The following is a 230,686-nucleotide window of genomic DNA, read 5'->3' as shown; positions in this document are numbered from 1 at the left end:
AAAGGCTGAGTTTGAAGTTTGCGGATCAGATCATTACAACCACCGAGTTTATTCGATCAAAACTGATTCAGCGGGGCGCCCATCGGGACAGGATTTCGGTTATCATGAATTTGCCCGATCCTCGCTTATTTATGGGTCCCACACAGACGCTGAGCCAAGATTCGAGCCGATCGGAATTCGTGCTCTTATTTGCGGGCACAATTTCGAAGCGGAATGGATTAGGGACTGTCATCGCGGCATTGCCGATGATCAAAGATAAAATTCCAACCATTCAATTTCGGATCATTGGTAATGGAGAATACATTGATGAACTCAAGCAGACGGTGGCCGATTCGCAGCTCTTTTCCTGGGTGAAATTTGAACCGCCAGTCCCCCTCAGCAAAATGCCAACCGAAATTCTGCGCGCGGATGCTGTGATTTGGCTGCCGCCCAAAAATGATTTTAGTGATATCGTCATGTCCACCAAAACGCTCGAAGCATTAGTGATGGGGAAGCCAGTCATTACGGTGCGAACAGCTTGTCATAATTACTATTTCAGAGATTCCGACGTGATCTATGTTGATCCAGACCGCAGCGAAACGATTGTTGCTGCGGTATTGGATTTATATCAGGATCATAACAAAAGGCGGTATTTTGTCGAAAATTCTAGCAACATCGCCAAACGATTTAGCTGGGAGGTCGAAAAGCAGCGCTACTTCGAATTGATCGATCAATTTAACCAGAACAGCAAACAGCGATTTGAAAAGCGCCACAAAAGAGTCATTACGACCGATAATCAGGAATGATAACGGAGGCGCAATTCTAGGTTAACAAAAAGAACTGCATCTGGTAATTCGGTTGGGTCGGTTATTGCCTCCGCCGGAACGCTTTTCTGATCGGATTGCGTCAGGCAGAATTGTAAATGAACGTATGCTCAAAATTCTCCATCTTTCATACGACTACACCGTTAGCCCCGAGGACAATAAGACCATAGCGGTGCGCGCACTGATCGATGAAACACGCCACATTGCTCAATGCCATGTGATCAGTTTAGATCGAGTTGCCAGTATGAAGCGTGAGCGAATCGCCTCAATAGGGCCGGGCGATGTTTCCATTCAATCATTTGGATTGCCTTTCGGGCTATTTTTTAAGGCCACATTAAGACGTGCTTATGAAAAGGTATTGCAAGCTGAGCGCATGGGCTTGGTTGAATTAAACCAAGTTGATTTGATCCATGCCCATAAGGTATCGTTTGAGGGATATATCGGTTATTTATTAGCACAGCGATATAGCTGTGCTCTCATGGTTTCGATCCGTCAGACTGATATCCTATTATTGAAAGCGCGACCCGACTTACGGCCTCTTGCCAGACGGATTTTGCAGAGCAGCACAAAAATTATTTACATTGTCCCTTATATGATCGAAGCAATCAATAAACTTTTGGGGGAAGCTTTCTTCAAACAACAGGTGGAGCCAAAACTGGTATTTTTGCCCAATATTGTACCCCGTTCCATCGAATTGCGCGGCCAGCATCCAAAGAACGGTGTACTTATGACCGCGCTCCGGTTGAATAAAAAGACAGTCCTACGAAAAAATCTCAAAAATTTGTTTCGGGCCCTGGCCGAAATAGATCGCCCAGATATAGAACTTCAAGTTCTTGGGGATGGCGAATATTTGTCTCATGTTCGACGATGGGCAGAGCAGCTCGGCATCGGTTCTCAAGTACGGTTTCTGGGAGCTGTGGACAATTCGAAGATGGATGATTATTTTGCGAATTGTACCGCGTTTGTGTTACCAAGTTTCAGCGAAACGTTTGGCTATGTGTATGCTGAGGCGTTGCTGAACGGCACACCGATTTTATATTCAAAGGGCACTGGTTTTGATGGATTGTTTGAAGGCGTTGGTGTTGCTGTCGATCCGCACTCGATTCCATCGATCCGAGAAGGATTGCTCAATATCATGGATCGCAATGAATTCTATCGGACCGAGATCCGACGATTGCATGCCCTTCGGGCTTTTGATATTTTTCATCCTTTCTATGCACGAACAACTTATTTGAAGTGCCTCAACCAAATTTTCGGTAATGGTAGGGCTGTCGAACAATCGTTTTGGCCAATTGCATCATTGAATCGTTCGGTTAAATTAACATGAGTCTTAAACTGTTCGGTCGAAATACTCTCATCTATGCTTTCGGAACCGTTTTCTCCCATGGTGCGGCATTTCTGCTTATTCCAATATATACCCATTGGCTAACCATGGATGAGTATGGGATGTTAGCAACTCTTTTGATCAGCAATCAATTCATGATCATCTTGATGAATCTGGGAATGCGAATCAGCCTGGTTCGATTTACTGCCGAATTTGAGGGCAGTCACAAGATGGCTGGATTACTCGGATCATCTCTGATGATCAACGTGATTGGTGGGATATTGGTAACAGGGTTAACTACCACCTGGCTGATGCCGCTGTTTCAGCGCGCTTTGCATTGCCAGAACGTTTTTAGCTTGATTTTGCTGAATTGCTTTGGCGCCTTTGCTCAATCGCTGTTCATTCATGTCATTTCGCTCTTCAGGGCTAGGAATCAGGCCATGAAATTCATGTATGCCAATAGCGCCGCAGCAGCGTTGATGCTTTTAAGCACGGTTATCTTCTTAATGGTGTTTCATTGGGGACTGAAAGGAGTCCTGATCGCCCAAATGATCGCTTATGGGATCCCATTCTACGTAGTCGTTTTTGACCTTGTTATGAAACATGACCCATGGGTGTCGCTCAGAATGATGTGGCGGTTGCTGAAATTCGGAGTCCCCCTGGTTGCTCCGCAGACCGCGCAATCCTTCATGCTGGCGGCCACTCTTTACCTTTTGAGTTTCTATTCCGATCTGCAAGCGGTTGCTATTTTTTCACTCGGCCAAAAATTGGCACAAATTTTCAGCATCATTCTCGTGACTCCGTTTCAGTTGGCATTTCAGCCATACGTTTTCGCTAATATGGACCAGCCAACCATCAAGCAATCCATGTCCAAAATCTTTACATATTTTATCTTGGCATCGGCCTTTTTAGCGCTTGTATTATTGTTAGGGATCTATCTGATCTTTCCTTGGATCGCTCCAGCCCAATACGCGCCAGCCTATCTGCTGATTATCTGTTTGCTCCCCATGCATGTGGTTATCGGAATCGCTCATTTCGGGGAATCTCTGCTTAATATTGTCAAAAAAACCTACATCACTGCCGCGGTCATCCTGTTGTGCGTGGCTGTGAGCTTCGTCTTAAACTATCGCTTAATTCCATCGATGAGCTGGTATGGCGCTGTCCTTTCTTTAAATATTTCAAATTTGCTTATCGGCATCGGCTTGCTGAGTATTGGATTGGGTGCTTTTCCGCTTCCACTGGAATGGCGGAAGGTGTTTGTCGCCCTTTTATCCTTGGCGTTGTTTTTACTCTCTGTCTCCTTCGTTTATGAAAAAAATTTCTTGATCTTTTATACGACTAATCTCGTGCTGGCAAGCGGAGTGGCAATGTTTCTCTATTGGAGCCATTTCTTTAATCAGCGGGAACTCAGGTTTATTTTCAATACATTTGCTGGAAAATATTGGCGTCGGCTTGTAGGCTAATAAATCTAAAGCTTCGAAGGAACTGTTTATCGCGAGGTGTTCACATCCATCGCTTTCATTGTTGGAGCTGAAGATCATCATTTAGCGACCAAAAATACTAAAATTTCATTTCAAGTTCCGAACATATGAATATCGATTTCATCACCCAACTTCTTTTAGCAGGAATCGTAACGGTTGCGGCGGCCTATTTTATCGCCATCGGAATTAAACGTTTTGAGCTCGCTATTATTGGCGTTACCTTTTCCCCATTCTTAGCTGCTCTGTTTTCGATGAATTCAGGCGAAAGCGAACTCACTGCCAGCGAAACCACTGGGTCTTATGTAAGAATTGGGTTGCTTTTTCTGATGGGTTTGGTCGGTATGATCAAATGGTTTCAGCATCGAGCAGTTAAATCTGAAAAACTGCCAACCCCGCTGAAAATGCTTGGCGCATTTTTGATCGTTGCGGTTCTATCAACCAGCTATTCGATCGATCCAGCCTATACCCTGATTCGTTCAAGTTCGTTTGTCGCTTTATTCATCTTTTTATTGGGGCTTTATGAGTGGCTCAATGAGCAACAGCGCTTCAATCGAGTGATTCAATCACTCTTTTTTGTATTGATCTGTATTCTTGCAATCAATGCAGCTTCGCTTGTATTTTTGGGGGAATCAGCATGGTGGATTAAAAATCCCAGTCGCTTCTCTGGGGTATGGGGACATCCCAATACTATGGGCGCGTTCTGTATGATCTGTTATCCAATTGCGCTGTGGCATATGGCTCGGATCAAGTCGTGGCACAAGTTATGGGTCTTGCTATTCATCCTCATTGCAGCGGGTTTGCATTTAATTACTGGCTCGCGCAGCTCAATTTTAGCAGGAATGCTCGCTGTGGTGACGTGGTTTTTTGTTACGAAACAGAAAATGAAGCCGATCGTTCTTTCCGTGCTGGTCGCTGGGATTGTGATGCTATTGATCGAGACCACTCCAATTGAGCAATCCTTTGAAAGAACCGTAAATAGAGATAAATCTATTACCACGTTGACAGGGCGCTCTGATTTCTGGATTGAAAGTCTGGAGCTCATTATGGAGCGACCATTGATGGGATATGGATTTGGGACGGCTGGGAAAATATTGGCCGAGTCTGAATTATATAATCCAGACCTTCGACTTTGGAGCGGCAGCGCAAAAACCTCGCTTCATAATGGCTATTTAACGGTTGCGAGCGGGGTGGGGGTATTTGGAGCGCTCATCTGGATCGCTTTATTGATGATGCCATTATGGCAGATGCAAAAGTTGAACCCGCTTCCAGCGAGAGCGGTCATTATGGCGATATTGCTGAGTTGTCTGTTACTAAACTTTGTGGAAGATGCCATCAATGCGGGCACTTCAGTACCTGCATTGATTTTTTGGATGGCCTGGACCGCCGCGATTCGAATGGAGCATCTCGAAACAAATCAAACCGCTTCGCCAGGAGGGAGGATAGAGAGGTTAGGGAAACAAAAAGAACAGATCCCCTCCATCGTTGCAGACCAAATCTGAATATAAGGTCGAAGGCGCTCTTTAAAAGCGATTTTCTCGGAACAAATCTCGCTATAGTCCCCGGACTCTCACATTCGTTGGTGCGTCGATGGGATCATATTCAAAAGCGCCGATATCAAATCCTGATCCTTGCGGACGCGGGATGCCATCAAAATCATAGAAGATGTTCGATGCACTAGCTGAATCGATCAACGGAGAACTGGGGCGAGGACGAAAATTGTATTGATTTGGATCGATCAACTTTGGATCGAGTTGCCAGATGTCATGACTCGACGCCGTGCCAGCCGGCGGCCGCCCATCGCTCATAAAAATCGCATTATATCCCACCCGAAGTCCTGATTCGGAACCCGCATCTTTCCAAAGATATGAATATTGGTGCTGACCGATATCATAAAACAGATTATTTTCGATCCGGGCTTTTGTCGTATGATGGAGCTCAATCCCATAGCCGCTTTCCGATTTGAAATTCAGTTCGCTTTTAAAAGTATTATGAACGATCGTAATTCCCTTGCAATTGTGGGCGTTGACAATGCGGAAGGCAATGATGACGTTATTGGTAATGGTCAAATTGCTCACAGTTCCATTTGCATCCGAAATCATAAAGCCTTGCATGCCATCATTCCTATTGATGCCGAAATTTTGCTCAAAAATGATATCTCGGGCTGGTCCCCAAGTTTGAAAACAATCGATATGGGGATCGATATTTTCCGGATCAGAAAGCCAGATGTCATGAATGAAATTGCGCCGAATGATATGCCCCGCACCAAAAAAACGAATCCCGTCGGCATCTGGCGAACCAGGTGGATTTCTCCAGCCAGGTGGATATTGAATCGTGCGACTAATGTCGTTTGATTCGATGAGATGATTTCTCCCCGCTACAAAGATACCAGCTGTCGCTGCCCGATAGATGCGATTGCCTCGGACCGTATTATTGGCGATGTTGGGCGAGTCACCTGGCTCGGCGTTAATATAGATACCAATCCGAGGAACATCATGGATATAGTTGTTCTCAATTTGACAGAAGCTGGCCTCAAGGAAAATACCTGTCCCATTTTGGGCATCAAATATCGTATTAGTGATCTCAAACCCGATAATATGAATGTAACTGCCGTTCACATTAAATCCGCGAACGGTTACTGCACCATCAGCTTTGATCACGATCGGTTGATTCAATCTACCAGATTGCCGCACCTCTACCCGCTCAGGGTATTGCCCAGTTTGAACCAGACAACTATCTCCAGCCACCAAAATCGAAACCGCTTTCGTGATCGTTTTAAACGCTGAATCTTTTGAGAGACCGCTATTTCGGTCATTCCCATTACTCATGTTGACAAAATAGGTTTTTGCTTCAACAGGTGTCTCTATCATACCGACACATAGCATCATTAAAAATGGGCATAACCTCAGCGCCATGAATTTGATCGTAAACGAGAAATCTTTAAATGTTCGCTTTTCGATTTGGCACGGTACCATAGTTAATCATCTGATGAAAGTTATTCTCAAATTCGCCTAATCATTTTGGTTCAATTGGGAATCCATCGCACTACGAATCGTAAAGCCGTTGTATTTTATACAAACAATATGCCAGCACATATCTATTCCAAAAATTAGGGAGTATTTCAGCTTTTCAAGTTTTATTTTTTTGCGAGGAAAATGCAGTCCCAGGCCGAGATGCAATGCATTATTGCTTTCTAATGCCGCCAATTGATGGAATGAATTTTTCGCTTGACATTGGCGGATGGACAAATTACATTTAGGTCATTGAAAGGATGCGTTTCACTCACAAAATAGAAATTGAATCCTTTAAAAAAGTTATGCGTCTGAAAGCGGGCCCCAGTTCTGTTGAAAATTGAATGTTATTGTGTCTTGTTTAAGTCGCAAAGCGTTATGCGCTATTTCAACGCCTGAAAGATAGCAAGAACTCATTTAAGCTTGTCAGCCACTTTAATAGGATTTCTATAAAAGATCAAAAATCGGATCATTGCAACGATATGCTAGCAAATCAAAAAAAGCAATCTTGTCGGTGAGAACGAACTGGTAAATCCAAGTGAATAGATTTTCTACTTACAAAATGCATACAATTTTTAATCACAGGGAGGATAAAATGGATAACAATCAAATAGCCAAAGCGATGAGCATCAAGCTGGAGGGAGAATTGCCAGCAAAAAAGGAATTTTTGCCTGGCATCCGGCGCGCCCCTAATCGCGGGTTAAACCTAACTCGCAATGAGATCGTGCTCGCTTTGAAAAATGCACTTCGGTATATTCCAGAAGAATGGCACGAAGTTTTGGCTCCAGAATTTCTTGAAGAATTGAAAACTATGGGGAGAATTTATGGCTATCGCTTTCGTCCTGAGGGGCGCATTTGGGGGAAGCCAATTGATGAATATCGTGGCATCCCAGAGGCAAGAGGCTTACAGGTCATGATCGACAACAATCTCGATTTCGAGACGGCGCTTTATCCTTACGAACTGGTCACCTATGGCGAGACCGGCCAGGTCTTCCAGAACTGGATGCAATATTGTCTGGTCAAAAAATATTTGGAAGTCATGAGAGAAGACCAAACCCTGGTCGTGAGCTCTGGGCATCCAGTCGGCTTATTTCCCTCTCATCGGAATGCTCCACGGGTTATCTCAACAAATGGATTGATCGTTGGAGCATGGGACAATCCCGATGAATTCAAAAGGTTGGCAGCATTGGGCGTTTCCAACTACGGTCAGATGACCGCGGGAGGGTGGATGTATATTGGGCCCCAAGGGATCGTGCATGGCACCTATATCACGGTATTGAATGCGGGGAGGAAATACTTGGGTATCCCTGCCGATAAGGATTTAAAGGGCGTATGTTTCGTGACCTCTGGTTTGGGCGGGATGTCGGGCGCTCAAGCAAAGGCGATCGAGATCGCCGGTGGCGTGGGTGTCATTGCCGAGGTCGACTATAGCCGGATCAAGACGCGATTGGATCAAGGGTGGTTGAGTCGAGTTTCTGATGATCTTTCAGAGGTCATTCGCTTAATGCAGCAATTCAAGGCCTCTGGAAAGGCGATCTCCATTGGGTATTATGGAAATATTGTCGATCTATTGGAGTATTTGGATCGCCATCAGATCCAAGTGGAGCTTTTGTCGGATCAGACATCTTGTCATGCCGTCTACGAAGGCGGATACACACCAGTTGGCGTAACCTTTGAGCAGGGACGCCAATTACTCAAAGACGATCCTGCGAAATTTCGACGGTTAGTTGATGAATCTTTGAAGCGACATTTCAGGGCGATCAAAAAGCTGACGGAGAAAGGCGCGTTTTTCTGGGATTACGGCAATAGCTTCATGGCTTCGGTATTTGAAGCAGGGGAGAAGTCGATCGCTAAAAATGGCAAGGATACTTCAGAAGGATTTATCTTTCCATCTTATGTTGAAGATATCATGGGACCGATCTGTTTCGATCGCGGTTTCGGTCCGTTCCGCTGGGTATGTCTCAGTGGTAAGGAGGAAGATTTACGCAAGACTGATCAAGCTGCTATGTCCTGCATTGATCCGAACAAGAGTTCTGCGCATCGGGATAATTATTATTGGATCAAAAATGCTGAGCAAAACAAATTGGTGGTGGGTACCAAAGCCCGCATCCTTTATGCCGATGAAGAGGGGCGTGTCAACATTGCGCTGAAATTCAATGAGCTGATTCGGAACGGAGAGATCGGACCGGTGATGATTGGTAGAGACCATCACGATGTTTCGGGCACGGATTCGCCATATCGGGAGACAGCGAATATCTATGACGGGAGTCGGACAACTGCGGATATGTCGGTTCAATGTTTTGGGGGCAATATCGCTCGCGGTATGACGCTGGTGGTTCTATCGAATGGCGGTGGTGTCGGCATTGGCCGAGCCAGCAACGGTGGTAATGGTATTTTCCTGGACGGCAGTGAACGAGTAGATCAAATTATCAAAACGGGCCTATCCTGGGATGTAATGGGCGGCGTTGCCCGAAGAAGCTGGGCCAGAAATGAACCTGCTTTGGAAACCGCATTGAATTGGAATTTGAATCACAGAGATTCCGGGCATATTACGCTTCCGTTCATTCCAAAAGAAGGACTGGTGGAATCGTTGATTGAGAAACATCTTGGGTGAGAATAAAGAATAGCGATAGCTACTGTTCAGTTAATTGCTTTTCGGTGGGAAAGCGTCAACAACACCAATTTGCAGAGCATGGTGAGCCTTTGGGTTCATCTTTATTCGAGCAAGAAAGAATGAAATGTGCAGCGCATTGATGAACCCAAAGGATAATAAATTATGATGGATCATGGCCAATTCGGCTTTCTTTTCTGCACGAATGCCTCCATCCCTTCCTTGGCTTCGCCAGAAGCGACGCACTGGACAAAGCCATCTTGCTCGATCAACAATCCCTTTGCCAAGTCGACATCAACGCCGCGATTGATGACACTTTTGGCAATAAGAATTGCTGCCGGCCCTTTGGTGGCAATTTTCTGGGCCAGAGCAATAGCTTCTGCCATGAGGTTTTCGGGTGGAACGACTTTATTGATTAGACCAATCCGAAACGCCGTAGCTGCATCGATCATGTCACCAGTAAAAATAAGCTCCTTTGCGATCCCTCTCCCAACCAGGCGCGGTAATCGTTGGGTACCACCGAATCCTGGAATTATCCCCAGATTGACCTCCGGCTGGCCCAATTTCGCGTTTTCGGATGCGATTCGAATATCACATGCCATTGCTAATTCGCACCCTCCCCCTAACGCATAACCGTTGATCGCTGCGATGACCGGTTTATCAAGATGCTCGATGATATCAAACACCCGTTGTCCCAGGTTACAAAATTCCCGCGCATCGTTCTCGGTCATGTCTTTCATCTGTTTGATATCCGCACCTGCGACAAATGCTTTCCCCTCGCCAGTGATGATGAGGACTTTTATATCCTCCTTCTTATTCAACTCAACCACTGCATCGCGAATTTCACCCAATGTTTCGATATTGAGCGCATTGAGAAACTCGGGCCGATTGATTCTTATGATACCAATCGCTTCCTGAAATTCGATAACGAGGTTTCTAAATTCCATTTCTCCTCCGCTAATTTGGTTCCGATGGTTGGTTCTTTTCATCGAAATAGTCCAGTTCAATGATCTGTTGATCCGTATCGACTAAATCACCTTCCTGAAAATGAATTTTCTTAACTATCCCCGGCCTTGCAGCGCGTACACTGTGTTCCATTTTCATGGCCTCAACGATAACAAGGTTTTGTTTTGCTGCCACCACCTGATCTGGTTGAACCAAAATTTTGATGATTTTCCCAGGCATTGGCGCATAAATGCCATGATCCGCTCCAGCAAGATGCTCGTCAGCTTGAAATGAGGTCTTCTCCTTCGTCTCAGGATGTTCCACCACCAGCGAGCGGCCATCCAGATGAATAAATGTTTTCTTCCCAGAATTGGCAAGATAAATCCGACGATGGCCTTGTGCATCTTTCAGTAGCAGGCAATTGGGCGTCACCTGTTCTGCCTGCAGCTCAATAATTTGATCCCCAATCTTGACTTGATAATGCTCGTTCTTTTTTTGAATTGAAAGAGAATAATTTTTTTTATCGATACTAAATTCCAGCTCCATAGCTCCTCTGATTTAGCCTGTGTTATTCAAGGACGACTGATTCCATCCCGATTCATCGGGATGGATTCAGTTTACCTGGTAACTCCATTTTATGAAATTTTATTGTCATTCCGAACGGAGCGCAGCGGAGTGAGGAATCTGTATTTTTATGCACTCAATTGATTGATTAGTGCTTGAACGAAAACTCACCTTCTTACCATTTCAACTGAAGAAAAAAGTCTACAAGTCTAACAATTTAAATGTAACCAGATTCCTCACTTTGTTTGGAATGACGGTTTTAATTCAAATTTAATAGTTTTTGTTCAGACGCTAATTAAATCCCTCGCTTCGCTCGGAATGACAAACTTCTCAATTGTCTAAAAGTCTATGAAATTTTGCCCTTATTGAGTACAACCTTTAATCTCTAAACAAATCGCAAAACCCAACCTTTGCAAAGCTTGGCGACTTTGCAGCTTAGCACAGCGAATTAATCAGGTTATGACGACAAAATTTCCCAATATCCAATCGTATTCCATGGGGTGACATGAGTTGACTTTTCGACTCGAACTGGTTTTTTCGAATTGGTCATCTCATGAATGGCCGCAATGGCCAGCGCCTTCGAGATCGCCGCTGCATCCAGTTCGGGCATGCGCCAATTGGCGAAATGGTCGGTCAAAAAATTGGTGTTGATATTGCCACGCACAAATTCAGGATGCTCGATCACCGCCTTCAAAAACGGGATCTGGGTTTTAATTCCGAGAATCACATAATTATCCAGCGCCCGTTTCATGCGCTGAATGGCATCGTTGCGATTTTGCCCCCAGACAATCAATTTGGACAGAATTGGATCGTAATACATCGAGACCTCAATGCCCGAAAACAGCCCCGAATCGACCCGCACCCAGGGACCTGTCGGCTCCTGCACGAAATGAATCGTCCCCAGCGAGGGAAGAAAATTGTTCTCAGGATCCTCGGCGTAAATTCGGCATTCGATGGCATGTCCCCTCTGCTGCAGGTCTTCCTGACAAAAGGGGAGAGGCTCGCCCGCCGCAATCCGAATCTGCTGTTTCACCAGGTCGATCCCCGTAACGAATTCCGTCACAGGATGCTCTACTTGAATTCGGGCATTGACTTCGAGAAAATAGAAATTTTTATTTTTGTCCAACAGGAATTCCACTGTGCCCGCATTGGTGTAGCCGCTCTCTTTGATCACCCGCTTGGCCGTTTCGCCCATTCGAGAGCGCAGCTCGTCGTCCAGAGCCGTCGAAGGGGATTCCTCGATGATCTTCTGATGCCGCCGCTGAATGGAGCACTCCCGCTCGAATAAATGCACCACGTTGCCATGATGGTCAGCGATGACCTGAAACTCCACATGGCGGGGCTGCTCGATGAATTTTTCCAGATAGATCGATTCATCGCCAAAAGCGGATTTCGCCTCCCGCATGCCCGCTTCCATAGCGTCCTTCAGTTCTGCTGGCGAATGCACAATGCGCATCCCTTTGCCGCCGCCACCCGCCGAGGCTTTCAGGATGACGGGGTAGCCGATTTTCTCCGCTTCGATTTTGAGTCGATCGTAATTGGCGACCTTTTGCTGCATCCCAGGGATAATCGGAATATTGGCCGCCGACATGGTTTGACGGGAGCGCAGCTTGTCGCCCACCAACGCCATGGCTTTAGAGTTCGGCCCGATGAAGACGATGCCCTCCTGCTCGCACCGCTCCGCAAAAGCCGAGTTTTCGGCCAGAAATCCATAGCCAGGATGGATGGCCTCCGTCTCGGTTTGATGGGCGATAGCGATAATTTTATCGATATTCAAATAACTTTCCAGCGGCGGGGGAGGACCCAGCAACACGGCTTCATCAGCCATTTGCACATGCAACGCTGTCCGATCCGCCTCCGAATAGACCGCCACAGTTCTGATGCCCAGTTCCTGACAGGCTTTAATCACCCGCACCGCAATTTCGCCACGGTTGGCGATGAGGATTTTGTTGAACATAGTTTTTCCTGATGATTTTTGAATCAATATTTAGAGAATTTTTTGGTTTAGTAGATTTTCAGTTATCGTTTAATCCAGATATTTAAAATTGAGATTCAATCGACTTTTCTTCAATTGGAGATCTAGGCTAAAAATATTATTAATCTCAATCCCCAAAGGTGTTAAATACACTTGATCATATTCAGTTCCCGTGGCAATCCTTTCTACCAACCCGAGTTCATGACACCAATTGCAGGCAAAGCTTAAAAACTCATACATGGTCCTGGCTTTGTATTTCACGCCAAAAAGGCCATTCGCTAAATCTAACCTATAATCTTCAAAGTCTTTGATATTTGGCAGCCACTCTCCATTGGTCACTTCGATGAACCTCAGAAACCAATAGACATTAACTTTATGAGCAGTCCAATTGCCATTCGTCAGAACTCTTAGTAGAATTACCTTCTGCTCGTTTGTCAGATCGACCGAGGAGAGGTTTGTTGCTAGATCAATTTCAGGGTTAAAATTCTGAATATATTCAAGTCCATTTTCGGTTATGGAATAACCATCTTTGTTCCTGACAATCATTTCAAAATCCAAAGCGAGACGCAAATAGCAATTGAAATTTGTTGACTTGGGAGAAGAAAAATAGGCTGCGAGTTTGCTCTCAGACAGCTCTAATTTTTCATGATCACGAAATGGCTTTAAAATCTTGTTCAACCAGCGAAGATAACAGATGGTATAATTTTTTGGCTTTGGCAGCGCCAATCCAAACCTGAGACTCAATTTTTCGATTGTCCTCGAATAAAGCTTTTTCACTTCATTCAAAGGATAGGTTTTGACAAGCACATCATTGGCTCTCCCAAAATCAAAAACATTTCGTTTTGCCTGCGGCGTCGTTTCATCTGCAAATAAAATGCAATAGTTGGTGTTATCGATGAATTTCACATTTTTATAATTCAAAATTTGGCGGAAGCAATAATCTCTTTTATTCTGGGTGTTGAGCAAGGTTTCCAATTCGACGACTAGCTGGCTTTTATCAAAACTCTCCAGAATGAAATCAATTTTGCCGTGATCGGTTGATACTTCCTGACCCTTTCGTGTGGCGATTTTAAAATCTAGCAATTGGGAGAGAAAGTCTAAATTATGAAGTAATGTCCATTGGACCAGGCTCTCTTTCATGAAAATGATTCCTGCTTCATATATAGGAAATTTTATGAAAAATGAGATATTTCTAATTTGGGTTTTAAGAAAAATAGATTCCTAGAATTTTCCGATAGAATTTAAATAATCGAACTATCTTTTCTTGTTATTTTTTTGATCCGATTTTCATGCTTGAAAAATGTTTTTATTTATTCATCATCTTCTGTCGCCTTTGTCTATTCATTTGACATCACATATAAAGGGCAAAACTTGATTATAGGCCAGGTTCTTTTTTCTGTCTCTTTATGTACTATTATTTTAGCAAGACCACTGCAATGGATACAATCATATTCAACGGTCCAATCTCCTATATGCGCAAATTGTGTTTTTAAAAAAGCTCTTCAAGTCTATTCATTTCTTTATCCTTCAAAAGCTATTAATCATTCTTTAAGTATGGTGGCCCTTATTATGTTTTTATCAGATGATCAGATTGAGCATAGAACTTCTTTCATCCATCGGGAATCGCCGATGATTATTTTGTGGATCGTTTTCATTTTTCACACTTAGAAATTTTACTAGAAAGATATCCAATTATTTATCGTTTTACCCACCTCGGCTTCCGCTTCTCAAAAAATGCCTTCATCCCCTCCTGACCCTCATCGCTCACCCGCAGGGCGGCAATGGCTTCAGCCGTATATTTTTTCGCAGCCTCCAGGCTCATCTGCGGCACCTTTTCCAGCAGATCTTTGCAGATCGCCAGTGCATTCGGTCCGCTGCTCAGCAGTTGCTCGATCAATCGATTGACCGCTGCTTCCAACTGATCAGCCGCCACCACCTGGTTCACAAATCCGAATTGGAACGCTTTTTGAGCATCCATCCGCTCGCCGGAGAGGAATAGCTCCCGACTACGATTCTCACCCACCCGACGGATGACGTAAGGCGAAATACAGGCGGGCACCAGCCCCAATTTCACTTCGCTGAAACTGAATTTTGCCTGATCGCTGGCGATCACGAAATCGTTCACCGCCACCATGCCTGCACCACCACCGATGGCCGCCCCATTGACCATGGCAATGGTCGGTTTGGGCAGCGAGTACATGGTATAAAACAACTCGGCTAATTGCAAAGATTCATTTAAATTTTGCTCATAGGAATATTTGATCACCCCGCCCATCCAGTTCAAATCAGCGCCAGCGCAGAACGATTTTCCCGCACCCGTGATCACCACAACCCGTACCTCTGGCATTTTTCCCAGCGCTTGATACAACTCTAGCAGCTCGCCGATCATGGTCTCGTTAAAGGCGTTATGGATTTCAGGACGGTTGAGCGTGACCCAGGCGACTTTGTTTCGGATTGAATGTTTTATGGTTTTGCCGATAATTTCCTCAGCCATTACTGCTCCTACAATTCGATCAACTCTGTTATTCTTAGCCGTTTTTCCTTTTTGATATTGTAGCTATTCCAATAATTTTGAAATATCATCCCAGATCTCTGGCATTTCCAATACTCGTGCAAATTCCTTTACCCAGTTTTCAATTCTTTTCTTGTCCAACCTGGGATGACTTTTTATGATTTCTTGAATGTCAATCAAATCTTTCGGACGATGAGCAACGGCTTTGAAAATAATCAAATCCTCGGGTGTTGTTAATCGGATTACGAACTCTCCCGCTTGATAGAAGATGCCCCGCTCAACAGCTTCTAACTCGAACGGTAACATGCCCAGTGAAATATCAACATGAATGCCACTTTCTTGATGGCGAAGCAGTAGGACATGATGACGATGAGCAAAATCCTCGGCATCTGATATGCGTGGAAAAAGTCCGACTTGTTTGGCGACCTCTATCAACTGTGGTAATTCTTTCATCGGTAAAATAATAACTGCATCGACATCTGCCGTTAATCGTGGCTTTCCCAACAGGCTCGCTGCAACACCTCCGATAATGACGCCCTTATCACTAAAATACTTAAAAATCTCCTGCACAGCGTTTAATGAGGGCATGAGAGAAGTCAGATCGTTTGGAATTTTCATTGCAGCATACTCCGCAATTTCGCCCACCTTTGATAAACAACCAGATCATCTTCAATGGAATCGTTCAACGGTAATCCCAGCCCGATGGCCATCCTCAAAATCGAGTTCAATTGCTGCCAGCGAAGTTCTATTGAGGCATTTAGCTGCTCCTCTGCCTCGATAGCTGCTACTGCCTGCCACTGATCTCTAAATTCTTTAACCAATTTTTTATCCAATTTGAAGTCCATTGACCTTATCACCCAATTACCTCAATTACCCAGTTACCAAATTACCCAAAAACTACATCCTAAACACCCCAAACCGATGATCAGGAATCGGCGCATTGAGCGACATGGCGATGCCCAAGCCCAGCGCCGTTCGGGTATCCAGCGGGTCGAGGATGCCGTCGTCCCAGAGATTGGCTGTGCTGTAATAGGCGCTGGATTCATGCTCGTATTTTTCAAGTGTAGGTTTCATGAAAGCGTCCTGTTCTTCCTGAGACATTTTAATGCCTTTCTTTTCTAACGCACGCATTTTAACCTGCAATAGCACACTGGCCGCCTGCTCGCCGCCCATGACGCAGATTTTAGCATTGGGCCACATCCACAACAATTTTGGATTATAAGCCCTACCGCACATGGCGTAGTTGCCAGCGCCATAAGAGCCACCCACGATCACAGTAAATTTTGGCACATCGGCATTGGCAACGGCATGGACCATTTTGGCCCCGTCTTTGGCAATGCCGCCGTGCTCGTACTGCTTGCCCACGATGAAGCCTGTGATGTTCTGCAAGAAAATCAATGGAATTTTTCGCACGGCACACAGTTCCATAAAATGGGCGGCTTTCAACGAGCTCTCGGAGAACAGCACGCCATTGTTGCCCAGAATGCCCACTGGATAGCCCATGATTCGAGCAAAGCCTGTCACAATGGTCGGGCCGTAGCGCTCTTTGAATTCGTGGAAACGGCTGCCATCCACCAATCGGGCGATCACTTCTCGGATGTCGTACGGCTTTCTCAGGTCTTTCGGCACAATGCCGTAAATCTCTTTTGGATCGTAATAGGGGTCCTCTGGCTCACGGACATCCAATTCAAAGCGTTTGGGTTTATCCAGATTTTCGATGATGTTGCGGGCGATCTCCAGGGCATGTTCATCGTTCAACGCAAAATGATCGGACACGCCTGAGATTCGGGTGTGAACATCAGCGCCGCCAAGTTGCTCGTCAGTCACTTCTTCGCCCGTGGCGGCTTTCACCAGTGGTGGACCGCCAATAAAAATCGTGCCCTGGTTTTTGACGATGACGGTTTCATCGCTCATCGCAGGCACGTAAGCGCCGCCTGCGGTACAGGAACCCATGACGATGGAAATTTGGGGAATGCCCATCATGGATAATCGAGCCTGGTTGTAAAAAATTCGGCCGAAATGATCCCGATCGGGAAACGTGCCCGATTGATAGGGGAGAAAGATGCCTCCCGAATCGACCAAATAGACACATGGCAGCCGATTCTCCATGGCGATCTCCTGGGCCCGAATGTGCTTTTTGATGGTCATTGGAAAATAAGTGCCGCCTTTGACCGTGGCATCATTGGCCACTACCAGCACCTCTCGGCCATGCACTACCCCGATACCAGTTATTATTCCTGCCCCTGGGGCTTCATTATCGTACATATCCCAGGCCGCCAATGGGGATAGCTCCAGAAATGGTGTGTTTTTATCAAACAATTTTTTTAATCGATCTCGCACCAACATCTTGCCACGGGAGAGATGCACTTCTCTTGCCTTCGGTGGCCCGCCCTGCTTCACCAGGTCCAATCGTTCTTTCAGTAGCGACACAGCCTGTTCCATGGCTGCCTTGTTCTCTTGAAATTCAGCACTCTTGGTATCAATTTTCGATTCGATTCGGTACATGGGATTATTGCCTTCTCCGTTTTTTGCATCTAAATTATTTGTCTTTCGCCAAGTTTATTCTCAATTCTTGCAAAAATTCTATTGGCGTTGCTATTTTTATTCCTAATTTGCTCAGGTAATCAGCCTTTAGATCTAATAAATGCGAGTCATAAGTGATTACATGGGTTCCGTTGCCGTTCAGAGCGCATAATACAAAACAGATATCTTTAGCATCTTCTGGATAGACCTCGTAGTGATAAAATTGTACTTTTACCTCTTCGCCATAAGCGATAAATTGAGAGATGAATTGTATAATCAGCTCTTCGTTAACATTTTTTTCTTTTAGTTTATTGATATATTCTGAAAGGACGTCTCCAGTCCATAGAACATCAAATTGGCCCAGCTGCCATCTGTTGATTATTTCTTTGTTTGGGCTATCCTCAGAGGTTGTTTGTTGTGAAGGCAGAACAACATTTGTATCCAGGACTGCTCGAAATCTAATTTTGTTCATAATGCTCTCTAATCTGTTCTAAAACCTTTTCACGCACTTGCATGAAATCCGCAAAAAAGTTCTGACGAGACCATCCACTTTCTTTTTTATCTTTCACCAGATTTCGAGCTTGAGTGATTATTTCATCATTGGAATGATAATGGGATCGCAATGGTACATGGAGGATAAGTTCGTTATCCCTCTTTTCATATTTCACAGTAACCTGATCATCGATCCCAAAGTTCTTTTTTAGCATTGCTAATGATGAAGTTGTCATGGTATTCTCCTAAATTATTTTTAAAAAATTTTTCTAATCAATTTTACGATCAAAAACAAACATTGCTTGTTTTAATTTCCGAAGCATTTTTGGAGGTTTTAAAATCGGCAATTTTGTCATTGAACCACTGATACTGGAATATTCGTATTCAAAGCAATTTTAGCAGTTTTCTTATCAGGCAGTTTAAAGGGCAAAGGATCGCCATGCTCAAGATAAGATTCTATCAGCTTTCGAGCCACATCCTGAGCGATCTCCATGGTTTCGGCAATTGTTCTGCCCTGGGCAATGAGCCCTTGCAAGACCTCGCTGGTCGCCAAATAGCCGCCTTCCTCCAGCGGTTCAATTTTTATCGGAATAAGATGTTCGTACATCATCGACTCCTCTGAAAAAATTTTTTAAGTGGACTCCAACTCGGATTTGGAGTCCATTTGGCATTAATTATCCCAGCGCCACATCCAGCGTCATCATCACCGCAAAGCCCAGCATGGCGCCGACGGTGGCATAATCGGTGTTTTTTTCAAATTGCGATTCGGGGATCAGCTCTTCCACCACCACATAAATCATCGCTCCAGCGGCAAAGGCCAGGGCGTAGGGAAGAATCGGCCGCATCAAAATTACGGCTGCAGCGCCAATCACTCCCGCAATGGGTTCGACTACACCCGAAAGCTGCCCATACCAGAAGCATCGGAAGCGGGAAAATCCTTCCCTCCGCAAGGGTATTGAAACGGCAGCCCCTTCGGGAAAATTCTGGATGCCGATACCGATTGCCAGCGCCATGGCTCCCGCCAAAGAAGCGGCAGGGAGATTGGCACTGATGGCGCCGAACGCCACTCCCACGGCTAATCCCTCGGGAAAATTATGGAGCGTAATGGCCAGGATCAGCAACACACTTCTTTGCCACGAGGTATGAATTCCCTCTGATTTTTCAGTATTGAACCCTGCATGGAGGTGGGGGAGAAGCTTATCTATAACCCACAAGAAGGCTCCGCCCAGCAAAAAGCCACCCGTCGCTGGAATCCATGGGGGCAGACTGCCCTCCTCAGCCATCTCAATCGCAGGCGCCAACAGCGACCAATAGCTGGCGGCGATCATCACGCCAGCGGCAAAGCCCAGCATGGCATCGAGAACTTTTCGATTGATCGTCTTGAAAAAGAACACCACGCCAGAACCCGCAGCAGTCATAAACCAGGTAAAGCAGGTGGCAATCAATGCTTGAGTAATTGGATTCAGGCTTGTAAATCTATCGATCATAGGCTTCTAAAATTCCTTTCATGCTGCTACCATTTCGACATCGAACTTAATCGAAGGCACAGAAATGCGAGGTGCTCTGGCAATCTGGTCGGTATTGGTTAATAGTTCTTCCAGCCAGTGCCCCACATCAGCCTTGACCACCTTTTCGCCACATTGGGGACAGACGCCAGCGGGAACATCCTCAACGACTATAAGCTCGCCTCGGATCCAGAAGTTTTGTTTGATCAGCCTTGCCTCCATTGGCGTGTCACAAATTTCGCATTTGCCATAATCCCAGTAATTGTTTGCTTGTGATGTCATACTTGAAGTTTATCTTTAAACGCTTCATCATAAATGTCGTTCTCAGAGGTAAGCCAATCCCGATATGCCTCTGAGCTCATTTGCATTCTTAAAAATTCCTCGGCCTCTTCTTTACCTTTCAAATGGCTCGCAAAATCAATGATAGATTTCAATTTGCTTTCAGGGAGCAAGCTGATGATTTTATCCATTCGCTGGTTGGCTTCTAACGCTCGCATGATGAAACTCCTTAAAACTGATTATACAGAATTAGAAATTACCTTTAAATATAACCAATCTCCCGACAAAGATCAAGTATTTCTTTACCCGATGCCGTCCCTGTCATGAATAATTTTTGCACTGTCACAGCGGCGGCGAGATTGGCGAATTCGGCAGCCTCAACTGGAGAGAATCCAGCACCCAAACATAGAGCCAGAGCACTCACCACCGTATCCCCTGCGCCCACAGGATCGATGGGTTTGTTGAATTGAATGCCTGGTATTTCATGGCTACCCGCTTGGTCCACCACCAAAATTCCTTTTGAGCCCCTGGTAATGAAAACTGGCTTGCCCGATTCATCAAAAAGCTTTTGAGCATGAATTTTCGTTGCCTCGAAGTCGATTTGATCCAATACATCTGCCGTAATTCCATTCAGTCGAGCTGCTTCAACTGCATTGGTCTTGCGATAGATATTCTTAAAACGGTGGCCATAATGCCGAGAATCCAGCAGCACAACTTTATCGTTGAATTGATCAAAGAGCGCATTGGCGTTCTGAATAAATTTCTCATTGCTCAGGCTATTTGGAACCTGTTGATTGAAGATCAACGCATCGCATCTATTAAGGGCGTCGGCAAGGGCGGTAATGATTTTGTCATCTGTCTCAGGCGATCGCTGGTTGAAAAATCCGAAATCGATTCGTGGTTGTTCTTTGCCCTCGAGCACAATTTTTGAAAAGACCACGGTATCAAAATTTTCGTTTTGGATTACCAGCGAATCATGATTCACGCCAAGTTCAACGAACTGGCGAATCATCTCCCTGCCAAAAATATCATTGCCGATCACTCCGATAACTTTTATTTCAGCAGGTTCGAGTGCCGCTAAATTGGCCACGACATTGGCAGCTCCGCCTAGCGTGTAATAATGCTTTTTCACCGCTTGAGAATGCAAGCCCGTCTCTGCTGATATTTCCCCGCCTCGGGGATCGAGAAACCAGTAGGCATCTAAAGCAAAGTCGCCGTAGACAGCGACTTTGACGAGGTGAATTTTTTCGAGGATTTGTGCGAGTTGTGCGATTTTCATTTTGATCCCGACTTGTAGGACAGGTTGGCAACCTGTCCTACAAATTTTTGATCCTAGATTTAGATGGATGCAAGCCTTTGAAAGAATTTTAAATCTCAATAGTCGAAAATCCAAAAGCTGCTTTATTAAAAAACAACTTTCCTAGGTTTCCTCAATGGCTTCGATCACTTGTTTCACGATTTTTGGGTGCAGCATTCTATTGCCATGAAAAGGAACAACAATCCGTCTATCAAATTTTTTATAAATTCGATGACTTCCCTTACTTCGAATCAATTCAAAACCAGCTTTTAGAAGCATTTTTTCCGCTTCAGCAGCGGTTAAGCGAAGTTGTTTAGGCAAACTGAACCTCCATCGTGGTCGTGAAAATTTCTTTGCTTAAAAAAGAAACTTTCTCTTCCTCGGATAATGTTTCTAGATAGAGTTCTATTGCCTCTTTGATATTTGCCAGAACCTCATCCAGGGAATCCCCCTGGCTCTGGCATCCCTTTAGTTCTGGACAATAGGCATAGAAGCCGTATTCATCTTTCTCGATTACGATGCTGATCTTGTAAGACATGTTATTGCTTCCTTCAAATTACACCATTTAAACCGGCTCAAAGTCGTCTACCCTTTCAAAGGTCTGCAACCTTTGAAAGGGTCATAAATTGGAATTGGTGTATCGAAAATTGAAATTTGTTTGTATTTTGTCGTTTGAGGTTTGAGGTTTCAAATAGGCACGCATTTGTACCCATAATGAATAATCCCTGCCTTGCCATCCTCAGAAATCTTCCGAAATTCCAATCGGACAGGCATGCCTATTTTCAAATCTTCAAATTCACAATCGACAATTTGCGTCAATAAGCTGACGCCATCCTTTAGTTCCACCACACCGATGGCGTACGGCGCCTGATCCACAAACTGGCTGGGCGCCACATGGATCACAGTATAAGTCTTGACAACACCCTCCCGATTCAGCGTGATGGTTTCGAATTCCCGTGATTTGCAGGCATCACAGATCAATCGAGGCGGGAAAAAGATTTTGCCACAGCTTTTGCATTTGCCAGCTTCATAACGATAGCGTTGCGGCATGGCTCTTCGATATGCAGGAACGGACATTTATACCTCCACTGGTTTTTGATTTCAATTCTACTTTGTTTGAACTTGAAGAAAAATTCCAAATTACAAATCCCAATTTCCAAACAAATTTCAAATTTAAATTTTCAATTACCAAAACGTGTTGTTCGGAATTTTGATTTTAGGGATTGGAAATTATTTGGAATTTGTCTTTTGGGATTTGAAATTTTTTTTCCCCTAGAAAACGAAACATATTTTCAGATCTTCTCAAGAATATGAACCACCGAACTCCCACCACTTCCCCCCATATTCTGCGTCATCCCAATCCGAGCCTTTTCGATCTGTCGTTTGCCTGCTTCGCCCCGAAGCTGTTTCACCACTTCGATGACCTGAGCGACGCCTGTGGCGCCGACAGGATGGCCTTTGGACTTCAATCCGCCGCTGGTGTTGACGGGAATTTTGCCATCACGGGCGGTCTGACCCGATTCAGCCGCTGGCCCGCCTTTGCCTGGCTCGAAAAATCCCAGGGCTTCAGTAACGATAATTTCAGCGATGGTGAAGCAATCGTGTACCTCCACCAGATCGATGTCCGCTGGCGTTTTGCCCGCCATTTTATAAGCCCGTTCTCCAGCCAATTTCACAGCATTCAATGACGTCAGATCGCTTCTGGAATGTAAAGCAATAGAATCCGTGGCATGTCCCAATCCGATAACTTTTACGATCGGCTTCTTGCTGATTTTTTTTGCGGTTTCCAGTGAACAAACGATGATCGCAGCAGCGCCATCGGTAATGGGGGAGCAATCCAGAATCCGCAGCGGATCGGCCACCATGACGGAATTCATTACTTCATCCAGCGTGACTTTCTGTGGAAATTGCGCCAGCGGATTTAAGGAACCATTGTCATGATTTTTGACCGCCACAGCCGCCAATTGCTTCCTCGTCGTGCCATATTTGTGCATGTGCGCTCGAGCCATCATGGCATATAAGCCAGGAAAAGTCACTCCCTGATAAACCTCGTACTCCTGATCCGCTGCTGTGGCCAGGGCATACGTTGCTTGATCGCCAGAAACATCAGTCATTTTTTCCACACCACCTGCCAGAACGATCTCAGCGTTGCCAGACATCACTTCAATGATTGCCGATTTGACCGCCAGCCCGCCCGAAGCGCAGGCCGATTCCACACGGGTAGCAGGAATGGGTCCCATGCCCAGATAATCAGATAACAACGACGCCAGATGCTCCTGGCCATTGAACAGCCCGCCCGACATGCAGCCGACGTACATGGCATCGAGATGATCGACGCCCGCATCGTCGATGGCCTCGAGCGCCGCCTCGACAAATATATCATTGATCGATTTCTCCCACAACTCGCCCCATTTATTCATCCCAACTCCGATAATAGCGACTTCTCGCATAGATATTTTCTCCTTCAGTTTCTTTGAGAGCAAATTTCTAACTGCCAGTTTTTTTGACCGCTAATTTCGCCAATTAGACAAATTTCGCTAATTAAAAAATGCTGCTGGGAATTTACCCCATTATTGAAAAGCATGGCTCAGAACCAAATTAGCGCAATTAGAAAAATTCGTGTAATTAGCGGTCTCAAATTTATAACTCTAAAATCAATCATTATTCTTTTTTGAGAATCTTCCCCCTGAACTTGGCATACGTCCCATAGTCCAGGTATTTTTTATTATTGCGAAGCATGTCCCAGGTCTTCGGCGCCTTGTCCTGAACCTGTTTGATGCGATCGGTCACTCGCCAAATGAAAGCATCGCTGCCAGCGCCCGAGCCGAAGGAGACCATCAGAATCAGTTCACCAGGTTGCGCCTGATCCAGAATAGCCGTCAGGCCGAGCGGCGAGGCGCCTGAATAGGTGTTGCCGAGTTCGGGGCACACCAATCCTGGCAGAAGCTGCTCCTTTTCAAAGCCGAGCATTTTGCCGACCCGCAGCGGAAATTTGCCATTGGGCTGATGAAAAACCGCATATTTAAAATCCGCTGGCTTTTTGCCCGCTTTTTTCATAATGCCTTCGCCTGCTCCCCGAATATGCTTAAAATAGGCGGGCTCGCCCGTGAATCTGCCGCCATGGCTGGGATAAAACTGATGCTCCCGCCGCCAAAAATCGGGCGTATCCGTCATGTAGGAATAGGTCATCAAACATTCAGCCACCAGATCCTTTTTGCCCATGATGAATGCCGCTGCACCAGCCGCTGCCGAATATTCCAGCGCATCGCCAGGAGCGCCCTGTGAGGTATCAGCGCCGATGCCAAGCCCATATTCAATCAAACCTGCATCCACCAGGCCCAGACAAATGAACATGCCTTCAGTGCCTGCCTTACAGGCGAACTCCAGATCCGCATTGTGGCATTCAGGAACTGCGTTGATCGCCTCGGCCACCACCGTCCCGCTGGGTTTCACCGCATACGGATGTGATTCCGATCCAATATAAACCGCACCGATTTTCCGAGGATCGATCCCCGCCCGTTGTAGCGCATTGCGAGTTGCCTCGACCGACATCGTGATCGTATCCTGATCTGGCGCTGGCACCGATTTCTCCTGCAACAATAGTCCCTTCTTATAACTCGGCGCATCCGCTCCCCAGATTTTAGCAATTTCCTCGACCTTGATTCGATTGCGGGGGATGTACGCCCCATAGCCGACAATTCCTGCCATAGATTTGCCCTCTCGTTTGGTTCATATCAATTAGCGTTATTTGTCCTGAGAAATATCTAACAAATCAAAATTTGAAAATATCCTTACCCCTTGCATAATGCCCTATGCCCCAAACACCACCAATACCTGCCCTTTCTCCACTGCTTGTTTCTCCTGAACCTTTATCTCTTTCACCACACAATCAAACGGCGCCCTTATCTCATTTTCCATTTTCATCGCTTCGATAATGAGCAAGCCATCGCCCTTTTTTATCTGTTGCCCAGGTTTCACTTCAATTGCCACAACTAATCCTGGCATGGGTGCCTTTAATTCCTGTTCGATTTTATGAGAGACCGCCTGTCGCATTGATTTTTTCAATTGAGCGGTCCGTTCGTCTTCCACGACAAATTCAAATGATCTCCCTTTGTGAAAAACTTTATAACCAGCATCATTACGTCGGATTTCGATTTCAAACGAGCGATTGCCAACCAGCGCAGAATAGACATGGCTGCCATCGATCTCCCGCAATTGGATCGGGATCGATTGGCCGTTGATAGTTGCCACCACCTGATCACCACGGTCGTCCAGTTTTAGCTTGAATTCTTTATCTCGAATTCTGGCAATATAATTCATGAATGGCCTCTATTTCCGATAGGATTAGGGAGCCTGGCAAAAATTTTTCTCCGCCAGAATTGTCTTCCCACAGAACTGATTTATAAAATTTTGGATCGCAATTCTGTGGGATTTCATTTCTGTGGGAGAATATATTACTTTTTAAAGCTATCGCTAAATATCTATACTCCAAACAACCTTCTTCTTCGAGTTTCATATTTCCAGATGCTCAAATTTGGTGCGCTGGCAATTCTATTCACCCGTTTCTTTGATTGATAATCGATCAAACAGGACAAAATCGCCATGGCTTCCAAATCTGCTTCAGATACATCGTTCAAATCGCATAGCAAATTTTTGTTTTCATCAATAAAATGAGTCGAAAGATTGCCTGTTACAAAATCAGGATGAATCATCACCTGCTTATGGAACGGAATCACGGTCTGCACACCAGAGATGACATATTCATCCAGCGCCCGTTTCATTCGCTGAATGGCTTCGTGGCGATCCCTGCCCCAGGTGATCAATTTGGAGATCAGGGGATCGTAATACATGGACACCGAATCTCCCTTTGCCAGGCCTGAATCCACCCGAACGCCAATCCCTTGAGGTTCTCGATAACTCTGAATTTTGCCGATGGAGGGCAGAAAATTATTCTCTGAATCTTCGGCGTAAATACGGCATTCGATGGCAGCGCCTCGCCACTGAACATCCTGCTGGCTGAAACTGAGTGGCTCGCCTGCGGCAATGCGGATTTGTTCTTTGGCCAGATCGATGCCTGTGACCATTTCGGTCACAGGATGTTCCACTTGCAAGCGGGTGTTCACTTCCAGAAAATAGAAATTTTTATTCTGATCGACTAAAAACTCCACCGTGCCTGCATTAGTGTAATTAGCCGCCCTGGCCGCTTTGACCGCCGTCTCGCCCATCCGCTGGCGCATCTCGGGATCGACGATCGGAGAGGGCGATTCCTCGATCACCTTCTGATGCCGCCGCTGGATGGAGCATTCCCGCTCACCCAAATGAACCACATGGCCATGCTGATCGGCGATGATCTGAATTTCGACATGGCGGGGTTTTTCCAGGTATTTTTCAATATAAATTCGATCATCGCCAAACGCTGATTTCGCTTCGGAACTGGCCATCTTGAACAATTGCGCCATCTCATCAGGGCGGTGGACGATGCGCATGCCTTTGCCGCCACCGCCTGCCGCTGCTTTTAACAGAATGGGATAGCCGATCTCCTCGGCAATCTTTTGCGCCTCAGCCACCGAAGTGATCGCCTGCTTCATGCCGGGGACAATCGGTACGCCCGCTCTGATCATCGCCGCTCGGGCCGCCATTTTATCGCCCAGCAATCGAATCGTCTCGGGTTCAGGCCCGATGAAGATCAAGCCGCTGTCATTCACCAAACTGGCGAACTCAGGATTTTCCGCCAAAAAACCATAACCAGGATGAATGGCCTGGGCCTGAGATTTTTTCGCTGCCTCGATAATTTTTTCCATGACGAGATAACTCTCAGTGGCAGGCGCTGGTCCCAATAGATAAGCTTCATCAGCATAACGAACATGCTGCGCCGTCCGATCGACCTCAGAATAGACGGCCACCGTGGCAATGCCCAGCTCTCGACAGGTTCGCATGATGCGGATGGCGATTTCGCCTCGGTTGGCAATGAGGATTTTTTTGAACATATTTTGATTTAATATTTTCTATTCTAAGCTCATTGAGTCCAGAACGTTTGGAATTTTTTTAAGCATCAACTAGCGTTATCAGCAATATCTTTTACGTAGCATCTTTTTTGGCTTCAATATTAACCAACTTTTCTAAATGATAAAGAATGTCTGGCAGTTCATTTTTTACAATGTGCCACACGATGTCATAATTTACTCCAAAATAATGGTGAATTAATTTGTCTCTTAATCCAGCTAATTCCTTCCATTGTATTTCTGGATATTTTTCTTTCAAATTTTCAGAGATACTTTTGATTGCTTCTCCAACAATTTCAAGATTCCGCACCACAGCGTCCTGAGTTTTAATATCTTCAAAGAAGTCATCATAATCCAGCATTTTAACATAAGAGTTAATTCTTCGAATCGCTTCTTGAATATCTTTGACAAGATCAAGATCATCTCGTTTAGACATAAATGATATTCTCCTCAATGTCTCTGGCAATATGTTTTAACCTGATACTTTTGACTCCTGCAGGTGTTAAGATGTCAGTTTTCTTGCCAAATAAAGTTTCAAGGTATTCGGCGAATTCTATAAATTTGAGTCCAATTGGTCGCTCGAATTCGACAAAAACATCTATATCGCTTTTTTCCGTCTGAATACCCCTGGCAAAAGAGCCGAATATTCCAATTTTTTTGACGCCATATTCTCTGGCGAAATAGGGCATTTCTTTTTTTAAAACCTGTAATACTTTTTCACGGGTTAACATGTCGGCACCTTATCAATTCTCAGTCTAAATTTTTTTTAGTTAGTTTCAACTTGCCTTTCAGTCGATCTGACAACGTGACCGTCATCTCCAAGATGACGGTCACGTTTTTATAGGGGAATATTGCCATGCTTCTTTCTCGGATTGGTATCGCTCTTCGTTTCCAGCATCCGCAGCGCCCGAATCAACTTAGGTCGGGTATATTTCGGCTCGATTACATCGTCGATATAGCCCCGTTCGGCGGCTTTGTAGGGATTGGCAAATTCGGCAATGAATTGATCCAGCTTTTCTTGCAGCGCCTTTTCGGGATCGGGTGAGGCTTCAATTTCTTTTTTAAAAATGATTTCAACCGCACCTTTCGGCCCCATCACTGCTAGTTCCGCCGAAGGCCAGGCGATGTTGTAATCGCCCCGAATGTGCTTGCTACTCATCACGTCATAAGCGCCGCCGTAGGCTTTGCGGGTGATGACGGTGAGTTTCGGGACAGTGGCTTCGCAGAAGGCATACAGCAATTTTGCCCCATGCTTGATGATGCCGCCGAATTCCTGCGCCGTGCCTGGCAAAAAGCCTGGCACATCCACCAGCGTTATGAGCGGAATATTGAAGCAATCGCAGAAGCGCACAAATCGGCCCGCTTTGCAGGACGAATCGATATCCAGCACGCCCGCCAGCACCGCAGGCTGATTGCCCACAATTCCCACGGGATAACCGCCCAGTCTGGCAAATCCGATGATGATATTTTGCGCCCAATCTTTGTGCACTTCAAAAAAGTCGCCGTCATCCACAATCCGTTTGATGATCTCTTTCATGTCATACGGCTTATTGGGATTTTCGGGGACGATGGTGTTCAACTCGTCATCGGTTCGATCGATTGGATCGGTGGGTTCGAGATAGGGGGGATCATCGATATTATTCAATGGAATGTAACTCATCAGCTTTCGCACGGCATTAAAGGTCTCGATCTCATTCTCGCAAGCGAAATGGGCCACGCCACTTTTCGAGCTATGCGTGATAGCGCCGCCCAGCTCTTCAAACGTAACCTCCTCATGGGTAACGGTTTTAACGACATTCGGTCCTGTGACGAACATGTAGCTGGTGTTCTGCACCATAAAAATAAAATCAGTGATGGCTGGGGAATAGACCGCCCCACCAGCGCACGGGCCTGCGATTACGCTGATCTGCGGAATAACGCCAGAGCAAAGGGTATTTCTCAAGAAAATCTCCGCATAACCGCCCAGGCTATCGACCCCTTCTTGAATGCGGGCACCTCCCGAGTCGTTGATACCGATCACGGGGGCCCCAACTTTGAGCGCCAGATCCATGATCTTGCACACTTTTTTGGCATACATTTCCGATAGCGAGCCGCCAAAGATGGTGAAATCCTGGGAGAAGACAAAGACGAGGCGACCATCAATCGTGCCATAGCCCGTCACCACGCCATCGCCGAGGTAGCTTTCTTTTTCCAGCCCGAAATCGGTACAACGATGGCGGACGAACATGTCCAGCTCCTCGAAGCTACCTTCGTCCAGCAACAGCTCGATGCGTTCACGGGCGGTGAGTTTGCCCTTTTGATGCTGGGCGTCGATGCGCTTTTGTCCGCCGCCGAGTTTGGCTTCGGATTTGAGGCGATAGAGTTTTTCGAGCTTGGGATCGAGGGGCATATTTTCGTATTTCGGATTTTAGATTTCGGATTTATAGATTATAAAAAATTTTTTCCAATCCGCCTGGGCGAAAAACAACCCAAAGGATTTCACAAAAAATTTTCATTAATAGGGTTATTTCAATCGTTGAATAGTACTTTTTGTAAGCGTTCAGCCCAGTGTCATTTCGAGCGAAGCGAGAAATCTTTTTATCCCCAAATTAGCACAGTTTCAACCATTTTACCTTGACAGATTCCTCCCTTCGGTCGGAATGACGCTTTTTTTCAGCAGCGGCTGAACTATTAGAATTTTTTTCTTTCACTTTTCACCAAATTTTTGGTAGATATAATCCACAATCTCCTTCGTCGAAGCCCCTGGCGTAAACAACCGATCCACGCCAGCTTGTTCCAGTTTTTCAATATCCTCATCAGGAATGATCCCGCCGCCGAAAACGACAATGCTTTCAGCGCCTTTTTCCTTCAACAAATTGATCACCGCAGGGAACAGCGTCATGTGCGCACCCGATAGGATGCTCATGCCAATTCCATCGACATCCTCTTGAATGGCGGCCTCAACGATCTGTTCGGGCGTCTGTCGCAAGCCCGTGTAAATCACTTCGATCCCTGCATCTCGCAGCGCTGCAGCAATCACTTTGATCCCTCTGTCATGACCATCCAGTCCTGGCTTGGCTAATAAAATTCTGATCTTTCGTTTCATTGTTGCCTCGTGTATTTAAAACTAAAAATTTTTGGTTAGTTAGTGGTTGTTCGTTGTTAGTTGTCCGTTGCCTGTTGTCAGTCGTCCGTTGTTTGTAGTCCTTTGTTATTTTGCACTGCTCATTACTAACTGCCGACTGCGGACTGATCACTGACCACTGACAACTGATCACTGCCGATTGCCTACTGAAGACTGCTGACTAAAAGAAAGGCGGCTCCTGATACTCCCCAAACACCCCTCGCAAAACATCCACGATTTCGCCCTCGGTTGTGTAACATCGAACACAATCCAGAATCGCAGGAACCGTATTGTCAGTCCCTTCAGCCACTTTGCGAAGATTCTCAAGCGAACGTTTTACCTTATCGTTGTCCCGAGTCTCCCTCAACTTCTTTAGTGAGGCACATTGATCCTTTTCCACCTGAGGGTCGATATAAACGATCGGGATTTTGATCTCCTCATCTGGTTCAATAAAATCATTGATGCCAACCACGATCCGGTCCTTGGACTCGATCTCCTTTTGGTAGCGATAGGCGGATTTGGCGATCTCCCTTTGAAAATAGCCCTGCTCGATGCACTTCAACACGCCGCCTCGTCGCTCGATCTCCTCAAAATATTTCTCCGCCTGTTCCTCGAGCTTATTGGTCATCGCCTCGACAAAATAGGAACCAGCTAACGGATCTATGGTGTTAGCTACGCCGATCTCATAAGCGATGATCTGCTGGGTTCGGAGCGCAATTTTGACCGCATGATCTGAGGGCAAAGCCAGTGTTTCGTCCATGGAATTGGTGTGCAGGCTCTGGGTACCGCCGAGTACGCCTGCCAGCGCTTCAAATGCCGTTCGGATGATATTGTTCTCAGGCTGCTGCGCCGTGAGGCTGCAACCTGCGGTCTGGGTATGAAAGCGCAATAGCCAGGAGGCTTCTTTTTTGGCTTTGTATTTCTCCCGCATGTGCCGTGCCCAGATGCGACGGGCGGCTCGATATTTGGCGATCTCCTCAAAAAAATCCAGATGAGAGTTGAAGAAGAACGACAACCGAGGCGCAAACACATCCACATCCAATCCCGCTTTGATGCCTGCCTCCACATACGCAAAGCCATCGGCCAGGGTGAACGCCAGCTCCTGTGCTGCCGTGGCACCAGCCTCCCGAATGTGATAGCCAGAGATCGAAATCGTATTCCATTTGGGCACGTGATCGGCGCAGAAGGCCATCGTATCAGTGATCAGCCGCATCGATGGCTCGGGCGGGTAAATCCATTCTTTTTGGGCGATGTATTCTTTCAAAATATCGTTCTGAATCGTCCCTGTCAGCTTTTCCGATGGCACGCCCTGCTTTTCAGCCACAGCGATGTACATGGCGAATAAAATCGAGGCAGGCGCATTGATGGTCATGGAGGTGGAAATTTTATCCAACTGAATCCCTTTGAACAGCACCTCCATATCCGCCAAGGAATCCACGGCCACGCCGCATTTGCCTACTTCGCCCCGAGAGCGGGGATGATCCGAATCATAGCCCATCAATGTGGGCAAATCGAAAGCCACCGATAAGCCCGTCTGGCCTCGTTTCAGCAGGAAATGATACCGCTCATTGGTTTGCTGAGCGTTGCCCATGCCTGAAAATTGCCGCATGGTCCACAGCTTGCCCCGATACATGGTGGCATGGACGCCACGGGTGTAGGGATAGAAGCCAGGGAAGTTGATATCCCGCTCAAAATCGATGCCTTCCAAATCCAGGGGAGTGTACAGCGGCTTAATTTCCTCCCCTGAGACGGTGATGAATTTTTTGTTTAGCGTTTTTGATTGATTGGCTTGCTGTTGCCATTGGGAATGGAGTTTTTTGACTTGATTTTTGGTTTTATCATCGAGCATTGAATTTCCTCCATCGGAAATCAGACAATTGTGATTTAAATTTTTGCACTGGAATAACATTATTTTAGCTTTTGGAACCTTAGTAGCAGGCAAGATCCACAATGGCACTGACCTTATTACCTTATTGGAAAAAGAAAATAGGGTAATAAGGTTAGAATTTGTGGGTTGTCATTAGGCTACTAAGGTTGAAAGACAAAAACAAGGTTTCAAAAAGATTCGATAGCGTGCATAATTTCGACATCTGATACTGGTGAACGATCATAAAAAATGATAAAAATAAATTTCTTTTGTTTCACCTTTGTTCAACAGTAAATGATAGCGGTCATTGCTTTGCTCTGTATTGCACATACCCGAAAACTGTCGCATCGTCCACAGCTTGCCACGAGATATTACGATGATTTATCGAAAAAACGCATTGATTCTGAAAATTTTCAAAACCGAATATTTCCCAACCCCTCCAATTTCATCAATGCCTCAATTTCTTCCACCGTTTTGGGGCACGCCGCCGTCAGCACCCGATGACCATCTTCGGTGATCAACACATCATCCTCAATTCTGACCCCAATATTCCAGTATTCCTTTGGCAAATCAGGATTGGGTGGAATATACAAACCAGGTTCAACCGTCACCACACAGCCAGGTACCAATGGAAGGGAAGTATCGCCAATATCGTGCACATCCAATCCCAAATGATGGGTGCAGCCGTGGCGCCAATATTTCTCGTAGCCATATTTGGCAAACACGGCTCGGGCCAGGGAATCCATCTGCGCCATGGTCAAGCCAGGCCGCAGCATATCAATCACAGCCAGATTGGCTTCCAGCACGATGTTATAAATTTCCTTCTGCTGCGGAGTGAATTTGCCCGATGCTGGAATGGTTCGGGTGATGTCGGCGCAATAATGGTTATATTCACAGCCGATATCGACTACCACCATGTCGCCTGATTCGATTTGGCGCACGCCCAATTCATAATGGAGATCCAAGCTATTCGGACCAGAACCGACAATGGTGGGAAAGGCCAATTGTTGCAAGCCGTGGAATTTGAAGATGTATTCGACGACAGCTTCAATCTGATATTCGAACAGGCCAGGCGTCATGGATTTCATGGCCTCTTTATGGGCCAGGGTGGTGATGTCGATCGCTTTTTGGATGTCCGCAATTTCTCCGCTGTCCTTAATCCTTCGGGATTGCGCGAGAAGTGCTTCTGGCTGTTGAATAGATATCGATGACAATCTTTCAACCAATTCAATTAATCGTTTCTCGAGGATACTGTTCCCTTCTCTCTGATCAGATTTAATTACGTTCGTATAGAGCTGGTCAATCACACGGATCGAATTCAAAATTTTTCGAAGCTCTTTCGAACCGCAGACCAGGTCAATTCCAAGAGAATCCTGAAGCATTCGGTAATATTCATCCGATTTTACCATTTTAGACGGCGGAGGATTTTTGATGATAATCGAATGGACTTGAGTATCGCTGACTGGGGATTGAATGCCTGGTTTGGATAAAATCAGTATAATATCGGGTTCATTGCTGCCTGTCAAGAAAAATAAATTGCTCTCTTGCTCAAACCCAAATCCAAAACGATACCCATTTCGTTGCGTTTGAAGGATCAGAAGTCCGTTCGGTGACATTTTTTCGAGGGCTGTTTGTCTTCTTAACAGATGGATAGGATTTGAACTTGCCTGGGAGATTGAAACGATGACCACCAAACTGAAAATAATCGATAATTTTTTCATGGATACCTCGCTTCAATTCAGTATAGAAAATTTTTCGATCGGGGAATCGGGCAATTGGATAGTAGGTAATTTATCGATTAATGCTGCCTTACGCCATAAAAATTGATCAGGCGAGATTCATACAATCCGCCAATCATCACTGGTTGAGCTGCTCAGTTGTACTGCTTAGGCGATTTCGCCTTGAGGTGCGAACTCAAATACAATTGATGACCAAGCTAAGTCGGATCTGAAAAATTCGCCTCCTGGACAAGCTTCACAAGTCTCATGGAGCGCAGAGGATTTAAAAAAAATATTGAAAGGATAAAACAACGCTACTTATTGATGTCATTCATCATTAGTCCAGAACTACCGCATTCCAATATCGAACCAATCACCCATTAAGGTTAGATGCCTTCTCTACGCCGTCAATGTTTGCCAGGGGAAATTCCATAGTAAACATATAAAAATTTTTACATCTTGTCAAGCTAAAAATTGTGGGCTACATAAAAACTTTTTCGCTCATTAGTTTGGATCAAATAATGCTCAGTGTGAGGTAGCCCCTGATTAACTGATCACCAAGTATCTTTTTTTCTAACGAATCTGAAGAGGAATTTTTCCTCAATGCATCTCATGATCTTACCGATGAAATATAGTTTTTAAACATGAAGTCACCATAAAAATGATTCTTTGATTTTTTTTTAACACATATTTGATTTCATAGTTCAAGTTGGAAGATCAAGATTGAGATTCAGATCAGGGGACTCTGGTTGGCCAGTGCACAAGGTTTGACATTGAAGGGGGATTTCCAAGGAACATCTGTTTTATTGCTGAATCGCGAAATTGATATTCTGTTTTTTGGAGAGCTCTATAAAGAGGGTTTTTGTGATCACTGCAGATTCAGTTTCAGAGGGATAAAGATGAACGATGCACGTTGAAAAGCCGAGCAGTTTGAAAAAGAGCTTGCAACTTAGCAAAAAAATTGTTATAATGAAAATTGGGATTAGATTATCTAATATTGGTGAATTCCTTTTTTTCGGAATAACATTATAGAAAAAGTGCAAACCGATAAAATGGAGTAAGGAGTCGCTCATGGTTGATGAGATTATTGAGGTCGAAGGAGCGGTGCCTCGGCTTGAGGTGGTAAGTCATCTATGCAAAGGCTGCGGTTTGTGTATTGAGCATTGTCCCCAACATGTGATTCAATTCACTGATAAGTTCAACGAAATGGGGTATAAGTATGCTGCCTATGTTGGTGAGGGATGTACTGGATGTGGCGTTTGCTTCTATTGTTGTCCTGAGCCTGGTGCGATAATCGTATATAAGAAGGTCAAGGAAGGTAAAGGAGAATGAGCATGCGGAAAGAATTGATTAAAGGCAACGAGGCGGTGGTGAAAGGGGCGCTATTGGCGGGATGCAGTCTCTACTTTGGGTATCCAATTACGCCAGCCAGCGAAATTGCCGAAGCTGCGGCTTATTATTTTCCATTGATGGGGGGAACATTCGTCCAGGCGGAAAGCGAGATTGCTTCGATCAATATGGTTTATGGGGCTGCGGCTGCCGGGAAGCGGGTGATGACCGCCTCTTCTGGACCCGGGTTAAGTTTGAAGCAAGAGGGGATCTCGTATTGTGCAGGTGCGGAATTGCCTTGCGTAATCATCGATGTAATGCGGGCTGGCCCAGGGTTAGGAAATATTTGGCCTGAGCAGGGCGATTATAATCAAATTGTCAAAGGGGGTGGGCATGGTAATTATCGAAACATTGTATTGGCTCCGAACTCTGCGCAAGAAATGTGCGATCTGACGATGTTGGCCTTCGAACTAGCGGACAAATATCGAAATCCTTGTGTGGTTCTGACCGATGCATATATCGGGCAGATGATGGAACCAGTCGAATTTCCAACCACTCGGAAAAAAGTCCCTCACAAGGACTGGGCGCTCTACGGCAATCGGGCGAGTAAAAATAATTTGATCACTTCGATATTGATGAATACCCAGCTTCTTGAAGAGCACAACAAAAAGCTGCAACAAAAATATGCCGAAATGGAGCGTAACGAAGTCCGCTATGAAACACTTTACGCCGATGATGCTGAACTCGTCGTGGCGGGATACGGAATTGTCTCGCGCCTGCTATTGAATGTCACTGAGATCCTTCGTGCCGAGGGAAAAAAAGTTGGTTTATTTAGACCGATTACGCTTTTCCCATTCCCCAGCCGACATGTGGCCGAGCTAAGCGAGCGCGTGAAACAATTTTTGGTTGTTGAGCTGAGCAATGGACAGATGTTGGACGATGTTCGGCTGGCAGTCAATGGTCGACGGCCCGTGCATTTTTATTCCCGGATGGGCGGAGCTATTCCAACCGTTGAAGAGCTGGTGGCTCAGGCTCGAAAGTATATTAAATGATCATATGTCTGAGAGATGCGATCAAAAGCGTAGTGAATGTTGTAAGATGTGATCGTGGATTTGCTGAGAAGCGAATAAATACATTCAGAGGAGCAAACATGAAGGCCCAATTATTAGCCAAACCGAAATCCTTTTATGATATATTTGAACGAAAAGGCAAGACACAACCTCAAACCACCCATTATTGTCCTGGATGCGGTCATGGCAACATCCATAAGATACTGGCTGAAACCCTGGATGAATTTGGCGTTGCCGATCGGACGATTTTGGTGTCGCCGGTAGGTTGCTCGGTTTTTGCTTATTATTATTTTGATGTAGGCAATATTCAGGCGGCTCATGGTCGCGCCCCGGCGGTCGCGACTGGTTTGAAGCGCGCAAATCCGGAGAGCATCGTTATTTCTTATCAGGGCGATGGAGATTTGGCGGCCATCGGTGGGGCTGAGATCATCAATGCTGCCAATCGTGGTGAGAATATCACCGTGATTTTTGTTAATAACGCTATTTATGGGATGACTGGGGGACAAATGGCTCCGACGACCTTGGTAGGGCAGCGGACTACTACCAGTCCTTACGGTCGAAAACCGAGCAACGAGGGCTATCCGATTCGAATGTGCGAAATTATCAGCACATTGGAGTCACCCGTTTATGTGGAGCGTACTGCGCTGGTGGATTTCAAAACAATTAGCCGCACCCGAAGGGCGATTCGAAAGGCGATCAAAAATCAGATTGATAACAAAGGCTTTTCTTTCATCGAGGTATTATCTCCTTGCCCCACTGGCTGGAAACTGACCCCAGTAGAGGCGCAGCGCTGGATCAGAGACAATATGATGTCCTATTTTCCGGTCCAGGTCTTTAAAGACACCTCAGAAAAAGCGGAGCCAAGGGTATATGAGCAGAAACAATATACTGATCGGGAAGTCCTCGAGATTCTGGGATTGTTAGAGCTCGAAGAAGAAAAAGAACACGATGCAGATTTTGTCCGAAAATTTCCAGAACAAATTCTAAAAATTGCTGGTTTCGGTGGTCAGGGGGTATTGACAGCAGGCGTGATCTTAGCTGCCGCGGCCATGGAACAGGACCTTCAAGTGAGTTGGATTCCCTCCTACGGTCCAGAGATGCGCGGAGGGACGGCCAATTGCAGCGTGATCTTGTCGAACAAGCGAATTGGTTCACCGCTCGCCACCAATCCCAATGTGTTGATCGCCATGAACGGCCCATCGCTTGATGCGTTCGAGGATACGGTGGTTCCAGGTGGATTGATTATCGTCAATTCCTCGATCGTTGAACGAAAAGTGAAGCGCAGCGACGTTCGTGTTATGTATATCCCATTGACAGAAATGGCCTCGAAATTGGGACTGACCGCCGCTGCGAATATGGTTTGCATTGGAGCGTATCTCGAGTATACCAAAATTATGGATTATCGACTTGCGTTTGATGCCATTCGCAAATCGATCAAGAAAAAGAAATATGTGGACATCAACCTTAAGGCTGTGGAAGAAGGAGTTCGGTTCGTCAAAGAAAATTATGCATAATTACCTGGGATCGCGCAACTCCGATTGTACAGCATATTCGAGCTCTTATCGTGAACTGAAACGCAGAGTTAATTTAGCACAATAGGAACTTTTAATTTTAGCAGCACGTTGAATAGACAAGTTTTTTGAGTTGGGTTACGAGATGCCAATACCCAAGCGCAAATCGACGAACGTGGACATTTGAATCTTCCCCAGAGCCGACTGTTCAACTTCGGATTTTTGGTTGTATAGCACTTCAGTTCCGCGATCGAAGAGTTAGAATACATGATGCCTATCGCGGCGAGACCATTTGGTTATTTTTAAATTGTTCTGGCGAAAGAGTCATAAATTTCATGAACGAATTAGAAACGATTTTAAATCAAGAGATATTTCCTTTAGTAAACAAGCCCGGGCGTTATACCGGGAATGAGATAAATGTTATAAAAAAGGATTGGTCAAAAGATCGATTAAAGTTCGCGTTGGTTTTCCCCGACCTTTATGAGATTGGGATGTCACATATCGGCTTTGAGATTTTATATCATATACTGAATCGCGAGGCCGATATTGTTGCCGAACGAGTCTATGCACCGGCAACCGATCTGGAACAAAGATTGCGCGAGAAAAAGTTGCCGCTCTTCTCTTTGGAGAGCAAAAGCCCCCTAACAGCGTTTGATATTTTGGGTTTCACTTTGCAATATGAACTTCAGTATACCAATGTGCTGAATATTTTAGATCTGGCTGGCATTCCCATTTTCTCTGATCAGCGGGAAGACCAACAACCCCTCGTCATTGCTGGAGGTCCATGCGCTTTTAATCCAGAGCCTTTAGCGTCGTTTATTGATGCTTTTGTCATTGGAGACGGTGAAGAGATTGCCCTCGAAATTTCCCGATTGGTTCTAACGGCGAAGCGCCAGGGACTTTCAAGAAAGGATATGTTGGTCAAGCTCGCTCAGATCCCGGGCGTTTATGTTCCCATCTATTATCAGGCGTCAACAAAAAACAGTGCCGAAGGGGCAAAGCTCACGCCCACTTGTGACGGGATTCCAGAGACGGTCGTTGCCAGAACGGTCGATCGCCTTAAGCCTGAGGATTATCCTCAGAAGCCGCTGGTTCCATTGATTGAAGTGACCCACGATCGCTATTCCGTGGAGATCATGCGGGGGTGTACGCAGGGGTGCCGTTTTTGCAATGCCGGGATCATTTATCGGCCGGTGAGAGAACGATCGGTCGATGAACTGGTAGAGCATGTGACTGCTGTGATCCGAAATACTGGGTACGATGAAATTTCCCTGGCATCGCTTTCCAGTTCAGATTACAGTCAATTAGGCGTATTAATGACGCGGCTGAATCGAGTACTGGAGCCGCTCATGGTCAATGTGTCGTTTCCATCATTGCGAACCGAGAGCTTTACGGTGGAGATGGCGATGCATGCCAAAAGAGTAAAGAAATCGGGCTTAACTTTAGCTCCAGAAGCGGGGACTGAGCGCCTAAGAAACGTCATTAATAAGACCAATCGTAATGAGGACCTGCTCCGGGCGATTGAGATCGCTTTCAGCCAGGGCTGGGAGAAGGTGAAACTCTATTTTATGATTGGGCAGCCCACAGAAACGTTGGCTGATCTTGATGGGATTATCGCTCTCGTCCAGGAAGTGATAAAGGTGGCCAACAAATATAAAGGCAAAGCGATCCATCTGTCGATCTCGCCGTTTTGTCCCAAGCCTCATACCCCATTTCAATGGGCGAGACAGGATTCGATTGACCAAATGCGCGAAAAGATCTTTTATTTGAAGGATCGTTTGTCTAATGGGAAGGTGAAATTCAATTGGCGAGAACCAGAGGCCGCATATCTGGAGGGGATTTTCGCCCGAGGGGATCGTCGGGTGGGAGATGTGATCTATCGCGCCTGGCAGATGGGGGCGAAATTCGACGCTTGGAGTGATCAATTCAGATTTGATATCTGGCAACAAGCATTTGCTCAGCTTCACATCGATCCTGAATCCTACCTGCGGGAACGACGATTGGATGAACCATTGCCCTGGGACCATATCAGCAAAGGGGTGACCAAAAAATTTTTGGAGCGAGAATATCAGTGGGCAATGCAAGGAAAGGCCACTGAGGATTGTCGGACTAGTTTTTGCCATGCGTGCGGGATGATGCTTCAGCCGAACTGTCAAGATATTCTTTATCAAAATCGCCAGGCCAAATCATCCGCACAAGCTGTTGCAGAACGGGATTCCGGCGCAGTTGCAGAGTATGGTCGCTCGATGAAGCGGCTGAAGCCAATTAGCGAACCAGCTATCCGCGAAGTCCGAATCAAATACGAAAAAGGCATACCGGTACGATTTGTGTCCCATTTGGATTTAATTCGACTATTTGAACGAGCGTTTCGGCGTGCCGGTATTCGTTTAGTTTATTCTCAGGGTTATCATCCGCATCCGCGCATTGCTTACGGCCCGCCCTTAGCAATGGGATATACCAGTTCGGCTGAGTATATGGATGTGGAGTATTATCGGGACCGGGAACTGGATCTGAAAACCAGTCTCAATCGTGTCTTGCCCGAGGGCCTAAGAATTCTCCAAATCCGAAGCCTCTATGGCAAACATCAATCTCTGACCTCAATCATCAATCGAGCAGAATACGAAGTTGAATTGAATCGCGCTTTTGACCAATCCTATCTTAATCACAGCATCGCTGAGTTTTTGAACCGAAAGCAGATCGTTGTCCAGCGGCATCGGAACGATGAGACGCAACCAATTGATATTCGTCCGTTCATCGCATCCATTGCCGCCCCAAGTGACAATCGATTGCGGCTGTCGCTGATTTTTGTCAACGGCAAAACAGCTCGGGTATCAGAAATTCTCAGCGAACTTTTGTCGCTAACCGAAGAGGAGATCGCATTAAGTCGTGTCCATCGCTCTGAACTCTACGTTCAATTCGGCGATGTGAAAGCGACTCCTCTGGACGTGTAAGCAATCAGACATTAAGATAGGATAAGCGTATCTATGCAAAAAGAGATAATCATCAATGCATCAATCGGCGAGACACGCATTGCGATTCTTGAGGATGGGAAATTAGTAGAGTTGTTCGTGGAAAAGCCCGAGCGCGAGCGGATGGTCGGTGATATTTATCTGGGCAAAGTGGTGAATGTCGTTAAAGGCATGCGGGCGGCCTTTGTGAATATCGGACAGAAACAAGATGCTTTTCTCCATTTCTCGGATATCGGTGAGTCCTTCACCACCGTCAGCGCGCTGATCGACCGAGATGAAGACAACCATGAACCCCAAGAATTTGCCCCAGATCAGATAAAAGTGGGGCAGGAGATCTTGGTGCAGATCATCAAAGAGCCAATCAGCAACAAGGGATCACGGCTTACCACGCAAATCTCACTGCCGGGCCGATTTTGCGTCTTGGTCCCCAATTCGTCAATGGTTGGCGTCTCAAAGAAGATTGAGAGTGTGAAAGAGCGGAAGCGGCTCAGAAAAATTGCCCGTTCTATTCGGCCCGAAGGTTTTGGTTTGATCGTCCGAACGGTCGCTGAAGGCCGCACTGAAGAAGTGCTCAAGGCTGATGTCGAATCGCTCCTCAAAGTCTGGCATAAAATTGAAAAGAAACTGAAAGGCGCTAAACCTCCTCTGCTGGTTTATAAGGATATGGGAATGACCTCCAGCGTAATCCGCGATCTGTTTACCAGCGACGTGACCCGATTGGTGGTGGATTCAAAGAAATTATATAAAGAGATTACCACATACCTCAAAGATGTTGCGCGAAGCATGGTCGATTCGGTTGAATTGTACAATAAAAAATTGCCGATTTTTGATTATTACGGCATTGAACCCGAAATCGAAAAGAGCTTGGCGCGCAAAGTATGGCTGAAGAGCGGGGGATATATTATTTTCGATCAGACCGAGGCTTTAGTAGCGATTGATGTGAATAGTGGGAAGTTTATAGGTCATCGCGACCACGAACAGAACTCGTTGCGGATCAATCTTGAGGCAGCGGTGGAAATTGCCCGGCAGCTTCGGCTCCGTGACCTTGGTGGCATCATTGTGATTGATTTTATCGATATGAGGGACGAGCGAAACAAGCGTCGTCTTTATGAGGAGTTCAAGCGGGAGTTGGCAAAAGATCGTGCCCAGGCGAATATCGCACCGATCAGCGAATTCGGGTTGATTGAAATGACGCGCGAACGAGTTCGGCCTAGCTTACTGTTTACCTTCAGCGAAACCTGTCCCACTTGTCGTGGCCTGGGCCGCATCACGGCCAAATCGACCATTCTCACCAAGATCGAACGTTGGTTGCGGAGATTTCGCGCCTCAGCTAAAGAGCGAACCATTAAGCTGGTCACTCATCCTGAGATTAAAGCCTTTTTGACCGAAGGGATTCGGAGCCCGATTCGAAGGCTCATGTGGCATCATAAAATGCTGATCGACCTGCAAGAAGATCCAAATTTGGAAATCGATGAGTTCCGATTCTTCTCAAGAAAGGACAATATTGATATAACTGACAAATTTAGCTCTTGACAAGATCGATAAAAATTCTTATATTCGGCTCGTCTTATTTCAATATTTTTAATTAAACAGATTTGCTTTTGTATTGTCCCATTGCCGCAATCAGTTTGAACAATCGCGATGCTCGATCCAGATTCAATCATCGGGTGCGTGCTATGGTTCTCAAATCGCGCGAGCAAGTATGATCGCGGCGAATTGTGGTGCATGGCGATAATGATACGGAAAGGTTGAAAGCCTGAGATATTGAAAAGCGATGAAAGTTAACCAGTGGAGGTTTGATTCATGTACGCTATCGTTGAAGTGGGTGGTCAGCAGTTTAAAGTCGCAAAAAATGATGTGATTCTTGCTCCGAAGATCGAAGGCCAACAAGGAGAGACAGTGGCTCTGGATCGCGTGATGCTGATCGCCGATGATAATGGCATCAAAGTTGGGAATCCGGTGGTAGCTGGGGCTCAGGTAAAAGCCTCAATTGTCGATTTTACGAGGGGCAAGAAAGTGATCATTTTTAAGAAAAAAAGGCGAGAAGGCTATAAAGTTAAAAAAGGACATCGTCAAGATTATACCAGATTAAAAATCGAAGACATTGTGATGGGTTAATATATTTGAACTGGAGGAAGTAACAATGGCACATAAAAAGGGTGTTGGGAGTTCGAAGAACGGTCGTGATAGCAATCCCCAGATGCGGGGTGTGAAGCGGTTTGGAGGCGAGCGGGTTTTAGCAGGCAATATTCTGGTGCGACAATGTGGAACCAAAATCCATCCCGGTCAGAATGTCGGCATGGGAGGAGATTATACCCTGTTTGCCAAGATCGATGGGATTGTGAAATTTACCACCAGCGGCCGGTCCAAGAAATTTGTCCACGTTATTGCAGCTTAGTCCGTTTCCGGTTTGGTGTCGCAAACGCTGGTAGAAAATTGTTGCACTAATCGTTCTGTCTAGCGCTGTTCGCTCTATTTCGGCTAAAAATGGATAAACCAATAAATCAATTGCCACAGAACACCAAAACAATGAGGAGAGAGATATGGCAAGAAAGAAGATTGCATTAATTGGTGGTGGACAGATTGGCGGTATCTTGGCGTTGTTGGTCGCTCAAAAAGAGTTGGGCGATGCTGTGGTTGTCGAGATCCCAGAACGTGAAGGGATGGCTAAGGGCAAGGCATTGGACATCTTAGAAGGGACGCCGCTAATGGGAACGGACGTCAAGCTGAGCGGAACGAGCAACTTCGAAGACATAAAAGGCGCGGACGTCGTTATCGTCACTGCTGGGGTGCCGAGAAAGCCGGGAATGACTCGTGAAGACTTGCTGGATGTGAATATCAAAACCATGACTGTGGTGGCCCAAAATGTGAAAAAATATTGCCCCAACGCTTTTTGTATTATTCTAACGAATCCGCTCGATGCAATGGTTTATGCCTTCAAAAAGATTACTGGTTTTCCCAAGAATCAGGTCGTTGGCATGGCAGGAGTGTTGGATACGGGTCGATATCGCGCCTTTATTGCGATGGAATTGGGCGTTTCCACAGAAGATGTGGCCGGGACAGTATTGGGCGGCCATGGTCCTACCATGGTCCCGCTGCCTCGACTTACCACCGTTGGTGGTATTCCATTGACCGAACTGCTACCGAAGGAAAAAATCGATGCCATCATCACTCGGACGCGAGAAGCGGGCACCGAGATCGTAAAGCTGCTGGGCAATGGCAGTGCATTTTTCAGCCCAGCCATCGCTGCTATTGAAATGGCTGAATCTTATTTGTTAGATAAAAAGCGCATCTTGGCATGTGCTGCCTATCTTGAAGGCGAATATGGGATCAATGGCTATTATATTGGTGTTCCAGTTGTGATCGGTGCTGGGGGCGTCGAGAAAGTGCTGGAAATTAAGCTCACCGAAGACGAGCATAAAATGCTGATGAATTCCTTGGAGGCTGTGAAAAAAGCCGTTGAAGAGACCAAGCTGTAAGCATTTTGCAGACAACAGAAATTTTTTAACCATGAAACCGAGATCGAATCTCGGTTTCTTTTTGATATTTGGTCGCCCCATAATTCTTTTCATCGATCTGATCAACCACTACACAAATCAAAAGCTCCATCTGGCGGCAGCGGAATATTCGAGGCCTATTTTAGAATCAGATGCTCTCGGCGAAAAATTTAAGTGAAAACGATTTGAAATTGATTCGATTTCACACTTAGCATCAATATCTGGAGTGGATGACATTTCTGATGCTCGCGTTAAATTAAATGAGATCGTGCACCAATTAAGAAAGGATCTTGGCTCACTATGGTCAATGAAAAAATTACTCAGGCAATAGAGATTCTAAAAGAAAAAGACATCGATCTATGGCTGATCTTCGTGCGCGAAACGCAAGCCATGGCTGATCCTTGTCTTCCCTTGGTACTGGGCCTTCATTGCACGCCACCCACTGCGCTATTGATCTCCAAATCTGGAAAAACCGCCGCGATCGTTGGAAATCTCGATTATCATAATATTCACGATTCCGGGCTCTATCAGGAAGTGATCTGTTACACTGCTTCGATGCGAGATGATTTGATTGGGCTGCTGGATCGGTTTCAGCCAAAAACCATTGCGATCAATTATTCTCAAGACGACTACATGGCGGATGGCCTTACCCACGGGATGTTTCAGCTATTATGCAATTATTTGAATGGTACGCCTTATCTGGATCGGTTCGTTTCTGCAACAGAGATCATTGCTGCGTTGAGAGGGAGAAAATCTCCAGCCGAGATCGATCGGATGAGGCGAGCGATCAATTTGACGATCGATATATTTAACCGAGTGACAGGGCTTCTGCATCCTGGCATCACAGAAAAGGAGGTCGCTGCTTTTATGGTGGAGCAAGTGAAACAGGCTGGTGCGGAACTTGCATGGGACGCGACCACCTGCCCATCGGTCTTCACTGGGCCAGAGACGGCGGGGACGCATTATGGTCCAACAGATCGTGCTGCTGCTCCAGGCCATATTTTGAACATTGATTTCGGTGTTAAAGTGGATGATTATGTTTCCGATTTGCAGCGGACCTGGTATTTTCTCCGAGAAGGGGAGACTTCGGCACCAGCGCCAGTCCAAAAGGCTTTTGCGGCGGTGCGCGATGCCATCAGTCATGCAGCGGCTTTTCTGAAGCCTGGTGTTGCCGGTTGGGAGGTAGATGCTGTGGCTCGACAATTTATCGTGTCACAGGGGTTCGCAGAATTTCCACATGGATTGGGCCACCAAGTGGGGCGAGCAGCTCATGACGGCGCCGGTACCCTTTGCCCGCGATGGGATCGCTATGGAAAAATGCCCTATTTTAAGGTCGAGAAGGGACAGGTTTACACACTTGAACCTCGAGTCTTTTGTGAGGGATACGGCACAGCGACGATCGAAGAGGAGGTTTTGGTCACCGATCGCGGCTGCGAATTTCTCTCTCCGAGGCAGACAGAAATTTATTTTGTGAAATAAGCAAATGGATTTTTCACCCATGATTCAGCAAGCTTATAAGTTGGTTTCAAAATCGGATCTCATCCTTCGCGATCAACTCGCAATGGATCGGACAATTTTGGCCAATGAACGCACGTTGTTGGCTTATGTGCGGACGGCTCTCGCTTTTCTTGTGACCGGGGTCGGATTGATAAAGTTTTTTCAGGATCTCTGGCTCGAAATATTAGGTGGAGTTTCGCTGTTCTTATCGTTGACTTCAATTTTTTTCGGAATCTGGCGCTATCGACGCTATGCCAGCATCTATAAAATTTTGAGAAAAGAATTATTCAACTGAAAGAGAGCGATTAAAATTTTTGACCAGACCACATGGGAGTACGTTTTTGCTAATAAGGTAAGATGTAGCGCTTTATCCACGAAAAAATTGGGTGTTCTTTTGATTGGACTGCTGTCAAAATTGTGCAGGAAAAATTTTGCAGGAAGGGAATCATGTTGAAGATTGTCGAATGTGTTCCAAATTTTAGTGAGGGACGGAATCGAGCGGTGATCGATGCGATTGCCAAAGAGATCAGTGATACGGAAGGTGTCAAATTGTTGGATGTAGACCCAGGTGCGGATACGAATCGGACGGTAGTGACTTTCATCGGTTCGCCGGAGGGAGTTAAGGAAGCTGCATTCAAAGCGATCAAGAGAGCTGCCGAACTGATCGATATGAGGCAGCACAAAGGGGCCCATCCTCGGATGGGAGCTACGGACGTATGTCCATTTGTCCCGGTGACTGGGGTTACGATGGCTGATTGCGTGGCCATCGCAAGAGAGGTCGGCGCCAGGGTCGCTGCGGAATTGGGGATTCCAGTTTATTTATATGAGGAGGCGGCGACACGGCCCGAGCGAAAGAGCCTCGCCAATATCCGCAGTGGGGAATATGAGGGGTTGCCAGATAAATTGCGCGATCCAGAATGGCAGCCTGATTTTGGTGAGCCGAAATTTAATCCGAAATCTGGAGCGACGGTTATTGGGGCTCGCGAGTTTTTAATTGCCTATAATGTGAACTTAAACACGAAAGATCGCAAGCTCGCCCATGACATCGCTCTCTCGATTCGAGAAACAGGGCGAAACAAAAAAGACGAATCGGGCAACGTCATTCGCGATGAGCAGGGAAATCCGATCAAAGAGCCGGGGCTGTTGCCCGCCACTCGGGCGGTCGGTTGGTACATTGATGAATATGGGCAGGCCCAGGTATCGATCAATTTGCTTAATTACAAAATAACTCCGCCGCATGTGGCATTCGATACGGTTTGTCAGGAGGCGGAAAAGCGCGGTTTGCGCGTGACTGGCAGCGAATTGGTGGGCCTTATTCCGTTGCAAGCCATGCTTGATGCGGGTCGGCACTATTTGGCGAAGCAAGGCAAATGCCCAGGAGTTCCAGAAGAGCAACTCATTGAGACAGCCATTATTTCGATGGGACTGCGCGATCTAACAGAGTTCGATCCCGCAAAAAAAATCATCGAATACCAAGTGACTGAACGCAAAGGCCCTTTGGTAAAAATGGACCTTCGGGACTTCGCAAATGAGCTATCGACTGATTCCCCAGCGCCTGGTGGAGGCAGCGTGGCTGGTTTGGCTGGAGCATTGGGGGCAGCATTGACAAGCATGGTTGCAAATCTCACCTATGGAAGGCGAGAATATCAGGATAACTGGGCTGAAATGGAGCGGGTCGCAATTGAGGCCCAACGGCTCAAGGATGAACTATTGCGATTGATCGACCAAGATACCGAGGCATTCAATGCGGTGATGGCTGCAAATCGGTTGCCGAAGAAAACCCCAGAGCAGATAGCAGAACGCGAGCGAGCTATCGAAGCAGCCACCAAACGCGCCTGTTTGGTCCCATTGGAGGTGATGACCAATGCTTCTCTGGTGCTCAAATTAGCCAAGGTGGTGGCAGAGTGCGGAAATCCCAACACCATTAGCGATGCGGGCGTTGCCTCGCTCATGGCGCGGGCAGCCGTCGAGGGCGCTGGCTTGAATGTGAAAATCAATTTGCCTGGCATCAAACATGCGGAATTCGTAGCCGAACAAAGCGCAAAGGTTCAGCAGTTGAATGCTGAGGCAAATGAATTGCATCGCCAAATCATGGAATTGGTATATCAAAAGATCGGGCAGTAACAGAACGCTCTACAAGCTTTGTGTCAGTATCAATAATTAAAAACTCAATCTTTTTAGGGAATCAGTGGCAACGTTCCCTCACTGGGTATGGATGATTTCTGTGGGTCGTTTCGAGTTCAGTTTTCGCTGGGCATTATTGCCAGCAGTCAAAAGATAGGATAGACTCAAATCAAAAAAGAGGATAATTATGGCTAAATCTCCCAATGGTGCATCGGTTGCGGTAGTGATGGGAAGCTCATCGGATCAACCGGTTATGGCGGAGTGTACGAGATATTTAGAATATTTTGGAATTTCTTTTCAGGGCGTGGTGCTTTCAGCCCATCGAAATCCTGAGGAGACAGCCCAATTTGCCCGTGAAGCTCAAGCGCGTGGCGTAAAAGTCATCATTGCAGGGGCAGGTATGGCTGCACATCTGGCAGGCGTCATTGCTGCTAATACGACGCTCCCAGTGATCGGGGTGCCGTTGGCTGGCTCTGAACTTCACGGCGTCGATGCGCTATACTCCATGGTTCAAATGCCATCTGGCGTGCCAGTGGCCACAATGGCTATAGGAAAAGCTGGTGCCATCAATGCAGCCGTTCTGGCAGCACAAATCTTAGCCCTTGAGGATGAAGCGATACAGCAAAAATTGGTTGCATTTAAAAAGCAGGGCTGTAAATTGCCCCAGTAGCTTGAATCTTGGCATTTAGCAATGGAATAGCAAGTCGCTAAAAGGATTATTTCTCAGTTTCATTTCGATCATCCGAGCTTAATCAATTTAAAAGCCCACCGATCTCGATTTATAAAATCGAGATTTGATTTTCAAATTCGAAAGCGAACAAGATTAAAATAAAAAACCCTTTTGTCTTTAGTTGGCAAAAGGGCTTTTTATTTGAAATTAAATTGCATTAGAACTCAATATTTAAAAGCTCTAATACCCGATCGATGGGGTTGATGATTGTTGAGGTATTGGAACCTGCAAATAGGAGACCTACGGCCAGCGGTTGAGATTTATCGACCACTAATGAACCAGAGTCGCCAGGGCTGGACATCGCGCCGGCGACGATCTGATTTTCAAATGTGGCGACTTTGCTGCCACCGTAACCGACATCGACGGTGGCATTGAGCATTTGGATCGTCCCCGTAGTGGTTCCAGTAGTTCGACCACTTTTGCGGACTTCCAAACCAATGGAAGCGGGTTTGGTACCAGTGATTACACCGATATCAATAATAGTGCCGGTGATATAACTCGGATCAATGGGGCGGGCGACGGCTGCATCGACTTCGTTAGCGGCTGCGGTGATTTTGGTCGGAATGAGCCGATGCGACGACCCCAACAATCGGGCGAATACATTTAGCACCCCTGCTGCGGATCGCGCCAAAAAACAATCTCCATTGCCACCATCGCCACCGCTTTGAAATTGGATCGTGATAAACCGCTCCAATGTTGCAATTCGATCTTGAGGATAAGCGCCTCCGTCCGCCGGGCCAGGTTGGATGATCGCATCGCCGATGCTGGCGTCATTGCTATTGGCCAGCACGTGATTGTTGGAAAGAATCAGCGTTTGACCAGTCGATTTGTCCTTCACAAACGCTCCCAGCGTCCCTGCGGTGATCTGATAATGGCCAATGCTGACCCCACCTGGTGCAGGACGCCAGCGGTCGGTTCGCGACTGCAAGGCGACAATCTCGCCAACTTCACGAACATCGGTTGCGATCCCGTCGATCATCTTGGGGACCAGGTCCTTGCCCAAAAGTTCCGATTGGGTGAGTTTGCGTCTAACCAATACCGCGATGCAAAGCTGTCCCGTGTCTTTGCCAGCGACGATTTTATGTCCAATAGCGACCCCATTGACATTGAGCTTTTTCTTTAGTGCTGTCACATGCTGGGTTTTTACGGCTGCAACTTCTTCGATAGTGATCATAAAGGAGTTCCTCCTCTGGTTCAGATAGATATTGTTCTTTAGAGATAGTGAATTAGTCTTTCGCTGGATCTGTTCGGTCGGATGAACATGCCGAATTTCTTCCAGTTGTCCTGCAAATTTATTGCAACTCTGTATACCAACCCCGAGCAAAGATCTTCGTTCAAAGGTGGGATCAGCACGTCTTGAAGCACGTTTAGCCGGTTTGAAACGATCGAAATTAGAGGGCTATGGATGTAATATGCAACAAACTATCCGAAAATAAACATCGAATGGTCGCTTACTAATTTCGTATCGAATAAATTTCAGCGAATCGAACGGCTTCAGCATGTAGCGATCAGTCAGTTTTTTCACCTTCTGTACGCCTGTCAAATGTGCGGCTATCAGAACATGCTTTAATGCTCAAATGAAATGCTGCGGCTGAAACGCTTAACAGCTCACCTGCTGATCAGTCAAACTTATGGATCAGATATTGTAAAGAATAAAATAGACAGGATCATTCAAACATACTAATATCTCCCTTTCCGACCCGCAGCACTCTAAAATGATCGTCATCAGTTAGATCTACCACGCTTGAGGGCACCGTACCAAGAATCCCGCCATCAATGATTGCGTCAAGCAAATGGCCCAATCGGATATCTATTTCCTCAGGATCAGTGAAAATATCCGATTCTCCAAAGCTGGCGCTGGTACTGACGATTGGGTGTCCCAGCTCTTTAAGCAGCTCGATACAAATTTTGTTGTCTGGAATCCGAATGCCGACAGTCTTGATTTTGGTCACCATCAGCTTCGGTACCAGCGGGGTGGCTTTGAGCACAAAAGTATAAGGGCCGGGCAGCAGATGACGCATCACTTTATAAGCGCGGTTGGAGACATAGGCATATTTGCTGATATCTTTCAAATCTGGGCAGATGAAGCTCAACGGACTTTTATGAGCTTTACCTTTGAGCAGAAAGATCCTTTCGATCGCTTTTTTACAAAAAATATCGCATCCAATGCCATAGACCGTATCCGTTGGATAGGCAATGACCCCATCATCTCGTAAGATATCGGCTACTTTTTGAATCAGTCGAGGCTGGGGATTATCGGGATTTATTTGATATAAGATCGCCATGCTGATCGCGTTTAGCCTCTGCGTTTTGGTACCTGCTGCTTCTCTTGTTGAAACTTTTTCCGATCCTTTTTATAATCTCGTTTTGGTGTGACCACCTTTTTTTGTCGGTTAGGAATTCCTTTCATTGCCACTCCTCGCACCTTTTACCGATTGATTGCGCTAAAATAGCTATTAAAATTGTAAAAGTCAAGCTGAAATATTGAAGAATAAAAATCACTCTGAATAAAAGAAGATGACTCGGGCCCAGAGCTGGATGTTGCGCCGTTTTAATCACTATTGAAATTGCACGGCATAAGATCCCATTGCAAAAAGAGCTTGACTCTTATCAAAAAAATTTGTATTATGATCATCAAAAAAATCGGTATCATGATCCATTGGGAATGGTAGGGTACCTGGTGGGCCCCGCGGACTTCAAATCCGTAGTGCCCCGGCAACAGTCGGGGTAGGTGGGTTCGATTCCCACACATTCCCGCTACTTTTTTATCCCCTGCTGTAGCTTCTTCAGAATCGTCTTCCAACTCCCATTGCCTGATCCAATATTTCCCGATCAGGCAAGCTTGTTCTTTTTGAAAAACCATTAAACAGGCAAAATTGTCGTGCCTGCGCACGCAGATATTTTATTTTTCAATGAACTCAAGCATCGGTTTAAAGAGAGAATTTTGAATTCGCAGCAATGAAACTGTTTCGTTAGATTCCCATTTTTGCAAGAAGGACCAACGAATAGGATTAGCTACGCCCATCACCAAATAGGCGTTGATATGCGTTGCCCCTCCCAAGTTTCGGACAGATGCGGTGTTTGTAGCTTTGAAAAATTTTTATAAATGTGTTTTAGATCACATTTTAATTGTGTAGATTTATTTATAATGAGAGTGTCAAAAGTTGATGTCCCATTTGAAAGTAACCAGAGATTAAATTCACTAGGTGCCCCCCCAACTCTTAGATGAGATCTCTGGTTACTTTTTTTATGCCAGCAAAGCACCGCCCTTCACATCCTTGGTTGGACCTTGTCTCAAACTTATCACCGTATCCAGAATTTCCCGCTTGAGAATTTCCAATTCATACCGATGCTTAATCGCAGTGCGCTGAAGCAGGCCCAAGATGCATATGGCCAGGCATAGTACGGAAGTGGCAAACAAAGGAAGTGAATTGCGCCAGACATCGCCAGATCGAGCGAAAAATATCAAGCCCGAAAAAAAGGAGAGGCTACTTCCATACAAACCAGCTATTGATACCCAAGCCCATCGCCTCATTTGCTTTAAAACCTGTTCGAAAGTCAGCTCGGTGAATTTTTCAGAACTAAGGAGATACCCTATGAAAGCGATAAAAATTCCACAAAAAAATAGCCACAGACTGCCGAGCGCCACAATGTAATGAATGGGAAAATTCCCCACGATGAAAAAATACAAAAAATAGGTTGTGGCTATTATCAAAATTGTAGATGAAAGGATGATTCGATAACGATGCGAAGAAGCGCGCTGATGTTGGAAATGTCGGTTGTGCAAGTTCATTTTTTGATCCTTCATAAAGAAGATGAGTCTATTTCAAAATGCGAAAATCGCGCATAAATGGCTCTCCTGGCAATATAGGAGTCGCTTCATTTCTGATAAATAGCATTTCACAAATTGCCTATCCGAAAGATGACATGCGTCATAATATCCAGATCGTGTTTCATTCTATTTGTGCAGTTCCAAGCCTCGATCAATTCAGTGATTGAGTCGGAGATTGAGGCTAAACGATTATTTCGGATTTCGAAAATAGAGCTTGTTTGTTATTTGAGATTTGGTTAATTTATGTGCGATTTTGAAAGAGACAGATTTGCACTTCATTCATTCAAATTGAAAATCGAACAAATCGAACAAAACTGAGCTGGAGCAAAGTCATGGACAAGAGATTTTTGTTCATTTTGCTTGCTGGGATGAGCACTTTTTTCAACTGCGGGAGCTCATCGCAGCTTATACCTGAGCCCATCCAGAATGGAAATCTGATCATCGGCTCGCTCATTTTTGAGATCGATGGTTATCAAGACCAAGTGGCAGTGATTCGGCGCAATATCGAAGTAGCGATCATTGGCCAGGTAATGGTCGACGGCAAAATGAAAAGCTTCAGTCAATGGACCACTACGGACGATGACGGCTATTTTTATATCCCCAATGTCCCAACTGGGCAGTTTGCCATCAAGGGTTTTAGAACCCACTTGATCGGACTGGGTGATTTGATCATTGCCCGAGAATTGATCGATCCGAGGCGCAATTATTTTGAAATAAAGCGCGCCGATGTCCTTGCCATGACAGGGCAATTGTTTGATGTAAGTCCCAGAAACCAGATCGTCAACTTTGATCATAATATTGTAACGCTGTATCGAAATGGCATCGTGGACCACCTGCAAAGACATTGGCTAGAGAATGTCAAATTGGTAACAGGCGAGTTGCTCAATAGCCCTTCGGTTGCCAGATATTTTTTGGAAAAGTTTCCAACCAGCGCGTGGGCAAATTTTCTCAGGCTTCAATTAGAATAACCCGATGCCTTCCAAAATATCAGGGAATTGGGAAATTTTTTTGCTTATTTTTGAGGGCTGCCAAATCCCTGCAGATTGAATAATGGAACAGCACTCTGAGGCAAAATTCCCCACTGGATGTTAGGAGCAAGCTTTTGGACAAATTCCCATTGAATGATCGTCGGATTTTTGGTCAATGCTGCTTGTCGGATTTCGATGCTCTTTGCATCACCTTCTGCTGCAACGATTTTCTGTTCCTTCCGAATTTTTTCTTGCTCGAGCTTATTCTTCTCGGTGGTGATATTTTCTAAGGCGATTTGTTTTTCCTCTAATGTCCGGGCATACTCATCCGTGAAAATGATATTGCGCAGAACGAGTTCGTCGAGGATCAGTCCGTTTTCTTGAAATTTTGGGTAGATTTCATCGAACAGCGCTTGTTGGGCTTCGTAGCTCCTCTTGGTATAAAGATCATAGGAGGCAAATCGGGTGGGCACGCGGCGTCCTGAACCACGGATTTCGGTCTTGACGACTTTTTCCACATAATCTCGTTCTGTCCCAAGATTTTGCAAGATCCATGTTGCCTTTCCGGGCTGGATCATAAATCGGGCAGTAATACCCACGCGGATTTTTTGTCCATCCGCAGTGAGCGCTGTGATGATCACATCTGGGAAATCGGCCTGGCTGGACTCGGGATTGTCCGAAGCCTCATACGTCTTCTTAACGGTTGGGAAAATTACGACTTCATCGATCAATGGAATGATGAAATGCAGTCCTGGGGTCAGCTCGCTTTTCACAGCGCCAAGTCGTTTCACGACGCCGACGGTTCCTGCCTCGATAATGGTCACAGATTGGATGATAAAAGCGATGATCAATATGATGATGATGGCGAAAATGATGAGTTTCATATTGCCTCGGAACGCCGATGTTACTGGATTTACGCCAGCGCGATTTTTTAATGAAAAGAGATAGCTCACAAAGATCGCTCCAATAATGAAAGCTAAGACATACCCGAACATAGAGACCTCCTCCATCTAGTTTAAATTCATCTTTGTAATTTATTGATAATCTCGAAGACGATTTGCCATGAAGTTGATAAATGCCTCCGCAAAGATATAGCATAAAAATTAAAATAGCAATAAAAATTTGTTTGACATTGAGCGAAAAACTAATTATATTTGCCGCTAAAATTTTGAACAGGCAATTCCAATAAATAGCGCCTGTCCCCATTGGATGAGAGCGTCCGATAAATATCAAATCCAACATTCGTTCTGCATTTTTAAACCTCGTTTTTAAAAACGGATCTGTTTGGAGTGGGCGTGAGAATAAATCATGCCAAATAAAACCTGAGGAGCAAGAGTGACATGGACAATCTGCGAAAACAAAAAGTGCTGGAATTGGCGAAACGGAATAAAGTTCGATTTATCAGATTCTGGTTCAGCGACTTGTTGGGTTTTCTGAAGAGTTTTGCGATCACGATTGATGAATTTGAGAACGCCATGGAGGAGGGGATGGGATTCGATGGGTCATCGATCGAAGGTTTTGCCCGAATCGATGAGAGCGATATGATAGCCAAGCCCGATATCGATACCTTTCAAATTTTGCCATGGAAAACGGCGGACAATAGCGTGGTGGCACGAGTTTTCTGCGATATCTACACGCCAGACGGTCAACCATACCAGGGAGATCCGCGGTGGGTATTGAAAAAAAATCTTGAACGAATGAAAAGCATGGGGTTCGATCATTTTTACGTCGGTCCAGAGTTGGAATATTTTTATTTTAAAAACGGCAATGGCAATGGAACTCCTGAGGTTTTGGATCATGGTGGCTACTTTGATTTGACGCCATTGGACGTGGCCAGCGATCTTCGCAAGGAAACTGTGCTGATGTTGGAGGATATGGGCATTCGAGTGGAATACACGCATCATGAAGTCGGGCCTAGCCAGCACGAAATCGATCTCCGCTATACCGACGCGCTCACCATGGCCGATTATGCCATGACCTATCGACTGGTGGTGAAAGAGATCGCTATTCGGCATGGGGTCTATGCCACGTTTATGCCCAAGCCGCTGTTTGGATATAACGGTAGCGGAATGCATACCCACCAATCGCTATTTAAGGGCAATTCCAACGCGTTTTTTAGCCCCACAGACCCATATCATCTATCAGATGTCGCCAAGAAATACATTGCTGGATTGTTGAAACACGCACCAGAGTTTACTGTCATCACGAACCAATGGGTCAATTCCTATAAGCGGCTGGTACCTGGGTACGAAGCGCCGGTCTATCTCTCCTGGGCGACGAGAAACCGATCTGATTTGATCCGCGTCCCTGGTTATAAGCCCGGCAATGAAATGGCTACCCGCGTAGAATTGCGCTCTCCAGATCCAGCTTGCAACCCGTATCTTGCCTTTGCGGTGATGCTTTCTGCTGGGTTGGAAGGGATCGAAAAGGGATATGAGTTGGCCCCACCAGTTGAGCGCAATGTTTATACGATGACTGAAAAGGAGCGAAAGGAACTGGGGATCGCTTCTTTGCCAAAAGATTTGCATGAGGCCATTCAAATCGCACGACAGAGCGAGTGGCTCAGGCGAACCTTGGGCGACCACGTCTATGAGAAATTTCTCGAAAACAAGGAGATCGAGTGGGAGAATTATCGCGCCCAAGTGACGAGTTGGGAATTGCAGCGATATCTCCCCGTGCTTTAAATGCGGTGCTAAACGAAATCGGTGGTCTGTGTCAGTTGCCTCTGCGATCTTTTTGATATATCTTTGAGGGGTAACCTAAAGGGCAAATTAGAGACATCAGCATTCAAGGGGGATTGGATCGTCTCGATCGCATCGCAGAGGCGGATCCTATGGTCCTTCAATGGGAGGGAAATGACCGAACCTGGCATTGAAAGGATAGGGATCAGATATTTTTATTGAATTCTCTTTCTATCGCTTCAGCAGTCCAGGCTGGGTCGAGGTAGATATCATGATCAAGATTGCTCCAGCGTTCATTCATCCGACGCCGGCAGATGCGATGGATATTGAGCAAGTGTCGAATGGAGATGTTATCAGTGGTGCTATTTTTCCCGCCCGAACCGCAGCTTAGAGTGAATGAAGGGGGCAAAGTGTTAAATGTCCCGCCCAACGCGCCCTGAGTCGATGGGGTATTCACCAAGATCCTGGCGACATCGATCATGTTCGAAAAATATTCGATTCGTTCTGGATTGTTGGAATAAATCACTGCTGTATGACCGATACCGCCGAATTGAGTGATCTGGGCGCAGCGCTGGATGGCTGTTTCAAAATCTGGTTCGATATAAAAAGCTAAAATTGGCGCCAGAATTTCTGCTGATAGCGGGCAGTTGGGAGATACCTCGTCAAGGATGGCAACAAGCACCGATGTATCCTGCGGGACTGAGATCCCGGCCATTTGGGCGATCCGCTGAACGGATTGTCCGACGACCGCAGGGGACATCATCCCGCGCTCTCGATCATAAGCGATACGTTCCACCTTCTCGATTTCATCCTCATTTAAAAAATAGGCCTTTTGCCGCTTGAATTCAGCAATCACTGCATCGGAAATCTCCTTTTTGACCACAATCGCTTGTTCGCTGGCACAAACAGAACCGTTATCAAATGTTTTCGATAATAAAATATTATTCACGGCAAACGGAATATCAGCAGATGCGCCGATGTATACTGGCACATTTCCTGCGCCAACCCCGATTGTTGGCGTGCCAGAGCTGTAGGCTGCTTTGACCAATTCGTTCGTCCCAGTCGCCAAGATCAAAGACAATCTTTTATGGCTCATCAGTTCCTTGGTCTTTGCCAAATTGGGCTTACCTAGCCATTGGATGCAATGCTCCGGAGCGCCTGCTTCTCGTGCCGCTTCGTCACAGATGCGACTGGTTTCTGCAACACAGTTTTTCGACATCGGCGTGGAGCTGAGGATGATTGGATTTCGGGTCTTCATGGCGATCAATATTTTAAAAATGGCAGTGGAGGTTGGATTGATGACAGGAATCAGGCCCAAAATCGGGCCGATCGGTTGGGCCAGTTCGATGATCCCGGAGCAAGAATCCGAATAAATTACCCCCACCGTTTTCTGATCTTTGATATGCTCATAGACAAGCTGACTTGCGATCACATTTTTGATCACTTTATGTTGCCATATTCCTAACTGGGTTTCCTCTGCCGCCAGCTTGGCCAATTCAATCCTGTGATTCATTGCGGCGAGATAAACGGCTCGAACGATTTGATCGGTTTGCTGTTGATTCAGTCTCCGAAATCTCAGCGCTGCTTGGTGCGCTTGTTCAATGATTTGATCCGTTGACGCCATGAGGAATTCTCCAATTCTTAACCTGGTCAACTAATTGGCAAAGGGATCATCTCTGGCCCCAAGGGAGTCTGTTCATCTCCCGCCATCCTCAGCTCTAATTAATCAACCAACCGAATTTTGCATCAAAGTGCCACATTCGTTGTTGAGGGATTTACATCCTTCATCAGGAAGCCCATTTCCGAAGGTCGGATCGTGCTGGACGCCAATTTAGATGGGATTAGAAATCCGAATCCCGTTGATCAGGCGATTCTTTTGCTGTTTTTCTTTTTCGCGAAGAAACGACAAATTGATAAATGATGAATCCCAAAATGAGCACGGCTAAGGCTATTCCGATATAAAAAACGTAATTGGTTTTTTCAGGCTGAACCACCTTCACTCGCTGGATAGCCGCTTCGTATCGCGCCAGTAAAGCCGAATGATCCGCAGCCACATTGTTCTTGGTGAAAATTTGATTATATTGTTTCATCCGCTCGAAGTTTTTTAGCAGTTCCTTATGACCAAGGGAATCCACTTCGGTCATTGCTTCAACGCGCTTGATTTCAGTTTCAATAGCGGTGCTGAAGGCGGTATCAAGGTTTTGATCAAGGAGGATCATCTGCCTTGTTTCGTTTTCGGCGGTGGGCAGGCCCATTAGCATCTCTGAGATCGCATGCATATAATTATCTCGTTCCTGCGAGAGAGCAGCCAATTGTTGCTCTAATTTCTTCCGTTCGGCTCGGCTTGCTGCAGCGGAGCGTTTTAATTTCTCCAGGTCCTCGGTTAATGCAGCATATCGAGTATTGATCGATCGGATTGAATCGGTGAGCACTTCGGCTAATAAACTGAATTTGCTCGAGAGCCGATCCATGATCCCGATAGATGCGAATTGTTCGATCTGCCTGACCGATGGCAGGTTTCGAATCGCCAACTTGAACTCTGGCTCCAATTCATAAATGGAGAGGATGGAATCTCGATGAGCAATGAGTTTCTCGCTCATGCTTCGGGCCATTTGGGTATATTGAGTAACTGATTCAACAGATGGAGGAAGATCCGGGAAAACGGATTCAACCTGGGCTTGTGCATAAAGCGCCTCCAAGCTGCGGATGATCGCGGCCATATTATTGGCTACAGTCTGCAATTTTGGTAGTAGCTTTTTACCAAATACCCCGTTTGGATCCAAATTCGGATCGATTTCAATTTGCGCTTGAGCATCGGAAATCCGGGTCAGTGCGAGCATATAATCGCCCTGTAGCAGGGCTTGTTTTGCAGCATCATACATCTCCTGTATGTCCTGCGCAATCACGAACGTCCCCCAACAAAGCGCGATCAAAAAGATGAATCTACTTACCACATTTTTCATGGATGTTACCCTTTCTATCGATAAAGATCTCGTGCTGATTAAATCGAAACTTCACACAGGCATGGTCTCGTGTGCCATATCGAGATAACCCAATTTGACGATAATCGTCGGTCTTATCTTTTGGTGTCACATCGATGGCTTTGAATTTCGCCGACATGCCGTCTCGTTGTGGTTCAATCATCCAGACGTGTTTGAAACCGTCAGCACAGATGAAATATCGGCCGTAATTCTGGATGAGTTTAATTTTTTCTGGCTGGACTTGTTCGGCTTTTATAATTTCAGCAAGCCAGAGCACTCCGAAAAATTGTTCATCGCTGCCAATAGTTACCGAACTATCTGGCGCCACTGGTAGATTTAATGAAACTGAGAACTGCTCAAATTGGATTCGATTTGCAGCGCAGTTCAATGTTCCAACAATGGCAAACAAAAGGATGTATTTTTTCATTCTGCCTCCTAAATAATTGCACCTGAGATTTGCCCAGAATAGAAAAAATTTAGTTTCCGAACCATCGATTGCTGGGGAGAAATGAAATGATTCTTTTATGACCACCAGAGTGTTTCGTCTTCCTCACTCGAACAATCATTGCGATGATTCATTTTTGTGATTCTGCAGAAGTCAATTTCCCAACAAACAAAATGGATACATTAAGTCGATCGGCTGTTCGTGATACTACCTGTTTTACGAAATTTGAGATTTTTGCCCTCTCATCGGGTCAGAAGAGAATTTAATTACATTCTAGCCTGGAGCGTAAAAGGAAATCTCGATCCCAAATTATTATTGTTTAAACGGCATGAATATATAATTTTTTCTTGAAAAATGCAAAATAGTTTTTTTATTATTACAACTATTTCTTATTGGAACTCATTCATCCCGGAAACAAAAATCAGCCATTGGAGTCTTCTATTGGCAAAAATTTTTGAGCGGATTTACTTTCATTTGAAACGGTGGGGTACGATATTGAAAAAGCTTTCTTTTGTTCGATAATCCAAGAGCCCTCTTTTACTTGTTCGGTTTTTGTTCTGAAAGCGCCTCTTTTGTCAGGGAAAAAATCCGTTCGCAGCGACGTGATAATAAATCAGCGCGAGAAAGCTGAACCACATTTCAAATTGAACCTTTATTTCAAAAATGAATTCAAGCGGCTTGAAAAGAAATTTTGCTCACAACAAAACGCGAAAGCCTGTTCTCAAAGAATAGGAGTTGTACCCTTTCGTGTGTTTCTTGGGTCAATTTTTGCATGCCGCTTTTCTCTTTAGGGTTTTAGGTCGAATTAGAAAAATCTTCGATCTTTCAGAGGAAGCAATTATTAGATGATAAAACGGGTTGAATTTCGCTGTAGAGGTATCCAGCATGTAAAAACCATCACCATCGATCCAAAAAAATTCGCCAGTTGACAGGCCTGGTCGCAAATAGTTTTCTGTCAACTGGCGAACGTTTTTAAGATGGACGGATTTCAAGAGTTCTGGATAGACCCGCGGCGTAGCATTGTAGCAAAGCATTGCCCTGCTGCGAGGTCCATTGGGGCTATTTCAATAGCAGCATCTTTTTCACCTGTTGAAATGCGGGATGCTTTTGGTCCTTAGGCGTTATCTGAATTTTATAGATGTAAACGCCAGAGCTGACTGAAGCTCCATTCTGATCGCGACCGTCCCAATGAATCGAATGGAACCCAGCACTCATGTCCTGTTGCAGCAAAGTTCGTTGCTTTTGACCTAATAGATTATAGATTTCCAGGGTCACTCTTCCAGCAATTGGTAGAGCAAAGCGAATCTGGGTTTCCATGTTGAACGGGTTCGGATAGTTCTGAGCCAATTCGAACTGGTTTGGGATCGTCTGCTGATCGTTGTTGTCGACCAAACCGCTGGGAAGTTGGGGTGCTTCAGCCACTTCTATCCCTGCGATGCTCGGTTCACCATTTTTCGCGATGAATTTAATGTCGAGCTGGTGATCCTGCACTTCGACCACCACCTGCTTGATCAGCGCAGTCAGACGGCCGCATTCAGCGAATACGTCGAGATTTTCTAGAACAAGGCTATCCTCGATCTGAACATCGAACTGGCGTTGGCCTGCGGCTTGGTGCTCAAGCTCCACAAAATGCAAAGTGATCCCATAGCGGCCGTTTTTCTGGATCGGCAAATGATAGCGAAGCGGTGCTTTTTGGACAGTTTGGTACAACCAGTCGTTCTCGGTATTTGCGATACTATCGACGGATGTTACCGGCTGACCATCTTCGGCGAAGACATCTTCGAACCAATAATTTCCTGCTTCATCCACCCATTCCCAGCCGCCGCAATTGATGCGCAATGGTTCTTTTGTTGTAGCTAACTTCAGGACGACTGATTGATTACCCCCATCGCTCACCACTTCAATCGTACCAACAAAATCTGAGCTATCTGGCAATTCGCTGCGGTCAATTGCAATAGTTACAGCTTGGGTGTCGGAAGGAGCGAGCACGCCATTGCTCGGAACCATTTGTTTCACCCAAGGTAGGTTCGATGGGTTGGTTAGGGACCAATTCATTGGGATCGAACCAGTATTTACGAGGCTGAAGCTTCGTTGTGTGAGCAAAGAGCCGAACTTTAATGAGGTCGGGGCCACGGCAAGCTGCGAAGTTTGATAGAGTTCAATCGCAGCGATAATCGGCGCACCAGCCTTCGCGATAAAGGATATATCGAATTGATTGTCTGAAATGGTAATTTTTCCGGTTTTGATTAGAGCGGTCCGAACCCCAGCCTCAGCACAGATGTCGAGATCTTTGAACATCAGGCTATCTTCGATTTGGATATCGAAAACTCGGTCTCCAGCCGTTTGGTACTGGATCTCCGCGAAATGCAATGCAAACCCATAAAGGCCGTTATGCTGAACTGGAAGTTGATACTTGTTCAAACCAACCCATGCAGTTTGATATAAATCATCATCACTACTGTTCTGGATTGTGTCTTGGCAAGTTAATTTCTGGGCGTCGCTGGCTAACAGGTCATCGAACCAGAGTTGTTTCTGGCTGTCCAGATATTCGGGGCCAGCACAATTGATCCGAACTGGCTGATGTCCAGTCTCGGCTGCCAAAATGATATTTTGAACATTGCCTTCGCTCTCAATAGTGATATGCCCCAGATGTACGCTATCCGATAGCGCCGTTCGATCGATGATGGCGGCGACCAGTTGCGTATCTGCAGGGGCCAATTTCCCGCTTGCTGGCACTATTGATTTGATCCAAGGGTCATTTTTCTGGTTGATCGCTCTCCAGTTCAGTTCCACTGGACCAGCGTTAACCACTTGAAATTGCCTTTTAGTCAACAGCGAGCCGAACTTCAATGTCGTTGGCTGAACCGCCATAATTGGGGTAAGGAAGAGCTCAATGGCCGATATGCAGCTTTCACCAGTTTTCGCTGTAAAGGAAATATCAATTTGCCTGTCATTCACTTCAATTTGCACAGATTTAGCATAAGCAGTGAAGCGACCTGCCTCAGCAAAGATATCAAAATTCTCCAACACAAGCTGGTCTTCGATTTTGACATCGAATACCCGCCTTCCTGTGGATTGGTGCTGGATCTCAGCAAAATGCAAATCGATCCGATAGAGTCCATTGTTTTGAACCGCAAATTGATATTTGCTGACGCCAGTGCGACAAAATTGATACAACTGATCATCATCGGTTTTGGAAATGGTATCCTGACAGGAGATCGTCCTGCCGCCGACATATGAGTTATCTTCAAGCCATGAATTGCTATTTCGATCGAGATACTCCGTTCCACCGCAATTGAGCCTTAGCGGTTTGTTCTTGGTCTCGAACCTTATGGCAACCGTTTCATTTCCTGCATTGGTTTGGACGGCCAAATTGCCTTGGAAAAGCGAATCTGCCAAATTCGTTCGATCGATGGTAATGGTGATTGACCGCGAGGCCTTAGGTGTTAAGGTTCCGTTCGACGGTGAAATCGATTTCAACCAGGGATCGTTCGTAGGATTCTTCACTACCCAATTCAAATCCAGCGTCCCAAGATTTTTCAAGACGAAGCTTCGTTTGGTCAGGATTGAAGCGAAGTTCAGCGTATTGGTTTCGAGTTCTAGCATCGGGATTTGGTGCAGCTCGATCGCGGATATGCAGGGTTCGCCGGTCTTTTTGATAAATAAGATATCAAGTTGTCCATCAGTAACTTCGATCTTGGCGGACTTAATGATCGCATAGTTTTTTCCATGCTGGGCGAAGATATCAAAATTTTGGACGAGTAAGCTATCCTCTATTTTCAAATCGAAAACGCGCTTGTTAGCTTCATTGTGCTGGAGTTCAGCAAAATGTAACACCACTTGATAGTAACCATTTTTTTGTACCGATAGCTGATACTTACTCATGCCCGTTCGGAAGGACTGGTAGATCGGATCATTTTCAGTATTTTCGATCGCCACATTCGAATAGCTGGTTTGTCCGCCAACAAATCCCAAATCGCTGGACCAGCGATGCTGCTCCTTATCTACATACTCATTCCCGCCACAGTTGATCGTCAAAGGTTTATTATAAGTGTCCAAGTATAATTCGACGTTTTCATTGCCACCATTAGATGAGACGGAAATGATCCCATGATACGTGCTGTCAGTTAGCCCGGTCCGATCGACGGTCACTTGGACATCCTGAGATTTTCCTGGCTCGAGTTTACCATTGAGCGGCGAAATTTGCTTGATCCATGGATCGTTGTTTCTGTTTTGCGCGCTCCAATTTAAATCAGCGGTGCCGACATTTTTCAAGCTAAACGATGTTTTGGTCAGGATGGCGCCAAAATCGATTTTCAGTTGTTGAACCTGTAAAATGGCAACCTTGGAGACCACATCCATCATGACCTTAACGTTATCATTTCCACCGTTCGAAGATATGTTGATGTTCCCTTCATAATGACCATCAGCTAACCCAGAGCGAGATACCTGGACTTCCACATATTGGTATTGGCCTTGATACAACGTGCCGCTGGTCGGCGACACTGAGGTGATCCAGAGCTCATCTGGATCTTCAGCGCAGCTCCACTCTAATGGCAACTCGCCGCCATTTTTGATTTTAAAGGACTGCTTGTAGGAATAGTCATAAAAGTCCAGCTCATGCGGATCTACCCACAACTTGGGCTCATGAGTGCCTTGTTCGACCACAGCGATGGCCTTAACGTTGGCATGTGCCAAAGTAACACCAGGCTCTTTTTCAATCGTGATGAACTGGATATCCAGAATTCCATCGCTCACATCGATGATGAAGGTCTTATCGCAGGCTGCGGCAAATCCAACTTCAGCGATAATATCGAAGTTATTCAGCACCCGCTGACCCTCAATGTCCACATGGAAAACCCGTTCGCCAACATTGTCATAATAAAGTTCAGCGAACTTCAATGTGACCACGTAAGTGCCGTTGGGAACAGTGAACAAATAGCTGTCTAAAGCGTTGTGCTCATATTGATACAATGGGTCATCATTCGTGCCGCTGATTGGGTAATCATAAAATAAAAAATAGCCAGGATTCACATAGCCCCAGCTTCCAGGGGTATAGGGTTGGTCTGCATGCCAAAGGTTGCGTTCCGTATCCCAATAATCATTACCACCGCAGTTCACCCGAATAACAGTTTGAGCTGATAAAGGAGTAGAAAGACAAAGAATGAGCAAGGCGGCGACGAGACATCTAAAGGTTGAAGTATCCATGATTCCCCCACAAATTTGGTGAGTCAATTAAGGTTGAAAAAATCATGCTTGATTCATTTTTCTCTCGAATGAGTAGCTCGAATAGCGCTGCTGAAGAAAAAAGAACCATCTCGATTTTGCCATATTATACCTTCAAACTGTTAATTCTGAGCAATTCAGAGGAAATTGAATGATAAGGCTAAGCAAAAAGTACCGCATCGCTGGAGACCAAATTTTCCACCCTCCCGAAAATAATATCTTGCATTTCACGAAAAATTTCATATAATAGAACTTTTAAGAGCCTCTCCGAAAAATGGAAAAATTGACCAGGTGCTTACCTGATAAAGCAGTCCAATTCGTTGAGATCGGTACTAAAATAGCAAGCGTCAGGCCAGCGCCTATTTAGAGAGCCTGTTGAAAATAGTGTTCGCATCGGTGATTTCACCAACCATCTTGTAAATCATTTGCCGATGCAAATGCGATTTTTAGATTAATGAATGCCGGAAGAAAGAGGTGACCAGGAAGTGATAGTGAAAAATGAAATGATCTAGAGTTTTCGATCCAATGTTTTTCAAATGCGGTTATCGCCGATAGAATTTTTTTGAAAAAAATGAGGTGAGTATGAACTTACATAGAAAGATTAATCAGTATTTTCAAGACCATCGCAAAGCGATTGAGCAGCGGATCATCGAATTGGTAACCGAGATGGTTAGGCAACGGACCGTGAATGTGATTCCAGAGAAATTGCCAGAACATCCCTATTTAAGGGTTCGTGGAGAGGAATATCGGGTAGCAGAGATTGTTAAACGGGAGTTATCGCGACTTGGTATTCCCTTCGACGAATTTGCCAGACAGCGAGAACGGCCAAACATTATCGGCAAGCTGGGGAAAAATGTCAGCGGCAAGAGATTGTTGTTGCCGGCGCACATGGATGTTGTTCCCGCAGGAGAAGGTTGGGAGCACAATGCATTCGATGTAGTGGTGAAGGATGGCAAATTATATGGCCGTGGCACGAATGATAACAAAGGCCCTTTAGCTGCAATTTTGTTGGCGTCGGCAGTGATCAAACAGTTGGAGCTGGATCAACAATTGAATGGGCAGTTGCTCATCGCTGCGCTGGCGGACGAGGAGGCTGCTGACCCAAATGGGGTTGATTATGGCATCGGCTATCTGTTGGAGGGGCGACTGATCAATCCGACTCACGCCATTGTGCCTGATATCGGGCATGAAATGAGAGAAATTGACATCGCTGAGAAGGGCCGAATGGTGATTCGGATCTCTGCTTTTGGTCAGCAGGCCCATGGCTCAACCCCAGAAAAGGGGATCAATGCCATTTTCATGATGGCGAAACTGATCCCTCTTTTAGAACAGCTTCAATTCGAATACCACCCTCATCCCCTGTTAGGAGGCCCGACTTTAAATCTTGGCGAGATCCATGGCGGGGTTGCTGCGAATGTGGTCCCAGCAAATTGTTCGATTTATTTGGATATTCGCACGGTCCCCGGCATGGATCGAACTGGGGTATTGGACCAGATCCATCGGTGCATCGATCGAATTCCCGGTGGCAATTTTCAAGTCGAAATTTTATCAGAAAGTCTTCCCTTTAGCGTTTCAGCTGATAATGAATTGGTAAAGCTGATTCAAAAATATACCGAATCGGAGTTGGGTTTCATTGCAACCCCGATGGGAATGGGCGGCGGCACGTACGCCAAAAATTTAATTCAGCATGGTGTTCTTACAGTCGGCTGGGGGCCAGGAGGAGATACAGCCCATATCGCCAATGAGTATATCGAACTGCTGCAATTGGTGGATTTCGCCCGGTTGTCGGTATTGATCGCCATAGACTTACTTCAATAGGCAGATTGAAGAACGCAATCTCGGGTGATGTCGAGCTATCATCGAGATAAGAAGATGGGGGAGAATGCATTACATGATGCATCTGGAGGATAAAAACGGTCCACAAGCATCAGAAAAATATTGCTACCATATCCGATCAGAAAAAGCTTTGGCTGGTAACATTTGGTCATTTTACCACGGATTTCTATAACGGCTTTTTAGCTCCGCTGTTGCCGCTTATTGTCGTGAAATTGAATTTATCTTTGGCACTTGCAGGATTGTTATTATCGATCTTCTCGATTTCCAGCTCACTGGTTCAGCCGATCACTGGTGTCATCTCAGATCGATTGTCCCGAAATTACTTCCTGGTATTTGGCCCATTAATAACCGCAATCTTTATGGGATTGCTCGGTTGGGTAAATCGTTATTCCACATTGATCCTGATTTTGGTCATGAGCGGCCTCGGGACAGCGATGTTTCACCCCGCTGGTGCTGCTGCCGTGGGGACCGTGAATCATTGTCGCAAGGGATTTTCAATGTCAGTATTCAATATGGCTGGAGCATTGGGAGTTGCACTGGGAAGTCTTGTGATTATCCCGATTACAGATCGCTATGGTATCAAATCCGCCATTTTTACCATGTTGCTATCGCTTATTTTCTCGATCTACGCTGGTCAATTTTTTCTGGCTCGGAAAACGGATCCTGTGATCAGCGAACCAATGAGTCAGCATCAAAACCGCTCCAAACTAAATCGGTTATTATTGATCAATCTCTATTTGATGGTCGTGATTCGAGCCACCATGGTCCAATCATTCGCTGGTTTTATTCCCCTCTACTTGACGTCAAAAGGGGAGAGCCATGTGTTCGGCGGAACTGCGCTGGCCATTTTCCAACTTTTCACGACGACAGGAATTCTGATCGGAGGCTATTTGTTCGATCGGATCGGCAGCAAAAAAACGTTGCAGCTTTCATTTGTTACTGTCTTGCCATGTGCATTGGGGTTTATTAATCTTCCAATGGGAAGCAATCTGGTCTGTCTAGCGCTGTTGGGCTTGTTTATTCAATTATCGACATCAGTTAACATTGTTTTGGGACAGCAGATCCTTCCTCGGCAGGCAAGCTTAGTATCTTCGATTATGATGGGAATGGGCTGGGGAGCATCCGGCTTACTGATGACGCCGATCGGGGCGCTTGCCGACAAAATTGGATTATATTGGACCCTGACACTGATCAGTTTTTTCTCTTTGGTTGGAATGATGCTGGTCAAAATATTTGCCATTCAACAACGGCGAATAGTATTTCAAACCGTTTGATTGAGATTTTTCAGAATTATTTTTACTAAAATAATCCGCTTTCGACTCGCTTTTTCGACGATTATTTTGTATCGTTCAGTATCAATGCTTTCGCCTGGATGAGGGATTCGTCCTAACTTATCTGTAATAAAACCTCCAATCGTGGTATAATCGCCCTCTTCAATTTCCAAACCAAATTTTTCATTAAGCTCGTCCACTTCAGCCTGGCCAACCACTTTGATGGTTCGTTCATCTTCCATGATATACATCGGTTCATGGTCCAGATCGAACTCATCATAGATTTCGCCGAAAAGCTCTTCAATGAGATCTTCAAGGGTCACCAGTCCAGCCGTCCCGCCATATTCGTCCAACACGACTGCAATGCTTATTTTTTGCCGTTGAAATTCCTTTAATAATTCAAAGGCGGATTTCGTCTCTGGTACATAAAGAATCTCTTCGCAGATTTCTTTAAGCTCTTTAGGATTAAAAAAGAGGTCTTTTGCATAAACAACTGCCACAATGTTGTCGATGTCCTTATCGTAAATCGGCAACCGGGAGACGCCAGTTTCATTAATTTTATCAATCAGATCATCGATAGATGATTCGATGCTCATTGCGATGATCTCAGTTCTCGGGACCATGGTCTCTTTAACCCGAGTAGTGCGCAGATCAAAAATCCGGCTGATGATCTCCCGCTCCTCCGACTCAATGATCCCGTATTTTTCACTCTCATAAATGTATTTCTGAACATCGCTGCGTGTAAGAATTTGTGGAATCGACTTTTCATCGGAGATCTTGAATCGGCGCATTAGGAAGTTTGAAAGACCAATCAGGAGGTAGCTGAGCGGACTGAAAATTATTTTGTAAAAATACAGCAAACGTCCGAAAGATAGAATTAGCTGATTGGCGAACTCCCAGGCGATGACCTTGGGGATGATTTCAGCAAATATCAATAGCAGCCCAGTAGAAATGATGACCAGCATAAAATCCTGAACCGATCCACGAAGTATCAGCACAATGAGCGATGTAAATAACACATTGCTGAAATTGTTACCGATGAGTGCAGTCACGATAAATGACTCTGGCTGCTTGATAAAGTTATAGACCAGCTTTGCGCCTTTGATTTTCCGCCGGTGCAAAACTTCGATTTTAAGCCGGCTGGCAGATAAAAAGGCCGTTTCTGAACTGGAAAAAAATGCAGATAGCAGAAGGGCCAAAATGACGAATAGAATTTCCATTTAGCTAACAGGTTGAATTCGGATTTTTCCGGATGTCGCCTCGATCAATTGGCGCTTGAAATTATCGATTTGGCTGATTCGGATCGACGTGACCAAATGCGCCTGTTGATCGAAATCAGAACGATGAATGGTTGCCTGGAACGATGAAAGGACGCTCATTACTGGATTGGTTAATTGATAATCAAAATGGAGTTCTAATCGTTGGGCAAGGTAATTTGTTATAATGGTGCATCGCTCGAGAACCAGATGTGCGCAATCTGCGTAAGCCCGTGCCAATCCTCCCTTGCCAAGCTTAGTCCCACCGAAATACCGCGTCACGATTACGCAAATGTTGGTCAATCCCTTGCCTTTGATGACCGAGAGGATCGGCTGTCCAGCCGTTCCCGATGGCTCGCCAGCATCGCTCATTCGATAAACTGCAGATGAAGCCCAACCGAGCTGATAGGCATAGCAATGATGGGTCGCATCAAAATATTTTTGTGAAATCCGTTGGATAAACTCTTGAGCCTGATTGATTGTGGCGACAGGAGATGCAGTTCCGATGAACAAAGACCCCTTCACTTTTAATTCAGCACTTTGTTCATCACTTATGGTAACGTATTCATCATTAAACATGTTTGGATTTGGTTGTATTCGGTTAGATGGTAACCCCAATTTCGACCATGGATTTGGATGCTTTCAGGCAAAAGCGTTTCACCCCATAGAAAAAAAAGGGCTATCAGAATGAATGATAGCCCTTTTTAGCGGGGCCGACGGGGCTCGAACCCGCGACCTTCGGCTTGACAGGCCGATGTGCTAACCAACTGCACCACGACCCCTTATTTGCTAAATTTGTTGATCTATAGTAAAGCTCACGTTTTTCTCATTACTTCAGATTGTGGGCAATACTGGACTTGAACCAGTGACCTCCTGCTTGTAAGGCAGGCGCTCTAAACCACCTGAGCTAATCGCCCGTTTGATTAATTCCGTCCTCTTTTTGATCTAATGCTGAATCCATAACGCAATTATCCCTGCAAATGTTCCCCAGCAATTTCTCATGATTGCTGAGAAGGCTCAGATTGAGCTCCAGAGCTTTTTCTGCGATACAAAATCGCTATCGGGATAATCACGCAATAGCTTAGCACCAGCAAAATTGGAGCTAAAGTAAGTGACCAAAAACTATCAGCTGGACCTTGGGCCAAAAAAATGTAGCCTAACACCAATGTGAGGATGCCGATCAAAAAAATGATATAATTTTCACGGCCAAATGAAATTTGCCCCACACGCTTTTTCGTCACTCTATCTTTTGACTTATCTTTTTTCATAGCGGATAAAAATATAATGAAAACGATCGAAATAGTCAAGAGAAATTATTTTCAATTTCGAAAATTTTAAAATAAATTTCCTCAAACCGCGCATTGCTTTATTCACTGTACCGCTTCAATCTGAATTTGTTTATCATCTTTGGATGAAGAAATCCTGTTGTATGCTTATCTTACCGTTGAGAAAAGAAATCTTGATTTTGTAACTTTAATTTCGTATTTTAGCGCATTATTTTTATGATTATGATTCATTCATAAAATTTTTGTCGAATCAAGTACGCTCGCTTCAATTTTGTGTTCCATAGCTGTCCATTAATTGAAAAGCATTATTTTTTGAACCCCTAAAGGTTGTGTTCAATGGCCCATCGGGGAAAAATGGTTATGGAATCATTCGTGAGGATCTATTCGAATAACGGTAAATAGTTTGAACATTGTTGATAATTCTCATTCATGAAGAACAAATTATGATACCCCTCTATCCAGAATCAACCGAAATTACACTGAATTTGAGGCCAATTCTACATCCAAAATTTCAGACCTTATCCGAGGGCGTTTCCGAGTTCTCTTTTGCGAATATTTATCTGTTTCGAAAAACGCACCAATATCGATTATCTCAGCTTGATGATGAACTGCTGGTCATCTTAGGAAACGATGATGGAAAGCCGTTTTTTATGCTTCCGTTTGGATTACCAGATCAAACAAAAGTGGCGATGCTTTTTGATCATCACAAATCCATGAAGGCTGCCACGGAAGCTCAAGCGAAAACCCTTGAGGCTTGGGGGTACCGTGTGCTCGAGGATCGCGATAATTTTGATTACCTCTATGATCGGGAGGAACTGGCCAAATTGGCTGGGAGAAAATATCATAAAAAGAAAAATTTGGTCAATGCCTTTATCAACAATTATAACTATGAGGGAAAACCTTTGTTGGAAAATTTCATCCCTGATGCAATTCGGGTTCTGGAGTTATGGCGCAATGGCCGCGATAATCCTGGCGACTATTTGGCCAATAAAGAGGCCCTGGAGAAAGCTGAGGAGCTGCAACTGTGTGGCGGGATCTATTATGTTGAAGGGGAGCCCGCTGCTTTTACGCTTGGAGAAGAGTTGGCCCACGGGAAAAGCTTTGTCATTCATTTCGAAAAGGCACTGGGAAAATATAAGGGTATCTATCAGTTCGTCAATCAATGCTTTGCTTCAATTTTGCCAGAAAATTATAAGTTCATCAATCGCGAACAAGATCTAGGCGATCCAGGCTTACGCCAGGCAAAGATGAGCTATCAACCAGTTGGATTCGTTAAAAAGTATCGGGTGTTTCGATAAAAGCCTTGAGCTTTTGTCATTCTCCAATACACTTTTCACCAATTCCATTCATTGGGAGCAAATCGATGAGCAGACGATTTTTGAATTTTACCGCCGCAATTTTGTTAATTTTTGCTGTCACCCTCTGGTGGTTCTTGGTCCCATCCAATGCTGAATCGGACAAATCTGAAATCCAAATTGCTGATTGGTTAGGGATCGGACCGATGGAAGCTCGGCTGCCAATTTTTCATGATACGAAAAACCTCAATGGCAAACAGTTTGACATGAAAAGTCTTTTAGCGTTTGAGCACTTGTCCGTGGATAAGCTATGGCCTAGCGAGGGCGAGGTCTTTCAATGGGACGAATCGCATTCCTTTCGATGGATCCACTTATCTGCGAATACGATGGGGTGGATCGAATTTTCCACGCCGAATAATGATCTTCCGCAAATGTTCTATATAGCTTCCTATATCGAGGCAAAGCGATGGATGAAAATCAAATTATCGGTTTATAGTCATCATTTGTTTCAGGTATTTGTCGATGGTCAGAAGATGACGGAGAAAACATCTTCGGAACAACCCAAAGATGATTCCACCGATGTCGCAGCAGGAAAAATCACTCAGGAGATCAAGTTAGAGACCGGAAAACATTTGCTTGCAATTAAATTATTGAAGGATCCAGTCAATCATTCTCCATTCCGTTTAAAAGCAACGTTGCAATTGGATGAGCCATGGTTAACAAGTGACTTGATCGCTTCAATTTCGCCCCAGCAACAAAAATCCATCAGACATTTGCTCGATGGCCCCAAATTGGTTTCGGTTTCGGTCTCTCCTGATGGGGAGCTGACTGCAATCAAAATGCGCCAGAGTTTACCTCCCAGCGATGACTCGGAATCGTGGATTGAATTGCGACGGACGAATGACGGCAAGTTGGTGAACACTTATCGCGGGGGAATACAAGTCAGTGATGTCAACTGGTCACCCATTGGCAGAAAATTCTCGTATACAAGCTCTGGCAAAGAGGGAGCCACGTTATGGATCGTTGATTTGGACCAAGGCACTGCAACTGCAATTATGGAGCGGGTTAAGGATCTCGGTCAGCATACTTGGGCACCAAATGGCACTTTTATCATTTACAGCATAATTGAAAAATCGGAGACAGATAAATCTGGATTAAAAAAGTTAGAAGGCATGCCAGACCGACAATCCGGCTGGAGAAATCGCACTTTTCTGTATCGGCTTAATGTTCCGCAAGGTACTCGGCAGCGTCTGACCAGTGGATTGCTATCTACCGAATTGAATAGCATAAGTCCTGATAGCAAAAAGCTATTGTTCAGTCGTTCTTACGAAGATTTCACCGAACGGCCATATTCCAAGCAAGAGGTTTTCATCCTCGATCTTGCCGATATGACCGTGGATACATTATGGACCAGCCCCTGGTCTGGAACTGTGCAATGGTCCCCTGACGGCACCAAATTACTTGTAACAGGTGGCCCTTCCATGTTCGGTGGCCTGGGGATCAACGTCTCTGAAGGAAAAATTCCGAATGATTACGATACCCAAGCTTATATTTATGACTTAAAATCTCGCCGCGCTGAGCCAATCACTCGCGATTTCAATCCCACTATTGGACAAGCAGTCTGGAGCAAGTTGGAAAATTGCATTTATTTCACCACCACTGATCGTTCTTTGCGACAACTTTATCGTTATGACCTGAGCAAAAAAAGGTTCGAACGGATCGACACTGGCGTTGAAGTGCTGAGCAACTTCGATCTGGCGCTCAATCGACCAATGGCAGTCTACTCTGGCTCCAGCAGTTCCAGGCCAACCAAAGCATTCAGCATTGATTTGAAGACGAGAAAATTCCGTTTATTGGCTGATCCTGAAGCAGAGAGTTTCCGACATGTGGTGTTCGGCAGAGTTGAAAACTGGACCTTCAAGAATTCGCGGAATGTAGAGATCGATGGGCATGTCTATTACCCGCCAGATTTTGATCCATCCAAGAAGTACCCATGCATCGTGTATTATTATGGTGGGACCTCGCCAGTTACGCGTGATTTTGGCGGCAGGTACCCGAAGAACCTTTATGCTGCCAATGGATATATCGTCTATGTGTTGCAGCCGAGTGGCGCAGTTGGGTATGGTCAGGAATTTTCAGCTCTACACGTGAACGATTGGGGGATGATTGTGGCAGACGAAATCATCGATGGGGTAAAGAAATTTCTTGCCGCTCATCCGTTCGTCGATGAGCATCGCGTCGGTTGTTTAGGAGCTTCTTATGGTGGGTTCATGACAATGCTGTTATTAACGAAAACCGATATTTTTGCCGCAGCCGTGGCTCACGCTGGCATTAGCTCCATTTCCAGCTATTGGGGTGAGGGATATTGGGGCTATATCTACAGTGCCGTCGCAACAGCCAATAGCTTCCCATGGAATCGAAAAGACATCTATATTGGGCAGAGCCCCTTGTTTCATGCCGATAAGATTAAGACGCCATTACTGTTATTGCACGGTTCGGATGACACCAACGTCCCGCCAGGTGAGAGCCGCCAGCTTTATACTGCACTTAAATTGCTCGGCAGGGAGGTAGAGCTCATTGAAGTCGAAGGGCAGGACCACCACATTTTGAACTATAACAAGCGAATCAAATGGACGAAAACTATTTTAGCGTGGTTCGATAAATGGCTAAAAGGACAACCCCAATGGTGGGATGAACTCTATCCCAAGCTGGGAAAATAACTTTTTCGGATGCATGATCGAATCCACCTGCTAGGATAATCTCCATGAAATTAATCCACATTTTTCCGATTGGAGTAAGGAATCTTTTCTTCAATCGATTCAACAAGGAAATTGCTCGCTGTATTTCTCACAAAGAGGATTACTTTGCGCTCATTGCGAATCACCGGCTATTCGAAGGCCAGTAAAATCATGGGAGGGAATATTCTTATGCTATTTCAATCGGATTTAAATCGACGCAAGTTTTGTGGCTTATTGTCGAGCTTTGGTATTTTCTCTGCTTTATTTCCGAAGCATCTCTGGGCAAAATATCAGAAAGCAGATGAGCAAAAAATCTCCAAGTCCGCGATCCAAGAGGCTGAAACAATTGCTGGTCTGAAGTTCACTGAGGCTGAACGGGAGCTAATGGTGGAGGGGGTGAATGAAAATCTGGCAGCTTATGAAAAAATTAGAACCATTCCTCTGGACAATAGCGTACCGCCAGCTCTCCAATTCAATCCGATTCTCCCAGGGATGATGTTCGAAACCAAGAAATTACCCATCAAAACCAGCCGCGTTTTGGCTCCCAAGGTCACGGCGAATTTAGAGGAGCTTGCGTTTTTGCCAGTCACGCATCTGGCTCAATTAATCAAGACAAAAAGAATCAGTTCCCTGGAATTGACCAAAATGTATCTGGAACGGTTAAAGCGATATGATGAGAAATTGCAATGCGTAATCACATTAACCGAGGAGCTTGCATTACGACAAGCGACGCAAGCAGACAAAGAAATTGCGGCTGGAAAATATCGTGGACCGCTGCATGGTATCCCCTGGGGCGCAAAGGATCTATTAGCCACCAAGGGCTATCGAACCACCTGGGGAGCAATGACGCATAAGGATCAAATGCTGGATTATGATGCTACGGTAGTGGAGCGACTGGAGCGAGCAGGTGCAGTGTTGATCGCCAAGCTAACCATGGGAGAACTAGCCTGGGGAGACGTCTGGTTTGGCGGCACGACCAAAAATCCCTGGAATTTGACCCAGGGATCCAGCGGCTCTTCGGCTGGGCCGGCCGCGGCAACCGCGGCTGGATTGGTGGGCTTCAGTATCGGCACAGAGACATACGGTTCGATCGTTTCTCCATCAACCCGCTGCGGCGTGACTGGGCTGCGCCCTACATTCGGTCGCATCAGTCGCTATGGCGCAATGGCGTTGAGTTGGAGCATGGATAAAATCGGCCCTATTTGTCGTTCGGTCGAAGATTGCGCGCTGGTGTTTGATGCGATCTATGGTCCAGACGGCAAGGATCTCACGGTTGTAAATTTGCCGTTCAACTGGAACGCAAATCAGGATGTCAGGAAATTGCGAATCGGATATTTAAAAAGTGCATTTGAAGCGGATCGTGAAAACAATCAGGCCAAAGCCAATGACGAAGCTGTATTAGATCTGCTGCGATCAAAAGGGATCAATTTGATCCCGATTGAATTGCCCGATTTTCCTGTGAGCGCTCTGCGTTTCATTCTCAATGCCGAAGCTGCTGCCGCCTTCGATGATCTCACTCGTTCCAATCGAGATGACCTGCTGGTCCGACAGATCAAAAACGCTTGGCCCAATGTGTTTCGTCATTCGCGATTGATCCCAGCCGTCGAATATATTCAAGCCAATCGAGTGCGCACCTTGATCATGCACGCCATGGCGAAACTGATGTCCCAAATCGATGTATTTGTGACGCCGTCTTATGGCGGCGATGTGCTGCTGCTAACCAATTTGACCGGGCATCCGGCTGTGGTGGTTCCCAATGGATTCAATGAGCAAGGTTCTCCCACGAGTATTTCCTTCATCGGAAAACTCTTCCATGAAGCTGAAACTCTGCTGGTCGCCAAAACGTATCAGGATGCGACTGATTTCCATTTGAAACATCCCAATCTATAAGGGAATGGGCTGGATTGTGAGCAATCCTGCTTTAGCGATGAACTCCGAAACTAAAATGAAAGGAACAAAAAAATGAAAACGACAGGCGTAATCTTGATGTTGCTATTGCTCGCTACATCTGTATTTAGCCAACAAGAAACTTTATTCAGCGGCGAAGTCGATCACGGCGGCTTTGGCGGGCCTGTAGTGAAATTTTCATCGATCAATGGGAAATTTGGAGTACTCGTCGGTGGTCGCGGTGGGTGGATCATCGATCATAAGTTGATGATCGGTGGCGGTGGATATGGCCTTGCGAACTACGTGGCCGCAAACCGACTTGGGCCGCTGAACGAAAAATATCTTGATTTTGGGTATGGTGGATTGGAGATCGAATGGGTGGTCAATTCCGATAAATTGCTTCATTTCTCTTTCCATACGCTCATCGGTGCCGGAGCCATCCAATATCGAAACGAAGCGCGAGATATTACCTTTGGGGATATGCCCAATGATGCCCTGTTCGTTTTGGAACCTGGAGCGACGCTCGACCTCAATGTGACCACTTGGTTCAGACTCAGTGCCGGCGCCAGCTATCGATATATCACCGGGGTGGAGGAAGGCTCTCGATTGAGCAGCAACCAAGACCTCAGCGGTCCAAGCGCTATTCTAATGTTGCGATTCGGGAAATTTTGAGCACGATCAAGTAAGCCAACGCAGATGGTTTTTCGAACACTCATATTTCACCTGAAATTCTAAGATAAAAAAATTGCCCCACGATGCACACGAGAGAGCACAAAAACTATTATTCGAGCTCGCACTTTAGCGCTATTCCGTGTTTCTTGTGGGGCAAAAGTTTTTTGCTTGTGCCGTTTGAGTTCATTTTAGAAATTTAAGTCTCATTTTTAAGGAGAATTGAATGTCCTGCCAATCAAAATCAGGCTATCGGTCGATGCCCGACCCAATTCAAATCAAGCGACGTGATTTTTTAAGGCTGGGAGCAGCCAGCGCTGGACTTGTGCTTGGGAATCCAACTCTATGGGCGCAAGATGCTCAAAAACCGCAACAGCCTGTCAGGCCTAAAACCAATATCCAAGAGGCCCTTAGTATCCCCAGAACTAAATATTCTTTGCCAGGACTTTTTCCTGGCAAAGTCGTTGAGATTCATCACCCCAGCGCCATGACAGAGGAAAAAATCAATGCCGAGATTGTCAAACAGATGATTGCGATCGGAATCCAAAGTTTGACTGGTCATGACCTGAAAAAGAGCTTTGAGCTCTTCTTTCAAAAGGATGACGTGGTTGGGATCAAGGTCAATCCAGTGGGACCCGGTCTCATCAGTACTCGGCTCGAGGTCGTGGATGCCATTATCGATTGGTTGATTAGCAACGGTATCAAACCCGAAAATATCATCATTTGGGACCGATTCGATTACATGCTTGTTGATGCAGGGTTTACAAAAGAAAGATACCCAGGGATTGGAATTGAGGGACTGCAGACGATGGATGAAGCTGCAGCCGAAGGCAAAGCAGAGGACGACAGCCGTTGGTTGAATCCAGATGGCACGCATGTCAGCGCCAAAAATTTCGATATGAGTGTCTATTATTGGGCGGATGTCGATGGTCCCAAGGAAGACAAGGCCTATTTGAACCAGCATGTGTTCAATGGGCAATATTCCTATTTCGGTAAGCTGCTCACCCAAAAGTTGACCAAGATCATTAATGTCCCAGTGTTTAAAAATACCGGTAACGGCATCTCGATGGCCACGAAAAATCTTGGCTATGGGGCAATTTGTAATACCAATCGGCTGCATCGTCCGCTATTTTTCGACGTCTGCACTGAAGTTTTGGCTTTTCCAGTTATTCGCGATAAATTGGTTTTGAACATCACCGATGGATTGCGCGCTCAGTACGATGGTGGGCCAATGTCGAACGCCAAGTTCACTTATCTTTACAACACCTTGTTTTTTGCGACCGATCCATTTGCATTGGACATGGTCTGCCACAATCTCATGCTGCAAAAAAGAAAAGCCATGAACGTAAATGTCAATGAACATCCCCGTTTCACTGAATACTTGCGTTATGCTGAGCGGCTGGGTCTGGGAATCGTGGATTTGCAAAAGATTCAGCACCTGCGTGTTTAGTTCTAATTTTTAGAGGAGAATGGAGCGATGGAGTAATGGAGTGATGGCTATCTGGCATTATGCTCCAAAACTCCAATACCCCCATGCTCTGACTCTCCCACGCTTCTTTCAAAGATTTTCAAATTTTTGTATGGATAGACAGCTATGAAAAAAGCACCGTTACTGACAATAATTATCCTCTGGCTTGCCGTTGATTGCCATGCTGGCATCATCCTTCCCGATGATAATTTCGTGGTCGGATGGACCACCTCAGGCAGGACGCTCCGTTTTGTAGGGAACGATTTGTATAATTACATCGATGGTGGGGCAGAGCTTTTTTTGGAATTCGGGTTTAAGGAATTACTCGTGCAGGGTTATCGGCAAAAAGATAAGGAAATGGTTTTAGAAGTGTATCAAATGGATAGCCCCGAGGCAGCCTTGGGAATTTATTTAATGAAATGCGGCGAAGAAACCCCAATTGAAAAGATCGATGCCAGAAACTCTGGGAATAAATACCAATTTACCATTGTGAAAGGAAGCTACTTCATTCAGGTAAACAGCTTCGCTGGGGATGAAAAGCTGATCCCAATCATGAGAGAGCTGAGTCGTCAGACCTTGCGGTTCATCCCTTCAGAGCGGCCAGTAAGATTGTTCGATCTTTTGCCGAAAGAGCATCTGATCACTGGATCGGAATTGATTATTCGTGGCCCTTATGCCTTGCAACCGATTTTCACGTTTGGAGAAGGGGATGTGCTTAAATTGGGGGGCAAAATCTTTGGTGTGGTTGGCGATTATAAAGATCCAAATCTGGGGCGATATAAGTTGATTCTCATCCGCTATGCATCAGAGGCCGATGCTCAATCTGCATTTGGGCATCTTATGGCGCATCTTGATCCTTATTTGAAAGTGCTGGACCAATCGAAAAACGCTTTCAACTTTCAGGATTTCGAGAGCAAATTTGGATTCGTGGCGGTGAAGGGGGACATGCTCCAAATAAAAATAGGTCTTGAACGAAAACAGAGCCTTGAATAGTGCTATTGCAAATCGACTCAAATGAACGTGGATACTGATTATTTTATCGATTTTGGTTAAACCCATAAGCATAAACTCGATCTGAAGCCCTAAGATACGAGCACACGGCGCAATTGAAAATAGATAGAATAAAAATAGCTCATCTCGCGTCCTGGAAGTCAGTTTTAAAGCTCGTCGAAATTGTTTGGCAACAAAATATCGCTTGCTACGTAATACGCTTCAAAATCAACCATTACAAATTTAAACTTGATTAGGGAGGAAATATGATGCTTCGCAAAACACCTCTGTCTATTTTTGTTCCAACATTGCTATTGTTATTTTTATTATCTCTCTTGCCGATGAAATCCGCTGCTCAAGAGATCGATATCCCGTATGAAAAATTTGTATTGGATAATGGGTTGACGGTGATCATCCATGAGGATCACAAGGCACCCATCGTTGCGGTGAATATCTGGTATCATGTCGGCTCCAAGAACGAAAAGCCAGGCAAGACTGGCTTTGCGCATTTGTTCGAGCATCTGATGTTTAACGGCAGCGAGCATTATAACGATGACTATTTTAAGCCGCTGGAAAAGGTGGGTGCTACGGACCTGAATGGCACCACCAACGAGGATCGCACAAACTATTTCCAGAACGTGCCGATCTCTGCTTTCGATTTAGCGTTGTGGATGGAATCGGATCGCATGGGCCACCTCATTGGCGCCATCGATCAGGCCAAGCTGGATGAACAGCGCGGCGTGGTGCAGAATGAGAAGCGCCAATATGAAAATCAGCCCTACTCGATCGTGGACGAATTGGTCACGAAGAACTGTTTCCCAGCCGGTCATCCATATTCCTGGACGGTGATCGGCTCGATGGAGGATCTCGATGCAGCCTCTCTGGAAGATGTGCATGAATGGTTTAAAACCTATTATGGCGCGGCCAATGCGGTGATCTCCATTGCTGGCGATGTCGATACCAAAGCTGCACTGGAAAAGGTGAAATACTATTTTGGCAGCGTTCCTTCAGGGCCGCCTGTTGCCAAGCATAAGGCGTTCATTGCGAAACGAACTGGGACGATTCGCCAAAGTGTTGAGGATCGAGTGCCGCAAGCACGGATCTATAAGGTCTGGAATGTGCCGCAATGGGGGACGCCCTGCGCCGATTACCTCGATCTGGTGAGCGATGTATTGGCATCTGGCAAAACTTCTCGGTTGTACAAACGGTTGGTTTACGAAGATCAAATTGCCACAGATGTCGCTTCATATATTGATAAACGTGAGATCGCCAGCTTGTTTTATGTTCAAGCGACGGCCAAGCCAGGTGAGGATCTGAAGAAGGTAGAGAAGGCTTTGGATGAGGAGCTGAAGAAGTTTCTGGACGAAGGACCTACGGAAGCGGAATTGAAGCGTGTAAAGAGTCAATTTATCGCCAGCTTTGTGCGCGGCATCGAACGCATTGGTGGATTTGGCGGCAAATCGGATATTTTAGCCACAAACGAAGTATTCGGTGGCAGTCCAGATTACTATAAAACCACCCTGAAGCGCGTCCGCGAGGCGACAGCCCAAAATCTTTTGGAGACGGCCAAACGCTGGCTCTCCGATGGCGTTTATATCCTAGAGGTCCATCCATTCCCAAGTTACCAAAGTAGCGAATCCAAGGTGGATCGCTCTAAATTGCCAGAACCTGGGCCAGCCCCTGAGGTCAAATTTCCCAAATTACAGCGCGCAACCTTATCGAACGGATTGAAACTTGTTCTGGCAGAACGACACGCTGTCCCGATCGTCAATTTCAATCTGCTAGTGGATGCTGGATACGCAGCGGATCAATTTGGCTTGCCCGGGACCGCCAGCTTGGCGATGGATATGCTGGATGAAGGGACCAAAACGCGCGATGCCTTGCAGATCAGTGAGGAATTGGCCTTGCTTGGCGCGCGGCTCAGTGCTGGTTCCAGCCTGGATATGTCCTCTGTCTATTTATCAACCCTGAAAGAAAATTTGGATGCCTCTTTGAATATCTTCGCCGATGTCATTTTGAATCCTGCTTTCCCTGAGAAAGAATTTGCACGGCTGCAAAAACAACAATTGGCGCGCATCAAACAGGAAAAGGCCTCGCCGTTCCAAATGGCGCTCCGGGTCTTTCCGCGATTTCTATATGGTGAAGGCCATGCTTATGGTAATTCATTCACCGGCTCAGGGACAGAACAATCTGTCAATCGACTAACCACCGAAGACCTCGCGAAATTCCATCAAACCTGGTTTAAACCGAACAATGCCACATTGGTGATTGTTGGAGATACTAAGCTCAGTGAAATTACTCCTAAGTTGGAAAAGCTATTTGCTGGTTGGAAGCCAGGCAATGTACCGAAGAAAAATATCAGTCCGGTCGATTATCCGTCGAGCTCGACTGTCTATTTGATCGACAAACCAGGTTCGCCTCAATCCGTCATTCTGGCAGGACATATTGCGCCACCTAAAGCAGATGCAGATGATCTGGCGATGAATATGCTGAATTCCATTCTCGGAGGCACCTTTACCTCTCGGATCAATATGAACCTTCGCGAAGCCAAGCATTGGTCCTATGGCGCTGGAAGTGTGATCGTATCTGCTCGAGGACAGCGACCGTTCATCGCTTATACCTCAATTCAAGGCGACAAAACTAAGGAATCACTCCAAGAGATGAAAAAGGAAATGATGGAAATCCTTGGCGCCAGACCAGCAACCCCGGAAGAATTGGATAAGGTGCTACAAAATGAAATCCTCGGCCTGCCAGGTTCCTGGGAGACGATCGGAGCGGTTGGGAGCTTGATCGCTGAACTCATCACCTATGGGTTGCCCGATGATTATTACCAGACCTATCCAGAAAAGCTGCGTAACTTAAAATTGAACGACATCTCTAGAGCGGCTAAAAAACTGCTACGTCCCAATCAAGTGACATGGATTGTGGTCGGCGATCGGGCCAAAGTTGAGCCCACGCTGAAAGAATTGGGTTTCGGGGAGGTGAGATTGATTGATGCGGATGGGAAGCCGGTGGAGTGAACAAGGTCAGGCAATAGGAGGCAGTGATCGGTAATCAGTGATCGGTAATCAGTGATCAGTAATCAGTAATCAGTAATCAGTGATCAGTGGTCAGCAATCAGTAGTCAGTGAGTAATGTGAATGATCGGCTTTTTGTGGGATAAATAAAGCCAGGTCGCAATATTGTGATAGAAGGAACAAGGGATGGCAAAACCCGATGTCGAGTGAGGTGGGTTTTGCCGCTTGAAATAATCGAAGAAAAAGATTTTTGGAATTTCATTGGAATCAAAAACTGGCTCTGCTGGTCTAATCGCATCGACGGGTGCATTGATTAGACGTTTTTTCCCAAGCAGAGAGAAATTGAACATTATGCGGAGGAACAAAGAATGAACAAAAGAAATTTTCATGCGTTGTTGAACTGCTTGCTCCTTTTCAGTATCATAGCAATGATTTCCTTCAGCTGCGCCGCTAAAAAGCCGTTCTGGGGAGACGAAAAAAGCGGATATATCCTGAGCTACCATCCGTTGCCAGGTGCTGTTTGGAGCTACGAGCAAAAAGCCGATCAGAAAACCAATATGGAACAGATGGGCCAAAATATCGAAACGATCAATAAGACGTATCTTCGATACTCAATTCAGAATCAAGGTGCGGATAAGGAGGGTAACTTGCGGGCGACTGTGATGGTCGATTCAATCAGTGTTGAGGCCAACGCAATGGGTCGTGAAATTAGACCAGATTTGAGCGGATTTATCGGCAAATCTTTCACGCTAATTTTCACAAAGCATGGCAAGGAATTGGAGATGCCAGGTGCGGATTCGATTACTGTGGATTTTGGGATGATGGCTGGCGGTAAGCAAAGCATCAAAACATTTTTCAGGAACGTATTGTCCGATTTACCTGACACACCTGTGAAAATAGGTGAGAGCTGGACCAAGCAGGATACGACTGACCTCACTCAATCTGGATTAAAAATTCAGGTTTTGTCTGAAACGACCAATACGCTCGAAGGTGTTGAAAAAATGCTCAACTTTGACTGTCTGAAGATCGCCACCAAATCCAAAGCTTCCCTGCAAGGCTCTGGTCAACAAATGGGCGCGGATCTCAATTTTGAGGGAGAAATGGAAGGGACTGGCATCTGGTATTTTGCATTCAAGGAAGGGCTGACTGTCAAAGCGAACTTGGATAATTTTATGGAGGGGACCATTGTTGTCTCGGGTCCTGCCAATATGTCGATGCCGATCAATCAAGAGTCGCGAATCGAGATAGTCCTGAAGTAGCTGTCGTAATCGAAAACCAGGTTTCTATATGAAACCTGGTTCTTCTTTCTAATCAGGCAAATTGACTATCGGGCTATGTTAAATTCGCCTAGGCTTTTATCATGAAAAAAGATGGTGCAACCTTCTATCGCTGGCATGTTGGCTTTGGTCAATTCGTGCTCGCTACTTTGACAGTTATTCTCTTATCATCTTTCAGATTCGCTCTCGCAATTGCCCCCGACGAACTGACCGAATTCGTCAAACAGGTTCAGCAAAACAGCCAGCGCTCGTATGACGAGATCAATTCCGTGACTTTCGAAGGACGGTCGAAAACTTATATCTATTTTGGCTATGGCCCCTTTGATATCAAGCTGATTCCGTTCATGGAGGATTATTATTTCAATGGCATCTGGATGAAGCCCGATTCGCTCAGGATCATCATCAAAGCCCTGCGCACGGTTGAACCCGATACGCAAAAGATCCGCTATGGGGGATTTATTCCGCTGCCCAATCCGTTTCAGTTTACTTACGATCCCTCCGCCTTTGGCATCAACCGAGGATCAGCAGATTCTACTACTCGAAAAAAATGGCCGCTCTATCCATTTGCTATTGGCGCTGATTCGGTCTATCACTACGAAAAGATCAACGAGATTGGTTTTGGCGAAAATAAGGTAGTTACAATAAAGGTGACGCCGACCAAATCCTATATTCCCGCGGTAAGCGGAAAATTTATGGTGGATGTCAATAAGCAAGAAGTGGTCGGTTCCGAAGTGATCTTCAATGAAGCGGCTTCTTATACTCAGGCTTCAATGGTAAGCGATAAAACGGGCAAAAAAAGAAGTTTTACGTTCAGTCTGGGTGGATCGGAAAATCATAAAGTGAAAACCGAGAAGGTGCTGCTTTATGAATCGTATTGGCTGCCAGCCCATGTCGAAGAAGAGTTTGAAATCCACTGGATGGGAATCAAGCTCAAAATCTATCGGCTCATCGAATTCACCAATTATGAGGTGAATGCTGAGCTGCCCGATTCATCGAAAATTATCGATCAAAAAGTCGTTTACCAGATTGATCCTGAGCTGGAGAAAAAGGTCATACCCGACACGACCTATCGAAATCGGCTGACCAAAGAAGAGCAGGATCAGATCATCAAACAGATCGAGGATCGATTTTTATCGGCAAAGCTGCTAACCGATTTGATTCAGTCGGATGCGATCGCGGAGCAGGCGGTAAAAATTGGCTGGGAGCAACGGGTCGGTCCCTACTTTCATTTTGCTCAGCAGATTGCCAATTATTTCCGCTACAATCGCGTTGAGGGATTGGCGGTCCGTTATGGCTTCAACCTTTCTAATTTGATCATGAAAAACTCAGCCATTTCTGTCAATGCTGGCTATGGCTTCAAAGACCAGCGCTGGAAGGGCGATGCCGCGCTGCTGGTCTTTTTGAATCATCAGAAAAATGTGTTCATTGAAACCAATGTTTATCGATCCATTGGCTACGAAGAGCCCTCTCGGTTGATCACCACTGGCAAAAATACTTTCACCAGCTTGTTGTACAAAGGCGATTATCGCGATTATTATTACAAACAGGGCGCCAATCTTGGACTGGGATTTTTGCCGTCAGAGAATCTGGCGATGAAGCTTTTATTTGTTTCCCAGGAAGAAAAAAGCGCTGCTAATCACACCCGATTCAGTCTGTTCAAATACAGCCAGCCGTTTCGATTGAATCCAGAGATTGCTGAGGGCAGGTTCAATGGACTCCAGGCGACCCTGCTCTACCGTATTTATAACTTCGATCTCGACCTGTTGGCTGAGTACACGGACATGAAAAATCTCGGCAGTGATTTCTCTTATGCTTTCATCAAAGGGAGCCTGCAGAAACGATTTCGTCCCACCGAATTCAGCGACCTGACCTTTTTCACTGCTGGTGCCGCTGCCACTGGCAAACTCGCGCCCCAGCGCTGGTTCGATTTTGGCGGCAAGACGTTTTTGAATTACCACGGCAATTTACGAGGCGCTGATTACAAAGCCTTCACTGGCGATCGCATGGTCAATGCCACGCTGGAGTATGCCATCAATGGCAGCGAATTTTATCACCGGGGCTTGAAGGCGGGATTGGTCAAGGGTTTGAAACTGCACCTGTGGAGCGGAATCGGGTGGAGCAAGTTGTCAGAAAGGAGCCAAAATTTTGCATCAAATATTAATGCGCCGACTGCCACAACTGAGGGGATTTATCATGAGTTTGGCCTCGGACTGAGTGATCGGTTGAATATTTTGCGGGTTGACGTGGTGTGGAATAACGTCGAAAAGAACAAGTTATTGTTGAGTGTGAATGTCCTCAGATAGCAGATTGAATGCAATTTCGTCGGCGAGCAATTTAAAAAAGCCGTTCTTCTTCAGAAGAAAAGAACGGCTTTTTGATTATTTCGAAATAACGTTTTTCTCTTTACTTTTCCTCATGAAAAACATCTGCCGAGAAAATCTTAATCTTGGTTCCCTCTTTTTTCCATGCGTCGCTTGGCAGTCCAGCCTTATTGCACGTATGTTCCAAAAAGGTCTCTCGATCCCAGCCGTATTCGGTTGCAACCTGCGGCAACAATAGGCCGCTATAAACGCCTCGCTCGATAATGATCCCATGTTTGCCCACCTCTATTTCATTGACATCGGTGATCTCTCGAATGGGTGTCAGGACCGAGATTTCAACTTCCAAATCGTCCAGTTCATCGGCTGTGACGGCTGGAAAACGCGGGTCCCGAAAGGCTGCAGCTTTGGCCATTTCGATCACGGTTTCGTCCAGGGGCTTGTAGGCCAGTACGTAACCGATGCAGCCACGAAGATTGCCATGTTTGGTGAGGGTCACAAATGCCCCTCGCTTTTCTTTGAAGATAGGGTCATCCGACTCCAAGATCGGATCGGGCTTGTTCTCCAAGGCATTTTTAATTGCCGTTCTCGCCAACTTGAGCAGTTGTTTTTTTTGGGCGTCGCTCAAGCCGCTTTCAAAACCTGAAGTGGTGGATTTCTTAGAAGTTTTGCCTTCTTTATAGATCGCCACGGCCCCATAGCCCACCACATAGCCGCCTCTGCTTCTTGTGACATCATTCGAATTCGTCTGGTAGACGATTTTCGCTTTGTTGGCCCCAAGGTTCATCGCGACCAGTTGGGCGACCACAATGCCGCCAGCACCGCAGGCCATGAGATTACGGCCTTGAAACTCATCACAGAGTTTTTCTGGATTCATTTCGAGAATTGTCGCTAAAGTACGGTTATCAGTCTCCTGGCATTCTTTATACGAATATCCATGGTACAGGTCGCTGCTGGCAACTAACAGTACTTTTTTCCCCTGAACCGCCTTGGTGATGGCGTCTGCCAGACGCCGGCAATTTTGCCATGAGTAATCCCAAAGCGAAATCGGCACAATTTTCAAATCCGGAATGGCAACTTGAAGGAATGGCAACTGGATTTCCAGCGAATGTTCTTCGCTGCCATGGCCCTCCCAGCTTGACCGGATGCCAGAATCTGTGGCAATAATGGCGTCAGCGATTTCTTTGGCAATAGGAACGACTCCCAATGGGGTCTCATAGCCATCCTTATTGAAAACCGAGGCCCCATAAAATGCCTCGTGATGACTGGGCGCCAGGACGATCACTACATCATAACGATTCCCTTTCACCTGCTTATAGGCATTCGCAGCGGTAAAGCCTGAATAGGCATATCCAGCATGCGGCGATATCAGTGCAATAATCTCTCCTGGTATATGCGCCACTTTTGCGTTCTCTAAATAAGTGCTAATCTCCTTTCTTAATGCTTCTGGGTCGCTAGAATACCATGTCCCAGCAACCGCGGGTCTGCGTATTACTTGAGTGTTCATCGTCTGTTTTCCAACCTCCTTTTGGGGTTGAGCTTGACAGTGAATAAGTAAGAGAAAATTGATAAGACTCCAATAGCGAATAATGTGCGATGACATTGTTCGTTCCTTAACTCCAAATCCCAGGAATTTTATGACCACAATGCTTGCATTGGCCTTGCTTGGTGATGGAATTGCTAACGATTTGGAAGCCAAGCCTCTGGATCACCATTTTTTTGCAACCAGGGCAATAGGTATTTTCTCCCTCATGGCCTGGCACATTGCCAATATAACAAAAATTAAGCCCCGTGTCAAGCGCAATTTTGCGCGCCATCTCCAAAGTTTTGAGTGGTGTCGGAGGGAGATTTTTCAGCCGATATTCAGGATGAAAACGGGTGAAATGAATCGGAACATCTGGGCCCAGTTCTTTCACGATCCATTGGCACATCTGCTGCAACTCTTTGGGGTTATCATTCAATGTGGGGATCATAAGATAGACGATCTCGGTCCACATATTTTCCTGTTTTAATAGCACCAGGGTGTCCAACACTGGCTGTAGGTGTCCTGAGACCATTTCTTGATAGAATTTTTCGGTATAGGCCTTGAGGTCAATCTTGACAGCGTCCAGGACACGGCTCAGGTCCTTCATGGGCTGAGCTTTGATATAGCCATTACTAATCATCACGCTCTTAATATTGAGTCGATGTCCTTGTTCTGCGCAATCGTACATGTACTCGGTGAAAATGACTGGTTCGGTGTAGGTGTAGGCAATGGATCGGCTCTGGGTGTCCCGAGCATATTGTGCGATTGCTTGCGGTGAAAGTTCATAGCTCGGCACCTGATCGGGTCGGGCCTGAGATATCTGCCAGTTCTGGCAGAATTTGCACAGCACATTGCATCCAACTGTGGCGATCGAAAAGGCAAGCGTTCCAGGCAGAAAATGAAATAACGGCTTTTTTTCGATCGGATCGACGTTTGCGCTGCACGGCCGTCCATAGACCAAGGTGTAATACGTGCCCCCATGATTCTCACGGACGCCACAATAACCCGTCTCTTGATCATCGATCACACATTCCCGTGGACAAAGCACGCATTTGATCTTTCGATTGGGCAGCTTTTCGTAATATCGCGCTTCTGTAAGTTTTGATTTGCTCGATTGCTGCGGAGTGGTCCGTGCAATGCTCGACCCCAATGCGGGCAGCAGCGCACAAGCGGCGCTAGCTTGCGTCATGGTCTTGATAAAATGACGCCGCGTTTGAAATCCATTGATCTTCATGGCTTATATCCGAATAATTTTTACTTTCTTCAAATCACTTAAGCCGAGGCGATGTTGCGCATCCCCGGCGGTGGTGATATAGCTGGGCTCTCGGCCTGCCTGTTTCAGGCTTGGCAAGCCCATCTCTTTGCGCTTTTGTTCGATGATGTCCCAGCCAATCATGTCGATCGCGACTGGGTCGAAGCCGATGACGAGACCATTGTAATTCCACGCCCATTGCGGCATGGACGGCGGTCCCCCTTCGCATTGTGCCGTGAGCGCATCGGTGATAATCAGCCGGACCTTGGATCGGATTTCCGGGAGCATATTGACATCGGCAATGTAAGGATCTCCGCGATTGTCGTGATATTTGTTGGGATTGTGGATAGCTCCGAAGAAGTTCTTCAGCGCGTTAGTCATGCCCACGATGCCATGATCTTTTAGAATTGGGACATTGATCACAGCGGTGCACTGATGCACCAAAATTTTGCTGAGATGGCTCCCAATGGATCCATACTCGTAAATCTCAGCGGTATAACCAAATTGGTCATTCCCATAGCATTTGATCTCATTCCGACCGGTTTTGATCTGAAAACCTGCCTTTTCAAGGTCGCGGTTGGCTCGATCCCAAATGATAATATTTCGCTCCGAAACACCTGCGCTGGTCAATCCAGAAATAATTGCATCTACCAATTCTGAATGGGTGGAAATCCCCTTACCAGCCAGACAATTAATTTTGATCCCAACGATATCATCTTTTTTGAACAACCGCTGCCATGCCTGCTCGGTTTTGTCCACTTGCAGTAATTGCTGAAGTGCACCATCAAGCAGCTTTTGGACCTGTTCCGAAACGAGCTTGTTGTTTCGATCTCGAACTAAATCGTTTCGGGCTAAGACAATCGGCGATTCGGAAGGAATAAAACTGGCCTTACGATCCTGAGCTGAAATATGGGGCGCTGCGCCACTGAACGCCAAAGTTGCAGCCGCTTTTAAGCTGGCCTGGAGAAAATCGCGACGTTTTATCGAATTCATTTCCTGATTAATAAATGAATTGGTGCTGATGTCTAAATTTCATTCGTATGAAGATTTGATATATTATATCAATTTTCAAAGCAACTGTCAAGGGAAATTTTTGACTCACTGAAACCGCCAGCTTGGTTATTTTTACCTTTATTTAAAAAATTGCAATTCAAGTTGCTATGGCTATAAAGTTGCATGTGAAATTCCCTCTCTTGCAAATGATGTATTTAATGATGCAGAATAGATCATCGATTCCATTGCGAACTGAAATTTTGATCTATGATAAAGGCTTTACATTCTTAGCTCCGCATTCTGAATCGCTTGTGGGTATTAAGAGGGTTGCTGCAAACATGGTTCATTGAACTTTTAATCAACAGAGGGAAAAAATATGAGGTATTTTCTTGTCACATTGGTTGTTTATGTTTTGATGAACTTTTTTATGGGACATCCTTCATGGGCACAAACGTGGTCCGAGGAGATCGCTGTTTCGAATGGCAAGTCGCCAGATCTGGATATTGATCCTAAAACTGGGAATTTGCACATCGTAGCGATCGTCAATGGTACTGGTGCTGTTTATACTGAAATGGATAATTCCGGCAAGCTAATTCGTCAGGAGGTGATTCCGAGGACCGAAAAGGAGAAATCCGAATATTCATTCGGGGCATCGATTGCCGTGGATACGAGCGGCAATCCTCATGTGACGTTCAGAGAACCATTGGGAGGAAATTATTATTCCTCTTATTACACCTATCGAACAGCAACTGGATGGTCATCACCAGTTGTGGTGTCGCAAGATGTTTACCGCGGCTATGTAGTCCCGATTGATATCGATAAGTATGGTTACGCCCATATTGGTCGGGGTTCAGCAACGGGAGAGGGGGATGAGCCAATGATTGGCCCGGTGCAATATTTTAAGTTTTTAAAGAGCCAACTTCAGGGGGATAAGGACGGTTTTTATCGCTACCGCTGTGATGACCGCCTTGAAATTGACGCAAGTTATCAAAACCAAGTTCACATGATTTTGGGTTGTCCTGATTATCCAGTGGCTGGCGGGCCAGTATGGTACTGGCGCTCGTTCGATGGAGGAGCAAAATGGGAAGGTTTGGAAATCCACAGTTCCAGCGCGAAGGGGGCGAACGGTACCCCCGATGTATTTGTCGATGCGTCGGGAAACGTCCACATCGTTTATGGATCTGAGATCGATGAGAGCATCGGAGGTGAACCATCGGTGCGCTATTCGCGCTGGGTAAATAAACAGTTGGTGCGCGACGTCAACGTGACGGTTCAAAATGAGATTCCGGTGCGCGATGACACGCCGCAGGGAATTGGCTCTGTTGCAGCAAGCGCTGATGGGAATATTGTGATTGTGGCCTATTCCGAGGGCTTTGGCCAGCGATTGTTTGTGCGAAGATCGGATAATGGCGGTGCCACCTGGGGCGATCGCATCAAAATTGCCGAAGAAAGCGTAGGCGATCTGGGGCGCAATAAGCAGGTCATTCGTGCCTACAAAAGCAATTTCTATGTGGTCTATCCAACACCCGGCGGGATCAAAATGCGCTATTTAAAATTGACACAAAATCAACCGCCAGTGGCTAATGCCGGAGGCCCATATCAGGCAGATGAGGGGAGCATCGTTAATTTCGATGGTTCTAAATCAAGTGACGGGGATGGAAAGATTGTTAAGTACGAGTGGGATTTCCAGAATGATGGCACTTATGATCAAACCAGTGCATCTCCAACAGCTAGCTTCAAATACACGGATGATTTCAAAGGCCAGGTGAAACTGCGCGTGACCGATAATGAAGGGGCGACCGCAACCGATACCAAAAGCGTCACAATTGCAAATGTCGCTCCAACTGCTAAAGCTGGCGGTCCTTATTCTGGAGAAATCAATAAGCCAGTTCAATTGAATGGCAGTGCAACGGATCCTGGGAATGATGTGTTAACCTATCAATGGGATCTCGATAACGATGGCATTTTTGAGACCAATGGTCAATCGCCGCAGGTGACTTTTAAGACGGGTGGAACACATATTGTTAAATTAAAGGTCACGGACGATGATGGTGGTGTGGGAACTGATCAAGCGCAGGTCGTCATTTCAAATCTCCCACCGGTCGTTAGTCAGATTCCGCCCCAGACCATTAATGAAGGAGGCTCATTTACGCCGATTTCGCTGGATAATTATGTTTCCGATCCTGATAACAATGATGCTGAAATTACTTGGACGGCCAGCGGCATGAACCATCTCAATGTGACCATTACGAATCGCATCGCAACCATTACAGTGAAAGACCCAGAATGGTCTGGCAGTGAGACGATCACCTTCACCGCGACGGATCCCGGTGGCCTATCTGCAAGTACAGCGACGGTTTTTACCGTATCGCCTGTGAATGACCCTCCAGTGATGACGCAAATCCCCAATCAAACTATTGACGAGGGCGGCAACTTTAACAATATTGTGCTAGATGATTATGTGACAGATCCAGATAATAGCAAGAGCGAATTAAATTGGAGCGCTTCTGGGCAGAATCAATTGATTGTCACCATCACCCAACGGGTAGCATCGGTTCAAACCCCCAACCAAGATTGGTTCGGCACAGAAAATATCCTCTTTAAGGTCACAGATCCAGGTGGTCTGTCCGATAACAAAACAGTGACCTTTAAAGTGAATCCAGTGAATGATCCGCCTGTAGTTTCAAAAATTCCAGATCAAACCATTGATAACAGTGCAACGTTCGCGACTTTTGATCTGGATGATTATGTCAATGATGTCGATAATGCAAAGTCTGAATTGACCTGGAGCCATAATGCAACGAAATTAGTGGTTAAAATCGACCCAGTTAGTCATGTCACTTCAGTGGCGGTTCCCAATCCGCAATGGTCTGGGAGCGAAACGATCACCTTTACGGCAAAAGATCCAGGCGGCCTTTCAGGAGAGAATTCCGCGACTTTCACGGTTGGTGATTTCAATGATCCACCCAAAGTGTCACAAATCCCAGATCAGACCATTCTTGAGAATGGGAGCTTCACTCCAATTCAATTGGACCTATATGTATACGACCCAGATCATAAAGATTCAGAGATAAATTGGAGCTGGAGAGGTAACAAGGCACTGATCATCAAAGAATTTAGTCGGGTGGTGACGATCGCCGTACCAGATTCGGAATGGGCTGGTACTGAGGTCGTTACGTTTATTGCATCTGATCCCGGTGGCAAAAAGGATAGCTGTGTCACCGTTTTCAAGGTCATACCAGTCAATGATCCCCCGGTCCTTGGCTTTATATCAGATTTATATTTTCAAGAGGACGATACGTTACGTTTGAAACGACAGGATTTATTAGCCATCGCAAATGATATCGATAGCCCCAAGGAAAGCCTCCAATTTTTCATTGTCAATATGATCCGAACCCATTATCGGGTGGATTCAAATACGAAGGACTTATTGATTTATGGCGATAGCAATTGGTTCGGAACGGAGACGGTTCAATTCCAGGTATTGGACGATGCAGGCGGATTTGCCACTCGTAACGTGAAAATCATTGTGCTATCCGTGCCTGATCCACCATCACCATTTTCCTTGATTTTCCCAGTCGGCACATTTTTCCCAGAAGCCCCCGATTCCATCCGTTTCGTCTGGCAGAGATCATCCGATGCCGATCCAGGAGAAATCCCGATCTATCAATGGAGTCTGAGCCAAGATGTGTTATTCAATCATGTGATGGATCAATTTAATAACTTGCAGGACACAATTTTTACATTCAAAACCAAATCGCTAGCTCATGGGACGTATTATTGGCGGGTAATCGCATTTGATCCGACGTGGAAGTTCACCATGAGCAAAAATGTTGGGGTCTTCAAGATTGGATCCACTGATGTAGCGGACGAAATTGAACATTTGCCGGCGCAATACGTCCTGGAGGCAAATTATCCCAATCCATTTAATCCCGAAACCACCATAACATTCCAGGTCCCAGAGCGCTGCCATGTGCGGCTAACGATTTACAACAATATGGGGCAATTGATCGCTACGCTAATCGATGAAGAGGTGGGACCGGGCATCTATACGAAAGTTTGGAATGCGCGTGATGCCGCAGGCAATGCTGTAAGCACCGGTGTTTATCTGTTCAAATTGGAATCTGAGAAATTCAAACAGGTGAGAAAAATGTTATTCGTCCGATAAGGGAAAAAGCTGTTTGAAATTCCGTGGTGTAAGACCATCATGACAAGTCCGCTTTGCTATTGGCTTAAAGTTTCATTTCAAGTTTTTTTAGCATGAAATGATAAAGTGAAGTGGGCTTGTCATTTCTGGATATAATTGATGAAGTTTCGGCAGAACTCAACCGCTTCTATGGGATATTTTCCAATTGCGGTTTCATCGGATAGCACGATCCCAGAAAATCCATTCTCCAATAAATAGCCGAGGTGGGCGATCTCGGAACGGGAGGGATAATTTTGGCGGACCATGTTTTGCAGCACCTGGCCAGCGATCAACGCTGGCTTTTCAATGAACACCATGTGTTCGATAAATTTTTTTTCGTACTCGAAAAGCTGATAAATGGAACCGTTCGCCCCGAGATCGCCGCGGCAAAGCCAGGTCATATCCGAGGAATTTGCCAATTCGCGCAATTGCAAAAATGCTTTGGGTCGTTCAATTTTTGCGACTAGCGGTTTTCCCGGTAAAAGCTGTTGGAACAATCCCAATTCCCGGGTGTTTTGGAGATAGGAAATCGCGTAACCAACGAACCGCCAGTGACGCGTTTGCTCGATGAACAGACGATCTCGAGCGGAGACTTGATCTATTTCTAGATCATTTTGAGGGATGAGAAAGCTTTTGAAGGAACTGATCTCTCCAAAATTGAGAACCTGTGCTCGAAAGCTACCATTGTTGACCTGCTGAACCATGAGTTGAATTTTCCCGTCGTCCAAAGAAATCTGATCGCCTGGTTTGATGCGCTGGAATACCGAAGGGTAGGGGAGAGGGATTTCAGCAGCAATCTGACTATAGCTATTTTTAAATGTGACAATCTCGCCCCGCTGAAGGAAATTGACCTTCACAAGTCGACCGATTCGCAGCTTCGAGCCCTGTAAATCTAGCCATATGGGCATGGCGTCCCCGCGCTGTCGAAATACCCGCTCCAGTTCGATCAGCCAGCGCGAGAGCTCGGCCAGTGTGACATGCGCGCTGTTGATCCGAAAACCAGTAGCACCAGCCTGCACAAGCTCACTCACCCGATTTTTAACTGCCGGGCCCAAGGTCGCAATAATCTGATAATGTCCGCTTTTAATGATGCTCACCTTTTTTTAGCTGGGCTTTATAGAGTTCTCGCATCCGCAAAAAAGCTCGATTATATTCGCCACTCCGAAAATCTGGAAAACTCCAGGGAAAAGGATGGTAATCACCCTTTTCATAGCGCAACGTAAGATCCGCATAAATTCCGAGATCCAAATAAATTTTTTGTCCATTATACTTTGCAGAGGCCAGCACGATCTTATCATAATCCATGTAACCAGGGTCCAGATTCACTTTCCGACAGTTTGCAACAGCCAGCAATTCCTCGATGGCATTGCAGGCAATTTTAATTCTGGCAATCTGATTTGGAAGAATAAGTTGCTCGAACGACCAGAACAACCTCCAGATCGGCCAGCCCATCTCGGTGCGGTAATAATCAGACACTTCAAAGCGAAACACTGGGCTCTGAAAGTCGATCGCTCCAAATTGGGCCATCAGTTCAGATCGCGCGCGTTCCATCAATGGGGCATCAGAATAGAGGACCCCACAAAATAATTTAACTGGATTTGGCGCCGTTGGCTTCATATAAAAATATGTTAAAAAAAGATACGAAAGTCAAGCGAAATTTATGGAATGGCTGGTTCCTCGAGAGGATTTTATGATAGAAGGCATAGAACTGAAAGGTTTCTCGATTATCCCTTCTGATTTGAAAGAATAGTTTCAAACGGGTAGCGATAATAAAACATCGGTCGCTGAAAGCTGACCGTCCGATGCTATTCTGTTTCTTCCAGCGACCGATGCACTGATGAATAAGTCGAATAAGACGAAGCTATCAATTTAGCGGAGCAAAAGCATCTTTCTTACCGTGACGAAATTGGTGGTTTTCATCTGACAGAGATATTCACCACTGCCCACTGGTTCACCCCAATCGTTTCGGCCATCCCAACGGATCCGATATATACCTGGCCCTTGATGCTCGGAGACCAGAGTTCGCAATTTCTGTCCCAGCAAATTGTAGATCTCTATCGTCACAAAATCAGCTTGAGGTAGTTGATATTTCACCATGGTTTCGGCATTAAATGGATTGGGATAATTTTGGTCCAAACCATAGTTTTGCGGGACGGAAAAATTATCCAATTGAGATTGTGGTAGATTTTTGATTTCATAGTCGTTGCCGTTCACAGAAAATTGTTGAATCGTGATTGGCGTGACGGCAAGAACCTTCCGGTCGGCAATTGGCTCAAAAATAAACCGGATCTTGCAGGAGTTATCGGCAATCGCTTGAGCTGAGGCCATCGCCATTTTGATCATCCCATTCTGCTCATGCGAGGAGAACAATGCCGAAGACTTGGTTGTAGTCACAGGCTCGGCACTGATAAAGCGAAGCTGGTCTTGAGAATATTGAACCGCAATGCCCCAAGCGAACAGATCTGATGCAGCGCGAATTTCGATCGGCATGATTATTCGTCCATCTGATCGAGCCTCAAACTGACCAATGATAATTTTGTCGGCCTGATCCGCTCTGGCGAGATACTCGCCAGGTGGCACCTGCCAATTGCCCGACACATCACCATAAACGATACCGACAAAGTCCTGATTGACTTTATCCGCATTTAGCGGCTCATACCGAATGGAGTCTGGGGCGGTCGGCCAGTTGTTTTGATTAATTGGAAAGCTGAGCGGCACAAAGGTCCAATCCTTGTTCACAGGAAATTTGGGGATCAGTCCGACATAATATTGGAGGACATAGGAAGCATCCAATGCTGTCACTTGACCATTGCCAGAAACGTCGCCAGCGATCTTTTGATATGGCGTCAGAGTAAGCGCTTGAACCACAGACATCAGGATAAGCGCGGCATCATAGGGTCCAACTGCGTGAACTGAGCTTCCCATTTTTTTAGGTCGCAGCGTATAATTACCCTGAATGACATCGAGGAACTGGAATTCTCCGGTGTTACCTGTCGTTTTCTGATTTCCATCTAATTTGACCTCCACGGCAGGGACCGGAATGCTATTGCTGTAATATCTAATCGTTCCAGAGATGTTATACTTGGCAATGACAGTGAATTTTCCGTTTGTAATAATCACCTCAGGTTGACCATCATTAAAAATAAAATCTGAAATTATGAGATCGGCGACGCTATTGTGGATGGCATTGGGAGCCACTTGATAGCGCAAATAAATCAATTTTCCTGAGCCAGCTAAAGCGGTGGTCCCTGCATGACCAATTTTGATCTTCCCACCAACGATGTTATAAGTCGCAGCCCCCCAGGCTTGTGAGAGCGTCCCTGTCGTGATGACGGCCTGTGGGATCAAAATAGCGGGATTGGTCTCTACGGTCAAGCCAAAGCTTTTAATATTCTTGTCAGTCACATCGCTGACGTAGATCGGGATATCAATATAAGTATTAGGTTTGCCGCTCGTATCGTGAATTGCTACATGCACTTTTTCGAAGTCGATATACCAAATATCGGTCACGCCGCTGCGCCGCGAGAGAAACGCCAATTTTTTGCCATCGGGCGAAACGTTTGGCATATAGCTAATGGAATCGCCGAAAGTGATTTGTTTTAGCCCAGTGCCATTAACATTCATTTTGAAGATATTTCCTTTGCCAATTTTATAAGAGAAGAAGAAGAACGATTGCCCATCTGGCATCCACACATTTTGCAGCGGCCAGCTCAATAATTCATGCGCCGGATCTGATGTCAGGCGCGTTTTATTGCTGCCATTGGCATTCATCACCCAGATATCCCAGCTATCGGGAAATCCATCGCAGTAAAGGATTTTGCTTGAATCTGGTGAAGCTGCAAATTGGATGTTATTTGGGAGATTGTTTGGGGTCAGTGTAGCAAGGTTGCCGCCATCAAAATCGACCTTATAAAGCTTGCATGGCTGGTTATAGTTATCGCCCCGAGTATAAAGGATGTGCGACTTGCCAAGCCAACCGATTCCCTGAACCAGCGAGCTATGGCTCACTGTTTTGGCATTGGCTCCTGTAATATCGATGCGCCGGGCGACCCACCAACCAGCCGGAGCTTCCCGAAATAGCAGCCAATTACCGCCAGGACGGAGCACATAATCTCCATACCAGTAAGGCCCAATTATGTTTTTCTCATCAGTTCCATCTGGCTTAATGCGCCGCAACAGGAAATTGTAGGGATAAGTCCCTGTTTTAGATTTTGCCTTAAAAACGATATACGATCCCTTCCAATCCACTGGGCAGCCGTAGCTGGTTTCCACACTATCGGCCAAGAGCGTCTTATTGCTGCCGTCAAGATTGATGCGATATAGTTTCACCTCATTATCGCACCAGGCGATATAGGCGAATTGAGTTCCATCTGGTGACCAGGCAAACGTCATTTCTCGCAAATCTTTGGTCTCATGCGTTACTTGGATAGGATTCTGGGCTATGACCAAAGAGACAAGCCCATTTAATAGGACAAGCAGCAATGGCCAATAAAAAAATTTTCGGATCATAGGTCTACCTCCTCTTGAATAGGTCCTCGTGGTTTATGGATTTAAATGAAAATGAATAAGCTGAAGCATTTGGTTGCGGCTTTCGAGCGAATAATTTGGGGTGATATAAAAAAACTAATGATATTGACATCCTAAGCGAATGGCTAGTTATAATGCCAAATAACTTGGCCTATTTTCTAATCATGATCTCAGGTACTGTTGGAGGTTCAATCAGCGTTGCTTGAATAGCAGAGGAGCAGTGCAGCAATGGTCTTGATTTTTGATCCTTTTTCTGTCAAGAACAGCCAGAGGGTCATTCTTCAGGAAACATTATTTATTGATCATCGCTAAAAGTTGGAGAGTTGTTTAAGGCTTACGTAGTGCCGTTTACCAAAAGATTCCGTTCAATTCGAGCTAGTCCATTTTTCGATTTTGAAAATACGGAAGAAGTCGGATGAGTTACAAAAATAGCCTGATTGCTCGAGCGGTCGCAGCCAACGTAATTGACGTTTGCATTATACGATCAAAAACTGAAAAAAGCAAGTGATTTTTTGAAGCGAATAGAATTTCTCGTAATATTTATTCAAATGAGTGAACCTGTCGCTATCTGGCCAACCACAGCTCTGAATTCCTGTATTCCTATTCCAGAAAGAATAGCAATGCATCTTCGATCTTCTTATAATCGACGGTAGTATTCTTGCAAGGGCCCTCAGGACGTTCGTTTGGGATACCGATAACTGGAATATGTTGGGTATCGCGGATGCCGCTCAGCAGATCGCGCTCGCAGGCGACGCCAATGATTGCAGAAGGCTTGTTCTCGGCAATAATCTTCCTCGCCAGTTCGCCCCCAGGAACAGTGAATATGGCGCAGCGATATTTTTGGGCAATTGCATTAATCTGCTCCCGAATGGGACGACGTAAGCAGCGGGGTAAAAGGATGAGTATTTTGCTATTGCTGATCTTTTGCGGTGTAGTCATAATCAGCGAATTGCTCACCTTGATAAATGAATTACCGATCCGATCGTAAGATATGCCGATCTTTGTGCCGAGCGCCAAGATTAACGGGGTTAAAAATGTGATTGAAAAATATTTTTTGTGAATCCGGACCAAAAGGTTCTTCCGGAGAACAATGGACAGGACAGTCTGCAAAAAGACCAGGATTAATCCGATTAAAGAAGCAAGGATCAAATATTTAATTACTGTAGCAATGGCAGGATGAAATTGTGAGACGCGAGGCGAAATAAGATACCAGATTGTAGAAAGTACCAGGGTAACCAGAAGAATGGATAGGATAGCAAGTCCCAGAAACAGCCGTTTGCCTGTCTCGGCATGAAGCGTCGTGTCGCTGAGATTGCCATCCCATCCTACCCATTCGTCTCCAAGTTTTCGGTCTTGTTTCATAATAAGCGAAATTAAAGTGCAATCACTTCTTTGATCTCAGGAACCTCCTGTTTGAGGGCGCGTTCGATGCCCATTTTGAGCGTCATCTGGGAAAATGGGCAGCCACCACAGGCGCCAGTCAATTGCACTTTCACCACATCGCCATCAACACTGACCAACTTGACGTCCCCACCGTCTGCCTGCAGGGAGGGACGAATTTTATCTAATGCTTTCTTAACTTTTTCAAACATAAAAATAATCCTTTCAAATTAAACGGTTTGTTCAATTTCAGCCGATACCTCTGCAAGTTGAGCCTTGCCTCGCACGACGAAGCAGTGGCTGGGGCATTTCTCAACCGCGTTTGCCAAATCATCGGCCTTGATGTTAATTATTTCGGGCAAATTTCCTTTCATTTGAATCGAACCCGATGGCGTGACCTTGGGGTTGGCGCAGAGGGTACAGGCAGTGCAGCCAACCTTACAGACCTGCTTCACCGCTTTTCCTTTATCTTGCGAAACACAGCCCAGAAATATCTTCTGAGAGACAGGGATGAGCTTCATAATCCCTCTTGGGCAGGCGGCCACGCACATTCCACAACCCGTGCATTTCTCCTCGATCACAATCGGAAGTCCATCATCGCCCATGCGCATGGCGCCGAATGGACAGGATTCCACACAAGTGCCGTAGCCAAGACACCCATAAACGCAGGCTTTATCTCCGCCCATCAAAATTTGAGCGGCATGGCAATTGGTAATCCCAGCGTAATGGTATCGTTTGGGAGCATTTTCGTGAGAGCCCTGGCATTGCACCACTGCCACCTTTTTCTCACCGGCCTCAACTGCTTCCACACCCATAATTGCTGCAATCTTCTGAACCACTGCATCGCCACCTGGCGAACAGAGGGTCATTGGTGCGCCACTCTTGACCACTGCCTCTGCATAGCCGCTGCATCCAGGATAGCCACAACCACCGCAATTAGCTCCCGGCAATGCGCTGATGATTTCTTCTATTTTTGGATCCACATAAACAGCAAATTTCTTTGAAGCAAATGCTAATCCAGCTCCGAATAGCAAGCCCAAACCACCAACTCCGAGAATCGATGCGAGAATTGTAATATCCATAATTCAACCTGCCCGATAATTTATGTCCATGTCATTTTGTGTCAAATCTGTGGACTGAATATAGTTTTATTTGATGAAAATGTCAAGCGATTTTTTGCTGATTTTGAAGTGGCTGAGCTGTTACTCTATCTATATGCCCGAGAGATTCAGTTCTAACTTCATTGCGTTTAGAGTTGCTTTCCCGGCCGAGCCTTTTTGCCCTTGCCATGATATTTCTCTGGTCCAGCATCAGGATCGTAGCCGCGTTGTTCCCAATAGCCGAGATGACGTTCAGAAGCAAATTCGATGCGCTCAACCCATTTGGCGCTTTTATACGCCCAAAGACGTGGAACAACCAATCTTAATGGAGCTCCGTGCTTTGGCTCCAGAGGCTTGTTATCGGCCTCATAGGCTAAAATTACATCGGGCGAGAGCGCTTGCTCTATTGTTAAGCTTTCTGTGTATTGTCCCCCGCTACAATATATGATCAAATATCTCGCGTCTGGTTGGGGCTTGCTCATTTCAATAATCGTTCGAAGCTGCACTCCACGCCAGGTTATTTTTTTTACCGACCATTGCTCTACGCAGTCCAAATCGTTGACTTGCTGCACCGAGGGCAGTTGTTTGAGACTGTCATATGTCAGCTCTATGGGATAATCAACCTTGCCCGCGACGGTGAGCCGCCATGACGCTGGATCGAACTCCGGGACGGATTTTTCGACGCTGCGCACTGGCCACAATCGACGAGCAAAACTCAGTGCTGGCATTAAAGGCGATAAAATGACTCCGACAATGATGGATAAAAAACTTCGGCGCTTCAAATTCGATTGTTGTTCATTTTGACGCACCATAGAATACCCCAATTAAATAGTTATTTGGCCACAGCAATTTTCCTCCCGTGGCTCAGATGGGCTAAATAGCAGCATAGCGCCACAATTTGCTGACTATCCAAAGCCAGGGGAGCGCCACATTGTCGGGTTTCAATGCAGTAATTGATCTGTTGCTCCAGAGTCACGACCCGGCCAAGTTCATGACGATAGCGTGGATACCGCGCTGCGATACCGCGCAAGAAAGGTCCCTTTTCAGCTTCGGCAAATTCCCGGCTCTTGTTTTTTGTCGGCTCGTGACATGCGGCACAGCTCCTCTGGTTTGTCCCCAAATTCACATCATGAAAAATCGAATCTCCTCGTGCTATCCACTGCTTATGGATTGACTTGGGTTCAGTCATTCTCATCGGTTTGCCATTCGCGAATGAAGTGACAAAAAGCGCTAGCGCATTGGCGTCCTCACCACCGAGCTCCCATGGCTTCCCTTTACTTTCTCTTACTACGGCGAAATTATGCGTCATCGACAAAGTGGCGACTGTTCGGAGAATGTGTTTGTACCGTGGATATAATTCGGCATTGGTATCCATTCCGCTTTCATGACATGATTCGCAAGAAAATCCGTTGGCCCCAAGTTTTGTGTTGAACCAGATCGCCTTTCCACGATCCAGCGCTTTCCGCTCCGCCAAAATTGAGATTTCATTAGTGTCAATTACCGCTATTCGTTGTTTTTTCATCGAGCAACAAAACAATAGAATGAACAGAATCGATAATCCCACGGATGGGATTGATAAACAGCGGATATGATTTATATTGAAAAAAAGCTTCATACTTATCTAATCATTCCTAATCAAAAGAATTGTCCTCTGCTTTTTTCATTGGGCGGCATAGATTTCTGCACAATTGAATCCTTATTTCAATCGAGATAGATCTGGTAGTAAGCAGATTGCAAGGAATCATAGATTGCAACCTTTTACAGAACTTCATTAGCCTTTATTAAAAGAAAATTTAATTAGCTTCTATTCAACAAAAACGGTTTAAAAATGTTCCTCGATATCTAGCGAGTGCCGAGCTTATTAGCATTTCAATAGAGGAAAAAATTAAGAACCGAGAATTGGTAGAATTTAGGTAAGCTTAAAGCTTCTTTGTGAAATGAATTTCTGCAAGCAGGTCAATGCTCTTAAGGATTGGGAAAGCAAAATTGATCAAGCTATAAAGAATCAAATGGATATTTTTATACTTCGCCTGTCTATATCAGAGGTGAAGCGAAAACTTTACCATTGACATCAGATAATAAATTTTCTAATTTGAGAACCACTAAAAAATCAATTGGCCGATTTTCTAGGAATTGTAAAAAAGAAGGTGCTGCCTTTGCCGCGAATCGACTCGACCCAGATCTCACCACCATGTTTTTCGACGATCCGTTTGGAGATAATTAGTCCAAGTCCGTTGCCCTTGGCATCTTTCTTATTGTTCAATCGCCCAAAAATCTGGAAGATCTTCTCCTTGTCGGCAGGGGAAATTCCGACGCCATTATCTTTCACATAAAATTTATGAAAAATCTCATCGGAGATATAGCCAACTTCAATCCTGGGCAGCTCATTATTCTTTGAATATTTGATAGCATTGCTCAGCAAATTGGTGAACACCCGAACCATTAGATTGCGCTTGCAGAAAATGGTCGGCAAATTAGAAGCAATGGTTAATTCGTAGTGGCGCTGATGCAGAAGGAAATTCAGCTCCTCCAACGCCTCATCGATCAATTCCTGACACGCGACCTCCTCGCATTCTTCTTGAGTAACCTCAATGCGGGTATAATCCAATAAATTATCGATCAGTTGATCCATCTGATCCAAATTGTTGGCGATCTTTTGGAGATATGCCAGGATTTCCGGGTTCATATCGTTTAAGTGGAAATCCTGAAGAAGAATGGAGTAGCCACGCATGGAACTGATCGGTGTCTTTAATTCATGAGAGACCGTGTAAAGATATTGCTGAATCTCAGCATTCTTTTGATCGAGCAAAAGCTCTTTCGATCGAAGCTTTCGCTTTAGAGCGATATTTTCTTGAATAAGCGCTTGAATATCAACTTCAGATAGCTGTTTTTCCATTGCTGCAATTCCTCAGATTTAAATTTCGTTGTAGAAGTCGATTTTTTCAGCGGAATATCAAACATTAGCTTGCTACTGGCAACCGCAAATAAAACCTATTTCCATGTGTCGCTGCTGATTCAAACCAGATTTGACCATTGTGAAGCTCCACGATTTTCTTGGCAATTGCCAGGCTTAATCGATGCTGAATGCCATTATTCGGATGATCCTCTCCGAGATTTGGCGATTCAAAGAAATTATGCAATTGGCCATTTTGAATCACTGGCCCATTATTTCGGATGACAAAAAATCCTTCGCCGCGACCAGATTTGTAGGTGATCTCAATGGAGGGTCGCACCTCTCGATCCGTTAATTGTTCGATTGTACAGTCGATCAATTGACTAAAAAGTTGGAACATCAATTGGCGGTCTCCTCGAATCGCTGGTAGCTCTTGATCGATTTTCAATTTAATTTTTCGTTGCTCAATCGTTTGCTGAAATCTTTGGATGACTTCTGCAATGAGCTCTTGGGTGCTGGTTAGGCTTTGCCTTGGAACTGCCAGATCGAAATCAGCAAATTTGGCCAAGGCATCGATATAGAGTTGCAAATAGCGCGAACGAGTTTTTATCAGTTGTAAATAATTCGATATTTGTGGTGCATCCCTTTGTTCGAGATGCTCGAGAGCAGCTGTGACCAATGCCTGAATCGAGCTAACAGGCGCTCTCAGATCATTGGCGAAATTGTCGATCGTATCCGCGGCCCATTCAACCGCACGCTCCAGATGGTCCAGGCGCTGCGCAATCTGTTGATCGAATCGTAACTGTCGGAGAACATCGCCAGCAACGCTGCTGATCACTGCTATATTAAGCGTGGTATCGGATGAATCAAGATAGAGCTTATTAGAATAATTGGTCAAGATGGCAATTGTTTTCCCTTTGCTTTTCAATGGAATCGAGAGATAAGAAACATAATCCGGGGTCAAAACATCTGAACAATCCAACGTCTCGTTCGGAATGGTTTCAATTACATACCATTCTGATTTTGCCAGAGTCCTTGGGAAAACGCACTTTCTCTCGAAACTTGCGATTGCCGCAGAACAGCATTGGGCATCGCTGAGTATAACGTCGGGGATCGCAAATTGCGATTCAATGAAATGGATTGATGCTAATTTCGCATCGAGCAAATCGGCACTTAGTTTTGCCAGGGCGCGGAGATGCTGTTCAATACCATCATCCTGGCTCACTAAACTGTCGAGCTTGGACTTGGCTTGCTCGATGCGTTTTTGCTTATCGTTTTCAGGAGCGGATTGAGCATTATCAATAAGCCACGCTATTGGCCCTGCGAGCTGATTAACAATTTCAACCTGCTCCTCGTGATACTGTTCCGGCTTTAAACTTCCCACTAACAACGTTCCAAGAACCCGAGTGCCTCTCTCAAGCGCCGCTGCGACTTTAGATCGGAGTTTGGGCACAATAACCTCGCTCGGTTCAGCGCTTCTGGGCTGATGTGCGACATTATACCAGTAAAACTCACCCGCTTCGACGATCATCCAATCGGCATGGTTAGATAATTGTCGACAGGCTTCCGAAATCATCGTATAGGTTTCTAAGGTAGGTTTGTCAGAACTAAACAAGCAGATTTGAGCATAATCGAATGTCACGTCTGTTTTCAGGATCAATAGGGCAGATTGAATTAATTGGTCCAAGCTTAGCGATTGCTCAGACAGCATTATCAATTTTCCGAAGCTGGAGAGCAACAAAGTGCCCTCGCTGGATTCATTCCCCAGCATTCCGTTCCGTTGCCTTCGAATGGGCCCGTTATTGAAAAGCGGATCATAGATCGCTAAAACGAAGCGGCGTTGATTGCCCGCAACTGCAACCAGACGAACCTTTGTCAAAACCTGCTGACCGTCGCTTCGCACGAGTTTCAAAACACCGAGCTCTGAGCAAGCAACTTGCGGAGAAAATTTATCCAATCTCGATAAAATTGTCTCACCATGTTCAGGATGGAGGCTCGACAATCGCATCCCATTCAATTGTTCAGCAGTGTAGCCAGAAACTTGTTGAAATGGAAGATTGCAGGCGCAGATTAAGTCATCGTCACTTCGAACCAGCACTACTGGTTGGCTGATGTTTTCGAATAATCGGTTGAATTTATTTTTCCAGAGTAAAAAATTTGATTGATGGCGATTTAATCGCTCTATCAAATCTGTTCGTTCAAAAGCAAGCGCAATTAGCTTTGCAAATTGCTCAGCCTGATATTCTGATTGTTCTGTGAAAAAGTGAGCTTGGTAACTGCTCAAATGTAAGATGGCTTGCACTTGGTTATTCGAAATAATCGGTACCGAAAGATCGGATTTTATGTCCTGGGCAATGAACCTCAAGTCCCCAGGCGTCATGTTTCCTCGCTGAGATAAGTCCTCTCGAATCACACTCCTGTGCGACCGAACGATGTCGGTAATCGATGTCTCATGATAGGGGATGATAATCAAGTCATCTGCGGCTGAATTTTGCGGGCTAAGGCATCGATGAAGATAAAAATGTTTTGCGGATGGATTATGAAACAAAACATTCACAAAGTCGCAATTGATGCTTCGAAAAATTTGCTCAGTTGCCATCGCAAGAATGGCAATAATATCATCGCCTCGATGGATAGCATCCATCACTTGAACCAGCGCATCAAGCTGAGTGGATTTTGTCAGTTCTAATTCGGACAAGTTGCAAGCCCCGATGTTGGATTCATCTCTCAAAGTATCTCTCGAAATCAAATCTCAAAATCTGTTAACCTTATGGTTATAGATGCAAAAGCTAGTTTATCTTAACCACCTCATTGGTGCTAGTGATAACTCCGAAATGCTTCGGCCCGATTTGTGGCGCTGGTAATTCCCGACCAATTCCAATGCTCCCGATAATATGCTGATTATGATCGACCAATGCAGAGAATGACCAAGCAATCCGAAAATATTTTCCATCCTTTTGAAACATATCACATTCAAACCACTGGTTGCGATTGAGACGGAACAGTTGTTGTTTAAGCCCCTCAAAGATCGCAGCTCCATTTTTGATAAATCGGTCGAAAAACGGCAAATTGAGAGCTTCTTCACTGGTATAGCCAGTCTTTCGGCAAGCGCTGCGGTTGAAAAAGGTAATTTTTCCTTCCAGATCGGTCGCTACAATTATATGAGTTGAACTGTGAATGATGCTCTCCAGAAAATTTTTCGTATCCTGCACCTGTCGATACAACGCAGCATTTTTCATGGCTATAGCTGCTTGATCAGCCAACATTGAAAGCAGTTCGATCTCATGCTCACTGAAATAATGGACCTTGTCCAAAAAAACTGAGAGCAACGCAATGGTCATCCCGTCGACGACAACTGGCAAAATGATCATCGATTTCAAATTCATTTGTTGGATCAAAAGCCTATTTTTGAAAAACTGAATGTTATGATAGTCCAGATTCTCGACCACAAGAGGCCGTTTTGTGGTGATGATTTGCTGAATTTGCGGTCGAAAACAGTCCAGCATCTCGGAGTTGCGATGATCCGCGTGACGAGTGTACAACTGGATGGATTTTTGATCATTGAGTAAGTGAATGGTACAGATCTTCGCCTGCATGATCTGTTGGGACGATTCAACTAACTGTTTCAAGACGTCATCTAATTCCAGCGAACTGGTGAGAAATTCATTGATTCGCGCTAAATAGGATAAATTGGTCAGCGACTGCTGATAACGCTGGAGCAAACGGGATTTCATGAAGGCAACAGCGATCTGACCTGAAATTTCTCGAAAAACGCTCACATGGTACCGCGTGAACGCATTTCTTTTGTCGCAATACAGCAATACCACTCCGATAAGCTGTTCATCAGTCTGCAATTGAATGAGTGCTTGAGAGCGATATTTTTTTTCTGGTACTATGCCCAAGGCCTCAGCGAACTTAGCGATGGTATCCGGGTCTTGTTCGATTTTTTGACAATTGACAAGGATTTGATTGAGCGAATAGCAGAAGTGTCCCGATCCTTTTGTGGATTCTACCTCTGAAACATCTTTTGACATATGGATTTCGAGTTCCCGATCATCGATATCGCATAATAAGACATATGCCAGATCATAGTGAACAATTCTTGCAATTTGGTTCAGAAAGATTTTGATCAATTGCTGCTGGTTTAAATTGGAATTCACCGCTGCTACGATCTCATTGATAATCGCAATCCGCTTCGCCAGTTGGTGCTGGCGCTTTTTTTGACGTTCCTTCGCGGTAACATCCTTCAAGCTACCATAAAATAAATCTGCTCCATCGATCGTTTCGATCTTAAATTTCACCAATCGTCGCTGATTACTAGCTGTTTCCAAGATGAATGGAGAAGACGAGATCTTTTGGCGGTCGCAATTTTGATAATATTGAACCACACGTCGACGCTGATTTGGATGAAACAAATCCTCAATTTGCATCGGCAGCGAACGATCAGCTATTGTTTTGCTCAATAAGCGCCGCAAAGCCTGATTCAGGGCCAAAATTTTTCCATCTCTGTCGAATATCGAACCTGGGGTATCGGAGAGTTCGAAGAGCTTCTGATAAAGATCATTATGGGTGTCGCACAAATGCTGTCGATTATTCATTCCGATCTTTGGACCTTTTTCAACTTCTGTTTGATGCTACATATTATTTATTCGAAAAGGGAAGCACAAAATGCCTTTGGATAAGAACACGATAAGAAGCGGAAACAAATCACTCAGAAATTAACCTCAAAATTAATTGATATCGCGCTGAAATGCAAGGCAAAAAAAGGATATTGCTTTTTTTTAATATGAAATTTTTAGAGAAAAGGAGAGTGAAAAAGAGCTCATTGAGGGAAATTGCCGCTGCTAATTCATTGATTTTTTGTTGAGCGGAGAAAAGAGGTATTCCGAAGAACGATTTTTATTGGCTAATTGCTCGGTAGTGAGAATGACAAAAATGTGACTGTGAAAATTGGAATGGTACGCTCTGCAAATGGTGGAGTTTGCTGCATCAACCTAATATCCGCGTTAAGCACAAAAATCTATGACAGATCAAGAAATGATGCCCAAATTGATGAATCGCTTTAGAACTGCACATCATGGCTGATAAAACAAGCTTGAGGCATTTGATTGCTTGTTTTATTTCATCGATAAAAGCGAGTTTCGATCTCATTCGCATCCAAGCAACTGCTTAATTTCGCTTACGACAATCGGGACTATCTCGTTGAGGCTGCTGTTGACCAGCGCGCCGGCAGCGTAATGATGTCCACCGCCGCCAAATTTTTCTGCAATCTGATGAATCACGACTTTCCCTTTTGAACGCAAGCTAATTTTCACTTTATCTTTATCCAGTTCAGTGAACATTAAACTGACATCAACCCCTTCAATGGTTCGGGGAATTTCCGGAAAACCTTCTGTATCCCAATGAGATGCCTGGCACGATTGGAACATCTGTTCTGACAAGACAAACCAGGCCAAACGGCCATCGCACTCATAATGAAGATTCCGTAACGCCTCTCCAAGCAATGCCATTTTGCTTCTGGAATTTTGTTCATAAACGAGATGATGGATCTCGCGGACATTGATACCAAGTTCTAAAAGATGCGATGCAACACGATGCGTTTTGGCTGTGGTATTTGAAAAACGAAATGAGCCTGTGTCACTCAGCAGACAGGTGTACAGCGCCTCAGCGATGATCCCATTGATCGGGAAATTCACTGCGACCAAAAAATCATAAACGATCTCGCCAGTAGAAGAAGCTTCTTCATGAATGATGTCGAGATCAGCGAAGCGATAATTGATATGATGATGATCAATACAGATTTTCGGAGCCGACATGTTTTTGATCAGTTGACCGATCGTTCGCAATCGCTCCCAATCGCTAATATCGACAATGATGAACGCGTCTGCATCGGTGATTAAATGGCGATGTTGTTCATCATAAACGATAATTTCCTGGTGGCGATCTAAAAATTTATAGTTGTTTGGTGTAGCCGAGTTATTGATGATTATCGCGTGTTTACCAGAACCGCGAAGATATTCGGTCATAGCAATTTCCGAACCAATGGCATCTCCATCGGGATTGATATGAGTCGTGAGAACGAATTTTTGATGGGCAGAGATGAGTTCATTGAGCTTGGCCACTTCAGCGTCAGATAACATATCACTCCTCAAGTTTGATTCGGCTATAACTGATATTTTCAGAAGCATCTTTTGCTTTGACGACGATCGAGGCGGGGCGTTCTTGTTGTACCTGGATTTGATATAGGAAATCCTCGCGCTGAGTATCGGCTACTTGATCAATTGGAAGAATCGCCACCCAGTTCTGCATATCCATTGAAATTTGCACTTCCAGGATCGAACTCCAATCATCTTGCAGGGTAAAATTGATCTGAAGGCTATCTTTTGAGCCTTTTTTTATTCGAACAGCAACGAGATACGGTCCATCGTTGTCGATAATAAACCAATCACTAAGCTTTTCTGTCTTCTTGGCGTTCGGAATTGGGTTTGATGATTTATCATGAGCAATGATTTTGAACCGATACATCCCATCAGGCATCAATCGACTATCCCAGACATACCAATTATGAGTGAATTGCTCTTTTAATTGTCGCCATGTCGATTCATCTTTGCTTTGGATGTACAAATCAAAAGTGAGCCTGTCGTTGTTTTGATCTCTCGCTTGCCAGCTTACTCGGCGATAGCCTTCTGGGAGCGCCCGACGAAGATCAGGAGCAGTAAGAGTTTTTGCACCTGTTCCTGGCTCGGCGAATGATTCCTCGCTCATGGAAAATTCAGATAGCATGGGCTCAAGAGCAACTCCCGCCTCCTGGCGCTTCTTCGGCTGTATCGGATCAATCGTAATGGTTAACAATTCCGGGGCAATGTTGGTTTGAAGGTAGGATAGTTTGATCTGGCTAATTGTTGGAGTGACGGCTGGATTTGATGTCTCTAAAACGAGTTTCCATTGCAGAAAACGAGCCTCGGGGCTGGTGATATTGCCGCCAGGAGCTAATTCAAACCAGGAGCTCCAGGTGTTGTTTGTTTGTTCTGTATTTCCCGAACGTGTATAGAGCTTGACACTGCATCCGGCTGGCAATTTTGCATCATATTGAAATTTGCCCCAGTGGGAGGTTATCTTAGCATCGAAAACTTTGGATTCATAACTCCCCTGGGATTCATAATTGTTTTTGAGCAGTACAACGTTGCCCAAATTTGAAGTTCCAATGTACATTTTGCCGTCCAAAGAAGCTTTGAGGCGCATGATATGTGAGCCGCTTGTGCTCATGAGATAGGTAATCTCATCCTGATCATTGATCAAGTAAAGCCGCCCGTGGTCGCTGGTACCAACCAATAGTGCATCATCCCTAAAGGGCGCGATGGCTTGGACAGTTCCCCAGGATGATTGCCAGATTTCTTTTATTAAATTATCCGATTGAATTTTGATGATGCCACTGGCCGAGCCATCCCCCTTTTTTGGCTCACTTGTTTTTTTAGCATCTTCGAAGCCACGAATTTCGGTCAATTTATCTAACTTATCTGAATCAACAGTCTGAACATCGACACTGGCCGACACTTCCTTGCCCATTGCAGCGGCATAAATGTGCCCTTGTCGCGAGGCATAGATCAGGTGAATTTCCTGATAAGGTGCATCATAGATCACCATCGGCGGCTGATCAAGGTTGTCAAACCGATAAATATAACCATGTGGATAACTGCCAGCTAAGAGACGATTGCCATTATCCCAGCTTAAACAGCGAATATGGGTTTCTGAACTACGAAACAATAGCTTTGGTGAACCCTTTGATTCGATAACATAAATGTCACCACTGTCTCCGGTTGCCACGAAGCACCGATTGCGTTGATCGAATGTAATATCCCAGATGTATTTTGCGCCGAGTTCGACCCATAATTGGGGTGCCCTGTCAGAAAAGATACGATAGATCTTTCCATCAGGAGAGGTGCCAGCGTAGTAATTCCCTTGGGAATCGATTGCCAAAGCATAGCTCTCAACATCATTCCATTGGGCAATGATTTTCGCGTTGTCATTGGAGGGAATGAGATAAATACTCGCTCGATCACCGGTCGCAACAAGCACATTGCCTTTCAGATCGATCTCGAGATCCCAGATAAACGGACGCCCGCTCTCGAAAATGGGTATTCCACGAGGGGCAAGCATGATTTCCGCACGACCCGAAATGGACACCTGATGGGCTTTTCCATCAAGAAGATCGCTTTGTTTGTTATAAGTTTTGATCTGGCCGCTCGATGCCATGAGCGATGCAACATAAATGAACATCAGGATGCCCCGAATAGCAATGCGCATTTTATTCTCCTGAATCAGTGAATGCTGCGGATTATTAGCCGCAAGCTCACCCCCTACATCTGAAAACAGTAGTTAGCAATTGATGAAGCTTGTCCTCATTTACTAAAACGGTCAATAGCGGTTTAAAAATGCCATTTCGGCAATTCAAAATTTAGCAACAATCTAATCCTGCTCAAAGTGGTACCCTGGTGCTTTTGACATTCACCCTATTTTAAGACGAAGAAAAAATCCAATTCATGTTACTTGTCAATTTCAAGAAAAGTTGAGTATGCATAATCGGAAATTAGCATAGATTCCGACTAAAGATCAGTCGGCTATTTTTGCCCTTCAATTTTCAAATGAAATCTCTCACCACCTCGAATTTTCATCCCAGTCGGAATTGACCATTCTTTGATGACCTTCTCTGTCATAGCATCGAAATTCTTATGGGCTTTATTGTGGACCAAGGGATCGAACACGGATGGTGGGAGAGTTGGAAACTCGCGACCATGAAGCACAGCTCCGGAGTCGTTTACTCTCAACTGAATGATGATTTCGCTATTTTTTCGCTTTCGATTGAGCAGCCAGATGAATTCATTTAAATTTGAAGGCGAAAATCGATCAAGGCCAGCCGCGCCATCCCATTTTTTCAGTTCCTCATTGCTACCAACGGCTAAGGTCACTGAGTTACTATGGATATTGTAGGGGATGGTGATTTTGTGTCTTATTTCGATTCGGTTGGCGCGATAGGGACGAAGCTCAATGGTGAGCTCGAGGCTATCTCCTGAGCTTATTACTTCCTTGCTATAAAAAATGCGTTCAATTTGCGCCAATTTCTGTCCGGGCTGTGCCGAGAAGTTCAGATCGATGCTTTTGATGCTTGGAATCTCAAAATCATTGGCCAATAACGCCGCAAGGGTCATCACAATGTCATAGGCAGCTTCTGGAATATCTGATCCTGATCCATCGAAGATGCCAGTGCCACCTCCAGCGTAAAAGTTATCCAATATTACATCTGGATATTGATCTAAACGGATGCGGCCAGTGACACGAAGCGCATAGTCACCATTCCCTAACCGGGCGCTCTCTAAAGAATTGATTAGCGTAATCCAGAAAAACACTGGCACAATTGAGGCGAGGGAACGATCGTTTGCCAATTGAAACCGAAACTGCTTTTGCTCGTTCTGAGGCAAGGCGATGGAGAGACTTACTGGTATGAGCGGGGGATCATCGCCTACCATCGCCATAATTCCGCTGGAGCGATCCTGACGAATTGTGCCGATAAGTTCGGTTGCCATGCCGAGCTTGTTCGAGGCGTAGAGGCTAGATAACGTTGTTACGATCTTTGCTCGTGCCAATGGAAGATTGACAGGCCCACTGTTGAAAAACGGGTGACCGAACGCCAACAGGCGATCTCCATCGCGAAAGGTTACCGTTCCGATAGCACTGATATCGAAATCGCCGCTCACAAGTACGCTTGCCACTGCCGAGCCAGGGCGAATTTCCTCATCCACATGGCTTGAGATGGAATCTGATTGCCCACCAGCCAGAACAATGAAATCAGATACTGAAAGATATTGGCAGATTCGTTGTTGGAAAGCTGGGCTGAGCCCACTAATGATGAGCGGCATTTGAATGGGCCGGATCTGTACTCCGTCGAATTCAGCAGAGTGGCCTAATAGTTTCAAAATATCAAATGGATCTGAGGGCGGATTCGCTACGAATTGTCGAAGTCGCTCTCTCGCTGCGGAAGCGGAAAATGGGAGTTCTTGAGCCCGGGATTGTTCCTTTGCGAATATTTCCAGCATATATTCGATTGGCGTTACCCCAGCGATTGGCTCTTTCATAAAATTGCCCAACCGATACGCTAAAGCTCCTGCCAACTTGCCATCCAGGTAGATCGGGCTTCCGCTCATTCCACTCACAATTCCAGTATGGGCAGGTTTATCCCCAAGCAACTTGATGATGATTACATCTCTTTGCGGCCGATAATTATGGATGATATCGATAACTTCGACATCGAACTTTTCGATCCGGTCATTTTCAAACACTGTATACCCATAGCCTTGCATCCCAGGTCGCACATCCTTCAAGGCCATGAAATCTGGTGTCGTAGCGAATAGGCAGCCCCATGCCAGAACCATCAGAATCATAAAAAATAAAGCGCGCATTCACAAAACCGACAATTATTTTCAAATTTGAGCTTGCTCATCAAAGGCAGTAAGATTGCTGTATTTTGTTTCCCACACCGATCGACAGCTGCTTCGAAAGTTATCGATGATTGAAAAATAGCAATATCATGGCGAAAAATGCTACTCCGTCTCGCTTCTCAAATTAAGAATCGAAAGCAAATACTGAGCAACAAAAAGAATCAGGCAGGATTACAGCCTATCAAATGAAACAAAAAAATTGGGATTGGCCTTTCAATTATTTTTCGCATCTAAAAAGGACGCAAAATTTAGTAGGCATTATTCGACTTCAAGCTTTTTTATGGCGCCAGTGATTGGACATTCAATCACGCAGAGCGGATTTTCAGAAAATCCGCTGCAATCATTGCACGTCTGGGCGTTGATCTGATAGTAGTTTTTGGTGCCAGTTATTGCGCCAACAGGACAAACGGGTTTGCATCTTCCGCAACCAGTGCAGAGATCATGGTCGATGTAATAGGCCATTCATTCCTCCTACACAGCGAATTTGGTCAGTTAGGTGCACGGCTGGTCGATCATCTCCGGGATTTGCGGCAATAATATAGCAATAATATTTCGATAAGTCAAGCGAATTAATTGCGAAATAGCGGGAAGGTCAGCTCAAAAACAATTTGATTTCGGGGAATCAACTATTATTCACCCGCGTAGTGGAACGTTCGGCCATTTAATCTTCTTCTTTTTTTTAAGCCTGGCCAAAAAATTTTTTGATGCATACAGCGTTGCCATTCAATTTTATCGCAACGGGAACTTCGTTCTTGCTGTCCAGTAAGAAATAGCAATTCTTATCTCGGAGCGATATCATGGGGAAAGGTTATCGTTGGCAAGCTGTTTCGGTGCTCGGAATGGGGCTCATCGCAATCTCGTTCGCATCGATTTTTATTAAACTCTGTTCCGCACCATCTCTTGTCATTGCGGCTTATCGACTCACCATCGCATCGGCCGTCTATATTATTTTTACTCGAATCCGATATGGTCCGATTTTGTCACGCTTCTCAAAAGTACAGCGCCTCTGGGCGTTGGCTTCGGGCAGCTTTCTAGCCCTGCATTTCGCCACTTGGATCACTTCGCTCAAGTTTACCACGGTTGCCAGTTCCGTGGTATTGGTCCAAAGTGCACCCGTTTTTGTTGCTATTGGCAGCATATTGTTCCTCCGTGAGAAGCCAACAAAATTGACATTGTTAGGAATTGTTATTGCTTTTGGTGGTACATTTCTTATCAGTGCGCATGATTTTTCTTCCGATCGAAGCTCGCTTGTCGGAAATTTGCTGGCTATTGCGGGTGCAATTGGAGCGGCTGGCTATCTTTTGCTCGGCAGAAAATTGCGGACGGAAATAGCGACCTTTCAATATGTCACTATCGTTTATTCAGTGGCTGCATTTTGGTTGCTCCTTTTTGTAGGCTTCAGCGGAAGCCAGCTTGTCGGATACGATAATCAAACCTATTTGCTGTTTATTGCGATTGCGTTGATCCCCCAAGTGATTGGCCATACCACCGTCAATTGGGCATTGAAATACTTCAGCGCCACAGCGGTAGCAGTGATCATTCTGGGCGAACCGATTGGGGCATCGATTCTTGCGGTCTTAATTTTAAAAGAAAAAATCAGCGGAATGAAAATCCTTGGCGGACTGATTATCCTTACCGGGGTGATCTTGGCTTTGCTGGGAGAATCGCAACAGCGAACAAATGCAGCCCAGAGCGAGCTAAACCATAAATGAAGAGATTGATTCTTGTCGCAAAAATCGAATTTCAATCAGGTCATGTCATTTCTGGCGACCAGTCAGCATAATCAAATCTCGCTCCAATTTGATAGTCATGACGAGGAAAAATCGGAATCCCTCACCGAGTTGATAGACAGACATGATATTCCGACATGATGTGATAAATTTGCAACTGCTGCTATTTCAAGTCCAAATCGATCGCTGGCCTGGCCTGAATATTTCCAAATCTTTTAGTGCCCGAACGAAAATCTATCTCTCTGTCATTTCGACTGGAGGAAGAAGTCTGAAAGTCCAATATTTGTGCAAAAACCAGATTCCTCACTTTGTTCAGATACTATTATTTAAGTTCCGCCTCGGAAAATTAAGCCATGAAATTGCGAATTACAAATGATGATGGGCACTGAGTATCCCTTCATGGCTTCATTCTATCAGTCGATAGATCGGATAAAATTTATTTTGAGAAAGGAACTGAAACTCGGCATAATGCGATAATCCATAAAAGCTCTGTGGTTCTAACATCTGAACTAATAAAATCGCCCTGCCATGATTCGTCGGAACCAAGATGCAACCTCGGGAAAAATTTTTTTCTTTCCGAGTGTAGCTGCCAGCAGGAATTAATGTCTCCCTACCTTCGAATCGCAACGTGTCAATTCCGGTCACTTCAAATTGTTCCACACGACAGAGCGTATCAGCTACCAATACTCTATAAGGCAACAAATGGTGTTTCAGTACCGAAAGGACAGTTGAATCTGGTTGTTCGATCAGATACGCCTTTGGGCGCAAGACGAAGACGATCGGCTCAGGATTCGGTCGATAATCGGATAGGATAATTGTCGTATCGCGACGATCGCAGCAACGGGTCACATTAACGGTGAGAGGTCGAGAGTACTTTTCGGTGTAATTGGCTTGGATGATCACCGTATCAGGGACTTGGTGCAGAGATTGTTTCCTCCAATGACGCACAATACTGGTGATCGCACCAGCTTTTGCATCACAAATGTTTAAAAATGCCTTGATCATGGTGAGCTGGCTTTTCGCACGTTCCCAGATGCGATCGGATTTCGAGAATCCGGCCATTCCCTCTAATATAAATGACAGCGTATAATGGATACCAAAGCTATTTCGGCCATCATCGATATCGGTTGTGCTATGCCGGGCTGGCTGAGTCGGATCCGCACCCGTGATGAGGTAGCGCCCAGCTTTTACCCCTTTCAGCATTGTGCTGTCAAGTGCGGGTTCAAGTATTTCTGTCACAGCAAATCGCTTGAGCGGGACAGGGATTGCTGGATTTGAAATACAATCCAATTGCTCACCGAGGTCTTTCAACAATCCTAATGCCAGCCAACCTGTCGGCCCATATTCGTGGATGTCAAGGGTGACCTCTGGCCGGTAACGCTCGAACAACTGATGTAGTAGCTGGGTCTCTGGCTCGGATAGCAAAAGATGATTGCGATTCAAATCCACCTGATTTCCATTGCGGCGCTGATAGAGCTCATTGCCATCAGGATTTGCCATTGGCACCAAAATGAGATTCAAATTTCGATACCGTGCTTGGCCTCTCTTAGCGTTTAATTCATGGATAAGCATGAGCAATGCTTCTTTTCCTGATGGCTCATTTCCATGTTGTTGAGCAAAGAGCATAATGGTGGCTCGATGAGAGCGCCAATGATTTCTCTTCGGGAAATAAACCACAGGGATGTCTCTACCCACAGAGGACTTTCCAGCGATTTCTAATTCAAGGAGTACAGATTTAGCAACGATTTTTGTGAGAAATGTCATCATTTCTCCATGGCTGGTTCCCAGCGGTGGCGTTTGTAACGCCAGAGGCAAGTCGATTTGCGCATTGGCGAAGACTGGCAGTAACAACAGGACAACCAGGCATTTTTTCATCAGCAACCTCCCTGAGCTTCGGTCATATAAATGGGCCGCGTCATTTGCTCTTAAATAAGCGTGTGAGCAAAAAGGTTCGAGCGCCTAACTGAGCAGCTATTAGCGACACTATTTTTTATGAATGCGTGGGACTTCATCGAAAAACAGCTTAGCTCCGATTTCGGACAAATGAAATCCGCAGGAAATTTGCAACCTTGTGGGCGAAAAGAAAAATGCGCATCATAAATTGATTCTGTTGCAACTGTTTGATATCAATCTATGTTGATGCAGTTCGATTTGCCAATAGATCAAATGACCATCAAAGCCTGTTGAAGGTCATCGATCAGTATTTCGGGAGGCTCGATGCCGACGGATAGTCGTACCAAGCTCTCACTTAGCCCTGCGGTTTTTCGTTGCTCAGGATTCAGCGCTGCATGGGTGTTGGTGATGGGCTGGTTTGCCAAGCTGGTGATGCCACCCAGGCTGGTGGCAAGTTTAATCACTTTGAGAGCATCCATGAATCGTTTGGTCGCGTCAAAATCGGCATCCACCTCGAAGCTAAGCATCCCGCCGAAGCCGCGCATTTGTCGTTTCGCCACGGCATGATCGGGGTGGGAGGGAAGCCCTGGATAATTGACTTTTCTGATCTTGGCATGGGAGGCCAAAAATTGGGCCACTTGCATCGCGTTCTCGTTTTGTTTCAACACACGAAGCTCCAGGGTGCCCAAACCGCGCTGGACTAAAAAAGCAGTGAGCGGATCCATTACGCCGCCAAAGATTTTTCGGTATTCCCAAATCGCTGCAGCCAGTCGTTTATTGCAGCACACAAAGCCTCCAGTAATATCATGATGGCCGCCAATATACTTGGTGGCACTGTGAATGACAATATCGACCCCGAAATCCTTGGGATGCTGATTCACTGGCGATGCAAAAGTTGAATCTAAAAACACGATCGCTCCCTTGGCGTGGGCTATGCGAGCAAGTGGCTCGATCTCAATTACTCGCAACAGCGGATTGGTAGGCGTCTCAAGATAAAGCATTGTCAAGCCTGCATCAATTTCTTTGTAGAGCTGCTCCATGTGATCATAGTTGATGCCCACCGTTTCAATATTGAGCCTCCTCAGATAATCGTACAAAAACTGAAATGTAGCGCCATACAGCTCATTTATCCCAACAATGCGGCTATCGGGCCGGGTGAAGGTTAAAATCGCAGTGGTGATCGCGGCCATGCCAGAGCTAAATGCCAGCGCTTCCTCATACCCTTCCAATTTAGCCATGGCAGCCTCGACTTCGCGAACAGTTGGATTATCCCAGCGAGAATAAATATAACCAGAGCGATGTTGCACGACATCGATGAGCTGGTCAGAATTGTCAAACTTATAAGTCGCACTAAAATGAATCGGCGGGACAATTGGTTTGCCTATCATGTTTTGCTCCGAATAAAATATGATAATTTAAATTTTGCTGTTTGGGCTTAGGACTTGCCATGCACCAGCATTCAACTTTATGATCAATTCTTGAACAGGATTCTACATGCTTAGCGCTTCCGCAAAGATGAACGGCTTGCCTTTCGAATCGCTCCTGCAATTTGGAATGTTGGATAGAATTTTCGATTCAATCCCCATGCTATTTCAAAAGCACAATTTTTCGGGTGATCGAAGTATTTCCAGCAGACATCCTCACCAAATAAATACCACTTGCAACAGGTTGGCTGATTTCATCATCACCTTGCCAGATTACCTTGTGTTCTCCTTTATCAAATTTTCCCTTCGCGAGCATTTTGATTTCCCTGCCCAATAAATCGTAGATCGTCAAGCGTACTTCGCTTGGCTGAGACAAATGAAAAAGAATGGTGGTGCTGGTGTTAAATGGATTTGGAAAATTTTGAGCCAATTGGTGTTCGATCGGATGTTGCACGAAGGGCCCAAAGTCAATCGAAGTCGCTGAACCGCCAAGCCAGTTAAGGATGCTCGCCATGATATTCGCTCTCATCTCAGCGTTTTCGATGGCCTCCCATCCGAACGCAAACATGACAGCGCGATAATTATTCTCAGCGACCGCAACCCCGGCCACTCCGCTAGACTTAATATTCCCTTTCCCCGATGATGTAGTCAGATCATAAAAAAGGATCGGCTCCGCTGGGCTACTCACATCGATTTCGCCCCTCAAACTTTGATAGTTCTCACCCGATTTTGCCAACCAAAAATCGAGTTCGCCCAAGACTGAATTTGCGCCACTGGTCCGGAGGTGACTCAATCGCGTATCAAAGCTTACATAACGACTATGAAGGAATTGGGATAGAATCAGGCTGTCTCGAACTGAAAATGGAAATAGCGCCCCGTTGATGAACAGCCGGCCGCCCTGTTCCAGATAATGCTCGAGCAATTTCGTGCCAAAAACCGATAAACTGGGTCGAGATTCCATACCAGTGTACCATACCACCCGCTCGTAGCGCCGAAGCGTGTCTTCCATCATCATTCCCCGAAGCTGAGTATCCCAATGATAGTAAGGGATGCCCAGGACATCGAAGGCGTTTTTATAATATTGACTGAAATCAAAGCGACCGTCATCTTCAACCAAAAGGATCTTGCTTTGGCCGATGGCAAGTTTGAACCCAATGGAGGTCCGATAGAACCCCTGGCCCTCACTAACATTGAGCGAAAACGAAATAATTTCCGGTCGAGCATCTGGCAGAACTTTAATCAAAAGATGATCCGCGTCATTCGTGCCAATGCTAGAGATCGATATATCCGCAAAGGAAGCTACGCTATCGATTATTGCAATGCTTGGATGTCCACAGCGCAAGGTTGCAATAATATCTGAGGCGGTTCTCAGACCATTATTTTTCAGCGCTAAAAACAGCGCTATAAGTTCGCCGGGGTCGATTTTGTCATCACTATTCCCAGAGACAATTTTGAAATCCTGGCGTTCAAAAATCAGCTCTGGCATTTTCACAAGAAGATTGAACTGATCTTCCCAGCGATTTCCCGAATCGTCAGAGAATTGAAGGTTGAACCAAATCTTGTGACCAGAGGGACAATTTGAAGCTACCAGAATTAGGAAGGGGTAAGTATTGTTAGCCGTGCCTTGGGATACAACAGAACCGAAAAAACCTTCGCGGGTGATGATCGAGACATAAGGATCATCTGAAGATAATACGGCACGGACCTGATGCGCGGTGCTATCACCAAAGTTTTTGGCAGTTAAAAACAGTTCGATCTTTTCCCCAGCATCAAGATAGCCGTTTCCATTTCCATCGCTGCTCCCAGCAGCATCGTCATCAAACTGAGCAGATAGAAATTTGACCAGCGGTCTCTGATGGATAAAGTCGGCTGGACCAGCGAGATACATTGCGGTCGCCACCCCCATCTGCACCACTTGCTGCATATAGTTGAAGTCCATATTTTGGGTCACGTCGCTGGTTTTATGCCAATGAGGACTAAAAACGCCCTCTTGCACGAAATAGGCGCGATAGCCGCGCAGTTGAAATGAACGATGATCGCTGCCCCCAGTGTTCCCAGGCAGCGATGGCTGCAATGAGGTATACAACCGAGCCATTTGGGAGGTGAGCTCTGCCAATGGCATGGTGGCATTGTCGGCATAGATGGTGACATTATACTTGGGCGAGACGTTCGCGACCATGTCAAAATTCATATAGAGGCCAATAGATTGATTGTTAGTGAAAGCTTGATGGGCGTATGCGTCACTTCCCACTAGGCCGATCTCTTCTGCGTCCCAAGCAGCAAATTTGATGGTTGCTGCAAATTCGCTTTTGGCTAACACGCGTGCTGCCTCCATGGCTGCAACCGTCCCAGATGCATTATCATCTGCACCCGGAGCAAAAACATAAGGATTGGTGCCCGAGCCATTGACGATGGAGTCATAGTGTCCACCCAACATGATGACACTATCTGGATAAACCAGTCCAGGTTTCGTCGCGATAACGTTCCGATGCGGTCGATTATTGATATAGAAAGTATCGAATTTCACATCGCTATATCCATAACTCTTATAGCGATTGTAAATCCATTGAGCGGCTGAAATGATGGAGTCCGAGTATGTGTAACGTGTTTTGAAATCCTGGAGTCGCTGCACTGCTGCTGCTAATGAATCGGCACTGATCTGTGCAAGGATTTTAAGAATGGAAGAGTCGGTCTGGGTTGGCATTGGTATGGCTTTCGCTGAATATCGTGGGACAGGCTTGATCGTTCTGCTTATTTTTTCCAGCCCAAAACCAGCAGCAGCAAACTGAGGAGCTTCGCTGTTTTCAATTTTGATAATCGCTTTAGTGGCATCGATTTTCATCATGGCTCTGATTTTGAACCGGGCGATTTTTTCATCCATATCCTGAATCGCCTTGAGGACATAGTAATCGCCACTCCAGCCTTGAGAATCGAAAATCTGATAATTTGCTCTGAGCTGATTTAGCTTAAACAAATCTCCAGAGCCGATCTCCCCAATGAGATAGTCATCATCGAAATGATAAACTTTTAACTCAGGGATTTGGCCAATAAGTTTAAAATCCGGATGATCGATTAATACCAAAACTTGATTCGAAGTTTGAGAGAGAGAATTGACAAAGCAGACTTGAAGGAGAAAGATTATGATTACCAGAGCATAAATTTTTTTGAGCATTGCTACTCCATTCATAAGATGAGGTCGCAGACTTGCGAACTGCGAACCGTAATCAAAGAATCCGATTAATGATTTCGATTTTGTTCAAATGATCAAGCTAATAAACCTTCCCATTTTGTTGTGAGAAAAAGGCTTTTTTATTTCACGTAATGAATCAAGTAACTTTTGCTGAACAACGCTGTTTGTGGGAGGAATTTTTTTTCTGGACGAATGAATTTCGATTGCCGCAAGATTTTTTCAAATTTGTTTTTCCATTCATTATCTCGAATTCCTTCCAAAATGTACAAATCCCCTTTGGTTTTCAGCACGCGATGCATTTCATCCAGCGATCGAACCTTTTGAGGGAATTTCTGAAGCGCGCTTGTGCATGTGATCAAGTCGAAATATTCGCTTGGAAAAGGAAGATTGTCTGCTGGACAGCAGTGGAAATTCAAATTGGGGTATCGATTCTTTGCCTGATTTTTTCGAATTCGCTCAGGCCGGATATCGATCCCATGGAGTTCGCATGAGTCCATAAATGAAGCCAGCTTAAAAAGCAGTCTTCCATTTCCACAGCCAACATCTAAAATCTTGATGTTCTCCCGAAGTCTCAGTTCAGGAAGAATGGATAATGCATCAGGTTTAATGAAACGATGAATGTAATTTTTAGCGAGCAATTTCGCGATCCGCTGATAATTGGAATCGTAATCCTGTTGTCCGTTCATGTTGTCCTCGCTGAATAAATATCAGTGATCGTTTGTTGATTTTTCCGTGAAGATAAACTTTTTTGTTCACAAAATCAAGTAATAATTCTGTTGCAAACAAACTCGATCATGCAAAACATTTAAGGATCGGACCTATGCAATTAAACGGAAATAATGATTTTGTGCAAAAAATTGCAAGAAAATCCTGGAATGAAAAGGCCGAGCAAATGGGCCAATTGAATTACCAGTTTATGATTATTTGAACAGCGTGTCATTTTGCTTTTAACATGAAATTCAACTCCGACCCTGATGAAATTTTCAATGGCTTATCGAACTGGATGTGCCGCTGAGGTCGCTTATAAACAGATTTGAAGGTAATGGTATTTTTGTCCAGCATAACGGCACGAACATCCGATTTTGGGTCTGCCGAAAAACTGAATTGGCTCAATAGGAGTTCTCCAAATAGAACTTTAAGGGAGATCTTTATCGGATTTTGAGAAAAGATCCCCCAGCCGGTGCCGCATGACCAGAACACTTGAAATTGATCAAGATGAATGACTGGAGAAAATCCCATCATCTGTTTCACACCGTCGTATTGAAACCCAGAAATCGCCAATAATACCGCCCATGAGGCCAGTGCCCGGGCATAATGATGACCACATTCGAACTCGTCCCAGGGATTGCGGCGCAAGCCATCATGGCGATCGCGGACGGCTTTTACCAACGTCAACCCTTCATCAATCAACCCAGCGTAGATTAAACTGGCAGCTACCTGGTACTCAATCCCAGTCCAGACTTCGTCTGAATAAACGAACGGAAGAGCTGGTCGATCGCCATCGGGCCAAGTGCACAATAACAGTCCCGCCTCATCATTGAGCGCATAAACCCGCTGTACATTCGAAAAATTGGCTAAGTCGGTTTGAAAATTATGCTCAAAAATCGATTGGAGGGCACGCTTCACGTGGGATGGTTCCATGATATACCCCAATCCGGTGACAAAAGCAGCGAATTGACCTAGTAATTGGTCAGAGAGACAGCCTTTACCGAATTGATATTTTGGAATATTGCTTTGATCGAGCTCGCCTTTTTTCCCATATTGAGAAGCTTTGGATGGGCAGCACAGGTCGTCCTTTTGCAATTGCAAATGAGCCGGAATTTGAATTCCCTCGGCCACGTGAATCTTTTGCACATAAAATTTGCCGTTCCAGAGCAAGGCGTCATATTGGGCACTCCCATTTTTATAGAGTTGCAGATAAGTATTCGCGGCATTCGAATCATCCATGAAACGAGCCATTTCAGCGGCTGCCTTTAATGCTGCCAGATAAAGAGAGCCGGTCATGGTGTTCGGTCCATAAAATTCGATGTCATAAGTATTGTGCTGCTCGCCTTCGATGACCCCATCTTTGTTTCCATCCCACGGAACTGGAAGGTTCTCTTTCTGCCATTGTAAAGATTCTGGAATGTCTCCGACCCCTTTCCAGGCGAATTCCAACGAGGCCTTGATTTTGGGCCACAATCGAGCTAACCAGGCATTATCGCCAGACAACTTCCATTCTCGATAAGCCCTTAAGATAGCCCCCATTTGACCATCTGCGCAGGGCTTGAATTTCCATCGGTAATCACCGAGCGGAACCAGCGATCGAAACGGCATGTAACCATTATCATATGTATTATGCAAAAAGTCGGTTTCGCGAGCGGAGCGTTCCAGAGAAGGGAACAAAAAAGCGACTGTTTGCGCATAGTTCCATACGTGGCTGCAATTCATCCAACAGCAGCCAGCTTCATCAGAAATCCCCTCAAACCCAAAAAATGGTCCATCATGAATTCTCATCACTGTATTGGTTTTCAATATCGACAATTGAGAACCAACGGCATCGAGGACAAAATTCGGGAGCGTGCTGCTGAATAGGGCATGGTGGAATTGTCGGGATTGTCCTTCCAGATAATCCAGATGATCGACCAAGTAACGAGCCACGGTGACGGCATCAGCGAATTTGGTGGCGTAATAATTGGTCATTTTTTTGCCATGAACCTCTGGCTCGCTATTCCAGTAATTTTCTCGCTGCGGAAAATGCCAAGTAAGGTAAAAAGGGATCTTCCTGCGTTCTTTTGGAGAAAGTTGAAAATGTACATTTAATGAAGCGACATCCGTATGGCTCTCTGGCGAAATTGCTTTTTCTCGACGATCAGCGATCCAGCCGTCATCAGAAAAATCGTCCCAGAAAATATGTGCATTATCCCACCATCCACCGCGATACCAGCAAGTCAGTACATTGAGCTCTTTCGCTGGGGTCATGATTGCCATGGTGCCAAACCGGATGTCATCTTCCGATAGGTAACTAGAACTGAATTTTATCCCACTCAGGGTACCGTCAGTCAAGAATTCATTGATCCCGCTGTGCACCAATTTCGAGTCAAACGTTTTGCCATCGGTGCCGATTGGATTTTGCATGGAGAGACAAATCGCTGCTTCTACTGGGACGTCGAGCGGATTCGTGATGGTCCAGTTAAAAATGGCCGCTGGGATGCCGCTATTATCTGGATCTAATGGGATGAATGGATTATAGGCTTCCAATTCGATGGTGAGCGGGATCTTCGGATCGAAAAACTTCAACCATCCGAAGGGGTATTCTCCCCGAAACTCAATTTCATTGAAGCGCGGAACTCCAGCAAGATTGTTGCGCGGGAAACCCATCCAGCCAGTATAGGGAGGGAAGAACTTTCGCTCCAAGATCTTAGCAACAGCAGGCTGGCCTTTAGCCCGCATCCAAATACTAAAAAAAGTCAGATTGAGCTGCTTGCCCTTTCCAGGCCGATTAAAGATCTCCCAGTCCCGCAATTCACCCCGGCCTCCTAAAGTGATATTCCCTGTCCCAATACCTCCAATTGGAAAAGCAACCTCTTTTAAATAATCTCCCCGTAAGGTTTTGATAGGAGAGAAATCATAGAGCACTTTTTTGTCGTAAGGCTGGGCAGCTAAGGCCAAAATAGTCGAGCCCAAGATAAACATTCCGACATACAGCAATTTTAATATCATCATAGATCCTCCCAGTTCTTTGATTTTAGGTCTTTAAGGGATAAAAAAATTTGCTTTCAATGCTGCTAAAACTGAAGAATGTGCGGCAAATCACTTTTCGTTTTGCCTAAAATTAATAATATATTTTTGCAAATCCAATATAATTTTTCATGGTTCGACTGGTGATTTTGATCGATGCTGCGGGAAAAAGCGCCCCAAAGCCTTAGATTCGTAAATCAATCGATTGAAATATCTAAATTCGGGCAGCGATTTTGGGATAAAAACCTATAAAAGAGATGCGCAGCTTTTAGATGAGGATGCCTTTTCGCGAACATCGGTTGTTAGTAGGATGAATTAGATAAAAGCAGTCAAGGAGGTAAACGATGATGACCAAGAAGTTAGTAGCAATTTTCATTTTGTCAATCTTGATGATAATAGCTAATCAACCGATCTTTTCTCAGAATGGCGCAGAGGATCAAGCCCAAATGAGCCATTCCAATAAAGAACGCCTTGCATTTTTTGAGAAAATTTCGAAGCAATACTATGGCGATAAACAATTTGCCTCAGAATTAGAACTAGTCAATCGGCTTGTTCGAATCGATCGAGCTGTGAATCACTCTAATTTGATCATTCCCAGTTATGAGGCAATAGTAAGCATGAGATACCAGGGATTAGAATCGAGCTTTATGCCTGATGATGAAATTGCAATGAGTTCAGCGTTGGTTCAATTCGGCAGTTCACCAAGCAAATTTGATAAAACAACCGATATGACAACCTGGCATCCCAGCACCGCGCTGTTCATGCTAGTGGTTTTTGCATGTCTGCTCTCTCTGAGTTTTAGCATTGCTATTTATTTTCGCTATCGTCAAAAGATCCAAAGCTTGGCGCTGGCTGGGATCTCAAAAGATGAATCGATTGCTGTCGATAAAAGTAGGCTGGTTGACTATGAACTGGCTGAGCGGAATGAAGCGCCCATTGCCGCAAGTCTTGCAGTATTGCAAGGCGCAAATTAGCCTTGGGATTGTATGAATGATGAACCACCAACCATTGAAGGCAAAATTTGATAATGAGTATTGGTTCATCCCATCCGAAGAACTTTAGGTATTGATTGAAAATAAAATAGTCCCCTGTTTGTGGCTGCATTTTTTCATTCGACCTGGCATCTTAACATATGCCAGGTTTTTTTATTTTTGTCTCACCCGGAACTTTTTATGAGCAGAAAAGTTGAAGGGGAGTGATAACCGCTTTAAGCACATAAGCTATCACTATTAAAATTAAAATTTAAGTGAGCTGAATTTTCAAGCTTTTTAAATCCACTGTTCTGGAGTTACATGGCTCACATGGCTGACTTTGATGGCAAATTGAATGGTTAATCATTAAACGGGAGAGATGGATAATGAATCGCATTGTTTTTGTGATCCTCATCTTAGCAGTTGGTATGTTTCTGTTCGTCAATTGTGGTCCTAAAAAGACTAAAGAACAGCTTTATGCGGAGGCATTTCAACTGGAACGACAGGAGAAATTTAAAGAAGCTATCGAGATCTATGAACAGCTCATTAAGGACTTTCCGAAGGCAAATTTTGCCGATTCATTGTTGTTTAAAGTCGGACAGATGTATTCAAACAACCTGATGGATTTCGAGCATGCTGTCGAAGCTCACAAACAACTGCTAAAGAAGTACCCCAATAGTAAATTTGCCGCACAATCCTTATTCATGATTGGTTATCACTACGCGAACAGCATCAGCGACACCGCAGAAGCCAGAAAGTATTACCAAAAATTCTTAGAGCAGTACCCCCAGCATGAATTGGTCAGCTCGGTAAAATGGGAATTAGAGTATCTCGGAAAAGACATTAACGAGCTAGACTTTTTAAAGGGCGATCGTGAAGCAACCGCAGATTCGAATATCGCAAATCCAACGACGACGCGATAGGCAATTCATCTCTGAATGGCAAACTCCTTGAGCAGATTTCACATTGTAACATCTTAGACTTCTTAAAAAGCCGATTTGTTAATTAATAGGGGCGACTAATTTAATTAATTATCGGCTTTTTCTTTGTAAGATGACAGCAGTGAAAGCCATCGGGCTTGAAGTGAATCATAAAAAACGAAGTACTCCTTTTCATCGTTTCAAACCAAAAATGCGAGTGTAAAGCGGTGCTTCACTGTTAAGCTTATCAATGATTGTTTGAGCACTTTTCTGTCCGATTTTTTGCTCTAATCATTTCTGGGACTTCAATTGCGATTTAATCGTCCAAACTCATCAGGACTTGTTAGGCGACCAATGAATCCAAAACTTTTTCGCCGCACCAGAAGTCTATTAGAAAAAAACATTGAGGGGAATATGCTTAGTCATCGTCTTCGATTCGCTGTATTCGTAATTGGATTGCTGCTGATCGGTTTATCCTGGGATGGAAGGGCACAAAATACCAGCTCCGTTGTCCCCGCTCCTTCAATCAGAATTTCGGCAGAGTTGGATAAAAAGGAAGTCCCGCTCAATCGTCAGGTAGTGTGTTTGGTGACTGTGGAGTGGGCTGGGGATGTGAAGCGGTATCAGATCAGCGAAATTCAGAATCCCTCTGTGTCGAATTTTGAGATCGTCAAAACTGCTGCTGGGGATCGGCGCTGGACTGAGAATGGTCAGGTGAAGGCTGCCCGTACTTTTGAGTTTGTCTTACAACCAAAATCTTTGGGCATGGGGTACATCGAAAATCTGGTCGTTAGTTATGTAGACAGTGAAACAGGTGAGGCAGAGCTATTGGTTGCTCCGAGGCTGAACGCTAAGATTATCGATCCGATTCCTGAGCCAGGTTCTCGTGGCTCTTGGGTCAGATGGCTATTAATAGCGCTCGTCGTCGTCCTAATAGCCATTGGTTTGATTGTTTGGCAAAAGAAAAAACAACAGCAGGCCAGAAAAGCTGCTGAAGCTGCGAAAATTATTCCTTTGGAGGAACAATTTCTTCAAGAGCTCCGCGAATCGGTCAATTTGAGCTCACCAGAGCTTAAATTGAATGATGCTTTTTGGTCTTTGTCGAAAATTGCCCGAAGATATTTATCGCAAAAATACCAATTGCCCGCTTTAGAGTCGACCACCGAAAATATCATTGCTGAACTCAATCGAATGAGCCTTGATGCAACGCTGGTCAATAATATTCAAGAGATACTCACGGTGAGCGATCTTGCCAAGTTTGCAGGGAACGTGACGGAGCGCAGCGCATTGGATAGAACCTATACTTTGTTGGAAGCGATTTTGGAGCGCAATTTAGGGTTAGCTCGAGATCAGAAGCCATTGGCCAAAGCGCATGAATAAATTGCTTGATGTGACTTTGTCAGCCCGAAAGGTGCTCAATTTCAGCTTTTCTCCGAAAGATGATGCAACAGAATTTGACAAAAATGACGGTTTCTTGACTGAAAATATAGAAACTCAAATTGGCTAATCATACGAGGAGGTACGATGAACGTCGATATTCAAGCGTTGAATGAACGGATCAAAAAAGAGAGTGAATTTGTCGATAAAATCATGACTGAGGTCAGTCGGGTGATTGTAGGACAAAAATATATGATCGAGCGGCTATTGATCGGGTTGTTGTGCAACGGCCATATCCATTTGGAGGGAGTTCCTGGCTTGGCCAAAACACTTGCGGTCAAGACGCTGTCCAATACCATCCAAACCAAATTTCAGCGGATTCAGTTTACACCTGACCTTTTGCCTGCCGATTTGATTGGGACGCTGATTTATGATCAGAGCAATGGCAAATTTACCACAAAAAAGGGCCCCATTTTCGCCAATTTGATCCTTGCCGATGAAATTAACCGGTCGCCCGCCAAAGTGCAATCGGCACTATTGGAGGCCATGCAAGAGCGGCAAGTCACGATTGGCGAGACCACTTACCCGTTGGATGATCCATTTCTGGTTTTAGCCACCCAGAACCCGATCGAACAGGAGGGGACTTATCCGCTGCCAGAAGCGCAGATCGATCGTTTTATGTTAAAGGTCGCCATCGGCTATCCCAGCAAAGAAGAGGAACTGGAAATTATGCGTCGTATGACCCAGCGACGTCTTCCTCGAGCGAATCCAGTCGTATCTCCGCAGGAGATTATTCGAGCGCGAGAGGTGGTTCATGATATTTATATCGATGAAAAAATTGAGCGATATATCATAGATATTGTATTTGCCACGAGGAACCCAAAGGAATACGGATTGGACGATCTGACCGATTTGATCCAGTATGGGGCTTCGCCTCGAGCGTCGATCTATCTATCCATGGCCTCAAAGGCTCATGCTTTTTTGCGGCATCGCGGCTATGTGACCCCTGAAGATGTCCGCTCGATCGCCATGGATGTGCTCCGGCATCGCATCATTGTGACCTACGAAGCCGAAGCTGAAGAGGTCACTGCTGAAGACGTCGTGAGAAAGATCATTAACAAGATCGAAGTGCCATGATTGAGCATTCATCTCCAAACTGAATTCGCAGAGCTGCCGATCGAGCTCCTTTTGCTTGGCAGCGCTGCGAATCAAGGTGCGGTCTTGAAAGGCGCTCGAGATAAGTGCTCCGCAATCCAAATTCTGGTTTTTTGATCCAAGTGATGACCAATGATTGAGAAGCAATATGGTTCCAAAAGAAATTTTAAAAAAGGTGAAACGGATCGAGATCACCACGCGCGGGATGGTGAACGATGTATTCTCTGGGGAATATCACTCGGTTTTCAAGGGACGAGGTATGGAGTTCTCTGAGGTCCGAGAATACCAAATCGGCGATGATATTCGTACCATTGACTGGAATGTCACGGCGCGGATGGGGCACCCATTTGTCAAAATTTTTGAGGAAGAGCGCGAGTTAACAGTTATGCTCTTGGTGGATGTCAGTTCATCTGGCAATTTTGGCACCCACGAGCGCATGAAAGGGGAGATTGCGATCGAAATCTGTGCGCTATTGGCTTTTTCAGCGATCAAAAATAACGATAAAGTTGGATTGATCATTTTTACCGATAAAATCGAAAAGTTCATCCCTCCTAAAAAAGGGAAATCTCATGTCCTTCGTGTGTTGCGTGAGCTGCTATATCATAAGCCTCAAGGAACGCAGACTGATATCGCGAATGCCTTAGAGTATTTGAACCGCGTTACCCGTCGGCGCAGCGTTGTATTTTTGGTTTCTGATTTTCTAAACACGGGGTATGAAAAGGCGTTGCAGATCGCTAATCGTCGCCATGATATGGTCGCTATTACCATCACTGATCCGCGCGAATTATCCCTACCTGATGTCGGCTTTATTGAATTAGAAGATGCTGAGACTGGTGAGATCGTCGTGGTCGATACTTCATATCCTGGCGTGCGAAACCTCTATGCTAAACAAACCGCTCAGGATATTTGGCAGCGGAATAAATTATTCAAATCAATCAAGGTCGATCATATCGATATTCAAACCGATCAACCATATATTGAGCCGCTGATCAAGTTTTTCCGAGCGCGTGCAAAACGATTTCATTAGCATGAAGGAGGTTATTTTGTTTGCTTCAAAGTAGAGCTTCAACTTGGCATTGCATGTGATATTGAAAAAGAAAAAATGAAAAACACCTAAGGATTGCTGCCAATTGGACAGCATGATTTTAACAGTTCACTTCATTAATAGCCGGAGGGAAATCGAGAATGAGAAATAGGCTGGTCCTAATTACGATGCTAAGCCTGATCTTGCTAAGCCACTGCTCCCGTTCGTTAGAGCCGAATATGAGCAAGGACCAGGCACGAAATTATGCCAATGAGCTTTACAATCGGCAGTTGTTCAAACAATCTGCCGCTGAATACGCGCGATATTTGAACAATTATAAATTGGATGAGACCGAGCAAGCCAATATCAGCTATACCATTGGCGATATCTATTTCGAGCGCTTGAAAGATTATGAGAATGCGCTGGCATATTATATTCGTGTCAAATATTTCAACCCAAGAGATGATTTGCGGCGTCAAGTGGACCAGAAAATCATTGCCTGCTTGGAGCGGTTGGAGCGCAGCGAAGACGCTGCTCAGACGTTAAAAGAGACGACCAGTCTGGACGCTCAGGCCGTTCCGACCAAGCGGCCTGGAGCGGTTGTGGCGCGCATTGGATCGAGAGAGATCACCCAGGGAGATATTGATTTTGAGCTCAACCAGTTGCCCCCGTCAATCCGCGCCCAATACAATACCAAAGAGAAAAAGCTGGAGTTTCTCAATCAATATATTCTAACTGAACTATTATATAGGTCAGCTCAAAACATGGGCCTGGATAAGGAACCAGAGGTCATTGAGGCCGCGTTTCAGGCGAAAAAAAGCATCATGGTTCAGAAATATCTGCAGGATCAAATCCGAAAAGAGATTAAAATCGAACCTGCCGATGTTGAGCTCTATTATCGCGCCAATAAAGAGAAATATGTGGAGAAGGATAAAGAAGGAAACGTAATTCGAGAAAAGCCGTTTGAAGAAGTGCAGCAACAGGTGGCGCAAGATCTGTTGATCGAACGTCAACAAGATGTATATCGGCGGATGGTAGAACGATTGATGCGTGCCGAGGGAGTTCAAGTTTTCGATGATGTTTTAAATTAAAGGGTAATGTGAGCTCGGAGCACGAATTTAAGCAACCACACACAAGAAGCCTTCGTTCAAGTTGAAATGCTGCTTGTTGAATGTTGCGGGCGATGATTGAAAGGTGGCTTGAAATGGGTTCTAAGATGGATTTGAGAAAGTCATTGCTGTTCGGGTTGATTTGGTCGTGCGCGGCCTTTGCCGCTGGATTACTGATCGCTGGCGGGAGAGTTACCATTGAAGCCCGAGTTGATAAAAACAAAATAAAAATTGGAGATCTGATCCGATATTCGATCATCATCAGCCATGATAGCGATGTGACAATAGCATTGCCAGAGTTAGGAGCAAATTTGGGGCAGTTCGAAATTCGCGATTATAATGATCTGACACCAGAGAAGCGGGGAGGCGAAATTGTTCAGCGTCGCGAATACATCATCTCGACTTTCGATATTGGGGAGTATGAAATTCCACCGGTCTCAATTCGCTATCAGCTACCTGGTGATACCACGTGGCAGGAGCTTGCCACAGAACAGATCAAGATCGTAGTAGAGAGTCTCAAACCTAGCGAGGCTGGTGATATTCGAGACATCAAGCCGCCTCTGGTCATTGAAAGGGATTGGAAGCAGTACATCCGCTACGCCATCGCTGCGATGATTGTCCTTGCTATTGGCATTCTCAGCTATATTGTGATTCAACGGATTCGGCAGGGGAAGGGGCTAATTCCTCGCGCAGAAAAGCCACCGCGACCGCCTCATGAAGTGGCACTTGAAGCATTAGAGCAGCTGTTGCAAGCATCACTCTTGCAAACTGGAGAGATAAAACAATTCTATATTCGGATCTCCGAGATCATTCGACGTTATATTGAAGGCCGGTATTTCATTCCAGCGATTGAAATGACTACCACGCAGTTGATCGATGCCATGATCGAGGCGGAGATCGAATCGGAAGTGGTTCAATTGGTAGAGGATTTTCTACTAGCTTGCGACCTGGTGAAATTTGCCAAATACATTCCCACCGAAGCGGAAAACCAAAGGGCGATCGCACAGGCATTTGAGATTGTCAATCGCACCAAAATCGTCATTGAAGAAGAAACAGTGGCGGTGGGTGATATGGTGGCTCAATCAACCGAAGCTGCCAAGGCTGATGAAATGAGCCATAAGGCAGATGCGATTGCTGAGGAGGTGAAGTAAGCAATGTTTCGATTTGCCAATCCAGAATTTTTAGCCTTATTGGTGATTATCCCGATTATGATTTTCTGGTACTTGAAAAAATACCGGAAAGCGAGCGGCACGTTGCGCTTCTCCAATGTGGGGATTATCAAAAATATTGGCAAAACACCATCCCAAAAATATCGGCATGCGCTGTTTTTGCTGCGGCTGGTGGTAATCACTTTGCTGATCGTCGGCTTTGCCCGGCCACAGTCCAGCAGCAAAGAAGAGCAAATCATCACCGAAGGGATTGATATTATCCTTGCCATGGACGTTTCTAGCAGTATGCTTGCGGAAGATCTGGCGCGCCATCAGAATCGCCTCGATGTGGCCAAGGAGGTCGCTGAAGAATTCATCAGAGGGAGAACCAACGATCGAATTGGGATGGTCGTTTTTTCGGGAAAAAGCTTCACTCAATGCCCATTGACGCTCGATTATGGGATTCTATTAAGCTTCTTGAAGGAGATCAAAATCGGGATGATCGAGGATGGGACGGCTATTGGAATGGCCATTGCCAATTGTGTCAATCGTCTTCGCACCAGTAAAGCGAAAAGCAAGGTGGTCATTTTGCTCACCGATGGTCGCAATAACCGCGGTGAGTTGGACCCAGTCACTGCTGCCCGTCTTGCGAAGGCACTGAATATACGGATCTACACCATCGGCGCTGGTGGCAAGGGAGAGGCGCTCTATCCGATCGATGACCCGTTTTTGGGAAAACGATATGTTCCTATGAAGGTCGATATCGATGAAGAAGTCCTCACAAAGATCGCGAATATTACGGGTGGGCGATATTTCCGCGCTACTGATAAGACCAGCCTCCAGAATATCTATCGCGAGATCGGAGAGATGGAAAAAACCAAAATCGAGGTAAAACAATTCACGCGGTATCATGAGCTGTTCGTCAATTTGGTGCTGCTGGCACTGGGGGTTCTGGTTGTGGAAATTGTTTTAGCCAACACCCGTTTCCGAAAGATCCCCTGATGATCGAAAATACCCATTGGGCAGTCTCTTGCTAACACTCCAGCAAATGGATAAGACGAGATACAATGGATGAATAACTATGTTGCGGTTTGCACATCAAATTTTTTTACAATTATTCTGGTTGATCCCCCTGTTGATCGTTTTTTATGTCATGGCATTCCGATGGAAAAAGCAAGCGTTAGCTCGCTTTGGCAATTTGGAATTAATTAAGAAGCTGACGCAATCGATTAGCCGACAGCGGCAGTTGGGGAAGGTGGCATTAATTATTTTGTCGGTCGTCTTTATGATTTTGGCCGTGGCTCGGCCCCAAATCGGCACCAAACTGGAAGAGGTGAAACGGGAGGGGGTTGACATCTTGGTCGCCATTGACGTATCGCTTTCCATGAAGGCGGAAGACATCAAGCCGAATCGACTTGAGAAGGCGAAGCATATGGTGTCCAACATTATTGATTTGTTGCAGGGCGACCGGATTGGCCTCATTGCCTTTGCTGGCGATGCTTTTGTTCAATGTCCTTTGACGTTGGACTATGGGGCGGCGAAGATGTTTCTGGATATCATGGACAGTGATCTGCTGCCCACGCCAGGAACTGCTATTGGGGCAGCGATTTTAAAAGCGGTGCAGACCTTCGATGAACGCGAACGGAAACATAAAGTGCTGATCCTCATCACTGATGGCGAAGATCATGAGGGAGAACCGTTGAAGGCGGCTGAGATTGCCGAAAAAGAGGGCGTCGTTATTTACACTGTCGGCATCGGATCTGTTCAGGGCGTGCCCATCCCAATCTATGATCAATTCGGTCGCAATATTGGTTATAAAAAAGATCGTGATAATCAAGTCGTGACCAGCAAACTGGATGAAGTGACGCTTGAAAAGATCGCCTTGCAAACTGGCGGAAAATACTATCGGGCGAGTGGAGGGGAAAGCGAGTTGAAGAAAATCTATGAAGAGATTTCCAAAATGGAAAAGAAAGAATTAGCATCGCTGAAGTTCTCCCAATATGAAGATCGATTTCAATATGTCTTGATTTTTAGCATCATCTTGCTGATTGCGGAGGTATTCATCTCAGAGCGACGCAAGGTGAAGGAGGAATGGCGTGGTCGCTTTTAATCGAATTTGGATGGGGCTTTTGTTCCTGGTGTTCACTGCACCGACGATCATGGCCCAGCCAGGCCGAAGGCAGGTGCTGGAGGGCAATCGGCTTTATAGCGAGCAAAAATATGATGAAGCCAACAATAAGTATCGGGATGCATTGGTGAGCAATCCTGAAAATCCAATCATCCATTTCAATATTGGAAACACGCTCTATAAAAAGAGAAATTATGAAGAGGCATTAAAATCTTATGAGAAAAGTCTGTCATCGAATGATGTGCTGAAACAATCCAAGGCGTATTATAACATGGGCAATGCCCTCTATCGGGCTGGAAAATTGCCAGAAAGCATATTAGCTTATACACAGGCGCTGCGATTGAATCCCGACGACGAGGATGCGAAGTACAATCTGGAATTTGTCCGGACGCAGCTCAAAAATCAGGCACAAAAGCAACCGCAAAGCGGTGTGCAGCAACAGCAGGAACAGCACCAGCAATCGGGACAAGATCAACAACAGGATCAGCAACAGGAACAAGAGCAGCAGAAAGAGCAACAGGAACAAGCCGAACAACAGCAAGATCAGCAACAACAGCCATCAGGAGAGCAGCGCGATCAGCAGCAAATGAGCAAAGAGGAGGCGGAACGCATTTTAGATGCGTTGAACAAAGATGAAAAGGATTTGCAGAAAGAGCGAAGCAAAGTGAGGACAGGATCAGTGCGGGTCTTGAAGGATTGGTAAGCTGGAAGCGATTTGCGCTCGGCAATTATAAAAAGTATTAATGAGAAATCCTATTTGAAACAAGAGAATCTGAAACATTCAGATATAGAGGTACAGAATGAAAGGCAAACGGATCGTTCCAATATTGATCCTGGGGATATTTTTGATAATGAACGCGCCCCTCGGGCTCGGGGCTGAGATAGAGATTTCGGCCTCAGTGGATCGGACGGTTATAGGTTTGAATCAACCGTTCACGCTAACCATTGAGATCTCTGGCGAAAAGGCCAATGCGGCTGGAGATCCCCAATTGCCAGATTTGAGCGCCTTTGCCAGTTACCTCGGCAGTTCTGGAACATCACAAAATATTCAGATCATCAACGGCCGGATGTCGGTCTCGCGTTCGTTTTCATTCACCTATATGGCCACAGCGATCGGTAAGTTTACGATCCCTGCAGCAGTGATCAAATACGGAGATCGCGAGTTTCGCTCTCAGCCGATCAATATCGAAGTGGTTGCAAGCGGTCAAACGCCAGGAACCCAGCCCAGGCGAACACCTCAGCCGCAACCCGATCAATCGCTCGATGCAGCAATAGAGGACAACCTATTCCTCAGAGTCACTGCAAATAAACGTCGGGTTTACGTGAATGAACCAGTGATTTTGACCTATAAAATTTATACCCGCGTCTCGGTAACCCAATTTGGCATTAATAAGCTTCCCGAGACGCCAGGATTCTGGGTGGAAGAATTTCCTGGCAGCAATCAGCCAGCTACCCATGAAGAGATCCTGGATGGAAAAAGGTACATTGTGGCAGAGATCAGGAAAATGGCTTTATTTCCAACCGATGCTGGGACCAAAACTGTGAGCCCAATGTCGATCGAATGTGATGTGCGGGTTCAAACACGTCGCCGATCGATTTTTGATAGCTTCTTCGATGATCCATTCTTCGGGCGCACGGTGCGGCAGATCGTGACGTCAAAACCAGTGACAATTGAGGTCATGCCATTGCCGTTAGAAGGAAAACCTTCGGATTTTTCTGGATTGGTGGGCAGTTTTAATCTCACTGTTACAGCAGACAAGCAAGCGGTGAAGACAAATGAAGCCATTACCCTTAATGTTAAGATCTCTGGGAAGGGCAATATCAAAATGATCCCTGCCCCACGGCTGGAATTGCCTCCTGACTTCGAGCGATACGAACCAAAAGTTTCTGAAAAAATCGATCGAACCGAGAATGGGATCACTGGTTATAAAAATTATGAATACGTGATTATCCCCCGCTATCCTGGGCAGCAAAGAATCAAGCCAGTGACGTTGTCCTATTTTGACCTCGGAACTGGGCAATATCGCACCTTACGGAGCCCAGAGATGCTGATTGATGTCGAGAAGGGCAGCGACGAATTTATGACTGTCGCCACAGGTCTTTCAAAAGAAGAGATTCGTCTGGTGGGCAAGGACATTCGATTTATTCAATTAGCATCTCCAGAGTTCAAAAGAATAGGGCATTGGTTCTATCAATCCGCTTATTTCGTGCTGATCTTGCTGCTGCCAGTAGTATTAATTGTAGTAGCGGCTGGTTATCGTAGGCATTTAGATAAATTGGCTGAAAATGTCGCCTATGCCCGAAGCATCAGAGCCAATCAAATGGCAATGAAGCGGCTTCATCATGCGAAAAAGCTGCTATCGGAAAAGACTCAGAAGCAATTTTATGCAGAGGTTTCCCGGTCATTAATGGGGTTTTTGGGTGATAAGTTTAACATTTCCGCGGCTGGAATAATTACCGATGAAGTGGAAAACTTAATGCGGTCCCGTGGTGTGAATGAGGCGGTAATCAAACAATATCTCACCTGCTTGCAGATTTGTGATTACCAGCGCTTCGCGCCCGCCAACTCGCGATTGGATGAGATGCAACGCTTCTTTGAACAGGCAAAACAAGCGATCATAGAGCTGGAGAAAATTGTTTAGGATATGTTCCTCTCACTGAAAAAGGTGCGACGGAGAATGAAGTTTAGCTTTGGTGTGAATATGGTTCTGAAATGGAAAAACAAATTATGCTGGGCATTAGTTGCATTGCTCTTAGCTTTGGTGATTAGGCCGGTTCGAGCCGATCACAATCAATATTTATTCGAGCAAGCCAATCGGCTCTATCAACAGGAGCAATATACTGAGGCGATCGCCCGCTATCTTGAGATCATCAACAGCGGTTATGAGAGTTGGCAAGTATATTACAATCTTGGCAATGCCTATTATAAGAGCCGACAAATTGGCCGCGCCATATTGAACTACGAAAGGGCTGCCCGACTCAATCCGAAAAATGAGGATATTCAGTTCAACCTACAAATAGCGAATCTATCTGTGGTGGATAAAATCGTAATTCCGCCACAGTTCTTCCTGAGCCGCTGGATCACTACGATCAAAATGCTTTGGGGCATTGAGACCCTCACTTTCATAGTTATCGGGTTGTATCTTTTGGTTGCGGTGCTCATCATCCTCTACATTTTGGTTCGAAAGCGGGCTATCCAGCGTCTTGTCTCGGTCGGCCTCATACCGCTGGTTGCATTGCTCTTATTGGTTACCATTATTCTAATCGTTCGGACCCATGACCAAAATTCAGTTCGCGACGCGATTATCTTATCCGATAAAATAGAAGTGCTGAGCTCCCCGGATGAGCAAGGGACCGAGCTATTCGCTCTGCACGAGGGGGTTAAAGTGCGGATCGAAGACACTCGCGAAAACTGGGCGCGAATTCGGCTCCCCGATGGCAAAGTTGGTTGGGTAAAACGCGATAGTTTTGAAATTATCTGAGCTGGCAAGCTGTTGCGTATAAATGAAAACCTCTGGCCCTGCCGGGCGATGTCGATGAACAAAGTTGCTTTAGGTCACTAAATGGGAATCCAGCTTGATGCGAAGCCTCAAAGTTTCTCCAGCAAATATTCCCTAACTGCCCATTTCAGCGCCAGATTTAATGCTGAAAAAAGCTTTCTTATCAGCAATGTTTCGGGTGAACGCTTTGCATCGGAAACACTGATTGATTAAAATCGGATTGTTAATGCAACGAATAGTGCCTTAAAATTTATCGACAAGAGATTTATTGATGAGTATTCGCCCAAATTTCAATGGGTCTTTGCGAGCCATTCGAGGGAATATGACAATTGGCACATAAAATTCAACAAGCCTTTCATAGCCACTATTATCGCCGACTCGAGATGTCGCTAGTGGTGACCTTGCTGGTAATGATCTTGCTATTTTTGTTATTCCCAAAGGTCACAGTGAATCGCCCGGAACAAATCAAATGTATCGGCAGCGCTATCACAGTGGAAGAAATTCCAATTACTCGTCAAGTGGGGGCACCGAAGCCGCCAGCGCGACCAGCCGTACCTATCCCCAGTGATGACATTGCCCTCCCTGATGACATCACGATCGATGATACCGAGCTTAATTTCAGCAGTGCGTCTGCGATATCGGGCTCAGGATTGATCCCTGAGCCAGTTCAAATCATCCAACCCCGGCCGCTATTTGAGGTAATTCCCGAATATCCAGAAGAATTACAGAAGAAGGGGATACAGGGAACGGTGAAGTTGAGCCTCCACATCGATGCCAACGGGAGGGTCATTCAGGTGATCGTCATCGAAAACAGTACTGGAAGCGATGCTTGTGCCAATGCGGCGCGAGAGGCAGCTCTGAAGGGTCGGTATGTCCCTGCGAAAAAGGACGGTCAGGCTACTGATCTCTGGATCACCCGAACCTATACCTTTGGCCTTCAAAAATAAAATGAAATCGTTGCTTGTCTTATCGATAACCATATTCTTCAATTCCCAAGCTATTGAAAACTTCCTAATTTACAGGAGTAATGCATGTCCCAAATGAACAAGTCTTATACCATTCATGTCGTCTCTCACACTCACTGGGATCGAGAATGGCGCTATCCCTTTCAGGAATTTCGAATGTTGCTGGTCGACATGTTCGACCGCTTAATCGAACTTTTGGATACCAATCCAGATTACAAATATTTTTTGCTAGATTCTCAGACCATACCATTGGAAGATTATTTAGCGATCAAGCCGGAGAAAGAACCAGATTTGAGGCGCCTCATCAAAGCAGGTCGCATCCAAATCGGACCATGGTATTGCTTGCCAGACACGCCAGAGATCAGCGGTGAATCCATTGTACGAAATCTTTTGATGGGAATGCTGATCACAGAGGCATGGGAGGGAAAGAAATGGTCAGGTTATAGCCCCTTCTCTTTCGGACAGTCATCGCAAATGCCGCAAATTTATCAGGGCTTTGGGCTGGATCATATTTTCTTTTATCGCGGTAACAACAATCGCGTCACCAAACATGAGTTCATTTGGGAAGCACCGGACGGAAGTCGAGTGATGGGAATGCGTTCGGTCAATCCTTACGGTCGAGCAAACTGGTATGTGCATGTTTATCGCCCTGTGGCGTTGAACAAATGGCCGTTTGAATGGGATTATCACTGGAGCGAAGACCAATTGCCGTTTCATCCTTGCGATGAAGAATTCCAGGGATTTGATTATTGGTTGTTGGAGGGGAAACATCTGGAGCATCTCTATTTGGAGAATTTGCCCCGAGCGCTGGAGGAAATCAAGAGCCATGCCGTGAAGGATGCCACTTGCGATCAATTGCTTTATCTCGATGGGATGGATCAGGTGAATCCCTATCCGCGAACCCCAGAAATTATCGCTCATGCAAATGCGCTTAATACTGGGGATATCTATGTGCATTCTTCATTTTATGATTATGTTCAAGCGGTAAAGGCTCGAGCCCCAGAGCTGGAAGTCAAGCGCGGCGAATTCCGTTACACCATGGTGGATGGCCTCTGGCAAAACCTATTTCCAGGAATGTTGAGCGCTCGGATGTACTTGAAGCAACAAAATCGGCAGAGCGAAAACAAATTGCAGAAGAATGCGGATACGTGGTGCGCATTGGCCGAGCAATTGGGTATGGAATTTCCAAGCGGAATGATGAAATTGGCGTGGAAAAATCTTTTGGCCAACCAATCCCACGACAGCATTGCTGGTTGCAGCATCGACCTGGTGCACGAGGATGTTGAGTATCGGCATCGGCAGGTGCGACATTTGGCAGATAATATGTCCCGTCGGGCTATGGCGCATATCGTCAAAAATATCGACAATCGTCATCTCTCGTCCGATGCCATATGTTTGATCGCCTTCAATCCCACCCAATTTGTCAGGAATGAGGTGGTCACAGCAGTCATTGATCTGCCAGAGGAATCGGCCGCCCATTGGTTTCGCGTCGAGGACCCACATGGCCGTGAGTTGTCAGCCCAATTTTTCCGAAGTTATCCGTTCGGACCAATCGTGAAGAATCCTTATGAATTTCCGATCCCGTATAAAGCCAGAAGGGTCCACTGCGCAATCGCATTGTCAGATGTACCTTCTTTGGGCTACAAAACTTTTATCATTAAGCCCCAATCGGGACCTAAGATCAATTATGGGACGATGTCCCCAAAGGCCAATGTGCTGGAAAACGAATACCTCCGCGCCGAGATTCTGCCTGACGGACGAATCGATTTATTGAATAAGCAGAATGGAAGGGAGTATCAGGGGTTGCACTATTTCGAAGATCGCTCTGAAGTTGGCGATCATGCCACCCATCGCCCGGCGGACGAGGATGAAATTATCACCAGCATCGGGGCAGCTACAACCGTTGCGAAGCGATATGATGGTCCCCTTTTGGGTCAGTACCAGGTCGAAACCATGTTAATGGTCCCCATCGATGCACTGAAAGATCGCAGCCGGCGGAATCCAAACAAGGTGCCCGTGAAGATCACTTCGTTCATTACGCTCAAGAAAGGTGCTCGCTGCCTGGAAATTCGCACCGAATTCAATAATACCATTCGCGATCATAAGCTGCGGGTGATGTTCCCATCTGGTTATCGCCACGTCGATCGATCGTACTCAGAAACCCACTTCGATGTAACCGAGCGAGACATCCATCTGCCGGATACTTCCACTTGGAAAGAGCCAATGCTGCCCTACTATCCGCAATATATGTTCTGTGGTATTGAAGATGGGACGAGCGGATTGGCAATTTTAAATATTGGCCTGCCAGAGTACGCAGTTCATGAGGATGAGGATCGAACCATCGGACTGACATTGCTCCGCACTTATCGGTTTCCCATCATCGGCGCTGATCCCGAAGACGTGGCGACCGACGAAACCCAGATCATGTGCCAATGCCTGCGACCTTTTGTATTCGATTACGCCATTTATCCCTATCAGGGCAATTGGAACACTGGTCAGGTCTATCGCGAGGCGCTGAACTTTAACCTCCGACTTCATCTCAACCAGACTGGAAGAAGCCACGGCCCTTTGCCGAATACCATGGCTTTCGTTCAGATTGAGCCAGAGCAATTGGTACTTTCCGCCATCAAAAAATCTGATCGAGGCAAAGGACTAATTGTGCGGGTGTTCAATCCAACAGAAGAGACGGTGGTGGGAACCATTCGCTTTTGGAAGCCGATCGCAAGTGCCAAATTCGTAAATCTAAATGAGCAGTATTTGTCACCAGCAGCATTTCATGCGGACAAAATATCCATACACGTCACCAAGAATAAGATCGTTACGCTAGAGGTCGTTCTACGAGATTAGCAGGTCTTATTAAGGTCGGTGGAAGTTCTGGACCAGAATTTTTTCGCCATCACGAAACAGCACTTCGATTTTGCGGCTATCGATGATATTTTTGACCACACCGAATCCGAAAATCTCATGATGAATGGGGGTTTCCGGCTGATAGGTTTTTTCCATCGAGTATTCAACCGCGACATTTGAGTCTAAATCTTCTAAGATCTTGGTCCATTTGTCGCGGCGCGCCCGTTTCTGAACGGCTTTTGGTTCAGTCTTCGTGCTACGATTTTTGGAGGACGCAACGATTGATGCAGCGCTTTGTGGCATTTTATAGCGGTGATAGCCCATGCAGACTTTGCACATGACTTTTTCGATCTGATCATCTGATACTGCAGTTACAATATGAAGTGTATCGAGCTTGCATTTGCCACAGTAGGCTTCAACCTCATCGCCAATATCGTAATTGTTCATCGAACATTCCTCTCGAATTTTTTTATTTTTCGACTAAAATATAATGAAAAAAATTGCTAAATGCAAGACAATTGTTTGATTTATTTCAATTGCCAAATTATTATCAAAAGCAGATATCTGGCTTCTCGTTTCGATTCATCCAAGTGGTTCATTCATAATGATTGGTCAATTTTTGATAGACGCCAATTGTTAAATGGGGGCGGGTATGTCATAGCGAGATATTTATTAGAATCAAGCAGACCCATGCATCCGCAAAAGTAACTTGCACGCGTTTGCAAATTGATCATTTTAAATAACCCAAGTTCTGCAAGGGAAGAAATGAGTTGCTTTTTTTGGTAAATTTCATTAATTTGCCGAGCCAATGCACATGAAATAGCTTATCGATTTTAGGTGGCTAAATGAAAAGTGAACAGTACAAAAAGTCATTTTTTGAAAATATGATATCCCAACCTTTGATAATGGTCGTTTCGGATCTGGATGGAACTTTGTTAGGGCCAGATCATCGGATCAGTGAGCAAGATTATCAATTGCTGCAATTGCTTAAAACCAAAAATGTTTATCGAGTGGTGGCGACTGGTCGCTCGGTGTATTCCGCTAATAAAGTTCTGCCAACCGAATTCCCGATTGATTATTTGATTTTCTCTTCTGGAGCGGGGGTAATGGATTGGACCCAGCAGGAAATCTTGTTAGAACGATCATTAACAGCTTCAGAGACTGCCTTCCTTGCAAACTTTCTCATTCAATTAAAGATGGATTTCATGATTCAGATGCCCATTCCGGACAACCATCATTTCCTTTTTTTTGACTCTCAGGTCAGACCCAATCCCGATTTTTGGCGGCGCATCGAAATCTACCAAGGTTTTGCGGCTCCGCTCCAGCAACCAATTGATACCATTGGAGCTAGTAGTGAATTTGTCGTGATCATCCCAGATGGGGTAACAGTTTATGATCAGATTAAATGCCAATTGCCCCAATTTAATGTTATTCGTGCCACCTCGGCGTTAGATGGCAAATCAATTTGGGTTGAGATACTTCCCAAAAATGTGTCCAAAGCTACCGCGACTGCTTGGCTTTGCGAACGATTGGGTTGTCCAAGAGAAATGGTGCTGGGAATCGGGAACGACTATAATGATCTGGATCTATTAAATTGGACTGGGCATAGTTTTGTTGTCGAAAATGCACCAATTGAATTGAAAAATAAATTTCGATGCACCGCGAGTAATGCCGAAAGCGGCTTTAGCCACGCGGTGCGCGAATGGTTTCCACAGCTACTTGAGTAAAATACATTTCTTCGTGGCCGTAAAACTTCCCGCCTGAATCCGATAGAAGTAGATGCCACTGGCTAATTCGCTGCCATCGAGAGTGATCTCATGACGTCCAGAAGAATACCACTGATGCAACAATGTTTTCACCTCTCTGCCCAACAGGTCATACAACTTCACCACAACTTGCTGATCGGCGGCTAATTCAAACCGAATCTTCGTCGTAGGATTAAAAGGGTTCGGATAGTTTTGCTCCAATCGATAATGTCGAGGAGTGCCATGGGGAGTTTCGTTTGTGACCTTTGTTAGCAGCCGCTTGGCCTGTTCCACCGCACCCTCATAATCCACGATATAGTGCCACCAATTATTCAGCATGCTATCTGTCACGCCTTCATAGCGCGGCAGGTGATTGAACCACCAGCGCATGTAACCCTCATGCGAAAATCCCCATTCACTGGCATTAATTACTCGAGTTTGATTTAAAATGATCGGGTAGCGTTTCCAATTATCAGCGTAGGTCACCACATACCGCGGATTCGCGAAGTCATAATCGTGTAAGCCATTGGGCGGAAAATGGATGCTTCCCACGTGAGCCATACCAGGGAAATCCTTGTCAATCCGCGTGAAAATATCCCAGTCGGTTGGATTGGGCGAGCGCGTGTTCCAGCCACCAAAAGCATGGGAGATGGCGCTTTCGGAGCGGTGTCCGTAGCTCTCCAAAGCGCAGGCCAGGTCTCGTTCATAATTCCAGCCCATCACAGGCAATTGCTTCTGCAAACCAGGATGCGACAGTGGGGGGGAGTTGTACCAGAATGCATTTGGGCCGACCAGTTGCGATTCGTACATCGCCGCAAAAGGCCAGGCATACACCCAGACCTCATGAATCATTTCCATGTTTCGCTTATTGGCAAAATCATAATAATCGATCATCGCGTTATAGTCAAATTTGACTCGGTTCTCGATTTCAGCGATGTATTGCAACGTCCCAGGCGTTTCTCGCCCATAAAGCCGCGAATTGGAGCCGAAAAAATAAGCCAAGGTATCGATCGTCATGAACTCTCCATCCATGCGGCTGAAAACAACCTGGTCGTTCCGAACGTCAGCAATCTGGTATTGCACCACGCCATCGCTGACTTCGTTGAATGTATCGATCAATTGATAGATGTATCGCATCGGGTCATTCCAACCGCGCACCTCATGGATTCGGCGCTTATGCGTGAAGTCGATGATCTGATCTTGGATCACAACCGCCACTTTGCGATATAATGGTTTGGCCTTGGGAGATGTGAAATCGGTCTCGACAGTCACGGCCGTGGTCCCTTTCAATTTCGGTGTTGCGGCAATCACATTCGCAGAGCCCAGGGCAATTCCAGTGATTAAACCTACATCGTCCACAATTGCAACATTTGGATTATCGGAATTCCAGTAGATCGGATCAGAGAGCGTATAAGGATAAAGGACGCCTCGATCGTCATAGATTTTCACTTTGAGCTTGAGCGATGTTCCAGGAATGAGCCGCAAAGGTTGAGGCATGATCTTCAGACCGATGAGATTATGGGTGGTCAGCAGTTGCCATTCGCCAATAAGCATCATCTTGCTCTCATAATTTCGGGCGTTCAGCCTTAACCATGTGGGTTTCATCGTCTCAAATGAGACCGAATCCCATTGAAAACTGAAAAAGTCAGCGTTGTTGACAAGGATGCGATAAGAGCCAGTTTTGTTTTGCAAATCGGTTTCTGTTTCGGCTGTTTCTAAGCTCCATTTGCCATTATGCCAGAAGAACACTTTGCTCCGAGAAATCTCGACTGGATTTATGAGTTTTAATGTAACGACCAAGCTATCGGAAGTAAAGAGCGCAGCTTCCGTGAGTTGATTGCCATCAAAAATTTTTCGAATCAGATTAGAAGATAGCTCCGGATCTGTTTTGACCAGGATGGAGCTGTCCATCAGCCCGCTGGAGAGGTCGATCGGTTTGATAATGGTCATTTGCGCCAAGCTCCTCCAGGGAAGAAAAATCAAAATCAGGAGTAAAAATGAGTTTATCATTTTGACAGAAAATTTGGAGCAATTCATATTTAATGGTCCTCCGAAATAATGCTTAGATACAATTTGCACCCATCTGGCTACGTAAACAGGTTTAAGGTTAAGCAATTTTCCTTTCAAACGCAGAGAGGTGAACGGATGAGTCCGAAGAATTGGATCAACTTCCCGAGTTAAGCCTCATTCCATTAAAATCATTTTCCTCACTTCATGTTCCTGCCCAGCCATCAGCAAGCAAAAATAAATTCCAGATCGGACCCTCTCGCCAAGTCGATTCCTGCCGTCCCAATGAATTTCGTGAAGGCCTCCCAGCAGTGTTCCATCGATCAACGTCATCACTTCCTCGCCACGAATGTTGAAAATTTTCAAAATCACCCGTTGTTCCTGGGGCAGGGAGAAGCGAATTGTCGTTTGCGCATTGAACGGATTGGGATAATTTTGAGCCAATTCAAAGGGGAGCCCTATTCCCAATGAGGCTGCTACTCTTGTCTGAATCGCACTATTGGCAGTTCCTGGGGTCCCGCCGATACGGGTCGAGGCCAACCAGCTCTGCGGCAATCCATTATCTAGTTTCGGATCGCGAAGCTCTAATGAATAGCCCTCGCCTCGAGCCGCTTCGGGCCAGGGATAAGTTACCCCGTAATGAACCGAATCGATCAATTGGCCTGCGGCATCGTACAATCGAAGCAGTTCGCCCTCACTGCTAAACCCAAAATCCAAATCACCGGTTTGATTCAATACTTTGGGAAAAAAACGCCTAAAAGTCGCTGCGCTGCGACAGATGACGAAGTAGCCTTTTGCTGGAATAATGCAATTTTCAGGAAACGTAAACCGATGGTCATCGTTACTATCCATCAGCACCCAACCAGACAAATCAATCTCAGTATCCCCAAAATTATGGAGCTCGAGCCAATCCTCTGTGTCAAAAGCTGGTGACGATTGATAATTGATCTCATTGATCACCACTGGCACGGCAGAAATTCCTGTTGGCTCAAAAACCGCGGTTATCACCTGGCCATTTTGGATCATGGTCGAAATGGACAACGAATCTGTCGGATTTGCGCCGATCCATTTTTTGAACTGATAACCGAGCTTGGGAATGGCGGTTAGTGTGATTGGTAGATCAATAAAATAGATGCCGCTCCATGGATAATCTCTGGGGATCAGGCTGTTGATGCGAATGCGGCCAGCGCTAGCTGGAACGACATTCAATTGGACAAAAGCCACTCCATCCCAGAGTTTGAACTCGTTCATGATGTGCTGTCGAACATAATCAGGCCGGCGCTGTGCAAAATCGATCAGCACTTGGATATGGCCGTACCATTCCTCCATGGAATCGATGGATTTTCCCAACCACCAAGGGCCAACAAAAGAGCCTTTCCAGCGGGCGATATGCTTCGGCATCTCTGGCTCAATACCAGCTTTGAATTGGTTGATCACCTCGATCACGCGGCTTGGCTCGAAGACACTATTCAAACGGTCCGCAAATTGGTTGGCAAATAACCTGCGATGCGCTTCATTGTCCAGCAATTTGAAAAACAACAACGTTGTTCCGTTTTTTTGGTTTCGAATTTCTCTAAAAAGGTTGGCATCTGGCCCGAGATGGCCGCCGTGAAATCCATAATCGAGATCATAGAGCAACCAGCGCCATTTTCCTTGTGGGGTTCTGGGACGCCAACATTTTACATTATTCCAGGGCCAATCAGAATTCGCGTAAAACATGACCGTCAGCATGTAGTCATTGAAATTCTCCACATCCATTTGGGTCTTCACATAGTCATAGCTTGAAGCCAGTCGCATATCGTGATTGGCCACGTAATCGAGCAGGCGGCGGTAATGATCGGTGCTCCCCTTGATGACCATGGTATCCCGCTCGATGAAATCGATATTTTCTGGGTCGACTCCGCGGTTCGATGCCAGATAGTGTTCGCTCATCTTCTCACGAATATTGTGAATTCCCCAGAATTCGCCATTCAAGAAAACCACTGCGGGTCGGTAAGCCTGGACATCAAGGTCCAAATCTTTGACCAGATAATGCATCATCGCGTCGCGGAACATCGTGCGGCCCCAATCTTGACCAGAATTCCTCAAAATAATGGACTGAAATTCTTGGATTGGTTTATCAGGAAAAATCTGATAATTGATGGCATCGTCGCCATAGCGATTGCGGGCGAACACGGCCAGCGATTTCTGTGGATAAAGCCGACTCCACGATCCGAAGATCTGTACCCCGGCATCGATGCTAAATCCCAATTTTCCATCTGGCTCAAAAAACTCGATATGAATGGGACGTTCCCAATCTTGCCAGAAATTTGACCCCCAAAACGGATAGTTCAGTGTATCGGCATGATCGCCAAAGACGTAAATGCCTGTCTCATGATCCCAGAGGTTCATCGGATCTGTGGCGATCGAAATAATTGGGATCGTGAAATTTTGATTCACAATATAAGTCTGGGTTATGGCCCTGCTGGGAAGCCAGGTGGGAGCGAAGGCTCTGGCTCGGACCACCGTCGTTTTGTCGATGGCGATTGGCTGCTGATATTGTGGCGAATCTTCAGTTGGGATTGATCCATCAAGCGTATAATGGATGGTCGCCCCTGGGGTAGTGCTGATCAGCTCCAGAACCAGAGCGCGATCGTATAATCCGGCCGGATGCGAAAATTGTGGTGGTTCAAGCATGGCCTGATAGCCAGTGTTAATGTTCGGCCCGTTTGGAGTGGCAGATTCAAAGAAGCGCCAGGTAGCGGCACCATCAGGTTGGCGGCCAAAAGAGACATCGGTGGGAAGATAGCCGAAATTGACGTGATCAATCAATTTACCGGTTGCATCGCTGAGGCAGAGCGTCTCGCCTGCTGCTTTGAGCTTAAAATTGGTATGCAATTTCGGCGATGGCGGAAATTTCAGGTGGCGCGAAGGACCTCGCGCCTGCGAAGGGACCGCGTTCATTTGGAGCGTCAAAAACGGGATCAGCGTCAAGTCTGATGAATATAGCTCGGAATTGTGCACTTCCATCGCAATAACATTTGTACCGGGGCGCAAAACAGTTGACAGGTTTTCAACGACAAATTTTTCTGGCTCACCACCGCGATATATGCGCGCCTCCGCAGGTCGGGTAGCAAATTGGTTATAAGCCGGTGGGACGCCGACAAAACCTATGTTCGCTCGAGCGATTTCTTCGCCATTCCAATAGGCCACAAAGCCATCGTCGTAATCTACATGCAAAATCGCTCCAATGATTTCGGCTGGATTTTCAATGTAAATGGTCTTTCGTATAAAAACCGAGATAGGGGAGGGCTGGAATGGGTCCGGCGAACCAAGTTGAGTGGCATCATCATTATCATCATATCCGAAACCGCTCGGGCCAGTAAGCCAATTAGAATCATCGAACTCAAGTGTCCGCCAATTGGGTGCTGGTTCAGCACTCGGCACCAAATATTTCCATTCATCCCCCCAATCGATGATGGTCTCCCAATGGATCGGAACGGTGCGAATGTCCTTGCCTGAAGCAAACAATAGCAGAAATTGCCCCGGCTCGATCGCAATTTTAGGGAATTGCCATTTGAACGGACGCGAAGGGTTATCAGAGAGACCAAAACCCATAAGATCGACTCTTTGAATTCCGGCATTATATATCTCGATCCAATCCGAATAATTCCCATCGTCATCAACAATCGTGGCGATGTTAGCGGACATCAGCTCGTTAATAAATATTTGCTGCGCACGCGTGGCAATCGAGCCCATGCAGCTTAAACAAAATATCAAAACAAAGCGACAGATTTTCATGGCTGCTAACTGGAAATCTTTATTCATCTCGATTAATGGCCCGAAACATTCTGGAAGCAAAATGGTTGTGATTCGATTGTTTTCATAACCAGTTTTTCTTCGGATCTATTTCTTTCGAAGGCTCTGAACTTTCTCAAGAATTCAAGCCCTTTCATTCAAATCTAATTCTGTAAACCTCCTCATTCTTTCCATCAAAGGCAATTGAATGAGCCTCATTTTTCTCAGCCTGTTTTGAGATGACCATACCTCTGGCATTCACAATCGTTAGACCAACTGATCTTGATGCGCGGTAGGCCAGCTCGATTTCCATCCGATCCGAGTTTTTGATGGTGTAACTGAGAGAGATTTGTATGCCTTGATAATTCAACTTTTTTATTGTGTATCGCTTTCCTGGTTTGAAGAGACGTTCAGGGATTGCTGGGGCAAGATAAAACTCCGTCTCCGAAATATTCTCCGTCTCGCGGAAGCCGATGATATTGCGAATGATATTCATAGGGAGCGTAGCTCCCCAGCCGTAGTTTTCTCCACCTGCTGGGATTTCAGCCACTGGCCAGAATTCATTGGCAACGCCAGGAATGCGATAGGAAAAAGGCATATTTTTGTCTTCATGCAAAACGGAGCGACTATCGGTGCGAAGATAGGTGCGATCAGCGATGTCTGCCACAACCTCAGCCGCGATTTTTTGCATTCTGGCGAACCAGGCAGCTTCACAAAAGGTAAAAACCAATGGCGGCCACTCCAGCCAAGGTTGAGGATTGGCACGAAAATACGCAAACATCGGTCTAATGGCCTCAATTTGCTCTTGGGTGGCCACGTGGCACGTAAGCGGCGCCAGCATCATGACGTCAAAATAATTATCCAATATGATCGGTTGATTCACTCGCGCATCGAAATCGCGGAACCAACCATCCACGAACATCGATCGGGTCCGCTCGAGACGCTGCTGAGCCAATTTCTTCCAATAGGGGATATCGGCGCTTTGACCAGCGATCTCCGCAAACAGCGCCATATTGGCCATTGCCTCTGCCATAGCGGCCTCAACATCTACAGTGCGGACGAAATTCACTACCGCGCCCTCATCACCTCGGGCAATCAAAAAACGCTGCGAGCCATCCTGCCCCGATTCCCAGCTATTGTTACAATGCAACCATCCTTCTGGATCCGTCCTGTTTTTCAACCACCATTCAATGTAAGCTTTCAAGAATGGATAGAGCTTTTTGATCCACGCCCTGTCTTGGTTCATGGCATAAATCGATTTAATGGTATGAAATGGATAGCCCCACATCGGTGCAGTGCCGCACTCCGAGCCATCAGCGGAGATCATATTCATGCTCCCATCCTCTCGCGAACAAGGGACATTCGGCATTGGCGCATCAGCAAAAGTACCATAAAAAACTTGTTTTGCCAACTCTCCATCGGCATAGCTCAGGGTCATCATGTCAAGGCTCGTCTCCCCTAAAACCGCGCGCGGCGAATGGATTTGCATGGCATCCCAAGGATGCTCATAAATCCCTATCGGCTGTCTGACATTCATTCGCAGGGTTTCCCAGTCATATACCCAGCCGTGTCGCCAGGTATCAGGCCAATCCCCTTCCAATACTGGACATTTTGACCAGAACGACTCATCTTCAGCCAATTGGTTTGTTAAAATATTCAATCCGCGCTCAAGGGTTGTTCGCAATTCTTGGACTGCATTATTTTCGTTAGCCCCGCGACTTAGCACAATGATCGCCGAGGTGTATTCTTTTGCTGGGATTTGAAAATGATAACTTTGAACCATATATAATGGCCCGCTGCCATGCACGGTGGTTTTCTCGATAGTGCTCAGATCATTGTTTCTCAGCCATTCTTTCCATTGGTCTGACGATCCCGTCGCTTTATGGGCAATAGCTCTTTTATTCGAACCGAGCGCAAAAATATCCCCATATGCCCAGATCTTGCTGATGCCAGCGTCAATACCTGGGGCGTATCTGCTGGCCAATCCATCGCTGCCCCACCAGCGAGTTTCCCACAACCCATAGAGATGCGTGGCATGAATGAAAACTTCTTGCTCAGTGGCGCCAAAATTCCGAAGCTCGACCAAGCAGACCAGTGAGTGTTCTGTAGCTAAAAAATATTTCAAGCTGAAATCAATTTCTTGAAATTGCCAGTCATAACTGATCACATGTTTGCTATGATATTTTGACACCAAGTCAATGCCAGCCTGAGAAAAGTCATCGGTTGTAACAAATGATTTCCCTCCGCACGAGACACTGAGCAACAAAAAGCAGAGATAATTGATATGATCGCGATCGCCGCCACCATAGCTGCCATTGAAGTTGCGGCGCCACCACCCGAATCCCAATGGCGGGACCGATCGAATCACCCCACTGCGATTGAACACCATGGAGTGATAGGGATTATCGATATAGCCGTGCGGAGTGTAATTTCCTTTGGGAAAAGACGATGGTAGAGTGATCAACCCAATGTTGTTAGAGCCCATTAATACTCCTGATTTCATTTCATCAGCTTGAACGATACTCAGTATGATTGATCCAATTGAGCAAAGTAATAAAATCTTTATTAGCAAATCGTTCTTCCTCTCATCATTTCTGGTCCGATAGCCTTCTGCAAAACGAGCGAACCATGCATGGCCGGATGATCTCCCGGGGATCGATGGAACTGTTAATTCAGTTCCATAGCAAGTTACAAGAACCTTGTATGATTGCCAATGGATGGCATGATAATTTTATTAATTAATCATTATAGCTGACAATGCGCCCTTCCGACCCGAATCTGAAGCCACCAAAATCGGCTCGATCATTTGATTAAAACCATCTTTTTGATATCAGCAAATTGCATTTGATCCCATTTTGCCACCAATTTGCAGAAGTAAATGCCACTGGCAACTGAAGCCCGCCATTCATATTGATAGCTTCCTGCAGTCTGATCTTCTTGAATCAATTTCTCTACTATTTGGCCATTGACATCATAAATGGCGAGACTGACATGACTGTTTGCTGGCAACTGATAAGTAATTTTAGTGATGCTATTGAATGGATTCGGGTAATTCTGATTCAGTACAAATTGGTTGGGTAGGTTTGCAAGGGGCGGTTGGTCGACATCAGTCGTCGGAATCAGATTGATTTTGAGCTCATAATCACCAAGGTTGGTGTGTCCGCTCCAATATTGCAGATTGAACAACGTAGATTCAAGAAAACCATAGCCGACTTTCCCTTCGTGAGCGACGCGGAGGATAATCACGCCGTTGGAAAAACCGTAGGTATGCTCAATGCGGCCAGTTTTGCTGAAAGGACAGCGACCTAATAGCACCTGCCCATTGGCATCCGCCAGCAATTTCAGATCAGGGATGTCATCAAAATATTTGCCATACCACTGGCCAGCGTTCCCGGTCGCTTGATAGATCCATACCGAAGCGCCCGGGAGTTTATTGCCCGAGGCGTCCATAACAGTCAGTCGATTCTGAGCGGGGAGGTCCTGCATGAACACCCCAATATTGCCTGGGGCATTATAATTACCCAGTCGTGCCCGATAGCCAGCGATGAGATTGAGCGCGGCGGCGCTGTAGCGATCTATGTAGGTATAATTGCTGTTCATCAGGCCTTGGAATTGACAATAATAAACTGCGTCACTGCCGATCATGGGCATGTAATTCGTACCGACGATCAGCTTGCCATTTTCCTTAATTGCGACGGTTTTGCCAGTCCGATCGTCATGGACATTAAAACCATACAGGTCGATTAGGTAGCGGGCGTGCCCCAATTCGTGGATTAGCGAGCCCTCGAAATAAAAGGGATTATTATCGGTGGGGCTGGTATGATTTGCGTAAAAGCCACTGGTAACTGCTTCTGCAGTGAACCCCCATTGCAGATCCACCGTGCGGTCGTTGAGATTAGGCATATTCGTTGGGTAACTGCCACCTGCCAATGGCAATGCGCCATCCGGGACCACAACAATTTCATCAATGCGGATTCGATCCAGTACCCCATTGGGGGATTCAGGGTAGATAGCGGCGGCGAACATCTGGTTCCAGCGGCTCACCTGACGCTGTGCCCAATCCTCCCAACAATTGGAATGAACCCTTAACTCGCGCTGATAGCGCCGAAAATATTCATAGACGCTCTGTTCCACATAGAATCCAACAGCAATCGCATCAGTGAAAATGCTAAGCTGATTATTTTTTTCTTCCTCCTCGGGAATTTCATTTTTCGGATCAATGACAAATTTGATCACATGCCGATCAAAAGTCCATGTCCATGGATAATCTACGGTGACCTCCTTGCCTGCAGGAAGGTCGATCGAGTCCAAGACCATGGCTGCGCCATCGAGATACCATTGGTATTTAACTGCCTTCAAATCGCGCATCATCCAATTTTTGAGATGCGCCCGCCAAGTTACAATCTGTCCAACCTTGGGCCAACCATCGGTTCGAGAAACTTCTTCGCCCCAGACATAATCGATCTTGGGCAAACGAGAGATATAGCCAATGGTGAGATCGTCCCCGAAGTTGATGACCGGGGCTTCGTTGACCTCAGCCGCAGGAGGTCCCCAAATACCGTTGCTCGAGACTGCAAAAACGAGATAGCCATATTTCTCTGCAATACTTGCGGTAGAATCGATTAAACTATCGCTCACGACGTGTTCGCCAATCCGAATGTAAAGCATCCGAGGAATATTTTCCAGCAAGGTATCCGCCAGCGAGCGCCGATAGACCATATAGTTCAGGCCTGGTAGCGCTTGCCACTTGATACATCGATATCCTGCTGCTGTGCGATTGAGTGTTACATTTTGTGGTGATTCTGGAATTGCCGCTGGAACGAGTTGCAAAGTGGCAGGGAATCGATACCATGGAATCGAGCTAACCACTTCAGTCAAAGTGCCTTGTTGCTGAGTTGCGTTGCAGGTGAAACGCACCGAAACTGTATCACCGACTTTGATGGCAGGATCGATGAAGTTGCCTAATTCGATGCCGAAAACGCCCTTTCCCGTGATATTCGGATCAGCCCCTTTTCTCCAGCGCGGCGATCGGTCAGTGAGAATTTTGTTGAGGTCTTGGTTCAAGTATGCCACGAAAGATACTGACGGTGGTTGATGGGTGCAAAGCTTCCCATCCGCGTGGTAGACGAAATTTTGGAAATAGACATAATCGTTGATCTGACCAAAGCCATTCGTCGCCGCGTGGAGCATTGTAATAAAAAGAATATCTCGCCAAAACTTGTTCAGATGATGTTTTACCATACTTACTTCAAAAAAAAGTAGGGCTTGCTGATCTGTAAATGGTCGATTTCTTCTGAATCGGGTAACCGAGCAAACACCCCATTAGAATAACAACAGATCTGGCAGTGGCCCTACATCAATTTCGTAAGCTTTTTTGTGTGACTTTCGCCTTTTAAAATCAAGAAAGAGAGCTTTTGCGCATAAATATGCTGGTTCAAATATAAACTGGGTGAATGGTCTAACTAAAATGATAGTCGCAATCCAAATCGATGCGCCGCGCCCAGCAAGTTCAAGTCGCTATAAGCATAATCAAACCACGTCTTGATCCCCCGAATCGAGAGATGAACGCCGCTGCCGAACGAGTACCTGGCGACTTCGTGATTGAGATGATAGCCAAGCCGGAGAAATAGCAAATCATTAAAATTATATTCAGCGCCAGCCTGTCCTAATGGTTGTCCATCATTGGGTTTCATAGCCGAGAAGCTGACCAGCAGCTTGTTTTGATCCATTTGAATGGCATTCATACACATCCCGAAGGTGAAATTGGTTGGCAAAGGATAGGATTCGTTGACGTATTTCACCTCAGAGCCGAAATTGGCGATCTTCATGCCAAATCGAAAACCGCGAAAGTCCGTGGTATAGAGCACGGCGATATCTGCGGCAACGGCATCAGCCGAAAAGTCAGAGTAAAGAGACATCCGAATGTAGCTGAGTGTGCCACCGATGGTTACTCGATTGGTGAGGAAACGGGAGTAACTGAGGCCTACGCGGAAATTTCCCGAATAGAAAGTTTCCCCAGTCCCGTCCGGCTGAAGCGGTGTGCGCACCTTCATTTCGTCCGTGTAGAGGGCTGTGAGCGAAACACCAAAAGTGCCGAGTCGGCCGAAACCTTGCGCCGCAGCGACAAAATCGTGATTGATGCCAGCGAACCACTTGGTATGATTGAATACGAAATCGGTTCCATCCAACCAAGCCAACGCGGCGGGATTGTAATAAGTAGCTTCTGCACCTTCAACAGCAGCGATATAAGCATCGCTCATCCCAGCGCCACGCGGGCTTACACCGATTTTTAAAAATTGGGCATCAGTACTGCCTGGTCTTTCGTATTGTGCCAGCACCATAGTCGGCAAAAGCAAAATCCCAAATATGATTTTTTTCAGCATAATTATTCACCCTTTTATTGAAATCCCAATACCAAAATGAACTTTCTCGACATAATGCTACGCATCGCGCTAGATTCTGAACGCCATGATTTGCATACAACAGTTCAATAGCACCTGATGCACGATCCCAAAAATTAGCATTCCAAACTGTTTGCTATTTGATCACCACAAATTTCCCGACCTGTACCTTTCCAGTCTTCTTGTCTTCGACGGTAAAGAGATAAATCCCGCTGGAAATTGCTTGGCCAATAGAAGAGGTGAGGTTCCAGTCCTCATAGCCTCTGGTAGAATGGTTGTGATAGATTGTTGCCACAAGATCTCCTGCAAGGGTGTAGATCTTGATCTCGCAATCATGTGGCAAATTGATGAACTGGATATGACGATCCTGCTCCATCCAGCGATTGCGGCTGCCCTGCGGCTTTTCCCAGGGCGGGTTATAAGTATTGTATGCGATGTCTCCGCGGTATGGATTGGGCACGACAGCAACCTCGCCAACCGTTTCTGGCGGGGCCGTGCCAGGTACAACAGCCACAGCATTGGCTGCCTTGCTCGATTCCTGAGATGGAAAATTTGCCACCGGGTCTGGTTTTGAATAGGCCGTCAGTGTATAGAAGTATTCCACATTGTTAAGCAAACCAGTGTCTAGATATTCGTATTCCAGCCCTGTATTAAAACCAAGATGATTGCCAGGGATATCGTACTCGGCCAAAAGCGTCCATGGGCCATTGATTGTTTGAGTGCTTTTATAAAGGCGATAACCTTCAAACGGCTGCGGCTCATTGTCACCACGATAGGGATCCTGATATAATTCGGGATTCCTTGTTAGTGAAGGTGGATACCAGCTCAAATGAACTTGATGGCTAGCTGTTGCGACTTTGAGCATCGGAATCGGTGGGGGAGAGGGCACTCTAAAATTTTTGCTCTTCAAAAACGTCAAGTACTCGGCATTTTTCAGCAGGCCTTGCATCCCATATCCCAGTACTTCTGCCATTTCGACATATAAGGTATCGCCGACGTTCACCAAAGGAAATGGCCCAAAGGCGAGCATGATATGCGCTCTGGCTGGATCGAGACGGTTCTCCATAATCAGTCCCTGACTCATGTTGCGATACCATTCCTGATCTCGATGCGGCAAATTCTCATGTTCGTAGTATTTGAAAGTCCATTTCAAACTATTGGTAGTATCCTTTGGGCTTAAAACTCGAAAGCCAATTGGACTAATTGCGGTTCCATCATTATGGCCCTGTTCATCCTCTGCTACGGTCATCTGAAGGTCTTTGAAATAATATGTATGCTCATCTATATAGTTGTCGGCTGCATTGATCGTCCCAATTTCACTATGCATCCAGAAGGCAATGTAAACATTACGCAGCGGAAATCGGGTTGGCGTGATATAATATTTGAACAGAATAAACTCATCCAGTGGGGCTGAAGCCCAGGCATAGCTGGTTTGAATCACGTCGAGAAATAATGGCGTATGATCTTCGATATTTAGTAAGTTGTAATCGCTATATCGGCATACGAAATCCTGATCAGATACGCCAACATACCGCGGCCAATAGGGGATATCCACTGTGTCATTTTTCCCTACCACCCAAATCGTATCCCACTCCGCCGTAGTTGGGAAGAATTCATGCATGCCGGGATCAAAATGCTTTTTGGTCACCGAAACCAGCGTATCACCGGCTGGAGTAATTGCACCGATCCAGATTCCACCCTGATAAAGATGTTCCTCTGAGCTATTGGGTGGAAATTCACAAAATATGAGCCCAGGATAATTTGTTAACCCTTGATCCAATGTGCCCATATTCGTAATCAATTGGCGGACTTTACCCACATCGTGCAGCTTCCAATCCAGATTGGTAAGCTGGCCATACAATATGGAACTCTGGATGAGACAAGCTACCATGAAAAACGCAATGAAAAAAACTCGCTTCGAAACCATGATTGATCCTTTACTATTCTTGCTGTTTACTGACCTAAAGCTTAATACTTACTACCATCCTTAGCGAAGGTTCAATATCTTCTCAAGAGAATTCATTTTGATTTGAGAATAACAAAAAAATCCGTCCACATCTAAATGGCAGTTCAAATAGGGAAAAGAGTTCTCCCTTCTATTGAACAAAAGATGATCAGCCATAGCCATTTTTATTGGGTAGCTATTTAATCACGACAAATTTTCCAACTTGAATCTTACCACTTTTTTTGTCCTCGACCGAGAATAAATAGATCCCACTGGAGATCGCCTGCCCCACATAGGATGTGAGGTTCCAATCCTCATAGCCAAGTTCTGGATTGTCATGCGAAATCGAATAGAGCAAATCGCCAGCAAGCGTGTAGATTTTGATTTCGCATTTCTCTGGGAGATTGATGAATTGGACGCGACGATCCTGCTCCATCCACCGATCGCGGGTGGCACTGGGTTTCTCCCATGGGGGATTATAAGTATTATATGCGAAATCGCCCCGATAGGGATTGGGCACGACCGCCACTTCGCCGACAGATTGCGGCGGGGCCGTTCCGGGCACCACGCGCCGGGCGTTCGCGGTTTTGCTCGATTCCTGAGATGGAAAATCCATTGCCGTGTCCGGCTTGGAGAATGCAGTGACAGTGTAAAAATAATCGAGATTATTTAGCAAACCAACGTCGACATATTGATAGTCCAATCCTGTATTTTGCCCAAATTGATTGCCTGGAATATCATACTCTGCCAGCAGCGTCCACGGTCCAGCAATGCTCTGGGTGCTTTTATAGACGCGATATCCCTCAAAGGGTTGGGCGACGTTATCGGCACGACCTGGGTCTTGATAGGTCTCAGGATCGACATCGCCGGGTTGCGCTTTCCAGTTCAATTCAACGCGTCGACTGTCGGTTCGAATGCGAAGGGGCGGTAAAGGAGGTGGTGCTGGTACGCGGAAATTTCGGCTTACTAACCAATCAAGTCGTTCCACGTTCCTCATCATGCCTTTCAATCCCTCTCCCAAAATTTCTCCAACTTTGAAATGGAGCGTATCTCCCCGGTTTAAATTGAACGGGCCAAACGAAATGATAAACTGCGAACCAATTGGCTCGGTCTGATTCTGCATGATGATCCCCTGGGCCATTTGCGCATACCGCTCACTATCTCGGCTGGGAGGCGCTCCCATGCCCTGGCCCGGATACCAATTGAACGTCCATCGAAGCGCATCTGCTGGAACTTTGCTTGGGGGGTAAATTTTGATGCCGATGGGACTGATCGCCTCGCCATCTTCGTAACCAGGGAAATCAATGGCAACACCCATTTTGAGCTCATGGTAATAGACCGAATAATCATCCAGGGCAAAGCCCCAGCCACTGCCGCGATAGCCCACATTACCGTCTAACCAATAAGCGATATACACATCTTTCAAATCGTACCGCGTCGGGATCACATAGAAATTGTAAATGATCATTTCATCCAGCGGCGGTGAACTCCAAGCGTAGCTGGTTTGAATGACATCCACGAATAGCGGCTGATGAGCAGTAATATTCGTGATATTATAATCGCTATATCGGCACACCAAGTCCTGATCGGAAACCGCGGTGTAATTCGGCCAATAAGGGATATCGACCGTCAATCCTTTATTGACGACCCAAATCGTATCCCATCGCGCTGCAGAAGGATAAAATTCAAACCAGGAATTCCAACTGGTTGTGCAGGAGACCAGTGTATCTTTGTCGAGAATAGCCCCAACCCAGATTCCGCCCTCGCCGATATGTTCCTCATGGCTCTGGGGTGGATATTCACAATATATCAAGCCAGTATAATTGACAATCCCACCATACCACAGTGATCCGAAATTGGTGATCAACTGACGCACTTTTCCGATATTGTGGAGCTTCCAGTCCAATGCAGTCTGCTGAGCAACGACAGAGCTCGAAAGTATCAAGATAAATAACACCGTTTTCAGTTTCATTTCGAATTGACTCCTAAGAGAGTCGGAGCATTAGCTACCTGCTGCGATTCAAACTTCCTCCATGCTTTGTATTTTGTATTGAAGATAAGTTGATAGCAGGTAGACGGCTCCAATTGCATGTTCAAATGATCATTTTATTAGAACGAATTTCCCTACTTGAATATTGCCAGTTCTTTTATCTTTGACACTAAACAGATAAATGCCGCTCGAAATGGCCTGCCCCACGAAAGAGGTGAGATTCCAATCTTCATATCCCTGAGCAGGATTATCATGCTCGATCGAATAAACAAAGTCGCCGGCAAGAGTATAGATTTTAATTTCGCATTGGGTTGGCAAATTGATGAATTGCACGCGGCGGTCTTGCTCCATCCAGCGATCGCGCGATCCAGCCGCTTTTTCCCAAGGCGGATTGTAAGAGTGATAAGCAATATCACCTCGATAGGGATTGGGGACCACTGCAACAGAACCCACCGTCTCAGGAGGTTCTGTCCCTGGAACAGCCCGTTTTGCATTAGCATTAATACTGGATTCCTGCGATGGGAATTTAATCACCGCATCTGGTTTGGAGAACGCCGTCACCGAATAATAATATTCCAGATTGTTGAGCAGGCCGACATCCACATATTCGTAACTGAGTCCAGTATTTTGAAAAAATTCGTTATCGGGCACGTCAAATTCTGCCAACAAGGTCCAAGGGCCAGTGATGCTCACGGTGCTTTTGTAAATGCGATAGCCTTCAAACGGCTGAGCTATGCTATCAGCACGATAGGGATCGCGGTATTGCTCTGGATCGACATCCCCAGGCAGCGGCTTCCAGCGCAAAATCACTTGTTTGTTGCGGGTCTCGATCCGAAGCGGTGGCGCTGGCGGCGGAGAAGGTACATGAAAATTCTGTCCGATCAACCATTCCAGATAGTCAGCGTTCCGCAAAACGCCATTTAGTCCTTCACCCAGGATCAAACCGACCATAAGGTGCAGCGTATCGCCAACCGAGACCGAGTAAGGCCCTTTGGTGACCATGGATTTTGTCCCATCCATGGTACTAGATTGCGGCTGCATAATGGTGCCAGCAGTCATTTGCTTGTAGCGATCTTGATCGCGCGCTGGCAAGCCCTCCATTCGGCCATTGTACCAGATATAAGTGAGGCGAAGCGGATCGGGCGATGGCGGCGGCAGCACTTTGAGCGCTATCGGGCTGAACGCCGTCCCATCTTCGCCCCCTGGGATATCCACTGTCACGGAAAGCATTTTTTCTTCAATGAAGAACGACTCATCATCCAGCCCATGGGCATCTGTTAGCCCATAGCCGACGTTGCCATTCATCCAACTCGTGAGATAAACTTGCTTCAGATCAAATCGTGTCGGAATAATATGATATTGAAAAACGATAAACTGATCCAGTGGATTAGCGCTCCAAGCATAGCTCGTTTGAATCACGTCAAGATAGAGTGGCCGATGACCACCGACCCGCAAGCTGGGTGGACCATAATCGCTATAACGGCACACGAAATCCTGATCTGATACGCCGACATATTTTGGCCAGTACGGAATATCAACCGTGTCCCCGCGGTTCACCACCCAGATGCTATCCCACGATGCGCTTGATGGATAAAACTCCTGCGGAGATGATTCGCCATAGGTGACCGACACCAAAGTATCACCACCGACAATCGCCCCAATCCAGATGCCAGCTTCTGTGAGATGCTCCTCGCGACTTCCTGGCGGGAACTCACAATTGATCAGCCCTTTGTAATCGAAGCGGGTGTCGCCTTTGGCACTCAAACCACCGATGTTGGTCACCACGACTCGGACCTTCCCGACATTGTGCATTTTCCAATCGAGCGTGGTGAGCTGGGCAAATAAGGATTGAGCCAGCGCGAAATGAACTATAAATGAAAGATATTTCACCATGCACGTTAAGAAAAAATCTTTACAACTCTTGTTCAATTTTTTAGCTCAGAATTGGTCGTCCTCACCAACGCATAATTAGAGGAGCTCCAATCCGCCAGCTTGAAATCATACTTTCCTGATAAACATCTTTTGCTTGCAGAATTACCGCGACATAAAAATACGCAGCTAAAAGAACCACATCATCCGAGAACAAGCAATGATAATCAGTTAAAAATCAATCCTCATTCCCAGCTTTGCATATCGCCCTGTCGAAAATTGGCGTGGATCCATGAGACGGTACATGGTATACCAATCGTAATACTGGGTGGTCGGTGAAATCACGTCCCCGTATCGATACGGTTTCCCGGTCCACACATTAAAGCCATAGTAAATTTGCACGTTCTTCTGATTGAAGATGTTGAAAATATCCGCAAAAAGGGATAGTTTCATTCCGACGATGTTAAAAGACTTGCTGATCTTCACATCAGTGCTACTGGTTGATGGGCTGATTTTGGAATTTTCCTTTTTCTGCGCTTCAACTGGGTCTGTCGTCCCAGGAGTATACGGCTGTCCAGTAGAGAACCGAGATAACACCGTGATGTTCCAATCCGATGGTAATCTCAGCCCGAAAAGTTTCAACTGTTTCTTCTGCGGCACGTCGATCGACCCTTGGAAGATGATCTGATGTCGAATGTCCCAATCGAGCGGCCGCTCGCGAATGGGCAACGGGAAATCGTTGATGGAGCGGATGTAATTCTCGAAGGCTGAAGAGGAATATCCATTTGCCCATTGGACCGTATAGGTCAGTTTGCCTGAAGTATATTTTGAATATCGTTTCCGCAGCTCAAACTCCAGTCCCCGCGCGCGACCATAACCCTTATTATCATGCAAATAAACTGGCAGACCCAAGGCTGCCCGCAGATAAGTGGTCTCCACCTGTTTCGAAATATCTTTGGTATAGCTTTTAATGTCGATGGCCCAATCTTTGGCTAATTGTCGCGTCAGGCCAAATTCGTAAAGGATGGTCTGCTCATATGTTAAATGGGGGTTGCCAGTGAACGAACCAGAATAGGGGTCACGATAGAAATATTGCAGCTCTGGCAATTGATTGAAATGTCCATAGGAGAAAAAGACCACCATTTCGGCTGAAATGGGGAAGGAAATACCGAACCGTGGACTGAGTTTATATTTGAAGCGCCCCCAATTCGGCTCCAGCCCAGTAGCGGCCTTCCAAGCCTCTTTCCATTCCTTTTTCATCACCGATTCGCCGGGCATAAACCAATCGAACCGCAAACCAGCATTAATGATCAGGCTCTCTTTCTCGAATTTATCCTGAATGTAGCTGCCGCCGATGATCGGATAGGCATTGAACACCCATCGGTTCTGCCCGAATTCTGGAAATGGTCCTGGCGGTGGGGCAAAATAATCGTATTGATGATATTTATACTCGCCATAATTGGAGAGTTTCACCCCACCATCTTGAATATCGATGTACTGAATGTCGTTATATTTTACTTCAATGCCAGTTTTGATCAAGTGCTCTTTATGGATTTGGGAGGTTAGATCGCCTTTGAAAGTAAAGGTCTTAGTATCGTCATCTCGCCAAATATTTTCATAACCGCGGTTATCGTAGAACTGTGTCAATGGGTCACTTTGAGGAACACTGATGCTGGTCTTGAACGAATCGGGCGGCTCATTGAAAGTTCGGTTGAAGGTCTCATAATCATACGCTTGGCCATTCTTATAAAATGTCCAGAAATCAGATGGTTTTTTTCCGTCTAACGAGCCCCGATACTTTACTGCCAGGTAGCCAAAATTTAAATTATAGAAAGTCGATTTCGATAATACATGGTTGATTCGTAGGTTCAAATTGCCATTATCCCGCTTGTAAGTAGCGGTGTGATCGGGATAATTTTTCCACATCCAATCGAATTGGCTCCAGCGTTTCCATGATCCATGAAATCCGAAGGCCACTTCGATATTGTCAGTTACCCCCCAGTTCAATTTGGCGTTCAGATTGCCGGTATTATCTTGCTTTTCTTTAAATTTGAGCCCTAACACGGAAATCTGATCGCGGGTGCGATGGTTATTGTAAGGGGTATTGGTCAAGTCGGTATTGCCAGAAATAAAGAAGTTCAGTTTTCCTGGAAAATTGATCCCGATTTTGGGGAGCAAATATCGGGTAACAGCTTCTGGTCCCCCCACATAGAACGAAGTATATTGGGTATCATAGATTTCTCCAAGCACGCCCATGCGATCGGTTTTGTACTCAATTCCACCATTGAAGTTTTCGCCGCCAGAACGCGTGGTGATATTGACCACCCCGGATTGAGCCTGTCCATATTCTGCGTTGAACGCGCCAGTGATAAGCTCCATCTCCTGCACATCCACGACGTTCAGATCGAGCACGCTTCGGCCGCCATAAATGGGATGGGTCACTGGCATCCCATCGACCATGAACAAAATTTCTCCGCCTCGTCCGCCGCGCACATGGACGTCTTTCACGCTTTCATCTCGGACCTGCAAACGGGTTCCATCGGCCAGATTAAATGCTTGTGGCGCTGAAGAAATGAGAGCGCCCCCTTGCAATTTAAAAATATCTACGGTCTGGTCCATTCCAGGCGTAGTAAGAATCTCTTGTTCCGACACGGTGCGACGGGTTGCAGTGATGTCGTGCTGCACTAATTCTTGCTCGGCCGTCACCATGAGCGTTGGAAATTCGATCACGTTGGATTCTAACTCGAAATTGACCTTGGTGGTTAAATCCACATGAACCGCTACGTTGGTGATGGTCTTAGTATGGTAGCCCATATAGCGCGCTTCAATGTCGTACTTGCCTGGGGGAACGCGGATGATGAAGTAATTGCCCTGCATATCCGAAGTAGAGCCAAGATTCGTGCCTTTAACGATGATGTTGGCTCCCACCAGCGGCGCCCCGGTCTCTTTATCTTTGACGAACCCAGCAATTTTGCCAGTATTCCCTGCAAACAAGCAGATACTCCATAGCAATAAAATGAAACAAACGATTGTTCTTTTCACCATTTTCACTGCAGTCGCTCCTTGTAAAATTAAAATCTTCTTGGCTGAGCCAGCCAGAACGCTTATGATGAGCTTTGCTCAACATCAATTAGCAATGACTGTTTCGCGTGGATGTCATCGCTTGATGTTAGAATCGAAGCCACTTCAGTAACCGAGGCTCTGAAGAATTTCCTTGGCGAGCGTTTTGGCATCCCCTTTTTCGATGAAAAAGATCGGGAAACCGAATACGACGGCATCGAACACTGTTCCATAATAGCGCAACCCGCACGGTCGACCGCGGTACTGAACGAATGGACTGTTATCTTCATTGTTATAGGTATAAATGACATCAGTGAATCCAGCGCGAGATGGGATGATATTAATCTGAGCAAGCTTTCCGTAATATGGAAAGGCATTCGCTAATTTCGCTGAGTCCACTCGGATGGTGGTAAAAGTGCCAATCCCCTTCGCACCAATAAAATCCGGCGCTGAAGAAGTTTCATCGGCAATATTAATATGCAAATAGTCGTGAATAAAAGTCCCTTCGGCAAATGCCTGGGGGAACGGCGCTAATGGGGCAAAGGATTTTAGGATCCGCCACCCGCTCATGATCATATCGCCTCCCACATTGAGATAATCCATGATCTCCCGAATATGATTTGGCAATTTATGATGTGCCGTACTGGCGCTATAGCAATTGTCCGCGTGCCAGATGATCATCTGATAATGAGCAAGGGTGTCTTTTGGCGGGAAACCTCTTTTGGTGTAATCCCACTCATATGGAGAACCAAATAGTTCAGCATAGAAATTGTCAACATCTTCATCTGTGGCAACGACACCAAATGGAAAATCTTTTTCAATCGTTTCATCAATGATCAGGATTCGTCGATCGAAAATCGGTTGAATCAATCGAACGATGGCAGAATCCCCAACCGGATCGATCAAGTTGGTGTTGTCCCGAGAAGTGACACGGATCGTATGTTTGCCGTTTAGAGGAATAAAATTATCTGGCGTGATGAACAAGGTGGTGTCCTTGGTCCAATGCCACGGTCCCCGATCTACCGCCCACGCATATTCCACCACTTCGCCCTGAAAATCTTTATCCTCGGCTGTAAATGTGATCTGTACGCCAGACCACCAGTCCGTTGTATGATCGATCGCAAAAAAGACCTGATTATTCGTGGGTGAGATGAGCGTTGTGATGGGAAAGGTCGTTTTATATGTGTAGAACCGCTTTTCTGCTGGAGTTGGATCGACATCTCCTTTGTTATCAACGGCTCGAACCTGAAAGATTTGATAGTTCAAATCATCACTGGATTCAAAGGCGATCGTCAGGCTCGTTTTATCCGTCGATTTCCATGGCTGGACCAATGAGTCTCCCACGTAAACATGATGAGTGATATAGCGATACTCATAGGCCGTGATATAGCCATCATCGTCTTCGCCGTCCCAATGTAGCGTTACCAACGCGAATATGGTATCATTGGGTACTGGAATATTGGCCAGCGTGGTGTTAGGCGGCATGTTGGGATAAGCTGGATTGGTCTGCATGCGACAGCGATATCCCAAACAAATGACCAATGACAAAAAAAGAACCCCAAATGATCTGAGTATTGCTTTCATTTGATCCCTTAAGATTTTATCTATAGTGATTAATTTCGACAATTTTCAATTCCGGGATAAATTGGTAAGAATCACGATATCTCTTCACCGACTTGAAAGGACTGATTTGAACTTTAATTTCGGTGACTTCGTTTTCTTTCACTGTGAAAACCTGTTCGAGCTTTCGAATTGGATTATCGCCTACTGGCAATTTTACTGGGATCTCCAGATAACCAATTTTAACCTGATTGCTATTCAGTCCGAACTGTAAACTTGTGTAATCACCCGGCGGCACATAAGAATCGAAAATGGTAAATTCCTGATAGCGACCTTCCTTCCGTTCGATAATGTTGTAGGTCACGTCCTCCTGGCGATAGCTCATTTTGTCTTTATAGAGAAAAGCGAATTTTTCCCCAGAAAAGACTTTGCCTTGAAATACTGTCACTCCAAAGTAATCCGAACTCGATACCGTGAAAGTCTTGCTCAGAATCACGATCTGTGTATCAGCAGGATCAGAATATAAAATCACTTTTAAGACGCCAGGATCGGGCGAAGTTTGGATGTCGGTAGCGCATTTCGATAGCAAAATTACCGCCAGCAATAATAGCCCGAACGATAACCCATGGGTGAAGCCAGTTGTTAACTTCATTCGTTAATCCCTTGCTTGGAAAATAATCTCGTTTCTTTTCTCTGACCCCCTATTTTAATATGGTCAGATTTATAGATTTTCAGCCAACCCTGAACCATAATGGCAGCAGTGGTGGTTCTGTTTGGTTTGCCTCGACATTGTGAAGCATCCGATAAAATGTCAATCAAAATATTTCCCAAAAAAGTTGTCCAATTTTTGACTTTTTGTCGCCTATCTGCCTTACGATTCTTGTCAGAATAGGCCTCAGAAAATCACCAATCTCTGGTTCTTAAAATTACTCGTCTCCGAAATATTTCTTGAACCACAGGATCAAAATCTCTTTGTGAGAGGCGTTTTGAAAAAAATATTATAGCAGACCTCAGAGGGTCATTTTGCCTCTGAGGTCTGCCACCATCAAAATGGCTATTTAATCAGCACCATTTTTCGGACCTGTGAGTAATTTCTCGCCTGCAATCGATACAAATATACACCGGTAGCCACTTTGACACCGCTTTCGTCAGTTCCATCCCAATAAACAGAGTAAACGCCGGGCTGCACTTGCTTATCGATCAGCGTTTTGACTTTGCGGCCTAGCATATCGTAAATCACTAGGCTTACCTTTTCGGTTTTTGGAACTGAGAAGATAATCTCTGTAACTGGGTTGAATGGGTTCGGGTAGTTTTGCTCAAGAGCGAATTCCTTCGGCAATTCTACACCGCCCTTTTCCCGAATGCCGGTGGTTAACCCAGCGGCTGGGTAGTTGTAGAGCTTGAAGCCATCGATCAGGCCTTTGTAGGTCCGTTTCTCCCAACCAGCTACGCTGATGTTATGGGCATTGCCAATGCGGAGTGGCGCCATCGGCGTGATCGGCGGGCTGACCACCTTGCTGCCCTTCTTGTCGATCACCCGTCCTGTCTTATCGCTCAACTGGAACACCGCACTGTCTTTCGACACCTCATAGATCACGTGATACCAGCGGCCCACCTTCACCAGGCTGTCCAACACAATGGCATTGTTGCCACCCGCCTGCTGCTCAAACCGAGCACTGATTATCCCTGTGTTGCTCTCAAACCGAATCGCGTAATTCATCGCACCCCAGTTATCCCAGGTGAGCGGCCGAATGATCATTCGCGTGTATTCCACCAGCGTATCTGGCTTCATCCAGAAGTCCAACGTGAACTCGCTGCTGGACAAGAACGGCGAATCGATCTCCAAACGGGTGGTATCGCCTGGCAGATACAACGACTTGCTGCCCACCACCGCATCGTCGGAATAGCTCGGCGTGCCAACCACTTTCACCGGGTTCTTGTAAGCCGACCCATCCTTGGGCACCCCAGAACCCTCTTCAAAATCCAACGACAACGTCATGGTGTTGGCCTCGAACACCGCAAAGGTGAAATAGCTGGGATTGACCGGCGCTTCGGCACTGGCCGGATTGGTGGTCCGATACCCAGCATTGTCCTTGGCCGACACATAATAACGAATGATGCTGCCCAACGGCTGACCAGGGATCACTCCCTTATACAAGTTCTCCCCAATCGCCGTCATCGGAACCTCTAACCAGCCCGCTCCCAAATTGTAATGCAGCTTCGCCTCGGTGATCGTCCCTGCCGCGCCAATCTTCAAAATCTTGGCCTGAACCTCATACGAACTCACCGTCGACGGCTGATTCGGCAACGCTGTCACATCGGTAATGGCTGGCGGTATCTCAAAATTGCGCACCACATCGCTGATGCGAATCTCGTCCACAAATCCATCCAACCACGAATCATTGCTCGGCGAGGCGATCTTCTTGGAACCTGCCCAACCAATATGCACATCCTGCGACGTGGTATTGGGCGGATCAGCCAACGCTGGATCATAACCCCGCGCCTGAAAATCAATCAACTTCTTCTGATCATCATGCACCATCTGGATGATCAGCTTGTTCTTGGTATCCCGAATGAACGTCAAATGCACCCAACGGCCCGGAGCAAACACATTGTTGGCCGAACTGTTGGAAATGAAACTGTCATACTTCTTGCAATAATAGCCCGTGTGGAACAACCGATTGTCCCCCCACATCTCCACCCAGTAGTTGGGATGCCAGAACACATCATCGCCCGGTTTGATGATCAACCGCGGCACCCAACGCCATTCGCCCGCCACATCCCCAAAGGTGAAAATGTTGAGCCAACCCTCGATCGTCCAGTCACCCGTTAAATCCAAATTGTCATTATCGGCAACCGTCACATACGAGGAATCCGTGATTGAACCATTGTCCAATCGCAAACATTGCCCTAACCCCAACGCCGTATTGGGAATGAAATAATACTTCCCATGCGGCTCCGCATCCGCCGACATCGGCGACTCATTCTTGAAATTCCCATCAAAATGCAATAATAACCGTGTGTGCTGGTCCACAGTATAAGGACCTCCGATCGGCTCTTGAGCGTTGAGATGGGCACCAATCATGATGAAACTAACAACAGCGATCGCTAAAGCTAATTTTGTTGGTAACGTCTGTTTCATTATGACAGCCTCCCTGTGTTGATTCTACAACTATAAGTAATTTGAACATCGCGAGAAACTATCTAAACTTGTTTGACAATCACCTCCATTCTCAGATTGGTTAACGGTTACATATTCCAGGGGTAATCTAAAAGCAAAATCATTAACGTTGCGCGTATCGGAATGAAGATTTTGAAGTCTATCCGTGATAGTTTTTTGCATGAGTAATAAATTGAGTATTGGATGGGTTTGGTAAAGAAAAAAAGAGGGGTGGAGAGAATCAAAGTCAAAAAGGAGATAATGGTAAAACTTAACACCCCTAATCGGTACAAGCTTGACCGAACAAGAATAAAAAGCTGATTCAATCAACAATTTCATGTGGCCTGCAAGTTCAAAACATATTGCATCTCAGAAGCTTCAATTTAAACTTTGTTAATATAGCAAAAGACAATTATATTGTCAAGCGGATTTTTTAATATTTTTTATTATTAGATTTTGATTTGAAATGATGGGATTTCATGGGTCTAATGAGCCTTTACATTGATCGTAAAGCAATTCAGATGTAATAATGTCGGATCTGTCAATTGATCGAAATAGTTTGATACAATTTTACCTCACCAGCATAAAGGGTCAGCCTTAAAATCATTCTCGCTGCCAAATAAAATTGTTGCCAAAAAAATAGCAATAAAATGATGATGCTATTTGGGCTGTGCAGAAGATCTGCAATTGGATTGTAAAGGATCAAGCAGATGATGCCAATTAGAAAAAGAAGCGATGCGAATCCAAACATGATCCAGAAATTAGTAGCGGCAAACTTTAATGCCTGCACTAAAGAAGTTCTCATGCGCTTTTCATCTTTGCTCACTACATAAATTCTGGCATAATCCAGGAGCAGGAAAAATAGAATAAAGCTGAGATACCTTATCCCGACTTTGATCCATCCGCCCCAATAAACAACCGATTGATACGGATCGCTGCCGAACAGAATCCGCTGCAACCCATTCCAGATAAATTGCAAGCAGAACAGCGCGATGCCGAATGGGATGCTCCACAGTACCAGCCTTATGAATCGGCCGAAATATTTGGCGGCGTTACCCCAAAATTCGGCTGCGGAAAATTTTTCGCCCCTGATGAAAAGCGAGAATGCACCTCCAGAGAAAAATAGCATGATCAACCAATATCCGATGAGCAGTAATGGGAGCAGGATTAAATAGCTGGAAAGCAGATTCGGATTTTCTTTGATGAATTCAAACAGAAAATCCATGTCCAGTCGGCCTGCCAATTTTTCGCCCATCAGGCTATTGCCAACAAAATCGCGCAGCACGGAACGAAATGGTAACATTAAAATGGTTCCGAAGGCCAAATTCGTTAGGTAATAAAGAAGGATCAGGCGTTTATTCGCCCAAGCTTGGGCGAAACCAGTTTTCATCGCAGCGAAAATCATTTAGTCCACCTCGCAAGGAAATTTTTCAGGGGATTTTTTTGAATCTTATCCGATTCATTAGGATAAATCTTTCGATTGCAGCAAGAGTCGCAAGGATTGATGTTTAAGATAACTATAACTCGGTCAACAGGAATCGATTGGACGAGAAACCAATTCCCTCTGATTGAGGATTTCGCATGGAACCCAGCAATTCGCATTTATTGGTTCAAATTAAACCCGGTGAACGCGTTTAAAATTTCGGGCTGATCGAGCAGCAGTTGCATCCAGAACAAGAACCTGATGGCCAATTTGTTTACCCCTTTGGCATGAGATTCCACTGAACGGCTGTTATTGGTAAAATTGAGGTCTATAGGAATTTTCCGATCGGGATCGACTGTTGCAGAGACCAGTTTCCTTGGTTTTGTGTAGCGAAATTTTTTCCATAAATCTTTTCCATCCCAGTGCTCTCGAATTTTTTCTCCGTTTTCGAATACGATCTCAATTTCAACTGGGAATTGAAAATCTCCAAGTCGTCTTACATCAACCCCGCTGTAATAAAATTTGACTATACTTGTATCAACTGAATCAACTTCGGTGCTCAGCGAATCTTTGCGGATTTGAAAGGACTGATGGAGCTCGTTTGTAGAATCCTGGTCAGGAATTTTGAGCGTGAAGTCGTATCCCTCGTGTTTCTTTATCGGGCGGGTAAAAACCCGATCGACAGAATAGTCTAGTTCAGCAGTGCTAAACAACGCTTGATCGAAGAACCAGCTTAGATCTTGTCCCGAAATTTCATTGGCCACATGGATAAAATCTTCAGTTCGAGGATGTTTAAATTTCCAGCGTTCAAAATAGGTGCGCATAATTTTTTGCAACGTTTCCTTGCCCAAATAATTTTGCAGCGTTGTGAGCATCAGAGCTGGTTTTTGATATGAATTGACCCCATAGCTCCCACTCGAATAGAATTCCCATGATTTTTTCACGATCGGGTCAAGGTCGGGCGAATTGATATACTGAGCACGTTGCAATTGCAGATCGTTTATTTTAATGCCAAGAAAGTCGATCATGTCGCCAATTGGGCCGTAGTGGTCAGCAAGAATTTGGCTTTCGGAGTACGAATTGATGCCCTCATCCAGCCAAGGCTCTTCGAATTCGTTATTCGCTACAAGGTGGTACCAGAAATTATGGCCAAACTCGTGGATGATCACCATCTCAAGCATGCGCAATCCCTTCGGAAGGCCATAAAATGTCCCAGCCGTGATCAGGGTTGGATATTCCATGCCGCCTGAGGTCATGGCTTTGCGCCGAGGATCAACGATGGTCAAATTGGGATATGGGTAATCGCCGTACCAGTTTTGGAAATATTCGATGGCGACTTTGGCCGCATCGAGATGGCGCTGGACTTGAGTATGATGGTCTGGTTGCAAGAGAACGCGGACATCCACATCGTGCACCTTGCCAGTGACTTCAATAAACTCTGGGCTGGTGGTCCAAGCGAAGTCGTGCACATCCTCAGCATGATAATAGTGCGTTGCAGTTCCATCTCCATTGGGTTTCACTTCGATTTCCACACCAGTTGCCCCGACCACATTTTTTTCAGGAACAGTGATACGAACATCATAGACGCCATAATCGGCAAAAAATTCTGAATGCCGATGATACTGATGACAGTTCCATTGACCATTGCTAAAAACTCCAATTTTGGGGAACCATTGGCTGATAAAAAAATATTCTTTTTCAGCTACAGAACGGACAGCGATTGGAGGTTGGGGAATTTTCCCTGCGAAGTCGATCGAGAGTTGAATTGATTGGTCTGGTAACAATGCCCAAGGAAGGGGCAGGCGCGCGACAGTGCGATCATGCATATTGTCGTCGTCGGGTTGAATGAATTGCAAGGATGCTGTCAATACTTCACCAGTGGAAAGGGCAATGTGATTGATCTCAATATAACCCCAATCCTGTTCCTCAATATCCTTTTTGATCCCAGATTCGATCATAAAAGTCGATTGATTATTACGGAATGCATTCCAATAAAGATGGAACTGAAGCTCGGTGATCTTTTGGCCGGTTTTATTGAACCAAGTAAGTAGCTCCTTGCCAAAAATCATTTTTTTCTCGGGATCAAGTCGGACATCAATATCATAATTTGCAATCCGTGGACTCAGGGGCTTCTCAAAAATGATCGGCTGAGATTGCGCTTCATGAAAAATGGACGCGATCAGCCAAATAAGTAGAATTGGTCGCCATCCTTTCTTGAATTTCATGCTTCCCTCCAGATCTAAAAAAGCGATTCTCGTTTGAAGAATGCATTCGTCGTTGCTACCTGAATCTCACAAATTTTGGGCGCTCATCCCTGTTCGCTACTGTCCAGGCAGTGGAAAAAACCAATTGTCCAATTCTCGCCATTTTCTCTGGGATGATCTTCTCTGGATCATCCGATGGTTTATGAAGATCAGGCGTCTCCTTAGTGAAGTAAAATAACACTGGAATGTCTTTTCGATAAAAAGAATAATGGTCGCTCTGCATAAAATAGCGATCCTGATCATAATCCAACTTCAACCCAATCGACTGATTGCATTGCTCATTAATAGCTCTGAGCTCATCGCTGCTTTTTGAACCGACAATGGCCACTTCGTTGCTATCGTTGCGGCTAATCATATCCAAATTTAGCATGGCAACGATATTTTCAATCGGGAAAATTGGGTCAATTGTAAAATAGCGCGATCCAAATAATCCCTTCTCCTCACCTGCAAAGGTAATAAACAAAATGGATCTCCTCGGTTTTGCTTTGCTATGGGCAAATGCCTCAGCGACCTCAAGGACACCCGCAGTTCCTGAAGCATTATCATCAGCTCCATTGTAGATATTATCATTGCTGACCCCAACATGGTCGTAATGAGCCCCGATGATCACGATTTCATTTTTGAGCAGTGGATCTGTTCCTTCCAAAAAGCCAACTACGTTTTGTGTGGGAAATTTTTCAGCCTCAAGAGCGGTTTCCATGCTAATAAGTTTGTCAGGAATATCAAATGAGAACGGCTCAAGCGTTTCGTCGATACTTCGGTGAATTTGTTCATAGCTATAACCAGTGCCTTTCAATAAGTCATCCGCCAGATCTTTGCCAATGCGCATCGCGACGAGCTGGTTTTCAGACGCCTCTTCTAAAGTGAGCGGGATCGCATCTTCTGGTGCATTGCGCATCAAATTGGGCCAGGGATTCGGAGGCCGACGAAAACGATGCGTCGGCGTCGAAACCAAAAGCAAACCCACTGCTCCATGATCCTTAGCATTCTGAACTTTAATGAACAATTTACTATGATCAGTCTCTTTAACTCCATCAAACCGACTGGTCGAGTCCTTCTCTTGAGGTTCGTTGACAAACGCCAAGACAATCTTGCCGGTCGCATCGATATTTTGGTAATCATCATAATTGTACTCTGGGGCGGTGATCCCATACCCAGCGAAAACGAGCGGTCCAGTGACTTTTTTGTTCGCTGTCAGATGAAGCGGCACGAAGTCGTTTTTGATCTGATAGCTGGTATCCTTTCCAGCAATTATTAGCGTTAAGGTATTGGGAGAAGAAAGCCGCGTTTTCAGAACGTTGAAGCGTTGGAAAAAGGATTTTTCAGATCCAACTGATTTTAAGCCATAACTGGCAAATTCTCGAGCAATGTATGCAGCGCAGGAATCGAGTTCAGGGCTCGGAGTATTGCGCCCCTTCATGGCATCCGAGGCCAGGTAATACACGTGGGCTTTCATTTCTTCCGGGGTGATAGAGCGAAGGCCTTCGCTTGGAACCTGCTGGCCAATGAGATATGGAATGGGAAAGATCGTTAATAAAACTAGAGTCAAAATAGTGTATTTGGACAATATGAATTTCTGCATTTAAGCTCTCCTTTCCGAAATACTTTACCAGCACCAAGATTTGCCCCTCTTGCAAAGCTCGATGCTCGGATATTGGTCGATAATATAACCAGATATTCTCAGAATGTCAAAGAATTTCTTTTTCGCGATTGCAATTTTCATTTTAAATCCAAACAACAAAAGCATGGTTTGCCCAATCGAATGAATTCATAAGAAATTTGCCCTGCATACGTTCATCCCAATAGGAAGTTTCCAAAAAATTCATTCCGTCCAGATTAGATCTGTGAAATATGAAATATCTGATTATCCATTTTTCTCCCTGTCATTGAAAAAAAGATGATTTTGGGTTAAAGATCGCTTGACAATAATGAAAGGTTTTGATAATTTAATCTGGGAATTCAAAGCTTCTTCGGATGAGAAACACGGGTCATTACTAAGAAACATTAGAGGATCGAACGAAGTGAACCCCTATTCCATATAGAAGTTCCTTATCGAAAAGCATGAGATAGTTTCTGCTGCAGAATATGGAATTCAAATAACGTATGTCATTCCTGCGAATCCAGGAATCTCTTCGAAAGCTATTAACAGATAGAGCTACCTATCGGGCAACTGGTGAACAGCATGACATTCTTGCTTTTTAGGAACTTTGCAACAGATCTAATCAAGTATGGCACGTTTCGATATTTCGTGCAAGGTTAAAATAAGGAGCAGCAGATGGTCAAACAATTTTCGCGTCGGGACTTCATTAAAGCCTGTTCTTGTGCTGGATTCGGTCTGGTGCTTGGATGTTCGGTCCGAAATCGCTTTGATATGATAATCCGCAATGGGATGATTTTCGATGGAACGGGCTCGCCCGCGCTGAACGCTGATATTGCAATCAAGGGGAATAAAATTGCAGCGATCAATGATCTAAGTGCTGCGACGGCAGATTTTATAATTGATGCAACCGGAATGGTGGTATCCCCTGGCTTTATTGACATTCATACGCACACCGATATTGAATTGCTGGTCAATCCATACGCAGAGAGCAAAATCTTTCAAGGTGTCACCACCGAGGTCGCGGGAAATTGTGGGTACTCGCCCTTTCCTCTGAGTGAAGCTGATTTCAAGACGTTGGACCAGGGACTGGTGGAAAAATATGGCATTCATGCATCGTGGAACAATGCGGATCAATTTCTATCGACCCTGACACAACAAAAAATATCCATCAATTATGCCACTTTCACTGGACATGGCAATCTGCGAAGTTATGTCGTAGGAAAGAATGATGTGGCGCCGACTTCAGAGCAACTGGACTTAATGAAACGGCTATTGGCCGAATCCATGGATCAAGGTAGTTTTGGGCTTTCGACAGGGTTGGAATATGCACCAGGGAGCTACGCTAACACTGATGAACTGATCGAGTTATGCCGTGAGGTGTCTCGGCGAAATGGTATTTACGCCACCCATATCAGAAATGAAGATGATTTTGTTGAGGAGGCGGTTGAAGAGGCGCTAAAAATTTGCCGCAATGCAAAAGTCTCAACCGAGATTTCACATTTGAAGGCTTGCAACCCAAATAATTGGCATAAAGAAGAAATCTTATTGCGGAGGATCGAACAAGCATCTGGCGCTGGGATGCCGATCCATGCTGATCGCTACCCCTATATCGCTTATGGTACCGGCCTTTCGATTTTCTTGCCGCTTTGGTCCCGCCAAGGAGAGACTGAGGAAATAATCTCGCGATTGCAAGATAAAGCCCTATTGCCTGATATTAAATCCTATGTCGAAAGCCATGGGGCAAAAATTGGTGGTTGGGATCGGGTGATGATCAGCTCTTGTTTTTCAGAAAAGAACAGAATTTGGGAGGGGATGACGATTAAAGAATGTGCCGAGCACATTGGAAAAAAGCCGTTCGAATTTATCAGAGAAATTTTGATCGAAGAAAAAAATCGGGTGGACATCGTTGGATTTGCCATGAATGAGGAAAATCTCAAAAAAGTCCTATCCCATCCTTTGGTGATGATTGGGTCTGATGGGAATGCCATTTCCCCCACTGGGAAACTGGCAGAAGGGAAACCCCATCCGCGCTATTACGGAACATTTCCACGCGTTCTGGGGAAATACTGCCGGGAGGAAAATCTATTTGATCTTGCCACCGCAATTAAAAAAATGACCTCCATGCCAGCAGAGAAATTGGGTTTGAAAAAACGTGGGTATTTAAGAGAGGGATATTTCGCTGATATTACCATTTTCAATCCAGAAACTATTGTCGACACTGCTACATTTGTGAAGCCGCATCAGTTGCCTGTTGGAATCGAATATGTGATTGTGAATGGCAAAGTAACGATTAAAAACGGAAAACATACAGGAGAGCTGGCAGGGGAGATCCTGAGAAATTCCGCGTGATCCATCGCAGCAATTCAAGCAGGGGAGGGATCAAACTGCTTTTTTAAATAAGGCCCTGCAAATGGTGGGATGGGTGATTTTGACCAGCAAGAAGAGCAAAAGTGTCTGGTTCATGAATTGATTCCGTGAGATACAAAGATTTCTTTCTTTGCCATGCTCATCCCAGAGTGAGACAAAAATATTAATTTCTCATGACTCCGTAGAGCTCGATTGAAAAATTCAAAAAATATCGTTTATATCTGATTAGTGGATCGAAGGTTTTTCACTGAAAGGAACTTCTATGAAAATAATTTACTCCACAGATCTTGAGGCAACACCAATTAAAGATCCAAACGTCTCAGGTGTATCTCGACGAGTTCTCATTTCCGCCGAAGATCAAGCCCCAAATTTTACTATGCGGCTCTTTCATGTCGAGCCGGGCGGTTATACGTATCATCATTCTCATGATTTCGAGCATGAGATTTATATCCTTGAAGGTGAGGGAGAAGCGATAGGCAGCGGGGGAACAGTTTTATTCAAAGCAGGAGCTGCCATTTTTGTCGAGCCAAATGAGATCCATCAATTGCGAAATACCGGTAAAGGCACAATGAGCTTTCTGTGCCTGGTTCCAAATCGAGGACATCAATGATTGACCTATGGAACAGCAGACGTTCTGCTCCTACAAGCAAGAAATGGAATTTATTGTTCAGATTTCAAATATGCCTTTTCGATAATATCATGAGCTCGCTCTGCGAGCGCTTTTGCCTGTTCGATGACATTATTTTCATTAACTGGCTTTTCCAAAATAGGAGGATTAATGATAATTTCAACTTCGAAGCCACGCAAATTCAATACACCCCAAAAATGATCGATGAAGGTCATATCACTATGCCAAGTGACCAGATCACGATTTTGGGGCCCAAAAGGCTGTTTATTTACGGAAGCATAACGAATTGTAATTGGCAAAATCGGGGTTTTTGCCAAAATCGGCGAAGAAAAAATGCCTTTCTTGAATGGTAGAACGCCTGCACCATTGGAGGAAGTCCCCTCAGGGAAAACCTGGATAGTTAAGCCTTGCTCTAAATATTTGGCGATTTGCCCGATATATGGCTTATTTGCAGTGGGGCCTTTTTTGCTTCGGTCGACAAAAATCGAGCCAGCCAACCACGCCAATTGACCCAGTAAAGGCCAGTATTTTACCTCTTTTTTTGCAACGAATAGGCCTGGTTTTTTGCAACCAACCAAAATAATATCCAGGTAGCTCAGATGATTGGCAATCATGAAGTAATTTTGATTCGGATCAATTAGGTCCCCATTGATCAGCTTCACCCGAATTCCCAGCACCCAAACATTGAGGCTTGCCCAGATTTTGGTGAGAAAAATAACGATTTTTCGGTGCGCATATCGCCCAACAATTAATGCAATAGGTGCAAATAAAATTGCAATCACAAGAAAGATTAAATTCACTACCAAAAATCCAACCAAACGTACCAGCCGACGCATCTCGGATCCTTTTTTTTTTGCAATAAAGTTCAGTTCAAATTTTGTTTAAATTCATTGCCATTAATACCTGCATCCGGAACGGATAGCGGATTTTAAGCTATTAAATTATTGTTGCGATTCGTTCGTGCCAGTTTTGTAATGGTTCTGGTAGCGATCAGCGATTTTGTCAGTAGGGAGAAGAATAAAAAAATCTGTTGTCCCAAACTCTGCATCCAAGGCAGGCTCTCCACAGATAAAAGCTCCCGCGCGGAAATATCCTTTCAAAAGCGGTGGGATCTTCTTGAGCACATCCCTACATTCATCTGCTGGAAGGTCGTCCCGTAAGCCAGGGACCACACATTTTTCCACAGGTTTCACCCGAAATTCTTCAGGTGCAAAGTATTTTGATTTCAAATATGAGTAAATTTGGCTGACTTCATCTACATCATGTGTGTGTAAACTGCCGCAGCCGAACAAATATTTTGCATCGGCCATTTTCAAATATTTCGCGATCCCAGCCCAAAGCAAATTAATTACCACCCCAGAACGATAATCCTTATGCACGCATGAACGTCCCATCTCCAAGACTTCCACCGGAAGTTGCTTGAGATTCGTTAGGTCAAATTCTCCTTCTGAATAAAACCCCCCATTTTGATTAGCGATTGATTTCCGGAGCATTCGATAGGTGCCGACAATTCTGTTATTGTTTTTATCAATCGCAATCAGATGATCGGCATGCTCATCAAATTGATCCTGGTCCAGACCAGTTTCCCACGAGGAATCCAATCCTTCATTCATTTCGAGGTTGAAAACTTCAAAGCGCAAACGTTGAGCCCCTCGAACTTCTTCAGGGGTTTCTGCAATTTTTACCACGAAATCATTGGATTCAATGCTAAACCTTACGGGTGAAGCGATAGCGTTTTGTTCTGTCATCTTCGATATTCTCCTTTTGTCAATCATTCCAGCTTTTTAATTAGCCCCAATAATTAAATCCTCACTTATATGACCTTGCACGTAAATGTATAGGGTTTATTTATTATTTTCAAATTTTCAAAAGCTCTCTTTTTTGATCATTATGCGTACCTAAAAACTTTTTTCATAAAATTCAGAATGGTGGTGCATTTTGTGTGGTCATTATCTGTCGAACAATTGTCAATTTTTGGATAATAGTTTGTGGCTGAAATATTATTGTTCGATTAGATTAAGATCATTCATTTTTCTTGTTCAATTATGTGCAGCGTGGTTTCTAATTTGCATAAATAAGCTTAATTTGTCAAGGCTTTTATGTAATAAAAATGTAAATATTTTTTCTCTTGATTCTGAGTTTTTTAATTTGTATTTTCCGCCACTCATTTTTTAAGCGAATCATGAGAAAGAACTTTGTATAGCAAGCCAACCCGAACCATACTTAGCGCAAACTTGAAGAAGGATCAATATGAGGCATGACAAGGGAATTGATTTGAAGCATGAAACGAATTGGTCAGAAAATCAAATTCATTTGCAAAAACAGACGGAAATGAGTCGATCCAATGAAACTCAGCCATACTCAATCGAAACCTGTAAGAGGCTTTGGGAATTGGTTGAGTCAGCCAATTTAATTAAAAAATATCACAAGTCACGCTATGAGGTTGGCGATGTGGTAAGGCTCGATCTGGTGGGGGTATGTCCAGACATCAAATATCAGGCGATATTTAAAATAGAAAAGTTTGTCGGTGGCGGATTTGCAGGACAAGTTTATCGGGTCCAATTGCTCGAAGCGGATTTTGATCATCAAATGGGCACCGAGAAATTAGAGGTGGGGAAAAGCTATGCGATGAAAATATTAATTCCGCCATCACGATTTTCTGTTCTTTTCCGAAATTTTATTTATTGGTTGGGCTATCAAGGTCCTTTTTCCGCCCAAGTCAATTTCGCGGCGGCTCGCGTTGGGGTTTTATGGATAAAACTGATTCGACGAGCTGCCAAATTATATCTTGGCAGTGAAAGCGCAATCGTAAATAGCTTTGCAACATTTTTCGATGACAACTTTCAGAGCTACGGTGAGATTAATGAATGGGTGACAGGAAGAACTTGGAAGTTTGAAATAGATGATAAGATTTTTGAACGAAAAAAGTGGCGAAAGACTGAGTTCATCCCCAAAGACGGCTCAGTGAATTCCGTTGAATACCTAACCAAGAAAAAATTCATGGCAAAGCTGGTTCAAATGCTTCACGATATAGGGGCTCGCGAATTAGCGCGCCAATACGAGTGGGCGACTATGAAGAGCCAGCCAAATGTGCTTAAGCGCCATGACTCCGATGATGGTTATTATGACGGTTTAGTTGCGATCGATTTTAGAGCTGGATTGGCATTATTGCCATTCCTCCCAATGAGTCCCGCAGATGTTCGATTGATCATTCAAGGGATCTTTCGAGGCAATTTTGTTCAATTTGATCGGGGTGATCTCAATAAGCTCGCCAAGTTCATCGAAAAGTATCAAGATGAGTTCCATGATCTTAAGCCAGTGTACGAAGAACTTTTAATCAGAGAACCTGAGTATCGGGCCTCTCAGCCAGATATTTTTCATCAAGGATTTAAGCTGATTTTGAGAAAATCGCTTAGGCAATCAGTTAAGCAAGGCCTGATTTCTGGTTGGAAGTGCAAAGAATTGCTCGATGAGCAACGAGCGTCCAAAATTGCCCAATCATCACTCAGATTTTTTCTATTTTATATCGTAGGGGTTTTCCCAGTACTGGGAAACTTTTTCCGTCGCCTATGGGGTAATCGGCTTTACGCCCAGCATATCCGCCAAATTATCGCCAAATCAGGCTATTTTGCCAGAGTCATGCGTGCCAAGCAAGCCAATGCCTTGATCGATTGGTATCGCAGTGGCAGGGTAGAGGAGCAGCGAGCCTTTCGGCTGTTGGATAGACCAGTTCGCTTTTGGTTGCAATGGTTGTTCCTTAGCTGGTTGCCTCCCAAATGGCATCACTTTTTTACCGATGGAAAGTATGCATGGAATTCGATCAAATATGCGGTTACATATCCGATTCGTTTCTATCGGGATGCAGAATTTCGTGAAGCATGGTTGCTCCAGCAAGTGGAAGCTGGATACGAGGAAGGCATGCTTAGCGCTCAAGAAGCTGAGGGCATTCGAAACAATATCAAAGATGTATTTATTCAAAAATATTTAAAGTGCGTGGCGGTACACATAGCGACGTTGCCAATCACTCAGGTGGTTTCTGTTATTGCAGCCCTGTATGCGATGATTCGTTTCGGACAGACCTGGTCAGAAGGATTGCTTTACGCCGGAGCTATTTTAGCTGCGTTTCAGGCAACTCCTGTCTCTCCTGGCTCGTTGGTTCGTGGCAGCTACGTGCTATATTTGATGATCAAGGAACGGGACTTTAAAAATTATTGGATCGCTGCACTCATTTCTTTTTGGCACTACATCGGTTATTTGGGATTTCCTGTTCAGATGGTCGCTAAATTTCCAGCGCTTTCGCGGTTAATGGCAGGAAGATGGGCCACCAACATCGTTCATATTATTCCAGTTTTTGGAGAACGCGGTGCATTGCTCGAGCATTGGGTATTCGATTTGTTCTTTAATGTCCCAATTTCTCTTAGAAGATTATTCAATAAAAAATGATGAACCAAAAGAGATCCTTTGAGTAAAAGTATGGAACAAGGGCCAAGAAAAAATTTTTAAAAAATTTTTTTTGAGAAGTGGAACTTAAGAATCTTTTAAAAGTATAAGACATCGAAATTACAAAACAACATAGGATACCCTCCCAATAACACGGTCTAAATGACCAGGTGATAAATCTAAAGCGGTCAAGGTTATTCTGGGTTTTACCTCCTTTCTTCCCATTATAACTTTTGGCCGCTTTCCTTTTTTATACTCCTCTGAGATTCTGATTTTGAATACCAGGCAGACCTTTGCTCAGTGTGCAAATTACTGCCATGTGAGCGTCACTCCCGAGGATACATGAGTCTTTTTAATTCTGATGAATGCGCTATTAATGGATGCCTATGCGTCAAATGGCCTTTGGCGTCAACGTAATAGCACCCTAAGCGATCAATCGCCAGGCGAAAAACGGAAAGTCCTTTGATGATTTATTCAATATCGGTGCATTTATCGAAAGCAATCTTCTGCTCCGTCCGCTAACTGACACATGGAATATCAGAATGAGAACTTTTATTTATTTGCTTAGGTTGACGCTAAAACGCAACTTAAAGATCAAAATGGCTTCATTTCGTCCGTCAAATAGTTAGGCTGATGGGCATAATCACTAAGCAGATGGCATGATACAGATAACTAGCTAAGATTTTTTGGAGCTGGCATAACGCCGAAAAATGGAGAGTATGAGTTATCATTTGATTTGGAAGGCGATTGAAGTAGAATTTTCAAATCCACAAAAATTAATTTGCCATATTTCCAAATTCCTGGTGGCGAAATTTGTTAGCTAAAAAGAAAGAGAAATTTCGCCCCCCACTGGCACATAAAATCAGTGAGCAATTTCCGCTCAAGGGAACGATTGTCCACCAGTGAAAAGGCGATACCTGCTATGATGATTAAGCTTCATAAAGCGTTTAAGCTATTTGAATCATGGTTTGAGAAATTGTCTGTAATCAGTAGATCGTTAAAAGGCTATTTCAGTGATCAATCATTGAGATAAATATTGGATCGAAAATAGCGTTGTCAGCTAATCGATTGATTGATCTAAACCCAGGTGAATAGCTAAGCCCGTTAAATGCAGAAAATCCGGCTTGCGCAGACATAAAATTTTTTATTGTTTTTAAGATATCATTGAGCGATTATAAAGATTCGGAATCATCTTCCTTTGCTTCATCGATTTCGTCCAGATTTTCAGCAGGTGTTCTTTCATCTTTGATTTTCTCAATATAGCATTTCCAATGATAAGTAAAATTGCTGTGAACTGGGATGAAAGGTCGTCCTTTAATCTCCTTTTTGCAATAGTGGCAGATGGTCGTCTGTTCCATGTTCAGTACCTCCGAATGATATTCAAGTTTTGCTGATAGTTTTTGCAAGTTATTATACATTCCAAAATAATAAAGTTCCCTTTTTGGTTCATTTTGGTATGATGGAGACAAAATTTGTGCCAATGATTTGCTCCAATTTGGCTGTAGTCGATTCGATTTTAGACAATTCTTAATGGACAGCATTGATCTCTAAGAAGACCGAAATGACCAATTCGGCCTTGATAAAAAAAAACTTGACTTTGAATAAAAAATTATTAATATTTTGAGGCATTTCGATTGATTAATTGTACGAGTCTTGGAAAAAAAGAATTGATCGGAGTTGGAATGAATCGAATTATTGTGGACGCAATGGGAGGGGATAATGCTCCGGAAGAAATTATTAAAGGGGCGGCCCTTGCTTGTCGCGAAAGTCAAAGCCTTCATTGCATCGTAGTTGGGAATCAGCGACAGATAAGACCTCTGATCGAAGCGCAAGAGCTTGAGAGCCAAAGTTGGTCAATCATTCATGCTTCAGAAGTCATTTCTATGGATGACTCGCCCAAAGAAGCTGTTTCAGAAAAAGAACAAGCCTCAATCAATGTGGCAGCAAGACTCCTTAGAGATAACCATGGAGATGCGTTGGTGAGTGCGGGAAATACTGGTGCAACAATCTTGTCATGCTCCAAATATATTCCTCGGTTGCCAGGCATTGAACGGGCGGTACTGGCAGCTATCCTTCCAGTTGCGAAAAATAAAAAGAGCGATCCTGGAATTTCAATCTTGCTTGATGTGGGTGCGACCTTACATTGCAGTGTGAACCAATTACTCAGCTTTGCCATCATGGGGATTCAATATGCCCGAACTGTGATGGACATCGAAAATCCTCGGTTAGGTTTATTAAATATCGGGGAAGAAGCGACCAAGGGAAATGAAACACTCATTCAAACCAATCAGGAATTGCGCAGGAACCCTCAATTTAATTTTATAGGCAACATCGAAGGAAAAGATATCATGACCGGGATTGCTGATGTCATCGTAACAGAGGGGATGATCGGTAACATCGTTCTGAAGTGCCTTGAAGGGATGGCGGAGCTGACGGTAAAAACTGGGAAGAAGATGTGGAAAAAAAGCTTACTGTCCAGGCTGGGTCTGACTATGCTTGCGCCGATGCTAAAAAAGATCAAACGCCGAATGGATTACACGGAATACGGAGGTGCACCAATACTGGGCTTTGAAAAATTGGTTGTCAAAGCTCATGGGCGTTCAAAAGCCAAAGCGATAAAAAATGCGATTCTTTTCGCCGAAAAATCGATCGAGAACCAACTCGTCAAACATATTGAAGCTGCGATGAAAGAATTTTATCTCCAGCTTTTCGACCATGGTCAAAGATGATTCAGATGAATCAGCTTCGAAAAAGTATTAGAAGAGCTTTGACACAAAATATCGGGTAGGAAACGATGATTCAAACCGTGCATCAGTCTCAGCCAGAAAATAACACAGCCCATCGCTTCCTAGCCCCAAAAGGCGGATGGGGTTGGCTTGTTTTACCAATCGTCCTGATGTTTCTCGGGAGCTACACTGTATGGGCTATTTTCATGATACGATTGCATGATCCTGCTTTAGCAGGTCAAGAAAGTTTAGCTATAGCGCCACTGTTTTGGTCAATATTGCAAGTTATGCTGTTCATCATTGCATTTACTCAGCTAAGACGATATGGCATCTCGATGAAAGAAATGATAGGCGTTTCCAAGGAGAGAGCACTGCTGGATGTGGCTTATGGGCTTGGACTTGCCATTGTTTCGAGTGCAATAATAGCCATCGTTCAAGGCTACCTGGGTTTCGCATTTCTTGGCAAGATGGCCAAACAAACAAGCAACCATCCGCCATTTTATCGATGGGCATTAGTTTATTGGACAACGATCGGCGCTATCACCGCTGGCGTAGGAGAAGAGTTCTACTTTCGCGGCTTTCTGATGGCAAGATTGAACAAGATGAAGCCTGTATGGCTCGTTATAATCACAAGCCTTGCTTTCGCTTTTTGGCATTTGTCTCCTTTCATGCTACTGCATACCTTTGTGATAGGCATTATTTTCGCAACGGTTTACTTGCACACAAAAAGGCTATTCCCTGTAATCTTGGCACATATTTTAACCAATGTCATTGGGGGGATTTTTATGATGTCTTCATAAAGCGGCTCTTGGTCAAGCTTCACCTATGTCTATGGATTCACCTGGATGCGTTAAGTCCGCCGAAGATAATACAAAAATTCCTAATAAAGTCTTTGAATACCGGTTTTCCTTACTATGAAATTGATTTTCGTTGCGAGCAGAATAACCTGAAAAGCGAGTTCGATGATAAGAAATTCATAGCAGACCAAATTAAAAATTGGAGGAGGTCAAAATGAGTTTAAGGGCCCTATTCGCCTGGTTGATGATCCTGTTTATCTTTTGTTCAAGCACACTGTTCAATTGTAGCAACGAAAAAATCCCCCCATACAAAAATGCGAAGTTAGCAATTCAAAAACGAGTAGACGATTTATTAGGCCGGATGACGTTGGATGAAAAAATTGGTCAACTGCAATGTGTGATTTCGGATGTTGAAAATGCAGAGGCGAAAATAAAAGAGCTAGTCGGAAATGTGGGGGTGGTGCTTCGGCCATACTCTGCTAAAGAAGCGGCAGAAAAATATAATCAACTTCAGAAAGTGGCGGTCGAGCAGACGCGTTTGGGAATCCCGATATTGATGCACGATGAGGCGCTGCATGGCCTGCTTGCCAAGGGGGCTACCAGCTTTCCTCAGGCGATCGCATTAGCAGCAACATGGGATGTCGATTTGATGCGGCTGGTTGCGGGCGCGATTGCGTCGGAGACCAAAAGCCGCGGCATTCGCCAGGTGTTATCACCAGTGGTGAACATCGCTCGGGATGTGCGCTGGGGCAGAGTTGAAGAGACCTATGGTGAAGATCCTTATTTAACTGCTAAAATGGGGGCTGCTTTTTGCAGAAGTTTTGAGGATTCAGGCGTTGTAACTACCCCCAAGCATTATGCTGCCAATGTTGGAGATGGCGGACGCGATAGCAACCCAGTTCATTTTTCGGAGCGGCTGCTCAGAGAAATCTATTTTCCCGCATTCAAGGCTTGTTTTCAAGAAGGGAAGGCGAGATCGGTCATGGCAGCTTATAACTCATTGGATGGCTTGCCATGTTCGGCCAATCCTTGGCTACTGACCAAAATTTTGCGGGAGGAATGGGGCTTCTCTGGTTTTGTCGTATCGGACTATGGTTCAGTCGGTGGCATATTCGATCTCCATCGGACCGCAGCGAGCAAATCCGAAGCGGCAAAGCAAGCTATTGAGGCTGGCATGGATATCGAGTTACCTAGTGCCTATATTTTTGGTGAACCTTTATTGGAAGCAGTGAAACAAGGGATGATTTCAGAACGCACGATCGACCAAGCTGTGCGCAGAGTTCTCTCGGTCAAATTTCAACTCGGTCTGTTCGAAAATCCCTATGTTGATCCCGATGCTGCCGAGAGGATCATTAATACCGAATCGCGGCGTCAATTGGTGCGTCGGGCAGCTCAAGAGGCCATTGTGTTATTAAAGAACGAAAATCGAGTTTTGCCGCTTAAAAAAGATCTTAAATCGATAGCTGTCATTGGGCCGCTCGCTAATGTGGTGAAATTGGGCGGATATAGCGGTTCTGGAATAAAAACCGTGAGTCCGCTGGAAGGAATTAAGGCGAAAGTGGATGTCGCGACCCAAGTGACCTATAAGCGTGGTTGTCATCTTGAAGTGCTTGCGCTGCCAACGATCCGGGAACAATATCTGACCCCAACTGGCGCCAAACCAGGAGAGCATGGCTTACTGGGTGAATATTTCAACAATAAGGATCTCACTGGCAAGCCAGCGCTGGTTCGTGTGGACCCCGAAATTCATTTCGATTGGGGTGGTCAATCCCCAGATGCGGCCATCAACGCCGAGCAATTTTCAGTTCGCTGGACCGGTAAGTTGACGCCACCAGCTAGTGGCGATTATCAAATTGGCGTGACCACAGATGATGGTGTCAGGCTGTTTTTGGACGGAAAACTGTTGATCGAGTATTGGAGGGACCGTGCTCCAATGACCAATACGGTGAATGTTACGCTCGAAAAGAATCGCCAATATGACATTAAAATGGAGTATTATGAAAATGCTGGGGGTGCCTATGCCAGCCTGGGCTGGAACTATCAGCCAGACTATGGGCGTGACATTGCCGAGGCAGTACAAGCGGCTAAAAATGCCGATGCGGCGATCGTGTTCGTCGGCATTGTCGAAGGGGAAGGGATGGATCGCTCCAAACTGGACCTTCCGGGAATGCAAGAAGATTTGATTTCAAGTGTCGCAAATACTGGTACTCCCACTGTTGTTGTGCTGATAAATGGAAGTGCCGTCACCATGCAAAATTGGAAGGACAAAGTTCAGGCGATTGTGGAGGCATGGTACTTAGGCGAGGATGGTGGCAACGCCATCGCCGATGTCCTATTCGGAGATTACAATCCCGGAGGAAAATTGCCCATCACGTTTCCACAGTACGTTGGTCAGGTGCCGCTTTATTACAATCATAAGCCGACAGGCCGAGGCTATGATTATGTTGACCTCAGCGGAAAACCGCTGTTTCCATTCGGATTTGGCTTAAGCTATACCGACTTTGAATATAGCAATCTACAAATCGATCCACCTAAAATGAGATCTGACGGGCAGGTAAAAATCTCATTTGATATTAAAAATGTCGGAACCATGGCAGGCGATGAAGTGGCTCAGCTTTATATCCACGATCCAGTTGCCAGCGTCGCTCGACCTGTTAAAGAATTGCGGGGCTTTCAGCGGGTCCATCTTAACCCTGGCGAAAACATAACGATTACTTTCCAACTCACGAAAGATGATATATCGCTTTGGGACGCCAATATGAAATGGGTTTTAGAGCCAGGTCAGTTCGATGTTCAAATCGGAAGCTCCTCCGAGGACATTCGGTTGCAGGGAAGCTTTGAAGTCACAAAATAACTGGAAAATGGAGAACGAAAAGCATTTGAATCACTCAATTTTGTAGATTGCTGAAGAATGAACGAATACAGTAATTAGATCTGTTGTCCATAATGTGCGATTTATTCGTTCATTCTGCTAATCACAAAGTCACAGAGAAGCTCTATTCAAAGACCAATTTTGCAGAGCGAACTACTTTTTCACTATAAAAACATCGCCAGCAAGCATTGCTAAAATTTGGAGTGCAAATGAAAGTTCCATGCACTATTTTTGAAAAGTCGATCGCTGGTTTGAAGGGCGTTTCGATTCGGCTTGACTTCCATATTTTTACCAAAAGCAGTAGAATTGAAAAATAGCTTGACTTTTTCAAGTGAATTGGTTAGCTTAAATGAGTCATAGATTGGACGGTTGATTTGGCAATAGGATTTCCCATCAAAATATTCGAATCTGTCATTACGTTGCAATTGCAAGTGAAAACTTTTATCAATAGCCTGGAATGCGCAGATTCCATAAGTTTTCCGATCCGTCCGAAACGATAAAAAAATCAATTTTGCAGAAGTATAAGTGATAAAAGCTACGGATTTGAATGACCAACGAGAAGTTCAAGCAATGCGGTGCATGCAAAAAGATCTGGAAGACCGTCGATGAATTTATTCAGGATAAAGACATAAGGGTGCTTTGGCTGCAAGTCATTCCAGGGCACCCAGACGCGAATTGCATTATTTTTGAACATAGATCCTGTGGGAGCACGACGTCGGTATTAACTCCCAAGCTTCGTCATCTGTTGCATCGAAAATTTGAGTCCATTCAGGACCTATATGGCACCGACGAATGCAACAATCATTGTAATACGCGCAATACGATGGCCGCATGTGAGAAAAGGTGCGTTAATGCTCAAGATCGCGAGTTAGCGAGGATGCTGGTGTCATTGAAGTGGGGAGATGAATAGAGTGCTCTTCGCAACAGCGGTTCAGCATTTGAGTCGAGGCCCGATGCACTGGTCCATTTCTGCAGGAATGGGAAGATAAATAAACTGACAATACAGAGGTTGTTCTAAAAACCGGTGATCATCAAAAATGGAGCATGAGATGTCAGAGAGGCAGAAAATACTAATCATCGACGACGACGAGGATTTTCGGATCTCAATTGGAACACTGTTAAAGAGCCACAATTATGAGGTACTCGAAGCTGAATCGGGCAAGCGAGGCCTCGAAATGATCAAATCAGAAAAACCAGATTTGATCGTACTCGACATTATGATGGAAACCATTGATGAAGGCTATCTGATCAATCAGGTGATTAAATTTCAAAAAGAATATGAGGAATACAAAAATTTGCCCATCTTAATGGTTTCCTCAATTCAGCAGGACCCATTATCGAGATTTCCCAAGGCTGCTGGGGAAGTTGAAATGATCATGCCCGATTATTATTTGACCAAGCCAGTGGATATCCCCAAATTTTTAGATATGGTGAAAAAATTGTTAAACAAATAATGCATCATTGATTCCTATCTTTGAAGGAAAATTCGAAATTATTTCTGAGGCTGGTAATTCGATAGTTCCTGCTGGTCGAATCGTGTTCCATCAAGTGCCTGCGGATTATGGAAAAAACAAAAAAAAGGATTATCGTCATCGACGATGATCCAGTGATGCGATTATCTTGCTTTAAGATCCTTGATAAAGAAGGGTATTTAGTCGAAACCTATGAGGATGGGGAGCAAGGGTTAGCGGCTATTCATCGGCAGCGACCAGATCTTCTAGTGGTGGATTTAAAGATGCCAAAAATTGGTGGCATGGAGGTCATTTCTCGGGTTCATCAGGTGGATCCTGACATATGTATCGTGGTGATCACGGGATATGCGACGATTGGCACTGCGGTGGATGCGATGAAAGCGGGTGCCTATGATTTTCTGCCCAAACCGTTTACTCCTGATGAATTGCGATTAATTATCAAACGCGGAATAGAGCGCTCGGAGTTGGCCGAACAGTCGCGACGCTTGAAGCAGGAGAAGGAGCATTTGCAGCGTCGTTTCTTGACCTTTGTCTCCCATCAACTACAATCCCCTCTGGTTGCCATCCATCAATATCTGGAAGTTCTGAAACATCTAGAAGATTCACCCGAGAAACACACTATCCAGCGCGAATGGATCGATCGGTCAATTGTTCGCTTAAAAGAGCTCATTGCGATCATTCAAGATTGGTTGACCATTGCAAAAATCGAAAGCGGGCAATTTGTCCAATGCTTAGAACCAGTGAAATTGAAGCCGATCATTGATGATCTGGTATTGTGTTACTCAGACCAAGCAAAAGAGCAGCAAGTCATGATTCATGGCGACATTTCAGACGATTTACCTGCGGTGAAGGGTCATGAACAATGCCTGAGAATGCTCTTTTCGAATTTGATTGTGAACGCCATCAAATACAACAAACGACCTGGGGAGGTTCATCTGACCGCTCGGGTCGACCCTGATTATGTGATTGTCTCGGTCCGAGACACTGGGATTGGTATTCCACAGGATAAGTTGGAGCTGATTTTTGAAGAATTTTATCGAGTGAGGGATGAGTCCACAAAAAATATCAGTGGTACTGGCTTGGGACTGCCAATTTGCAAAAAAATTGTCGATGAAATCGGAGGGCAATTAGAGGTAGAGAGCGTCGTAAATCAAGGCTCATGTTTTCATGTCTATTTGCCAAAGCAAAAGGATTAAAGCGTGATTTCGATATTACAAAATCTCTCGCTGCGGGTCCGGTTGATCTCTGTTTATGTATTTATTCTCGGCATGGGTGGATTGATCACTTCGTTCATTGGTTCGCTGATCGTCAACGAGACGCTAATGAATCAAGCTAGGAGCAAAGTCCACCATGACCTAAACACCGCGCGAATGGTTTATGAAAAGCAACTCAAATTGATGGAAAACTCCATCTATATTGGGGCATCAGGGAATACGATTCAACAAACGATTTACCAAAATGACCGCACGCGCCTCATTTCTAGGCTCAAGCAAATTCAGCGAGATTGCAATTTGGACTTTCTTTCAGTTGCAGACAGCTCAGGACGAGTAATGCTTCGGCTTTTTCAACAAAATAGATTGGGAGATAATGTCTCGGTTATTCCGCTTGTGAAAGCTGCACTAAATGGCTCTGTGGTTAGTGGGACTGAAGTTTTGAGCCAACAATTGCTCGCAAATGAAAATGAACAATTGGCAGAGCAAGCCCGAATTCAAATCCTCGATACCCCAAAGGCTAGACCTACAATGTTAAAAGAGCTCACCTCAGGATTGGTGCTGATGGCTGCAGCTCCTTTTTATAACGATAGGGGAGAGTTGCTCGGCGTTCTCTATGGTGGGCATCTCATTAATCGCAATTTTATGATCATTGACCAAGTGTGGACTTTGGTGTACGAGGGCGAGAAATATCAGGGCAAGGATGTCGGCACGGTTACGATTTTTTTGAATGATCTAAGGATCTCAACGAACGTCCGAACATCGAGTGGGGAGCGCGCAATTGGAACACGGCTTTCTGCTGAAGTCGCTGAAGCTGTATTAAGCCGAGGGGAGCGTTGGACCGGCCGCGCCTTCGTAGTGAACGATTGGTACATTAGTGAGTACGAGCCAATTAAAGATTTCAGCGGCAACACGGTGGGCGTCCTTTATGTTGGGCTGTTGGAAAAGGCGTATCTGGCGATCAGAAACAAAGTGATCTTTACTTTTATGATTGTCGCCACTATCGGATTTTTCATGATCGTAGGGATCAGCTACTTGATCACCCGTTCGATAACCCGCCCATTGAGCGAAATGGTGACTGTGACCCAGGCCATTGCCAGAGGGGATCTCAACCATCGCATTCGCGTGAAATCCAAAGATGAAATTGGACAATTGGCGCTGTCATTTAACAAAATGGTGGCGAGTTTGCGAAAAATGCGAGCTGAGCTCGAGCAATGGGCCAATACCTTAGAGCAGAAAGTCAAAGAACGAACCGAAGAATTGGCCGCCATGCAGAACACGCTCATCCAATCACAACGTCTGGCATCGCTGGGCAAGATGGCAGCAGGGATTGCCCATGAAATCAATAACCCCTTAGGTGGAATTCTGGTTCTGAGTTCTTTGGTCTTGGAAGACCTAAAACCAGAGGATCCGCATCGAGAGAATCTCCAGGAGGTTATCAAACAAACCATGCGCTGCCGCGATATTGTCAAAGGCCTGCTCCAGTTTTCTCGTCAGGAGGAAGGCAAGTCCGAATACGTCAATCTGAACGATGTTTTGAACAATACGTTATCTCTGCTGGAAAAACAGGCGCTGTTTCATAATATTGAAGTCATTAAAGATTTCGATCCCAATTTGCCGCAGATTTTGGGTGATCCGTCCCAAATGCAACAGGTCTTTATGAATATCATCCTGAATGCGGTCCAAGCCATGAAAGAAATTGGAACATTGACCCTTGTCACCCGGCACGATAAAAAGAACGATCTCGTCGTGGTGGACGTCACCGACACAGGCTGTGGAATTCCTGAAGAGCTGATCGATCGGATCTTCGACCCGTTCTTTACGACCAAGGAAGTGGGAGAGGGCACGGGGCTTGGACTATCAATCGCTTACGGGATCGTCACAAAACATCATGGCAGAATGTCGGTAAAAAGCAAAGTCAACGAAGGTTCTACGTTTACCATTAAGATACCCGCAGTGAGTAGCTCTCAAAAAGGAATTGTTGAAGCGCTATCTTCCAGTACAACGATAAGCGATGCTGAAAAATGAAGAAATGATCAGAACGAATAACCATATATCAGAGTGATTATTTTGCGTTTCATATAAAAGAACAAAATCAATGGATCGGATATCAGAAAAGTTAGTCAACTGGGAAGCTTTCGAAGCAAATATCGAGGTTACGGGGCGTTCAGTTCTTCGTCGATCTGTGGGTCACTCTGATTTCGCCGTCATAATAATGAATCAAATTTTACCGTGTTTAGGCATCAGCTCTGGAACGATCCAATTTAGCAACTCAGACCGATGTGAAAAGTTTTTAGTGCATTAATGATTTTTTTGGAAGATTAACGAGCAACGAAAATCGTCTGATCAGGAAAGTCAATGGTTTCATCAAACTTAAAAGTGTTGGTCGTCGACGATGACGAGGCGATCCGAGTTTCCTTTGAAAAATTTTTTGCTAAATCTGATCATATAGCGGTGATTGTTGAGAATGGGGCTCAGGCTTTGGAAAGGATTAAGAGCCGTCAATTCGATTTAGCTTTTGTTGATTTGAGATTACCGGGAATCAGCGGAATCGATCTGTTAAAAAAGATACGGACGATGAACCCCCGCATGGATATTGTGATCATTACTGGCTATGGCACGGTGGAAACTGCGGTTGAGGCGATGAAATTCGGCGCCTATGACTATATTCAGAAGCCTTTTTCTTTAGAGACGATCCGCCATGTGCTTGACAAAATTTTAGAAAAGCGGACGATTTTGCAAAATGTTAGAGCGCGACGTCTGAAATTTGACAGAGAAGGGCAGGTGGAGACGATTATCGGCGAGAGCCCGCGAATGATTGAAGTATATGAGCTGGTCCAAAAGGTGGCGCCAACTGACAGTACGGTTTTGATCACCGGGGAGACAGGTACTGGGAAGGAGTTAATCGCCAGGGCAATCCATTTCCACAGCTTGCGACGGAACAAGCCATTTCTCACCATGGATTGCAGCTCATTGGTGGAGAACCTATTCGAAAGCGAGCTATTCGGACATGTAAAGGGCTCTTTTACCGGAGCCATTGCCACAAAGCATGGCAGTTTCGAGTTGGCGAATGGCGGAACTTTCTTTTTTGATGAAATTGGAAATATATCTCTTAATATCCAAGCGAAGATCCTGCGGGCGATCCAGGAGCGCGAAATTCGCCGGGTGGGATCGACGGAGACCATCAAGGTCGATGTCCGTGTGATCGCTGCGACGAATAAGGATCTGCGCCAAGCAGTCGAGGAAGGGACTTTTCGCGAGGATTTGTTTTATCGTATTAGTGTGATCCCAATTCATTTGCCACCCTTGCGCGAGCGAAAAGAAGACATCATTCCTTTGGCAAATTACTTTCTTGAAAAATACAATCAGCGGCGATTAAAAGCGTTGCGCGGATTTAGTGCTGCGGTAAAAGATATTTTCATTCGCTACCATTGGCCTGGCAATGTGCGAGAGCTCGAAAATGTTGTGGAGCGAGCTGTGGTGATTGAAGACGGCGATGAGGTCTCGATCACCAGCCTCCCGTCGCATCTCTGGTTCGATGGCAATCAGCAAGAATTAACCAGCCCCAAAATCAAAAGCCTCGAAGAGCTGGAACGCGAGCATATCATCCATGTATTGAAAGCCACCGATGGGAATCGCTCCAAAACTGCGCGGTTGCTGGGGATTGACCGAAAGACACTTTATGATAAAATCAGGCGCTATCAGATCAACGATAAGTAGTAAGACTGCGATAATCCACTCCGATCTAATCTAAAATACCCAATTATCGAGCAATAAAGTGTAGAATATTTCCCCAGAGCTAATCTATTATAAATCAGTTTGATCATCGCTGCCGAAGAAAACTGTGGTAAAAATCCTCAACTGTTCTTTTAGAAAGCATCAAGCTGCATTTCATGACCAACCAGATAACTTTATAAAATGCCAAACATTAAAACTGATAAGAATTGGGTTGAAGTGATGGCATGAAGTTTGTCAATTTTCGCTTCTAATCCAAAAGATGAAGTGTATTTCTCGATGAAAAGAAAATGTCCGATCGCTCCATGGCTGGAAAAGTTTTGATGGTCGTTGCAAGTAACAAAAAGAAATCAGAAAAAATTTCCAGCTTGTTTAACAAAAATGAATTGCTCTTGGCCATTGAACATGATTTAGGCAGCGCCATCAATCGCGCCCAAAACGCTCGGTTTGATGTCATTGTATTAGATGCCAACATCAAAGGGATACCCATCGAGCAAGCGATTCACATTTTACGCGATATCGACCCTGGAGTGAAGATCATCGTCAAAACTAAAGAGAACTCAAAAGAACTGGAAGCGAAGGTCCGTCAAGAGAAAATATTCTATTACCATCTCGAATCATTCGGTGCTGAAGATCTACGGCTGGCGATTCGAAGTGCCTTAGCCAAAAAAAGCAATTTTTTTTTGTCCGAAGATCGGAAGTCTTCAGCAAAGGATACGAAAAAGATCCTTATGGTTGATAACAATGATGAATTTATCGAGGTGCATCGGGCGAATTTAGAAAATAATAATTTTGAAGTGCAGGTGAGTTTCAACGCTGACGAGGCGTTTGAAAAGCTGAAAAAGGATCGTCCGCATTTAGTGATGGTGGATTTAGATATTCAGGCCGGCAGTGATGGATTGCATTTTTTAGAGAAGATGATGATGGATGATGAAGCCCGGCAAACGCCGGTATTGTTGTTCTATTCTCAGACACGTATGGATTTGCATGGGATATTATTGGAAAGAGCAAAATCCACTCTGCCGGCCTGGTCTTCTCTCGAAAAACCGGTGAAGATTGAGGATGTCATGCCAAAAGTAAGGGCGCTTCTGGCGATGAAGAAGCTCGCGAGCAAAGAAGAAACAGCTCAGAAAATTGCACATTAACTATAAGCCACTTATTTAACCTTTGGCAGCATGCTGAAATCCTCAGAGCGATCTTAAATTTGAAAACCAGCAAATTTTGAAGTGCTCAATGCATGAGCCGCCTCCCGAAGAGGGGGAGATCAGACGAGTTAAACAACGCGATGAGCGAAAATCCAAAGATTCTGGTCATCGACGATGACAGTATCATTCGAATAGCCTGTGAAAAAACTCTAAGGCCACTGGGATACAGCGTTGATACGGCAGAAAGTGGCAAGCTCGGCCTTGCCATGTTGAAGCAGAAGCGCTATGACCTGGTGCTCTTGGACCTCATGATGCCCGAGATGAGCGGTAGTGAAGTGTTAGAACAAATTCGGGCTTATGATGAAAATATCATCATCGTTATTATAACCGGATTTGCAACCATTGAATCTGCCGTAGAGACGCTGAAAAAGGGAGTTTACGATTATATTCCGAAGCCCTTTTCCCCAGAAGAATTGCGCAACGTGGTCCGAAAAGGGTTGGAGCGTCGAGAGCTGCTGTTGCGCGCCGAAAAGCTTCGCAAGGAACGGGAAAAAAGCTTGCTGAAGCTTGCAGCACAAAAATCCCGCATGATGACCATTATCAATTGTATGGGGGAGGGGCTGATCGCCGTCGATAAGAACGCTCATCTCACATTAATTAATCCCGTGGCCTGTCGGCTGCTGGAGTTAAGAACGCCATGTAAAGTTGGCACTCCGATTCAGGGCAATCTAAACTGCGCTGAATTAGAACAACTTATCGCAGAATGTCTGGTTTCAGGCATATTCTTGCATCAAAAGTACATCACCAGGGAAGTGATCTTTGATTCCCAAGCGGAGAAGATCTTCGCCGTCACGATCGGCCCAATTCGAGAAAAACGGGATGAGATTGCTGGCCTGGCGTTGATTTTGCGCGATATCTCTGAAGAGAAAAAGCTGGAACGAATGAAGGTTGAGTTCCAGAAGCTGGTGTCGATCGTTGCCCACGAGCTGAAAGCCCCGATAAACGCCATCGATGGATACTTAGAGATCATCTTGAAGGGCTATTTAAAGGATAAACCCGAGAAGATGACCGAATACTTAGCTCGTTCGCGCGAAAAGGCGGAAATGCTCCGCAACCTGGTCGAAGATCTGCTGAGCCTCACTTCCATCGAATCGGGCAAAATTACTCAGCAACCAGCGGCTGTTGACGTCAATGCAATTCTTACTGATCTTGTGGCTTTTATGGAGAATGAAGCCCAGCAGCGACAACTGCATGTTCAGTTAGAACTTTCTGATCATCTGCCGCTGATTAAAGGAGATAAGAAGGCCCTGACTTATCTTTTTTCCAATTTGATCAGCAATGCTATCAAATATAATCGCATTGGTGGCAAGATCTTCATCAAAACAAATGTCGAAACCGGCTTTTTAGTGACAAGGATTATTGATACTGGATACGGTATCTCTGAGGAAGAATTGCCAAAGATTTTCCAAGAGTTCTATCGCTCCAAACGAAAAGAGTTAGATAAGATCCCAGGGACAGGCTTGGGCCTCAGTATCGCTAAAAGGATCGCTGAGCTACATAACGGCCATATTCAAGTGACAAGCAAATTAAATGAGGGCAGCCAATTTGAAGTTTATCTGCCATTAGAGGGAACGTAAGGCCAAAGGGCACAGATCACTATCGGAAGTGTCACCCTATATTTTTTCCAAAACGATTAGATGTTGAATAAATGATCGTTATTCTTAAGGCCGAAAAGACTTTTTTAATTCCTAAATTGACAAATTAAGATGTGCATGTATTCGCAAATATGACAATTTTGCTTCAAATGAGTCGTTTTTTTGCAAAAGTCTAAATTTCGCAAAAGTGAGGCACGTGACCACTGGAGAGGTTTAACCGACTTTCGATCCATATTGATAGGAGAAAAGGGATGGCTGAAGTAGCGTTGGTAAATTTGACCATAGATGGTAAAAAAATTACTGTTCCAAAAGGCACAACCATTCTGAACGCAGCATTGCAGCATGGCATCAAAATCCCGCATTTATGTTATCATCCAAAAACTGGTCAGGCATCGCTCTGTCGAGTTTGCGTGGTAGAAGTTGAGGGGATGAAGGGCTTGCAGACAGCCTGTTCGGTTCCAGTGAAGGAAGATATGGTGGTTCATGCCACCACCGAACGGACACTGGCGGTGCGTCGGATGATCGTTGAATTATTGCTCAGCAATGGCCATCACAATTGCATCTCTTGTGAGCGAAATGGCCGCTGCGAATTACAAGATGCGGCGTATCTGCTTGGCATCGAAGCGCCTTCCTATCCAATTTATGATAAAAAGTTGCCGCTTGACGAATCCAGCCCAGGCATCGTTTATGATCCCAATAAATGTATCCAATGTTTCCGCTGCATCAAGGGCTGCAACAATGTGGTGGTGAATCGGGTGCTGGAAATGGGCTGGCGCAGCAATCATTCAGTCGTCGTCTGCGATGATGATAAACCCATGGGCCAATCAAGCTGTGTCCAGTGCGGCGAATGCGTCCAGCTTTGCCCGGTAGGTGCATTGACAGAGAAGCAGGCCATTGGCAAGGGCCGCAGCTATGAGATGACCAAGGTCCAGACCACCTGCCCCTATTGCGGCGTGGGGTGTCAAATGGAATTGCATGTGAAGGACAATCAAATTGTGCGGGTCTATGGAGTTGAAGGGGATACGGACAACGAAGGCTCGCTGTGTGTGAAAGGCCGCTTTGGCCTCGATTTTGTGAGCTCGGCCAATCGATTGACCAAACCACTGCTTCGAAAGAATGGGAAATTGGAAGAAGTCTCCTGGGATGAGGCGCTGGACTTTACCGCCAACAAATTATTAGAGATCAAAAATAAGTATGGCTCGAATGCCATCGCGGGATTGTGTTCAGCCAAGTGCACCAACGAAGAGAATTACATCTTTCAAAAATTTATGAGGGCGGTGATCAAAACCAATAATGTCGATCACTGCGCCCGTCTCTGACACAGCGCCACCGTAGCCGGTCTGGCTGCGACCTTAGGCTCTGGCGCAATGACCAACTCCATGCGCGAATTCAAAGACTCCGATATGTTTTTCATCATTGGTTCCAATACCACGGAAAACCATCCAGTCATTGGATATTATGTGAAGCAGGCTGTCGCAAAAGGGGCCAAATTGATTGTTGCTGATCCGCGGCGGATCGATCTGGTGGATCATGCCACCTACTGGCTGCAACACCGCAACGGCACCGACATCGCCCTGATCAATGGTATTATGAATGTCATTATCACTGAAGGGCTGGAGGACAAAGAATACATCCAAACACGCACGGAAAATTATGAGGCCTTCAAAGAGAACATATTGAAATACGATCCAGAGAGAGTCGAAAAGATTACCGGCGTGCCAGCAGAGCTAATCCGAAAAGCTGCAATTGATTACGCTAAAGCGGATAAGGCTGCATTGTTATATTGCATGGGCATTACCCAGCATATTACTGGGACAAATAATGTCAAGTCGCTGGTAAACTTACAACTATTGACTGGCAATATTGGCAAATACGGCGCGGGCATCAATCCGCTGCGTGGCCAGTCCAATGTCCAGGGCGCCTGCGATATGGGCGGTTTGGTGAATGTGTTTCCTGCCTATCAGCCAGTGACCAATCCAGATGTGCGAAAGAAATTTGAGGAATTCTGGGGCGTCGAGAATCTTGATGACAAGATTGGTTTGACAGTTGTGGAGATGTTCAATGCGGCCGATGAGGGCAAGGTCAAGGCGATTTACATTATGGGAGAGAACCCCATCTTGTCCGATCCCAACAAGAACCACATCGAGCATGCCATCGAAAAGCTGGACTTGTTGATCGTTCAGGATATTATGCTCACCGAGACGGCTCAGAAGGCAACTGTGGTTTTTCCGGCGCCGGCGTTTGCTGAGAAGGATGGCACCATCACCAACACCAGCCGACGTGTCCAACGGGTGCGCAAGGCGATTGAGCCGCCCGGAGAGGTGCGGCAGGATTACCAAATTCTTCATGAACTCGCAAAACGTATGGGATATCCCAACTTGTCACCAGAGACACCGGAACAAATCTTTGAGGAGATTCGGAAGTGCACCCCTTCATATGCCGGAATCTCTTACAGACGCTTGGAGCGAGGCGGGATTCAATGGCCTTGTCCCAATGAGGATCACCCTGGCACAGCAATTCTGCATAAGGAAAAATTTGTCCGTGGCTTGGCATTATTCTCGGTCTGCGAGCATCTGGAACCGGCCGAATCGCCTGATGATGAGTATCCATTCATCCTCTCCACAGGACGCATTCTCTATCAGTATCACACGGCGACAATGTCCGGCAATTCTTACGTGCTGAACGAAAAAGCGCCGGAGAATTACATCGAGATTCATCCCAAAGATGCCGAGCGATTGGGCATCCAGGGCGGAGAATTGGTTAGGGTTCGAAGCCGTCGGGGAGAAATTAAATTGAAGGCACTCATTTCCAATCGGCCGTTCAAAGGCAGCGTCTTTATCCCCTGGCATTATGCCGATTCTGCTGCTAATATCTTGACCATTGATGCGCTGGATCCGATTGCCAAGATCCCAGAATATAAAGTGGCGGCGGTGTCGATTGAAAAGATATAAAATTCAAATCAGATTTTTAACACACTGACCGATCACACATTGTGACCGGTCAGCTAATTAACGAACAATTGAGAAGGAAGAAAGTATGAGCAGTGAGAAACTTGAAAGCAAACGTTGGATTATTGCGATTGCTGCTGTTATCATGCAACTGTGTCTCGGTACTGTTTACGCCTGGTCGGTCTATAAAAAACCGCTTATCGCAGCCCACGGCTGGGGAGAGACAGCAACTCAAGTTACTTTCATGATCTGCATTGGTGTGATTGGTTTGGCCGCTGCGTTTGGAGGCATTTTGGTCGATCGAAAGGGACCGCGCTTGGTTGCTACGATTGGTGGTGTCCTGTTCGGGCTTGGAACGTTGCTGGCTGGCTATGGAGACAAAATTGGGAATTTGTGGTTGCTATATCTCGGTTTTGGACTAATCGCAGGTTTAGGCAACGGATTTGGTTACGTCACTCCAATTGCGACTTTGATTCGCTGGTTTCCAGACAAAAGGGGATTGGTCACCGGATTAGCTGTGATGGGCTTCGGTTTGGGAGCATTTTTTATGGGACGTATCGCGCCAGCGCTCATCAACCATTACCAAATTTTGGATGACACCGGAAAAGTCCTACAATCAGGCGTTTCTTCAACATTTTACATCTGGGGTATTATATTCTTGGTCTTGGTAACTGGAGCAGCACAATTTTACAAGAATCCGCCCAAAGGTTGGCTGCCAGCCGGTTTCACCCCCTCAGCCAAGACTGTCGCGGCTGCCGATTCATTCACCATTGGCCAAGCGATCACAACCCCGCAATGGTGGATGTTATGGGCAATGCTATTGTTGAATATTTCTGCCGGCTTGGGCTTACTATCCCAGCTATCGCCGATGGCCCAGGAAATCTATAAAAAGACAATTTCTGATCCAAAAGCCTTAGCGGTGGCTGGTGGGACAATTGTCGCTATTGCCTCGATCTTCAACGGACTTGGCAGACTGTTCTGGGCCTGGCTATCCGATGCCATTGGAAGAAAAACTGTATTTCTTACCATGTTCGTGACCCAGGCGATCCTTTATATCCTTCTACCAAAAATTGGCTCGGCAACCATTTTTGCTGTGATTGCCTGTTACTTGTTGAGCTGTTATGGCGGCGGATTTGCGACCATGCCAGCATTTGCGGCTGACTCCTTTGGTCCAGCGAATATTGGCCGAGTGTATGGCACCATGTTGACGGCGTGGAGTGTGGCGGGAGTGGTTGGCCCATTGGTTTTCGCTCAGCTTAAAGGCATTGCCCTTTATGTGGCTGCTGGACTTTTGATATTGGGTTTCTTGATTGCTTTGCTATACAAACGACCGCAAAGGAAAGCTGCCTAACTTGACGCAAGGGTCATCTATAATGAAAATTCAGAGCTGCTTCCATCCATCGGCTGATGGATGGAAGCAGTGCAATTACCATTTTATTTAGGGTTTTCTTATGCAATCTATCACAGACAATCTGATCAAAATTTTTGAATACGCCCTCAATCAGGAAAAAACCGGCATGAGTTTTTTTAGCACGTCGCTGGAACGATTGGGCACAGGCGCCGCGGTCACTGCCTTCAAAGTGCTGATAGAGGAAGAAAAAAAGCACATCAAATTTATTAGCGACATCCTCAATGATCTGAAAGCCAAAGGCGAGATTGATCAGCAGCATGTGCAAAATGTGGTGCTCGATGAATCGGATTATTTCAAACAGCGGGCGCAATCAGAACTGCTGGAGCAGTCCATCGAAGGCTCAATGATTCCCGATGTCACGGTGTTTAACACCGCCTATCTGATTGAAAAAGACCTGAGCGAATTCTATGATCGAATGGCAAATACAGTGACCGATCAAAAGGCAAAAGATGCACTGAAGATGCTGTCCGATTGGGAAAAGACGCATGAGCTCTATTTCAAGCAGTTTCGAGATAAATTGACGGATGAATATTCCAGGATGCCATGGGGTGGATAGAATGTTAGGAGGTTAGCATTCCTAAAGCTCGGAGCTTTTGGAATGCTGTTTTTGCTCAACGGATGTTGCTCAATCTTTTTCGACCAAATTGGGTTCATTGCCATTAAAATTAGGAGCAGAATTTTGAAGTCTCGAAAAGCCATTGTTTTCTTGTCGACCTTTTTGCTAATTTGGTCATTGATTTCGATTCAAAAAGAAACGGCCCAAGCCCAAGCCATGCAAAATCAGAAAATTTCCGTTACGGTTAAGCCTGGAGCTCATTGGCAACATTCGTTTCGGATCTTGGGTCTGATTAAGGTGACCAACCAGCCACAAATGGCGTTCTGGCTGGAGGACAGTGAGGGCAATTATTTGACCACACTCTATGTTACCTATCGCACGGCCGTCCAGGATTGGCGATCTTCGCCAGGGGAGAAAAAAGGTGAGATTCGCCGACCATCGTCGCTGCCCGTGTGGGTTCATCAGCATCAAGCTGGTGGATTGATGGATCAGTCAATTTGCGCCAGGTGCCACGACTTGCACAAAGCAAAGGAGAAAGTGATCGATCCCAATTCTGAGCTGGCAACGATCACTGGTGCAACGCCCAAAGCTGGCTTCACCAGAGAGTGGCAAATCCCAGTCGATCTGAAGCCAGGGAAGTATCTCATCAAAGCGGAGATCAATCATTCAAAAGATTTCAATAATGCATTTAAAGAAGCTGCCAGAGAGAATGATCAAAATTACAGTGGCGGTAAAATGGGATCGGGGCAACCGTCGGTTGTCTGGCAGGGTGAATTGCAGATCGGTACCAAGCCATCAGCAGTTTGGCTGAAAAAAATTGGGCACGGCCATCCTGCGGGAAAAGATGGAACAATTTTTTCGGACTTGAGCATGCTGGATTCCGCTTTGGATATTGTTGAATCAATAGAAGTAAAATGTGAATAATATCAAACATGAGTTACAATTGAATATGACCGCCACATCAAAAATCGCTGCCGACGAGGCATTAGATCGCTTGCTGGAAGGAAATAGACGGTTTGCTGCGAATAGAGCCATCGGTCCTAATCGCAGCGAAAGCCGACGCCTCGAGATTACGAAAGGACAGCAGCCGTTCGCCATCATTCTGGGCTGCGTCGATTCACGAGTACCGCCAGAATTGATTTTCGATCAGGGGTTGGGCGATTTATTCGTAATTCGCAGCGCCGGGCAGGTGATCGATCATGCTGTTTTAGGCAGCATCGAATTTGGCGTCATCGAACTGGGAGTTCCGCTGATCATGGTTCTGGGCCATAGCCGCTGTGGGGCAGTCACGGCAAGCGTGGAATCGATCGAGAAAAATTTGTCTGGGGAAGGTTCTATTGGTGTGCTCATTGAGGCCATCAAGCCCGCTGTTCATCATGCTCATGGTAACGGCCAATCGCTGATCGATGAGGCGGCAAAAATCAATGTAAAAAAAGAGATGGAACGGCTAAATCAATCATTGGTTATTTCTTCAAAGCTGAATAAAAGCGAGTTGAAAATTGTCGGGGCATTTTACCACCTCGACACAGGCAAGGTAGAAATTCTTGAATTCCATTAATTCGGCATGCTTTTTCCCATCCGTCGGATGGTGAAAGATTCAAAAAGAAAAATGCATGTAATTTTTCTACAAATTTTCGAACTGATGCAGTTGTGAGTTGATGAAAGATTGCAAGTCGTTGACAAAAATTTTTTAGATCAATCGAAAAAAAGCAGTTAATATAAAAGATGGAGGTGTACCACATGTCTGTATCGCCCTCCCCATACCCAACTGAAGCATCTGAATATGTATTGAGCGATCAGATGATAAAAAAGATAGAAGAGTTGGCAGCAAAATTTCCGCAGAGAAATTCGGCCATGCTGCCAGCATTACACATGATACAAGATCATTTTGGGTGGGTGCCCCCAGAGACTATTCCGCAATTAGCGAGAATACTCCGAACTACCTCAAACAAAATCTATGGCGTATTGACTTTTTATACCATGTTCAAACTTCAGCCCGTGGGCAAATACCACATTCAGGTTTGTCGAAATGTGTCATGTTCGCTATTAGGGGCAAAACACATCATTGAGCATCTATCGAAAAAATTAAAAATAAAGGTTGGTGAAACAACCAGCGATGGGAAATTCACGCTCTCTTTGGTAGAATGTCTCGGCTCTTGCGGCACTGCCCCAGTCATGATGATCAATGATCAATACTACGAGAATCTCGATGCCAAAAAAGTTGATGCGATTTTAAAGTCATTAAAATAGCGCGAGGCAAATGGCGATGATTGAGGAGAAAAAAATTCTGACCCGTCATGTCGGTGTCAATGGAATGGAAAAGGTCGAGGATTATGAGCGGGATGGAGGCTATATTGGGCTCAAGAAAGTATTAGAAAAGAGCCCTCAAGATTTTGTCGAAGAAGTCAAAAAATCATTTCTTCGAGGCCGCGGGGGAGCTGGGTTTCCTACCGGTTTTAAATGGGGTTTTCTTCCGAAGGAGAAGGATCGTCCATTCTATCTGATCTGTAACGCAGATGAAGGAGAGCCCGGAACCTTTAAAGACCGCGTGATTATGGAACATGATCCGCTGCTATTGATCGAAGGAATGACCATAGCTGGCTATGCGATTCGGGCGGACCTCGGATTCATCTATATCCGGGGAGAATTCAAATGGATCGCAGAGATTTTGGAGCGCGCCATTCAAAATGCGCGAGAGGCAAACTACCTCGGCAAAAACATTTTAGGAAAAAACTTCGATTTTGATATTATCGTTATGCGAGGTGCTGGGGCCTATATCTGCGGCGAGGAGACCGCCTTAATCGAGTCCTTAGAAGGCAAAAGAGGACAACCTCGCGTTCGTCCGCCGTTCCCCGCTAATGTTGGATTATATGGCTGCCCAACTATTGTGAACAATGTGGAAACCTTGGCTTGTCTGCCGTTTATTGCGAAGCAGGGCGCTAGCACCTTCAAATTGATGGGCACGTTTCAAGCGTCAGGTACAAAGCTTTATGGGATTTCTGGACATGTGAATAGGCCTGGCGTTTACGAATTTCCCATGGGGACAAATTTAAAAGATATGATCCAATATGCAGGTGGAGGAGTGAGAAATGGGAAAAAGATCAAAGCGGTGATCCCTGGTGGTGTTTCTGCCCCGATATTAAAAGCAGATGAAATCGATATCTCCATGGACTTTGATTCCTGCATCAAAGCCAATACGATGCTGGGATCGGGTGGAATTATTGTGATGGACGAAGATACCTCCATCCCTGAAGTTGCAGAGGCTGCGATTAATTTTTTTGTGCATGAATCTTGTGGCCAATGTGTGCCTTGTCGCGAGGGACTACAGAAAATCCAACAGATGCTCAGGGAGCTCCTGACTGGCAACGGAAATTCAGAATATATCGACCAAATTTTGAGCCTTTGCAAGACGATCAGCGGGGCAACATTATGCCCACTGGGAGATGCTGGCGGTATGGCAATCCATACCATGATAACCAAATTCCGTGATGAATTTGAAGCTCTAATTAGTGCCTGAACAAAAATCATTACATCTGAATTAATAATGTCATTCCGAACGAAGTGAGGAACGCGGTTGTTTTTGATTGTTGGATTTACAGATTTCTTTTTTCGCTCGAAGCGAAAAAAAGCGAATTTTAATTCAAGCAGTAATGAAGAGATGATCGTAACCATGACTTAGTAAAGTCTCAATACCTTAATTCGGCTTTATTTTAATGTTTGAATTATCCAAAAAGCTTTGATGGAGATTCTCAAAGAACATCAATTTTTAGGAGGCAAGGAACGGACATGAAAAAAATTCTCATTATCGATGATGATATAGATTTTCGAGAACAAGCGAGAGTCGTATTAGAGGCTCATAATTATCAAGTCCTGGAAGCTGAGGATGGAGCCACTGGTTTGAACATGATCAGAGACCAAAAGCCAGATTTTATCCTGCTCGATGTGATGATGGAAGAGGTGGATACTGGTGTGAAATTGGCTGAGAACCTTGCAAATCTTAATATCAAGGTGCCAGTGGTTATTCTGTCATCTTTTGCCAGTGCCGCTGCGCAAGTGTTCGATACTAGCGCTGTCCCAGTGAAGGACTATTTGCAGAAGCCACTCAAATCTGATGAACTGCTGGCTCTCGTCCGAAAATACACGCAGTCATGACAATTTAATTTGATCAAAATAAAGCTTGCCCTCTCTTCTATTGTTGATCGAAAATCGGATGTTTAATGCACTGGTTCATTAGGTCCTCATCAAACATCCGATTTTTTTATTCGCCTGAATAAGTATGTTGACCATCTTGGATTTTACCTGCCATAAATCTAATTGATCAGATCCAATAGGCAAGAAAATAAAACGTCTGGCAAGAATTGATTGAAATACGATACCATTGAGATGCGTCTTCTGGAGCGGGATACGCCAATTCACGAGATTGGGCTTAATCGCGGTGGATCAAATAGCCCGATTTTGAAAGAATAGTCATAAGAAAATAGAACAACGCGCCCCCAATGAGAGCAGTCACCAATTGTGGCGTCATAAATATAAATGCAATTGGCTCTGGAATGCGATAATGGAAAATAAGCGGCAAAATAAATTTTAGCGTAATGACAAAAAATAAGTATTTGCTGATCGCCGCGAGAATAATAGCAATAGCAAGTGTTAAGCTGCTGGACAGGCGGGAGAATCTGGTTAAAAAGAGGTGGAACAAGCAATAAACTGAGACCAGAATGACATTGGCCGTGGCAATAAATGGGACCAGAATTCCCAAGACCGTGGGGATTTGACCTCTGATAAGCGCCATTAGAGGGGTAAGGCTTCCCAATAGGCAACCCGCCATCCAATTTAATGATGTCGCGGTTATGAACAAGATCAGATTGATCAACGGTCCAGTGACAGGCTGTGGCAACCCAATAATTTGAATGACCATCGCTAGCGCAACGAGCAGCGAGAGTCGCGAAATGAACAAGTTTTTCTTTGAAAGCGGCATTGTCGAGGTCTCAAAGCTAAATTATATTCGAGAAATATGAAACTCGATCATTAGAAATAAGTTCAATTTGGAAACCAAAAGACCATATGCGGACAATTTAGTAAAAAAGATGTGCTATGATGAAAAAACCTGACATTTTGATAATAGACGATGAAGAAGTCATTCGCAAAGCATGCAGACAGACGTTAGAAAAGGAAGGCTTTGAAGTCGACGAAGCGCCCAACGGCATTATCGGCCTGGCAAAGCTGCATGATAAGCGATATGATTTGGTGCTGATAGATTTGAAGATGTCCCAAATTTCGGGGATGGATGTGCTTGGTGCTGTAAAAAAATATGATCCTAATATCATTTGTATCGTCATTACTGGTTATGGCACCAATGCAGTTGTCCGAGAAGCAAAGGCCAAAGGTGCTTTCGATATCCTGATTAAGCCATTTGCTGCTCAAGAGCTTCGAGAAATGATTCAGCGAGCGATCTCAGCAAGATCGCTCAATTGGAAGCCGATAAGCTCATAGAGATAATCAGCCTGATATCATCTAATAATATTCTCCACCTTGATCGGTCCTGCACGTTTATTAGCTCTATTTAGCTGGCTGGAACGATGATCAATAATTAAAACAAATTTTATTCGAGCTAACAAAAAAGATTAGCGCGGGAATGTTCAGTTCGCCTCAATTCAAAATTCTAAATTGGGCTGAACGATCCAAGTGATTACTTTCACAGAGTTCGGTTCAAATTCTCTTAACAGGTGGTCGAATTTTCTGATTCGTTCCCATTTAGCACCAATACTAAAAGTGCCAAATATTTTATAGCGGGAAATTGCTATTGGAAATTTTTTGCCAAATAGGATTAAATGTCGAGGCAAGGCTTCGTGGTCGTTGCCATGATTGATCGGAACATTGGTGTACAACTTGAATATGCTGTTTCGAACCAAAGACCATCCATTGGCTTTATAATCAGAATGGCTACGTTCGATGGCCATCGTAATCTCATGGTTAAAAAAGCTATTCTGATGCAACTTTATCCCAAGACGAAAATTCCATGTCAGCTTTTTTCTCTTGTTTTCTTGAATATTCCCGGTAAGAATCAATTCCGGTTGATACCATCGATCAGCCATATTAATGTTATTGTAAATCTGATGCCCCCCAGTTGAAACAAGGAAACCAGCCAGAGCAGAGCCTGATTGTTTCAATTTTTGAGAACTGCTATCCTGATAAACCAGGAATAGAATATTCCCCAACAAAATGGAAATTGCATAAGGCTCCTCGTAACCAGCACCAATCGATCGGATCAGATTGACATCCGAGAGCAAATTGAACCGCTGATAATAGCGATAGCGATCGGTCTCAAGATAGCTGCTTAGGGTTGCGAGCGGATAGGCGGTAAATTGAATCAAGAGATAGCGAGGTAATAACAACCGCTGACTTAGATTGGTGTATATTTCGAGTTCCTCGCCTTTTCTCCATATTGTCGGTTTTTTATTACGCTCAAGATGAATATAAAATGGCGCATAAGATTTATAAATATCCAGGCTCAATTGTCCACCGATTGAATAAGCAAATGCCTTCGAATGGAACCTAACAAACTGAGCATTCGAAATGCATGGCCTCAACAAAAAATAGATCATTAAAGCAAAAATAGGGCTTCTTGATTTCATACAATAATACAAATTCATGAAACGAACCTATGCAGGATTAAATAGAGCAAACCCAGGATATATGCAGCCCTGGGTTTTGGTCAGGAATTCTGGATATTGGGTGCGATTTCAAATTGATTATGATGCTCAACGGCTATTGGGATTTGTGGTCAATTCAATTTTCGCAAACGGCATTCTTATGGGCAATCTGCCAAAATCCCTCAGCGCTGATATACTTTTGGAATCCACCACCAATCTAAATTATAATCAAAGCCCAACGGAGCAGGGTAAGGTTTTACTCCCTGAACGCGTTTACTGGTAGCGATGAAGCTATCCCTTAAAAATAGATAAATGACGGGCAAATCTTCGGAGAGAATCTCCTGTGCCTTCCAAAAGTATTGCTTCCGCTTTTCCTGATCGAAAGTCCTCAATGCTTCTTCCAGCAGCTTATCCAACTCGGGATTGATATAGGTCGCCCAGTTGTATTCGGTATCGTGAATTTGGCTCGAATGGAATTCAAATGTCAAATCAGGATCCAGAACAGCTAGACCACCACGAGTGACACACATATCAAAATTTCTTTTGGCAATAAATGTATTTAAATAGACGCTCCATTCGACCACTTTGATTTTCATTGCAATCCCAATTTCTTTCAGATGCTGCTGAACGATGGTTACGATCTGCTGGACCGCCTCATTTTGCATGCATAACATGGTGAATTGCAAGGGCTCACCATTTTTTTCAACAATTCCATCGCCATTAGCGTCATACCAACCTGCTTCAGCTAATAATTGACGCGCCTTATCTGGGTCATAAGGATATTTTTTGATGTTGGGATTGTATGCCCACGATTCTGGGGGGATTGGGCCATCGCACGGTCGTCCCATCCCTTGCTGGACCCCTTGGATAAGGCTCTGCTTATCAATGGCATAATTGATTGCTTGTCGGATCCGCTTATCCTGAAATAGCGGAATCTTTAAATTGAACACGAGTCCGTACATGAAATTGTCAGGATAAACAAATTTGTTCACTAATCTCTCTACCTCAGGTCCTACCAAATCACGCGTAAATTGAGTGGTGTGGAGTCTTGTCACCAGATCGAGGTGACCGGCTTTGAGCTCCAGGATTTGAACGGCTGCCTCTGGAATAATTCGGAAAATCATGCGATCCAAATAGGGGCGACCCCAGTAGCTATTCTCATTCGCTTCGATAATGATCTGCTCATTTGTGGTCCAGCTATGAAATTTGTACATGCCATATCCGACAGGATGATGATTAAAGGCGTCGGTATTGATGTCTTTCCCTTCTAAAATATGTTTTGGTAATAATCCGATATCCCAGCGATAAACAGCGTAAACGAACGGCTCTTTATAAAATGCTTTAAATCGATATCGATCGAGCGCGACAACGGTATCAATACGACTGAATGCATAATGCACGATTGTTTTAGTGGTGGGATCGATCGCTTTGAGATAGGTGAACAACACATCCTCCGTGGTCACCTCAACGCCATCCTCCCAGCGAACCCCCTCGCGAAGCTTAAAGGTCAATTCTTTGCCGTCTTTTGAGAATTCCCAGCTTTCTGCCAGAACAGGAGTTAATTTGGCATGACCAGGATTATCTGGATCTTCCAGCATTCGAACTAAAGGAGGAAACAAATGAATGATGACTTCGCAGGAAGCCCCATCGCTATAACCATAGAGCGGTTGTAATGAAACAGGCTCACCGCTGAGCGCCCGAATTAGCGTGCCGCCGTATTCTGGTTGGTTGGGATCGAAATTCCCTTTGAAATCTTTTGCAGAATCTCCTTCTTTTTTGCTCCCACAATGATTTAAAATGAGAATGATTAGGATGGATAACAGAATTGAAATAAATTTTCTCATTGCTTATACCTGTTCATTTTGATGACTGTTGAATTATGACTCAGCTTTTTGAACTGGTAAATATATTTAAATAAAACCACTTTGTCAAGCAAAAAGAATGACCACCATCTCGTAATTAATTAACATAGATTGAGAGGCTGAATGATAAAAAATGCTTGCTATTCTATTCCAAAGTTGCTATATTTTTCATTAAGCTAACTACTTTTTGCTTGCGATTAGTCGTCAGGGATTCTTGATGGGAATGAAATGCAAATCTCTGACGGATGAAGGCAGAAAAAGCTACTCTGGAGATCGAGCATGCATCAAGAACCGACAGCGTTGATTTGTTTAGCTGAAAATGAGCCCCCCATCATCCAAGCGACCATTCAGCAGATCGGCCCGCAATTTCATAAAATTTCTGTTAGCAGCTTACACGATCTGAGCCAATTATTGCAACACTATTCCAACTTTATTCTTATTGCAGAAGCGCAATGGCTCATCAATCAGAAGAATAGATGGCTCGATTTGCCTCAGGGCAATCACTTTCAAAATTGCTATTTCATTGGCTTGGGCGAGAGTGCATTTCATTTATTAGAGGACAGAGCCCTGCAAAATGGATTTGCTGGCTTTAATATCCTTACCTCACCGTTCAAAATAGAACAATTAGAAATGGCGCTATTAAATGCGCGCAAGCTGCTGCTCAGCAAGATCGAAGCCAATCGACTGAAGGAAACGCTAAAATCGCAAAATCAAGAACTCCGGCAGCTTTACGACATTGGAATTGCATTGTCGGCTGAACGGAATCCAGATATACTCCTGGAAATGATTTTGAAGAAAAGCCGCGAAATTACCCATGCAGATGCTGGCAGCCTCTATTTAGTAGAAACCATCGAACACATCCCCGAGAACGAAGCCGATTACTTTGCAAATAAGCAATTGCGATTCAAATTAGCCCATAATGATTCGGTTGATATTGCGTTTCAAGAGAAAGTGATGCCAATTGAACGACAAAGCGTCGCAGGATACGTTGCTTTGAACAACGAGGTGCTCAATATTCCCGATGTTTACGATTTACCTGCCGATGCAAAGTTTGCGCATAATAAGAGCTTTGATCAAACCATTGGCTATCGAACCAAATCGATGCTAGTCATCCCCATGAAAACCCATAAAGATGAAATCATCGGTGTGCTGCAATTAATCAATCGTAAACGTCATTGGGAGGCAAAATTAACAGATATTAGCGTCATCGAACAGGAAGTCATTCCATTTGATGACAAGTGCGTCGACCTTGCATGCTCTTTAGCCAGTCAAGCCGCGATCTCCATTGAAAACACTCGTCTTTACGAGGAGATTAAGCGCTTGTTCGAGGGTTTTGTTCGAGCGTCAGTTCATGCCATTGAACAGCGAGATCCCTCGACATTCGGTCATTCCGAGCGAGTAGCAACTTTATCAGTAGCTTTGGCGGAGAAAGTCGACAGAGTCGATTCTGGAAAATTCAAAGAAATTCGCTTTTCGCGGCAGGATATTCAGCAAATTCATTACGCAGCGCTCTTGCACGATTTTGGGAAAATCGGAGTCAGGGAGGACGTGCTCGTAAAAGCCAAAAAGCTATTTCCGCACGAATTAGATGCAGTAAAAAATCGGTTTAAGATCATCAAACAGGCGACTGAATTAAGGGTCTCCAGGGAAAAAATCATTTATCTGTTGAAGGAAGAGCGACAGAAAGCACTGGCGCTGATCTCAGCATTGGATCGCGAGACCAGAGAACGAATCATGCAATTGGATCGGTATTTTCAAATCATTTGCGAAGTGAACGAGCCAACAGTGCTCAATCAATCTGGCTTTGAAATGCTTCAGCAAATTGGTTCGATTGTTTTCAATGATAACGGCACCCCTTTAAAACTATTAACCTCGAAAGAGATCGAAGTTCTTTCAATCCCAAAGGGCAGCTTGAGTCGGGAAGAACGCAAGGAAATCGAATCGCATGTCACCCACACCTTTAATTTTCTGCAGAAAATTCCTTGGACTTCGGAGCTGAAACGGGTTCCTTTGATTGCAGGGGCACATCATGAAAAATTAGATGGCAGCGGTTATCCCCATGGTTGGGTGGATGAGCAAATCCCAATCGAATCCAAAATTATGACCATTGCAGATATATTTGACGCCCTTACCGCCTGGGATCGACCTTACAAACGCGCTGTTCCAGTAGAAAAAGCATTGGAAATTATCCAATGGGAAGTGAACGATGGAAAGGTGGATGGTGATTTGTTCAAGATATTTGTGGATGCTCGATTGTTTGAACTTGTCAAAAAGCCAAAACGCCAATAGCAAGATACTTGAATAACATTTATAAATGCTTAAGCATTTTTGAGACAAGATTGAATTTTGAAGCATAAAGATGCATTACAAGTCTGATTTTTAATCCAAATAATAAAACTTGATTATTTTTTCATGCTGAGATCCACTGTCAATTAATCCTGTTTATAAGAATTTGATCCTTCTTGTTGCTGAACTTGAAGAGCAGCTAATCCGATTATTGGTCGGCAAATACATTCAATCATGAAGATCATTTAACCTTCAAATAATCTCCATGTTTAGCCATCTCTTTTCAATTTTTTCAGATCTATTTGATTCCAAATTTTGAATGATCTAAAAAATGCCAAGTGTGCTAGTGGCAATGCTTATAGGGCTGACTATACATTGCAATGATTCACGAAAACTTTTGCTCCCGCTGATCCTTGTCAAAACGAATAAACAGTCTGCCATAATGACGCTCTTATGAAATATTTTCCGAACCCTTCCAATTTGGTCTACCTTTATCTTGTGACTAACTAACTATTGCAAAATTAAACAATAAAAATCGTATTTAGTAATTGGCACAGTGTTTGTAGATGGGTGAGTAGAAAATTAAAAAAATCCCAAACAATAACGAGGAGGAAAAAGTTATGCCAGTCGTAAGATGGAGACCATTAGATGAGTTTCGCAATTTAAGAGAGGAGATGGATCGCAGGCTTCAAAAGTTTTATCGAACGGTTGAAGAAAACAGCGAAGGGATTTGCGATTGTTATCCATTAGTTGACATCGAAGAGACAAAAGATGAATTCATTATCTATGCCGAGCTTCCAGGAGTTTCGGCAGAAGATGTGAAGATTAACATGGCCGATGAAACCCTGACAATTTCTGGCGAAGTAAAAGAACCGGACCGCATGGAAGAGCGGCGATTTCATAGAGTCGAGAGGACTTATGGTAAGTTTCAAAGGAGTTTTTACCTCCCTGTGCCGATCGAAGGAGAAAAGGTGAAGGCTTCCTTCAAAAATGGGATATTGACAATTAATTTACCCAAAAAAGAGGAAGTGAAGCCGAAAGAGATCACTATTTCGGTGTCATAGTGAATCTGAACTATTGGGAATTTTTTGCAAATAAAATAGATCTCAGTAAAAACTTTAAATGAAGGAGGTGTTTAATATGGCGATTATCCGTTGGAGACCATTAAGCGAGATTGACAGTTTCAGACGGGAAATGGATCGAATGTTTGACACTTTCTTCGGCACGTCCTCGGAGGTAGCAGAGTCAACTTTGGCTTGGTATCCCTCGGTGGATATTAAAGAAACCAAAGATGACTTTGTGCTGACCGCAGAGGTACCGGGAATTAACAAAGATGATATTAAAATCAGTATTTCTGAAAATACATTGACCATAAAAGGTGAGAAGAAGGAAGAGAAAAAGGAGGAAACTGAGAATTATCATCGACTCGAGCGTCGTTATGGCACCTTCCAGAGAAGTTTCACCCTGCCAACTCAGGTAGAAGATAAAAAGGTGAAGGCTTCCTACAAAGATGGAGTGCTAACGATTACACTGCCGAAGAAAGAGGAAGTCAAACCAAAAGAGATCCCCATTACGGTTTCATAATTAATGAAATTAGGGCTCCGTTTTGAATGCGGAGCCCTAATTTTTTAAGATATTGACTTCTTCAGATTATGCTTCAATACTTCTCCCATTCTCCTTTACCACCAAACAATAGCCTTTTCTGATTAATCTGATTTCCTTTGAGTTGAAGAATAACTTACAGCCCCGTTTTAAGATCATTTCTGCTAATTGAGAGCAGATGAAAAACGGTTCTAATTCTATAAAAAATTGTCTTGATTTTTTATTTGAATAATGATAAATTATAATGCAGAAAATACGAAATAAGCCTTCTCAGCATTCAATATTCAATTCAATATATCAATTTTTCGTTCAGCATTAATTAGCGCATTGACAAATGACGAAAAATTATTATGAAATTTTGGGAGTATCCCCTGATTGCAGTCAGGAGGAGATAAAGAAAGCGTACCGAAGATTGGCGAGATGCTCCCATCCAGATGTTTGTGGAACAAATGATTCAACAGAGTTTCGAAAGATAACAGAAGCGTATGAGCATATCAATACTGTGAGCAAGCGAAAGGCTTATGATGAAAAGCTCAGGCGAGAGCGGGAGGAAGCAGCTCGAAAATCAAGCCTCAGCTTTTGGAACGAGAGCGTGCAGGAATGGAGCCCCTTCAATTTTGCTCCTGATTTTGATCTATTCATAAACTCGCTGTTTTTTCCAAAATTTTCTAAGTTGCAGTATCAATTAGAGTTGATAATCACAGAAAATGAGGCAAAAAATGGTGTAACGATCCCTCTTAGCCTTCCTGTTAGGGAAGCATGTCCCGTATGCGCAGATGTTTTCTGGGGAATTTTTCCGTTCTGCGATCATTGTCATGGATTGGGCTATATCGAAAAGACGATTGATACCAGGCTTCAAATCCCGCCGAATATTCAGAATGATAGTCGCCTGAAAGTCATGATTCCTGGTGTTGGATTATTGACCATTCGAATTTTCATTCAAGAATAGGGAATAATGGACATAGAATATGAATATTTTTGGGATATTGACAGTTTTGATTTTTAAACCCGATGGCGAGCAATTGGCTCGCCATTTCATTTTCATTGTGCAAATCTAGACGGAGGGATTATGGATTTCAATTTGACCGATGAGCAAATTATGGTGCGTGATTCAATCAGGGATTTTGCCAAGCAAAGATTGGCTCCACTGGCAGAGAAGGCGGATCAAGAAGGCGTGATGGACGTTGAAATAATTAAGGAGCTGGCAGAGCTTGGTTATTGTGGGATCTGCATCCCTTCTGAATATGGAGGTGCAGGTTTCGATACATTATGTTATGCATTGGCAATTGAGGAGGTATCGAAAGCGGATGCCTCGGTGGGGGTAATGCTCTCTGTGACGAATTCGCCCGCCCAATTGCCAATTTTGGATTTCGGTTCTGAATTATTGAAGAAAACCTATCTTCCCAAATTGGCGAGCGGCTCGAGCATCGGGGCTTTTTGCCTTTCTGAGGCCAATGCTGGCTCTGATGCTGCGAGCATCAAAACAAGTGCCGATTTGAATGGCGATTATTATCGCTTAAACGGCAGGAAACAATTTGTGACCAATGGTGGGATAGCTGATATTTTTATTGTATTCGCCGTAACAGATAAATCAGCTGGGGCGAAGGGGATCTCCGCTTTTGTGGTAGAGAAAAATTTCCCAGGCTTTAGGATCGGAAAAATCGAAAATAAAATGGGGCTTAAAGCTTCATCCACTGCGGAAGTAATTTTAGAAGATTGTCGCGTTCCAAAACAAAATCTTATTGGAGAACCTGGTCAGGGCTACAAAATTGCCCTTGCCACTCTGGATCACAGCCGCATCGGGATCGCAGCTCAAGCTCTGGGCATCGCCGAGGCAGCATTTGAACAAGCGCTTGAATATTCGAAACAGCGAGTACAATTTGGCAGACCGATTTGCCAATTTCAAGCGATTCAGTTTATGTTATCCGATATGGCCACCGAAATTGAGGCTGCACGATATTTGGTTTATCATGCTGCCTGGCGTTATGATCAAAAGCAGCGGGTTTCTAAAGAGGCTTCTATGGCCAAATTGTTTGCTTCTGAAATGGCATTCCGTGTTGTCCATAAAGCGCTTCAAATCCATGGTGGATATGGTTATATGAAAGAATATCCGATAGAGCGGATGTATAGAGATCAGCGGGTGACTGAGATTTATGAAGGCACTTCCGAGGTGCAACGCATTGTAATCGCAAATCAATTGTTAAAATGATCAAAAAAAATGACATCATTGCTCGATAATTGGGTTGATGGAAGTCTTGAAGTTACATACTGACAATGAGTATTGTGTGTAGGGCAATTTGGCAATTTGCCCTGCAATTTTAAGGAGAATAATATGGAGCTTAGTGATAAACAGTTAGCTTTTCAGAAAAAAGTGAGAGAATTCTGCTTATCCGAAATTGCCCCTCATGCTGATCGTTTCGATACCGAGGGCATTTTCCCCGAAGACGTGATGAAGAAAGTCGCTGATTTTGGCCTGTTTGCTTGTGTCATTCCCAAAGAATACGGAGGTCTTGGATTAGACACAGTATCTTATATTATTGCTGTGGAGGAAGTTTCACGGGTGTGCGGCTCAACGGGCATCACAATAGCTGCTCATAATTCTTTGGGCGCTATGCCATTTATCCTATTTGGGAATCAGGCTCAGAAAGAAAAATATCTCCCCATTTTGGCAAAGGGTTATGAACTAGGGGCTTTTGGTCTGACTGAGCCCGGTGCTGGTTCTGACGCGGGGGCCACGAAAACGACGGCAATCCGAGATGGTGATGATTGGATTATCAATGGTCGAAAGTGCTTTATCACAAGCGCTGCTCATGCTTATGTGACGATAATTACAGCTAAAACCGAACAGGATGAGGCCCAGCGCAAGATCTCTTCATTTATCGTGGAAAAAGGGACACCTGGATTTATCATTGCGAAGAAGGAGAACAAAATGGGCTTGCGCGCCTCGGTAACCAATGAACTGGTGTTCGAAAATATGCGGCTATCCGGCGATAAATTGCTTGGCAAAGAAGGCGAAGGGTTCAAGCAATTTCTCACTATTCTGGATGGCGGCCGAATTTCCATTGGCGCCATGGCGCTCGGGCTAGCCCAAGGAGCATACGATTACGCTTTCGACTATGCCAAATCCCATCAGCTAGATGGCAAGCCACTCTCGGCATATCAATCCATCCAGTGGAAAATTGCCGACATGTACACCCAGATCCAATGCGCCCGCCATCTCATCTATTACGCCGCTCGGCTAGAAGATGCGCACAAGGATTTTATTGTGGAATCGGCCATGGCCAAATTGTATGCCTCGGAAATCGCCACCAAAGTGGCGCATCAGGCGATTCAGATCGTTGGCGAAAAAGGCCTGACCAAAGACACGCCGCTGGAGCGGATCTATCGGGATGTACGGCTATGTGAGATCGGCGAGGGGACGTCGGAGATCCAGCGGCTGGTGATTTCGAGAGAGTTGTTTAAAAAATAGCATAAAGATGTTGTCCACTTTTAAAATGGACAACATCTGAGTCCAAGAAATAATTTGGTTTGATTAATCGTTTCATTGAGCCCATTTTTGATAAATTCAAATGAGTAGAACGATGATCCAATCACTTCAAATCGGCAATTGCCAGCTATTTTTCCTCTATGACGGCGCCTTCTCTATCGACTGCGGCGCCTTGTTCGGCATCGTTCCCAAAATGATCTGGGAAAAGGTGGTCCAACCCGATGACATGAACCGCTATGAGATCACGATCAATCCGATACTGGTTAAAACGCCTGAGCATTACGTTCTGATCGATCCTGGATTGGGCAATAAATATTCTGACAAAATGCGATTCATTTACAATATTAAAAATGACAATTCAATCGAGCGATCATTATCAGAAATTGGTTTGAAGCCAGAAAACATAGATATTGTCATCGCCACCCATGCCCATTTCGATCATATTGGAGCGGGAACGAAAATCAATGCAGACGGCAAAATCGTCCCCACTTTTCCCAATGCCAAATATTATTTTCAGCGGGGCGAATGGGAGGATGCCAATAAGCCGGATGAGCGGACAAAAGCGACTTATTTTAAAGAAAACTTGCAGCCGTTGGAGGAGCACGGGCTGGTTGAATTGATTGATGGCGATGCCCAAATCCTGCCGCAGATTCGAGTCGAAAAAACAGGTGGACATACGAAGCATCACCAGATGGTCATCATCGAGTCGAATGGACAAACGGCGGTCTATCCTGGCGACATTTTGCCGTCGAGTTTTCATCTGCCGATTACTTATGTGATGGCTTTGGATCTCTATCCTGTCGAGGTGATGGAAGCAAAACGAAAATTATACCAACGCGCGATTGAGGGGAACTGGCTGGTCATCATTGATCACGGTGATCAAGTTCGGGCAGGGCATATTCGGTTTGATGGGAAAAGGTATTCGTTTGAAGCTGTTTTGGGTAATTCGATAACTGGATAATTGAGGTAATAGATATTCGATAAATTGAATTCATGCACCTGGAATAAAAGCTTTTTAAACCACAGAAATGGAATCCCACAGAAAAAAATCATAGTCCATTTCTGTGGGAAATCATTTCTGTGGGAGATGATTTTTTATTTTTTGGTTTTAGCTCATCCAGCTTAGGTAATAACGAGTTCATTTGATTTTAAACAGGGAGGAAATCTATGACTCTTGACGAACGATTGACCAATGTCTCCATCATCGGTGCGGCGGGAAAAATGGGCAGCGGCATTGCGCTATTATTGGCTCAGGAAATGGCATTTCTCAAGCTGAAGCCCGAAAACAAGGGCAAAAAATTTCGGCTCAATTTGATCGATGCGAATGACGATGCATTGGACGGGCTGCTCCAATACCTCAAATCCCAGGCATTGAAAACGGCCGAAAAATCTGCGGTCATGTTGCGGGATCTCTATGCCGATCGACCCAATCTGGTGGAAAATTTTGACATCATCGATCAATTCCTCGAGGACCTTATGGCCATGGTGCGGGTCGGGACCGAGTTGAGCATGGCGAAAAATTCGCACCTGGTATTTGAAGCCATTGTCGAAAATATCGATGTGAAACTCAAGGTCTTTAGCCAACTCAATGAATTATGCAGCAACGATACCTTTTTCTTCAGCAATACTTCCTCGATCCCTATTCATCTGCTCAATGATGGTGCTAAGCTCGGTGGTCGCATCATCGGATTTCATTTCTACAATCCACCCCCAGTGCAGCGATTGGCGGAGCTAATTCCTGCCAAGGATACTAAAAAAGAACTCATTGACCTGAGCTATGAAATCGCCAAAAGATTGAAAAAGACGATTTTCCTTTCTGCCGACGTAGCGGGGTTCATCGGTAATGGGCATTTCCTCCGGGATGCGCTTCATGCCATCACCGAGGTGGAGCGGCTGCAAAAGGATTTTAAGCCGTTCGAAGCGATTTACATTGTCAATAAGGTTAGCCAGGATTTATTGCTGCGACCCATGGGCATCTTCCAGTTGATCGATTATGTCGGTGTAGATGTCATGTATTTTATTTCAAAAATTATGGACAAATACATCCCTGATGAAAAATTGGATCATGATTTTCTCGATGATCTGTACAACAGAAAAATTTTGGGCGGCCAGCGGGCTGATGGCAGCCAGAAAGATGGTATCTTGAAATATGAGAACAACCGTCCCGTAGCTGTGTTCTGCCCTAAAGAGGGGAAATACCAAATGCTTGATGAGGCTGGTTGGACTGGTGAAATAAACAAAAAGATCGGGGCTTATCCTGAGGGCTGGCAGCCATGGAAAAGCTTACTGAAAGACGCCAAACAGCAAGATAAAATTCGCCAGCATTTTGAGCAATTAAAGGCATCGAAGACTCTCGGCGCAGAATTGGCCCTCAAATACTTGAAGCGTTCCAAAGAGATTGGCCTGCATCTGGTGAATTCTGGTGTTGCCCAGCAACCTGAAGATGTCAATGGGGTGTTGATCAATGGGTTTTATCATTTGTATGGACCGATTAATGAATATATTTGAAAAAATCGAAAATCACAAATAGAAGTCAGTTTTAAAATTTCAATTCCTGACCTAATGGCTTATTCATTCAAATTTGTGTGTTAGGCTTAGTTGGAAATCTGGGGATTAAAATCTGAACTATGCATATGAGTTCGCTTTAAAAAATCACTATCATGTCATTCTGAGCGAAGGGAAGAATCTCTTGAGCGGTGGGAAAATAGAAATTCCTCACTCCGCTGCGCTCCGTTCGGAATGACTAAATAACTTCTTCAATTTGTTATATGGAAATTGGATTTTGGAATTTTTTATAATTCTGGAGGATCTGCCAATGAAAAAATTGAGAAAGAAGGTTTATATAGCGGCAGGATACAACACGATATCTTTTGGTTCCGGCCGCAAAGAATTCAATCCCAAAAAGCCCATGCCAGGGATCGAGCATTATATCAATGAGGCGGGCCGGGGCGTGATTGCCCAGATCAGCGATCCCGATGTGATCGACGAAGCGGTGATCAGTAATTTTATGGCCGCGCGATTCGTCAAGCAGGGGCATCTGGCTGCTCTAATTCCAGATATCCATCCTTCTTTATTGTACAAACCATGCACCCGCGTGGAGGGCGCTTGCGGCTCTGGGGGATTGGCCTGGGTAACAGCAATGAAGATCGTTTTAGCAGACTTAGCTGATGTCGTGTTGACCATCGGCACTGAAGTCCAGAATTCTGTCAAAGCAATCTACGGCGCTGACATTTTGGCAGGTGCGGGACATTATGCGAGCGAACGGAAACAGGGGCATGCCTATTTCTTTCCTTCAAAGTTCGATGAGCGAGCGGCAGCTTGCTTCCAAAAATTCGGCCACGATTATGTCCGAAAAGCCATGGCACTATGGTACAAACAGGCCATCGAGAACGCCCGCAAAAATCCCAAAGCCCAGGAATATCATAACACCATTGAAGACCTATTCGCCACAGGCATGACGCCGCCCAATCCCAAAACCTTTTTGCCCAATCTCAATGTGTATGATTGTTCCAAAGTTTCGGACGGCGCATCGGCATTAATTGTAGCTTCAGAGGAAGGATTGAAGAAAATCGGAATTCCTAAGTCCAAAGCGATCGAAATCGTTGGCTATGGTCAGAGCGAGGGAAATATTACTCAACCACCCGAAGATTTGACCAAGCTCTCCACCACTATGAATGCAGTCAAAAAAGCCTATGAGATGTGTGGTTTATCACCGAAACATATCGGGACACTTGAGGTGCACGATTGTTTCTCCATCACTGGTTTGTTGATGTTGGAGGCCTGTGGCTTCGTCGGTTATGGAGAAGGAGCAGCATTTGTAACCGAGGGCCGCAGCAACTTTGATGGCGAGCTGCCCACCAATACCACGGGCGGCTTGATCGGTTTTGGACATTACACTGGTGGCACAGGGGTTCGCCAGGCCGTCGATCTGCTGCATCAGTTGACTGGACAAGCAGATGGTTCGCAGATTAAGATGGATCCCAATCGGCCATTTGGAATGATGACCAGCATGGGCGGGAACGATAAGACCGTGGTAGTAGGAATTTTTAAAGCAGCGGAGTAAAAAGAGCGATTGGCTGAAACACTGGAACAAGGGGCAGATTCCTCGGTAGCGTTGCCAATAAGTGCGATAGTTTGCGGTCTTCGAATCAATAAAAAGAACTGTAAACTTGATGAGCAAACGATCGTCTGAATTGTTAGCAAAGTCAATCGCATTTATTAGTTCATTTTCTTTGGAGGTCGATGATGAAAGCTATCAAAAATTTGATCTTCATGATAGCGGCTCTCGCAATTATAAGATTTTTGAGCTGCGCTCCACAGCAGCGGATCAACAGCGGCGACGCTTATCTCCGCATCAAACCCGCTGCCCCTTTACCAGAAGCTGTCGCAAAAAGACAGCCAGTTAATCTCGTGGTCAATATTTTGAATGTAGCAGACACCAGGACCAGTTATAAAAATCACCTCGATTTATTCATCAATGATAGGTTCTTGGTGCTCCCCAATGAGGAAATCACCAATATCACCAGCGATTACCATTATCGGCTTTCGCTTCAGCCAGGCATCTATAAAATCAAAGCGCTCTACTATGCATCAACTGGATGGCAGGAGAAGGCCTATAAGATTCTGCCCAGAGATGAGCAAGTCATGATCTTTGCGGATAAGAGGGCGATCCTTAAAGTGGCACTCAGAAAAGATTCCTGGGGCGCGCCTGTGGACAAGGTGACTTTTTTCGATATCAATTATGAGCCGATCAATAGCGATGAGGAGTAACTCGCGAGTTGCCGCTTGGTATGAATCTGTTTCGGAAGGGGAGAGGATCAGCTCGGCTGAGGCTTCTCCCCACAAATTGGCTGCTATTGTACTCGCCGCCGGTGAAGGAAAACGTCTGGCCCAATTCGGACCAAAGCCTTTTTTGACATGTCATGGAAAAAGCTTTCTTAAAATCCTGGCAGAACACCTCTCTGCAATTCGAGTGAACCCCCTGGTCATCGTCACCAATGAAGTCCTTTACCAAAAAGTTGTCGAATTAAATCCTTCTGGTCAGATTTTGATTAATCCCCAGCCTCAATTGGGCATGATCTCATCGCTGTGGATTGGGTTGAATGCAATTGATTCTACTGTCAGCGGCTTTTTTATGTGCCCAATCGATTATCCCTTGGTTCGGCCAGAGACCTACCATCATCTCGCCGAAGCTCATTTCGCTTTTCCCCATCGGATTATCATTCCCGCTCATAATGGGCATTTCGGACATCCTGTGATCTTTCCAAAGGAACTGTGCGAAGAATTAAAAAGAGTTCCTCTCGACCAAGGTGCGAAATTCTTGATCCATTCCCAATCAGATCTCATCCTGCCTGTTGCAGTACCTGATCCCGGCATCCTGATCAATATCAATACTCCCGAACTCTATCAGAAATATTGCAAATAAGAGGTTGATTTTATATCCTGGATTTTTTAAATTGACTGATCGATAGGTAGAACAAGATTCCTGCATTCGCAGGAATGACAAATTCAATGTCATGCCTGCGAAGGCAGGCATCCCATGGCCAAAGCAGTACAGTCAAAGATTCCTGCATTCCCAGGAGTGACAAATCCAATGTCATGCCTGCGAAGGCAGGCATCCCATGGCCAAAGCGGTGCAATCATAGATTCCTGCATTCCCAGGAGTGACAAATCCAATGTCAGCCTGCGAAGGCAGGCATCCCATGGCCAAAGCGGTACAGTCAAAGATTCCTGCATTTGCAGGAATGACAAATGCAATGTCATGCCTGCGAAGGCAGGCATCCCATGGCCAAAGCGGTGCAATCATAGATTCCTGCATTCGCAGGAATGACAGACCCCAATGTCATGCCTGCGAATGCAGGCATCCCATGATCAAAGCGATACAATCAAAGATTCCTGCATTTGCAGGAATGACAAATCCAATGTCATGCCTGCGCATGCAGGCATCCTATGGCCAAAGCGGTACAATCAAAGATTCCTGCATTCCCAGGAGTGACAAATCCAATGTCATGCCTGCGCATGCAGGCATCCCATGGCCAAAGCAGTGCAATCATAGATTCCTGCATTCGCAGGAGTGACAAATCCAATGTCATGCCTGCGCATGCAGGCATCCTATGGCCAAAGCGGTACAATTAAAGATTCCTGCATTCGCAGGAATGACAAATCCAATGTCATGCCTGCGAAGGCAGGCATCCAATAAGTAGTGGGACTCAAACTAAAACTACCTGCATCTGCATTTTAACATCGACCAAAGCGAATGAGAATTGATAGGAATACCAGTTTGTCATAAGCCTATAACAAATTAAGCATGGTTACTGACCGCTTCACTGGTCTCAGAAAACGAAATATCCTTTATGGACGCTAATACCCAGTTGGTGGATCAGTCAGATGGTCAAACAAAATGGAAAGAGCGGTAGAATTTCATTTTGAGAACGATTCCTTAGAACACAAACTATTACTTTCAGAGGAGGACCGATGGGTGATCTTGTTGAGAGAATTGCTCAGCTCAAAAAGCAAGGAAGAACATTCTGTATCGTCACTGTGGTTGATTCTGCAGGGGCCACTCCGAGAAAGGCAGGTGCCAAAGGATTAGTTTTTCCAGATGGATCAATTGAGGGCACGGTCGGTGGTGGAAATATCGAGCTACAAGCCATTCAAACGGCGCGACGAGTGCTTCAGTCGAAACAGCCCCTGCTGCAAAAATTTGAGCTGGAAAATTTAGAAGTCGGTGGAATGATTTGCGGTGGTTCTATGACTCTGTTTTTTGAGCCGATTTATCCAGATCGCATCCTTACGATCTTCGGAGGCGGGCATGTCGGCCGGGCAGTGGCCCGCGTTGCGCACGAAGCCGGCTGGAAAATCCGCGTGATCGATGAAAGAGAGGGAGTACTAGACCCTAATATATTTCCTGAAGACGCAGAATTGATGTGCGAAGATTATGCGTCCGCGATTCAAAAACTTAGCTTCAGCCCGAACGATTGGATTGTCATCGTGACGCCGAAACATAGCCACGACGAAGAGGTATTAGCGGCTGTCATCGATGTCCCCGCAGCTTATATCGGGATGATGGGGTCACCCAAAAAAGTCAAACAAGTCATGGAAAATTTGAAAGCCAAGGGCATCTCTGATGAAAAACTTGAAAAGGTATTTGCGCCTATCGGTTTGAACATCGCATCGGAAAGTCCAGGCGAAATCGCTATCTCCATTGTGGCCGAGATGCTGGCGGTGTTAAACCGAGTCCAGCACATCAAAAGTTTCTCTGCATGATAGAAAGGCTATTCCCAACCGCCAATAACAATTAATTAAAAAATATTGCTTGCAATCGGCACTGAAATTGGCTATATTTTCGCAGCAACAAGCAAATCAGCCAATTTTCAAAGAATCACAGAACTCAAAATGTCATTCCTGCGAAGGCATATTAATGTCATTCCTGCGAATGCAGGAATCCTTGTTTTGAATCCCTTTACCCATGGGATGCCTGCATTCGCAGGCATGACATTCCGTTTTCTTGTCGTTCCTGCGCATGCAGGAACCCATTTGTCATTCCTGCGCATGCAGGAATCCTTGGACAGAAGGCTGGCCGTAATGAGACCCCTGCATCCGCAGGGGTGACATTTCGAATTCCTGCCCATGCAGGAAACCCATTGTCATTCCTGCGCATGCAGGAACCCATTTGTCATTCCTGCGAATGCAGGAATCCCCAGTTTGAACCCCTTTACTCATGGGATGCCTGCATTCGCAGGCATGACAAATTCATATTGCGCAGTCAATTATTTCGAAGATGCCTGACCGCAAACGGCCAAGGGCATCAAATGGTCAAACAAACAGAAAGAACAAATCTCATGGAACCCGAAAAAATCCTCGGCGAACCCCCCATGCCCGATGCCGAGAAATGGCATGAGTACGGCTTCCAGATGCAACAGGAGACCCCGAACCGATTAGAAGACGCTGCCAAATTTCTCGCAGGCATGATCTCTATCTCGTTAACGCTGACCATCCCCAATTTAGACAAACTGCTCCAGATGTTCTATCAAACCTTTTGGATCAAAATCGGCTTTGCGCTGTGGCTCATCTCATTGGCATTGGTGTTCTTTGTGATCTATCCCCGAAAATATCAATTCCATTCCCAATCAGCCCAGCAGATCAAAGCCGTTCACCAGCGGCTCTGGCGCTACAAACGAACGCTATTTATCCTTTCGGTGGTCAGCTATTTCGTACCATTTGTCATTTTCGGAGTCATTTTCATTTTTATGGTCTAAGGTTCTGTAACATGAGTAACGATGTCATTCCTCTCAGCCAATTGGCGGAGAGGAATCCTATTATTGTTTAAATGCCGAAGGATTAAACTCTAGTAGGCTTTTGCAAAATGAGAATAAAGCGTTCATTTCGAACGAAACGAAGTGGAGTGAGAAATCTGTATATTTTATGACTCCAATGAGCTAACCAGATTTCTCGCTCTGCTCGAAATGACAATCCATCCCTTTTTGGAGATCTCTAATATCTCAAGGAGAGTCGAATCATGCCAAAGCCTAAGAATATCGTCAGAAAAACCGTCATGGCGGTCTGCTATAAAAATCCGAAGCACGAATTCCCTGTGATGGTCGATGTCATCGAAGGCACGGATCAGATCGTGTCCGAGCTGGAGGTGTATTGTCCCGATTGCGGCGAGATGAACAAGATCAAAATCAAGGGCGAGCTCAAGCCCGATGCGGTGGTAACACGGTATTTTAAACCCCAGCTTTAAAGCTGGGGTTCATGAAACCATGTCATTCCTGCGAATGCAGGAACCCCATTGTCATTCCTGCGAATGCAGGAATCCTTGATTCAGTCCCGCTGATCATGGGATGCCTGCCTTCGCAGGCATGACATTCCGTTTTCTTGTCATTCCTGCGAATGCAGGAACCCCATTGTCATTCCTGCGCAGGCAGGAATCTTGTAGTAATATGTGTTCACCCGAAAATTCATTGATTACCCGTTTTGCCGTCATTGCGAGGCGTTTTTTGCCGAAGCAATCCATTGAATCACAGCAAGTAAAGAGATTGCTTCGCTTCGCTCGCAATGACCTCAACTTCGGAAGGACATGAATGATAACCCTGTGGAGCATCCATGATCATCACCCAAAAAATCAATCTGGATTTGAACAAAAAACAAATCCAATCCCTGAAAGACAATTTTCAGCAGATCATTCACTTTATTGAGCAGGGAAAATCGCTCTCGGTCAAAACTTTTTTTAACCTGCAGCAGAATCTCTCCGCCCTTGTGGCTCAAAACCAGGAGTTGATGGCCGTGCTCGCCGCCATCAAAAAAACTGGGGAGTTTTATCACATCAATCTCTGCCATCCCGACAGCGCCATTTTGAACCTGCCCTGGGGACTGGCCATCGATCCCCATTCGGGCCACGAACTGTATCGAGTGCCGCAGTTGTTTCTGTCCCGAACCAGTTGCGCCGATGAGCGGCCGCCCGCTCCTGCGCTCCGAGCGCCACTCAAAATTTTGGTGATGATCAGTGCGCCGCTGGACCTGCCCCAGCGTTACCGCCTGAATTACGAGGACGAAGAGTTGAGCATTCTGAAATCGTTCGCCGAATTGAAAAAGTCGGGGCAGGTGCAGATCGATTTCACGGAGAACGGCTCGCTGTTCGCCCTGCGCCAGAAGATCGATCGCAACGATTACCACATCCTGCACTTCAGCGGCCATGGCAATTACGATGAGAAAACGGGCATCGGCACGCTGCTTCTGGAGGACGATCTCACGCTCACCATGGAGGAGACGGACGGCGCAGCATTTGCCACGGCGCTATTGAAACCAGGCCATAAGATCCCGCTGGTGGTGCTCTCGTCGTGCAAGACCAGCCAGGGCAATTTTGCGGGCGTGGCCGCCAGCCTGCTGCAAAAGGGCATCCCTGGCGTGGTCGCCATGGGCATGTCCATTGTCGATGCTTATGCCACAGCCTTCACCGCTCATTTTTACAAGCGATTGGCCGACCGCAAGACCGTGCTGGAATCGTTCCAGGGGGCGGTGGAATATATCCGCTCCGAGCCGTTTAATGACGAGATGAAAAAACAGAACAAATATGCGCCGTTGCAATGGCTCATCCCCAATCTCTATTTGAACCAGGAACTGCCGCTGGTGGACTGGACCGCTGATCAGCCGCTGAAATCCGTTCCCGTGGCGGAAAAGCTGTTCGTCAATCAAGATCTGGCCGAGCTGGAGGAGGAAAAGGACCTATTTATCGGCCGAAGGGCGGATTTGGCCGCCACGCTGCCAAAACTGTTCGATCGCACGCCCATCGTGCTCCATGGCGTGGGCGGCATCGGCAAGACCCGCTTTGCCAGAAAATTGGTCCAGCGCCGTAAAGCCCATCGACCAGACCTGGTCGCCTTTGCCTTTCATTACCAGGATGAGGGCA

The 230,686-nt window shown here is 45.3% G+C and carries 169 protein-coding genes and 3 tRNA genes (1 of these 172 cut by a window edge); 84 read left to right on the top strand and 88 right to left on the bottom strand.

The genetic code is table 11. The annotated features are described in order from the left end of the window. The 4 genes from ONB37_04435 to ONB37_04420 form a co-directional block, all read left to right on the top strand. Positions 1-785 carry the 3' portion of a glycosyltransferase family 4 protein gene (locus ONB37_04435; protein ID MDZ7399396.1) on the top strand. It extends 445 nt beyond the left edge of the window, so the window shows 785 of its 1,230 coding nt (coding positions 446-1,230); its start codon lies off the left edge, out of view; it ends in the stop codon at positions 783-785. A gap of 124 nt (positions 786-909) precedes the next feature. Continuing rightward, a complete protein-coding gene (locus tag ONB37_04430; protein MDZ7399395.1) occupies positions 910-2,130 on the top strand; it encodes a glycosyltransferase in 1,221 nt (406 codons plus the stop codon). Next, positions 2,127-3,590: an oligosaccharide flippase family protein gene (locus ONB37_04425; GenBank protein ID MDZ7399394.1), complete on the top strand. Its 1,464-nt coding sequence runs from the start codon at positions 2,127-2,129 to the stop codon at positions 3,588-3,590. The genes ONB37_04430 and ONB37_04425 overlap by 4 nt, the downstream gene beginning before the upstream one ends. Before the next feature lie 125 nt (positions 3,591-3,715). Then, positions 3,716-5,107: an O-antigen ligase family protein gene (locus ONB37_04420; protein MDZ7399393.1), complete on the top strand. Its 1,392-nt coding sequence runs from the start codon at positions 3,716-3,718 to the stop codon at positions 5,105-5,107. A gap of 51 nt (positions 5,108-5,158) precedes the next feature. Here ONB37_04420 and ONB37_04415 read toward each other — a convergent pair whose 3' ends face one another. Next, positions 5,159-6,580 carry a DUF1565 domain-containing protein gene (locus tag ONB37_04415; GenBank protein ID MDZ7399392.1) on the bottom strand — a complete coding sequence of 474 codons (1,422 nt, stop codon included), beginning with the start codon at positions 6,578-6,580 and terminating at the stop codon, positions 5,159-5,161. Positions 6,581-7,211: 631 nt separating this feature from the next. Here ONB37_04415 and ONB37_04410 point away from each other — a divergent pair. Next, positions 7,212-9,230, top strand: a complete 2,019-nt coding sequence (locus ONB37_04410; protein ID MDZ7399391.1) for a urocanate hydratase — start codon at positions 7,212-7,214, stop codon at positions 9,228-9,230. Between the two features lie 170 nt (positions 9,231-9,400). Here ONB37_04410 and ONB37_04405 read toward each other — a convergent pair whose 3' ends face one another. From ONB37_04405 to ONB37_04270, 28 genes are all read right to left on the bottom strand, one after another. Then, the gene (locus tag ONB37_04405; protein MDZ7399390.1) at positions 9,401-10,174 is read right to left on the bottom strand and encodes an enoyl-CoA hydratase-related protein; all 774 of its coding nucleotides are present in this window, start codon (positions 10,172-10,174) and stop codon (positions 9,401-9,403) included. Positions 10,175-10,184: 10 nt separating this feature from the next. Beyond that, on the bottom strand, positions 10,185-10,718 hold the full coding sequence (locus tag ONB37_04400) for a hypothetical protein (protein ID MDZ7399389.1): 534 nt from the start codon (positions 10,716-10,718) through the stop codon (positions 10,185-10,187). 475 nt (positions 10,719-11,193) lie between these two features. After that, positions 11,194-12,693: an acetyl-CoA carboxylase biotin carboxylase subunit gene (gene accC / locus ONB37_04395; protein ID MDZ7399388.1), complete on the bottom strand. Its 1,500-nt coding sequence runs from the start codon at positions 12,691-12,693 to the stop codon at positions 11,194-11,196. A gap of 69 nt (positions 12,694-12,762) precedes the next feature. Then, positions 12,763-13,851: a hypothetical protein gene (locus ONB37_04390; GenBank protein MDZ7399387.1), complete on the bottom strand. Its 1,089-nt coding sequence runs from the start codon at positions 13,849-13,851 to the stop codon at positions 12,763-12,765. A gap of 556 nt (positions 13,852-14,407) precedes the next feature. Beyond that, entirely contained in the window at positions 14,408-15,205 is a 798-nt protein-coding gene (locus tag ONB37_04385; protein MDZ7399386.1) for an enoyl-CoA hydratase/isomerase family protein, read from the bottom strand. A 63-nt stretch (positions 15,206-15,268) separates the two neighbouring features. Then, the gene (locus ONB37_04380) at positions 15,269-15,841 is read right to left on the bottom strand and encodes a nucleotidyltransferase (protein MDZ7399385.1); all 573 of its coding nucleotides are present in this window, start codon (positions 15,839-15,841) and stop codon (positions 15,269-15,271) included. Continuing rightward, positions 15,838-16,068: a hypothetical protein gene (locus ONB37_04375; GenBank protein ID MDZ7399384.1), complete on the bottom strand. Its 231-nt coding sequence runs from the start codon at positions 16,066-16,068 to the stop codon at positions 15,838-15,840. The genes ONB37_04380 and ONB37_04375 overlap by 4 nt, the downstream gene beginning before the upstream one ends. A 52-nt stretch (positions 16,069-16,120) precedes the next feature. Next, the gene (locus ONB37_04370) at positions 16,121-17,728 is read right to left on the bottom strand and encodes a methylcrotonoyl-CoA carboxylase (GenBank protein ID MDZ7399383.1); all 1,608 of its coding nucleotides are present in this window, start codon (positions 17,726-17,728) and stop codon (positions 16,121-16,123) included. Between the two features lie 34 nt (positions 17,729-17,762). Next, on the bottom strand, positions 17,763-18,218 hold the full coding sequence (locus tag ONB37_04365; GenBank protein ID MDZ7399382.1) for a PIN domain-containing protein: 456 nt from the start codon (positions 18,216-18,218) through the stop codon (positions 17,763-17,765). After that, positions 18,205-18,474 (bottom strand): hypothetical protein, encoded by a 270-nt coding sequence (locus tag ONB37_04360; GenBank protein ID MDZ7399381.1) that lies wholly within the window; start codon positions 18,472-18,474, stop codon positions 18,205-18,207. Before ONB37_04360 ends, ONB37_04365 begins: the two co-directional genes overlap by 14 nt. 116 nt (positions 18,475-18,590) lie before the next feature. Beyond that, positions 18,591-18,845, bottom strand: coding sequence for a type II toxin-antitoxin system HicB family antitoxin (locus tag ONB37_04355; GenBank protein ID MDZ7399380.1), 255 nt, complete (start codon positions 18,843-18,845; stop codon positions 18,591-18,593). Between the two features lie 67 nt (positions 18,846-18,912). Further along, positions 18,913-19,725: a ZIP family metal transporter gene (locus ONB37_04350; GenBank protein ID MDZ7399379.1), complete on the bottom strand. Its 813-nt coding sequence runs from the start codon at positions 19,723-19,725 to the stop codon at positions 18,913-18,915. An 18-nt stretch (positions 19,726-19,743) separates the two neighbouring features. After that, entirely contained in the window at positions 19,744-20,025 is a 282-nt protein-coding gene (locus tag ONB37_04345; GenBank protein ID MDZ7399378.1) for a YgiT-type zinc finger protein, read from the bottom strand. Next, complete coding sequence (locus ONB37_04340; protein MDZ7399377.1) at positions 20,022-20,240, bottom strand: hypothetical protein; 219 nt, start codon at positions 20,238-20,240, stop codon at positions 20,022-20,024. The genes ONB37_04345 and ONB37_04340 overlap by 4 nt, the downstream gene beginning before the upstream one ends. A 44-nt stretch (positions 20,241-20,284) precedes the next feature. Beyond that, the gene (locus ONB37_04335) at positions 20,285-21,301 is read right to left on the bottom strand and encodes a PfkB family carbohydrate kinase (protein ID MDZ7399376.1); all 1,017 of its coding nucleotides are present in this window, start codon (positions 21,299-21,301) and stop codon (positions 20,285-20,287) included. 141 nt (positions 21,302-21,442) lie between these two features. Continuing rightward, the gene (locus tag ONB37_04330) at positions 21,443-21,640 is read right to left on the bottom strand and encodes a type II toxin-antitoxin system HicA family toxin (GenBank protein ID MDZ7399375.1); all 198 of its coding nucleotides are present in this window, start codon (positions 21,638-21,640) and stop codon (positions 21,443-21,445) included. Continuing rightward, complete coding sequence (locus ONB37_04325; GenBank protein ID MDZ7399374.1) at positions 21,633-21,857, bottom strand: type II toxin-antitoxin system HicB family antitoxin; 225 nt, start codon at positions 21,855-21,857, stop codon at positions 21,633-21,635. Before ONB37_04325 ends, ONB37_04330 begins: the two co-directional genes overlap by 8 nt. Before the next feature lie 149 nt (positions 21,858-22,006). Continuing rightward, entirely contained in the window at positions 22,007-22,396 is a 390-nt protein-coding gene (locus tag ONB37_04320; GenBank protein MDZ7399373.1) for a Zn-ribbon domain-containing OB-fold protein, read from the bottom strand. 215 nt (positions 22,397-22,611) lie between these two features. Next, on the bottom strand, positions 22,612-23,769 hold the full coding sequence (locus ONB37_04315; protein MDZ7399372.1) for a thiolase domain-containing protein: 1,158 nt from the start codon (positions 23,767-23,769) through the stop codon (positions 22,612-22,614). Between the two features lie 211 nt (positions 23,770-23,980). Next, positions 23,981-25,027 carry a hydroxymethylglutaryl-CoA synthase gene (locus ONB37_04310; protein ID MDZ7399371.1) on the bottom strand — a complete coding sequence of 349 codons (1,047 nt, stop codon included), beginning with the start codon at positions 25,025-25,027 and terminating at the stop codon, positions 23,981-23,983. A gap of 102 nt (positions 25,028-25,129) precedes the next feature. After that, positions 25,130-25,639: a biotin/lipoyl-binding protein gene (locus ONB37_04305; protein MDZ7399370.1), complete on the bottom strand. Its 510-nt coding sequence runs from the start codon at positions 25,637-25,639 to the stop codon at positions 25,130-25,132. Positions 25,640-25,800: 161 nt separating this feature from the next. After that, positions 25,801-27,306, bottom strand: coding sequence for an acetyl-CoA carboxylase biotin carboxylase subunit (locus ONB37_04300; GenBank protein ID MDZ7399369.1), 1,506 nt, complete (start codon positions 27,304-27,306; stop codon positions 25,801-25,803). A 91-nt stretch (positions 27,307-27,397) separates the two neighbouring features. After that, positions 27,398-27,757 (bottom strand): DUF86 domain-containing protein, encoded by a 360-nt coding sequence (locus tag ONB37_04295; protein ID MDZ7399368.1) that lies wholly within the window; start codon positions 27,755-27,757, stop codon positions 27,398-27,400. Further along, positions 27,750-28,052, bottom strand: a complete 303-nt coding sequence (locus ONB37_04290; GenBank protein MDZ7399367.1) for a nucleotidyltransferase family protein — start codon at positions 28,050-28,052, stop codon at positions 27,750-27,752. Before ONB37_04290 ends, ONB37_04295 begins: the two co-directional genes overlap by 8 nt. A gap of 107 nt (positions 28,053-28,159) precedes the next feature. Further along, a complete protein-coding gene (locus tag ONB37_04285) occupies positions 28,160-29,710 on the bottom strand; it encodes an acyl-CoA carboxylase subunit beta (GenBank protein ID MDZ7399366.1) in 1,551 nt (516 codons plus the stop codon). A 297-nt stretch (positions 29,711-30,007) separates the two neighbouring features. Further along, complete coding sequence (locus ONB37_04280; protein MDZ7399365.1) at positions 30,008-30,406, bottom strand: cobalamin B12-binding domain-containing protein; 399 nt, start codon at positions 30,404-30,406, stop codon at positions 30,008-30,010. Between the two features lie 199 nt (positions 30,407-30,605). Next, complete coding sequence (locus tag ONB37_04275) at positions 30,606-32,273, bottom strand: methylmalonyl-CoA mutase family protein (protein MDZ7399364.1); 1,668 nt, start codon at positions 32,271-32,273, stop codon at positions 30,606-30,608. A gap of 431 nt (positions 32,274-32,704) precedes the next feature. Beyond that, positions 32,705-34,012: an aminopeptidase P family protein gene (locus tag ONB37_04270; GenBank protein ID MDZ7399363.1), complete on the bottom strand. Its 1,308-nt coding sequence runs from the start codon at positions 34,010-34,012 to the stop codon at positions 32,705-32,707. A 1,068-nt stretch (positions 34,013-35,080) separates the two neighbouring features. Between ONB37_04270 and ONB37_04265 the strand changes: the two genes are divergently transcribed. From ONB37_04265 to purE, 12 genes are all read left to right on the top strand, one after another. Further along, the gene (locus ONB37_04265) at positions 35,081-35,341 is read left to right on the top strand and encodes a 4Fe-4S dicluster domain-containing protein (GenBank protein MDZ7399362.1); all 261 of its coding nucleotides are present in this window, start codon (positions 35,081-35,083) and stop codon (positions 35,339-35,341) included. Positions 35,342-35,343: 2 nt separating this feature from the next. Beyond that, positions 35,344-36,390: a 3-methyl-2-oxobutanoate dehydrogenase subunit VorB gene (locus ONB37_04260; protein ID MDZ7399361.1), complete on the top strand. Its 1,047-nt coding sequence runs from the start codon at positions 35,344-35,346 to the stop codon at positions 36,388-36,390. Between the two features lie 98 nt (positions 36,391-36,488). Further along, the gene (locus ONB37_04255; protein ID MDZ7399360.1) at positions 36,489-37,922 is read left to right on the top strand and encodes a 2-oxoacid:acceptor oxidoreductase family protein; all 1,434 of its coding nucleotides are present in this window, start codon (positions 36,489-36,491) and stop codon (positions 37,920-37,922) included. A 332-nt stretch (positions 37,923-38,254) separates the two neighbouring features. After that, positions 38,255-40,870: a TIGR03960 family B12-binding radical SAM protein gene (locus tag ONB37_04250; protein ID MDZ7399359.1), complete on the top strand. Its 2,616-nt coding sequence runs from the start codon at positions 38,255-38,257 to the stop codon at positions 40,868-40,870. A 33-nt stretch (positions 40,871-40,903) separates the two neighbouring features. Beyond that, positions 40,904-42,421, top strand: coding sequence for an Rne/Rng family ribonuclease (locus ONB37_04245; GenBank protein ID MDZ7399358.1), 1,518 nt, complete (start codon positions 40,904-40,906; stop codon positions 42,419-42,421). A 270-nt stretch (positions 42,422-42,691) separates the two neighbouring features. Further along, a complete protein-coding gene (gene rplU / locus ONB37_04240) occupies positions 42,692-43,006 on the top strand; it encodes a 50S ribosomal protein L21 (GenBank protein MDZ7399357.1) in 315 nt (104 codons plus the stop codon). Between the two features lie 25 nt (positions 43,007-43,031). Beyond that, positions 43,032-43,286: a 50S ribosomal protein L27 gene (gene rpmA / locus ONB37_04235; protein MDZ7399356.1), complete on the top strand. Its 255-nt coding sequence runs from the start codon at positions 43,032-43,034 to the stop codon at positions 43,284-43,286. 145 nt (positions 43,287-43,431) lie between these two features. Continuing rightward, positions 43,432-44,367 (top strand): malate dehydrogenase, encoded by a 936-nt coding sequence (gene mdh, locus ONB37_04230; GenBank protein ID MDZ7399355.1) that lies wholly within the window; start codon positions 43,432-43,434, stop codon positions 44,365-44,367. Positions 44,368-44,685: 318 nt separating this feature from the next. Next, positions 44,686-45,864 carry a Xaa-Pro peptidase family protein gene (locus tag ONB37_04225; GenBank protein ID MDZ7399354.1) on the top strand — a complete coding sequence of 393 codons (1,179 nt, stop codon included), beginning with the start codon at positions 44,686-44,688 and terminating at the stop codon, positions 45,862-45,864. Positions 45,865-45,883: 19 nt separating this feature from the next. Further along, entirely contained in the window at positions 45,884-46,177 is a 294-nt protein-coding gene (locus ONB37_04220; GenBank protein MDZ7399353.1) for a DUF202 domain-containing protein, read from the top strand. Positions 46,178-46,329: 152 nt separating this feature from the next. Continuing rightward, positions 46,330-48,006, top strand: coding sequence for a glutamate formimidoyltransferase (gene ftcD, locus ONB37_04215; protein MDZ7399352.1), 1,677 nt, complete (start codon positions 46,330-46,332; stop codon positions 48,004-48,006). A gap of 187 nt (positions 48,007-48,193) precedes the next feature. Continuing rightward, positions 48,194-48,676 (top strand): 5-(carboxyamino)imidazole ribonucleotide mutase, encoded by a 483-nt coding sequence (gene purE / locus ONB37_04210; protein MDZ7399351.1) that lies wholly within the window; start codon positions 48,194-48,196, stop codon positions 48,674-48,676. A 217-nt stretch (positions 48,677-48,893) separates the two neighbouring features. Here the strand turns inward: purE and ONB37_04205 are convergent, their stop codons facing one another. Beyond that, positions 48,894-49,910, bottom strand: a complete 1,017-nt coding sequence (locus ONB37_04205; protein MDZ7399350.1) for a S1 family peptidase — start codon at positions 49,908-49,910, stop codon at positions 48,894-48,896. A 493-nt stretch (positions 49,911-50,403) separates the two neighbouring features. Continuing rightward, positions 50,404-51,015, bottom strand: a complete 612-nt coding sequence (locus tag ONB37_04200) for an L-threonylcarbamoyladenylate synthase (protein ID MDZ7399349.1) — start codon at positions 51,013-51,015, stop codon at positions 50,404-50,406. Positions 51,016-51,397: 382 nt separating this feature from the next. Here ONB37_04200 and ONB37_04195 point away from each other — a divergent pair. After that, positions 51,398-51,493 (top strand) — tRNA-Sec (locus tag ONB37_04195). A gap of 490 nt (positions 51,494-51,983) precedes the next feature. On the opposite strand, the gene ONB37_04190 is transcribed toward ONB37_04195, so the two are convergent. After that, positions 51,984-52,529: a hypothetical protein gene (locus tag ONB37_04190; GenBank protein ID MDZ7399348.1), complete on the bottom strand. Its 546-nt coding sequence runs from the start codon at positions 52,527-52,529 to the stop codon at positions 51,984-51,986. 371 nt (positions 52,530-52,900) lie between these two features. Here ONB37_04190 and ONB37_04185 point away from each other — a divergent pair, with 371 nt between their 5' ends. Then, positions 52,901-53,536, top strand: a complete 636-nt coding sequence (locus tag ONB37_04185; protein ID MDZ7399347.1) for a carboxypeptidase-like regulatory domain-containing protein — start codon at positions 52,901-52,903, stop codon at positions 53,534-53,536. 44 nt (positions 53,537-53,580) lie between these two features. Here the strand turns inward: ONB37_04185 and ONB37_04180 are convergent, their stop codons facing one another. Next, on the bottom strand, positions 53,581-54,531 hold the full coding sequence (locus ONB37_04180; protein ID MDZ7399346.1) for a prohibitin family protein: 951 nt from the start codon (positions 54,529-54,531) through the stop codon (positions 53,581-53,583). 345 nt (positions 54,532-54,876) lie between these two features. Here ONB37_04180 and glnA point away from each other — a divergent pair, with 345 nt between their 5' ends. Beyond that, positions 54,877-56,220, top strand: a complete 1,344-nt coding sequence (gene glnA, locus ONB37_04175; protein ID MDZ7399345.1) for a type I glutamate--ammonia ligase — start codon at positions 54,877-54,879, stop codon at positions 56,218-56,220. A 202-nt stretch (positions 56,221-56,422) separates the two neighbouring features. Here the strand turns inward: glnA and ONB37_04170 are convergent, their stop codons facing one another. The 4 genes from ONB37_04170 to ONB37_04155 all read right to left on the bottom strand — a co-directional run bounded on the left by ONB37_04170 (position 56,423) and on the right by ONB37_04155 (position 64,851). Next, positions 56,423-57,841: an aldehyde dehydrogenase family protein gene (locus ONB37_04170; GenBank protein ID MDZ7399344.1), complete on the bottom strand. Its 1,419-nt coding sequence runs from the start codon at positions 57,839-57,841 to the stop codon at positions 56,423-56,425. Positions 57,842-58,058: 217 nt separating this feature from the next. After that, positions 58,059-59,180 (bottom strand): hypothetical protein, encoded by a 1,122-nt coding sequence (locus ONB37_04165; GenBank protein ID MDZ7399343.1) that lies wholly within the window; start codon positions 59,178-59,180, stop codon positions 58,059-58,061. Further along, a complete protein-coding gene (locus tag ONB37_04160; protein ID MDZ7399342.1) occupies positions 59,161-59,625 on the bottom strand; it encodes a hypothetical protein in 465 nt (154 codons plus the stop codon). Before ONB37_04160 ends, ONB37_04165 begins: the two co-directional genes overlap by 20 nt. A 1,077-nt stretch (positions 59,626-60,702) precedes the next feature. Next, complete coding sequence (locus tag ONB37_04155) at positions 60,703-64,851, bottom strand: malectin domain-containing carbohydrate-binding protein (protein MDZ7399341.1); 4,149 nt, start codon at positions 64,849-64,851, stop codon at positions 60,703-60,705. Positions 64,852-65,451: 600 nt separating this feature from the next. Here ONB37_04155 and ONB37_04150 point away from each other — a divergent pair. Both ONB37_04150 and ONB37_04145 read left to right on the top strand, forming a co-directional pair. Continuing rightward, complete coding sequence (locus tag ONB37_04150) at positions 65,452-66,687, top strand: ArgE/DapE family deacylase (protein MDZ7399340.1); 1,236 nt, start codon at positions 65,452-65,454, stop codon at positions 66,685-66,687. Positions 66,688-66,839: 152 nt separating this feature from the next. Continuing rightward, a complete protein-coding gene (locus tag ONB37_04145; protein ID MDZ7399339.1) occupies positions 66,840-67,979 on the top strand; it encodes an MFS transporter in 1,140 nt (379 codons plus the stop codon). On the opposite strand, the gene ONB37_04140 is transcribed toward ONB37_04145, so the two are convergent. From ONB37_04140 to ONB37_04120, 5 genes are all read right to left on the bottom strand, one after another. After that, a complete protein-coding gene (locus tag ONB37_04140) occupies positions 67,967-69,196 on the bottom strand; it encodes a hemolysin family protein (protein MDZ7399338.1) in 1,230 nt (409 codons plus the stop codon). The two genes, ONB37_04145 and ONB37_04140, sit on opposite strands and share 13 nt — an antisense overlap. Continuing rightward, positions 69,197-69,811, bottom strand: coding sequence for a YigZ family protein (locus ONB37_04135; GenBank protein MDZ7399337.1), 615 nt, complete (start codon positions 69,809-69,811; stop codon positions 69,197-69,199). It lies immediately after the preceding gene. A 129-nt stretch (positions 69,812-69,940) separates the two neighbouring features. Continuing rightward, a tRNA-Asp gene (locus ONB37_04130) sits at positions 69,941-70,014 on the bottom strand. Between the two features lie 60 nt (positions 70,015-70,074). Next, positions 70,075-70,149: transfer RNA gene (locus tag ONB37_04125), tRNA-Val, on the bottom strand. An 81-nt stretch (positions 70,150-70,230) separates the two neighbouring features. After that, complete coding sequence (locus ONB37_04120; protein MDZ7399336.1) at positions 70,231-70,500, bottom strand: DUF3098 domain-containing protein; 270 nt, start codon at positions 70,498-70,500, stop codon at positions 70,231-70,233. A 461-nt stretch (positions 70,501-70,961) separates the two neighbouring features. Between ONB37_04120 and ONB37_04115 the strand changes: the two genes are divergently transcribed. The 9 genes from ONB37_04115 to ONB37_04075 all read left to right on the top strand — a co-directional run bounded on the left by ONB37_04115 (position 70,962) and on the right by ONB37_04075 (position 86,162). Continuing rightward, positions 70,962-71,816 (top strand): DUF2156 domain-containing protein, encoded by an 855-nt coding sequence (locus ONB37_04115; protein MDZ7399335.1) that lies wholly within the window; start codon positions 70,962-70,964, stop codon positions 71,814-71,816. 65 nt (positions 71,817-71,881) lie between these two features. Then, positions 71,882-74,533 (top strand): S9 family peptidase, encoded by a 2,652-nt coding sequence (locus tag ONB37_04110; GenBank protein MDZ7399334.1) that lies wholly within the window; start codon positions 71,882-71,884, stop codon positions 74,531-74,533. Positions 74,534-74,740: 207 nt separating this feature from the next. Then, positions 74,741-76,441, top strand: a complete 1,701-nt coding sequence (locus tag ONB37_04105; GenBank protein MDZ7399333.1) for an amidase — start codon at positions 74,741-74,743, stop codon at positions 76,439-76,441. A gap of 72 nt (positions 76,442-76,513) precedes the next feature. Beyond that, a complete protein-coding gene (locus ONB37_04100; protein ID MDZ7399332.1) occupies positions 76,514-77,110 on the top strand; it encodes a hypothetical protein in 597 nt (198 codons plus the stop codon). 223 nt (positions 77,111-77,333) lie between these two features. Then, positions 77,334-78,557, top strand: coding sequence for a DUF362 domain-containing protein (locus ONB37_04095; protein ID MDZ7399331.1), 1,224 nt, complete (start codon positions 77,334-77,336; stop codon positions 78,555-78,557). Positions 78,558-78,701: 144 nt separating this feature from the next. Further along, positions 78,702-79,568, top strand: coding sequence for a hypothetical protein (locus ONB37_04090; protein ID MDZ7399330.1), 867 nt, complete (start codon positions 78,702-78,704; stop codon positions 79,566-79,568). A gap of 266 nt (positions 79,569-79,834) precedes the next feature. Further along, positions 79,835-82,585, top strand: a complete 2,751-nt coding sequence (locus tag ONB37_04085) for an insulinase family protein (GenBank protein MDZ7399329.1) — start codon at positions 79,835-79,837, stop codon at positions 82,583-82,585. A 365-nt stretch (positions 82,586-82,950) separates the two neighbouring features. Next, positions 82,951-83,841, top strand: coding sequence for a DUF6263 family protein (locus ONB37_04080; protein MDZ7399328.1), 891 nt, complete (start codon positions 82,951-82,953; stop codon positions 83,839-83,841). Between the two features lie 101 nt (positions 83,842-83,942). Continuing rightward, a complete protein-coding gene (locus tag ONB37_04075; protein ID MDZ7399327.1) occupies positions 83,943-86,162 on the top strand; it encodes a DUF5686 family protein in 2,220 nt (739 codons plus the stop codon). Positions 86,163-86,262: 100 nt separating this feature from the next. Here ONB37_04075 and amrB read toward each other — a convergent pair whose 3' ends face one another. From amrB to ONB37_04060, 3 genes are all read right to left on the bottom strand, one after another. After that, a complete protein-coding gene (amrB, locus tag ONB37_04070; protein MDZ7399326.1) occupies positions 86,263-87,684 on the bottom strand; it encodes an AmmeMemoRadiSam system protein B in 1,422 nt (473 codons plus the stop codon). Positions 87,685-87,790: 106 nt separating this feature from the next. Further along, the gene (gene amrS / locus ONB37_04065) at positions 87,791-88,936 is read right to left on the bottom strand and encodes an AmmeMemoRadiSam system radical SAM enzyme (GenBank protein MDZ7399325.1); all 1,146 of its coding nucleotides are present in this window, start codon (positions 88,934-88,936) and stop codon (positions 87,791-87,793) included. Positions 88,937-88,939: 3 nt separating this feature from the next. Further along, the gene (locus ONB37_04060; GenBank protein MDZ7399324.1) at positions 88,940-89,947 is read right to left on the bottom strand and encodes a DUF362 domain-containing protein; all 1,008 of its coding nucleotides are present in this window, start codon (positions 89,945-89,947) and stop codon (positions 88,940-88,942) included. Positions 89,948-90,323: 376 nt separating this feature from the next. On the opposite strand from ONB37_04060, the gene ONB37_04055 reads away from it, so the two are divergent. Beyond that, positions 90,324-94,115 (top strand): tandem-95 repeat protein, encoded by a 3,792-nt coding sequence (locus tag ONB37_04055; protein ID MDZ7399323.1) that lies wholly within the window; start codon positions 90,324-90,326, stop codon positions 94,113-94,115. A gap of 119 nt (positions 94,116-94,234) precedes the next feature. Here ONB37_04055 and ONB37_04050 read toward each other — a convergent pair whose 3' ends face one another. From ONB37_04050 to ONB37_03980, 15 genes are all read right to left on the bottom strand, one after another. Then, positions 94,235-95,230 (bottom strand): pyruvate kinase, encoded by a 996-nt coding sequence (locus ONB37_04050; protein MDZ7399322.1) that lies wholly within the window; start codon positions 95,228-95,230, stop codon positions 94,235-94,237. Further along, positions 95,217-95,750, bottom strand: a complete 534-nt coding sequence (locus tag ONB37_04045) for a DUF4416 family protein (protein ID MDZ7399321.1) — start codon at positions 95,748-95,750, stop codon at positions 95,217-95,219. The genes ONB37_04050 and ONB37_04045 overlap by 14 nt, the downstream gene beginning before the upstream one ends. Before the next feature lie 252 nt (positions 95,751-96,002). Continuing rightward, positions 96,003-98,642, bottom strand: a complete 2,640-nt coding sequence (locus ONB37_04040; protein MDZ7399320.1) for a DUF5050 domain-containing protein — start codon at positions 98,640-98,642, stop codon at positions 96,003-96,005. Between the two features lie 618 nt (positions 98,643-99,260). After that, positions 99,261-100,022, bottom strand: a complete 762-nt coding sequence (locus ONB37_04035; protein ID MDZ7399319.1) for a DUF116 domain-containing protein — start codon at positions 100,020-100,022, stop codon at positions 99,261-99,263. Between the two features lie 11 nt (positions 100,023-100,033). Beyond that, on the bottom strand, positions 100,034-100,252 hold the full coding sequence (locus ONB37_04030) for a NifU family protein (GenBank protein ID MDZ7399318.1): 219 nt from the start codon (positions 100,250-100,252) through the stop codon (positions 100,034-100,036). Positions 100,253-100,270: 18 nt separating this feature from the next. Next, positions 100,271-101,122, bottom strand: coding sequence for an RnfABCDGE type electron transport complex subunit B (locus ONB37_04025; protein MDZ7399317.1), 852 nt, complete (start codon positions 101,120-101,122; stop codon positions 100,271-100,273). 167 nt (positions 101,123-101,289) lie between these two features. Beyond that, a complete protein-coding gene (locus ONB37_04020; GenBank protein ID MDZ7399316.1) occupies positions 101,290-101,952 on the bottom strand; it encodes a molybdopterin-dependent oxidoreductase in 663 nt (220 codons plus the stop codon). Positions 101,953-101,972: 20 nt separating this feature from the next. Next, complete coding sequence (locus ONB37_04015) at positions 101,973-102,662, bottom strand: c-type cytochrome (GenBank protein MDZ7399315.1); 690 nt, start codon at positions 102,660-102,662, stop codon at positions 101,973-101,975. Positions 102,663-103,250: 588 nt separating this feature from the next. Next, positions 103,251-104,036 carry an ATP-binding protein gene (locus ONB37_04010; GenBank protein ID MDZ7399314.1) on the bottom strand — a complete coding sequence of 262 codons (786 nt, stop codon included), beginning with the start codon at positions 104,034-104,036 and terminating at the stop codon, positions 103,251-103,253. A 64-nt stretch (positions 104,037-104,100) separates the two neighbouring features. Continuing rightward, on the bottom strand, positions 104,101-106,731 hold the full coding sequence (locus ONB37_04005; protein MDZ7399313.1) for a GAF domain-containing protein: 2,631 nt from the start codon (positions 106,729-106,731) through the stop codon (positions 104,101-104,103). Between the two features lie 91 nt (positions 106,732-106,822). Then, positions 106,823-108,631 (bottom strand): GAF domain-containing protein, encoded by a 1,809-nt coding sequence (locus ONB37_04000; GenBank protein MDZ7399312.1) that lies wholly within the window; start codon positions 108,629-108,631, stop codon positions 106,823-106,825. Positions 108,632-109,180: 549 nt separating this feature from the next. After that, a complete protein-coding gene (locus ONB37_03995) occupies positions 109,181-110,173 on the bottom strand; it encodes a bifunctional oligoribonuclease/PAP phosphatase NrnA (protein MDZ7399311.1) in 993 nt (330 codons plus the stop codon). Between the two features lies 1 nt (position 110,174). Next, the gene (locus tag ONB37_03990; GenBank protein MDZ7399310.1) at positions 110,175-112,337 is read right to left on the bottom strand and encodes a hypothetical protein; all 2,163 of its coding nucleotides are present in this window, start codon (positions 112,335-112,337) and stop codon (positions 110,175-110,177) included. Positions 112,338-112,651: 314 nt separating this feature from the next. Continuing rightward, the gene (locus ONB37_03985) at positions 112,652-114,487 is read right to left on the bottom strand and encodes a hypothetical protein (protein ID MDZ7399309.1); all 1,836 of its coding nucleotides are present in this window, start codon (positions 114,485-114,487) and stop codon (positions 112,652-112,654) included. A 297-nt stretch (positions 114,488-114,784) separates the two neighbouring features. Further along, positions 114,785-114,988 carry a 4Fe-4S binding protein gene (locus ONB37_03980; GenBank protein ID MDZ7399308.1) on the bottom strand — a complete coding sequence of 68 codons (204 nt, stop codon included), beginning with the start codon at positions 114,986-114,988 and terminating at the stop codon, positions 114,785-114,787. A 335-nt stretch (positions 114,989-115,323) separates the two neighbouring features. On the opposite strand from ONB37_03980, the gene ONB37_03975 reads away from it, so the two are divergent. After that, positions 115,324-116,238: a DMT family transporter gene (locus ONB37_03975; GenBank protein MDZ7399307.1), complete on the top strand. Its 915-nt coding sequence runs from the start codon at positions 115,324-115,326 to the stop codon at positions 116,236-116,238. Positions 116,239-116,661: 423 nt separating this feature from the next. Here the strand turns inward: ONB37_03975 and ONB37_03970 are convergent, their stop codons facing one another. The 5 genes from ONB37_03970 to ONB37_03950 all read right to left on the bottom strand — a co-directional run bounded on the left by ONB37_03970 (position 116,662) and on the right by ONB37_03950 (position 126,468). After that, positions 116,662-118,131 (bottom strand): DUF2817 domain-containing protein, encoded by a 1,470-nt coding sequence (locus tag ONB37_03970; protein ID MDZ7399306.1) that lies wholly within the window; start codon positions 118,129-118,131, stop codon positions 116,662-116,664. Positions 118,132-118,418: 287 nt separating this feature from the next. Beyond that, positions 118,419-119,537, bottom strand: coding sequence for an aminotransferase class I/II-fold pyridoxal phosphate-dependent enzyme (locus ONB37_03965; protein MDZ7399305.1), 1,119 nt, complete (start codon positions 119,535-119,537; stop codon positions 118,419-118,421). A 199-nt stretch (positions 119,538-119,736) separates the two neighbouring features. After that, entirely contained in the window at positions 119,737-122,745 is a 3,009-nt protein-coding gene (locus ONB37_03960) for a M20/M25/M40 family metallo-hydrolase (protein ID MDZ7399304.1), read from the bottom strand. Between the two features lie 137 nt (positions 122,746-122,882). Beyond that, complete coding sequence (locus ONB37_03955) at positions 122,883-123,449, bottom strand: class I SAM-dependent methyltransferase (protein ID MDZ7399303.1); 567 nt, start codon at positions 123,447-123,449, stop codon at positions 122,883-122,885. A 250-nt stretch (positions 123,450-123,699) separates the two neighbouring features. Beyond that, entirely contained in the window at positions 123,700-126,468 is a 2,769-nt protein-coding gene (locus tag ONB37_03950; protein MDZ7399302.1) for a non-lysosomal glucosylceramidase, read from the bottom strand. A gap of 359 nt (positions 126,469-126,827) precedes the next feature. Here ONB37_03950 and ONB37_03945 point away from each other — a divergent pair, with 359 nt between their 5' ends. The 14 genes from ONB37_03945 (at position 126,828) to ONB37_03880 (ending at position 143,627) form a co-directional block, all read left to right on the top strand. Next, the gene (locus ONB37_03945; protein ID MDZ7399301.1) at positions 126,828-127,457 is read left to right on the top strand and encodes a hypothetical protein; all 630 of its coding nucleotides are present in this window, start codon (positions 126,828-126,830) and stop codon (positions 127,455-127,457) included. A 383-nt stretch (positions 127,458-127,840) separates the two neighbouring features. Further along, positions 127,841-128,377 (top strand): tetratricopeptide repeat protein, encoded by a 537-nt coding sequence (locus ONB37_03940; GenBank protein ID MDZ7399300.1) that lies wholly within the window; start codon positions 127,841-127,843, stop codon positions 128,375-128,377. Between the two features lie 411 nt (positions 128,378-128,788). Next, positions 128,789-129,754, top strand: coding sequence for a BatD family protein (locus tag ONB37_03935; protein ID MDZ7399299.1), 966 nt, complete (start codon positions 128,789-128,791; stop codon positions 129,752-129,754). Between the two features lie 144 nt (positions 129,755-129,898). Continuing rightward, positions 129,899-130,888, top strand: coding sequence for an AAA family ATPase (locus ONB37_03930; GenBank protein MDZ7399298.1), 990 nt, complete (start codon positions 129,899-129,901; stop codon positions 130,886-130,888). A 166-nt stretch (positions 130,889-131,054) separates the two neighbouring features. Then, complete coding sequence (locus tag ONB37_03925) at positions 131,055-131,933, top strand: DUF58 domain-containing protein (protein ID MDZ7399297.1); 879 nt, start codon at positions 131,055-131,057, stop codon at positions 131,931-131,933. Positions 131,934-132,091: 158 nt separating this feature from the next. After that, the gene (locus ONB37_03920) at positions 132,092-133,021 is read left to right on the top strand and encodes a hypothetical protein (GenBank protein ID MDZ7399296.1); all 930 of its coding nucleotides are present in this window, start codon (positions 132,092-132,094) and stop codon (positions 133,019-133,021) included. A 113-nt stretch (positions 133,022-133,134) separates the two neighbouring features. Beyond that, positions 133,135-134,190 (top strand): BatD family protein, encoded by a 1,056-nt coding sequence (locus tag ONB37_03915; protein ID MDZ7399295.1) that lies wholly within the window; start codon positions 133,135-133,137, stop codon positions 134,188-134,190. Positions 134,191-134,193: 3 nt separating this feature from the next. Next, a complete protein-coding gene (locus ONB37_03910) occupies positions 134,194-135,189 on the top strand; it encodes a VWA domain-containing protein (protein MDZ7399294.1) in 996 nt (331 codons plus the stop codon). A gap of 79 nt (positions 135,190-135,268) precedes the next feature. After that, positions 135,269-136,297 (top strand): VWA domain-containing protein, encoded by a 1,029-nt coding sequence (locus tag ONB37_03905; GenBank protein MDZ7399293.1) that lies wholly within the window; start codon positions 135,269-135,271, stop codon positions 136,295-136,297. Further along, positions 136,284-137,018 (top strand): tetratricopeptide repeat protein, encoded by a 735-nt coding sequence (locus ONB37_03900; protein MDZ7399292.1) that lies wholly within the window; start codon positions 136,284-136,286, stop codon positions 137,016-137,018. Before ONB37_03905 ends, ONB37_03900 begins: the two co-directional genes overlap by 14 nt. Positions 137,019-137,115: 97 nt before the next feature. After that, positions 137,116-138,957, top strand: coding sequence for a BatD family protein (locus tag ONB37_03895; GenBank protein ID MDZ7399291.1), 1,842 nt, complete (start codon positions 137,116-137,118; stop codon positions 138,955-138,957). A gap of 36 nt (positions 138,958-138,993) precedes the next feature. Next, positions 138,994-139,797: a tetratricopeptide repeat protein gene (locus tag ONB37_03890; protein ID MDZ7399290.1), complete on the top strand. Its 804-nt coding sequence runs from the start codon at positions 138,994-138,996 to the stop codon at positions 139,795-139,797. A 347-nt stretch (positions 139,798-140,144) separates the two neighbouring features. Next, positions 140,145-140,762, top strand: coding sequence for a TonB family protein (locus ONB37_03885; protein ID MDZ7399289.1), 618 nt, complete (start codon positions 140,145-140,147; stop codon positions 140,760-140,762). Between the two features lie 84 nt (positions 140,763-140,846). After that, positions 140,847-143,627 carry a glycosyl hydrolase-related protein gene (locus ONB37_03880; protein ID MDZ7399288.1) on the top strand — a complete coding sequence of 927 codons (2,781 nt, stop codon included), beginning with the start codon at positions 140,847-140,849 and terminating at the stop codon, positions 143,625-143,627. Between the two features lie 9 nt (positions 143,628-143,636). Here ONB37_03880 and ONB37_03875 read toward each other — a convergent pair whose 3' ends face one another. Next, entirely contained in the window at positions 143,637-144,074 is a 438-nt protein-coding gene (locus tag ONB37_03875; protein MDZ7399287.1) for a hypothetical protein, read from the bottom strand. 398 nt (positions 144,075-144,472) lie between these two features. On the opposite strand from ONB37_03875, the gene ONB37_03870 reads away from it, so the two are divergent. Then, positions 144,473-145,354 carry a Cof-type HAD-IIB family hydrolase gene (locus tag ONB37_03870; GenBank protein MDZ7399286.1) on the top strand — a complete coding sequence of 294 codons (882 nt, stop codon included), beginning with the start codon at positions 144,473-144,475 and terminating at the stop codon, positions 145,352-145,354. Here ONB37_03870 and ONB37_03865 read toward each other — a convergent pair. The 15 genes from ONB37_03865 to ONB37_03795 all read right to left on the bottom strand — a co-directional run bounded on the left by ONB37_03865 (position 145,343) and on the right by ONB37_03795 (position 176,410). Beyond that, positions 145,343-147,322 (bottom strand): T9SS type A sorting domain-containing protein, encoded by a 1,980-nt coding sequence (locus ONB37_03865; GenBank protein ID MDZ7399285.1) that lies wholly within the window; start codon positions 147,320-147,322, stop codon positions 145,343-145,345. The two genes, ONB37_03870 and ONB37_03865, sit on opposite strands and share 12 nt — an antisense overlap. Before the next feature lie 234 nt (positions 147,323-147,556). Beyond that, positions 147,557-151,069 (bottom strand): CotH kinase family protein, encoded by a 3,513-nt coding sequence (locus tag ONB37_03860; protein MDZ7399284.1) that lies wholly within the window; start codon positions 151,067-151,069, stop codon positions 147,557-147,559. 241 nt (positions 151,070-151,310) lie between these two features. Beyond that, a complete protein-coding gene (locus ONB37_03855; GenBank protein MDZ7399283.1) occupies positions 151,311-153,641 on the bottom strand; it encodes a trehalase family glycosidase in 2,331 nt (776 codons plus the stop codon). Between the two features lie 317 nt (positions 153,642-153,958). After that, on the bottom strand, positions 153,959-156,397 hold the full coding sequence (locus tag ONB37_03850; GenBank protein ID MDZ7399282.1) for a T9SS type A sorting domain-containing protein: 2,439 nt from the start codon (positions 156,395-156,397) through the stop codon (positions 153,959-153,961). 221 nt (positions 156,398-156,618) lie between these two features. Further along, positions 156,619-157,539 (bottom strand): PorV/PorQ family protein, encoded by a 921-nt coding sequence (locus ONB37_03845; GenBank protein ID MDZ7399281.1) that lies wholly within the window; start codon positions 157,537-157,539, stop codon positions 156,619-156,621. 154 nt (positions 157,540-157,693) lie between these two features. Next, entirely contained in the window at positions 157,694-159,484 is a 1,791-nt protein-coding gene (locus tag ONB37_03840; GenBank protein ID MDZ7399280.1) for a hypothetical protein, read from the bottom strand. 214 nt (positions 159,485-159,698) lie between these two features. After that, positions 159,699-161,474 carry a hypothetical protein gene (locus ONB37_03835; protein ID MDZ7399279.1) on the bottom strand — a complete coding sequence of 592 codons (1,776 nt, stop codon included), beginning with the start codon at positions 161,472-161,474 and terminating at the stop codon, positions 159,699-159,701. 129 nt (positions 161,475-161,603) lie between these two features. Then, positions 161,604-163,421 carry a hypothetical protein gene (locus ONB37_03830; GenBank protein MDZ7399278.1) on the bottom strand — a complete coding sequence of 606 codons (1,818 nt, stop codon included), beginning with the start codon at positions 163,419-163,421 and terminating at the stop codon, positions 161,604-161,606. Between the two features lie 171 nt (positions 163,422-163,592). Then, the gene (locus ONB37_03825) at positions 163,593-166,406 is read right to left on the bottom strand and encodes a TonB-dependent receptor (protein ID MDZ7399277.1); all 2,814 of its coding nucleotides are present in this window, start codon (positions 166,404-166,406) and stop codon (positions 163,593-163,595) included. Positions 166,407-166,547: 141 nt separating this feature from the next. Beyond that, complete coding sequence (locus ONB37_03820; protein ID MDZ7399276.1) at positions 166,548-167,933, bottom strand: hypothetical protein; 1,386 nt, start codon at positions 167,931-167,933, stop codon at positions 166,548-166,550. 88 nt (positions 167,934-168,021) lie between these two features. Then, complete coding sequence (locus ONB37_03815; GenBank protein MDZ7399275.1) at positions 168,022-168,633, bottom strand: hypothetical protein; 612 nt, start codon at positions 168,631-168,633, stop codon at positions 168,022-168,024. Between the two features lie 402 nt (positions 168,634-169,035). Continuing rightward, positions 169,036-171,123, bottom strand: a complete 2,088-nt coding sequence (locus ONB37_03810) for a T9SS type A sorting domain-containing protein (protein ID MDZ7399274.1) — start codon at positions 171,121-171,123, stop codon at positions 169,036-169,038. 559 nt (positions 171,124-171,682) lie between these two features. Continuing rightward, positions 171,683-172,546 carry a hypothetical protein gene (locus ONB37_03805; protein ID MDZ7399273.1) on the bottom strand — a complete coding sequence of 288 codons (864 nt, stop codon included), beginning with the start codon at positions 172,544-172,546 and terminating at the stop codon, positions 171,683-171,685. Positions 172,547-172,743: 197 nt separating this feature from the next. Further along, entirely contained in the window at positions 172,744-174,789 is a 2,046-nt protein-coding gene (locus tag ONB37_03800; GenBank protein ID MDZ7399272.1) for a M1 family metallopeptidase, read from the bottom strand. Between the two features lie 55 nt (positions 174,790-174,844). Beyond that, entirely contained in the window at positions 174,845-176,410 is a 1,566-nt protein-coding gene (locus ONB37_03795; GenBank protein ID MDZ7399271.1) for a M20/M25/M40 family metallo-hydrolase, read from the bottom strand. Between the two features lie 693 nt (positions 176,411-177,103). Between ONB37_03795 and ONB37_03790 the strand changes: the two genes are divergently transcribed. Further along, a complete protein-coding gene (locus ONB37_03790; GenBank protein MDZ7399270.1) occupies positions 177,104-178,777 on the top strand; it encodes a D-aminoacylase in 1,674 nt (557 codons plus the stop codon). Positions 178,778-179,057: 280 nt separating this feature from the next. Beyond that, positions 179,058-179,405, top strand: a complete 348-nt coding sequence (locus tag ONB37_03785) for a cupin domain-containing protein (protein ID MDZ7399269.1) — start codon at positions 179,058-179,060, stop codon at positions 179,403-179,405. A 50-nt stretch (positions 179,406-179,455) separates the two neighbouring features. On the opposite strand, the gene ONB37_03780 is transcribed toward ONB37_03785, so the two are convergent. Together ONB37_03780 and ONB37_03775 are read right to left on the bottom strand one after the other, a co-directional pair. After that, positions 179,456-180,259: a 1-acyl-sn-glycerol-3-phosphate acyltransferase gene (locus ONB37_03780; protein ID MDZ7399268.1), complete on the bottom strand. Its 804-nt coding sequence runs from the start codon at positions 180,257-180,259 to the stop codon at positions 179,456-179,458. 105 nt (positions 180,260-180,364) lie between these two features. Next, the gene (locus ONB37_03775; protein MDZ7399267.1) at positions 180,365-181,171 is read right to left on the bottom strand and encodes a GNAT family N-acetyltransferase; all 807 of its coding nucleotides are present in this window, start codon (positions 181,169-181,171) and stop codon (positions 180,365-180,367) included. Positions 181,172-181,814: 643 nt separating this feature from the next. Here ONB37_03775 and ONB37_03770 point away from each other — a divergent pair. Further along, positions 181,815-183,866, top strand: a complete 2,052-nt coding sequence (locus ONB37_03770) for a hypothetical protein (GenBank protein MDZ7399266.1) — start codon at positions 181,815-181,817, stop codon at positions 183,864-183,866. Between the two features lie 1,169 nt (positions 183,867-185,035). Here ONB37_03770 and ONB37_03765 read toward each other — a convergent pair. Next, positions 185,036-185,221, bottom strand: coding sequence for a hypothetical protein (locus ONB37_03765; GenBank protein MDZ7399265.1), 186 nt, complete (start codon positions 185,219-185,221; stop codon positions 185,036-185,038). 324 nt (positions 185,222-185,545) lie between these two features. On the opposite strand from ONB37_03765, the gene plsX reads away from it, so the two are divergent. The 17 genes from plsX to ONB37_03680 all read left to right on the top strand — a co-directional run bounded on the left by plsX (position 185,546) and on the right by ONB37_03680 (position 208,543). Beyond that, on the top strand, positions 185,546-186,592 hold the full coding sequence (gene plsX / locus ONB37_03760) for a phosphate acyltransferase PlsX (protein ID MDZ7399264.1): 1,047 nt from the start codon (positions 185,546-185,548) through the stop codon (positions 186,590-186,592). 65 nt (positions 186,593-186,657) lie between these two features. After that, positions 186,658-187,389, top strand: coding sequence for a CPBP family intramembrane metalloprotease (locus ONB37_03755; GenBank protein MDZ7399263.1), 732 nt, complete (start codon positions 186,658-186,660; stop codon positions 187,387-187,389). 211 nt (positions 187,390-187,600) lie between these two features. Continuing rightward, positions 187,601-190,240 (top strand): glycoside hydrolase family 3 C-terminal domain-containing protein, encoded by a 2,640-nt coding sequence (locus tag ONB37_03750; protein ID MDZ7399262.1) that lies wholly within the window; start codon positions 187,601-187,603, stop codon positions 190,238-190,240. A gap of 1,067 nt (positions 190,241-191,307) precedes the next feature. Further along, on the top strand, positions 191,308-191,712 hold the full coding sequence (locus ONB37_03745; protein MDZ7399261.1) for a response regulator: 405 nt from the start codon (positions 191,308-191,310) through the stop codon (positions 191,710-191,712). Positions 191,713-191,819: 107 nt separating this feature from the next. Next, the gene (locus ONB37_03740; GenBank protein ID MDZ7399260.1) at positions 191,820-192,926 is read left to right on the top strand and encodes a response regulator; all 1,107 of its coding nucleotides are present in this window, start codon (positions 191,820-191,822) and stop codon (positions 192,924-192,926) included. Between the two features lie 3 nt (positions 192,927-192,929). Further along, the gene (locus ONB37_03735; GenBank protein MDZ7399259.1) at positions 192,930-194,969 is read left to right on the top strand and encodes a cache domain-containing protein; all 2,040 of its coding nucleotides are present in this window, start codon (positions 192,930-192,932) and stop codon (positions 194,967-194,969) included. 330 nt (positions 194,970-195,299) lie between these two features. After that, entirely contained in the window at positions 195,300-196,661 is a 1,362-nt protein-coding gene (locus ONB37_03730) for a sigma-54 dependent transcriptional regulator (GenBank protein ID MDZ7399258.1), read from the top strand. Positions 196,662-196,966: 305 nt separating this feature from the next. Continuing rightward, entirely contained in the window at positions 196,967-197,821 is an 855-nt protein-coding gene (locus tag ONB37_03725) for a response regulator (GenBank protein ID MDZ7399257.1), read from the top strand. 140 nt (positions 197,822-197,961) lie between these two features. After that, the gene (locus ONB37_03720) at positions 197,962-199,458 is read left to right on the top strand and encodes a response regulator (GenBank protein MDZ7399256.1); all 1,497 of its coding nucleotides are present in this window, start codon (positions 197,962-197,964) and stop codon (positions 199,456-199,458) included. A 269-nt stretch (positions 199,459-199,727) separates the two neighbouring features. Further along, positions 199,728-202,427: a formate dehydrogenase subunit alpha gene (gene fdhF / locus ONB37_03715; protein MDZ7399255.1), complete on the top strand. Its 2,700-nt coding sequence runs from the start codon at positions 199,728-199,730 to the stop codon at positions 202,425-202,427. 85 nt (positions 202,428-202,512) lie between these two features. Next, positions 202,513-203,775 carry an OFA family MFS transporter gene (locus ONB37_03710; GenBank protein ID MDZ7399254.1) on the top strand — a complete coding sequence of 421 codons (1,263 nt, stop codon included), beginning with the start codon at positions 202,513-202,515 and terminating at the stop codon, positions 203,773-203,775. 100 nt (positions 203,776-203,875) lie between these two features. Then, on the top strand, positions 203,876-204,391 hold the full coding sequence (locus ONB37_03705) for a ferritin family protein (GenBank protein ID MDZ7399253.1): 516 nt from the start codon (positions 203,876-203,878) through the stop codon (positions 204,389-204,391). A 123-nt stretch (positions 204,392-204,514) separates the two neighbouring features. After that, complete coding sequence (locus tag ONB37_03700) at positions 204,515-205,315, top strand: hypothetical protein (GenBank protein MDZ7399252.1); 801 nt, start codon at positions 204,515-204,517, stop codon at positions 205,313-205,315. Next, a complete protein-coding gene (locus ONB37_03695) occupies positions 205,308-205,949 on the top strand; it encodes a carbonic anhydrase (protein ID MDZ7399251.1) in 642 nt (213 codons plus the stop codon). The genes ONB37_03700 and ONB37_03695 overlap by 8 nt, the downstream gene beginning before the upstream one ends. A gap of 182 nt (positions 205,950-206,131) precedes the next feature. Further along, the gene (gene nuoE / locus ONB37_03690) at positions 206,132-206,641 is read left to right on the top strand and encodes an NADH-quinone oxidoreductase subunit NuoE (protein MDZ7399250.1); all 510 of its coding nucleotides are present in this window, start codon (positions 206,132-206,134) and stop codon (positions 206,639-206,641) included. Between the two features lie 10 nt (positions 206,642-206,651). Next, the gene (gene nuoF / locus ONB37_03685) at positions 206,652-207,908 is read left to right on the top strand and encodes an NADH-quinone oxidoreductase subunit NuoF (protein ID MDZ7399249.1); all 1,257 of its coding nucleotides are present in this window, start codon (positions 206,652-206,654) and stop codon (positions 207,906-207,908) included. A gap of 269 nt (positions 207,909-208,177) precedes the next feature. Then, positions 208,178-208,543: a response regulator gene (locus tag ONB37_03680; protein MDZ7399248.1), complete on the top strand. Its 366-nt coding sequence runs from the start codon at positions 208,178-208,180 to the stop codon at positions 208,541-208,543. A gap of 274 nt (positions 208,544-208,817) precedes the next feature. Here the strand turns inward: ONB37_03680 and ONB37_03675 are convergent, their stop codons facing one another. Further along, the gene (locus ONB37_03675; GenBank protein MDZ7399247.1) at positions 208,818-209,366 is read right to left on the bottom strand and encodes a hypothetical protein; all 549 of its coding nucleotides are present in this window, start codon (positions 209,364-209,366) and stop codon (positions 208,818-208,820) included. Positions 209,367-209,482: 116 nt separating this feature from the next. On the opposite strand from ONB37_03675, the gene ONB37_03670 reads away from it, so the two are divergent. Further along, complete coding sequence (locus tag ONB37_03670) at positions 209,483-209,881, top strand: response regulator (protein ID MDZ7399246.1); 399 nt, start codon at positions 209,483-209,485, stop codon at positions 209,879-209,881. A 161-nt stretch (positions 209,882-210,042) separates the two neighbouring features. Here the strand turns inward: ONB37_03670 and ONB37_03665 are convergent, their stop codons facing one another. Together ONB37_03665 and ONB37_03660 are read right to left on the bottom strand one after the other, a co-directional pair. Further along, complete coding sequence (locus ONB37_03665) at positions 210,043-210,903, bottom strand: hypothetical protein (GenBank protein MDZ7399245.1); 861 nt, start codon at positions 210,901-210,903, stop codon at positions 210,043-210,045. Between the two features lie 320 nt (positions 210,904-211,223). Then, the gene (locus ONB37_03660) at positions 211,224-212,885 is read right to left on the bottom strand and encodes a peptide-binding protein (GenBank protein ID MDZ7399244.1); all 1,662 of its coding nucleotides are present in this window, start codon (positions 212,883-212,885) and stop codon (positions 211,224-211,226) included. Between the two features lie 297 nt (positions 212,886-213,182). Here ONB37_03660 and ONB37_03655 point away from each other — a divergent pair, with 297 nt between their 5' ends. From ONB37_03655 to ONB37_03605, 11 genes are all read left to right on the top strand, one after another. After that, positions 213,183-215,192 (top strand): GAF domain-containing protein, encoded by a 2,010-nt coding sequence (locus ONB37_03655; GenBank protein MDZ7399243.1) that lies wholly within the window; start codon positions 213,183-213,185, stop codon positions 215,190-215,192. 617 nt (positions 215,193-215,809) lie between these two features. Next, the gene (locus tag ONB37_03650; protein MDZ7399242.1) at positions 215,810-216,253 is read left to right on the top strand and encodes an Hsp20/alpha crystallin family protein; all 444 of its coding nucleotides are present in this window, start codon (positions 215,810-215,812) and stop codon (positions 216,251-216,253) included. 76 nt (positions 216,254-216,329) lie between these two features. Further along, on the top strand, positions 216,330-216,773 hold the full coding sequence (locus ONB37_03645) for an Hsp20/alpha crystallin family protein (GenBank protein MDZ7399241.1): 444 nt from the start codon (positions 216,330-216,332) through the stop codon (positions 216,771-216,773). Between the two features lie 352 nt (positions 216,774-217,125). Next, complete coding sequence (locus ONB37_03640; GenBank protein MDZ7399240.1) at positions 217,126-217,740, top strand: DnaJ domain-containing protein; 615 nt, start codon at positions 217,126-217,128, stop codon at positions 217,738-217,740. A gap of 120 nt (positions 217,741-217,860) precedes the next feature. Continuing rightward, on the top strand, positions 217,861-219,000 hold the full coding sequence (locus tag ONB37_03635; protein MDZ7399239.1) for an acyl-CoA dehydrogenase: 1,140 nt from the start codon (positions 217,861-217,863) through the stop codon (positions 218,998-219,000). 123 nt (positions 219,001-219,123) lie between these two features. Further along, a complete protein-coding gene (locus ONB37_03630; protein MDZ7399238.1) occupies positions 219,124-220,260 on the top strand; it encodes an acyl-CoA dehydrogenase family protein in 1,137 nt (378 codons plus the stop codon). A gap of 112 nt (positions 220,261-220,372) precedes the next feature. Beyond that, entirely contained in the window at positions 220,373-221,239 is an 867-nt protein-coding gene (locus ONB37_03625) for an MBL fold metallo-hydrolase (GenBank protein ID MDZ7399237.1), read from the top strand. 206 nt (positions 221,240-221,445) lie between these two features. Continuing rightward, the gene (locus ONB37_03620; protein ID MDZ7399236.1) at positions 221,446-222,786 is read left to right on the top strand and encodes a 3-hydroxyacyl-CoA dehydrogenase family protein; all 1,341 of its coding nucleotides are present in this window, start codon (positions 221,446-221,448) and stop codon (positions 222,784-222,786) included. 307 nt (positions 222,787-223,093) lie between these two features. Beyond that, positions 223,094-224,341, top strand: a complete 1,248-nt coding sequence (locus tag ONB37_03615) for a 3-ketoacyl-CoA thiolase (protein MDZ7399235.1) — start codon at positions 223,094-223,096, stop codon at positions 224,339-224,341. 179 nt (positions 224,342-224,520) lie between these two features. Beyond that, the gene (locus ONB37_03610) at positions 224,521-225,048 is read left to right on the top strand and encodes a hypothetical protein (GenBank protein MDZ7399234.1); all 528 of its coding nucleotides are present in this window, start codon (positions 224,521-224,523) and stop codon (positions 225,046-225,048) included. Next, positions 225,020-225,703 (top strand): nucleotidyltransferase family protein, encoded by a 684-nt coding sequence (locus ONB37_03605; protein ID MDZ7399233.1) that lies wholly within the window; start codon positions 225,020-225,022, stop codon positions 225,701-225,703. The genes ONB37_03610 and ONB37_03605 overlap by 29 nt, the downstream gene beginning before the upstream one ends. A 171-nt stretch (positions 225,704-225,874) precedes the next feature. Here the strand turns inward: ONB37_03605 and ONB37_03600 are convergent, their stop codons facing one another. Then, positions 225,875-226,084: a hypothetical protein gene (locus ONB37_03600; protein ID MDZ7399232.1), complete on the bottom strand. Its 210-nt coding sequence runs from the start codon at positions 226,082-226,084 to the stop codon at positions 225,875-225,877. Between the two features lie 668 nt (positions 226,085-226,752). On the opposite strand from ONB37_03600, the gene ONB37_03595 reads away from it, so the two are divergent. The 4 genes from ONB37_03595 to ONB37_03580 all read left to right on the top strand — a co-directional run. Then, complete coding sequence (locus ONB37_03595; protein ID MDZ7399231.1) at positions 226,753-227,544, top strand: XdhC/CoxI family protein; 792 nt, start codon at positions 226,753-226,755, stop codon at positions 227,542-227,544. 575 nt (positions 227,545-228,119) lie between these two features. Next, positions 228,120-228,536 carry a hypothetical protein gene (locus ONB37_03590; protein ID MDZ7399230.1) on the top strand — a complete coding sequence of 139 codons (417 nt, stop codon included), beginning with the start codon at positions 228,120-228,122 and terminating at the stop codon, positions 228,534-228,536. A 260-nt stretch (positions 228,537-228,796) separates the two neighbouring features. Then, positions 228,797-229,021 carry a hypothetical protein gene (locus ONB37_03585; protein MDZ7399229.1) on the top strand — a complete coding sequence of 75 codons (225 nt, stop codon included), beginning with the start codon at positions 228,797-228,799 and terminating at the stop codon, positions 229,019-229,021. 362 nt (positions 229,022-229,383) lie between these two features. Then, positions 229,384-230,686 (top strand): CHAT domain-containing protein (locus ONB37_03580; protein MDZ7399228.1); only part of this gene is annotated, 1,303 nt, incomplete at its 3' end.

The organism is candidate division KSB1 bacterium (assembly GCA_034506395.1).
In the GTDB taxonomy this organism is placed as follows: domain Bacteria; phylum Zhuqueibacterota; class Zhuqueibacteria; order Thermofontimicrobiales; family Thermofontimicrobiaceae; genus Thermofontimicrobium.
The sequence above is the reverse complement of the archived record's forward strand: the minus strand, read 5'-3'. Positions and strand labels throughout refer to the sequence as shown.

What these genes read in the sequence shown, in the direction of transcription:
- ONB37_04165 (MDZ7399343.1), bottom strand. Translation starts at nt 59,180, where the DNA reads ATGAAAAATGTGGTAAGTAGATTCATCTTTTTGATCGCGCTTTGTTGG.
- ONB37_03780 (MDZ7399268.1), bottom strand. Translation starts at nt 180,259, where the DNA reads ATGCGTCGGCTGGTACGTTTGGTTGGATTTTTGGTAGTGAATTTAATC.
- ONB37_04320 (MDZ7399373.1), bottom strand. Translation starts at nt 22,396, where the DNA reads ATGTCCGTTCCTGCATATCGAAGAGCCATGCCGCAACGCTATCGTTAT.
- ONB37_03960 (MDZ7399304.1), bottom strand. Translation starts at nt 122,745, where the DNA reads ATGCTCAAAAAAATTTATGCTCTGGTAATCATAATCTTTCTCCTTCAA.
- ONB37_03975 (MDZ7399307.1), top strand. Translation starts at nt 115,324, where the DNA reads ATGGGGAAAGGTTATCGTTGGCAAGCTGTTTCGGTGCTCGGAATGGGG.
- ONB37_03905 (MDZ7399293.1), top strand. Translation starts at nt 135,269, where the DNA reads ATGTTGCGGTTTGCACATCAAATTTTTTTACAATTATTCTGGTTGATC.
- ONB37_04100 (MDZ7399332.1), top strand. Translation starts at nt 76,514, where the DNA reads ATGAAAACGACAGGCGTAATCTTGATGTTGCTATTGCTCGCTACATCT.
- ONB37_03775 (MDZ7399267.1), bottom strand. Translation starts at nt 181,171, where the DNA reads ATGACAGAACAAAACGCTATCGCTTCACCCGTAAGGTTTAGCATTGAA.
- ONB37_04225 (MDZ7399354.1), top strand. Translation starts at nt 44,686, where the DNA reads ATGGTCAATGAAAAAATTACTCAGGCAATAGAGATTCTAAAAGAAAAA.
- ONB37_03980 (MDZ7399308.1), bottom strand. Translation starts at nt 114,988, where the DNA reads ATGGCCTATTACATCGACCATGATCTCTGCACTGGTTGCGGAAGATGC.
- ONB37_03875 (MDZ7399287.1), bottom strand. Translation starts at nt 144,074, where the DNA reads ATGAACAATTACGATATTGGCGATGAGGTTGAAGCCTACTGTGGCAAA.
- ONB37_03585 (MDZ7399229.1), top strand. Translation starts at nt 228,797, where the DNA reads ATGCCAAAGCCTAAGAATATCGTCAGAAAAACCGTCATGGCGGTCTGC.
- ONB37_03710 (MDZ7399254.1), top strand. Translation starts at nt 202,513, where the DNA reads ATGAGCAGTGAGAAACTTGAAAGCAAACGTTGGATTATTGCGATTGCT.
- ONB37_04385 (MDZ7399386.1), bottom strand. Translation starts at nt 15,205, where the DNA reads ATGGCTGAGGAAATTATCGGCAAAACCATAAAACATTCAATCCGAAAC.
- ONB37_03815 (MDZ7399275.1), bottom strand. Translation starts at nt 168,633, where the DNA reads ATGAAGTTAACAACTGGCTTCACCCATGGGTTATCGTTCGGGCTATTA.
- ONB37_04305 (MDZ7399370.1), bottom strand. Translation starts at nt 25,639, where the DNA reads ATGAATTATATTGCCAGAATTCGAGATAAAGAATTCAAGCTAAAACTG.
- ONB37_04275 (MDZ7399364.1), bottom strand. Translation starts at nt 32,273, where the DNA reads ATGCTCGATGATAAAACCAAAAATCAAGTCAAAAAACTCCATTCCCAA.
- ONB37_04270 (MDZ7399363.1), bottom strand. Translation starts at nt 34,012, where the DNA reads ATGAAAAAATTATCGATTATTTTCAGTTTGGTGGTCATCGTTTCAATC.
- ONB37_03590 (MDZ7399230.1), top strand. Translation starts at nt 228,120, where the DNA reads ATGGAACCCGAAAAAATCCTCGGCGAACCCCCCATGCCCGATGCCGAG.
- ONB37_03610 (MDZ7399234.1), top strand. Translation starts at nt 224,521, where the DNA reads ATGATGAAAGCTATCAAAAATTTGATCTTCATGATAGCGGCTCTCGCA.
- ONB37_03860 (MDZ7399284.1), bottom strand. Translation starts at nt 151,069, where the DNA reads ATGTCCGCTAACATCGCCACGATTGTTGATGACGATGGGAATTATTCG.
- rplU (MDZ7399357.1), top strand. Translation starts at nt 42,692, where the DNA reads ATGTACGCTATCGTTGAAGTGGGTGGTCAGCAGTTTAAAGTCGCAAAA.
- ONB37_04380 (MDZ7399385.1), bottom strand. Translation starts at nt 15,841, where the DNA reads ATGAAAATTCCAAACGATCTGACTTCTCTCATGCCCTCATTAAACGCT.
- ONB37_03855 (MDZ7399283.1), bottom strand. Translation starts at nt 153,641, where the DNA reads ATGGGCTCTAACAACATTGGGTTGATCACTCTACCATCGTCTTTTCCC.
- ONB37_03795 (MDZ7399271.1), bottom strand. Translation starts at nt 176,410, where the DNA reads ATGCAGAAATTCATATTGTCCAAATACACTATTTTGACTCTAGTTTTA.
- ONB37_03615 (MDZ7399235.1), top strand. Translation starts at nt 223,094, where the DNA reads ATGAAAAAATTGAGAAAGAAGGTTTATATAGCGGCAGGATACAACACG.
- ONB37_04300 (MDZ7399369.1), bottom strand. Translation starts at nt 27,306, where the DNA reads ATGTTCAAAAAAATCCTCATTGCCAACCGAGGCGAAATCGCCATCCGC.
- ONB37_04185 (MDZ7399347.1), top strand. Translation starts at nt 52,901, where the DNA reads ATGGACAAGAGATTTTTGTTCATTTTGCTTGCTGGGATGAGCACTTTT.
- ONB37_04285 (MDZ7399366.1), bottom strand. Translation starts at nt 29,710, where the DNA reads ATGCCCCTCGATCCCAAGCTCGAAAAACTCTATCGCCTCAAATCCGAA.
- ONB37_03890 (MDZ7399290.1), top strand. Translation starts at nt 138,994, where the DNA reads ATGAAGTTTAGCTTTGGTGTGAATATGGTTCTGAAATGGAAAAACAAA.
- ONB37_04260 (MDZ7399361.1), top strand. Translation starts at nt 35,344, where the DNA reads ATGCGGAAAGAATTGATTAAAGGCAACGAGGCGGTGGTGAAAGGGGCG.
- ONB37_03745 (MDZ7399261.1), top strand. Translation starts at nt 191,308, where the DNA reads ATGTCAGAGAGGCAGAAAATACTAATCATCGACGACGACGAGGATTTT.
- ONB37_04085 (MDZ7399329.1), top strand. Translation starts at nt 79,835, where the DNA reads ATGCTTCGCAAAACACCTCTGTCTATTTTTGTTCCAACATTGCTATTG.
- ONB37_04255 (MDZ7399360.1), top strand. Translation starts at nt 36,489, where the DNA reads ATGAAGGCCCAATTATTAGCCAAACCGAAATCCTTTTATGATATATTT.
- ONB37_03705 (MDZ7399253.1), top strand. Translation starts at nt 203,876, where the DNA reads ATGCAATCTATCACAGACAATCTGATCAAAATTTTTGAATACGCCCTC.
- ONB37_03630 (MDZ7399238.1), top strand. Translation starts at nt 219,124, where the DNA reads ATGGAGCTTAGTGATAAACAGTTAGCTTTTCAGAAAAAAGTGAGAGAA.
- ONB37_04280 (MDZ7399365.1), bottom strand. Translation starts at nt 30,406, where the DNA reads ATGAAACGAAAGATCAGAATTTTATTAGCCAAGCCAGGACTGGATGGT.
- ONB37_04390 (MDZ7399387.1), bottom strand. Translation starts at nt 13,851, where the DNA reads ATGAAAGAGAGCCTGGTCCAATGGACATTACTTCATAATTTAGACTTT.
- ONB37_04060 (MDZ7399324.1), bottom strand. Translation starts at nt 89,947, where the DNA reads ATGAATTCGATAAAACGTCGCGATTTTCTCCAGGCCAGCTTAAAAGCG.
- ONB37_03990 (MDZ7399310.1), bottom strand. Translation starts at nt 112,337, where the DNA reads ATGCGCATTGCTATTCGGGGCATCCTGATGTTCATTTATGTTGCATCG.
- ONB37_03800 (MDZ7399272.1), bottom strand. Translation starts at nt 174,789, where the DNA reads ATGAAATTCAAGAAAGGATGGCGACCAATTCTACTTATTTGGCTGATC.
- ONB37_04020 (MDZ7399316.1), bottom strand. Translation starts at nt 101,952, where the DNA reads ATGGTGCGTCAAAATGAACAACAATCGAATTTGAAGCGCCGAAGTTTT.
- ONB37_03870 (MDZ7399286.1), top strand. Translation starts at nt 144,473, where the DNA reads ATGAAAAGTGAACAGTACAAAAAGTCATTTTTTGAAAATATGATATCC.
- ONB37_04115 (MDZ7399335.1), top strand. Translation starts at nt 70,962, where the DNA reads ATGATACCCCTCTATCCAGAATCAACCGAAATTACACTGAATTTGAGG.
- ONB37_04220 (MDZ7399353.1), top strand. Translation starts at nt 45,884, where the DNA reads ATGATTCAGCAAGCTTATAAGTTGGTTTCAAAATCGGATCTCATCCTT.
- ONB37_03660 (MDZ7399244.1), bottom strand. Translation starts at nt 212,885, where the DNA reads ATGAGAAAATTTATTTCAATTCTGTTATCCATCCTAATCATTCTCATT.
- ONB37_03910 (MDZ7399294.1), top strand. Translation starts at nt 134,194, where the DNA reads ATGTTTCGATTTGCCAATCCAGAATTTTTAGCCTTATTGGTGATTATC.
- ONB37_03725 (MDZ7399257.1), top strand. Translation starts at nt 196,967, where the DNA reads ATGTCCGATCGCTCCATGGCTGGAAAAGTTTTGATGGTCGTTGCAAGT.
- ONB37_03730 (MDZ7399258.1), top strand. Translation starts at nt 195,300, where the DNA reads ATGGTTTCATCAAACTTAAAAGTGTTGGTCGTCGACGATGACGAGGCG.
- ONB37_04425 (MDZ7399394.1), top strand. Translation starts at nt 2,127, where the DNA reads ATGAGTCTTAAACTGTTCGGTCGAAATACTCTCATCTATGCTTTCGGA.
- ONB37_04420 (MDZ7399393.1), top strand. Translation starts at nt 3,716, where the DNA reads ATGAATATCGATTTCATCACCCAACTTCTTTTAGCAGGAATCGTAACG.
- ONB37_04040 (MDZ7399320.1), bottom strand. Translation starts at nt 98,642, where the DNA reads ATGATCCGAAAATTTTTTTATTGGCCATTGCTGCTTGTCCTATTAAAT.
- ONB37_03625 (MDZ7399237.1), top strand. Translation starts at nt 220,373, where the DNA reads ATGATCCAATCACTTCAAATCGGCAATTGCCAGCTATTTTTCCTCTAT.
- ONB37_03835 (MDZ7399279.1), bottom strand. Translation starts at nt 161,474, where the DNA reads ATGAAACTGAAAACGGTGTTATTTATCTTGATACTTTCGAGCTCTGTC.
- ONB37_04010 (MDZ7399314.1), bottom strand. Translation starts at nt 104,036, where the DNA reads ATGGAAAAACAGCTATCTGAAGTTGATATTCAAGCGCTTATTCAAGAA.
- ONB37_04140 (MDZ7399338.1), bottom strand. Translation starts at nt 69,196, where the DNA reads ATGGAAATTCTATTCGTCATTTTGGCCCTTCTGCTATCTGCATTTTTT.
- ONB37_04410 (MDZ7399391.1), top strand. Translation starts at nt 7,212, where the DNA reads ATGGATAACAATCAAATAGCCAAAGCGATGAGCATCAAGCTGGAGGGA.
- ONB37_03765 (MDZ7399265.1), bottom strand. Translation starts at nt 185,221, where the DNA reads ATGGAACAGACGACCATCTGCCACTATTGCAAAAAGGAGATTAAAGGA.
- ONB37_04045 (MDZ7399321.1), bottom strand. Translation starts at nt 95,750, where the DNA reads ATGAAGCCAACGGCGCCAAATCCAGTTAAATTATTTTGTGGGGTCCTC.
- ONB37_03750 (MDZ7399262.1), top strand. Translation starts at nt 187,601, where the DNA reads ATGAGTTTAAGGGCCCTATTCGCCTGGTTGATGATCCTGTTTATCTTT.
- ONB37_04430 (MDZ7399395.1), top strand. Translation starts at nt 910, where the DNA reads ATGCTCAAAATTCTCCATCTTTCATACGACTACACCGTTAGCCCCGAG.
- ONB37_04335 (MDZ7399376.1), bottom strand. Translation starts at nt 21,301, where the DNA reads ATGAAAATCGCACAACTCGCACAAATCCTCGAAAAAATTCACCTCGTC.
- ONB37_03950 (MDZ7399302.1), bottom strand. Translation starts at nt 126,468, where the DNA reads ATGATGATATTAAAATTGCTGTATGTCGGAATGTTTATCTTGGGCTCG.
- ONB37_03955 (MDZ7399303.1), bottom strand. Translation starts at nt 123,449, where the DNA reads ATGAACGGACAACAGGATTACGATTCCAATTATCAGCGGATCGCGAAA.
- ONB37_03920 (MDZ7399296.1), top strand. Translation starts at nt 132,092, where the DNA reads ATGAGAAATAGGCTGGTCCTAATTACGATGCTAAGCCTGATCTTGCTA.
- ONB37_04025 (MDZ7399317.1), bottom strand. Translation starts at nt 101,122, where the DNA reads ATGGATATTACAATTCTCGCATCGATTCTCGGAGTTGGTGGTTTGGGC.
- plsX (MDZ7399264.1), top strand. Translation starts at nt 185,546, where the DNA reads ATGAATCGAATTATTGTGGACGCAATGGGAGGGGATAATGCTCCGGAA.
- ONB37_04150 (MDZ7399340.1), top strand. Translation starts at nt 65,452, where the DNA reads ATGAACTTACATAGAAAGATTAATCAGTATTTTCAAGACCATCGCAAA.
- ONB37_03720 (MDZ7399256.1), top strand. Translation starts at nt 197,962, where the DNA reads ATGAGCGAAAATCCAAAGATTCTGGTCATCGACGATGACAGTATCATT.
- ONB37_04360 (MDZ7399381.1), bottom strand. Translation starts at nt 18,474, where the DNA reads ATGACAACTTCATCATTAGCAATGCTAAAAAAGAACTTTGGGATCGAT.
- ONB37_03945 (MDZ7399301.1), top strand. Translation starts at nt 126,828, where the DNA reads ATGATGACCAAGAAGTTAGTAGCAATTTTCATTTTGTCAATCTTGATG.
- ONB37_04370 (MDZ7399383.1), bottom strand. Translation starts at nt 17,728, where the DNA reads ATGTACCGAATCGAATCGAAAATTGATACCAAGAGTGCTGAATTTCAA.
- ONB37_04310 (MDZ7399371.1), bottom strand. Translation starts at nt 25,027, where the DNA reads ATGGCAGGAATTGTCGGCTATGGGGCGTACATCCCCCGCAATCGAATC.
- ONB37_04400 (MDZ7399389.1), bottom strand. Translation starts at nt 10,718, where the DNA reads ATGGAGCTGGAATTTAGTATCGATAAAAAAAATTATTCTCTTTCAATT.
- ONB37_03895 (MDZ7399291.1), top strand. Translation starts at nt 137,116, where the DNA reads ATGAAAGGCAAACGGATCGTTCCAATATTGATCCTGGGGATATTTTTG.
- ONB37_04365 (MDZ7399382.1), bottom strand. Translation starts at nt 18,218, where the DNA reads ATGAACAAAATTAGATTTCGAGCAGTCCTGGATACAAATGTTGTTCTG.
- amrB (MDZ7399326.1), bottom strand. Translation starts at nt 87,684, where the DNA reads ATGAACACTCAAGTAATACGCAGACCCGCGGTTGCTGGGACATGGTAT.
- ONB37_03595 (MDZ7399231.1), top strand. Translation starts at nt 226,753, where the DNA reads ATGGGTGATCTTGTTGAGAGAATTGCTCAGCTCAAAAAGCAAGGAAGA.
- ONB37_04080 (MDZ7399328.1), top strand. Translation starts at nt 82,951, where the DNA reads ATGAACAAAAGAAATTTTCATGCGTTGTTGAACTGCTTGCTCCTTTTC.
- amrS (MDZ7399325.1), bottom strand. Translation starts at nt 88,936, where the DNA reads ATGAAGATCAATGGATTTCAAACGCGGCGTCATTTTATCAAGACCATG.
- ONB37_03645 (MDZ7399241.1), top strand. Translation starts at nt 216,330, where the DNA reads ATGGCGATTATCCGTTGGAGACCATTAAGCGAGATTGACAGTTTCAGA.
- ONB37_04355 (MDZ7399380.1), bottom strand. Translation starts at nt 18,845, where the DNA reads ATGTACGAACATCTTATTCCGATAAAAATTGAACCGCTGGAGGAAGGC.
- ONB37_03605 (MDZ7399233.1), top strand. Translation starts at nt 225,020, where the DNA reads ATGAGCCGATCAATAGCGATGAGGAGTAACTCGCGAGTTGCCGCTTGG.
- ONB37_03805 (MDZ7399273.1), bottom strand. Translation starts at nt 172,546, where the DNA reads ATGATTTTCGCTGCGATGAAAACTGGTTTCGCCCAAGCTTGGGCGAAT.
- ONB37_03600 (MDZ7399232.1), bottom strand. Translation starts at nt 226,084, where the DNA reads ATGATTGCACCGCTTTGGCCATGGGATGCCTGCCTTCGCAGGCATGAC.
- ONB37_04055 (MDZ7399323.1), top strand. Translation starts at nt 90,324, where the DNA reads ATGAGGTATTTTCTTGTCACATTGGTTGTTTATGTTTTGATGAACTTT.
- ONB37_04095 (MDZ7399331.1), top strand. Translation starts at nt 77,334, where the DNA reads ATGTCCTGCCAATCAAAATCAGGCTATCGGTCGATGCCCGACCCAATT.
- ONB37_04340 (MDZ7399377.1), bottom strand. Translation starts at nt 20,240, where the DNA reads ATGCGAGCGTTAGAAGCCAACCAGCGAATGGATAAAATCATCAGCTTG.
- ONB37_03640 (MDZ7399240.1), top strand. Translation starts at nt 217,126, where the DNA reads ATGACGAAAAATTATTATGAAATTTTGGGAGTATCCCCTGATTGCAGT.
- ONB37_03635 (MDZ7399239.1), top strand. Translation starts at nt 217,861, where the DNA reads ATGGATTTCAATTTGACCGATGAGCAAATTATGGTGCGTGATTCAATC.
- ONB37_04160 (MDZ7399342.1), bottom strand. Translation starts at nt 59,625, where the DNA reads ATGAAAAAATACATCCTTTTGTTTGCCATTGTTGGAACATTGAACTGC.
- ONB37_04015 (MDZ7399315.1), bottom strand. Translation starts at nt 102,662, where the DNA reads ATGAAAAAACAACGAATAGCGGTAATTGACACTAATGAAATCTCAATT.
- ONB37_04030 (MDZ7399318.1), bottom strand. Translation starts at nt 100,252, where the DNA reads ATGTTTGAAAAAGTTAAGAAAGCATTAGATAAAATTCGTCCCTCCCTG.
- ONB37_03985 (MDZ7399309.1), bottom strand. Translation starts at nt 114,487, where the DNA reads ATGCGCGCTTTATTTTTTATGATTCTGATGGTTCTGGCATGGGGCTGC.
- ONB37_03840 (MDZ7399280.1), bottom strand. Translation starts at nt 159,484, where the DNA reads ATGGTTTCGAAGCGAGTTTTTTTCATTGCGTTTTTCATGGTAGCTTGT.
- ONB37_03650 (MDZ7399242.1), top strand. Translation starts at nt 215,810, where the DNA reads ATGCCAGTCGTAAGATGGAGACCATTAGATGAGTTTCGCAATTTAAGA.
- ONB37_04170 (MDZ7399344.1), bottom strand. Translation starts at nt 57,841, where the DNA reads ATGGCGTCAACGGATCAAATCATTGAACAAGCGCACCAAGCAGCGCTG.
- nuoE (MDZ7399250.1), top strand. Translation starts at nt 206,132, where the DNA reads ATGTCTGTATCGCCCTCCCCATACCCAACTGAAGCATCTGAATATGTA.
- glnA (MDZ7399345.1), top strand. Translation starts at nt 54,877, where the DNA reads ATGGACAATCTGCGAAAACAAAAAGTGCTGGAATTGGCGAAACGGAAT.
- ONB37_03620 (MDZ7399236.1), top strand. Translation starts at nt 221,446, where the DNA reads ATGACTCTTGACGAACGATTGACCAATGTCTCCATCATCGGTGCGGCG.
- ONB37_04155 (MDZ7399341.1), bottom strand. Translation starts at nt 64,851, where the DNA reads ATGGATACTTCAACCTTTAGATGTCTCGTCGCCGCCTTGCTCATTCTT.
- ONB37_03845 (MDZ7399281.1), bottom strand. Translation starts at nt 157,539, where the DNA reads ATGCTGAAAAAAATCATATTTGGGATTTTGCTTTTGCCGACTATGGTG.
- rpmA (MDZ7399356.1), top strand. Translation starts at nt 43,032, where the DNA reads ATGGCACATAAAAAGGGTGTTGGGAGTTCGAAGAACGGTCGTGATAGC.
- ONB37_03810 (MDZ7399274.1), bottom strand. Translation starts at nt 171,123, where the DNA reads ATGAAACAGACGTTACCAACAAAATTAGCTTTAGCGATCGCTGTTGTT.
- ONB37_03940 (MDZ7399300.1), top strand. Translation starts at nt 127,841, where the DNA reads ATGAATCGCATTGTTTTTGTGATCCTCATCTTAGCAGTTGGTATGTTT.
- ONB37_04035 (MDZ7399319.1), bottom strand. Translation starts at nt 100,022, where the DNA reads ATGAAACAAGACCGAAAACTTGGAGACGAATGGGTAGGATGGGATGGC.
- ONB37_03655 (MDZ7399243.1), top strand. Translation starts at nt 213,183, where the DNA reads ATGCATCAAGAACCGACAGCGTTGATTTGTTTAGCTGAAAATGAGCCC.
- ONB37_03965 (MDZ7399305.1), bottom strand. Translation starts at nt 119,537, where the DNA reads ATGATAGGCAAACCAATTGTCCCGCCGATTCATTTTAGTGCGACTTAT.
- ONB37_03930 (MDZ7399298.1), top strand. Translation starts at nt 129,899, where the DNA reads ATGAACGTCGATATTCAAGCGTTGAATGAACGGATCAAAAAAGAGAGT.
- ONB37_03740 (MDZ7399260.1), top strand. Translation starts at nt 191,820, where the DNA reads ATGGAAAAAACAAAAAAAAGGATTATCGTCATCGACGATGATCCAGTG.
- ONB37_03820 (MDZ7399276.1), bottom strand. Translation starts at nt 167,933, where the DNA reads ATGCAGACCAATCCAGCTTATCCCAACATGCCGCCTAACACCACGCTG.
- accC (MDZ7399388.1), bottom strand. Translation starts at nt 12,693, where the DNA reads ATGTTCAACAAAATCCTCATCGCCAACCGTGGCGAAATTGCGGTGCGG.
- nuoF (MDZ7399249.1), top strand. Translation starts at nt 206,652, where the DNA reads ATGGCGATGATTGAGGAGAAAAAAATTCTGACCCGTCATGTCGGTGTC.
- ONB37_03970 (MDZ7399306.1), bottom strand. Translation starts at nt 118,131, where the DNA reads ATGAAAAAATGCCTGGTTGTCCTGTTGTTACTGCCAGTCTTCGCCAAT.
- ONB37_04325 (MDZ7399374.1), bottom strand. Translation starts at nt 21,857, where the DNA reads ATGTCTTACAAGATCAGCATCGTAATCGAGAAAGATGAATACGGCTTC.
- ONB37_04205 (MDZ7399350.1), bottom strand. Translation starts at nt 49,910, where the DNA reads ATGATCACTATCGAAGAAGTTGCAGCCGTAAAAACCCAGCATGTGACA.
- ONB37_03995 (MDZ7399311.1), bottom strand. Translation starts at nt 110,173, where the DNA reads ATGTTATCTGACGCTGAAGTGGCCAAGCTCAATGAACTCATCTCTGCC.
- ONB37_04375 (MDZ7399384.1), bottom strand. Translation starts at nt 16,068, where the DNA reads ATGGACTTCAAATTGGATAAAAAATTGGTTAAAGAATTTAGAGATCAG.
- ONB37_04135 (MDZ7399337.1), bottom strand. Translation starts at nt 69,811, where the DNA reads ATGTTTAATGATGAATACGTTACCATAAGTGATGAACAAAGTGCTGAA.
- ONB37_04315 (MDZ7399372.1), bottom strand. Translation starts at nt 23,769, where the DNA reads ATGCGAGAAGTCGCTATTATCGGAGTTGGGATGAATAAATGGGGCGAG.
- ONB37_04090 (MDZ7399330.1), top strand. Translation starts at nt 78,702, where the DNA reads ATGAAAAAAGCACCGTTACTGACAATAATTATCCTCTGGCTTGCCGTT.
- ONB37_03680 (MDZ7399248.1), top strand. Translation starts at nt 208,178, where the DNA reads ATGAAAAAAATTCTCATTATCGATGATGATATAGATTTTCGAGAACAA.
- ONB37_04120 (MDZ7399336.1), bottom strand. Translation starts at nt 70,500, where the DNA reads ATGAAAAAAGATAAGTCAAAAGATAGAGTGACGAAAAAGCGTGTGGGG.
- ONB37_03825 (MDZ7399277.1), bottom strand. Translation starts at nt 166,406, where the DNA reads ATGGTGAAAAGAACAATCGTTTGTTTCATTTTATTGCTATGGAGTATC.
- ONB37_04415 (MDZ7399392.1), bottom strand. Translation starts at nt 6,580, where the DNA reads ATGGTACCGTGCCAAATCGAAAAGCGAACATTTAAAGATTTCTCGTTT.
- ONB37_04105 (MDZ7399333.1), top strand. Translation starts at nt 74,741, where the DNA reads ATGCTATTTCAATCGGATTTAAATCGACGCAAGTTTTGTGGCTTATTG.
- ONB37_03880 (MDZ7399288.1), top strand. Translation starts at nt 140,847, where the DNA reads ATGTCCCAAATGAACAAGTCTTATACCATTCATGTCGTCTCTCACACT.
- ONB37_04110 (MDZ7399334.1), top strand. Translation starts at nt 71,882, where the DNA reads ATGAGCAGACGATTTTTGAATTTTACCGCCGCAATTTTGTTAATTTTT.
- ONB37_04000 (MDZ7399312.1), bottom strand. Translation starts at nt 108,631, where the DNA reads ATGAATAATCGACAGCATTTGTGCGACACCCATAATGATCTTTATCAG.
- mdh (MDZ7399355.1), top strand. Translation starts at nt 43,432, where the DNA reads ATGGCAAGAAAGAAGATTGCATTAATTGGTGGTGGACAGATTGGCGGT.
- ONB37_04075 (MDZ7399327.1), top strand. Translation starts at nt 83,943, where the DNA reads ATGAAAAAAGATGGTGCAACCTTCTATCGCTGGCATGTTGGCTTTGGT.
- ONB37_04245 (MDZ7399358.1), top strand. Translation starts at nt 40,904, where the DNA reads ATGCAAAAAGAGATAATCATCAATGCATCAATCGGCGAGACACGCATT.
- ONB37_04405 (MDZ7399390.1), bottom strand. Translation starts at nt 10,174, where the DNA reads ATGGAATTTAGAAACCTCGTTATCGAATTTCAGGAAGCGATTGGTATC.
- ONB37_03790 (MDZ7399270.1), top strand. Translation starts at nt 177,104, where the DNA reads ATGGTCAAACAATTTTCGCGTCGGGACTTCATTAAAGCCTGTTCTTGT.
- ONB37_03850 (MDZ7399282.1), bottom strand. Translation starts at nt 156,397, where the DNA reads ATGGTAAAACATCATCTGAACAAGTTTTGGCGAGATATTCTTTTTATT.
- ONB37_04295 (MDZ7399368.1), bottom strand. Translation starts at nt 27,757, where the DNA reads ATGTCTAAACGAGATGATCTTGATCTTGTCAAAGATATTCAAGAAGCG.
- ONB37_03675 (MDZ7399247.1), bottom strand. Translation starts at nt 209,366, where the DNA reads ATGCCGCTTTCAAAGAAAAACTTGTTCATTTCGCGACTCTCGCTGCTC.
- ONB37_04180 (MDZ7399346.1), bottom strand. Translation starts at nt 54,531, where the DNA reads ATGTTCGGGTATGTCTTAGCTTTCATTATTGGAGCGATCTTTGTGAGC.
- ONB37_04250 (MDZ7399359.1), top strand. Translation starts at nt 38,255, where the DNA reads ATGAACGAATTAGAAACGATTTTAAATCAAGAGATATTTCCTTTAGTA.
- ftcD (MDZ7399352.1), top strand. Translation starts at nt 46,330, where the DNA reads ATGTTGAAGATTGTCGAATGTGTTCCAAATTTTAGTGAGGGACGGAAT.
- ONB37_04190 (MDZ7399348.1), bottom strand. Translation starts at nt 52,529, where the DNA reads ATGAACTTGCACAACCGACATTTCCAACATCAGCGCGCTTCTTCGCAT.
- ONB37_03865 (MDZ7399285.1), bottom strand. Translation starts at nt 147,322, where the DNA reads ATGACCATTATCAAACCGATCGACCTCTCCAGCGGGCTGATGGACAGC.
- ONB37_03785 (MDZ7399269.1), top strand. Translation starts at nt 179,058, where the DNA reads ATGAAAATAATTTACTCCACAGATCTTGAGGCAACACCAATTAAAGAT.
- ONB37_04345 (MDZ7399378.1), bottom strand. Translation starts at nt 20,025, where the DNA reads ATGACATCACAAGCAAACAATTACTGGGATTATGGCAAATGCGAAATT.
- ONB37_04265 (MDZ7399362.1), top strand. Translation starts at nt 35,081, where the DNA reads ATGGTTGATGAGATTATTGAGGTCGAAGGAGCGGTGCCTCGGCTTGAG.
- ONB37_03915 (MDZ7399295.1), top strand. Translation starts at nt 133,135, where the DNA reads ATGGGTTCTAAGATGGATTTGAGAAAGTCATTGCTGTTCGGGTTGATT.
- ONB37_03670 (MDZ7399246.1), top strand. Translation starts at nt 209,483, where the DNA reads ATGATGAAAAAACCTGACATTTTGATAATAGACGATGAAGAAGTCATT.
- ONB37_03935 (MDZ7399299.1), top strand. Translation starts at nt 128,789, where the DNA reads ATGCTTAGTCATCGTCTTCGATTCGCTGTATTCGTAATTGGATTGCTG.
- ONB37_03755 (MDZ7399263.1), top strand. Translation starts at nt 186,658, where the DNA reads ATGATTCAAACCGTGCATCAGTCTCAGCCAGAAAATAACACAGCCCAT.
- ONB37_04290 (MDZ7399367.1), bottom strand. Translation starts at nt 28,052, where the DNA reads ATGTTAACCCGTGAAAAAGTATTACAGGTTTTAAAAAAAGAAATGCCC.
- purE (MDZ7399351.1), top strand. Translation starts at nt 48,194, where the DNA reads ATGGCTAAATCTCCCAATGGTGCATCGGTTGCGGTAGTGATGGGAAGC.
- ONB37_03925 (MDZ7399297.1), top strand. Translation starts at nt 131,055, where the DNA reads ATGGTTCCAAAAGAAATTTTAAAAAAGGTGAAACGGATCGAGATCACC.
- ONB37_04350 (MDZ7399379.1), bottom strand. Translation starts at nt 19,725, where the DNA reads ATGATCGATAGATTTACAAGCCTGAATCCAATTACTCAAGCATTGATT.